Below are 230,686 nucleotides of genomic sequence, written 5' to 3' on the forward strand. Positions count from 1 at the left end.
TGGTGCTCCTCGTACCGGCCGATGATGCCGCGGAGGATCTCCACCGTGTCAGGAACCGACGGCTCGTGCACCACGACGGGCGTGAAGCGCCGCTCCAGCGCCGGGTCCGCGCTGATGAACTTGCGGTACTCGTCGTGCGTCGTCGCGCCGATGCAGGGGAACTCACCGCGCGCCATCGCCGTCTTCAGCTCGTTCGCCGCGTCCTGCGGCCCGTCGCCCGTGGAGCCCGCGCCCACCAGGGTGTGAATCTCGTCGATGAAGACCATGATGCGGCCTTCCGCGCGGCGGACCTCTTCCTTCAAGGTGTTGAGCTTCTCGGAGAAGGAGCCGCGCAACTGGGTGCCCGCGACCAGCGAGGCCATGTCCAGCTCCACCACCACCTTCTCCGCCAGGCTCCCACGCAGGCTCAACAGCCGCTGCGCCACGCCTTCGACGACGGCCGTCTTCCCCACGCCCGCCTCACCCAGGAGGCACGGGTTGTTGGTGCGGCGCTTGCCGAGGACGTCGATGACCTCTTCGATTTCCCGCGCGCGGCCCACCACCGGATCCAACCGACCCTCGCGGGCCAGCTGACTCAGGTTGCGGCCCAGCGACGTCAACATCGGAAACGCCTTCGGGTCCAACGCCAGCGACGCGCCTCGGGCCACCGGCGCGGGTGCGGGCGTCGGAGCGGGGCGCGCTACGGGCGCGGGCGGAGGGGGCGTCGGAGCGGGAGGCGGCACCGCGCGGGCCACCGGAGCGGGCGCGGGCGGCGGCGGAGCGGCCTTGGGCGGGGGCGCTTGCTGGACCTCGTCGTCATCCACGTCGATGAGGTCCCTCGGTGAGAGGGCGGGGGTGGTGACGCGCGGCGGCGGAGGAAGCGGGGGCGGCGTCGGGAGGGGGCGCGGCAGGCTCACCGCCACGGCCGACGCGGGCAGGGGAGACGGAGGCGCCCCCAGGGGGCGGGCGGGGACGGCGGGGCGCGCGCCGAGCACATGCGTGCGGCCAGGCTGGAGCTTGCGCGGCATCCGCCCGCTCACGAAGTAGGAGACCGCCGTGGTCCGCAGGGTCGCCAGGTCCAAGCCCGTCTGCGTCAGCAGCTCCTGCGCGACGCAGCGCACCCGGGTCACCGCGATGAGCAGGTGGAGGCAATCCGCCTCCTGGGAGCCACAGCTCGTGGCGATTTCCCGGGCCTTCTCCCTCAGCTCGCGAACGTGGCCGTCCGCTTCCGCCGGCGCGGCGGTGAGCAGGTGGAGGAGGGCATCCTCGTCCACGCCCCGCTCCTTCAGCAGGAGCTGCGCCCGGTTCTCCACCGTGAAGAGCGCCAACAGCACGTGGGCCGAAGTAATCTTCTGGGCCACGCTCCGGGCGATGTCGTTCGCTTCTTGGAGGACCTGGGCGAGATCCGTGCTTTCGACCATTCGAGCTCCGGCAAGCGTGCAGCCGAGCGGAATACACCCTCTCGATCCCGACGGCAAAATTTCCGCAACAGGTTGCTACAGGTCTGCGGAATCCTTGAGGTAGAAAGCCGCGCCACCTTCCATGAGGATGGAATTAGGTTGGTCGGCTGCCCGTTCACCGCCGCAAAATTTCGACTGGCCGAGCAATTGCCTTAGGGGGGCGCCGTACATCCCTCCGAGACCACTCACTCTATGACCTCTCTCGTCCAACCCGTGCGCGTCTTCATCGACCCTGTCGAGGGAACGCCCGCCGCCGTCGAAGCCCGCCGATGGGTCTGGCCCCTGCTCATCCTCGCCCTCTGTGTGTCCGCCTCCGGGACGCTGTTTTCCCTTCGATGGGACGCGACCCCGGATGTCATCCGTGAGCTGCAGGCGTCCGGGGAGATGGCGACCATCTCCGAGGCCGACCTGAGCGACAAGATCCAGACGACGACCCGCAAGGCGCTCGTCGGTGGCATCGCCAAGGGCGTCTTCGTGATGCCCATGGTCGCGCTGCTCCTGGCCGCCATCCTCTGGGTGGTGTCCTGGCTCTTCGACCGGCCCGCCCACTTCGAGCAGCTCATGTCCGTGGCGGCGCTGGCGCTCCTGCCCATCGCGCTGTACCACGCCGTCCTCGCCCTCTGCATCGCCGCGCAGCACACCATCTCCGTCGCTCGCGTCGCGCAGCTGGTGCCGGCGCATCTGGGCGTGCTCCTCGGGGGCCTCAGCCCGAAGATGGCGCGGGTGGCGTCCACCGTGGACTTCTTCAACCTCTGGAGCACGGGCCTGTTGGGCCTGGGCTTCGCCGCCGCCACGGGCATGTCGCGCAGCCGCGCGCTGCTCCTGGCCCTGGCGCTCTATGTGATGTTCGCGGGAGTGATGATGGTCGGTCTTCCGGGTGCGGGAGGTGCGCAATGAACGCCCTCATCGTCGCCGCGCTGCTCACCGCCGCTCCTTCACCCGCGCCCACGCGCCTCACGCTGGAAGAGGTCCGCACCCAGGGCCGGCAGAGCACCACCGCGCTCCAGGCGGCGCTCGACCTGGCGGTCGCCCAGGAGGACGTGCACGTCGCGCGCGCTCCGCTCCTGCCCCAGCTCTCCGTCAACGCGTCCGTCGGCAAGAACTGGTTCGGTCGCCGCAAGTCCTTCAACCTGGTGCCGGACGTCAACAACCCGGGCGAGTTCGTGCAGATCCCCGTCGAGTCGAAGCCCACCAGCACGGGCGACTACGACCTGGGCTTCATCCTCAATCAGGTCATCTACGACCGGGCGCGCTGGAAGCAGCTGGAGCAGAGCGGCGTCTTGCGCGACGCGCAGAAGAACCAGGCGCAGGAGGAGACGGACACCTCCGAGCTGGAGGCCATCCGCCGCTTCTTCACGCTCTTCCGCACCCAGGCCACCCGCCAGGTGCTGGAGGCCACCGTCAAGCGCAGCGAGGAGCAGCTGGATCGCGCGCGCTCCCTGTTCCAGGCCGGTCGCGTGGGCAAGGTCGAGGAGATCTCCGCGCTGGTGAACCTGGGCAATGACCGCATCAACTTCGTCCAGTCCTACACGCAGCTGGTGACGGACCAGACGCAGCTCGCGGTGTGGCTCACCCGTCCGGGTACCGAGCCCGTGGAGGCGGTGGACCCGGGCGTGCTCACCGAGGAGCCCGCGCCCGCGCCCACCATCGACCAGGCCATCGACTCCGCCCGCGAGAGGCGCCCGCTGCTCAAGGCGCTCCAGCTTCAGGTGCGCTCGGCGGAACTGCAGCGCGCCATCGCCCGCGCGGACTACCTGCCGGTGCTGTCGGCCCGCGGCCTCTACACCCGCCAGGGTCCGGACGCCGAGCAGGTCTTCACCGAGCCGCGCCTGCAGAACAACTTCCTGGGTAGCATCAACCTCGATTGGAACGTCTTCAACGGCTTCATCACGCCCGCCCAGACGCGGCGCGCGGAGGCCACCATCCGCAAGGCCCAGCTCACGCTGGCGCAGTCGGCGCGGGAGATTGAAGGCGAGGTGCGCGCCGCGCACCAGTCGCTGGAGGCGCAGATCGTCGCCGCCCGGCTGTCCGCCGAGAACAAGGAGGCCGCCATCCAGGGCCTCAGGCTGGCGGAGGAGCGCTTCAAGGCGGGTGCGGGCTCCACGCTGGAAGTCCGAGATGCCCAGCTCAGCCTCACGCAGGCGGAACTCAGCTTGTTGGAAAACAGGATTGATGTCGAAATCGCCCGCTTCAGTTTGTTGCGGGCCATGGGCGCCCTGAGCCCGGGAGAGACGAAATGAAGTGGTGGAAGGGTGCGATTGCCGGTGCGCTGTTCCTCGGTGCCGCGGCCATCACGGCTGGGGGACTGAAGGAGCGTCCGCCACCGTCCCAGGAAGTGCAGATCGCCAAGGCCCGCAAGGGCACCATCACCCGCACCATCACTGGCGCGGGGAAGGTGCAGGCGGCGACCACGGTGAAGATCTCCTCCAGCCTCTCCGGAGACCTGGTGGAGCTGCTGGTCAAGGATGGCGAGCCGGTGAAGAAGGGCCAGGTGCTCGGGCGCATCGACAAGCGCATCTACGAGGCCGCGATGAAGCAGGCCATGGCGTCGCAGAACGCCGCGCGCGCCGATGCCCAGGTGGCGGAGGTGGAGGTCGGCCGCACCGTGGCGGAGCTGGGGCGGGTGGAGGGCCTGGTGACCAAGGGCCTGGCGTCCGGCGCGGAGCTGGACCTCGCCAAGGCGAGCAAGAACACGGCGGACGCGCGGCTGGCGTCGTCCCGCCAGCAACTGGCGCGCAACGTCGCCATCGTCGAGCAGGCGCAGGCGGACCTGTCGAGGACGACGCTGTCGTCGCCCATCGACGGCAACGTCATCGAGCTGTCGCGTGAGGTGGGTGAGCGCGTGCGTGGCTCGGAGCTGGCCGAGGACGTGGTGATGACCATCGCCGCGCTGAGCGCCATGGAGGTGAAGTTCGAGGTGGGCGAGCACGAGGTGGTGCACCTGAAGCCGGGCCAGCCCGCGGACGTGACGCTGGACGCGCTGGAGGGGCAGACGTTCCAGGGCTCGGTGGTGGAGATCGCCCAGAAGGCGCTCATCAAGAACCCGGGCACGGAGGCGGAGGTGACGAGCTTCCCCGTCACGGTGGCGCTGGACATGCGTCCGCCGGGCGTGCTGCCGGGCATGAGCGCGGAGGCTCGCATCTCCGCGGAGACGCGCGAGGACGTCATCCTGGTCCCCATCCAGGCGGTGACGGTGCGCGCGGAGCGCTCGCTGCCGGACTACAAGGAGTCGGTGGAGGGCGGCGGGCTGAAGGCCAAGCGCACCGAGACGCTGGCCAAGGTGGTGTTCGTGGTGGACGCGGCGAACAAGGCGCAGGTGCGGCGGGTGCAGACGGGCATCGCCTCCGACACGGAGCTGGAGATCGTCTCCGGGCTGAGCGACGGGGACCGCGTGGTGGAGGGTCCCTACCGCACGCTGTCGAAGGAGCTGAACCACGGAGACAATGTCCAGGGGCCCGACCAGGGCGAGGCTCCTGGCGCGAAGGGCGGTCAGAAGTCGTGAGTGACGGCAGCGGCGCCGGCAACGGCCGGCTCATCCAGGTGGACGACATCACCCGCGTCTTCCATGTCGGTGGCGAGGAGGTGCGCGCACTGCGCGGCGTCACCTTCGGCATCAGCAGGGGCGAGTGGGTGGCCATCATCGGGCAGTCCGGCTCTGGCAAGAGCACGATGATGAACGTGCTGGGCTGCCTGGATACGCCCACCAGCGGCCGCTACATGCTCAACGGCAAGGACGTGTCGCGCATGAGCGACGACGAGCTGGCCGTCATCCGCAACGTGGAGATCGGCTTCATCTTCCAGACGTTCCAGCTGCTGCCGAAGGAGACGGCGCTGGCGAACGTGGAGCTGCCCCTGGTGTACCGGGGCATGGCGGCGAAGGAGCGGCGGGAGCGGGCGAAGGCGGCGCTGGACAAGGTGCAGCTCACGCACCGCATGCACCACCGCCCCAATGAGCTGTCGGGCGGTCAGCGTCAGCGCGTGGCGATTGCCCGCGCGCTGGTGTCGGAGCCCTCCATGCTCCTGGCGGACGAGCCCACGGGCAACCTGGACTCCGCCACGGGCGAGGAGATCGTCCGGTTGTTCGAGCAGCTCCACAAGGCGGGCCACACGCTGGTGCTCGTCACGCACGAGCCCAAGCTGGCGGCGCGCTGCCCCCGGGCCATCCGCCTGAGCGACGGCTCGATTGTCGCCGACGGCTCCGGACGTGAAGTGGCCATGGCCGTCGCCGGCCCGATGGTGGCAGGCGTATGAAGAGCGTGACGAGCCTGCGGGTGGATGTCCTGGAGGGGGCGCGCATCGCCCTGTTCTCCCTGCGCGCCAACCGTCTTCGCACGGTGCTGACGACGCTGGGCATTGGCATCGGCGTGGCCACGCTGCTGGCCATCGTCGGCATCATCCAAGGGCTCAACACGTCCTTCCACAAGCAGCTGGCGAGCTTCGGCGCCAACACGCTCTACGTCTCCAAGTTCCCGTGGATGATCAAGGGCGACTGGTGGAAGTACCGCAACCGGAAGAACTTCACCCTGGAGCAACTGCCCCGGCTGCGCGCCATGGCGCCGTTCATCACCGCGCTGTCCCCGTCCGTCTCCCGGCTGTCGGATGTGTCGTACGGGGGCGAGCAGATGTCGTCGGTGCGCATCCAGGGCGTCAACCACGAGTACCTGAGCATCGCGGGCTTCGACATCACCGGAGGCCGCTTCATCACGGAGGCGGATGAAGAGGTGACGCGTCCGGTGGCGGTGATCGGCGCGGACGTGGCGGAGCGGATGTTCCCCGGCATCAGCCCGGTGGGACGGACCATCCGCGTGGACAACCGCTCCTTCCAGGTGGTGGGCACGCTCAGTCGGAAGGGGAAGGTGGTCAACGAGAGCATGGACCTGCTCGTGCTCATCCCCTTCAAGACGTTCTACAGCAACTTCGGCAAGGGGCGTCCGTTCGAGATCGCCATGGCGGTGGCGGACGCGTCCCAGGTGCGCATGGCGGAGGACCAGCTCATCGGAATCCTGCGCCGCCTGCGCGCGACGGAGCCGGGCCAGCCCGACGACTTCAACATCAACAAGCCGGAGGCCATGGCGCAGACCTACGCGCAGCTCACCGGCGCGCTGTACGGCGTGGCGGTGGGCGTGGGGCTCATCACCCTGCTCGTGGGCGGCATCGGCATCATGAACATCATGCTGGTGTCCGTGCGGGAGCGGACGCGGGAGATTGGCGTCCGGCGCGCGCTGGGGGCTCGCAAGCGCACCATCGTCGTCCAGTTCCTCATGGAGGCGGCCAGCGTCTCCGCCGTGGGAGGCCTGCTGGGAACGACGGTGGGGTTGGGGACGGCCAAGGTGGTGTCGTTGATAACGCCGCTGGCGGCGGACGTGCAGACGACCACCGTGCTGGGTGGGGTGTTCTTCGCGGCGCTGGTGGGCCTGCTGTTCGGCATCTGGCCGGCGGCGCGCGCGGCGAACCTGGACCCCGTGGAAGCCCTCCGGTACGAGTGAGTCGATGAGAGCCTTCCTGGACAATCTGCGGCTGGCCCTGGGCACCTTCCTGGGCAACCCGCTGCGCTCCCTGCTGACGCTGCTGGGCATCGTCATCGGCGTGGCCACCGTCATCACGATGATGGGCCTCATCGAGGGCCTGCGCACCAAGGTGAACAAGGACCTGGGGCGGCTGGGGGCTCACACCTTCCAGCTCACCAAGTGGCCCGCGGGCGGCTTCGGCCGCTTCAACTGGGCGAAGTTCGCCAAGCGCCCGAACATCGACATGGAGGACGTGCACGCCATCGAGATGCTCTGTCCGTCGGTGGGCGTGGTGGCCCCGTCGGATGACGCGGGCGGGCAGAAGGTATCGACGGCGAGCGCGGAGACGCGGCCCTCGGTGCGCATCATCGGCGCGTCCACGACGTACCCGATAACGAGCGGCGTCTCCGTGCAGTCCGGCCGCTACTTCAACGAGGTGGAGGGGCTGGACGGGCGCAGTGTGGTGCTCCTGGGCGTGGATGTGGCGGACTCGCTCTTCCCCGGCATCGACCCGGTGGGCTTCGAGGTGCGCATCCAGAACCGGCCGTTCCGGGTGATTGGCGTGCTCCAGCGGCGCGGCAGCTTCCTGGGCATGGTGAGCATGGACAACCAGGCCATCATCCCCCTGCGCGTGTACCAGCAGATGTACGGCAAGGAGTGGTCGCTGGCCGTCGACATCCAGGCGAAGGACCCGAGCCTGTTCCGCAAGGCGCAGGACGAGGTGACGACGCTGATGCGGCGGCGGCGCAACGTGGACCCGGACCAGCCCAACGATTTCGAAATCCACACCAACGAGTCGGTGACGGCGTCCTTCAACCAGCTCTCGCAGGTCATCACCATCGCCGGCATCGGCGTGTGCCTGTTGTCGCTGGTGGTGGGCGGCATCGGCATCCTGAACATCATGCTGGTGTCGGTGATGGAGCGGACGCGGGAGATTGGCGTGCGCAAGGCGCTGGGAGCCAAGCGGCGGCGCATCCTCGGGCAGTTCGCGACGGAGGCCGTGCTGCTGGCGCTCTTTGGCGGCGGCCTGGGCGTGGGGCTGGGCTTTGGGCTCGTCTTCCTCGGGGACTGGATGGTGGGCTTCCCCATGTCCGTGCCTCCGTGGGCGGTGGGCCTGGCCCTGTCGATGAGCTGCGGGGTGGGGCTGCTGTTCGGTATCTACCCGGCCGCCCGCGCCGCGAAGCTGGATCCCGTCGAGGCGATGCGCAACGAGTAGCGCGAAGCCGAGCCTGGGCCCGTCGTCGGTTGCCTCCCTCCCCGGACTCCGTTAGGGGAGGGGGATGGCGCCACGCATCGGTTCGCTCTGGGACTCGGTGGGAAACACTCCGTTGCTTCGCATCGGCTCGCTCAGCCGCATCACTGGCTGCGAGATTCTGGGCAAGGCGGAGTTCATGAACCCCGGCGGCAGCATCAAGGACCGCGCCGCCAAGGGGATGATTCGCCGCGCGGAGGAGCAGGGACTCCTGAAGCCGGGCGGCACCATCGTCGAGGGCACCGCGGGCAACACGGGCATTGGCCTGGGGCTGCTGGGCCGCGAGCGCGGCTACCGCGTCGTGGTGACGATGCCGGACAACCAGGCGCGCGAGAAGTACGAGCTGCTGGAGGCCATGGGCGTGGAGGTCCGCAAGGTGCCGCCCGTGCCCTTCGCCAACCCCGGCCACTTCTTCCACCAGGCCCGCGCCCTGTCCGAGCAGCATGGCTGGTTCTGGGCCAACCAGTTCGAGAACACGGCCAACGGCGACTTCCACTACGAGACGACGGGGCCCGAAATCTGGGAGCAGTGCGAGGGCCGCGTGGACGTCGTTGTCATCTCCGTGGGCAGCGGCGGGACGATGTCCGGCGTCAGCCGCTTCCTCAAGGAGCAGAGCCCCGCGCTGCGCGTGGTGCTCGTGGACCCGCCGGGCTCCGGGCTCTACAGCTACGTGCGCGAGGGGAAGCTGGAGTCGTCGGGCTCGTCCATCACCGAGGGCATCGGCATCATGCGGCTCACCGCCAACTTCCAGGCCTCGCGCGTGGACGAGGCGATGCACCTGGGCGATGGGGAGATGCTGGACACGCTCTACCACCTGGCCCGCGAGGACGCGCTCGTGGTGGGCACGTCGGCCGCCCTCAACGTGCGCGCCGCATATGAGGTCGCCCGTCAGCACGCCGGCTCGGGCCTGCGCATCGTCACCTTCCTGTGTGACCACGGCAGCCGCTACGCCTCCAAGGTCTTCAACGCGGAGTTCCTCGCGTCGAAGCAGCTCCACGTGAAGCCGCTGCCCGGAGTCTCCGCCGCGCGCTGATTGGCTCGCACGACGCGGCGCCCGTCCTCGCTTCCGCGCCCGTCGTGCAGTCCGCGCCGAAAATACGGACCCCGGCACAAGCCCGTGCAGGGGGCTCCCAACTGTCCGACAGGACTGGACAGAGTTCCTTCGATTTCTGGAAAAACTGTTGTTGCGGGTTTAGGGCGACGCTACAGGTGCGCGACCCATCCGCCTCCGTTCTGGGGGCGGGGGCTCACCTCATGGAGTCCGCATGTCGCGCATGGTGTTGCCGTTGAGAGCCCTGGTGTTGGAGGCCGCGCTGGCGGCCATGGTGCTGGCCTGTTCCGGGGCGCCGGACGTGGAGTCAACCGCCGACGAGCCGCTGGCGCGGCAAGAGGGCGCGGCGCTGGCGACGCGCGTGGTCGGCTACTTCCCGACGTGGGCGGGTGACGTCAACGCCATCCCCTACGACAGGCTCACGCACATCAACTACGCCTTCGTGGTGCCCACCGCGCAGGGTGGGTTGACGGGCCCGAGCGGGACGGACGCGCGGCTGCGTTCGCTCGTCACCGCCGCGCATGCGCGAGGCGTGAAGGTGCTCATCGCCGTGGGCGGGTGGAACGACGGCAACGACAGCGGCTTCGAGTCGCTCGCGGCGAACGCGGGCACGCGCACGGCCTTCGTGAACAACCTGGTCAACTACGTCAACGCGGCGGGGCTGGACGGCGTGGACATCGACTGGGAGTACCCGGACCCGGGCGCCTCCGCGCAGAACTTCGCGGCGCTCATCCGCGAGCTGGGCGCGGCGATGCGCTCGCGCGGCAAGCTGCTCACCGCCGCGGTGGTGGCCAACGGCTACTACGGCGAGGGCATCCCCACCTCGACGTTCGCCGACTTCGACTTCCTCAACATCATGGCGTACGACGGCGGGCAGCCGCATTCGACGTATGACTACGCCGTCCAGTCGCTCAACTACTGGAAGGGGCGGGGCCTGCCGGCGTCGAAGGCTGTCCTGGGCGTGCCGTTCTACGGGCGCTCGCCGTCGTCGTACGTGGGCTACGCGGACCTCGTCGCGCGCGACTCGCAGGCGCCGTACAAGGACAACGTCGGTGACGTCTATTACAACGGCATCGCCACCATCCAGGCCAAGACGCGGCTGGGGCTCCAGCAGGGCGGCGGGGTGATGATCTGGGAGCTGACCCAGGACACGCGCACCGACACCTCGCTGCTGCTCGCCATCTTCAACGCGGCGCAGGGCGGCGGTGGCGCCACCCGCTACCGCATCATCAACAAGAGCTCCGGCCGCTGCCTGGACATCAACGGGCCCAGCACCGCGGACGGGGCGAGCATCCACCAGTGGGCGTGCCACGCCGGTGCCAGCCAGCAGTGGGTGCTGGAGCCCACCGACAGCGGCTTTGTCCGCATCGTGTCGCAGTACAGCGGCAAGGTGCTGGACGTGCGCGACGTCAGCACCGCGGACGGGGCGGCGCTGCAGCAGTGGACCTGGTCCAACGGTGGCAACCAGCAGTTCCGCACCGTGGCGACGACCGGCGGGTTCCACCGCATCGAGGCGCGACACAGCGGCAAGGTGCTCGACGTGGCGAGCTGTGGGACGAGCGGCAACGGCACCGTCATCCAGCAGTGGACCTGGTCCAACAACGACTGCCAGCAGTTCCGGCTGGAGGCCTGGTAGCGAGCGGCCTTCCGTCGTCGCCTCAGTGAGGGGCGGAGAAGCGCCCGGGCTCCAGCGTCATGGCGCTCGGGCGCGTCTTGCGGAAGAGGTAGTAGTCGGCGGGGCGCTCCCAGTGGGATGAGCCCGGTGCGTCGCGCGCGGCGGGGCCCCGGGGAGGAATCTTCGGGACGAGGTACGCGGAGAGCTCCTGGTCGCTGAAGGTGAACGTCCCGCGCTGCTCCTTCACCACGGCGATGAGCTCTAGATTTTCCTCGGCGGCGGCCTCGGCCGCGTCGCCATGGTGGTCATTCGTCACCAGCAGGCCGCCGACCTTCAGGTACTTCCCACAGGCGCGCGAGATGCCTCCGGCATACAGCGCCAGCAGCAGGTCGAAGCTCTCCTCCAGCGCGGGGATGGGCTGGAGGTAGTCCTGCGCGACGAAGCGCACGGAGGCCTTCTGCTCGTACTTCTGACGGGAGCCAATCTTCCTCAGCACACCGTCCTTGTTGGCGAAGAAGCCCTGCGCCAGGTCGTTCCGGTCCACGTAGACGACGTTCTGGAAGAAGAACGACGGGGTGATGTGCACGAAGCACCCCGGATACAGCACCGAGTCCACCGCCACGAAGCGCTCGCGGAGCAGCTCGAAGAGACCCGCGCGCTCGAGCTGATGATCAACCACGAAGCCCTGGTAGATCTCCTCGACTCTCTCCATTTCCTGGATTTGAGCCGGTTTCCTGGCTGCCGTACAACTTTGGGCCCTCTCACGGGCGGAGAGGCGCTGTAGCGCGGAAAGTCACAGTTGGAGTGAGAGTTGTTGCCTGGGAGGACACATCCTCGCGGTGCGTGTGTGTTTTCTCCGTGTGCTGGTCCTGGCCTGGGGGGTGCATCTTGGGAAGTCGCTGAAAATCCCCTGGAGGCGACATCCATGAAGAAGTGGTCCCCGAAGAAGGCCCTGGGCTTGAAGTGGGCTGGGTCCGGTGTGCTCGCGGTCGCGTTGTGCATGACGGGTTGTGGTGGCGAGGCGCTGGAGAGCCCGGCTCCCCTGGAGGCCCGGCCCCAGGCGGCGGTGGCGGAGCCGACGCCCTCCACGAAGCCGACGCCCATCATCCAGTCGATGGACGTGGTGGCGCAGGACGACGTGCTGGGTTCCCAGACGCGCAGCCTGGTGAGGGTGAAGCTCGCCCAGAATCAGCAGGGTCTCTTCACCGAGGTCCCCGTGGTGTCCGACACGGGCAAGCCGGTGGTGCTCAGGGACCAGGGCAAGGACGGCGACGAGCAGGCGGGCGACGGGGTGTTCTCCGCCTTCGCCGAGGTCGACCTCGACCTGCACCGCAGGACGCAGGACCGCATCACCGCCGCGCAGCGCCAGCAGCCCAACGAGCCGCTGACGTTCGCCGTCTTCAACAACCGCGAGCTGGTGGAGGAGCGCCCGGTGGTGGCGTTGTCGTCGAGCGTCTTCAGGCCGCGCGTGCCCATCCCCGTGACGCCCGTGGGCCTGCTCAGCGACGTGAGGCCGGCCCAGTCGCTCATCATCACCCATCCGAACGTCGTCAATGACCCGACGCGCACGTATGACCCGTGCTCGAACTCCGGCAACCCGAACGGGGTGTGGACGTTCAACCACCTGATGACGGAGATGGCGAGCACGTTCGTGACGCCGTCGGCCCTCACCGAGCAGTGGCTGCTGCAGTGGAACGCGAACCAGACGCTCAACGGGTGGACCGTCCCGGGGCGCGGACAGGTGATGAATCGCATCCTGAATCCGTGGCCGAAAGTCGCCGGCACGCTCGACATGACGAAGTCGGCGTTCAAGCTGGTGGCCATCTTCAACCGGTTGGACCTGGGCAAGGGCAATGGCCCGGTCGGCTACGGCGGCTCCAGCGGCGGTGGTGAGCTGCGCTTCGTCTTCGCCGCGGTGGACAAGAGCGCGGGCTGCGCCATCCGGCCGCTGCTGGTCATCTTCGAGTACGGCGTGCCCATCAACGGCTGCCTCAACGTGAAGAGCTGGGCGCAGCAGTGGATGGCGCTGTCGAACCCGCTGATGGTGCTGGGCAGCCCGACCTACAACGCGGCGCTCCAGGCGCTCACGGAGCAGGTCGTCGTCGCGGGCGCGGCGCCCACCAAGCCCAACGGCAACGCCATCAACCAGATTCGCACCAACGACTTCATGCTCTCCTCGCCCTGGGAGCTGCGGGAGTTCCACCTGTTCGACACGGGCGCGACGCCGAACTTCCTGTCGGAGACCACGGTGGCGCTGACCCCGGGAGACCCGCGCAACAACACCACCCTCTTCCGGGACTTCGTGAACACGAACCAGGCGGCCATCCTCGCCAACACCTACGGCGTGCCGACCACCTTCGCGAGCGTGAACTTCCTGGGCGCCAACCCGCGCGTCCCGACGCCGGCCACCACGTTCTGGCGGGCCGCCGGCATCGTGAACAACACCGCGCGGCACAAGTTCTCGCTCAACACGTGCAACGGCTGCCACGCGCGCGAGACGAACACGTTCTTCACGCACATTGGCGAGACGGGCGGACTGTCGCCCTTCCTGTCCACGGGCATGATCAACCCGCTCACGCCCTTCAACGTGGCGGACCCGGTGGACGGCACGGTGCGCCCGTTCTTCGAAATCCGGGACCGCGCGCAGCACCTGGACTCCACCGCGAACCAGTCCTGCCTCACCCGCGCGTTCGACGTGCGCGCGCTCGCGGTGCACTGACGTCGTGAAGCACGGGTCCGGGGGGACATGCCCCGGGCCTGCACGAATTCCGCACAAACATGCCTCATGAAGCGCACGGGCTGGCCATCCGGGTTGCACACCGGGGGGCCAGTCTGTGTCCATGAACCTTCCCGTTTCCGCGCCGCGTCCTCAGAGGACGTCCGATGGCCCCATCCGAGGGGCCTTCCGGTGGCTGGTCGCCCACCACGTCTTCGGCAGTCTCTTCATCGTCGTCTTCGCGACGGCGGTGATTGCCGGCCAGGTGGCGGACCGCACGGACTTCGCCACCTCGGAGCTGGCTGCCGGCGTGGAGGACCGGTGGGGCGCGCCCGTCGTCCAGCCCGCGCCTTCGCTGCGCTACGTGCACAGCGGCACCATCTTCACCGAGCTGAAGCCCCTGGCCTTCGACCGTCAGCACGTGGAGGTGCTGGCGAAGATGAACTATCGCAAGCGCGGCCTGCGCTACTTCTCCGGCTTCGACTTCAACCTGGGCGCCGAGTACGCGGTCGTCAATCGCGAGGGCCATGACATCGACGTGGCGTTCATCTTCCCCATGGAGATGAACAAGTCGCAGGTGCTGCTGTCGGAGCTCCAGTTCCTCGTCGATGGCCAGGAGTCCAGTCTGGATTTGGGCGAGTCCGGCAACCGGCTGGTGTGGACGGGCCGCATCGCGAAGGGCGCCACGGCCCGCTTCGTCATCCGCTACCGGGCGCGGGGGCTCGACTCCTTCGTCTACAAGCTGGACCCGAACCTCTCCGCGAGAGATGTCCGCCTGCACTTCGCCGTGGAGGGAGGCGACAACTTCGACTATCCGTCGGGCGTGCTGTCCGCCTCGTCCGTGCAGACGGGCAGCGACGCCGTCACCCTGGACTGGGCCTTCCAGTCCCTGGAGTCCGGCGTCAACCTGGGCGTCATCCTGCCCTCGGAGAAGACGTTCGACTCCATGGTGTCCCGCATGGCGGGGCGCGCGTGGGTGCCCTTCCTCGCGCTGGTGGCGCTGCTCGCGGCGCTGGGGCTGCGGCACAAGCGACAGCTCGCCCTGCATGAGTCGTATCTGCTGGCCGCCGTGTACGGCTTCTTCTTCGTGCTGCTGGCGTACCTGGCCGCCTTCATGAACTTCTACGTGGCCTATGTCCTCAGCGCGCTGGGGCTCGGCGCGGCCGTGGTGGCCTACGCGCGCTGGCTGTTCCCCAAGGAGCGCACGGTGGTGCTGGCGGGAGTCTGGGCCGCCACGCTGCTGGTGCCCACGGCCGCCGTCATCCTGGATGGCTACACGGGCCTCATCTACACGCTGGAGATCCTCGCGGGCCTGCTCGGGCTGATGGTCCTCTCCACCCGCACCGGTGTGCGGGCCTTCCTCTCGGATTTGTCGCAGACCGGCGGCGCTCCTCGCGCGGCCGTCGCCACCCCTGTCACCCCGGAAGCGAGCTGAGCCACCATGCGGACCCTTTCTCTCGTCATCGGATTCCTGCTGCTCGCGCCGGAGGCCCTGGCCACGGGCGCCGCTGTGTCCACGCCTTCTCCCTCGGGCACCGCCACCGTGCCGTTGGACCAGCTCATTCCCCTGTACACGCAGCGCCAGGCGTACGTGCCTCCGCCCCCCACCGAGGCGCTGGTGAAGAGTCAGCTCAACGCCCGGCTGTCGACGGACGCCCTCCAGGTGGACGCCAGCTTCCAGGTGGAGGTGCTCGCGGAGGGACGTTGGACGCAGGTGCGTCTGCTCCACCTCGACGCGGACACGTACCCCACCGCGATGCCCACGCTGGAGGACGCGACGGTGGGCGTCGTCGATGGCTTCCTGTGCCTGCTCACGCGCAAGGCGGGGCGCCATGACTTCGACGTGGGGCTCACCGTGCGCGCCTCGGGCAGCGGGCCGGAGCGCCGCGCGCAGCTTCGCTTCGGGCCGGAGGCGTCTCCGGTGCCGCTCCAACTCGATGCGGACACGTCCATCTTCACGCTGATGGAGCCGCTGCCGACCTCGGGAGAGGGCTACGCCGTCTATCCCGTGCAGGGCGTGGTGAGGGTGGGGTGGCGTTCCGCCTCGTCGGTGTCGCAGTCGACGAAGCCGCAGGTGCGTCCGCCGATGGAGCCGCGCATCGCCGAGGCCACCGCGACGTGGGTGTCCACCCTGGAGGGCCGCGCCTCGCTGCGCGTCAGCTACACGCTGAACCTGGACCGTGAGCAGCCGCTGGAGCTGACGGTGCCGGAAGGACACAAGCTGGAGCGCGTCACGCTCAACGCGGTGCCCATCCCCGTGGAGGAGGCGACGGACGGTGTGCTGAAGCTGAAGGTCGCTCCGTCGCGACTGGGTGAGACGAGCGGCGCGCTGGAGGTGGTGCTGGCGCGGGAGCTGGGCGTCTTCCACCTGTCGGGTCGGCTGAAGCTGGCGCTGCCTCGCGTGTCGTGGCCCGTGGCCGAGCTGCGGGCCCGCGCGCACTTCCCCGCGGTGTTCAACTACCGCCGCGAGGGTGGCAGCCTGGAGCAGGTGGACGCGGCCGACGCCGCGGCCGTGACGGCGAGCGCGCCCCTGCCGGGCAAGGTGCTGCACTTCCGGCAGTACCTGGTGGCCGCGTCCTCGCCCACGCTGGAGCTGGGCTACTCGGTGGACATCTCCGACAGCTACTTCCGCTGAAGCTCAAGGAGCACGTCCAGTTGGGCCCTCAAGACGTTGGCCTCGTCGTTCTTTCCGAGGCTGACGTAGAGGGCCACCGCGTCCCGCCGTTCACGCACTTCGCGTTCGATGATGGCGCTCACTGCTTCGGGCGTCAGGGCCAGACGGGGCACTTCGCCGCTTCCCAGTCCCTCGGCGCTTCCGGCGATGGTGCCCTCGACGGGCGGTGGCGCCGCCGTGCTCACGTCGGGAGCCTCCGCGTTGTCGAGGGCCGCCAGCACTTCACGCAGCACGGCCGAGGCGGGGGCGCTCCGGGTGCGAAGCGCGTCCTTCAGCGCGGCGCGAAGCGTCGTCTTCCACTCCTGCATGGTTCTCATGGCACGGCCTACCCTAGCGACGCACCAGGGGCGCCGCCACGGCGAAGGCCGCACCCGGCTCCGGAGGCCGTGCGGGGAGCAGCTCCAGTCCCGCGCCGAACGTGCGCAGCATCGACTGGGAGATGGTGAGGCCCAGGCCCGTGCCGCCCCGCTCGCGCGCGGTGGTGAAGAAGGCGTCGAAGATGAGCGCCCGGTTCGCCTCGGAGATGCCGCGGCCGGTGTCGCGCACGATGACTCGCGCGGGCCCGGTGCCGCTCGTCTCCACGGACAGGGACACGCGCACGTCCTCGCCCCCGTGCTGCCTCGCGTTGGTGACGAGCTGCCAGAGCACGTCGTCCAGCACCTCGGCGGGCAGGGACACGGTGAGCCCCTCCGGCACGGGACTCACGTCGACGCGCGCGAGTCCCTCCGAAGTGGCCCGGGTGGCGAGCGCCGTCAGCAGGGGCGCCAGCTCCACCTGCGCGGGCCGGGCCGTCATCGAGTCCGCGCGCGCCAGCTCCATCAGCCGCTGAACCAGTCGCGTGAGGCGCTTCGCGTCGGCGTCGATGTTGGAGAGGAAGCGCGCGCGTTGCTCCGGCGTCATCACCTCGGCGCTGTCGCGCAGCAGCTCCACCGCGCCCTGGATGGAGGCCAGCGGCGTCTTGAACTCGTGCGAGACGTTGGCGGCGAAGGAGCGGATGTACTGGTTCCTGTCGCGCAGCGCGGTGGCCATGCCGGCCAGGGACTCGGACAGCTCGGCCAGCTCCGCGACGACGGGGCGGGCCACGGGCTCGAAGCCCTCGGGAGCGCTCGCCGTGATTGCGCGCGTCTGCTTCACCAGCGCTCGCACGGGCCGGCCCAGCAGCGCGGCGGCGGCGAGCGACATCAACGCCACCGCGCCGAGCGACACCAGCCCCGTGGCCGTCAGGTTCCACCGGTCCGCGTACATGGCCTTGGCGAACGTCATGGGCGTGCGAGCCAGCACCACCGCGCCCCAGACGCGTTCGCCCTGGATGACGGGCAGCGCCACGAACACGCGGATGCCGGTGTCGCGGCTGAGCGAGGCCAGGGGCGTGTCCTCCGGCTCGGCGTGGCGGCGGCGCAGGACGCTGGTGGGCATGCCGTGCAGCGCTTGTTGCACCTCGGTCCGGTCGGCCAGCGTGGCGCCCATCAGGTCCGCGCTGCTGCTGGACACCACCACGCCGCCGGCGTCCACCACTCGAATGCCGGCGAGCGTGGCGGCCCTCACGTTCTCCAGCAGCGGACGAAGCTTCTGGCCCACGTCCTGGGCCAGGGGTTCACCGGGCACGCGCGAAGAGGGTGGGCGGTCGTCCGGTGGCAGCGGCTCGTCCGAGGCGCGCAGCGAGGGGAGGATGGGCCGCAACTGGTCGTCAATCGGAATGGGGAAGGGCCACTTCGCGGTGCGAGGCCTGCCGTAGTCGAGTCCAGCCAACCGCTCGGCGAGCATGGACCGGTAGACCTCCGCCACCACCGCGCCCTGGGTGAGCAGCTCCGTCTCCGTCTGGCGGATGAGCTGGTTGTCGTAGACGCGCACGAAGGACAGCCCGCCCAGCGTGAGCACGAAGCCCGCCAGTCCCACGGCGACGAACACCATCCACAGCCGGGGCCGCGCCCGGGGCCTAGGGGATGGCGAGCCGATAGCCAAGGCCATGCACCGTCTCGATGACTTCTCCGCCGACCCCGGCGAACTTCTGCCGCACCCGACGCACGTGGCTGTCGATGGTCCGGTCACTCACCACGCCGTCGTCATAGACGCGCGTCATCACCTCGTCGCGGGTGAACACCTTTCCGGGCACCCGCAGCAGCGCGGCGAGCAGGTGGAACTCCGTCACGGTGAGCACCACCTCGTGCTCGCCCCACCAGGCGCGGAAGCGCTCCTCGTCCAGCTTCAACGGGCCCCGCGTCAACGGCTTGGGTGAAGTCGACGCGGGCGCGGCCTCCGTGGCGGGTCGGGCGCGGCGCAGCACCGCCTTCACTCGCGCCACCAGCTCGCGCGGGCTGAAGGGCTTGGTGAGGTAGTCGTCGCCGCCCAGCTCCAGGCCCAGGATTCGGTCCACCTCGTCATCCCGCGAGGACAGGAAGACGATGGGCAGCTCGTGCGCGCGGCGGACCTCCCGGCAGACCGCCAGGCCGTCCATCTCCGGCATCATGATGTCCAGGACGATGAGCGCCGGAGGGGAGCGCCGCACCTGCTCCACCGCCGCCCGTCCATCCGCGGCCTCCTCCACCCGGAAGCCGCCTTGCTCCAGCGCGAAGCGGACGATGTCCCGCAGGTGCGGATCATCATCGACGACCAGGACGGTGAGACGCTCGGCCACGGGACGCTCGGAAAAGGAGAGGGCGAGACGCGGAGTGTAGCTTCGCCACCCCACTTCAGGGACTTGCCGTCTCAGTCGTATTTTTTATTGTCACCGGACGCAACTGGCGAAAGGGGCGGTCGATAACCCCGCATGACCGTTGTCGGTTCCCCGCGCCCGCAGACTCGTCTGCTCGTCAATTCAACTCCCGCTGGCGTGGGGACCCGTCCTTCCCTGGATGGGGCTGGGCCCCAGGCTCGAAGGGTCTCCGTGCCGGGCACGCGGGACACGTTCGAGCAGGCGAGCGTCGCGAAGAAGGGCCCGTCCAAGACGGAGGCGCCCACTCCGCCGCTGCCTTCCGAGGGGACAGACCCCTTCGAGGGCCTCCGCGACGCGGCGCTGCTGCGCGCCATCAAGGAGTCGTCCTCAGGCAAGCACGTCAAGAGCTACACCGAGGCGCGCAAGCTCATCTTCGGCGAACTGGACGTGGTGAACGGCAAAGTCACTTGCGTGTACACGGGCCGGGAGATTCAGGGCGGCAAGCCGCCCAAGAGCACCGACATGAACGTGGAGCACACGTGGCCGCAGTCGAAGGGGGCCACAGGCGCCGCGAAGAGTGACTTGCACCACCTGTTTCCCACCGACAGCAAGGCCAACTCGAAGCGAGGCAACTGGCCCTTCGGCGAGGTGGTCAACGTGAAGTGGAGTGAGAACGGCGCGAAGTTCGGCACCGACGCGCAGGGGCGCACGGTGTTCGAGCCGCCCGACTCCCACAAGGGCAACGTCGCGCGCGCGATGTTCTATTTCTCGTCCACCTACAGCAAGGCCATCCCCGACTCGGAGGAGGCCGTGCTGCGCGAGTGGAATGACCTGGACGCCGTGGACACCGCCGAGATTGCGCGCAACCAGCGCGTCGCCGAGCTGCAGGGCAACGTCAACCAGTTCGTCGAGCACGAGGACCTGGTCGACCGCATCAAGGACTTCTGAATCGTGACGGAAGGGACGAGCGACCTCGGGGGAGGGGCTCGTCCGGGTCGAGCCGGGGTGTCAGTCCGAGCCCCGGCTCACCCAGTCACTTGAGGCGAAGGGTACGGCGGGTACCCTTCGCGAACCTTGATTCGACGCGTCCGCCGCCGCGGACGCCGGATGGCCGCCGCCGCCACGAGCGCGAGCACCACCGGAACGAACACCAACAACGCTTGAGCCGTCACCGTCTTCCTCCTCTCTTGAACTATGGAGGGAGGGTCTGACGTGTCGTCCCAGGAAAACCTGAAATAACCTGGACTCCGGGGCTGTGGGGAGGAGTGGGACGGAGCGGCTCACGAGCAGGGGAAGTAGGGGCCGTAGCCCGTGGCCACCGAGGCCCCCGTGGAGTCCGTCACCGTCACCCTCGCCCTCAGGTTCCGGATGAAGGTCCCCGAGCCGTCAGGCCCGGGACAATAGAAGGCCTTGCTGGCTCCGCCCGCGATGGACCCCGTCGTGTACGTCCCGTTCGTCGCGTAGACGTACTGCTGCGAGGTCCAGGAGTAGGTGTACGGCGGGACGCCGCTGGTGACGGTTGCCGTGCAGGTGACGTCGCTGAACCCCTGGGTGCAGGCGAGCGACGCCGACAGGGCCGCGCTGTGGGTTCCCAGCGTGTCCGGGCCGGGGGCCTCGGTGCCGGGGCCTTCGTCGGCGGGACCACCACAGGCCATCAAGAACAACCCAGCTCCCAGCACCGTCGCTGCCATGAGTTTCGTCGTCATGCGAGTCTCCTGGAACGTGATTCGGGTGAAGGACCGCGCTTCAACCCTATCACTGGCGCGAGCCCGTCAAGTCCAGGAGGCGGGGCGTGAGTCTTTGTTGGTTTTGATTGGAACGAATGTCACGCGAATGAGGCGCGACCGGCGGCCATGGGTGACGTGGAAGTGAAGCCGAGCACGGCCGCCCATAGGAGCCGCCGTGCACGGAGATGCCTCGCCGGGGGCGGGCGGACTACCACTGCTCGACGGAGGTGATGCCCAGCGCGAACGGAGCGCCGATGAAGCTGCCGTCTGACGTGCAGGGGCGGCTGGTGATATCCAGGAGGTTGGCCGAGTAGTAGCCGTAGGTGGAGCCGTTGCCCTTCTCGTAGAACTCGGTGCCGTTCGGGAGGACGACCTTCCAGACGTAGTCGAAGTGCTCGTACCACTTGGGCGTGGTGCGGGTGGAGATGATGCTCCGGACCGTCACCGTCCAGGCCCACGGGGAGGACGCGGGAACGGCCACCGTCTGCGTGTTGTCCCAGGTGATGGCGACGCCGTTGTCGAGCCCGCCCCAGCCGTGGATGAGATACACGGACGTGCCCCAGGGCAGCGTGTAGTTCCGGTACGACATCCGGATCTCCGCCTCATAGGAGTGGGCGTAGACACACGCGTGCAGCACCGCGCGCCCGTCCGCCCACTGCTCGATGGCGACAGCGGACGTGGACGCGAAGAACAGGGCGAGGGCGAGGACTTTTCGGAGGGCCGAGGTCATGGAGAGAGACTCCCAGGTGGATGGTTCGGCGGATGTCTCTAGCACGAGGGTGGGTATCGGCGCACTCCCTGTGCGTCTGCCCACTCCGCGTTTCCGGGGGCCGGTGACGGGTTCATGAAACATCATCGCGTGACAAAACGAGACGGGCGCATCTGGAATGACCCGCCCGACGTCTCAAGAGACTCGCCATTGCGAGTCGCGTGAGGAGCACGAGCCCCGTGCTCGGGTGTCGAACCTGCCTCAGTTGGATGCGTGGAATGTCTTGTATTTGATAGGCCCCGAAGTCCTCGCGCCACATCAGCGAATCTCCGCTAGCGCGCGAGAGGGGAACATCCATGCGCGGTCTGGGTCGTCTTTCCGTCGTCGGGTTGTTGCTGGCGGTCATCGCCGGCTGTGGTGAGGAATTGCCCTCGGGTTCGGGCGCGGTACAGATGGTCTTCGGAGACCAGGAGTTCGCGGCGAGCGAGTCGAGCGTCACGCGCATCCAGGTCGTCGTGTCCGGCCTGGGCATCACCAACATCGAGCAGGACCTGGTGAAGACGGGCAGCACCTGGGGCGGCACGGTCGCGGGCATTCCCGCTGGGACGAATCGGATCATCACGGTCTCCGCCTATGGTTCGAGCAGCTCGCTCCTGTACCGGGGCGAGGCGACGGAGGTCACCATCGTCGAAGGGGGGACGACGCTCGTGGCCGTCACGCTCCATGACTTGACGGCGCCCCAGTACACGAACAACGACGCGCCCATCATCGACTCGGTGACGCTGTCGGCCGCGACGGTGGAGGCCGGTGGTCAGCTCACGCTGGGCGCCACGGCGCATGACCCGGTGCCGAACGACCTGGTGTCGTACTCGTGGAGCGCTTCGGCGGGAACGCTGAGCAGCACGACCATCGCCAACCCCACGTGGACGGCGCCGTCGTCCGCGCAGACCGTCACCCTGACGTTGACGGTGCGGGATCAGCGCAACGGCACCAGCCGGGCGCGCGTGACGGTGGAGGTCACGGAGGTGCTGGAAGTGGGCGGCAGTGCCACGATTTCCGTGAGCTTCAACGCGCCGCCGCTCATCCTCCTGGTGACCGCGAATGAGGGCAGGATTGTGTTGGGGCAGAGCACGGGGGTGAGCGCCAATGTGCATGACCCGGACCTGGGGACGGTGTTCTATCAGTGGACGTCGTCCTGCGCGGGGACGTTCTCCTCGCCCACGAGCCAGACGTCGAACTTCACGCCGTCGGCGGTTCCCGCGGGCGCCTGCAACAACTGCAGCATCACGATGACGGCGCGCGACCCCAAGGGTGGGACCCGCTCCGGCTCGTATTTCCTGTGCGTGGTTTCGACTCCCGCGCCGTAGTCGAGCAGCGGTGCATTGAAGAAACAGGGGCCGAGAGCAGGTGTCCTCCAGATCAGGGACCCAGCTCTCGGCCTTTTCAATCGATTCATCCAACATTCCGCCAAGCAATTCCTGAAGACGAGCGCGTCCTGGTGCAAGCTAGCCAGGCCATTCCATGACCAATGAACAGAAGGCATTGATTCGAGACTTCTTTTCCTGCTCGGCCAGCCTGCAGGTTGCCCAGATGGTGCGCTCCGAAAGGCGCACAATTCCCCGAAAGGGATAAACCTGAATGTTGGGGACCCGTGCAAATACGATGAACTCTTTGTGCTGATTGGTCCATGCGGTCGGCTGAGAATGGGTCTCCCTGGATTGAGCTTTCATGTCTACAGATTCACGGCTGCCTACGTGGAAGACCACATGCGTCGTAAGAAGGGCTGTTATTGCGCGAAGGGTACGCTCGGCAACAGGGGTTACGACGTCGTGGATGTGGAGTGACGGCTCGCCCGCATGCCCTGGTTCTGGCTGAGCACCTGTTCTGGAGCGAGCCGATGTTCGTGATGGTCTTGCCACGACACTGGCACTACTGAAGGTCTACCGGAGGCGCTCCTTGGGTCAGCCGCTTGGTGACCGCCGCCGCGCTGTCACGCATGTGCTTGAGTCGGTCGTCAAAGTCTCCGACACCGCCGCTGCCCGCTCGCTCGGTGTGGAGCAGCTCTCCGCTCTCGTTGATGTAGTGCACGTAGAAGAGCGCGGTGCCGTCAGCGGTGAACCGGTCTGTGTCCACGCTCGCGAACGGGGTCCCATCCTCGGTCCGGAGTTCTCGCTGGATGGGGGAGCGGAAAAGGGTCGCGACCGGGATGATGACTCCCTTGGCGCCCGCTTCCTTCACGTACCGGGCAAGGTCTTGCTTCATCCTCGGCGGGACGATGAACTTGTCGGTGGCGATGTTCGGGAGAGCCTCGCACCACTCGCTGTCTCCCTTCAGCTTCTTGACCTTCGCGCTAGAGACGTCCTGGCCGTACGCACTCCAGAGTGCCGGCGCGACGTAGTCCTCGATGTTGCGGATGACCTTGTCGTTGTTGTCCGCTGGCTCGGCACACGCGAGCAGGGGCGTAAGCGCGTAGGGCTTGTCCAGCGCGCTCCATTTTCCTCCGCTGAAGTAGGTCGGGTTGGAGGTGGCGAGGCCGGGGACACAGCCGGAGAGGGTGACGAGCAACAACGCGGAGAGGAGGGGAGCGCGGTGAGCGGGCATGGAGATTCCTCGAGCGGGGAGATGGGGCTCACGGAAATGCGTGAGCTGGTACGTCCCGTATCTCTCCAACGTTCCACGCTTCGTTCTGTCGCACGCCCCCTTCGAACCGGAAGGAACTCACGGCCCTGATCGCAGGAAGGCCAGCCGCACTCATCTACGAGGAGTGAGACTGGCGTCGGCTCTACCGAATCACCGTCGTGATCCGCTCAGACCCCGTGCGTGACACGCGCCGCGTCTCGCGCCCGTTGAAGTCCACGGACTCGCCTTCACCCACCAGCGCCCGGATGGTGATGCGCGACAGGCACTGACTGTCATCCACGGCGTGCGTCACCACATAGCGGGGAACCGTGGACGCGGCCTCACCGAGCCGCAGCCTCATCTCCCGGATGGAGTCGATGTAGCCCGCCAGCGGCTCCATGCGCGCCAGCGCCCGGCGCAGCACCTTGTCGGAGCGCTTGCTCATCACCCGGTCCCAGACGAGATAGCCCGCGCCCAACGTGGCGGAGCTGGTGAAGAAGATGACGAAGTTCAGCATGCCCCCGAGGTAGCGGTTGCGCGTGAAGCCCTGCTCGCCCGTCGCCTCCGTGAGGATGTCCTTCAGCGTCTCCACCGCCGCCTGGTTCGCCATCGCCGTCCACTCCCGGGCATCCTTCGGATTGCCCAGCAGCAACCGACAGATTCCCAGGTGCAGGGAGATCAACGAGACGCGCGCGGTGTCCCGCTCCGCGGCCAGCGCCTCCGTGAAGCAGTGGCTCGCGGACTTGAGCAGCTCCAGCCGCGCTTCACGCGTGCACTCGGGCCGCGTCGCATCCTCCAGGTGGATCCGGCCTTGATGAAAGGCCCCCTCCCTCAGCAGGTGCGGTTCCCGATGCAGATGGCCCAGAAGGACCAACTGCTCCCCCTCCGTCCCCAGCAGTGCCTCCAGCAGCACCGCCGAACCATCATCCAGCGCCTTGCCCCCGACCTGCCGGGGCGTCGCCTGGATGAGGTCATTCCACGTCGCCATTTGCAGACTCCCGTGTGCCGCGGCGCCTCATGGATCCGTCGAACCCCCGAGGAACAAGTCTGCCACAGCCACGCGGTTTCACGAGCGAGCGACGTCGCTTCCGTCATCCCCCACGCGCTCTTGCATTCCGAGGAAGGAGAGCGCTTTCAGGCTCGGCAGAAAAAAGTACCCGCCTCCCCGCGTAGTCACGAATTTTCTCAGGGATGTCGCGCATTGCCGGATTGGATCCGCGGGGATGATCAGGCGCCCACCGCCGTCTCCAGCCAGTGGGTCCTCGGCGCCCTCAATGCCTCCGAGCTGTTCGAAGTGCACCCAGCTTCTCTGGACAAGTTCGAACTGACGGCCCACGTGCGCGTTGAGGGCGATGAAGAGGAGCCCCTTTCCCTCCGCGTCCTCGTAGTTGAAGCCGCGTCGCAGGAGTCGATGCCGCCGCGTGACGTCTGAGGACACGCGAGGCGAGGGCGGCAGTGCGTCCCGAGGGTTGCACCGCCGCGTGTGCGCGGTGATGGGGCAGCCGTAGCCGTGCGGGTCATCTCGCGCGTAGCGGAAGTCGTTGTCGGGATGCGCCGGGCCCGTGCCGCTCGCTCGCGCGGGCGCGCCGTCCTTCTGGAACAGGAAGGGAAGGAGTCTGCGCAGCAATCGGTGTCGTCGCGGCGTCGCGAGCGGAGCGCCGTCGCGCTTTCGCCCCACCAGCTTCGCGGCCACCCACTCACGTCGCTCCTCGGGAGTGCCCTCCGGTGCGAGCGCGGCCTGCTCGTCCAGGAATCGCTCGAAGGCCGGCACGTCCTGCTCCAGCTTGCGCAGGACGAGGAACGTCCCGTTGTGTCCCAAATCCCTCCGGCCCGGCAGGCCTGGAACCGGCGGCAGTGCGCTCGCTCCCGGCAGGTGCTCCGGAACGTGGGGTGACAGCGGCCACTCGCCGTACTCGTTGGCATGGCCCAGCAGGAACTCTCCGCGCTTCACGGGCCTGTCGTAGTCCCGTGGATGTGTCGCGGGGTCATCCAGTCCCTCCAGGCGCGGCTGCGACACGCCATCCAGGAAACCGAAGTGGTCGCGGAAGTAGCCCGGTGGATCTTCCTCGCGAGCACGTCGCTGACCGCGCTGGATGAAGACTTCACGCAGTCCGTTCCGGTGTGCCCGCTCCAGGTGCTCGCGGAGCAGCGGCTCCATGTTCGCGGCGTCCGTCGCATACAGCAGCATCAGGATTTGCAGCGCGTCCTCGTGCCTCGTCCCGCCGAGCATCCAGCGGTCCGGGTCGTTCTCGTCCACGTCACGCAGGTACTCGCGGGCCCTCAGTGCCATGCCCTCGCGCAGCTCGCGGGGGAAGGTGGCGCGGACGTCCTCGGGCATCCCGAGTGCCATCAGCCCCGCATGGGACAGCGCCAGGTTGACGCGCGTCTGGCCGCGCGTGGAGTCCTGCTGGCGGAGCTGGAACTCCATGCGGTCGGCGGGGGTGAGTGTCCCGTCGCTCGTCAGCTCACGCAGCCACTGTCGGCAGCCGTCCGCGTCGTCGATGCGCAGGAAGAGCAGGGTGAGCTCGCCCATGTGTCGATAGCCGTGCAGCAGCAGGCCCTGCACATCGCGAAGGTCTACCTCTGTCGAAAGCTCAGGCGGGGGCGGGCTCCGCGTGGGCGAAGTCGGGAGTCTCGGCTCGGACGTGCGCATGGTGCTTCCTCCGGGGCTCTCGCCGTCCCTGTCGGAGCGGGGCGAGCAACGCGGACAGCGAGTGGACGATAAGGGCGAGAGGGCGCAGCAGCGGACGACCAGCGTCGCACGCGCCTCTCGACATGAATGCGGCCAGGGCCTTTCGCGCCCCCCGGTCCTTCAAGGGTTGGTCCATGCGCTCGCGCGTGAGCAGTTCGCGCAGTCGGAGCGCGTTGTGCAACAGCAGGACGGAGTGTCGCTGGCGAGGAGTGCCGTCGAGCGCCGCGCTGTACCAGACGCGCGTGGGGACCTCGTGCGCGCGAAGCCAGTGCTTGAAGGGCTCCACCGGGAGGCGCTCCTTGGGCATCGTCGGGTCGATGCCTCGCGTCTTCGCGGGGAAGCCCTCGGTCTTGCTCCAGATGAGCTCCAGGAAACCTCGCACGTCCGCGTGGTCGACGAACGCGTCGATGTACGACTCCCAGGTGTCGTCGTAGTTGCTGAAGAAGATGAGGTGGTGCGGTCCCCGCCCGTCCTCGTCGCTGTACACCAGCCACCGTGCGCAGTGGATGGTCTGCACGTGATTGAGGCCCACCACGTATCTCTTCAAGCGCAGATTCACACTGCGCAGCGCGAGCTGCGCCAGTGCCAGCGTACCCGGGGCATCGACGATGCGCGCGACGTGCACCATGGGGTTCTGCACCATGGCGTCGCTGACGGGCGGAATCGCGGGCGCGTCGCCCATGCCGTGCGCGGGCCACGATATCGGACGCGCGTCGGGATGTTTCCTCGCATGCAGCCACATCCGCGCCTTGAGCAGGTAGATGCCAGGAAGCGCCCAGGCATAGCGATAGACGGCATACGTCAGCGTGGATGCCGCAGCCGAGTCACGCGCGGTCGCCAATCGCTCCTTCCAGCCCGAATCCTCCAGGCCCGGCGCGGCGGCTCGCGCGACATCGCGCAGCTCGTGATGGAGGTCCGGCATCTGGCGGGGACGTCCCGTCCAGGGTGTCTCCTCGAGCTGAGGGGCGCGCGCGTCCAGGTGCTCGTTCACCGCGCGCAGCGCGTCCACGGAGGCGCGCAGGTCCTCGGGAGACTGGAAGCGATAGGCGAAGTCCACGTGCCGCGTGACGGCGGGAGCGCGGTGGTGGACGAGGTAGTCCTCCACGGCCTCGGGCTCGGCGAGGCCCGCCTCGGGATATCCCGCGCAGTTCCGATAGAGGGCATCGAACAGATGGGCGGCCTGGGCTCCGCGCTGATGAAGCGTGCTCCACCAGTGCACCAGGGCGCGGAGCACCTCGCGGTCCAGCGCCTCCGCCTTCGTGCTCCGGGTGTCGAGGACGGCATCAGCGCCGAAGATGAGTCGAGGGTCCCTTGCGGGGGCCGCCTTGGGGCCCAGGTCGACGACGGTCCAACGCGCGAAGTGCAATCCTGGTACTCCCTCGAAGAGTTCTCGTCTCGCCTTGGCGACCGAGCTCAGCAAGTCATCCAGTGCCTCGCGCTTGCCTGGAAGGACGCGCGTGATGACGGTCGATGTGCCATGGCGCATTCACACCTCCCTCGTTGGGCGCGCGGCTCCCGATGAGGTGGCGCCGGGCCGGGTGGGTGGGAACCAGAGTGGGACCAGGGGCTTCGCCCGCTCGTCCCACCCGGTGGTTCGTGGACAGGCGGGAGTCGTGGGGGGCCTGGGACTTGGGGACGGCCGTTCCTAAGGTGAACCCAGGGGGGAGAACGGACGCGGGGACATCCAGGGGACTCGGTGATGCCTGAGAGCGGCCAGGACGAGGAGCGACGCGACGGTTCCATGCTGGAGCGCGGGCCGGACGCCGTTGAGGACGACGATTTCGACGACGCCTTCCTCCGCGAGGTGGCTCAGGCGTCCGTGCCTCCTCGCCTGCCCGTGCCCGGGATGCGCGTGGGCGACCGGGACGGGAAGCGCTACGAGGTGCTGGAGGAACTCGGTGGAGGGGCCATGGGGCAGGTCTTCCGGGCCCTCGACACGGAGCTTCAGCGGCCCGTCGCGCTGAAGTTCCTCGTCCCGCATGAGTCGATTGCCGAGGCGCCGATGATCTCCCTGCTGCGGCAGGAGGGGCGGGCCATCGCGCAGTTGGACCAGGAGCACATCGTCCGCATCTTCAACGTGGACCTCTGGAGCAGCGAGCCGAAGGAGCCGCCGGTTCCCTTCCTCGTCATGGAGTGTCTGGAGGGCGAGTCCCTGTCATCCCTGTTGCGACGCGGGCGTCCGGGGCACCGACGGGCCATCGAGATTCTCGACGCGGTGGCCTCGGGGCTCGCGCACGCGCACGAGCGGCACATCGTCCACCGCGACCTCAAGCCCAGCAACGTGTTCATCACGCGCTCGGGCGTCGTGAAGATTCTCGACTTCGGATTGTCCTGGCTCGTGGCCGCGAGCACCGCGCCCGACGTGCTGCTCTCCACCGCGGGCACGCCGCCGTACATGGCTCCCGAGCAGTGGCGGGGTGAGGCGCAGGATGCCCGGACCGACCTCTGGGCGGCCGGCGTGCTGCTGTACGAGATGCTCACGGGAGAGCCTCCCGTCCTGGGCACGCCCGATGCGATTCGCGAGCGCGTGACGTCTCCAGGGCCCATGCCTTCGGTCCGTGCGCGCGCGCCCGAGGTGCCCGAGCCGGTGGATGGACTCCTGGCCGAGTTGTTGGCGAAGACACCGGAGACGCGGCTGCGCTCCGCGATGGAGCTGCGCGAGCGGCTGCGAGAGGTGGAAGAAGGGCTGGCTCCGCGCCATGAGTCGAGGCGTGTCAGACCTCCTCAGCGACGGCAGGTGACGCTGGTCGCCTGTCGGCTCGCGGACCTGGCCGGACTCGCCGGACGACTGGATGCCGAGGACCTGGGCGAACTGGAGGCCGTGTTCCATCGGAGCTGCTCGGAGGTGTTGAGACAGCACGGCGGCACGGTCGTCCTGTCCGTGGGTGAAGAGGTGCTCGGTTGCTTCGGTCACCCCGTGGCGAGAGAGGACGACTCCGAGCGGGCCCTGCGCGCGGCGCTGCGACTGGCCGCCACCGTGGCACCGACGCTCCAGGAGTCGCTCGCGTCGCTTCGGGAGCGGAAGCTGACGGTGACGGTGGGCGTGCACACGGACACGGTGGTGTTGGATGATGCCTCCATCCAAGGCGAGGCGCCCCGCGTGGCCGCGTGGCTGGCGCGACAGGCCACGCCGGGCACGGTGTGGATCAGCGACTCGACGGATGTGCTGACGCGCGGGGCCTTCGTGACACAGGCCCTGCCACCACTGCGCTTCACGGGACTGTCGGGCGTGCGAGACGTGACTCCATACCGGCTGGTGCAGCCACGTCGAGTCACCAGTCGCTTCGACCGGGGGCTCGTGTCGCGCAACCTCACGCCCCTCGTGGGGCGGCGCGCGGAGCTCCGGTTCCTCCTGGAGCAATGGGAGGAGGCGCGCGCGGGGCGGGGGACGTGTGTGCTCGTCACGGGCGAGGCGGGCATCGGCAAGTCCCGGCTGGTGCGCGAGGTGCGCGAGCGCGTGCCTCCCTTCATGGCCCACGTGCTCCGAGGACAGTGCTGGCCTCAGTCGACCACCAGCTCGTTCGCGCCCGCCATCGACCTGCTTCGCCGCATGTTCCAGCTCGACGTCGAGGGCACGCCCCAGGAGCACCGGGCGCGCTTGGAAGCGGGCCTGGGTACGCTCGGGCTGGGAGAGGGGCGCACGCGGTTGCTGTCGGGGCTGGTGGGGCTCTCCGGCGACGAGGGCGCGCCGCACCTGCGCTACGCCCCCGAGCGACTCATGCAGGAGACCCTGGATGCACTCGTGCACGTGCTGACGCGCCTGTCCGAGCAGCTCCCGGTGTTGCTGGAGGTCGAGGACCTGCACTGGGCGGACCCGTCCTCGCTGCAACTGCTGGGCTTCCTCCTGGACCGCTTGCCGAAGCTGCGCGTCTGCCTGTTGCTCACGTCGCGCGTCGCATTGCCTCCACCTTGGAGCGACGATGCGCGCGTGCAGCGGTTGGGCCTGGAGCGGCTGTCACCTCCCGTCGCGGGAGAGCTGGTGCGCAAGGCCGCGGGAGACAGGCCTCTCTCGTCTGAGCTGGTCTCCCGGCTGGTGCGCCGCACGGATGGCATCCCGCTCTTCGCCGAGGAGTTGACGCGGCGGGTGGTGGAGGAGCCTCGGGGAGGCGAGTCCTCGTCGGTCGAGGTACCCGTGTCGCTGCGCGAGCTGCTCCTCACTCGGCTGGACAGACTGCCTGGCTCGCAGAAGGAGCTGGCGCAGCTCTGCGCGGTGGTGGGACGCAGCTTCTCCCATGCGCTGCTCGCCGCGCTGTCGGGACGGACGGAGACCTCGCTTCGCGCGGACCTCTCCGGCCTGGTGGACGAGGGCCTGTTGCAGCCGGCCGAGACGGTGGAGCCGAGCTACGGATTCCGGCATGCGCTCATTCAAGATGCCGCGGCGGACTCCCTGCCTCGGAAGGCGCGGCGGCACTACCACCGTCGCGTCGCGCGTGTAGTGGCGGAGCAGTTTCCGGAGATGGCCGAGGCGCAGCCGGAGTTGCTGGCGTGGCACTACACCGAGTCGGGGCAGGCGGAGGCGGCCATCCGGTGGTGGGCTCGGGCGGGGGAGATGGCGAGCCGACGCATGGCCAACGTGGAGGCCATCAGCCATTTGCGACAGGCCCTGACGTTGCTGCGCGCGCAACCGCCCTCCCGCGCGCTCGATGGCGAGGAGCTGAAGCTGTTGCTCGGCCTGGCGCTCCCGCTGGTCCAGGTGCAGGGGTACTCCGCACCGGAGGTCGAGTCCGTCCATGCACGCGTGCGCTTCCTGATGCGAGAGCTGGAGGATGACCTGCCTCGGCTGGAGCCGCCGCACTGGGTGGCCTTCGCGCATGCCTTCGCGCGGGCGCACTGGGACGAGGCCCACGAGGTGGCCGAGCGCCTGGTGCGATTGGGGCGCCGGAATGGTCAGCGGGAGCTGCTGGCCCTGGGCTACCGGATGAGGGCCACGGACTTCTTCACGTGGGGCCGGCTGGCCTCCGCGCTGGAGAACGTGGAGCTGGCCCTGACGTACTCGGACTTCGAGCTGGAGCAACACCAGGTCCTCGCCGTCAAGCACTGGGTCAATCCGCGTGTGGCGGCGCTGGCGTACGCGGCGGTGGTGCACGCGGTGATGGATGCGCCCGAGGCCTCGCGTGACCACGCACGGCGGGCGCTGCGTCTGGCGATGGACATCGGCCATCCGAACACCTCCGCCTTCGCGCTGCTGTACGGCGCCCTGTCCGCCCAGCTTCGTCGCGAGCCTCGCGAGGCCCTGGAGCTGTGTGACAGGAACATCGCGCTTTCTCGCGAGCACCACTTCCGGCTGTGGCTGGGCTGGTCCACGCTCATCCGTGCCTGGGCGCAGGCGTTGTCGGGCAGCGCGCGGGAGGGGCTCGCGTTGATGCAGGCGGCGCTCGGACATTGGCGACGCTCCGGCTTCAAGGCAGGGCTGCCGCACAACCTGGGCATGCTGGCTGAAATCCACCTGCTGCTCGGTCAGAAGAACGAGGCGCTCGCCGCGTTGCGCGAGGCACTGGGAGAGGCCGGGACGACGGGCGAGCGCTCCTACGAGGTGATGCTGCGAGGCCTGGAGGCGGAGGCCCTGTTCATGTTGGGGCGCGAGGACGAGGCCCTCTCCGCGCGAGCCCTCGCCCTGCGCGTCGCGGAGACCCAGGGCGCGCTGGGTTACGGTCGGCTGGTGCGGGAGCGGAAGCTGGGCCATCCGCTGGTCGAGCTTCCTCTCGTGCAGGACCTTCAAGCAGAGGAGCCCGTGCCTGGACCGTGATGCGAGGGACATCACAGCGCGGAGTGCGTGACTCCTCCCGGCAGGTCCACTTCGGGAGCGTGATGTGATGGTGTCGATGAACGTCGAGCCTGGGGGAGTCTCGGAGGCGGAGGTCGCGGTGCCTCGCGAGCAGGCGGAGCAGGTGCTGCACGAGCTCTGCACTCGTGGCGAGTATGGGGCGGCGGTGGAGCTGGCCATGCGCACCTATGGGCCGGAGCTGCGGCGACTGATGGCGTCCGTGCTCCACAATCCGGAGCTGGCGAAGGATGCGTTCGGCCTGTTCAGCGAGAACCTGGTCAAGGGGTTGCCGGGCTTCCGGTGGGAGAGCTCGTTCCGGACGTGGGCGTACCGGCTCGCGCGCAATGCCTGCTACCACCAGCTCCACTCTCCGTCCCTGCGCGAGCAACCGGTGAGCGAGCCCGCGGCGAATGAGCCGCAGCGGCACCGCACGGACACGCATCCCTGGCAACGCACCGCCGTGAAGGAGCGCTTCCGCGCGCTGCGCGAGCAGTTGGAGCCACAGGAGCGGATGCTGTTGATGCTGCGCGTGGACCAACGTCAGCCGTGGACGGAGATTGCCCGCGTCATGGTGGAGTCCGACGAGCCGCTGACACGCGATGCGCTGAACCGACGGGCCGCGGCGCTGCGCCAGCAGTTCCAGCGCGTGAAGGCGCGCCTGCGGACGCTCGCCATCGAACAGGGCGTCATCTCCGCCGAGAGCGTGGAATCGGCGGAGTGACGTGGAGGCTCATGTCGTCCTGGGGGCTGGTGCCTTCGAGCGCGTGGAGTCGGCGGAGTGACGCGCGGGCTCAGGTCGTCCCGGGGGCTGGTGCCTTGTAGACGCGGAAGCGCGTCACGGCTCGATAGCCCATGCGGGTGTAGAGGGGCTCGCCGGCCTCGGTGGCGTGGAGCACGGTGCGCTGGATGCCCCAACCGTCCCGGGCCTCCTGGAGCGCGCGCCGCATGACGAGCTCCGCCGCGCCGACCCGTCGGTGCTCGGGCGAAGTCGCGACGAGCGAGACGTACGCGACGCCCTCCACGCGGGTGACGACGGTGCTGCTGGCGGGCGCATCACCCAGGCAGGCGACGAAGCCCCGGGAGTCGGCGTGGTAGAGGCTCTCCACGTCGAACGCCTCGCGGCCCGTCTCGCGGGACACGTCGTAGGATTGGGCGTTGATGTCGGCCACGGCCTGCCGGCCCCAGGTGTCCTGGACGGGGCGGACCTCCAAAGAGGGCAGGGGGCGCACGGGCTCCGTGAGCTGGTCGCACACCATGCCGGAGAGGACGGCGAGCGGCTTGAGCTTGTACCAGGCGAGGATGGACTCGGCGCGCTCACGCACCTGGGGCGCGAGCCAGTCGTCCGAGACGACCAGCGTCCACGCGTGCCTGCCCGTGGCGAAGTAGCGCGCCGCGGAGGCGACGGAGGCCGCCAGGGACTGCTCGGTTTCAGCGGGGGCGCGCAGGAAGGCCGCGTTCATCAGGGCCCACGAGACGTGGCTCGCGGCGATGTAGATTTCGGGGCGCTCGACGACTTCTCCCGAGCGTGCCCCCAGCGCCATCCTCCGCCACGCGCCTCGAAATTGCGCATGGGACTCGTCGATCTCTGCCTGCGTCGCGGAGTGCATGGAGGGTCTCCAGGGAAGGGGTGGACCGCCGAGTGTACCCCACGTGCCCCGCATGGAAACGCGGGGCCCCTGAATCCATCCATTTCTGTTCAGCGCGCCGCCACACCGCGCATCAACGGCCGGGCCTTCTCCAGCAGCACGAGGAACTCCTCACGCTCCGCGTTGCCCACCGGTGTCGACCCGCGTGCGATGTCGCGCACCATCTCCAGGCTCCAGTTCTCCGCGTGGGGGCTTCCGCGAAGCAGCTCCGCCGCGCCCATCACCGCCGTCGCGAAGCGCAGGTCGACGCTGGCCGACTTGAACGTGCCCGCGAGCGCGCTCGCCAGGAAGGGATAGGCCCGCTCGGAGGCATTCACGCCGCGCGGCTTCTTCGCGCGCACTCGCACCGTGGCCAGTCCCGCGCCCGCTCCGGGCTTCAGCTCCACTTCGTACAGCGCGGTGACGGTGTGGCCGGAGCCCAGCTCGCCCGCGTCCACCTTGTCGTCGCGGAAGTCGCGGTCCGCGATGTTCCGGTTCTCGTAGCCGACGAGGCGATAGCGCACGACCTGCTCGGGGTCGAAGTCCACCTGGAGCTTCACGTCCTGCGCGATGACCTCCAGTGTGCCGCCGAGCTGCTCCTGGAAGATGCGGCGCGCGGCCATCAGGGAGTCCACGTAGAAGTAGTTGCCGTTCCCCTTGTTCGCGAGCTGCTCCATCGTCGTGTCCTTGTAGTTCCCCATGCCGAAGCCCACGGTCGTCAAGGTGATGCCTTCCTTCACGTGGCCCTGGATGGTCTTCAAGATGTCCTCGTGCGACGTCCTGCCCACGTTGGCGTCGCCGTCCGAGAGGACGATGACGCGCGAGTAGGACGCCCCATCCAGCGTCTTCATCGCCTCCTGGTAGGCCAGCTCGATGCCGGAGCCCATCGCGGTGGAGCCTCCCGCGGTGAGGTCCTCAATCGCGGCATGGATGAGGGCCTTGCGCTCCAGGCCCGTGGGACCGAGCACCCGTCGCACGTTGCCCGCGTAGGTGACGAGCGCCACCGTGTCGCCGTCACGCAGGTTGTCCACCAGCATGCGCAGTGCACGCTGGGCCAGCGGCAGCCGGTCCGGTGAACCCATGGACCCGGAGACATCCACGAGGAAGGTGAGGTGCGCGGGCTTGCGCTCGGAGATGCTCAGGCGCTTGCCCTGGACACCCACGCGCAAGAGGTGCCGATTCGGAGTGAAGGGCGACGGGGCCGCGTCCATGTGCACGGCGAAGGGGCCGTCGCTCGGCATCGGGTCCGGGTACGTGTAGCGGAAGTAGTTGAGCAACTCCTCCACGCGCACGGCGTCATGCGGTGGCAGCGCCCCCTCCATCAGGTGTCGCCGCGTCATCGTGTACGAGGCGGTGTCCACGTCCACCGCGAAGGTGGAGAGCCGGTCCTCCGCCGTCGTCACGAAGGGATTCACGTCGGACTTGCGCGAGCGCTCCGAGTCCGGGGTGGACGGCTTGTCCTCCAGCGACGTGTCCTTCTTCCCCTGCATGTGGGCGAGGCTCGGATGCACTCTGACGGAACCCGTGTAGCCCGAAGGGGCCTTGGCCGAGCCGACTCCGGAGCCGTAGCTCATGCCGCCCGCACCGCGGCCCCTCGTGCCGATGGAGCCAATGCCAGGGCCAGGGCCCAGCTTGCCTCCAAGGCCACCGCCGCCGCCCGCGCCGGTGCCGAATATCCCAAGGCCGACCTGGGCCTTGTTCTCCTTCGCGGACGGGGCCGGGGTCGTCGGCGCGGCGGCCGCTGGCGCTGGCGCAGTCTTCGCGGGCTCGGACTTCATGACGGGCGGTGCGCTGGCTTCGAGCGCGTGGGCCCCCTTCGTGTCTCCTTGTGCCTTCGCCATCACGGGAGCGCTGTTGCCGTCCTCGCTCGGGCGGCACGCGAACATCGTGCTGCCCACCGCGAGTGCACACACGACACCCGTGACGGCCCTGGGGTTCCGCCTCATGCCCTGCCTCCGTGTCTTGGAATCGCCGCCCACCTCCGACAGCAGGCGGGCGCGAAAGGTTCCGCGCGTTCCCGCCAGACGCAGCCGCGTCACGTTGGGACGCCAGGGCCGTGGTCGTCGGGGACCCTTGCCCGCACGAGGTGTGTCTCGTGCCGGTACGCTCCTTGCTCAAGGCGATGGCCCAAGGGTGACGACACCATGTTGATCTTCTTGCGAACCAACGCCCAGGCCGACGCGGTCATCACGACGGCCAATCCGACCATCCTCCTCGCGGACTACACGGCGACCTATCCCAGGGTGGGGAACGGAGCCCGAGTTGTCGTCCCCTGGTACTCCATCGACGCGGACCCCGTGGTGTTTGGAACGCGCCTGCTCACCGTGGCGGCGGCGGACCCCGTGTGCCGCGCGCTCATCGCACGCGCCACCACGGTCTGGGGCCTGGACTTCTCCATCAACGCGGGAGCGTTCGTCACGGAGGAGGTCCAGAACAAGTATCTGAAGCTGCTCAAGGTCTGGCTGAGCCCGCTGTCGGGAAACCTGGGCAGTCGCAACGCGCATCGCTCCGACGTGGATGAGCAGTACACGCGGCTCTGGAGCTTGCACGGCCTCAATCAGGGCACGCTGCGCAACCTGGTGTTGCTGCCCTTCTTCAGCGAGCTGAACGTCGCGGGCCGGAGAGATCGCATCCAGATCTACCGCAATGTGACGGAAGCGGCCCGCGCGCTCGTGGGTGAGGTGACGACCTGGCCCTCGCGCACCATCGAGAAGATCTCGGTGTTGTCACTGCTGCGCAGCCCGGGGTTGGGAGCGCACCAGCGGCAGATGCTCTCCATCGTGGCCACCGGACTGGCCAACGGCGCCATCGCGGCCAACTACACCATGTGGGAGTACCTTCCGTACTACCTGCGGGGCGTCCCGTTGGAGCCCACCGACACGGGGACGGCGCAACCTCGCGTGCTGGGTGCCCTCCATGATTGCCTGAACGACGCACCCGACACCCGGGCGGTCGCGGATCCGGGGTTGATTGCCGCGTTCCAGGGCCTGGCGGCCGGCGCGGAGTACCGCCGTTGGCGGATGCTGCCGCCGGTGGCGCGGTATCAGGTGTTGATCAGCGACCTGGCGCGCATCCTTCCAGGAGGCAAGCAGCACAGCCCCCACATCCGCGTGGAGTTCGACCCGCTCACGCTGGGTGGACTGCCCGGCAACATCGCTGGCTACGACGGGTGGCCGGTGGCGATGCGCGTCCATGCGGGCGCGACGCCCCACGACCCAGGACAGGCCTTCCCCTTCTCCACGGGGTGGACGCGCAACGAGTACTGCTCGAACGTCGTCTCGTCGAGGTTGATGCTCGCGCCGCTCTACGCGGGCACGTCCGGCCACAACCAGGGACGCATCAGGGCGTGGCTCTCGTTCGTGCCGACCTTGCCCGCGCTCGCCAACATCCCGTTGGGGCTGGTCATCTCCGCTGGCTACTCCGTGCTCTGGCGGCTCTACTACGACAAGCGCGTGAGCGGCTTCCACACGCTGTTCGAGACGTTCCAGGGCTCGCATGCCGACGACACAGTGCGTGACTTGAGTGCCATCCCCCAGGTCGCCGGGGACGACGTGTGGAACGCCGCGCTGAACCGCTCACGCAACGGCAGGACGCAGGTGCGTTCGTTCTGGCGAGACTGCCTGGAGCTCTACAGGCGGCAAGGTCGCAATCTCGGCCGCGAGCTCAAGGTGCAGGCGGCCCAGGCGCGTCAGTTGGTCCTCCGGGCCTGCCCGGGCGCGGTCATTCCCCGGTGGAGCACGACGGGCGACGTGGACCGCACGGGAACCGAGGTGGACGTCTGGGCTGGCGACAGGAACGAGGAGGTCCTTCGCGAGTACGAGGTGTGGCGGCGTCTGACGGAGGGCGAGGCCGTGCCCCGGCTCGTGGGCGGCTCGTCGATGAACGCCGTCGTGCTGCACCAGTCGCAGGCGCCCAGCCTCCAGCCCGGACAGCGCTTGACCCTCCAGGCGGATATCGCCGCCGCCATTGGCGCGCAGAGCTACCTGGGCGACTCCCAGATGAAGAAGCTCTTCCACAAATGGCTGGTCACGAACGCCTCCGACAAGACGACCGACGAGGAGGAGAAGAGGAAGCGCGACGACGAGGTCCAGAGGATCCGCTCGTTGTTCGATAGCCTCGCCCAGGGGAATGCCGGGCCGACCTTGGCGATTGCCGACCCGTCCCAGTCTCTTCCTCCCATCACGGACGAAGGTCACGTCTGATTGGCCATGCGCGTACCGCCCCTTGCTCCCGATGCGACGTCCGCCGTGCTCGTGCTCGACGACGGGGGCGAGGAGGCGCGCCTGTTGCGCACGACGACTCGGCCTCCGGACATGGAGGGGGTGGACACATCAGGGCTCGCGGAGCTGAGGTGCTCGGGAAGCGCGCAGCTCTCCGTGGCGGGCTTTCATGATTTGGTTCGGCGACTCGAGGGCGTGAATGCCGAGTCGCTGTACGTGTTCGATTTGCGCCAGGAGTCGCATGGCTTCCTGAATGGCGCCGCGGTGAGCTGGTACGCCGAGTCCAACTGGGGCGCGGCGGGGCTGTCCGACGAGGAGGCCCTGGCGTTGGAGGCCGGACGGCTGCGGCTGCTCGCGCGCTCGCGGACGGCGCGGGTGGGGGATGCCGCCACGGTGAAGCGCCGGGAGCCCCTGGTCTCCACCGAGTGGGAGTGTCGCGAGGTCCACGATGAGGCGCGCGCCTTCGAGCTTCCACCGGAGCGCTACGTGCGGCTGCCCGTCACGGACCACACGCGGCCTCGCGACGAGACGGTGGAGCGCTTCATCCAGAAGGTGCGTTCGCTCGACGAGGGAGCGCACGTGCACCTGCACTGCCGGGGAGGCAAGGGGCGCACCGCCACGTTCATGTGCCTGCTGGACATGCTCCACAATGCGGGGCGGCTCTCGCTGGAGGCGCTGCTCGCGCGCCAGGCGCGACTCGGTGGTTATGACCTTCGCAAGGAGGCGGACCCCACCAGCCGGAAGGCCCCGTACATCGCCGAGCGCCGGGCCTTCATCGAGCGGTTCCACGCGTATGCGCGGGAGAACCCTGGCGGCGCTCCGCTCGGATGGTTGGCGTGGCTTGCTCGGCGGCCCTTGAACCCCGAACACAAAGGCTGAGCGGTGATCTAGGGTCCGCCGCATGACGCAGGCCGTTTCGGACGCATGGACATTGCCCTGGCGGGGGCTGGGGCTGAGCAGCAACCTGAGCGCGGCGGACGTACCGCAGCCCTATCGGCTGCTGGATGCGTCACCGGGCCTCTTCGACTTCGTCGAGTACAGCGCGCCCTTGTCCCTGGACGAGGCGCGCGCCCAGGCGTCGTTGTTCCCCGAGATGTGGAGCCGTCGCGCGGACGTGCCCGTGCTCTTCCATCCCGTGCACCTGAATCTCTGGGGGCCGGAGCTGGAGCCCGCCTCCGTGCTCCAGGATTTGGACGCGCACGCTCGCGCCGTGGGCAGCCCGTGGGTGGGCAATGACGTGGGCTGGTGGCACGTGCGGGGACAGCCGTTCCCGGGCTACCTCTACATCACGCCGCCCTTCAACGAGGCGGGGCTCGCGGACTGCGTGGCGCATGCGCTCCATGTCCAGTCGCACCTCTCCATGCCCCTGGTGCTGGAGAACCCCGCGGTGCTGGCGCGACGAGGGGAGTGGCACGTGCTCGACTTCCTCGCGAAGCTGCATGCGCGCACGGGCCTGCCGCTGCTGTTGGACCTGGGCCACCTCTTCAGTCACCAGCTCGCCTCCGGGTTGCCGCTGGAGTCGGGGCTGGATGGCTTCCCGCTGGAGCAGGTCGTCGAAATCCACATCGCGGGAGGCGTGGTGACGCGGCGGGGCGCGCGCGGCTTCTACGTCGATGACCACACGCAGCCGGTGCGCGAGGAGCTGTTCAAACTATTGGAGTCCTTGCTACCGCGTTGTCCCTCGCTGCGCGCCGTCACCTTCGAGGGGGATGGTCATCCTCCCGAGGTGGCCCAGGTGTCGCTGCGCCGGCTGCGGGCGATGATTCCCTCGGGGGAGCGCGCTCCGCTGCGCCTTCGCGCCCCCGAGCCGCGCGCGACTCCGCCGCTGACGGAGGAGAGCCGGCCGTGGGAGCTGTTCGAGGCGGGCCACGGCGGGGTCCCCACGGGTGTGACGGAGGACCCGGAGGGGACGCTCGCGGACCAGGACTTCCGCCTGGCCGTGGTGGCGGAGACGCTGGACAAGGACTGGCCGCTGTCCAGGCTGCTGCTGGCGGGCACGCGCGAGGACCTGGTGGCCTTCACCAGCTCGCGCGAGTACCGGAGCCTCTTCGGCGGGGGAGGGCGCTCGCTGGCGCAGACCTTCTCCGCCTGGGCGATGCGGCGGCTGCGCGAGCGGCCCGACGACGGGGCCTCCGCCGCGCTGAGCCTGGAGATGATGGCACCCACCGCGTTCATGAAGTCGGTGCCTGGCCCGGGCCCGGGCCAGGTGGGGCTCGCGGACGACGTCCGGCCGGGGAGCTTTCCGGCGGACCTGTCCGAGCTGCTCTTCGCCTCCCGGGCCGTCCGCCGGCACCTCACAGCCCGTGCGTGGGCATGTGGGGAGTTGGAGCTGTCCGGATTGGAGGCCCTGGCGCAAGTGGCTCGGCGCCCAGGGGTGGCGGCCTGGACCTACGCGGTGCGGCGCAAGTCCCCGGGACATGAGCTGTTGAGCGTGTCGCGAGGCCTGGCGGAGCTGCTCCGGGAGCTGGCGTCCCGGCCTCGGGAGGCGGCGTCGGTGGCGCCGGCCCTGCTGGCGGAGGGGCTCCATCACCGGCTGATCCGCCTGGGTGACACCTCAGGAGTGGACCGACCCCTTGCGCCTGCCCGTCCGGTAGGGTAGTTCGCGCCGCAATGACGTCGTCACCCCTCGTTATCGGCATCGCGGGTGGCACCGCGTCCGGCAAGACCACCGTCGCGCGAAAGGTCCGTGAGGCGCTTGCCGACTGTCGCGTGGCCTTCATCGATCAGGACTCGTACTACAGGGACTTGAAGGACCTCCCCATCGCGGACCGCCGCGAGGTGAACTTCGACCACCCGGACGCGTTCGACACGGACCTATTGGTCAAGCACGTCCGGGAGCTGAAGGCCGGACGTCCCATCCAGAAGCCCGTCTACGACTTCGTCACCTCGTCGCGTCAGCCCCGCACCATGGGCGTGGACCCGGGGGACATCATCCTCATCGAGGGCATCCTCGTCCTGCACATGAAGGAAGTGCGCGACGAGATGGACGTGAAGATCTACGTCGACGCGGACGATGACCTGCGAATCCTCCGGCGCCTCACCCGCGACATCAAGGACCGGGGCCGCGACTTCGACCACGTCGTCAGCCAGTACCTGCGCCACGTGCGCCCCATGCACATGGGCTTCGTGGAGCCGTCCAAGCACTTCGCGGACATCATCATCCCGCACGGCGGCAGCAACGAGATTGCCATCAGCATGCTGGTGGGCGCCTTGCGCGGGAAGCTCTCCACGGCACAGCCCCGCGAGTAGCCGTCCTCAGCCCACGCGCCGCAGGAAGTCTCCCAGCGGCGAGTGCAGTCGCTCCGGCTCCGTCAAGAGCGCCCCATGGTCTCCGGGGCCGGGCAGCTCCACCATCCGCGCGCTCACGCCCGCGGCGCTCAGCAAGTGGTACGTGTCACGCACCCGGCTCACCGGCGCCAGCACGTCCGAGCTTCCCGCCAGCAGCAGCACCCGCGCGCGAATCTGCGAGAAGCAGTCCGCCACGTCGCAGCCCGCATAGGCCGAGCACAGCGTCGCCCACGACGAGGCATCGAAGGTGTCGGCGAAGGACTCCGCCTCCGCGTCGAGCGCGGTCCGCGCCGCTTCGGCGTCAGCGAAGTGCCGGGACAGGTACTCCCGTCCGTACAGCAGCTTCTGGAAGTCCAGCCGCAGCCGCCGCATCGTCTTGCGGGGCCAGGCGTCCGGCTCGTACAGGCCCTCGCGGAAGTCCGGGTCCGCGCGGAGAAGCTGCCACGCCAGTCCCAGCTTCTCGCGCACGCCCTCCGGGAGCGCCCTCGCCGCGCCGATGGCCACCACCGAGTCCGACAGCTCGGGGAAGAGCGCGGCCAGTCGCAGCGCCACCTGGCCCCCGAGCCCCACGCCCACCAGGCCCCGGACGCGGTTCAACCCTCGCGCCCGCAGCAACGCGGACACCCCGCGCGCCATGTCGAGCACCGTGAGGGGCGGCAGGTTCAGCCCCAGTCGCTCGCCCGTCTCCACGTCCACCGTCGCCGGTGAGGTACTCCCGAAGGGACTGCCCAAGAGGTTCGGGACGATGATGGGCATGATGTCCGGGTCCAACGGACGCCCCGGGCCCACCAGCTCACGCGCCCAACCCGCATGCTGATACGCGGAGTCCTCGACGGGCCCCAGCGCCTGGTGCGAGTGAGATAAGTCGTGCAGCAGCACCACCGCTTTGCCGTCGCACGGTTCCCCGTAGGCCTCCCAAGCCACCTGGGGGTTGCGCAACAGCTCTCCCTCCTCCAGAGGAAGCAGCGAGTTGAACAGGTGGGTGCCGGTGGCCTGGATCACGTTGGGGAATTTTCATATCACTGCCTGCTCCACCGCACAGGAGACTGCCGCTTGAAGCGCTATTTCGGAGTCATTGTCCTCGTCGCTGGTGTGCTGCTGGGCGCCATCATGAGCTACCGCACCGCCACGGCCCGCACCAAGGAGGCGCAGCGCGAGGCGGACGTCCAGCGCATCCACGCCGACTATCTGGAGCGAGTCTCCTGGATGCGAGTCAATCCGGACGACAACGCGTATCGCGAGGAGCTGAAGCCCTTCTTCAAGAACTACTTCGAGCAGGTGGATGACCACCTGAAGGCGTTCAACGGAAACAAGAACTTCGACAACTACCTCCAGGAGGTTGAGAAGCGCGCGGAGGCGGGCAAGGACGAGCGCGCCGGAGACCGCAAGGCGTTCTACGACTACACGCGCAAGGTCTTCGACAGCCTGCGCGAAGGGCGGTACCGCCCGGTGTGGACGGCCACGGACAAGGGCATGCGCCTGGATGTGGTGTCCTCGGACGTCATCATGGTGATGGGCAAGCCGCAGGTGCGGTTGCAGCTCGCGCTGTGGGGCGCCCAGCGGTCGCTGAAGGACGAGGGCAAGGTGCGCAAGATGATCACCAGCGCGACCTTCGACACGGTGTGGAAGCTGACCGACGCGAAGGGGAAGCTGTTGGGCGAGATGCGCGGCGCGGACCCGTCGATGAAGATCGACCACCCGGAGCGCTTCATCGCGGAGTTCCCGCCGCAGATGGTGCTGGGCCACTACGACCTGGACCTGATGCCCCTCGAGGTGGCGAAGCTGGACATGACCATCAACATCACCTCGCGCGCGGCCTCGGGCGGTGACGCCACGGCCACGTACGTGTGGAAGCTGGACGTGCCCTCGGAGTGGAAGCTGGGGGCGGGCGAGACGTGGGAAGGCGCCACGCAGGAAGAGCGCCCCGAGGACGAAATCGACCCGAGCAAGAAGGCCGCCGCGAACTAGCGGCCTTCGGGAGGAGGGGGCGCGGAGGTCTTCGCGCCCTCACTCCACGACGGTGAAGTGGGAGCCGAGCCGGTACGCGGACAGCGTGCCGGTGTCGTCCAGGAAGTAGAGGTTGAGGCGCACGTCCGCCTGAAGCGCGACGAGCCCCAGCCCCGCGCGCACCTCCGCCAGCACCTGGCCCCCGCGAGGGTCCACCGCGCGCACCTTCTCGCCCGCGAGCAGCGTGACGCCTCGCGCGGTGCGTGCCGGCAGCGCGCCGATGAGCGGCTCTCCAGCGGCACCCACGCGCCAGTCCACCGTGCCGGACGAGGCCACCCGCGCCGCCGCGCCCGAGGCGCTCGTCACCACCACCGCGCGCGGCATGGGCGCCAGCGCATAGGGGCCGGGCCCCAGGTTCAGGGGCCGTTCCCACACCCGCTTCCCCTTCGCGTCCAGGCACAGCAACATGCCTTCGCGCTCCCGCTCTCCGGCGATGAACACGCGCGAGCCCACCGGCAGCGGCGCCGAGGGGTGGGTGAGGTTGGGCTCGTGCGTCCACGCCGCCTCGCCCGTGTGTGCGTCCGCCAAGAGCAGGGCCCAGTGCGAGCCGCGCCCGAGGAGCGCCAGGAAGCGCCGTCCCCACGGCACGGGGGCCCCATGGAAGGGCATGGGCGCGCGCATCCGGTAGCGCACCTGTCCGTCCTCCAGGTCCAACCCGTAGACGTAGCCGGAGTCCGTCGTCACCAGGGCGCGGTGTCCCTGCGTCGTCAGCCAGCTTCGCTGCGTGCGCGGAGGCGCGAGCCGCCACACCTCGCGGCCCGTGGCCTCCGCGAAGGCGACGACGGTGCGGTCCTCGGAGAGCGTGAGGAGCAGCCCGTCCTTGCGCAGGAGCAGCGGCCCCAGGGGGATGCCGTCATGGTCATGCAGCCAGCGCGCGCCCGCGCCCCGGCCCGTGAAGCCGTACACGCGTGACAGGTCCGCCGCCACCGCGTGCCCGTCCGCGGACGCCGCCACGCCCAGCGCCGCCACCCGCTTCCACAGCCTTGAGCCGTCCTTGCGAGAGAAGGCCACTGTCGCCTGGGGTGAGCAGCACACCGGGCCGTGACGCCCCAGCAGCAGCCGGGACTCCTCCGCGTCCTCCAGCCCGCGCTGCTCCCACAGTCGGTCGAACCGCAGGCGCCGCAGCCGACCGGGCACCTTGAGGGGCTTCGATACCCCCAGGGGCGTCCGCGTGCGCTTCTCGCGCGCCGCTCCGGTCTGCTCCGGGGGCGTCACCGCGCCTCTCAGGTGGGACAGACCCTCGCGGCACCGGTCAGCCAGCTCCACGAGGTAGGGGTTGCTCACCTGCGCGCGGTCCTCCTCCGCGAAGGTGGCGGCGAGCGCCTCGCCCAGGTGGAAGAGGGCCGTGGCCAGGGACGTCCCCGTCAGGGAGAAGGGCGTTCCGGTGCGTCCGGTCCGGGCCTTGCCCGTCTTGAGGTCCAGCAGCAGGGGAGTCCGGGCGCCCGCGGGCTCCAGCTCGAAACGCGCCTCGCCCAGTTCGACGGCCCGCGTCAGCTCCACGGCCTGCCGCGACAGCTCCAGCACGGTGAGGAAGGGCGGGGCCTGCACCTTCCAGGCATCGGGCCGGCCGGGCAGCGCCAGCCACACCTCGCCCGCGCCCAGCAGGGGGGCCAGGGTTCCGGACGCGCCGCGCTTTCCTCCTTCACGGGTGGCTCGGGCGCCGGAGTCCTTCAATTCGAAGCCGAAGCCGGGGGTATCCGGCGGCTCCACCCGCTTCACGGACGGGCGGGCGGGCTCTTCGTCCGGGGGCCTCGCCGGGCGACCGAGCTGCTTCAGGGGCTCCGCCAGGGCCTGGGCCAGGGGGCCCGAGACTGATTTGGGCGCCACCCGGGTGACGTCCGACAGGAAGCGGGTGCCGGTGCCCCGGACGGCCTCGGTCAGCTCCGCGGCGTCTACCCGCACGGGGGGCCGCATCAACCGGGCGGGTCGGGCGAGGCTCGCCACCAGCAGCTCCACCTCCGGGCCGACCCTGCGGAGCACCAGCTCCAGGTGGGCCTCCGCCAGGGAGACCTGGGCCATCCCCCGCCCGCCGATGTGCAAGGAGGCCACGGCGCGCACCAAAGCGGGAACGACTTCTGCTAAGGACTCCTCCACCGCGCCGGACAGCAGGTCCACTCCATCCAGTTCCAGTGCGATGGAATCCAGCGGGGAGGCCGAGGGTTCGCGTTTCCAACGCTGTCCGATGCGTATGCGGGTCATCTTCGGTTCGTTGACAAGCCAGTTTACCGATGGCTAGCATCCGCCGCCCATACGGACCTACATTTTTGTAACCGTTCGGAATTCTTGGGGAATACTCGATGACATTTTACGAGGCCGCGCTCCGAATCCTGGAGAGCGAAGGTCGTCCCCTCCACTTCCTTGAAATCACCGAGAAGTCCATCCAACAAAGCCTGCTCTCCCACGTCGGCAAGACGCCTGAGGTGACGATGCTCTCGCGTCTCGCCGCCATGGCGCGTCGCACGAGGGACCGCAAGGTGATTGTGACCGCGAAGGACACCTTCGCGCTGGTGGATTGGTCGATTCCCGAGGATGTGGAGGCCCTGGCGCAGACTGGCGTAATCGAGCCGAATCCGGAAGAGGACCTGCCACCGCTGCGTCCCGCGGAGCGGCATCCGGAGCCGCGCACGGACAATGTGCGTGCGGCGGGCAGAGGCAGCGAGCGCAAGCGTCGGAGGGACGAGGACGAGGATCGGGGTGGAAAGCGCAAGCGCTTCCCGCCGCTGCCCGAGGTGGTGTTCGAAATCCTCAGCGATGCCGAAGCCGGGCTGCGCACCGAGGTCATCATCGAGCGCGCTCGGAGCAAGGAGCTGTGCGCCGAGGACCTCACGGTGGAGGCGGTGCTCACGGCGCTGTTGGAGGACAACCAGCGTCGAATCGACGCGGGTCGCCGTCCGCAGTACGCGTTCGACAAGGACTCCGGAGAGGTGACGCTGGAGCGCGCGGGTTCGCCGAGCGAGGCTCCGTCGCTGGAGCTGCAGGCCGCGTTCGCGCAGGCGCTGGGCATTCCCCTGGAGGCCGGGCGGCCGGTGCTGGCCCGTACGGCGGCCGCGGCGGTGGCGGGCGAGCCGGTGGTGGATGCCGCGCTGCTGGCCACGCTGCGCACGTCGCTCAAGGATGCGCGCCGGGCCGTGGCGCGCGGGCTGCGCAAGCGCCTGGGCGAAGCGGACGTGGGCACGTTCGAGAAGTCCGTCGTCAAGATGATGCACGGGCTGGGCTTCCGTGAGCTGAAGGTGGCCAAGCGCTCCAAGGAAGGCCCCCTGCTCACGGCGCGCAAGCGCGAGGGCAGCGTGGAGCTTCGCTACGCGGTGCGCATGCTGAAGGGCGCGCCGGCCATCGACCGCAAGTCGGTGCAGGAGCTGCGCAGGGACTTGAGCCACTACTCGGCGCAGGTGGGCCTGTTGGTGAGCGCGGGCGATGTGCGCGGGGATGCGCGCACCGAGGCGCAGGCCAGCGGCTCGCTGGTGATGCTGTGGTGCGGCGACGCCCTGGGAGAGAAGTTCCTGGAGGCCGAGACGGCCGTCACCGTCACCCGGGTGGAGCTGTACGAGGTGGACGAGCGCTTCTTCGAGGCCGCGAAGCTGGACGCCGAGGAGGCCCAGAAGCGCCGCGAGGAGCGTCAGCGCGAGAAGCAGAAGGGCGAGGACGAGTCTCCGGAGGTCGCCGCCGCCGCCGAGTCGTCGGAGCGGCCGGAGCGTCCGCCCCGCGAGAAGCGTCGCCGGGAGAGGGATCGCGAGAAGCGCGAGGCCCGCTCGGGTGGCGAGGTGGAGGTGTCCTCCGAGGGTGCCGAGGCGCGAGCGGGCGGTGAGTCCGCGGCCGAGGGCCGGGAGAGCTTCCCCGCCGCGCCTGTGTCCCCGCCGCAGTCCACGGGTTCCGAGGACGAGGAGGGCGAGGACGGGGATGACGACGAGGACGATGACCTCGAGGCCGCCAGCGCCTTCGTGGGAGCGCGTCCGGAGGGCGGAGCCGCCGAGGGTGGCGATTCCGCGCAGGGTGACCGCAAGCGTCGCCGTCGTCGTCGTCGCGGTCGCCGCGGGCGTGGCAACCGGGCCACCGAGGGTACCGCCGCGGCTCCGGGAGAGGCCGGTGCCGCGCCTTCGGGCGAGGGTGTCGCCGCGGCTCCGGGCGAGGCGGGCTCCACTGCTCCAGGAGAGGCCGGTGCCGCGCCTTCGGGCGAGGGTGCCGCCGCGGCTCCGGGCGAGGCGGGCTCCACTGCTCCAGGTGAGGCCGGTGCCGCGCCTTCGGGCGAGGGTGCCGCCGTGACTCAGTCCGAGGCGGGCGCCGCTCCTTCGAGCGAGGGTGCCACGTCGTCGGGCGAGGCCAGTGCCGCGTCCCAGGGTGAGGCCAGCGCCGCTCCTACGGGAGATGCGGGTGGCGCTCCGGTCAGCACCTCCGAGAGCGGGGCTCCGGCCCTTCCTCCAGAGGTCGCCGAGTCCACGGAGGAGGGGCGTCCCGCGCCCGTCGCCGAGGCCGCGCCCAACGAGTCGCACCGCGACATCCCTCCGCCTCCGCCGGCCACCGAGTCGACGCAGGCGGGTGCGGCGCACGAGGTGCGAGAGGCCGCGCCTCCGTCGACCCGCGGCCCGTCCGAAGGGGGAGAGGGCTGACACGGTTCGTCGCGGAGGGTGGGATTGGCCGGCACGGGCTGTCTCCAGGTGTTAGCCTGGAGGAGCGATGAAGCCGGCCCTGATTCTCGCCCTCTGCGTCGTCCTTGTTGGCGCCTGCCGGTCGCAGGCGCCACGCTACCCGGTGGCGCCGGTGGACGTGTCCGGTGCCACGGTGCGGGACAACGCCCTGCTGGGTCTGGCGCCGGAGAGTGTCGCCACGCTTTTCACCCAGGCGTTGAAGTCCTCCCGTCGCTTCGAGCTGAAGGCGGAGGACGCTCCGCGCGAGGTGCGTCCCTGGCGGCTGACGCTGGACGTCCCCTTCACGCGCGAGGTGCTGAAGGACGGAGACCCGCGCAGCTTCGCCGAGGTGGGCGCCAACCTCGTGCTGGAGCGCTTCGGCGGTGAGTTGCCCCAGCACTACGAAGTCGTCGGCCTGGGCGAGGCGCCGGTGCTGGAGGACACTCCCGCCGGGCGACAGGCCGCCATGCGCACCGCGCTGGAGGCCGTGCTGCGGCAGGTGACGGACTCGGCGGCGCTGCAGCTCGGCGCGCTGGAGCGCACCGACGAGGTGTTGGTGCAGGAGCTGCGCGCGGACGACACGCGCATCCGCGAGTTCGCGTTGCGCACGCTGGCCGAGCGCCAGCACCCCGCGGCCGCCCCGCTGCTCATCGACCGGCTGAAGGAGTCCTCCGACGGGGACGTGCTGCGCAAGACGATTGGCGTGCTGGTGGAGATGAAGGCGCGCGTCGCGGTGCCCGCGCTGATTGACCTGGCGCGCGGGCGCGACAACGGCTTCGTGCAGGAGCTGGTCTTCGCCGTGGGGGAGATTGGCGGCCCCGAGGCGGAGGCATACTTGTATACGGTGGCTCAGGGGCATGACGCGCCCGCCGTGCAGGCCGCGGCGCAGCAGGCCCTGGAGACGCTCTACGCATCACGCAAGCACATCACCGCGGAGGCGCGTGGCCGGGACCACGCGGACTGACATCGAGATGACGCGTTCGTTCGCAGTGGGTGGCGCCGTCCTTCTGGGCGCCCTGGTGCTGGGCAGTGGCTGCGCGAAGCGCGTGGAGGCGGAGCCGGAGAAGCAGGCCGCGTCCGGCAGCGTGTCGGACTACTACCCGCTCGCGGTGGGCAACCGGTGGACGTACCGGGTCAACGGCCGCGCCGACAAGCTCGTCACCGTCGAAATCCTCAAGCAGGAGGAGGGCTACTTCCACGACAACCAGGGCGGCCAGCTCTCGGTGGACGCCTACGGCCTGAGGGACCCCAAGCGCTATCTGCTGCGCGGGCCCCTGGAGACGGGTCACGCGTGGACCAACGTGGTGTCCGTGTCCTCCACGGAGCGCTACCAGATTGTCCAGGCGGGCAGCTCGTGTGACACGCCCGCGGGCAGCTTCCCGTCCTGTGTGCAGGTGGAGGGCCGCAACCGGGTGGATGCCCAGGCCACGCTCATCAACACCATGACGTTCGCCCCGGGGGTGGGGATGGTGCTGCTGGAGACGGCGCTGGAGACCGCCAGCCAGCGCATCCCCCAGACGCGCCTGGAGCTGACGAAGTACGAGCTGGAGGGCAGCCGTCCCCCGGCCGCGAGCACCCCTCCCGCCGGCTGACCGCCGGGCCGGTGAACAGGGAAGGGCAGGCATCGGGGTGGGCGAGTTGAAAGCCCGTCCTCCGGTCCGTACCCTTGCGCCTCGTGCGAGGTGCCGCCGTGCCCGTGGAAACGACTGAGCAGACGCAAGAGGAACTCATCCTGGGGTTCCTCTCCGAGAGTGGTGACGACTACACCTCCGGCGAGGCCCTGTCGGGCAAGCTGGGCCTTTCCCGCACGGCCGTCTGGAAACGCGTGGAGGCGCTGCGGACCAAGGGCTACCGCATCGAGGCCATCCCCGCCCGGGGCTACCGGCTGGTGGAGGTGCCGGACCGGCTCACCTCGCTGGAAGTGACTCCGCTCCTGGATACGCATGACCTGGGGCGCACCCTTCACCACCACGCGGTGCTGGGCTCCACCAACGAGGTGGCCTTCCGGCTGGCGCAGGACGGCGCCGAGCACGGCGAAATCGTGGTCGCCGAGCAGCAGACCTCCGGCAAGGGCCGCCGGGGACGGGTGTGGGTGTCCCCACCGGGGCTCAACCTGTACTTCTCCGCCATCCTCCGCCCGGAGCTGCCGCCCCAGCGCGCGCCGGAGCTGACGCTGGTGGCCGCCGTGGCGCTGGCGGAGACGCTGCGCGAGTTCGGCACCGACGCCGCCATCAAATGGCCCAACGACGTCCAGATTGAGGGGCGCAAGGTGGCGGGCATCCTCACCGAGCTGTCGGCCGAGCCCGAGCGCGTCCACTTCGTCATCATCGGGGTGGGGGTCAACCTCAACTGCCAGGCGGAGCACTTCCCGGAGGAGCTGCGGGAGGTGGCCACCTCGGTGTCGCTGGCCCGGGGCGAGCGCGTGCACCGCGCCCAGTTCGCCGCCCAGCTCTGGACCCGGCTGGAGGAGTGGTTGGACCTGTATCTGGAGACGGGCTTCGACGCGGTGCGCACCCGCTGGAAGGAGCTGTCCTCCACCCTGGGGCAGGACGTGCTGGTTCGTACGGACCGCAACGAGCTGCGGGGGCTGGCGGTGGACATCGACCCCTCGGGGGCGCTGCTCGTGCGCACGGAGTCCGGGCAGGTGGAGCGCGTGCTGGCGGGGGACGTGGAGCAGTTGCGGCCCCGGCAGGCGCCGCGCACGCGGTAGGCGAAGGGCAAGTCGGTCCGCGACGAGGCACCTTCGGGGTAGAGTGCGGGTGTGATGCTCCTGGCCATCGACGTTGGTAACACCAACACCGTCCTCGGCGTGTTCGACGGCCGCAAGCTGCTCGACCACTGGCGGGTGGAGACCAGCACGCGGCGCACCTCGGACGAGTACGGCATCCTGGTGCGCCAGCTCTTCTCCCACAGCGGCATCGACGCGGCGAAGGTCGGCGCGGTGGCCGTGTCCAGCGTGGTGCCTCCGCTCCAGTTCAGCATGGAGAAGATGAGCGAGCGCTACTTCCGGCTGCGGCCCATGTTCGTCGGGCCGGGCGTGAAGACGGGCATGCCCATCCTCTACGACAACCCGCGCGAGGTGGGCGCGGACCGCATCGTCAACGCGGTGGCCGCGTACGAGAAGCACCGCTCCGCCATCATCGTCGTGGACTTCGGCACCGCCACCACGTTCGACGCGGTGTCCGCCCGGGGCGAGTACCTGGGCGGCTGCATCTGCCCTGGCATCAATATCTCCATGGAGGCCCTGTTCCAGAACGCCTCCAAGCTGCCGCGCGTGGAGTTCGCCCGGCCGCCGCACGTCATCGGCCGCAACACGGTGCACTCCATGCAGTCGGGCCTCGTGTACGGCTACGTGGGGCTGGTGGACGGCATCTGCGCGCGCATGCAGGTGGACCTGGGCCAACCCGCGAAAGTCATCGCCACCGGAGGCCTTGCCTCGTTGGTGGCCAGTGAATCCAAGGCCATCCACGAAGTGGACGAGCTCCTCACGCTCGAGGGCCTGCGCATCATCTACGGAAGGAACCACGCGACATGACCACCGCCGCCCCCCACAACATTCCGGCGCCGCCCCCAGGCTGTCCCTTCAACGCGGAGTTCCTGCCGCCCAACCTGCGCAAGCACGTGGACCCGGCCGCGCCGGTGCCGCTGCGGATGATGGCGGCCAAGTCGCTGGTGCCTCTCAGCCCGTCGGACATGCTGGGCGCGCTGTACATGCTGACGTTCGACCCGGACGCGGCCGTGCGCGAGACGGCGGCGAAGACGTCCGCGGGCCTGCCGGACCGGATTCTCGGCTCCGCGCTGCGCGACGAGGACGTGCAGCCCCAGGTGCTGGGCTTCTTCCTGGGCATCCTGAAGGAGAAGGACGCCTACGCGGAGATGCTCATCCTCAACTCCAACACGCCCGACGATGCGGTCGCGGCGGTGGCGCGCGAGTGCAGCGCGAAGCTGGCGGAGACGATTGGTCAGAACCAGCTGCGTCTCTTGCGGCACGAGGACATCCTGCGCAACCTCTGCTCCAACGCGCAGGCGCAGGTGTCGCTCATCGACAGCGTCTGTGACTTCGCGGTGCGCAGCGGCCTGGTGCTGGCGGACGTGCCGCAGATGAAGGCCGCGCGCGTGCGCCTGTTCGGACCGGAGGCCGCCGAGGCGCCGCCGGACCCGGGCCCCACCGCGAGTCAGGTCCTCCAGGAGCTGGGCGGCGAGGTGGCGGACGAGAACGCCGCGCCGCTGGAGGAGGGCAAGCGGCTGACGCTGGCGCAGCGGCTGATGAAGATGTCCATCGCGGAGAAGATCAAGCTGGCGACGCTGGGCAACAAGGAGGCCCGCACGGCGCTCATCCGCGAGACGAACAAGCTGGTGGCCGTGGCCGTCATCCGCAGCCCGCGAATCACCGACGGCGAGGTGCTGTCCTTCGCGGCCAACCGCGCGATGATGGACGACGTCCTGCGCGTCATCTACAGCAACCGCGAGTGGACGAAGAACATCAAGGTGAAGCTGGCCCTGGTGAAGAACCCCAAGATACCGCTCACCGTCACCATGAAGTTCCTCAACTCGCTGCGCGACAACGACATCAAGGACCTGAGCCGCGACAAGAACGTGCCCGCGGCCGTGCAGGGGTTCGCCAAGAAGATGTTGGAGAAGAAGAGCACGCCCAAGAAGACCGACGACAAGTAGGGGGCGGGGTGGGGGAGCCTTCCGGACGGGAGGCTCGACCCCGGTGTCACACCGCCCCGGGCACCAGGTGCTCCGGGGCGTTCGAGGTGCTTCAGGCCGCGGCTTCGTCGGCGTCGGCCACGGCGGAGGCGGGCTCCTCCAGGAGCTGCTGGGCGATGACGAGCGCCTTCTTCGTCTTCTCACGCAGCTTCTCGTCGTTCTTGATGCGCGCGTAGAGCTTCGTCACGCGCTCCTCGTTGCGGACCGCGGTGGCCTCCAGCTCGGAGATGCGCTTGCGCAGCTCGTCCGCCTCGTCCGCCGCGCGGGTGCCCTGCTCGGACAGCTCCGCCTGGGTCTGCTCCAGTTGGCCGCGCAGCTCCTCGGCCTCGCGCTGCGCCGTGTCCACCTGGGCGCGCAGGCCCTCGGCCTCCTCGTGCGCGGCCTGCACGTCCCCTTCGAGCTGCCCGGTGCGGTTGCGCAGCTCCTCCAGCTCGGCGTTGAGTCCGGCGACCTGCGCGGCCTGCTGATCCAACTCCTCCTGGACGGTGGTGAGCCGGGCGGCGGCGCCGCGCGCCTCTTCCTTGGAGGTGGCGAGCTGCTGGTCCACGCGCTTGCGCTCCGCGGCGAGCGTGTCCGCGCGCGTGGTGAGCGTCTTGATCTGCGCGTCGCGCCGGGCCATCTCCGACTCGGCCGTGCTGGACTTCTGCTCCAGCTCCAGGTGCTGGTCCTTCAGCTCGACGATCTCCTGGTCCTTCTGGTTCAGCTCCGTCTTCAGGCGCAGGATCTCCTTGTCGCGCTTGTTGACGGCGTCGCGCAGGGCGAAGGTGTCCTTGTCGTTCTTCCCGACGGACGCGCGCGCGGTCTCCAACTCGGTGGCCTTGCCCTCCAGCTCCGACTCCAGCTCGCGGACCCGGTCCTCGGCCTGGGCGGCCACGCCGCGCGAATCCTCGAGCGACGCCTGCAACTCGGCGACCTTGGCGCGCAGGTTGCGCAGCTCCGAGGCGTCGGCGGCGGACGTGACGGGCGCGGCCGGGGTGGCGGCCACGGGCGCGGCGGTGGGGCGCGAAGGCGTGGCCGGCGGGGTGCGCGCGGGCGGCGGGGTGGAGGGCTTCGCCGGCTCGATGACCCTCAGCGGGGGCGGCGGGGCGGCGGCGGGCACGGGCATGAAGCCCACCACCGTCTTCTCCGAGTCATCCAGCGCGTCCAGGGCGTCATCCGCGTCCGAGCCGAGCGCGTCCAGGCTGGAGAAGTCCTCCTCCACGCCCTCCACGACGGCGTCGGGCGGCGCCTCGACGGGCTCCTCGTCCACGAGCGCGACGGGCTCCTCCGGGTCGGGCGAGGACATGTCGTTGAAGGCCGCGTCCAGATCCAGCTCTTCTCCGGCGACCGCGGGCTCCTCGCCCGTGTCCACGGAGATCTCCTCGCCGAAGTCCGCCGTCATCGGCTCATCGCCGAGCGCGTCCAGGGTGAGGCTCTCGTCCACCAGGTCCTCGGAGACGGGCTGCTCCGGGAAGCCGATCAGCGCGCCCACGCGCTCCGTCAGGAGCTGGCCGTCCACCGGCATGGCCACGTACTCGTCCGCGTGCGCCTTCAGCTTGCGGTGCTGCGCGAAACCATCCGGGTTGCCGACGATGACGATGGGGACGTTCTTGAGGTCATCGTCCTTCTTCAGCTTGCCGCAGATGAGGTAGCCGTTCTGTCCGGCGGACAGCTCCACGGCCAGCACGACGAGGTCGGGGCGATCCCTGCGAATCTGCTCCACGCTGCCCTTGCCGTCGGCGGTGTCGTCCACCGTGAAGCCGCGTCCTTCCAGGACGGGCCGCAGCGTGGCGGCGAGGGCGGTGTCGCTCTTTTCGACGATCAGGATTTTCTTGGACATGTAGGAACGGCCCGACCTGGGTGCGGCGCGCGCGGGCGCCACGAGTGACGGTGGCACGCGAGGAAAGAAGTGCCATCGAGGCTATCGGCCATGTCAGGGACCGTCAAATGTTCGGGCCGCACGAAAATCCGCCCGCCAAGCAGCCGGGCAGCCGCGATCAGCGCGCTACATGAAGGGCCCTGCGAGCATGCAAGGCACGACGTGTTCAGGGATACGAAGCGGGCTCGGCGGAGACAGCGGGGCGCGAGCGCTGGGGCCTCGGGAGTGTTTGATACGAGTAATTCCCGTCAGCCGACTCCAGCGTGCGCGGAGTGCTCGCCACGGTGGTGCCGTGCTCACGCTCATCCAGCATGCGGAGGATGTCGCGCTCGTCCATGTCGGTGACCATCTCGTAGACGACTTCGTGGTCCCGCCAGGTGACGATGTTGAAGCCCTGCGCGGAGTCCACCTCCACCGCGGGCAGCGCCTGGGGCCGTGCGCCGTCCTCGTCGGGGAGGACGAAGACGCCGAGCCGGCGCGTGGGCTCGCCCTCGTCGGGGAGCGTCTCGTAGCTGATGTACGCGACTTCGCGGCCGTTGAGGATGGAGATGCGGCCGCCCAGGGGCTTGGCCTTGGGGAGCTGCGGCAGGGCGACGCGCGCGTCCACCTTGCCCTTGAACCAGGTCTCCAACTGCTCCGGCGCGGAGGAGGCGATTTCGAAGGGGAGCCCGCGCGAGTGGCGCTTGATGATCTCCTCTCGCGCCCGCCGCTGCCGCTCTCCGGCTTGATACGTGTACCAGCCCCCCGTCACCGTCACCACGACGAGGGCGACGGCGCCGGCGCGCAGCCACACGCCATACTGCGCGCGGCGGTGCTCCTGATGGAGGCCTCGGGTGATTCCCGCGCGCAGGGAGTCCGGCGCGCGCATCTGCCTCACGGAGTCACGTGCGGCCCGGCGAAGGGCCAACTGCATGTTCCGCTCGTCCTCCACGCGCCCCTGACAAGCGGCGCACGTGGCGAGGTGGGATTCGAGGTCGACCCGCTCCTCCGGCTGAAATTCGCCGTCGAGATACGGGTACAAAAGCCGTTCGAGTTCCTGGCAGGTCATGGGCGCGCGGTAGGAACCTGTTTCTACCCCGTCTTCTTCCTTTGACGATACTCTTCGAGATTCGCCGGAGTATCGGCCCCGTCACCCTCGTGACGGAAGACCCCCTGGCCCACCGCGTACTCGCGCAGCGTCTTCTGCAGGAGTTTGCGTCCGCGGAACAGGCGGCTCATCACCGTGCCCACGGGGCACTCGAGAATCTCGGCGATCTCCTTGTAGGAGAACTCCTGCAGGTCCGCGAGGATGACCACCAGTCGGAAGTCGATGGGAAGCGAGTCGATGGCGCGCAGCACGTCGTCCGACAGGAGCCTGTCGAAGAAGTACTGCTCCGGGTTGGCCGCGAAGTCCGTCGCGTCCCGGCTGACGAAGCGCTCGTGGACCGCCTCGCGCTCCACGCCCTCCACCACCGTGCGCTCCTTCACCTTCCGCCGATAGCGGTTGATGAACGTGTTCGTGAGGATCTTGAAGAGCCAGGCCTTGATGTTGGTGCCCCGCTCGAACTTGTCGAAGAACCGGTAGGCCCTCATGCAGGTGTCCTGCACCAGGTCCTCCGCATCTCTTTCGTTCTTCGTCAGGCGCAGGGCCGCCGAGTACAGCGGGTCCAGGTGGGCCAGCGCCAGTTCCTCGAATTCCTGCTTCGTCCGGTTGGGTTGTCTGAAATCCAACATGTCCCGCCTTCCAAAGGCCCGAAACAATTGGGGAATGAGTTGTCGCCTGCCCCTCAATGTATGCATGGGAACAGAAGTCGCAACAACGGCTTCCCAGTCACACCCGCCCGTCCGGTCGCTTCGGGTACGGCAGACTCCCGACGGGGTACTTTATTCCCCACCATCAATAACGAAGGGGAGACGGGATGTCGCCATCCGCGTCTCCCCTCCAGGTGGGGCCTCGGCTGTCAGGCCGCTCTACAGGCTACTTGCCGCTGAGCGCGTCCAGGATGGGGCGGTAGTCGTACCCCAGGTCCTTGGCGACGGCCTCGTAGGTGATGTGGCCGTTGTAGGTGTTCATCGCACGGGCCAGGGCGCGGTCGGACTTCACGGCCTCCACCAGGCCCATGTCGGCGATCTTCCGCGAGTAGGGGCGGGTGGTGTTGGTGAGCGCGTACGTGGACGTCTGGGGCACGGCGCCGGGCATGTTGGCGACGCAGTAGTGGACGACGCCGTGCACGACGAACGTGGGGTTGTCGTGGGTGGTGGGCTTGCACGTTTCAATGCAGCCGCCCTGGTCCACCGCGACGTCGACGACGACGGCGCCCGGGGTCATCTCCGCGATGAGGGCCTCGGAGACGAGCTTGGGGGCCTTGCCGCCGGGGATGAGCACCGCGCCGACGACGAGGTCCGCCTCGCGCACGGACGTGGCGATGGACTCCGTGTCGGAGGCCAGCACGCTGACGCGGCCGAGGAACACGTCGTCCAGGTAGGTGAGGCGCTCCAGGTTGACGTCGAGGATGGTGACCTCGGCGCCCATGCCCACCGCCACCTTGGCGGCGCAGAGTCCGACGACGCCGCCGCCGATGACGGTGACGCGGCCGCGGCGCACGCCGGGCACGCCGCCCAGGAGGATTCCCTTGCCGCCGTGGGCCTTCTCCAGCGAGGCCGCGCCCACCTGGATGGCCATCTTCCCGGCCACTTCGCTCATGGGCTTGAGCAGGGGCAGGCTGCCGTCATCCAGCTGCAGCGTCTCGTACGCGACGGCCGCTGCCTTCTTCTTCACCAACGTCTTCGTCAGCTCCGGGTCCACGCCGGCCAGATGGAAGTAGGTGTAGATGATCTGCCCGGGCTGGATGCGCTCGTACTCCGGCGCGATGGGCTCCTTCACCTTGACGATCATCTCCGCGCGCTTCCACACCTCGTCCGCGCTGGCGACGAGCTGCGCGCCGACGCGCTGGTACTCCGAGTCGGGGATGCCTGAGCCGACGCCGGCGTTCGTCTCGACCAACACCGTGTGGCCCGCGCTCGTGAGCGCGCGCACGCCCGCAGGCACCATGCCAACGCGGTACTCACGGGTTTTGATCTCCTTGGGAACTCCGACGATCACGACTGCCTCCGAAAGGGACTGAAAAAAGCGCGCGGACCGTAACGAGGCCCCCTGAGGGAATCAAGGCATCCCCCGAAGCAGGACACATGTCTCCGGTGAGCCCTTGTTACCCCAGAAGGATGACGCGTGGCGTTGAATGCAACGCGTCTCATCGCGCTTCGACGTCGAAAGAGAAGGGGGGCCAGTGATAGTTAGCGTCGCATGACGTCCGCGCCCAAGCTGCTGTTCGCCGACCCCAAGGGGAAGGTGATGGAGCATCCCTACCTGCTGGCCACGCTGCGCAGCGGCGAGGAACTCGTTCCTCCGCAGGACAAGCCCATCCCCCTGCCGTCCGCCGGGCGGCTGGTCCACCTGCCGGGCAGGCTGCCGGTGGGGCAGGACCCGAGGACGGGAGAGCTGGAGCTGGTGCGGGAGATCAACGTCGGAGGCAAGACGTTCACCCCCAACGCGGTGGGCGCGCTCCTGCCACCGGGCTACACGCGCACGTTCCTGCCGGGTGAGGTGAAGGGCAACGGGCCGGTGCTGCCACAGTGGGCCTATACGGCGGCGGCGTGGGGCAAGGACGGGCCGGTGGCGTGGGCCATCCACACGGACCGCCGCTCGCATTGGGACCCGGAGCGCTACTCCACGCCGGACATGAAGGCGCTGGTGGACAAGCACCTGGCGCGCTTCCCGGACAACCGCGTGCTCAAGCAGCTCAAGACGTGCGCGATGCTGTACCGGTGCTTCACGTCGCAGAACACCTTCTATGTCCGCGACGAGGCGGCCATCCCCGCGTCCGTCATGTGCAACGCGCGCTGCGTGGGCTGCATCTCCGACCAGCCGGCGGGCGGTCCGCCCGCGTCGCATGAGCGGATGGATGACGGGCCCACCGCCGAGGAGATGGGCGCCATCGGCCTGTTCCATCTGGAGAACGCGCAGGGCCGCACCATGGTGAGCTTTGGCCAGGGCTGCGAGGGCGAGCCGCTCACGCGCTGGAAGCAGATAGCGGAGTCCATCCGCTACATGCGCGCGCGCACGGACAAGGGCTCCATCAACATCAACACCAACGCGAGCCTCACGCGTGGCCTGGAGGCGCTGCTCGACGCGGGCCTGGATGCCGTGCGCGTGTCGCTCAACGCCGCGTCGAAGGGGCTCTACGAGGCGTACTACAAGCCGGTGAAGTACGGCTGGGAGGACGTGGAGGCGTCGATTGCGCTCGCGCGTGAGCGGGGCGCGTACCTGGCGCTCAACCTGCTCCTGTTCCCCGGCGTCACGGACCGCGAGGGCGAGGTGCGGGCGCTGGAGCGGCTGGTGAAGAAGTACAAGGTGGACCAGGTGCAGACGCGCTCGCTGGCCATCGACCCGCTCCAGTACCTGGATGCGGCGCGCGACGTGGGCGCGGGCGGAGAGCCGGTGGGCATCCGCGAGCTGCTCCAGCGCATGAAGGCGGCGCGGCCGGGGCTCATCATCGGCAACTTCGCGCGCGGGCTGGAGGAACGGGAGAACGCCGCGGGGAAGTGAGGCGCGGGGCCCGTCGAGCAGCGGGGCGGGCCATTGTGGAGGCCGGCCCCCGCGTACTCCGGGACTTGTATCGCTACGCGGCGCTGGGGGGGCCTGAGTCCCTCGTCAGCGCCTACTCGCCGCCAGGCGGCATCAGCTCCTTGGCGACGAGGTTCCCCATGACGGCGTCCTTGGGGATGTAGCCATCGGCGCCGGCCTCGCGGCAGATGCGCTGGAGCTCCTCGACATTCTCGCCGGAGCACAAGAGCACCTTGATGCCCTTGAAGAGGCTGTTGCTCTTGATGAAGCGGCAGAACTGCTCGCCGTTCACGTTGGGCATCCGCACGTCCAGCAGCACCAGGTCCGGACGCGTCTGCTTCTTGAGGATGATCTTCGTGGCCTTGTCGGCGGTGTCCGCGAAATGGACCTCGAAGCCCTTGGCCACCAGGTCCGCCTCGATGATGCGGGCGGTCATCTCACTGTCGTCGACGATGAGGATGCGCGGCTTGCGGCCACCGGTGGTGGGGGCGGGCTTGAGCCCCGTCGAGGCGACAGGGGCGGGCGCCGGGGCTGCCTGGGGTGATTCCGACGCCGGTGCGGCCGAGGGAGGGGGGACGGCGGAGGGGACACCCAGGGCGGGAGCCCCGATGAGTCCCATCACTCCACTCAGCACGCCCTCCAGGCCACCACTCTTGAGGATGTAGCCGTCCGCGCCGGACGCCTTCGTCTTGCCGGCCAGCTCCGCTTCCGAGATGTCGGAGTAGAGGACCAGCTTCGCGGTGACTTTCTTCTGAACCCGCAGATATTCGACGACATCGTCGCCGAACATCTCCGGCATGTTCACGTCCATGAGGATGAGCGCGAACGGCCCCTCGGTGAGCTTCCGCTCGAGGCTGGCCAGGTCCTGGGCCCCGCTCGCCTGGTAGCCAGCGGCGGTGAGGGCCCGAACGGTGAGCTCCACCAGCATCGGGCTGTCATCAATGACCAGTACGCGCGACATCGTCCTCCTCAAAGGATTCAGGGTGCAACCCTACACCTTTGGTTCAGCGCGGACCATCGAAACGGCGAGCGGCCGGCCTCCATGCGACCTCCTCTTGACCGGTTTTCGTCCCCTCCGGATACTCCGCCGTCTTGACCACGACCTCGACTCCCCTGCAGCGAGCACTCCGGATGGCTCCGGACCGTGCCGTGGCCGCACAGGCCCGGCCGGAGCAGGAGTTCTTCTGCTTCCGGGTGGGAGACCTGCGCTTCGGGGTGCCCAGCGAGAACGTCCTCGAGGTGTTCCGCGCCGGGCTGCTCACCCCCCTGCCAAGGACTCCTTCCTTCATCATGGGCGTCACCGGCCATCGCGGTGAGGTCCTCCCCGTCGTCGACCTCTTGCGCTTCCTCTCCAAGGGAGAGGCGCGCATCGGTCCCCGCACGCGCCTGTTCATCGGCGTCACGGGCAGCATCGTCGCCGGCGTCGTCGCCGACACGGTGCTGGGCCTGCGCCGCATCCCCGTCTCCGAAATCCTGCCACCACCGCTCGGGGGAGACTCCGCCGCGGAGCATCTGCTGGGCGTGGTGCAGGGCAGCACCGCCCAGGACGGCATCAACCTCCTCAACTTCCACAAGCTGCTGCAGACGGCCCGGCAGCGGGCGGTGGCTCGATGAACGACGAGTCGCTCGTGGAGGAAAAGGTCGAGGAGGTGGACATCCTCTTCTTCGAGATTGGCACCAAGACCTTCGGCACGGACGCGTCGTCGGTGCTGCGCATCGACCGCTCGTTGCCGGAGGACATCACCCTGCCGGAGCTGGGGCTTCTGCACCGAGGCCACCGCGCGATCGTCTTCGACACCCCGGAAGGAGAAGGCCACCTGAAGGTGGACACCGTCCGGGGCGTGCGCCCCATCCCCGTGACGCAGCTTCGCCGCATGCCCCCCACCGCGGGCGCGGCCTCTTATGCCGTCGGTGTGTGCCTGGAAGAGGCCCGCACCGTTTTGCTGATTGACCTGGTGGAGACCGCCAGGCCCCAAGATTCTCAAGGAAGGCACTGACCGCAATGTCCCTGGACACCCCCAACGAGAAGCCCGCGTCCAAGGCCCGCTCCGCGCGCAAGGCCCCCGCCAACAAGGCGAGTGCCGCCGCGCCGCCGGCGCCCCTCAAGGCCTTCACCGACACGCTGTTGACGGTGCTGGCCGGCAACCTCCAGGCCCGCGTCCCCAAGGAGCTGGTCGGCGCCGGCGGCGAGGAGATGGCCCACCTGCTCAACCAGGTGCTGGACAACTTCGCCAGCTCCGAGCACCGCAAGCACGTGGCGGCGCAGGAGATCGATCAGGCGCTCGACGCGCTCATCAGCCTGGTGCGCGAAGGCGACCTGTCCCGGTGGAACACCACCACCGAGGACCCCCAGCTCGGGCCCCTGCTGGAGGGCTTCGGCAAGGTCATCGAGACGCTGCGTACGTTCGTGCGGGAGATCAACGAGGCGGCGCTGCGGCTGTCCTCGTCCGCCAACCAGGTGCTGGCGGCGTCCACCCAGCACGAGACGTCCTCCACGGAGCAGGCGGCGGCCATCCACGAGACGACCGCCACCATGGAGGAGTTGAAGCATGCCTCCGCGCAGATCGCCGAGAACGCCGGCAGCGTGGCGCGCGTGGCGGAAGAGACGCTCGGCGCGGCGCGCGCGGGCCGTGGCGCCATTGGCGAGTTCATCCAGGCCATGCAGCAGATCCGCAGCGACGGCGTCGCCGTGGCGGACTCCATCGCGAAGCTGTCCAAGCGCGTGGAGCGCATCGGCACCGTCGTCGAGGTCATCGATGAGATCGCCGACCGCTCCGACCTGCTCGCGCTGAACGCGGCGCTGGAAGGCAGCCGCGCGGGTGAGGCGGGCAAGGGCTTCTCCATCGTCGCGGCGGAGATGCGCCGGCTGGCGGAGAACGTCCTGGACTCCACCAAGGAGATCAAGAACCTCATCACGGAGATTCGCGAGGCCACCGCGGCCGCCGCGGGTGCCGCCGAGGCGTCGAAGACGGCCACCGAGTCCGGTGAGAAGCTGGGCGCCGTCGCGGCCCAGGCCGTGGAAGGCATCCTCGCCGGCGTGCAGGAGACGAGCGACGCGGCCCGCGTCATCAACCTCGCCACCCAGCAGCAGCGCACGGCCACCGAGCAGGTGGTGGCGTCCATGGCGGAGATTGAAGATGTGACGCGTCAGACGACCCAGGCGTCGAAGCAGGCGACGGGGGCGGCGGCGGAGCTCACCCAGCTGGCCGCACGGCTGGCGGAGCTCATCAAGCGCTTCAAGGCCGACTAGCTCTTTTGGGAAGGGGAGGGTGCGCAGCGCTCACCGCCCATGGATACCGAGGCACTCAAGAAATCCCTCCTGAAGAAGTTCCAGGAGGTCACCGCCGACCGCCTCCAGAAGATCCAACTGGGTGTGTTGGACCTGGAGAAGGAGACCGCGGATCAGGCCGCGGACGACGTCGCGCGCGAGCTGCACACGATGAAGGGAGAGGCCCGCATGTTGGGCCTCGCCGCCATCGGTCAGCTCGCTCACGCGGCGGAGGACGTCCTGCGCGCCGAGCGAGAGGGACGCACGGCCACGGAGATCGCCACGGACGTCATGCTCCGTGCCTGCGACGTCCTGTCCGACCTCATCGAGGACCTGTCCGGTGCGAACATCGGCACGTCCGCGAGCGAGGACATCGTGCGCGCGATGGCGGAGGTGTCCGGCCAGGCCGCGCCCGTCATTCATGGCGCGAAGCCCAAGCCGCCTCCTCCGGTGGCGGCGCCCGTCGTCTCAGCGCCACCCCCCGTGGCCGCCGCCCCCGTGGCGGCTCCCCGGCCGGCGCCCGTGGAAGCTCCGGCCGCGGCGCATCCTCCAGTCCGAGGTGGGGAGGAGGAGGCTCCGAGCGCGGCGAAGTCGGCCATCGCCGACCGCACGATTCGCGTGAATGTGGAGGTGCTGGACTCGCTGGGCCTGCTCGCGGGTGACCTGCTGGTGGAGAGCGCCCGGGGTCGGCTGCGCAGCTCGGAGACGGAGGCGCTGTTCGAGCGCTTCAGCCGCCTGGGAGACCGCTTCCTGCGGCTGGCCGAGCAGGTGGAGATCCCCAACGAAGTGCGCATGGTGTTGGACCGCGTGGAGAGCGATCTCCACATGCTGCGCGACGATGCGTTCCGCTTCGTGCGGCGCAACGACGACGGCATCAACATCCTGCACGGCAACCTGTCGAAGATGGCGGACCACGTGGCGGAGGCCCGCCTGGTGCCACTGTCCACGGTGTTCGACGCCTTCCCGCGCGCGGTGCGGGACATGGCGCGCACGCAGAACAAGGAAGTGGACCTGCTCATCGAGAACGCCGACATCGGCGTGGACCGGTCCATGCTGGCAGACGTGCGCGACGCGCTGGTGCACCTCCTGCGCAACGCGGTGGACCACGGCCTGGAGTCGCCTGACACGCGTCAGCAGCTCGGCAAGCCGCTCACGGGCCGGGTCCGCATCCGCGTCCGCGTGGATGGCGACATGCTCCACATCGAGGTGGAGGACGACGGGCGCGGCATCGACCCGGAGCGCCTGCGCCAGGTGGCCGTCAACAAGCGCCTCATCAACGCGGTTCAGGCCGCCGCCCTGTCCGAGCGCGAGGCCATCGAGCTCATCTTCCGTCCCGGCTTCTCCACCCGCGAGCAGGTCAGCGAGCTGTCCGGCCGCGGCGTCGGCATGGACGTGGTGAAGCGCAAGGTGGAGACGCTCGGCGGTTCGGTGGGCGTCAACAGCCGCATCGGCCGTGGCACCACCATCACCCTGCGGCTGCCTCAGTCGCTCGCGTTGATGAAGGTGCTGCTGGTGCGCCTGGGCGATGATGTCTACGGCATGCCCGCCGCCGACGTCGAGGCGGTGATGCGCGTCAAGCCGGATGACCGGCTGGAGATCTTCGGCACCCTCGCCGTGCGGCACCGGGGCAAGCCCACCGCGCTCGTGGCGCTGGGGCCGCTGCTCGGCCTCAACGGTGGCAACCGCTTCGACCGCCCGCCGGCCGTCGTCGTCCGTCACGGCGAGGACCACGCGGCCCTCGTGGTGGACGGCTTCGTGGACGAGCGCGAAGTCGCCGTGAAGCCCTGCGGCGGCGAGTTCCTCAAGGGCGCGCCCTTCATCGCCGGCACCGCCGCGCTGGAGGACGGCCGCATCGCCGTGCTGCTGCACGTCCCCGACATCATGACGGAGGTGCGTCGCATGGCGCGGCCCGTCACCCAGGCGCCGGCGGCCAAGCGGCTCCGGGTGCTGCTCGTGGACGACTCTCCCATTGCCCGTGCGACGGAGGGCGCGCTCGTCAAGGCGCTGGGCCACATGGTGGAGGAGGCCCAGGACGGCGAGGAGGCCTACGTCAAGGTGCAGAACAACACCTACGACCTCATCCTCACCGACGTGCAGATGCCGAAGATGGACGGCTTCTCGCTCGCGCGGCGGCTGAAGTCGACGCCCGCGGTGGCGCGCATCCCCGTCATCATCCTGTCGTCGCTCGCCTCTCCCGAAGACAAGCGGCGCGGCCTGGACGCGGGCGCGGATGCCTATCTCGTCAAGGGAGAGCTGGGCGTGGAAGTGCTCGCGCAGGCAATCGACAGGCTGACCTGAGGAGCCACGTTTGGGCGGCACGGCTGCGGCGGGGATGGCGTTCAGGGTGCTCATGGTGGGCAAGGGGCTGCGCGCGCTCGCGGCCCGGGGCCTGTTCGACGGCGAGTCGCTCGTCCCGGTGGGGCCCGCCGAAGTCGACTTCCCCGGCGCGCTCGTCGCCGTGCAGCGCCACTTCCCGGACGTGGTGCTGGTGGACCTGACGGGAATCGAATCCCTGGAGGCCATCGACGACGTCATGGTGGGCCGGCCCGTGCCGGTGCTGGCGCTGCACCCCGGCGCCCTGTCCGGGCAGGACGCGTTCCAGGCCATGGCCCTGGGCGCCCTGGACGTCGTGGAGCGCCCGGCCATCCCCGGCGCCGACTTCTGGGCCCACATCGCTCGCAAGCTGGTGCTGCTGGCCCAGGTGAAGGCCGTGCGCCAGACGCGCTCCGTCACCCGGGCCCCCAAGGAGGAGCTCCCGCCGCCGCCCTTTCCCCTGGTGGCCATCGCCGCGTCCCTGGGCGGTCCGAAGGCCGTTGCACAGGTACTGCGGAAGATTCCACGAGACTTTCCCGCGCCCATCGCCTACTGCCAGCACATCAGCGAGGGATTCACGGAGGGCCTCGCACACTGGCTGACGATGGAGACGGCGCTGGGAGTGACGGAGGCGGAGCACGGCATGGTGATGGTGCCCGGGACGGTCTACATCGCACCGTCGGGCAGTCATCTGTTGGTGCGACCCGAGGGCAGGCTGGAGCTGGACTCGGGACCGGCTCTCCGGGGATTCCGGCCTTCGTGTGACATGCTGCTCACTTCGGCGGCGGAGGCCTTCGGCGCGAGCTGCGTTGGGGTCATCCTGACGGGGATGGGGCGGGACGGTGCGCGGGGGATGAAGGAGATCCGGGAGCGGGGAGGGCGGACCATCGCTCAGGATGAAGGGACGTCCGCGGTATGGGGCATGCCTCGCGAGGCGGTGCTGCTCGGGGCGGCGCAGGAAGTGCTGCCGTTGGAGCGCATTGGCCCCACGTTGGTGCAGTGGGTGGAAGCGTGCTGAATGTGAGCAACAAAGTGCTTCAGCAGCTCGCGGCGCTCCTCCTGGAGCGCGCGGGGCTGAAGATCACCCCGGATGGGTTCCACAGCTTGCGGCTGGCCTTGTCCACCCGCATGCCCGCGCTGGGCGTGGAGGAGCCGGAGCGCTACCTCCAGCGACTGGCGGGGCCCGGCGGTGAGGAGGAGCTGCGCTCCCTCTTGCCGCTGGTGACGGTGGGGCACACGGAGTTCTTCCGCGATGGCAAGCAGTTCCGCGCCCTGGAGAAGAGCGTGCTGCCGGACCTGCTGGCGCGCGCGCGGCGGGAGATGCGCCGCGTGTCCGTCTGGTCCGCTGGCTGCGCCACGGGCGAGGAGCCCTACAGCGTGGCCATGGTGCTGGCGGAGCTGGGCGCGCTGTCCTCCGAGGTGGACCTGTGGGCCACGGACCTGAACCTAGCCGCGGTGGAGGCCGCCCGGCAGGGGCGCTTCTCCCTGCGCCGGAGCATCAGCATCCATCCGGAGCGGCTGGCCCGGTTCTTCCGTCCCGTCGAGGATGGCTTCGAGGCGCTGCCCGCGCTGCGTGAGTACATCCGCTTCGACGGGCAGAACCTGGCCGTGCCCGTCTTCGACAAGGTGGCCCTGAACTCGCTGGACCTCATCCTCTGTCGCAACGTCATCATCTACTTCGACCTGCCCACCATCCGCGGGTTGATGGACCGCTTCCTCAGCGCGCTGCGGCCCGGCGGACTGCTCTTCCTCGGGTACTCGGAGAGCCTCTTCAAGGTCTATGACCGCTTCGAGATGATCGAAGTGGACGGCGCCTTCGTGTATCGGCGCCCGCCGAGCGACAAGGGCTACCGTCCGCCGCCCCTGCGCATCCATCCGTACCCCGGCACCGCCGAGCAGGCCCAGCGCGCGCCGGAGCCGGAGCCGTTCTCTCCCGCCGTGTACGCGCGGCCCCCCATCGAAGGGGCCTTTGGCGCCCGTCCTCGCGGAGCCTCGTCGGACGCGTCCTCCGTCCGGGGGCCCGGTTCGCTCACCGGCTCCTTCCCCGCCGTGGGTCCGCTGCCCGCCGCCTCGCCCGTGCCGAGCGCCAATGCGTCGTCCTCGACGACGACGCGGGTCAATGACCTGGGCCGCCCGCGTGTCACCGTGGAGCTGCCCGCGGTGGGCAGCCCTGATGCCTCGCGCATGCGGCCCACCGTGGAGATTCCGGCGGTGTCCGCGCCCGCGCGCACCGTCACCGGAGAGCTGGCGGTACCCTCCGCGTGGCCCAAGCTGCTGCCGCCCGCGGAGCGGCTGGCCATGGCCGTGCGGAAGATGACGCAGGGGGATTTCCCCGGCGCCATCTCCGGCGTGCAGCGCCTGCTGGTGGATGAGCCGAGTGACTTGGACGCGCTGTTGACGCTGGGCAACCTCTTCTCGCTCACCGGGCGCATCCCCGAGGCGCGCGAGGCCTTCGCCCAGGCCATCCAGCGCGAGCCGCTGTGCGTGGAGGCCCGCATCTTTGGGGGCGTGGCGGCCCTGCAGGCCGGAGAGCTGAAGGAGGCGCGCTCCGAGCTGGGCAAGGCGCTGTTCCTGGAACCCACGCTGGCCATCGGCCACTACCTGCTGGCGCAGGTGCAGGAGCGCAGTCACGACTCGGAGGCCGCGCGTCGCAGCTACCGCAACGCGATTGCCCAGCTGCGCTTCCCGCAGCGCACGCTGGCGGGGCACTACCCGGAGATGCCGGACTCGGCGGAGGCCATCTCCCGCGCGGCGCGCTACGCCCTCGCCGCGCTGGAAGAACAGCCTCCGCACTGAAGGCCGGCGCCCTCAGTCCAGGGTGCTCTTCACCTGGTCCAGCGACTTGCTCGGGTCCAGGACGGACCCGAACTTCTTCTGGAGGTAGGACTTGGCCTGGCCGCGCAGCAGCATGCCGGGGTCCGTGCCCTCGCCCTCGACGGCCTTGTCGGTGATTTTGAAGGACGCGTCCAACTGGATGCCCATCACCTTGCCGACAATCTTGGCGCCCTCGCCCTGCCAGTCCGCCTTCACTCCGTACTTGCCTCCCCAGTACTGAAGAAGCTGCTCCACGCGCTTCTTCACCTCGTCCTTCGGAAGGGAGTGGGGAATATCGAACTTCATCATGCCCATGGCGCACGGCTCCTGGCGTCGGTGTCCCACCTTTGCGTTTAGTGGCGGTGGGACGAGAAGGGAACCGCCGTGTCACTTTTGGACGCGCGGATGTCAACAGCCTTGCTCACGGTGGGGACACACGCCGGGAGCGCTTGAGTTTCACCGGCGGGTCTCCGGGGCGCCCCCAGTGCTCCATGTACGGCGCCAGGTCGTACTTCTCCGCGGTGCGCGGCGAGCTCATGGGCCGCACCTTCCCCAGCACCTTGCGCTCCTGGAAGGGCCTGTCATGCAGCCCGAGGACCCACATGAAGTTGGCCACGCTCGCGGGGTCTCTGCCGTCCACCGCGTACTTGTCGTTGAGGTGGGCGATGCGCTGCAGGCCCTCGTCCGGGGTGCGGCTCCACTCCAGGATTTTCTTGCCCCACAGCATTCGCAGGTAGTTGTGGATGCGGCCCCGCTCCACCAACTCGCGCTGGGCCGCGTTCCACAGGCCGTCCCCGGTGCGCGCGTGCTCCAGTTGCTCCAGCGAGTACAGGTGCTCGCGCGCGTCCTTCTGGTGCGTGGACAGCGTCTCGCGCGCCCAGCCGGGCAGCGAGTCCACGGAGAGCTGCTTCGCCTCCGGGGTGTGGAAGCAGAAGTTGAAGCCCAGCTCGCGCCGCACCAGCAGCTCCTCCAGGAAGCCGCGCACGTTCGCGTCATCGGTGCCGCGCGCGCGGATGGCGGCGCGGGCCGCCTCGCCCGGGAAGAGGTTGCCCCAGTGGAAGAAGGGAGACAGGCCGGACTGGTGCGAGCGGCCCGGGTCATTGCGCCCGTCGTCGTAGCCCTCCAGCTTCTCGTGCAGGAAGGCGTCGAGCGCCTTGAGTCCCGCCTTGCGTCCGCCGCGCTCCGCCAGCGGCGTCACCGCGTGGTCGATGTGGAAGCTCGCCAGGGACTGACGGGCCTCGCGCGCGTCGGCCACGGCGAAGTCCGGCGTCAGCTTGTGCCCGGCCGCCGCGGCCTTGACGGGGCGCGAGCGCAGGATGCGGCCCAGGTACTCCGGCCACAGCTTCTGCAGCTTCGGGCGCAGGGTGTACGCGCCGGCCTGGAGGGTGGGGATGCGCTGCATGGGCACCACGCAGGACGCATCCACCGCGAACAGCGGCACGTGGAGCGCCTTGGCCGCGCCGCGCAGGTGCCCGGGGATGATGTATGTGGGGAAGAAGTCCGCCACCACGGCGGCGGCGCGCTTGCCCAGCTCCGCCAGGCGCGGGTGGTGCTCACGCGTGTGGCGTGGCAGCTCCACCCAGTACGGCAGCCCGCGCGACGCGAAGGCGGACGTCATGTCCGCCATGCCCTCCATCGCCCACGCGTGGAGTCGGTCCGAGGCATGGGGATAGTCCGGCCGCAGCGCGTGATACACGACGACGGGCAGGTTCAGGTGGTTGCCCAGGGCGATGGCCGTGTCGAGCGCGTGGTTCTCCTCGGCTCGATGGTTCACCATGCACCAATACAGGACGAAGTCGCGACCCGGGGCGGGGAGGGGGACGTCCTTGATGACCACGATGCGCGCGGAGTCGACGTCGAGCTCGGACCACGAAAACCCGTTGGGCATGATGCGCACCGATGCCTGAGCGCGTTCCGCGTCGCGAAAGAATTGTAGCCCGCGCGCAAGGAGTGCCGTGCGCGTGACGCTTCACCCGGCCTCGAGCGCTTCCGTCGTGGCGAGTGGGCCCGGTGGCATGCAAAAACCACCACGTCGGCGCGGGTTGTGGTCTTGTGGCGGACGGACCCAAGGAGTTGCTTGCGTGTCACCTCTGAGAAACTGGATCTGCCTCCCCGCCGTCCTCGCGCTGGTGCTCGCTTCTCCCGAGGCCGCGCGCGCCCAGACAGGCTCCTCGTACCCGTACACGGAGCCGTCCCAGGCGCGGCCCTCGTACCCCTCGCAGGAGGCCGCGCCCTCGCAGCCGGCGTCGCCCTCGTACCAGGAGCAGCAGCAGCCCGGGGACTCCGAGAGACAGCCTGGCTACGAACAGCCCGGCTCCGCGCAGCAACAGCAGCAGGCCGCGCCGCCCGTCGAAGGTGCTGTTCCCTCCCGGGACGCGCCGCTGGCCCAGGAGCCGGACGCGTCGCGCACCTCGCCCCTGGCGCCGGTGACGCAGGACGGCCTGCGTCCCACCCTGTCTCCAGCGTCGACGCCCGTGCAGCCCGACTACGTGGACAGTGGCGCCGTGCTGGACGGCCGCCAGCGTCTGGGGCCCTTCCTGTCCGGGCCGGGCAGCTTCAAGTTCATCGCCCACCACACCACGCTCGGCGCGTTGGGTGGCTTCTTCACCCAGGCGTTCGCCAATGACTTCAGCTTCGACCAGAGCTCGCGCGAGGCGATGCTGGCCGGCACGCTGATTGGCGCGGGCCTGGGCTTCGGTGCCTCGGCGTGGTGGCAATTCAACAACTGGGTGGACCGGCCGATGTCGACCTTCGGCATGGGCAACTCCGTGGTGGGCGGCATGTTCATGGCCGGCTTCATGGACCTCTTCACCCAGGACGCGGGCGTGCTGACCTGGTCCGCGTTCCTCGGGGCGGAGCTGGGCGCGTGGCTCACCGCGGGGCTCGGAGGCGGACAGCTTCCGCTGAACGACGGCCTGCTGATGGCCTCCGGCGCGGGCTGGGGCGCGGCCTATGCGTCGCTGCTCCTGGCCGTCATCCACTTCTCCGGCACGGACATCTCCTCGAAGACGTGGCGGGACGCGCTGCTCCTGGCGCCCGGCATCGGCGCGGGTGCGCTGGCGCTGGCCACCATGCGGTATGACCCGACGCCCTCGCAGATTCTCCGGGCGGACTTCTTCGGCGCGGGCGTGGGCGCGGCGGTGCTGCTCATCTCCGGCCTGGTGCTGGGCGGGTTCGACCAGTCCACTCCCTACGTGCTGTCCTTCCTCGGCTCGGCGGGCGCCATCACCACGGTGAGCCTGCTGTGGGAGGAGAGCGTGGACCGCTCGTCCCTGAAGCACGCGAAGGACCGGCCGTACCGCAACGTCTGGTGGTAGACGGGCCCCCAGGCGGCCAAGCGGGCCGCGTGGCAACGCGGGGGGGCCGACACCACCTTCCGTCGACATGGCGCGCGTCCATCCTTTCACTGCCCTGCTGACCCCGCTGACTCGGACCCTCGAGCCCAGCGGCTACGTGCCGCTCAGCAACGCGGTGCCCCAGCCTTCCCACGTCCGGCCCCTCCTGGAGGCCGCCAACCCGTCCGCGGAGCTGCGCCGGCAGCGCGACTCCGGCGTCCTGCTGAGGGATGCGCGGCCCGCGCTGTACCTGGTGGAGGTCCACAGCCAGGCGGGCAAGCTGGGCGGTCCCCCGGTGCGCTACCTCCTGTGCGCGCTGCGGCAGGACGCGGGCACTCCGCTGGAGCATGACCCGTACCGTCCCCGCTCCTGGGAGGCCGAGCCCGCCGTCACCCTCACCGCGGATGACCATGGCGTGTTCCGGGGCCTGCTCGCCGAGGCGGCAGAGCGCTCCAGCCTGGTGTGGGAGGGCGACTACGACGGCCGCACGATTGCCCTGCGGCGGATAGAGCCGTCCCCCGTGTCCAAGCGCATCCAGGCCGTGCTGGACGAGGCGCCCATGCGCCCGCTCACCGCGCTGGCCGAGGGTGGGCCGACGCTGGCCGCCGTGGTTCCCCTGTCGGACCCGGGCCTGGAGCTGCTGCCCATCCACCGCGCGCTCAAGGGCGTGACGACCTTCAAGGAAGAGACGTTCCTCACGCTGGTGACGGCGTATGCGCGCGTGTACGAGCTGGATGAGCCGCTCGACACTCCTCGGGGACTCGTGGCCGCGCGCGAGCGCCTGGCGACGCTGATTTCGGGCCACCACGCCGTGCTGCTGGTGCTGCCCGGGGGACGGGGCCGCATCCTCCGGTTCCGTCAGGGGTTGGACCTGGCCCACCTGAAGGGCGCGCCGCGCAACCCGACGCTGCGCAGCCTGGACCTGGCGCTGCTCAACGCGCTGGTGCTGAGGACGGTGCTGGGCATCCAGGACCCCGAGGCGGCGGGGCATCCCCACGTCTTCCCGGTGCAGGGGCTGGAGTCGCTGGTGAAGGGCGTGGAGGCGGGGACGTTCCAGGCGGGCTTCGCGCTCAATCCGCCGCCCGTCTGGGAGGTCCGCGCGGTGATGGAGGCGCAGGCCACGTTGCCCTCGCGGACGCTGCGGGTGGACCCGCTGCCTCCCGCCGGCCTCCTGTTTCTCGACACCGACGCGTAGCCGCGCGTGAGGGTGCTGACGCCAGGCTCGTCGGAGGCGCTTCGGGGCTCGCGACTCGAGCTCCAGGCGGGCCCCCGCGAGACGCTCGGGAGGACCTCCCTGGACGCGCGGGCGGCGCGGAGTGCCTCAGGACTTCACGGCGCGGACTCGCCCGCCTGTGGCGGAGCGGGCGTCATGGACGGCGCGGGCTCGGAGGGAGGCGTCTCCGCCCCCGGAATCTGGACCGTCTGCGGCATGAACACCGTGGGGGCCTGGGCGAGCAGCCGCTCCAGGTCCGCGGCGGCCACGGCCGCCAGCGGGTGCCCGTGGTGCTCGTAGCAGCGGCGGCGGTCATCCAATTGCCGGCTGTCCCAGACAGTCAGCGGTTCGATGGGCGCGAGCGTCTCCACGCACAGCCCCATCCAGTCCACCACCTGGGCCATTTCGATACGGGCCTCCTCGCGCGCCACCGTCAGGGACTCCGCCGCGAAGGGCTTGGCGAGCACGTCGATGAGTCGCTTGCCCAGCTTCTTGTCGGCGCGGGCGATGTGGATGAGCTCGGGGAGGATGGAGGAGGTGACTTCCCGCGCCGGCCAAGGGTTCTCCCGAAGGGCGATGAATGCGCGCTCGAACAGGGTGGTGGCCTCTTCCAGCCGCTTCTGGCGCAGGTGCAGCAGGCCCTCCAGCATGTCCGCCTCCACGGGCAGCGTCGCGCGCAGGGGCACGGTGTATTTCAAGGCCTCGTCCTCACCCGCGTTCGCGAACACCCGGGCCACCGCCAACAGCTCGCGAGGGCCCTTGGGCTCGAAGCGCTCGTGCAGCCAGCGCGCGCGGGCGGCGGGCGCCTGGTTCCGGTTGTACGCGTCGATGAAGGGTGCGTACTTCTTCACGGCGGGGCTGGCGGCCTCCGCGCGGGAGAGGGGCGTGCTGTTCCAGAGGCGGTGCTGCGCCACGCGGTCCCAGTCCACCTCGCCCGTGACTTGCGGCCGGCCCGTGCCCAGGTTGTGCGTCGTCGTCCAGAGGGAGCTCATGGAGAAGCCCGCGTCGCGGCCCAGGCTGCGCGCGAAGGCGAACTCCATGAAGGACACGTCGTCCGTGTTGATGAGGGACTGGCTCTCCTCCGCCACGCGCGTGGTGAAGGCCGGCGTGGCCACGAAGCGCGCGAGCACGCCTTCGACCTCGTCCGTGCGCCAGGTGGCGCGCAGCGCGGTGCGATAGGGCTCCTCGGCGATGCGGGCGCGCATCTTCGCGACGTCGTGGACCATCGGCTTGCGCGTCGCCACCAGCAGCAGGTCGCCGGAGTGCACCTGCCAGGTCTCCACGGCCTCGAACTCCGAGGACAGCGTCGCGTAGGCGCTCTGCACCGTGAGCGAGTCCACCTCATAGGCCTGCAGCCACTGCACGAAGATGCCGCCCTCGGCGAGGCGCTCCTTCACGGCCTGGTAGAAGTCCCGGGTGAAGAGGCTGGAGATGCCCGCGCGGTACGGGTTGGAGGGCTCCGAGAAGATGATGTCGTAGCGCTGCCGGGTGGTGAGCAGCACCTCGCGCGCGTCGCCGATGAAGTGGTGGACCTTCGGGTTGTCCATCACGTTCGCGTTGACCGCGTGGCAGCGCCGAGCGACCTCGAGGATGGCGGGTTCGATCTCCACCGCGTCCACCCGCTCCATGTGGGGGATGGCGCCCAGCCATCCCGCGGTGCTGCCCGTGCCCAGGCCGATGACGAGCGAGTTCTTCGCATCCGCGTGCAGCAGGGCGCCGAGCAGGCCGCTCATCACCTGGGTGGGCGCGTCGCCGATGGTGTTGCCGTCCGTCTTGCCGTTGACGACGAAGGAGAGGCCGTTGGTGGAGCTGAGCGCGACGCTGCTCTCCACGCCGTCCTCCTCCCAGATGATGCCGCGCGCCTTGGCGCGCATCCACGCGTCGATATGATTGATGGTCGGGTTGTTCAGGCCCGCGCGGCCCGCGCCGACGCTGCCATGCCGCCACGCCGCCGAGGGGCCCTGCGCGGTCAGCATCACCAGTGCGAGCGCGGCCACGGAGACGGGCAGCCACATGGCCACCCGGAGTCGCTCGACATGGAAGGAGAGCGCGACGGAGGCGAGGCCCAGCACCGCGAGGATTCCCGCGACGAGCTGCCACGTCACCGGCGCCGTCAGCAGGGGAATCACGCCGAAGCCGCCCGCCAGCGAGCCCACGATGGAGCCCACCGTGTTCCAGGCGTAGACCTGGCCCACCTGCTTGCCGACGTCGTGGCTGCCCTTGCCCACGAGCGCCAGGAGCAGCGGGAACTGGATGCCGGAGATGAACGCGGCGGGCAGGATGACCACCGCGGCCACCAGCGCCCAGCCCATCATCATCCCCGCGAAGCCGATGCCGCCCAGCGGGCGCAGCAGCGCGGCGACGATGGCCAGGCGATCTCCCAGCGCGAAGGGCAGGGCGATGAACAGCGCCTCCGCCGCGCAGGTGAGGGCGAACCCGGCCAGTGTCGCGGGGCGGTGACGGAAGACGATGGAGTAGGCCGCGCCGCCCAGGCCGATGCCCAGGAGCGCCATGGCGAGGATGAGGCCGAAGGTGAACGTCGTCCCGCCGAGAATCGGGCCGAGCATCCGGTACCAGACCAGCTCCATCAGCAGGAACGCGAAGCCCACCAGCATCGCGGCGACGAGCGCGAACTTGGGCGAGTGGCGCGCGGCGGAGAGGGGGACTGGGAGCTGCGCGGCGGGGCTGTCGGCCACGGGAGCGGCGACCTCGGCGGGCGGGGTCTCCGGCTTGGGCTGCGGCGAGCCCTCGGGCTCCATCGCCCGGCTCACGCTGCGCGCGGTGATGGCGACGGCGGCGTTGAGGAGGCAGGCGATCCACAGGGTGGTGCGGTTGCCGTAGACCTCCAGCAGGAAGAAGGTGGAGAGCGTGGCGCCCGTGACGGCGCCGAGCGTGTTCACCCCGTAGAGCACGGCGAGGTGGCGGCGGGCCGGGTCGTCATCCGACTGCACCGCGCGCGCGGCGGCCGGGAGGGTGCCGCCCATCAGCACCGTGGGCACCGACAGCACGAGCACGGAGAGGATCATCCGGGCCACCGTGCCACCGGCGATGCCGAGGACGGGGGTGCCACCGACGCCGATGTACACGGCGCGCGCCAGTTCGACGAGGAAGGGACTCAGGGCCGCGGTGGCGGCGATGAGCAGCTCCAGGTTGGCGTAGAAGTTCAGGGGGCGCGGCTGACGGTCCGCGCGGGCGCCAAGGAGGACACCGCCCAGACCGAGGCCCGCCATGAAGATGGCCAGGACGGCCGCCGACGCCGCCGTGCTGGCGCCGAAGATGAGACGAAACTCCCGCAGCCACACCGTCTGGTAGACAAGGGCGCACAGCCCCGAGCCGAACAGCAGCGGGGCCACCCTCGACACACGCGAAATCATCAAGCCGTTCTCTCGTCGGACTGGGCTGCCTCGATAAGTGGGGCAGGCCGGGCGCGGCGAAGTCTCGCAGAGATCGCCGCGCCTTGGCCACAGCGAGAGCCCCCTCGTTCGCTCGGGGAGCATCCGCGCGCGGTGGCTCCGGGGCTCCGAGGAGGAAGGGGGGCTCGCCGTGAACCGGCGCCCGTCTACCGCACGGGCACCGGGGCCTGCTCGACCCCCGTCTCCTGGGGCTCTTTCCCGGAGGAGAGGGCCTTCTCGGCGTTCTGGCGATCCTCGCGGCAGATGGCCAGGCGCTCCCGGATGACTTCCAGGGGAACGGCCATCTCCAGCGTGAAGGAGTCACCGTCGGGCTTCACCTTGGCGAAGTCGAGCAACTGGGCCAGGTCCTTGTCCTCGCCGGCCTGGGCCTTGATTCGTGCCAGTGACAACGCCGCGCCCAGGGACTTGCCCAGGTCCGTCACGTCGTTGGCACTGGGGCCGCGCACCTCCGCCACCAGGGCCACGTCCGAGCTGGCGTCCAGGTGCAGCTCCACGTTCTTCGCCACGTCGCGCAGCCGCTGGGCCAGCGCGGCCTGCTCCGGGGGGATCAACCGGGCGATCATCTCCACCGAGAGCACGCCGTACATCTCGCCATACGTGCTGCTCTCGGAGATGGCCGGGGGCTCGTCCGGCCCGCGTCCCTCCACGCGGTCGATGGCGGCCTTCACCTCGTCCGGCGACTTGCCCACCACGAGCAGCTGGTTGTTCCACGTCGCTATCGCCGAGCTGTCCCGCCGCTTCACGGTGGTGCCATCCGGGCGCGTGACGCTGTTCTCACCCGCTTCGTACACCCGCGCGCCCTCGCCGTAGTCCGCGGACACGCGCTCGCCCAGCAGCTCCTTGAACCGCGCGTTCTCGAAGTTGCCCGACAGCATCATCCCTTCGTCCGTGATGACCAGCCGGTCCAGGTCCTGGAGGGGGTCCACGCCGCTCTTCTCGCGGAACTCCGCCAACTGCTTGCCTCCGTCCCGCATCAGGCAGTCCATCAGCAGCCCGCCGATGGGCGAGTGTCTCAGCGCGTTCGCCTCGATGATGACCGCCGTCTTGCCCTCTCCGCGAGGCAGCGCGGCGAGGAGCGGATCTCTCGGACGCGGGCGCTCGGCCACCGTGCCGGAGTCCGCCGCCCCGAGCATCGGGAGCACCTGCGTCCTGCGACGCTCCGCGCGCTCTCGGTCCGCCGAGCGCATCCGTCGCGGGAAGTCCACCTCGAGAGGAGGAGGCGCGGGCTCCTCGCCCTGGCCCGCGAACATCAGCACGGCCGCCGCGACGAACAGCAGCGCCGCCATCACCAACCACACCCGCCGCTTCTGGCGCTTCTCCATGTCAGTAATCCTTTCCCTCGAACCGCCAGAACCCCACCACGAGCGCCGCCATCCCGAAGACGAACACCCCCACGAGCAGCGTTCCCAGCGAGCGCACCTCCAGGGGCAGGGACGCGGCCATGTCTCCCGCGGCCTCCGCGAGCGCGGACAGGCGCGGCAGCACCAGCGTCACCGCCTGGAACAGGCTCCGGCTCACGCCCTCCTCGAAGGCCTTCGCGATGTCCTGCCGGTGCCCGGCGATGATGCCGCCCACGAGCACCGCGAAGCCCGCCGCCGCGCACAGCGCCGCGCTGCGCACCAGCGTCGCCATGGTCAGCATCACCGCGTACACCGCGGCGAACCCCACGCACGCCATCAGCCCCGCCACCAGCGGCCCCACCGTCCAGTACCCCGTCTTCACGCCGAAGATGAGCACCAGCCCCGTGGTGCCATACAGCGTCCCACCCAGGGCCAGCGTCATCACCCCGAGGAACGTCCCCGCCAGCAGGTGCCAGCGCTGAATCGGCAGCGCGAGCAGGTGCTCGATTCGCCCTGGCGACATCAACGACGGCGCGAAGTCCGAGCACGCGACGATGCCGAACAGGATGCCGCCGTAGAACACGATGAACGCCGCCGCCCGGTACACGGGCCGCAGTGCCACGTCGACGGACTGGATGGTCGCGCGGACCTCCTGGCCGAACAGGCGCGAGGCCGCGAGCGCGCCGTCGATGACGTCGATGCGCATCCCCAACGCCACCACCGCCAGCACCAGGGTGAGGCCGATCATGAAGGCCATGATGAACTTGCGCGACGCCGCTTCCCGCAACACGTACCCCGCGATACCGAGCACCGGACTCATGCCGCCACCTCCGCCGCTCGCATCGCCTGCGCGCTCACCGTCCCCAGCAACACCGCCTCCAGGTCCATCCCGTCGCGCCGCAGCTCCACGAGCAAAGCCCCCGCCGCCCGCGCCCTGTCCAACGCCGCGTTGAGCGCCGTCGCGTCCGGCGCCTCGACATGGAACGCGCCGTCCGCCCGGGCTGGCACGAAGCCCGCGCTCCCCAGCGCCTCCACGCTCGCCCCCGGCGCGAAGCGCGCCACCCACCGCGACTCGCCGCGCACCAGGTCCTCCATCCTGCCCTCGCGCACCACCCGCCCGTCCGCGAGGATGGCCACCCGGTCACACACCCGCTCCGTCTCCGCCAGCAGGTGCGAGTTCAGGAAGAGCGTGGTGCCTCGTTGGACTTCCTCCTGGAGGATGCGCCGGACCTCCATGCGCCCCATCGGGTCGATTCCGTCCGTGGGCTCGTCCAACACCAACAGGTCCGGCTTCCCGATGAGCGCCGCGGCCAGGCCCAGTCGCTGCCGCATTCCCTTGGAGTACCCACCAATCTTCCGGCCCACGGCGTCCGCGAGGCCCACGCGCTCCAGCAGGCTCAAGTGTCCGGCGGCGTCTGGCGGCAGGCCCTTGAGCCGGCCCACCGTGGCGAGGAACGCGGTGGGAGTCCACGAGCCCGGCAGGTGCAGGCGCTCGGGCAGGTAGCCGATGCGCGCGCGGATGCGAGCGTCTTCGGGCGAGCCCCCCAGCACTCGCACGGTGCCCTCCGTCGGCTGGACGATGCCGAGGATGCTCTTGATGAAGGTGGTTTTGCCGGCGCCGTTGGGGCCGATGAGCCCGAAGGCGCTTCCTCGAGGAACCGACAGGTCCATGCCCCGGAGGGCGATGTTCCCCGTCTTCCGGAAGGCGCGGTTGTACGTCTTGCGCAGGTTCGTCACTTCGATGGCGGGTGTGCTGGCTGTCACGGTCGTGACTGTAGACGAGCGGGGTGGACAGCGATTGCTTCCGCGCGGACAGTCGAAAGGGGCAGCCGAGCGGTCGCGCGTCCCAGTCAGTCCGCGACAGCGTTTTCGCGGCCCTGGGAAATGGGTTTCGCACGCCTGCTGTGCCTGCCGCGCCGCGACACCTCGTCGTTTCGCCCCTTTGCGGTGGAGCCGCGTGTGGTCCGTTGCGTGCAGTCCCCCGCCGCACACCCCAAGGCAGGAGGAATGATGACGTACGGAGATCGCGTGGAGCAGCAGCGTGAAGAAGCCCGTCGGGAGCTGGCGGCCGCCGAGCAGGGCCTTGCCGCGGGGACCGAGGCGGCGCGGGTGCGCTACGCGAGGGCGCTGCACGAGGCGGACATCGCGGAGGTGCGGGCCCAGCGCCACGCCCGGGAGCGGCTGCGCCATCAGCACAGCTGGCGGCTGGCCGCGGGGTGAGCGGCCGGGCAGCCACACGGAAACGATGAAGGCCGGGCGTCGTCGGTTTATACCGGCGTCCACCATGGCCCATCCCGTCCATCGCCCCCGCCGCCTGCGCCGTTCGCCCGTCCTGCGTGAGATGGTCCGCGAGACGCGCCTGGACCCGGGGGACTTCATCTATCCCCTCTTCGTCGTGGAAGGCCGGGACGTGCGCCGTCCCATCGCCTCCATGCCGGGCATCTTCAACCTGTCGTTGGAGCACGCCGTCACGGAAGCCCGCCTGGCCAGGTCGCTGGGCGTGCCCTCCGTCATCCTCTTCGGCATCCCCGACCACAAGGACGCCCAGGGCACCCAGGCCTACGCGCGCGACGGAATCGTCCAGCGCGCCATCCGTGAAATCAAGGCCGCCGAGCCCGACCTCCAGGTCATCGCCGACGTGTGCCTGTGCGAGTTCACCGACCACGGCCACTGCGGCGTGCTCGAGGACGGCCACGTCGTCAACGACGCCACGCTGCCCCTGCTCGCGCAGATGGCCGTCACCTGCGCCCAGGCCGGCGCGGACATCATCGCGCCCTCGGACATGATGGACGGAAGGGTGGGCGCCATCCGCCGCGCGCTGGACGAGGTGCGCCTGACGGACATCCCCATCCTCTCCTACGCGGCCAAGTACGCCTCCGGCTACTACGGCCCCTTCCGCGAGGCCGCCCAGAGCGCCCCCAAGTCCGGCGACCGCAAGGGCTACCAGATGGACCCGGGCAACGTGCGCGAGGCCCTGCGCGAAGTCGCCCTGGACGTGGAGGAGGGCGCCGACATGCTCATGGTGAAGCCCGCCCTGGCCTACCTGGACGTCATCCGGGCCGTGAAGGAGCGCTTCGACCTTCCGCTGGCCGCCTACAACGTCTCCGGCGAGTACGCGATGCTCAAGGCCGCCGGGCAGAACGGCTGGATTGACTACGAGCGCGTCATGCTGGAGACGCTCACCGGCATCAAACGTGCCGGCGCGGACCTCATCATCACCTACCACGCGCTGGAAGCCGCGAAGCTCTTGTAGGCAACACCCGCCAGCCCCGCTTGCGGGTTGCCGCTTGATCCGCCGCGAGTGTTGCGCCCAAATAGCCCGCGCACGATGCCCACCAAGAAGCGTCCCAGACGCAAGTCGGAGAAGCCCCCGCCCCAACGCCGGCGCGGCAAGGCTCAGCGCCCCGGCACCGGGCGCTCCCCCGTGGTTCGTACCTCCGTATCCTTGCAGTACAAAGTGGTGGAGCTGTCCACGGTGGACGAGGGAGCGCTGGAGCGCACCCTGAACGAGTGGACGGCGAAGGGCTGGAACCTGGACGGCGTGCAGTTCGCGATGCGCGAGTCCTCCAAGCGGCCCGCCATGGCGTTCCTCTTCTTCACGCGTGAGGGTGTGGCCGTCGAGCCGGACGTGGACGCGGCGCGCTCGAAGCTCTTGCGCCTGTCCGAGTCGGGACCGACGGCGGCGGGGAATGACTGGGCGCCCGGCTCGGGTTCCCAGGCACCGTTCCATCCGTTGAGCGCGCACGAGCGGCTGGCGCGGCTGGCGGGACTGGACGAGCCGGAACCCCACGAGGAGGGTCTCACCTTGGAGCCGGAGGAGTGAGCGCGCAACGCGAGCGGCTCTTCATGACCTCCAGCCGGGGTGGGCGCGCGTTGAGGCTGGTGGTGGAGGACTCGGCCCCGGGCTCGCCGTACCCGAAGGCGTCGCTGTGGCTGCGGTTGGGCGCGCGCGTGGTGGACGTGGGCGTGGCGTGGGGCCTGTACGTGGTGTGTGGCGCCGCGGGCGCCGTCGTCGCGCTGCTGTTCCTGCTGCTCGCCGACGGGATGATCCAGGGCCAGAGCGTGGGCAAGCGCATCTTCGGCGTGAAGGTGATGCATCTGCCCACGCGCTCGGCGGCGCGTCACCGCGACAGCACGCTTCGCAACGCGCCGCTCGCGCTCATCGTCCTGTTGGGAATGATGCCGGCGCCGCTGGGCGCGGTGGCGGCGGTGGCGGGGCTCCTCGTCATTGGCGGCATCGAGGCGTGGCGCGTGGTGAGGGATCCGCTCGGCTGGCGGCTCGGTGACACCTGGGCGCAGACGCAAGTGGTGGATGGGAAGGTTGTGGCGGGCGCAACCGTTGCAGCCCGCGACCCCGTGGCGCATCAGCGTGCACCGGGAAGACTCATGTCCGCGGCGAAGATGCGCCGCGGTCGCTCGCTGAAGAAGAGAAGGGGGCTCCCGTGCGCATCGCGCTGACCCACAACCTGCGGCTGTCTGATTCGGAAGAAGAAGCGGAGTTCGATACCCAGGAGACGGTCAACGCGCTGGCCGCGGCGATTGAGCGGCTGGGGCATCGGCTGGAGCGCTTCGAGGTGAGCGGGCCCGCGTCGCGCACCGTGGCGCGGCTGGAGGCGTACAGCCCCGACCTCATCTTCAACACCGCGGAAGGCCGCCGGGGCCGCTTCCGCGAGGCGTTCTATCCCGCGCTCTTCGACGAACTGGGCTTCCCGTACACGGGCTCGGACGCGTACGCGCTGGCGGTGACGTTGGACAAGCAGCTCACCAAGCTCGTCCTCGCCAAGCAGGGCATCCGCACTCCGGGCTGGCAGTACGTGGAGAAGCTCAGCGAGCTGACGGCGGAGAACCTGCGCTTCCCCGTCATCGTGAAGCCCAACTTCGAGGGCTCCTCCAAGGGCATCACCCAGGACTCCATCGCGGAGACGCTGGACGAGGTGCGCGCCAAGGTGGGAATCGCCCTGGAGAAGTACCCCGCGGGCGTGCTGGTGGAGGAGTACATCTCCGGCCGCGACCTGACGGTGCCCTTCCTGGCGGCGGTGGACAACGACTACGACGGCGTCCTCACGCCGGTGGAGTACGTGGTGGACCCGGCCGTGACGGCGGGCCGCCGGTACGCCATCTACGACTACGAGCTGAAGACGAAGAAGGAGAGCGCCGTCAGCGTGCGCGCTCCGGCCCAGATTCCGCTGCGCACCGCGGAGGACGTCCGGAAGATGGCGCAGAAGATCTACCAGGCGCTCGACTGCAGGGATTTGGGCCGCATCGACTTCCGGCTCAGCGACGCGGGCGTGCCGTACTTCCTGGAGATCAACGCGCTGCCCAGCCTGGAGCCGGGCGCGGGCATCTACGCGTCGGCGGAGCTGGATGGCCTGCACCTGGACGGGGTCATCAACTCCATCATCCAGAGCGCGGCCAAGCGGTACAAAATCAAGGACTCCGCGCGGCGGCAGGGCAAGCCCGCTCGCAAGACGGGGCCCCTGCGCGTGGGCTTCACCTACAACGTCAAGCGCGTGAAGCCCATGGCCAACGCGGAGGCGGTGGAGGACAGCGAGGCGGAGTACGACTCGCCCAACACGCTGCAGGCCATCCGCGAGGCGATTGCGTCCTGGGGCCACGAGGTCATCGACCTGGAGGCCACCGCGGAGCTGCCCACGGTGCTGTCCAGCACGCCGCTCGACATCGTCTTCAACATCGCCGAGGGCTTCAAGGGCCGCAACCGCGAGAGCCAGGTGCCCGCGATGCTGGAGCTCCTGGACATCCCATACACGGGAAGCGACCCCGCCACGCTCTCCATTGCGTTGGACAAGGCGCTGGCGAAGAAGATCGTCCGCCAGGCCGGCATCCTCACGCCCAACTTCCAGCTCATGGCCACGGGCAAGGAGCGGCTCAACAAGGAGTTCACCACCTTCCCGCTCATCGTGAAGCCGGTGGCGGAGGGCAGCTCCAAGGGCGTCGTCACCAAGAGCGTCTGCCACAGCGAGGCGGAGCTGCGCGAAGTGGTGCGCGAAATCGCCGGCAAGTACCAGCAGCCCGCGCTCATCGAGGAGTACATCGGCGGGCGTGAGTTCACCGTGGGCCTGCTCGGCGAGCGCCGTCCGCGCGTGCTGCCGCCCATGGAAATCGTCTTCCTGGACAAGGGCGAGAAGAACCCCGTCTACAGCTTCCAGCACAAGCTCGATTGGACGGACCGCATCCGCTACGACGCGCCCGCCAAACTGGAGCCCGCGCTGCTGGAGAAGCTGCGCACGGCGGCCCGAAGCTCGTTCATGGCGCTGGGGTGCCGCGACGTCGCGCGCATCGACTTCCGCATGGACGACAAGGGGCGCATCTACTTCATCGAGTGCAACCCGCTGCCGGGCCTCACGCCAGGCTGGAGCGACCTGGTGCTCATCGCCCAGGGCGCGGGCATGGACTACCGCGCGCTCATCGGCGAAATCATGGCCCCCGCCATCCGCCGCTACAAGGAGCGCGAGGCGCGCCGCGCCGCCACCGAGCACGCCTCCACCGTGTCGCACCACCACCATAAGGGCCCCTCGCTCGACGAGGCCGGCGCGCTCGTCCCGGCGACGGTCACGCCCGCTCCCACCACCGTCGCCGCGCCCGGCAGCGGCGGAAACGGCAATGGTGGCAACGTCTCGTCGGGGCACGGCGACGCGCCCCCGCGCATCGAAGCCAAGGCCTGACGACGATGGCTCCCGGGCCCAGGCGGCGCGGAGCCTCTCGCCTTCACACGCGGCCCGCTCCCGTTCTCACTTGGGAGCGAGGCCGCGTTCTCATTCGCGCGCCTGAAGATATTACGCGTTCGGAGTGGTTGACGGTGGGTGATGGTCCGCTAGTGTGCCCGGCATGGTGCACATCCCCGAGTACAAGGGACCGCGGGTTCGCGCTCGCGAGCTGGGTCTTCCCCTGGGCCGCTTCAAGCCCGGGAAATACAACGCCATCACCGACGTGGAGGGCGTGCTCGTAGGCCACTGCACGCTCATCAAGGGCGAGGGCCCGTTGAGACCGGGCCACGGCCCGGTGCGCACGGGCGTGACGGCCATCATGCCCAACATGGGCAACATCTTCATGGAGCGGATGACGGGCGGAGGCTTCGTGCTCAACGGCGCGGGCGAGGTCTCCGGCATGACGCAGCTCATGGAGTGGGGCCTCATCGAGACGCCGATTCTCCTCACCAACACCATGGCGGTGGGCGCGGTGTCGGACGGCGTGGCGCGCCACCTGGTGGAGCGCTACCCGGGCATCGGCGACGAGCACGACGTCATCATCCCCGTCGTCGGCGAGTGCGACGACTCCTGGCTCAACGACATCTCCGGCCGGCACGTGCGCGAGGAGCACGTCTTCGAGGCCATCCGCAACGCCGCCTCCGGCCCGGTGGCCGAGGGCAACGTGGGCGGCGGCACCGGCATGGTGACGTGCGACTTCAAGGGCGGCATCGGCACGTCCTCCCGCAAGCTGCCGGAAGTGCTCGGCGGCTACACGCTGGGCGTGCTGGTGATGTCCAACTTCGGGAAGATGCACAACCTGCGCGTGGGCGGCCTGCCCGTGGGCGAAGTGCTGGCGGAGAAGTTCAAGGGCGCGCCCACCCGGGGCAAGACGTACGGCTCCATCATCGCGGTGGTGGCCACGGACGCGCCGCTGCTCAGCCATCAAATCAATCGCCTGTGCAAGCGGGTGGGGCTGGGCATCGGCCGGGTGGGGAGCTACGCGGCGCACGGCTCGGGCGAGATTGTCGTCGGCTTCTCCACCGCGAACATCATCCCGCGGCGCACGCAGAAGATGGTCTACAAGCTCAAGCTCCTCTTGGATCAGCGGTTGGATCCGCTCTACGAGGCGGTGATGGAGGCCACCGAGGAGGCCATCCTCAACGCCATCTGCATGGCCACCTCCATGACGGGGGCCAACGGGAACCACTGCCCGGCGCTCCCCCTGGACGAGGTCCGCCGCTTCGTGGACGCCTGCAAGCCCATCTTCGCCTCGGTGAAGAAGCGGCCCCAGCAGAGCAGCGCCCCCGCCTCCCGGGAGAGGCCCACCGACGAGGACCGGGAGGGGGAGGTGACGGTGTCTTCCGCCAGACCCACCCAGGTCCGGGGGGCGGAGGGGATTCCCTTCCCGACGCGGCCCGCCCCGGACGACGTCGAATCCAGGGGGGAGCCTGGGGCCGAGCAGGCCCCTTCAGGGCCTTCGGAGGGTTCCTCTTCCGGCAGCCCCTCGGGTTCTGATAGTTAAGCGCCTCTTTTCACGCCTCCATACCGGAGCACAGGAGTCAACGATGGCCCGCAGCAAGAGCAAGCACCGCCGCGTGCAGATGAAGATCAAGCAGGCCTGGAAGAAGCGGGCCAAGAAGAACAAGGCCGAGGCGAAGGCCGCCGAGAGCAAGAAGAAGTAGTCCCGTCCTCCGTTGGCGGCCCGTGGCGCTATTCCCGGGTCGCCGAAAACGGAGTGATGAGGCTGCACCGCTGGGGCGCCGTTCCGCTCGGGCGAGAGAAGTTGCCGGTATACGTCCCATCGAGTCGCGCCGTGCCGCCGTCCCCCTCGAAGGACGTGTAGCGACCGGCGAGGCTCAGGGTGTCCATCCTCCCGCCATCCATGGCTCCGCCCAGTGAGCCGGCGAGGGTGAACGAGCCCTCCGCGGACACGTTCCCCAGCAGTCCGACGCCCTCCAGATTGCCGATGAGGCGGTCTCCGGAGCGGGTGATGTCGAGCGGCCTGCCCCGGGGCAGCTCCACGCCCAGCAGGATGCAGTCGGCCGGGACGCCGCCGTCGCCAAAGTTCATCCGGTAGCGACCTTCCAGGGGCGGACAGTCGGTGCAGGGCGAGGCGCCATCTCCACAACCCGGGGCGCCCAATCCCAGGGCGAGGGCCAGCGCCGCGACGCCAGTCAGGGTCAAACGTCCAGTATTCAGGGAGGGTGTTTTCATGTGGGGGATGTCGGACTTCCCGTCGGGAAGCGCGATTCCTAGGTTGGGGGTGGTCAGTGGGCTCGTCGGGCGGGGTGGGGTGGGGCGGTGGCTGATTCGCGGCGGTGGTCGAACTACGTGTTCGCGGCGCTGTTTGCGCTCGCGCTGATTCTTTTCTCCAGGATTCTGTTGCCGTTCCTGATGCCCGTGTTGCTGGGCGGCTTCCTGGTCGTCCTCTTCATGCCGGTCCAGGACTACCTGTGCCAGAAGCTGCGGGGCCGCAAGCCCCTCTGCGCCGGGGTGTCCACCCTCACGGTGTTCTTCCTCATCCTCGCGCCGCTGGCGCTGGTGGGGTGGATGGTGGCGCGCGAGGTGTTCCAGTTCGTGGGGCAGGCGCAGGACCTGCTGGAGCGGGTGGACCTGCGTCACCAGTTCGCGTCCAGTCTGCCCCGGGGCTTGAGCCGCTACATCCGCCTGGATTTGGAGAGCGCGGAGACGGAGCGCTCGCTGATGGCGGCGGTGACGGGCGGCGCGGCGCTGCTGAAAGACCTGGTGGGCGCGGGCACGGAGCTGGTCATCAACATGTTCCTGATGACCGTGGCCATGTACTACTTCTTCCTGGATGGTCGCCGGCTGGTGGCGGAAGTCACGCGGTTGATTCCGCTGGACCGTCGCTACTTCGAGGCCTTCTCGCGCGAGTTCACCGACGTCGCCTACGCGATTGTCTACGGCAACACCATCACCGCCATCATCCAGGGCGCGGTGGGCTTCGTGGGCCTGCTCATCGCCGGTGTGCCGCACGCGGGGGTGTGGGGCGCGGCCATGGTGCTGGTGGCGCTGGTGCCGGTGGGCGGTACGGCGCTGGTGTGGGGCCCCATCGGCGCGGTGCTCATCGCGGTGGGTCAGGTGAGCGAGGGCGTCTTCTTGCTGGCCTGGGGGGCGTTCCTCGTGGGGAGCATCGACAACGTCATCCGTCCCCGGTTGTGCGGCTCGCGCATGGCGCTGCACCCGCTGCTCGTCTTCCTGTCGATGTTCGGCGGGCTGGCGGTGTTCGGGATGATGGGCCTGCTGGTGGGGCCGCTCATCGCCTCCATCTTCATGGCGATGGTGCGCATCTACCGGCGCGACTTCCTGGGCATCGGCCGCGCGCAGTACGTCGCGGAGGTGGAGCGCTCGGAGGAGCGGGGGATGGATTCGGAGCCGTCCTCCGTGTCCGCCCAGACGGTGGTGGGAGCCGCGGCGCACCTCAACGCCTGACCGGACAGCCGGGCAAGCCTGGACTTCGCATGCGGGGTGGGTGAACCTTCCACTCCTGAATGATGAACACCCAACACGCGATGGTTCGCTGGGGCCTGGTGCTCTTCGTGGCGGTGGCGCTGGCCTCTCCGGAGGCGTTGGCGCAGGTCGTCAAGAGGAAGCGCGCGGCCCCGGCCCAGGTGGTGGCGCCCAAGGCGAAGGCGAAGCCCAAGGCCGTCAAGACTCGGAAGGCGGCCGCGCCCAAGGGGGCGACTCCCTCCAAGGGGGCGACTCCCAAGGAAGAGACCAAGCGCCTCGTCGTGCTGACGCTGGAGGGTGATCGCGGTAGCAAGGTGCGCGGACAGCTCGAGTCCGCCCTGCGCCGCTCGAAGCAGGTGAAGATCCAGTCGCTCAAGCAGTACGCGACGCTGGCGAAGAAGGACGGGCTGAAGGGCCCCGCCGTCTTCACGGACCAGGGCCTGGTCGCCGTGGCGCCGAGGATGAAGCTGGACGCGGCCGTCACCGGCTCGGTCGGCCCGTCGGGCCTGACGGTGCGCGTGCTGGACGCGAGCGGCGCCGTGCTGGGTGAGCAGGACGTGAAGTTGACGAAGGGCAAGCTGTCCTCGGCCGATGCGAAGAGCGCGGTGCTCGCCGTCGTCGAGACGCTGTCGGCTCCGACGCGCGCCTTCGAGCCTCCCCCGGGCGTCACGCCCACGGAGCCGATGAAGCCCGCGGAGCTGGTGACCCCTCCGCCCGTCGTGGCCGAGGCCCCGCCGCCGAAGGCGCCGGTGAAGATCGAGGAGGCTCCGTTGGAGGCCCCCAAGCCGGTGGAGCCCGCGCCCGTGGCGGAGCGGCCCATCGAGTCGCCGAAGCCGCTTCCCCCCGTGGAGCGTCCCGCGAAGGTGCCCGAGACGAAGACGCCGGAGGCCCTGGCCATCGCGCCGCAGCCGACGGATGGGCCGCCTCCCATGGAGGAGGACCCCGAGTCCCACACCTCCACGGATCCTTTCCTGGAGGTGGCGCTGGATACCGGCTCGGGTGGCACGGTGGGCAAGGAGGCCGTGCGTCCGCCGCTGGCCCGGCTCACGCTGGGCGGCACGACGACGTGGCGCAAGTACTGCGCGCGCCCGGGTGTGAAGTCGTGTGACGAGTTTGATCGCAAGAGCGAGGACGAGCAGCTTGGAGACCGCTCTGACTACGAGTCGTCGGTGCCGTACCTGGGCATCTCGGCGGAGCTGGAGCTGCTGCCGCTGGCGCGCCACACCTCGCCCCTGAGGGGCCTGGGCGCGGTGCTGGGCTACCGGCGCGGATATGCGTCCACGAACGTGACGCTGTTCAACGACGCGGGGCAGTCCGTCACGCGCGAAGTCGTGGCCACCGACTCGGTGCTCACCGCGCAGGCGATGTACCGCTACTACTTCGGCCTGGGCTCGTCACATGAGCTGCTCGGCTACGCGGGCGCGCGCGCGGGCCTGCTGACGCGCTCCTTCGACGTGGACGAGTCCGCCGACAGCCCGCTGTCCGGCACCCACCGTCTGTACCCCGCGGTGGGCCTGGAGGTGTCGGTGCCGTTGATTCGTCAGGTGCGCCTGGAGGCTGCGGGCCAGCTCTTCATCAGCCCGAAGCCGGGACAGGGCTTCAACGATGAGGGCGGCGCGTTGAACCTGGAAGTGAGTGACTACGGTACCTCGGTGTCGACGTTCGGCTGGGAGGCGGAGCTGGGCGTGGCTGGAGAGCTGTGGGGCCCGTTGGGCTACCAGGTGCGCTTCAAGGTGTCGCGCTACAAGGACACCTTCAGCGGCCCCGGCACGCGGACGGGCTGGGACAACGGAGGCGTGGCCGAGGACACGTACTCCAGCATCCACTGGGGCCTCACCGCGTCGTACTGACGCGGCGGGCTTCGAGGGGCGAGGGCGCAAGCGCACTCGCCGCCTCCCAGATGGGGCGCAGGGCCTGGGCGACGGCAGTCACCACGTCGGCGAGCTGCTCGGGGCGCCCCTCCGGCTCACTGGCCCGGTAGCGCGCCCACTTCTCCAAGCTCCACGGGCCGCGGCCGAACTCGCCACCGACGAGCCGCTCCATCACCTCCAGCGAATCTCCGCGCGTGGCGAAGGCGAGCCGCAGCGCGCGAGGCAGCAGCTCCGCCTCCAGCGGCGCGTACCTCGTGAGGAGGTACGTGTCGAAGAGGTCCTTCGGGCGGAACCGGCCCTTGCCGCGCTCGAAGAGGCCGTGCACCTTCCACGCGAGCAGCGTCTCCGGACGACAGGCGAGGACTCGCGCGGGCGCGGTGTCCGAGGACTCGTAGTCGAACCACGTGGCGGGCGGGTCCATCGGGTCGCCGAAGCCCGTGTCGATGCGCAGCTCGAAGGCGGACTCCACCCCGGGCAGCCGCGTCTCCACGTGGATGCGCACGCCGGGGAACTCCGTCTCCGCCCAGATGATTTCGGAGCGCAAGGCGCCGAAGGTGAAGCCATCCCCCGTGTCGTCGCGCAGCAGTCGCTCCATCCGGTCGACGCAATCGCGCGCGTTGAAGGGGAAGGCCGCGAGGAAGTCCAGGTCTTCGACAGGGCGAGGCACCGGGCCGCTCCACCGTCGCATCATCAGCCCGCCCCGGAGGATGAGCGTGGAGGCCTCGGACGAGCGCGCGAGGCGGCGCAGCACCGCGACTCCCGCGCGCAGGGGCAACGAATGCGCGCTCACGGCGAGGCCTCCAGCCAGCCCCGGTCCAGCCCGAGGTTGGAGTCGTAGACGGTGAACTCCCGCAGCCGCTGCGTCAGCGTCAGGCCCAGTTCGGAGAGGTCCTTGAGCAGCGCGTTGAAGCGCGCATCCGCGTTCGCCTTGCCCAGGTGGTAGACGCGCAGCGTGACGAAGCGCTCACTGGCGCCGTCCTCGCGAATCTTCCGCGCGTTGCGAGACAGGTGGGCGCCGTGCAGCGTGCAGCGGGCTTGCAGGGCATCCAGCCCCTCGCCGCTCGCGGGAATCAGCGCCTTCACGTGGAACTCGAAGTAGTTGGCGGGCTGGGCGCGCGCTGTCTCGTCGTCCTCGGGCATGTCGCGATTCTTCCCGAGCGCCTCCAGCTTCATGCGCGTCACGTCGAAGCCCTCGCTCGCGAGCGCACGCGCCATGGCCCTCACTTCCTCCTGCGCCTGCCGGAGCGTGCCGTGGTGGTAGGAGGCCGTCATGGGCTGGAAGGGCTCGGCGCCCCGGCCCAGCTCGATGAAGATGCACTTCACCGAGGCAGCGTCGCAGAACGCGCGGAAGCGCTGGAGGTCCTCCTCGGTGCGAGCGGAGACGGTGAGGTGGGCCTCGTAGGCGCCACCTGGAGATGCGATTCGCAGCCGGTCGGCCAGCTCCAGGTAGGGACGGTGCCGCATGTTGAGGAAGAACTTGTTGCGCGCCATCTCCCCGAGCGTGCGCTGGTAGCCGTCCGGCAGCCACGCGCCGTCCCAGCCATAGCCACCGTCGCCCCGGGGCTGGGTGAGCAGCATGCCCTCGATGGCGTCCTCGAAGAGGGCGACGCGGTCCGGATGCCCATCCTCGGAGAAGGCCACGGCCACGCGGGTGCGGCCCCGACGGCCGCCGTTCTTCGCGAGGAAGACACGCTCACCGAACTCCAGCAGCTCCTTCTTGAAGCGGGCGCCGGTGAAGGCCTCGCCGTCGTCCAGCTCCATCGCGGTGGTCTCCACGAAGCACGGCACGCCGAGCTGGGCATGGGCGGCCAGCACCTTGCGCTTCGCGATGGTGGCGAGGTCCAGCGGGGCGGTCGTCCCATCCTCCGTCGCGGTGAGCCCGGGCAGTGCGAGCTTCCGCCAGGTGATGTCGAGGCCCGCCAGCAGGAGGGAGACCTCGTCGGCCTTGTGTTGGTTGCCGGTGACGAAGAGGGCCCGAGTCACGGGAGCACGTCCTTGGGTGGGAGCGCCGAGGGGCGCCAGTTCCAGATGGCGGGGCGCCCCGTGTTCTCCGGCAGCAGGCTCCCGTCCACCTTGTCGCGACGGACATACTTAGTCAGCAGCTCCACCCTGACACCCTCGCCGTCCTGGCGCTCGAGCCGCCACACGGCCCCCTCGACGGGGTCCAGCGCGTGGTGGAACCCGCCCGCCGGCAGCAGCGCCATGGCGGCGTCGATGCTCAGCGCACCGCCCTCGTGGATGACTCCCGGGGTGATGAACCCGCCCGCGTGGACGCGAGCGGTGAGCCGGGCCCAGGGCAGGCGCGTGCCCTGGTGCATCAAGTCGAAGGCGACGAAGGGCTCGTGGGTCAGTGCATAGCGGGTGCCGTGCGCGAGTGCGAGCCACTCACCCACGAGCCACTCGCCAGATTGGAGCACGGCCCGGAAGCGCTCCGCGTGGGTGTCGACCCAGGCGGACCAGAGCTGGCGGCCTTCATTCGGAGAGTGGGAGGCGAGCCGGCCCTCGCGGCCCAGGGCGAGGATGTCGTCTCCCATGCGCGCGGCGGCGACGCAGGAGCCATCCAGCTTCTCCAGGACGACGAGATGGTCTCTCTCGTCGCGAAGTCGCTCGGTGCAGATGCGCGCCAGCGCCAACGACAGGTGCTTGTCCGCGGGGCCGGTGCGGGAGCCGGGCAGGTGCGGAATCGAACCGTAGGCCTTGCGACCCAGGGGGCGCGGTGTGTCGTCCAGGGAGGTCACCACCACCTGACTATGCCCGCTGCGTCGGACGAATGCTGGCGTGTCGCCGCGAGCACGACGGGGGCTACCGCACGCGGTGAGCGCGTGGCGCGGCGTGCTCCCGGTCCTCGCCGCGCTGGCGGGGGACGCGCTGCCGCACCCAGGGGGCCTCCAACTCGTCCGGGAAGAAGAGGTCTTCACCCAGCCCATCCACGAGGACCTGGATGAGCGGATCCGCCGGGTACTGGCGGCTGGGGTCGTCGTAGACGAGCGCCATGACGATGCCGGTGCGACCGAGGAAGCCCGGGCTGATGGTGCCGTCCGAGGAGGCGCTGACGACCGTGACGTGCTCTCCGATTCGCACCGGTGCTCCGTCCACGTCCGTGCTCACGATGAGAGAGGGGTCCAGGGTCATGGGGCGTAGGAGCGGGGTTTGAGGGAGCGAGACATGACGAGGGCCACCCCACAGATGAACGCCCACGCGAACAGGTGGTAGCCAGCGACGTGACGCCAGTCCTGTTCACACGCCAGCTCACCGACGAACGCGCCCGTCGTGCCGACGGACAACCCGGCGCACAGGGCACGCAGGGGCTGGAAGGCCGCGCCGCGCAGCATCCATAGCGCCGCCACGAGCGGCACCGCGTCCACGGCCAGATGGCTCACGGTGCACACCCAGGCGGGCAGGGACGGCGTCGTGCCGGGAGAGCCCCGCGCGAGCACCAGCGTCGCGGCGCAGGCCATGGCCAGCCCCACGGCGCCTCGACGCAGGCCCCGTCCACGCGGGGACAGCGCGCCCCAGGCACAGACGGCGCTCGTCACGAGCAACAGCAGCAACAGGGGAACTCGCGCCAGCATGGCCGGGGGCGTGAGCGCGCCGACGGCCAGCATGACGCAGGCCACCAGCACGGCGAGCCCTCCGGAGGAGGCCATCATCCAGCCGGCCTGCGTGCGCCAGCGCCGCACCGGCTCGCGCAGGGCCAGCTCTCCACGTGCGCTCGCGAGGGCACGCTCAATCGCGCTGCCCTCCGAGGGAGGCGCTTCCTTGAGCAGGGCGTCGATGTCGATGGGCGGCTTCATCACGCCTCTCCCAGCCCGCTGAGCAGCTCACGGAGCTTCTCGTAGCCACGATGGGCCCGCAGTCGCGCGGCGCCCGCGCTGATGCCTCGGAGCGCGGCGATCTCCTCGAACGACCAGCCTTCCACCTTGCTGAGCACCACCGCCTCGCGATGGTCCGGAGGAAGACTCTGCAGCGCGTCCAGGAGGTGGCGGCGGAGGGCGGGGTCCCCAGAAGGCGGGGGCGCGGATGTGGGGGCGCCTGTGCCCACGCCCGAGGAGTAGGCCTCCACATGCTGGCGATGACGCAGGGAATCGCGCGCGGCGTTGGCGGCGATGGTCATCAGCCAGGGGACAAAGCGGGTTCCGGGCTCGTAGCGCCCCCGGGCTCGGATGACGGACAGGAAGGTGGTCTGCAAGAGGTCCTCGGCGAGCGAGCCGTCGCGAACCATGCGCGTCAGAAAGCCCTGCACGCGGCCGGAGTGGCGCGCGAAGAGGGCCTCGAAGGCGTCTGGTGCTCCGTCGCAGAACCGTTCCATGAGCTCTTCGTCCGAGGGACTCCCCATCACCCGGCTCATGGACGGCCCGCCCTGAAATATGTTTCCAGCCTGGAACGCGCGCGCTCCACGCCACCCAACCCGCCGGAATCACGGATGATGTCGCGCGTGCTCACCCGGGCTGAAGCACCAGCCGCGCGATTTCCGGCGGAGCGGCCACGCGCATCGGCGGCCCGACGAAACCACAGCCCCGGCTGACGTAGATATGAGAGTCGCCCGTGCGGCTGAGTCCCGCGTTGCGTTGTCCCCAGATGGCGTCGGCCATGAGGTTGCCAGGGAACATCTGCCCGCCGTGGGTATGGCCGGAAACCTGGAGTCCCACCCCCCGCCGGGCGACCTCGTCGAAGTTGGACGGCTGGTGTGCCAGGAGGACGGAGGCCCGGTCCGGATTCACGCCTCGCAGCGCCGCGTCCAAATCGTACCCGGGCTCGCCCATCCGGGCCGCGCTCCAGTCGTCCACCCCGGCCAGGGTGAAGGACGCACCCGTCTCGCCGATGTCCACGGCGCGGTTGCGCAGCACGGTGATGCCCAGTCGCTCCAGGTAGGCCACCCATGACGATGCGCCAGAATAGTAGTCATGGTTGCCGGTGACGAAGAACACTCCGTGCCGGGCACGCAGCGCGCCGAAGCCCGCGACGTACGCACCCAGGCTCTCCACGCTCCCATCCACCAGGTCTCCGGTGATGGCGATGACGTCCGGCTTCAGGGCGTTGGTGCGCGCCACCAGCTCGTCCACGAAGTGTCGCTGGAGGACATCTCCGATGTGGATGTCGGTGAGCTGCACCAGGGAGAACCCATCCAGGGCCCGGGGCAGCCGGGGCAGCCGCACCGGGATGTCGCGCACGTCGGGCGGGTGGAAGGCGCGCCACGCGCCGAAGGTGCTCACGCCGGCGCCCGCGAGCCCCGCGCCCACGGCCAGTCCTCCGGTGAGGATGGCCCGGCGCTCGGGGGAGGGCGGTTGTGCGGGCGGCTCGGGAGCTGGCGTGGTGCGTCGCGTGCGCCACCGGACGACGGCGCGCAGGACGAGCTCCACGGCGAGCGTGAAGAGGAGCAGGTACAGCACCAGCCCCATCCACACGAGCAGGCCGATTCCGACGATTCGCCCCAGCTCGGAGGGGAACAGGCCGCCGAGGAACCTGAAGCCGACGGCCCCCAGGAAGCCGAAGCCGAACAGGACCTGGGCGCCGAGCCGCAGCCCGCGCCGGGCCGTCTGGTCGCGCACGAGCCGGCGGTAGAGGTAGACGTGCGCGGTCGCCATCACCGCGAGGACCGGGACGAAGAACAGGAGGAGGCTGAGCCAGCGTGGCATCGTGCTCCTGCATAGCGGAAGCGTGCCGGGGGCGCCCGTGCAATTCGCCCTGGGGCCTTGTCGGCAGGCAGGCGGTCACGCTTCTGCTTTCGTGAGGGGGCGCTCCAGGGCAGGCTGGGAGCCCGTTCATCGCCGGACTCCGGCACTCCTTCCCGAGGCCTCCATGTTTCGCTCCCTGCTGCTCTGCGCCGCCCTGATGCTTCCCCTCGCCGGCTGCGACAGCGATGAAGTCGACACGCCGCCGCCGGACACGGGCAACCCGGACAATGGCGACCCCACCAAGGTGACGTACGCGGAGAGCCTGAACGTGGACCTGGCGGCGATGACTCGCAGCTCCAGCGGCCTCTACACCCAGGACCTGGGGGAGCCGGGCGCGGGTGACGTGGCCACCGCGGGCAAGCGCGTCTACGTGCACTACACGGGCTGGTTGCCGGACGGGAAGAAGTTCGACTCGTCCGCGGGCAAGTCCCCCATCGACTTCACCCTGGGCCAGGGGTCCGTCATCGACGGGTGGGACCAGGGCATCGTGGGCATGCGGGTGGGTGGCAAGCGCCGGCTCGTCATCCCGTCCTCGCTCGGGTACGGGGCGCAGGGCAGCTCGGGCGCCATTCCGCCGTACTCGGTGCTCGTCTTCGACACGGAGCTCATCCTCGTCCGCTGACGAGGGGCTCCTCGCCGTCCTGGATTCTTCGGGGGCCGGCGAGGGGTGATATAGGCGGCGCACGTCTGCCGGGACGTCGGGGCCCTCGGGTAGGGTTGCCGATGTGGGGGTTTCATCTCCCGGCCAGGGGGACGCGCAATGTCAGGGTCCGAGGCGGAAGTGCCCGAGTCGAACGGGGAGAGAGCCGGTGCGGAGGGAACGCTCCAGGCGCTGCAATCCCTGATGGGGCTGGAGTCGGCCGCGACGGCGGCCAGGCTCTACGAGGAGCTGGGGTCCGCGCAGCGGGAGCGCCTGCTGCGCGACGCGACGGCGACGCCTCCAGAAGTGCGCAAGCAACTGGCGGAGGTGCTGCGGTGGGCGCGGGACTTCTCCGGCGCCGCGCGGCTCCTGGTGGGCTGCGGCGAGGATTCGCGGATGGCGGCGCTCTATGTCCAGGGCGGCCAGTACGTGGACGCGGCGGAGGCCTGGCTGCGTGCGGGTGAAGCGGACCGGGCCGCCGCCGCCTTCGAGCGCGGCGGCGCGCTGGAGCGGGCGCTGGATGTCTACCGGGGCCTGGGCGCTCGCGAGCCGGTGGCGCAGTGCCTGGTCCGCCTCGGACGTCCGTTCGAGGCGGCGCTCATCTACCGCGAGCTGGGCCAACCCCACGCCGAGGTGGAGGCGCTGGGCAGCGTGCCAGCGGGAGATGGTCGGCACGTGGAGTCGGTGCTGCGCATGTGCATGTTGCTGGACGCGGAGGGCTTCACGCGCAGGGCGCTGGCGCTGCTCGCGGACACGATGCGGGGATCCGAGGTTGCTCGAGCCGACCCCGCGCTGGCCGCGGAGAAGGCGCGCCTCTTGCGCCGCATGGGCATGGACGCGGAGGCGGAGGCCGTCATCGCGCGGCTGCCTTCCCAGAGCTCGTCGCCCGAGGCCAACGGCTACGGGTACCTCAAGGCGATTCCCATCTTCGGCGAGCTGTCGCTGGACGACATGAAGGACCTGTATCGCGTGGCGCGACAGGTGCTCATCCCCGCGGGTGCGGTGGTGCTGGAGAAGGGCGCCGCGGGCGTGGGCCTCTTCGTGTTGCTGGAGGGCACCGTGGATGTCTTCAGCGGCACGGAGGACGACGCGCGCCGGCTCAACACGCTCGGGCCCGGAGCGTATCTGGGAGAAATCTCGCTGGTCCAGGACGCGCCCGTGTCCGCCCGCGTCAAGGCGCGCACGTCCGTCCGCGCGCTGCGCATCACCCGCGCCGGCTTCCAGCACTACCTGGACACGCACGAGGCCGCCGCGCTGCGCATCTACCGGCTCTTCACCCAGAACCTCGCCGCGCGTGTACGGGCTCTCAGCACCTGAGAGACACCTCCGTCGGTAGGGTTGACGTCGGACAATCTTGCGTCAGAAGCAGGACACTTCGAAACTCGCGGATGTCGTTATCTTCAAGGAGAAGTTCCGCATGTCTTCGAAGTTCGCGTTCGCCGCCGTGGCCCTGCTGTCGATGTCCGCTTTCGCCGAAGAGGACCTGAAGCCCGCGCAGGAGGAGGCCAAGGCCTCGTTCGAGGAGCAGATCGCCGAGCCGTTGAAGGAGGCCAACGACAAGTGCGGCACGAAGCTCGCCGTGAAGACGGACTTCCAGAACTTCAAGCCGGAGGACTGGCCGAGCACGAGCTTCAGTTCCTACTGTGAAGCGGCGATCGACGGGGTGACGGCGATGTGTGAGCGCCCCGCGTACAAGAAGGCCATCTTGAAGAAGGTCACCGCCGTGTCGTGCCTGTTCAGCGGCGTGAAGCCCGCGGACAAGAAGGACACCAGCGTCAACGGGGCGACGCAGCAGAACCTTTCGCTGGAGAAGGGCACGCTCACGTACCACATGTCGAAGGACCACACGAACATCACGGACAACGCCAAGGCCGTGCTCGAGAAGGCGCTGAACTGACCATGGCGCGGAGGCTGGCGGTGATGTTCGCGCTGCTCCTGGCCCATGCGGCCGTGGCGGCGGAGTCCCTGGAGGCCCTTTCGCACAAGGTCTATCGGGGCAAGGACGGACAGACGTTGGAGGTCGTCACGCTGGCTCCCCGCGAGTCGGCGGCGGCGGTGCTCCAGCTTCGAGGCGCCGATTCCGAACATGACGGCCTCGCGGTGCGCTGCGAGGTCCGGACCACCCGCGCCGGTGTCGACTACGTGGCCCGTCATCGCGGCTCGACCTGGGTCCTGGCGACCGAGCGTGAGAGCGGTGTCTACGAGGTCTTCGTGCCGGGCAAGCCCGCCTTCCGCGTGCGGTTCAATCAAGAGGCGACGGATGCCGCGTCCGCCTCCGAGGTCCTCACGGCGCACACCCTGCAACGTGAGTCCGGGCGGGTCGCGGCCTTCGAGAAGAAGGCGTGGCCCTATCTGGAGAAGAAGTACACCGCGCGCGCCGAAGAGGCCCTGACGGCGCTGCGCGGAGCCTGTGGCACGTCGGCGAGCTTCACCTTCGACTGGAAGACCTTCGATGACGAGGTGATGGCCGATGTGGACGTCTGGGCGGCTTGCGCGCCGCTCTTCACCCAGGCGCGGAAACGTTGTGCCGCGCTGAAGGAAGTCACCGCGTTGACGTGTCGTTACGGACCCGCGCTCGCGCTGGAGCGCAGCGGCTCCACGCTCATCTTCACCACGGTCCGCGATGGCGCGGCCACCGGGGCGGCGTTTCTCGGCGGGAGGCTTGGACGATGAAGCGACACGCGGTGGTGATGGCTTGTCTGGTGTCGACGGTGGCGGTGGCGAAGCCGCCGGCGACGCTCGCGGACCTCCAGACCCTGGCCTCTCAGCAGGCCTGGGCGGAGCTGCTGGAGCGCGCGGAGGATGTCCCCCCCGCGACGCGCACGGATGCCTGGCGAGGCCTGGTCACGGAGGCCGCGACGGCGGAGGTCGAAGCCGTCACGCCCACGGACAAGGAGCCGTTCGCCGCCGCGCGCAAGGCGCACACCCTGGGCCAGCGGTATGCCTTCCTCGCCAAGGCCCCGGCCTACGCCACCGTGCGTGACGCGAGCGCGGTGAAGGGGCTGGAGCGCTGCCTCGCGAAGGACGGGCGCGACTGTGTCGAAACGTACCAACAGCTCGCGGTGGGCACGGGGCCTGAGTCCGCGCTGAAGGCCGCCCGGCTCGTGAAGCAGGGCCACTTCGCGTACGTGGCGATGCCGCTCTTCGCCCTGGCGGTGGGGGAGCGCAAGGACTCCGAAGCCTGCAAGGACGAGGCGCTCGGAGTGACGGTGCTCGCGGCGTTGGATCTGCCCAAGGACGACGCTCGCGCGGCGGAGGCGAGGAAGGTGGCCTTCGAGCGCTGTTGGGCGGCGCTGGGCGCGAAGCTCAAGGCGGCCACGGTGGGCGCCTCCTCCTACTTCCTGGAGAACACCTGCCAGCCCATGCGTGCTCGCAAGGCCCTCACCGAGCTGCAGGACGCCCTGTGCAAGGACGCGGAGCTCTGAGCTGAAAACCGGACCGGCGCGCGGCGATGCGCATCGCTCGCCCGCGTTGCGCCCGGCTGCTTCACGGAACATCCAGGGCCGTGAGTTGACAATGGCTGTCGTCTGTCTTAACTCATACGCATCATGAGGCCCGTCTCCTTCACTGCCCTGCTGATTGCGCGCTTCCCCGCGCCGGCGGCGGACGTGTGCCTTTCCCCCCGTCACGAGGTTCTGCTCGACATTTGAGCAGGCGGGCCGGAGTCCTTCCTTCGCGCGGGTCGCTGGTTCCCGCGTGTCGTGAAGCCCGGTTCCGCCCTGGCTCCGTCTGAGCCGTCGTGTGTCCTCACGCGTCCCTGAGCGGGCCTTTCGAGCCCCTCCGGCACGTCGCGCGTGCGTGCGCCCGACGGCTCCACGCCCGTCGTGTCTCCAACCGGCTCCTCAATCATTTTCCAACCCGCGGGCCTCCCTGCCCGACGGGAACAGGAGTCCTTCATGTCCCGCAGCACTCGCATCGAGCGGTATCGCAACATCGGCATCATGGCGCACATCGACGCGGGCAAGACGACGCTCACCGAGCGCGTCCTGTTCTTCACCGGTCGCATCCACTCCACGGGAGAAGTCCATGACGGCTCCACGGAGATGGACTGGCTGCCGCAGGAGAAGCAGCGCGGCATCACCATCACCTCCGCGGCCACCACCGCGTTCTGGTCTCCTCGTCACGGCCCCTCCTCGGGCACGCCCCATCGCATCAACATCCTGGACACGCCGGGACATGTGGACTTCACCATCGAGGTGGAGCGCTCCCTGCGCGTGCTGGACGGCGCGGTGGCCGTGTTCGACGCGAGCCAGGGCGTGGAGCCCCAGTCGGAGGCGGTGTGGCGTCAGGCGGACCGCTACGGGGTCCCGCGCATCGCCTTCATCAACAAGATGGACAAGGTGGGCGCGGACTTCGTCATGAGCCTGGAGTCCATCCGTGAGCGCCTGGGCGCTCGCGCCGTGGCGGTGCAGTGGCCGCTCGGCGGGGAGTCGGAGTTCCGGGGCCTCGTGGACCTGGTGCGCATGAAGACGCTCCGCTTCGACGGCGAGGGCGGTGAGTACCAGGAGGAGGAGTCCGTGCCGGAGGAGGCACGGAAGCAGGTGGAGACGCTGCGCCTGCGGCTCATCGAAGCGGCGGCGGACGTGGACGACGGAGTCATGGAGAAGTTCGTGGACGGGCGGCTGGACGCCATCACGGGAGAGGACCTGTCGCGGGCGCTTCGCGCGGGGACGCTGTCGCGCACGCTGGTGCCGGTGCTCGCCGGCTCGGCGTTCAAGAAGAAGGGAGTGCAGATGCTGCTGGACGCCGTCGTCGACTACCTGCCCGCGCCCTCGGACCTTCCGGCGGTGGAGGGACTCGTTCCGGGCACGGAGCAACGTGCCTTCCGCGGGCCTTCCGACGACAGTCCTCCGGCCGCGCTGGTGTTCAAGATGATGAGTGACAAGAACGTGGGCAACATCGTCTTCCTGCGTGTCTATTCAGGCACGTTGCGCGCGGGCACCGTCCTGCTGAATCCCGCCACGGGCAAGCGGGAGCGCGTGGGTCGGCTGATGTTCATGCATGCCAATCGCAGGGAGGAGGTCTCGGAGGTCCATGCGGGAGATATCGCGGCGGCGCTCGGCCTGAAGAACGTGCGCACGGGAGACACGCTGAGCGACCCCGAGGCACCGGTGGTGCTGGAGTCGCTCGGCTTCCCGGAGCCCGTGGTGCACCTCGCCGTGGAGGCGAAGTCGCCCGCGGAGCTGCCGAAGCTGGAAGAGGGCCTGCATCGACTGGCGGCGGAGGACCCGTCGCTGCGAGTGGGCGTGGACCCGGAGAGCGGCCAGGTGCTGCTGTCCGGAATGGGTGAGCTTCACCTGGAGGTGGTCGTGGACCGACTGAGGACGGAGTACGGCGTGGAGGCGCGCGTGGGACAGCCCAAGGTGGCCTACCGCGACACGCTCAAGCGCGCCGTGCGTCAGGAGTACCGGCACGTCCGTCAGACGGGCGGTCCCGGACAGTATGCGCGCGTGGTGCTGGACGTGGCTCCAGCGGCGCGAGGCGCGGGGCTCGTCTTCGTGGACGACACGAAGGGCGGCACCATTCCGAGGGAGCTGGTGCCCGCCATCCAGAAGGGTGTGGCGGGGGCCATGGAGCGCGGCGTGCGGGACGGCGTGGCGCTCGTCGACGTGGAGGTCCGACTGGTGGATGGAGATACGCACGTGCGCGACTCCACCCCTCAGGCGTTCGCCATGGCGGGCTCCCTGGCGCTCCAGGAGGCGGTGCGGCGGGTGGGCGTGCAGGTGCTGGAGCCGGTGATGGACGTGGAAGTCACCACGCCCGAGGAGTACGTGGGCGAGGTGTTGGGAGACCTGGCCTCACGGCGAGGCCGGGTGCTGGGGATGGAGACGCGGGGCAATGCCCGGGTGGTGTCCGCGCGGGTGCCCATGGCCAGCCTCTTCGGCTACGTGACGGGCTTGCGGGGCAGGACGCAGGGCCGTGCCCAGGCGAGCATGCGGTTGGGGACCTATGAGCCCCTGCCTGATGTGCTCCAGGCGTCACTGCCAGAAGCGCGGGCATGACGGATGGTGAAGAGGGCCCCGGGGCTGGATGCCTCGGGGCCCTCCTCGTTCGCACGACACTCCACAAAGCGGCTGTCAAGGGCTCGATTTCACGGGACATCCGTCCCGGGAGAGGGCAGGGTCCGCGGCCGAATGCGTGGAATGGGCGGGAGGACCCCCCTGTTCTCCGACATTCTCAAGCGGGTCGGCCGGCCGGGCCGGACCGCGCACCGCCAGGTGCCCTCGGGTTTGAACTCGATTGGGCTCGCTGCGCGGGCTTCCTTGCCTGGCGAGGAAGCAGACTCACTTCGACTAGGAATCCATGACTTTCGACGAATTGCAGCTTCACGACACCCTCCTGCGCGCGGTCAAGGCGGAGGGGTACACCACTCCTACGCCCATCCAGATGAAGGCGATTCCACACGCCCTGGCTGGGAAGGACGTGCTCGGCGTGGCCCAGACGGGTACGGGGAAGACGGCGGCGTTCGCGCTGCCGATTCTCCAGCGACTGTCCGCCAAGGCGCCGTCCGGGGGCGCGCGTCCCGTGCGTTGCCTGGTGCTCACTCCCACGCGAGAGCTCGCGGGGCAGGTGAGCGAGAGCTTCGCGACGTACGGCAAGAACCTGCCGCTGCGCCACGCGGTGATTTTCGGCGGCGTGGGCCAGGGCGCGCAGGTGCAGGCACTCAAGAGCGGCGTGGATGTGCTGGTGGCGACGCCTGGCCGCCTGCTCGACTTGATGGACCAGGGCTACGTGTCGCTGCGCTCGCTCGAGGTGTTCGTGCTCGACGAGGCGGACCGTATGCTCGACATGGGCTTCATCCATGACGTGCGCAAGGTCATCAAGGCGCTGCCCTCGAAGCGGCAGACGCTCTTCTTCAGCGCGACGATGCCGCCGGAGATTGTGGACCTGTCGCGCAACATCCTCACGGACCCCATCCGCGTGGAGGTGACGCCGGTCTCCAGCACGGCGGAGACGGTTGCTCAGCAGGTGTACTTCGTGGAGCGCGAGCAGAAGCGCGGCTTGCTCACGCACCTCTTGAAGGACGGCAAGATTGAGCGGGCGCTGGTCTTCACGCGCACCAAGCACGGCGCCAACCGGGTGGCCAAGCAACTCGAGGGCTCCGGAGTCACGGCCGCCGCGATTCACGGCAACAAGAGCCAGAACGCGCGTGAGCGCGCGCTGGACGACTTCCGCAACGGCTCGCTCCGGGTGCTGGTGGCCACGGACATCGCGGCGCGCGGCATCGACATCGACGGGTTGAGCTTCGTCGTCAACTACGACCTGCCCAACGTGCCGGAGCAGTACGTGCACCGCATCGGCCGCACGGGCCGCGCGGGCGCGACGGGCACTGCGGTGTCCTTCTGCGACGGCGAGGAGCGCGCGTACCTGCGCGACATCGAGCGGACCATCCGCCGCAGCGTGCCGGTGGTGGAGGAGCATCCGTACCGCTCGGGCCTGGCGGCGCCGCGTCCTGGGGCCTCGGCCTCGGTGGACGAGCCTGTCGCGCGGAGCTCGAACGGCGGTGGGCAGTCGAGGGGCGGGCAGGGCGGTGGTGGTGGCGGCCGTGGCAACCAGCCCGGCAACTCGTCGCGTCGTCGCCGGGGTGGTGGCGGAGGCCAGGGACGTCCCGAGGGCGGCCGTTCAGCGCGGGGTGGTGGCGGCTCCGCCGGTTCGGGTCGTGGCGGTGGACAGCAGTCGCGCGGTGGCGGTTCTCCGTCGCGTGGAGGCAGCGCTCCGTCGCGGTCTTCGGGCCCGGCGCCGGCTCCCGTGAAGGCGGCCGAGCCGCCTCCGCGTCGTCAGACGTCGAAGTGGCTGTGAGCTGAATCCCTCTGAAGGCCCGTGATGCGCGCTCGACGCGCTCACGGGGCCTCGAGGGTGATTGTTGGCGGTGACGGGTGGGCCGTTGTGACAGGCCCGCCGTCATGGCCACGAGGTGAACGGACTCGATTCGTCCGACCTCGAAATCCCGCACATGTTCGAGCTGGCTCCCGCGTCGCGCGGCGTCACTCACGTGCGGTGCTCGGTGGCGGAGCTCATGACTCCTCGCGAGGGGCCATGGCGGCGATGGTGCCCTGGGCCACGGCGACCAGTGTCTCTCCCTTCTCGGTGACGACGAAGATGTCGCAGTGGCAGACGGCCTGTCTGCGCCCGGCGTGCACCGCGCGGGCCCTGGCGATGAGCATGGAGCCCTGCGCGGGGCGCACGTAGTTGATCTTGAACTCCGACGTGACGACGGGCGCCGCCATCGCCGAGCCTCCCGCGAAGGTGAGCGCGTTGTCGGCCATGTAGCTGAGCACGCCTCCGTGTACGAAGCCGTGTTGCTGGCCCAGCTCCGCGCGCAATGGCAGCTCCAGCACGGCCTCGCCCTTGGTCAGGTGCACCAACCGGGTCCCCATCAGCGTGCTGAACGCCTGCTGCTTGAGCACCTGCTGACCCATCTCCATCAGTGACTCCACGGCGGCCTCCGGGCTGTATAGAATATCGTTCTAGAATATTGTTCTAAAGTAGGGTGGAGGGATGCGCAACCCGGGTCACCGGAGAGAAGAGGTCCTGAAGGCGGCGCTGGAGTGCTTCCTGGAGCGGGGCGTCGAAGGGACGACCCTGGCGGCCATCCGCGAGCGCTCGGGGGCCAGCACGGGGAGCATCTACCACCTGTTCGAGAGCAAGGACGCGATTGCCGCGGCGCTCTACATGGACGTCCTGGGCGAGTATCAGGCAGGAGTGGTGGAGGTACTCAAGGCGCAGCCGGGAGCCCGTGACGGCGTCGAGGCGCTCGTTCGCCACCACCTGGAGTGGACGCTGGCAAGGCCGGATGCGACGCGCTTCCTGATGGGCGCGCGCGGTGTCGCGGCCGTTGTGGCGGCCGAGGCGAGCATCCGCGAGCAGAACAAGGGCTTCTTCCGGCAGCTGAAGGAGTGGTGGCAGGCGCACGTGCGGGACGGTGCGTTCGAGGAGATGCCCTTCGAGCTCTTCCTCGCCATCCTTCGTGGGCCCGCACAGGAAATGGTGCGCGACTGGCTCGCGGGACGAACGAAGACGGACTTGCGCGCGGCCATCCCGGTGCTCGCCCGCGCCGCGTGGCAGTCCGTGAAGAAGCAGTCCCCCCGCTCCAGGAAGTGAGCGGAGGCTGACTGACTTGGGCGACTCGTCGCGAGCCCTTGCCCCGGTCCGTCACGGGTTCAAGTGGTCGACTCGTCAGATCGATGGCCGCCGCGGTGCCAGGTCGCGGAGCGCGCGCCTGTCGAGCTTGCCGTTCTGGGTCCTCGGCAGCTCCGACAACACCCGGAGCTCGTCGATGATCATGTACCGGGGCAGCCGCTCGGCGCAGTGCTGCTTGAGCTGGAGCAGGGTGGGCCTCGGGCCGTCGGCGGCCACGACGAAGGCCACCAGCCGCGCCTCCAGTCCGGTATCGGCGGCGACGACCCCCACCTCTCGGACGCCCCGATGGGACAGCAGCGCCGTCTCGATTTCGCCCGGCTCGATGCGTCGCCCCCGCACCTTCAGCATGTTGTCGCGGCGACCGAGGTACTCAAAGCCTCCGTCCGGAAGCTGGCGGCAGAGGTCTCCCGTCGCGTAGGGCCGCGCTCCCTGAGGAGGCTGTCCCCAGTAGCCCAGCATCACCGTGGGCCCTTCCACCATCAGCTCTCCCACCTCCCCGCCGCCAGGCGGCGTCGCTTCGTCCTCCGCCGAGCGGGCCAGCCAGACCCGGTCACCACAGCTCGCATGGCCGATGGGAACAGGCTCGGTGCGCTCGGGGGAGAGGGTGCCCACTTCATGGGCGGTGCAGACGTTCGTCTCCGTGGGGCCATACAGGTTGAAGAACCGCACGGCGCTCAGGCGCTCTCGCAAGGGGCGCAGATGGCGGACCGGGAAGGGCTCCCCCGCGAACAGCACGGCCCGGAAGGGCAGGTCCTCATGGGCGAGCAGCCCTCCCTCCAACATCATCAGGATGAGCGCCGAGGGCACCGAGTACCAGATGGTGAACCGCTCGCGCAGCACCAGCTCCACCAGCTTCTTCGGTGCGAAGGCCAGCGCCTCCGGGATGAGGGTGACCGAGGCGCCCCCGAGGAACGCCGCATAGAGGTCCAGCACAGAGAGGTCGAAGAAGAACGGCGCGTGGTTGCTGAAGCGGTCGTCCGGCGTGGTGCCCAGCAGCGCGTGGCTCCACTCGATGAAGGCCAGGGCGTTGCGCTGGCTGATGCACACGCCCTTGGGCGTGCCGGTGGAGCCGGAGGTGTAGAGGATGTAGGCCAGCGCGTGAGCGTCCAGACCGTGTCCGGGCAGGGGCGCCGGGGAAACTTCGGCCAGGCTCGCCCAGCCGAGCGCCGGGCCCGTGTCATCCACGAGCAGGAAGCGCAGGCGGTCCATGCCTCCGTTGCGAAGCTCGGTCGCGCGCGCCGCGCTGGTCACCACCACGTCGATGCGGCAGTCGTCGAGGATGAGCCGCGTCCGCGCGGCCGGGTTCAGCGGATCCAACGGGACGTAGGCGGCGCCCAGCCGCGCGATGCCCTGCATCGCGGCCACCGCGCGCGCGGACTTCTCCGTCCACAGTCCCACCCGGTCCCCTCGACGGACGCCCAGCCCCAGGAGGGCCCGGGCCACCTGGTTGGCGAGCGCGTCGAGCTGCCCATAGGTCAAGGTCTCATCGGGCCCCCTGACGGCGATGGCCTCGGGAGTCCGCGCCGCGGAGCGCATGACAATCTCGTCGAGCGTCATAGTCCCAACTGGCTGGCGATGATGTCGCGCTGCATCTCCGAGGTGCCGGAGAAGAGGGTGCTGGGAATGGCATCGCGCAGCACCCGCTCGATGCCCGACTCGGCGACGTAGCCCATTCCCCCGTGGATCTGGATGGCGTCCAGGCCGCATTGGACGACGGCCTCGCTGATGGCCAGCTTGGCGAGGGAGACCTCCATCGTCGCCTCCTGACCGCGGTCCATCAGCCAGCAGGCCCGGTACAGCAACAACCGCGCGGATTCGAGCCGCTGCTTCATGTCCGCCATCCGGTGGGAGATGGCCTGGTTCTTTCCAATCGCCCGCTTGAACTGCTTGCGCTGCCGGGCGAAGTCCACCGTCTGTTCGAGCACCCGCTCCATCAACCCCACATAGGCGCCGAACAGGCAGGCCCGCTCCCACTGCATGGAGCGCTTGAAGAGGGGCGCGCCCTGGCCCTCGGCCCCGAGCCGCGCGGCGGCGGGCACGACACAACCCTCCAGGTAGATGGGGGCGATGGGGGAGGTGGACAGGCCCATCTTCTGGAAGGGCCGTCCCACCGTCAGTCCCGGCGTACCTTTCTCGATGAGGAAGGCGCTCAGGCCCATGTAGCCGTGCGCGGCATCCGTGACGGCGTACACCAGGAAGACGTCGGCGACGGGCCCATTGGTGACGTAGCTCTTGCTCCCGTCGAGCACGTAGCCGTCGCCGTCGCGCACCGCCCGCGTCTTGAGCGCGAAGACGTCGGAGCCCGCCTCCGGTTCGGAGATGGCGTTGGCGCCGACCCACTCTCCCGAGCACAGCCGGGGAAGGTAGCGGCGCTTCTGCGCGTCGTCGCCACTCTCCAACAGGGGAAGCACGCATGCGAACAGGTGGGCCCCCACGGAGAAGACGAGCCCCGTGTCCGTGCACCCCCGTCCCAGCGCCTCCATCACTCGCGCCGTCGTCAACGTGTCCAGCCCGAGCCCTCCGTGGTGCTCGGGCACGGGCAGGCCCAGGAAGCCGAACTCACCGCATTGCCGCCACAGTCCACGCGGGAAGCCCTCCTCGTGGGCCGGCGCCTCCGGGTTCAGCGCCGATCTCGCGAAGGCCAGCGCGCGCTCGTACAGCTCCACCTGCTCGCTCGTCCAACTGAAGTCCATGCGGTCCTGACCCGTCGGTGGTGATTGGCTGGCAGCGCCGTGAGACTCATGGGGCGTCTGAAGACTCTCTTCCTCATTTGTGCAAGTCGTCAAGAATCTCCTGGGTTGGGTTGTTGTGACTGTGTATGTGAATGGGCGCACGACAATTGTCGTTGTGGATCATTTCGAGTGATTGACCTGTCGTTTGGGATTGCATTAAGAGTCCGACGCGATGCGGTGCGAGGCAATAGCCGTGGTGGGAATGGGGCTCCGCTTTCCTGGGGCCGAGTGTCCTCGAACACTGTGGAGGAATTTGTGCAAGGGATTGGACGCGACTGGCGACATCCCGGCGTCCCGCTGGGAGATGGGATTGCTGCATGAGCCCGCCCCGGACCGCCCGGGACGGATCCGTAACCGGCGCGCCGGCTTGCTGGACGACGTGGCCTCGGTGGACCCCCAGGCCTTCCGCCTCTCCAGGCGGGAGCTCCGGCAGATGGACCCCCAGCACCGCGTGTTGTTCGAGTGCGCGTGGCGCGCGCTGGAGGATGCGGGCATTCCCTTCGACACCCTTCGTGGCAGCAACACGGGCGTCTTCGTGGGAATCAACTTCAGTGACTTCCAGCGCATGCTCGCGCGGGACTGGGCGGCCCTGGATGGGTACTCGCTGCTGGGCACGACGCCGTCCTTCGCGGCCAACCGCATCTCCCACGCGTTCGACCTTCGCGGCCCCAGCACCTGTTCCAGCGTGGGGTGCGCCTCGTCCACGACGGCCCTGCACGAGGCCTGTCGGAGTCTGATGCTGGGCGAGGTGGATTGCGCGATCGCCGGTGGGGTGGAACTGATGCTCTCTCCGGACAGCAGCATCATGCTGTCCCAGGCGGGCGTGCTGTCGGCGCGCGGGCAGTGCCGGACCCTGGATGCGGGGGCGGACGGCTACATCCGAGGCGAGGGCGCAGGGCTGGTCGTGCTCAAGCCGCTGTCCCGGGTGGACGCGAGTGATCGCGTGTACGCGGTGATTCGAGGCAGCGCCGTCAACCACAACGGCCGGAACGAGTGGATCATGGCGTCCAGCGTCGAGGCGCAGACGGAGGTCATTCGCCAGGCCTGTTCGCGGGGCGGCGTGGAGGCCGAAAGCCTCGACTACGTGGAGCTGCACGGCTCGGCCTTCCTCAAGGGGGATGCGGCCGAGGCCATCGCGATAGGCGCGGTGCTTGGCGGTGCGCGCACGGCCCCGTGCCGGCTGGGCGCGGTCAGCAACAACCTGGGCTACCTGGGGGCGGCGGCGGGCATCGCGCAGTTCATCAAGGTGTGTCTGTCGCTGCACCACCGCACGCTGCCGCCGACAATTCATGTGGATTCCCCCAATCCTCACATCGCGTTCGGGGAACTGGGGCTGCGAATCCAGTCGGAGTTGGAGGCCTGGCCCGACCGGGGAACAGGTGCGCCTCCGCGCGCGGGCGTCGTGTCTACCTCCCTGGGTGGGTCCAATGCCTTTGTTATTTTGGAGGCTTCTCCAGAATTCCCTCTTACGGAAGGGATTGCAGCGCCTTCGTCGGGCCACCTCCTGGTGCTCTCGGCGCTGACCCCGGAGGCACTTCGCCAGCAGTCCCACCAGGTCCTGGATTTCCTTGCTGAGACCACCGACCCTGCCGGGCGGCTGGAAGATGTCTGCTTTACCGCGATGTTCAAACGACAGCACCACCGTCACCGCGTCGCGGTGATCGCCGGGGGGCGGGAAGGGTTGATGCGAATGCTGAAGGCATTCATCGATTCTCCAGAACAGACCCTCTGGGTGGAGGAGGGTCAGCCAACTCAAAGAGTTGAGGCGGCACGGACCTATCTCGAAAGTGGTAGGGTTTGGCGCGAGGCCCTTCCAGGGCGCGAAGGGAGATGTGTGAGTCTTCCCGTCTATCCCTTTCAGAGACAGCGCTTGTGGCCGGAGTGGCTTTCGCCCGAGGTGGTGTCTCGTGCCCCATCGCTTTCGCGGCCGGCTGCAGCCGAGGCGCCTGCTCCCCACGGGACGGCAGGGAAGGATTTCCGGGAGGGCGCCTCTGAAGCGCGCGAGGCCCGGCTGCTCGAGTTCCTCCAGGAGCAGGTCGCGGCGGTGCTGGAGGTGGAGCCCGCGGGGCTGGACGCGCGGGGCCGGACCCTGTTTGAGCTGGGGCTGAATTCCGTGGCCCTGGTGATGCTCAAGGGGCGCATCGCCCAGGAGCTGGGCGTCGCTCTCCCGACGACCCTCCTCTTCGAGCATCCGCGACTGGAGTCACTGGCCGCGCGGCTGCGCGGGCTCCTGGACTCTCAAGCGGGTGCACCCCCGGAAGCTGGCGAGGACGCGGCGTTGGTGGAGCGGATCTCCGGGTTGTCCGAGGCGCAGGCCCGCGAGCTGATCGCCCGGAAGCTCGCGGAGCTGAGCCTCGAGGAGGTGGGGTGATGAGCCGCGAGGATGGCACTGGCGTGGAGTTGACGCCGCTCCAGCAGGCCCTGCTGACCATCGAGAAGCTTCAGCGGAAGCTCGCGTCCGTCGCCCGGGCGGACGAGGGGGCCATCGCCATCATCGGGATGGGCTGTCGGTTTCCAGGTGGCGCCTCCAGCCCAGCGCGCTTCCGCGAGCTGCTCTGGAGCGCGGGCGACGCGCTGACGAACATCCCCTCTGAACGGCGAGCGCTCCAGGGCGTCCATGACCCCGAGTCCTCCACGCCGGGCAAGACGACGATGCGCCGGGCGGCGTTCGTGGAAGGAGTCGACCGGTTCGACGCGGAGTTCTTCCGCATCTCCCGGCGCGAAGCGGAGGGGATGGATCCCCAGCAGCGCTTCTTCCTGGAGGTGAGCTGGGAGGCGCTCGAGGACGCGGGGCTCGCGCCGCACCGGCTCGCGGGGACGCGGACGGGCGTCTTCGCCGGCATCCACGCTCGGGACTACGCGCTGATATCGGAGGGCGGGCTGGAGAAGGTCGGCGCGCACTACTCCACCGGCGTGGACGCCAGCTATGTCGCCGGACGCCTCTCGTATCTGCTGGGGCTCGAAGGGCCCAGCATGGCCGTGGACACGGCGTGCTCCTCCTCGCTGGTCGCGGTGCATCTGGCATGTCAGAGCCTGCGCTCGGGCGAGTCGACCGTGGCCATCGCGGGGGGCGTGAAGCTCCTCCTCGCGCCCCACCTGAGCGTGTTCCTGTCCAAGGCGGGGGCGCTCTCTCCGAGTCAGACCTGCCGCGCGTTCGACCGCGATGCGGACGGCATGGTGCAGGGCGAGGGATGCGGCGTGGTCATCCTGAAGCGGCAGCGGGATGCCGTTCGCGATGGAGATCGCATCCTCGCGACGATTCGCTCCACGGCGACGAACCACGACGGTGCGAGCGGCGGGCTGACGGTGCCGAACGTCCGGGCACAGGAGTCGCTGTATCGGCTCGCGCTCCAGCGCGCGGGCATCGAGCCGGGGCAGGTGGACTACCTGGAGGCCCACGGGACAGGAACCCGGCTGGGGGACCCCATCGAGTTGGAGGGGATCGCGAGGGTCTATGGGCGCACGCGGACTCCGGAGCGGCCGCTCTGGATTGGCTCCGTCAAGCCGAACATCGGTCACACCGAGGCGGCGGCGGGAATCGCGGGGCTCATCAAGGCGGTGTCCATCCTCCAGTCCGGAGAGGTCCCGCCCGCCCTCCACTTCGAGCACCCTACGCCCGAGTTCGCATGGGAGGGCTCCGGCATCGCCGTGGCTCGGGAGCGCATGGCCCTCACCGAGCAGGCCCGCCCGCATCGGGTCGCCGTGAGTTCGTTCGGGATGAGCGGTGTGAATGCCCACGCGCTCCTCGAAGCGCATCGGGAGGACGCCTCGGCATCGACGGATGCGGGGCCCTACCTGTTGCCTCTCTCGGCGCGCGGCGAGCCGGCCCTGAGGGAACTCGCCGGAGCCTGGTCGCGCCAGCTCTCGGAGCTCCGGGGCGTGAATCTCAGGGATGCCTGCTTCACGGCGGGCGCGGGACGCGCGCATCACGACCAGCGCCTCGCCTTCGTCGCCCAGACCCGCGAGGAGTTGCATGCGCTGCTGCGCCGCGCCTCGGAAGGGCGCGAAGGTGCGGGACTCTTCCAGGGACGGCTCAAGGGCCCGGCGGGACGTGGCGTGGTCTTCGTCCTGGGGGATGACGCCTCCGTGGCCTCGAGGCTCATGCGAGCGGGGCAGGGTCAGGAGCCGTCCTTCCTTCGCCACGTCGCGCAGCTCGACGGCGTCTTCCGTCAGGTGGCGGGCCTGTCGGTGTTCGAGCACGTGGGGCGGCGCGAGGGCGATGCCGTGGTCCTCCTCGCCTGTCAGCTCGCCCTGGTGGAGATGTGGCGCTCCTTCGGCGTCGAGCCCTTCGCTGTCGCGGGTCATGGCACGGGAGCGCTGGCCGCCGCTGTCATCGCGGGCGTGATCACCGTGGAGGAGGCGGCCCGGAGCGTCCTCGGGCTCGCGCATCCACAGCCGATTCCCGCCCGGCCGGCGAAGTGCCCCTTCTTCTCCTTCTCCGAGGAAGAGTGGCTCGATGCGGGTGCCGAAGGGACGACTGGGGACCTGACGAACCGGGACGTTCCCGAGGTGGACCTGTCCGCCGAGCATTTGATGGAGCGGAGTGCCTCGGTCTACCTGGAGCTGGGGTGTGAGGCCTCGCTCGGTGAGGCGTTGGAGGCCGCGGCCCAGCGACGGGGCAGGGACGTGCTCGTCCTGCACGCGGCTCCGGTGGACGGCGCGGATGCCCGGCAGGTGCTGCTGACGCTCGCCGCGAGGCTCTACTGCGCTGGCGTCCCCCTCCGATTCGAGAACCTCTTCCCCGAGGGAAAGAAGGTCGTCGCTCCGACCTATCCCTGGCAGCGCGAGCGCTTCTGGTGGGACGGTGCGCGGGAGTCCGCGAAGGCGTCGCCCGTGGCCGTCATCGACACCGCCGCATGCGAGGGGCTGTTCCACGAACTCTCATGGAGCCCTCGCGAGTCGGCGCGCGGGCAGGTCCGGCTGGATGGCGCGTGGCTCGTCATCGCCGAGGAGCCGGAGGCCACGGTGGCGCTCCGTGACGGACTGGCCGAGGCGGGTGGCGAGGTGGCGCTGGCGTGTCCAGGCGCGTCCTACGAGCGCGTGTCCGCTCGCGACTACCGCCTCGACTTCACCCAGGCCGCATCCTTCTCCCGGCTGCTTGGCGAACTGGCCTCGGCGAGCCGCGAACTTCGGGGCGTCCTCTTCGTGGCGCGCACCGGGAATCCCGAGGCGCTCGACGCCTTGAGCCGTGGCGTTCGGAGCCAGGCCGTCGCCGTGACGTCGCTCGTCCAGGCCCTGGCTCGCACGACGCTGGGGAGGACTCCACGGCTGTACCTCATCACCCGGGGAGCGCAGGCCGCGGGCGGAGACTCCGAGTCGGTGTCGCTCCTGGGCGCTTCCCTCTGGGGGCTCGGACGGGTCATCGCCTACGAGCACCCCGAGCTGCGGTGTACGCGAATCGATGTCGACGCCGTGTCGGGTGTGGAGTCGTCGCGCGCGCTCGTCGATGAACTCGGGCGCGCTTCTTCCACCGACGCGGAGGACGACGAGGTCGCGCTGCGCGGGGACAGACGGCTGGTCCCGAAGCTCACCCAGGGACGTCGGACTCCCTCGAGCACGAAATCATTCCGTCCTCGAGCGGATCGCACGTACCTCATCACCGGTGGGCTTGGCGGAATCGGGCTCCGGCTGGCCACGTGGCTGGTGGAGCAGGGCGCGCGTCACCTCGCGCTGTGCGGTCGGATGGGAGAGACCTCTGAAGCGCGTCGGGCCCTGGCGCCGCTACGGGCCTCGGGAGCGACGGTGGAGGTCTTCCGCGTCGATGTGAGCCAATCGGAAGCCGTTGCTGACCTGCTGCGGGCCGTTCGGAGTGGAGGACCTCCGCTGGGCGGGCTCTTCCATTGCGCGGGCGTGCTGGCCGACGGCTCCCTGCTTCAACTGGAGCCCCGGAGCTTCGACACCGTCATGGAACCCAAGGTGGACGGAGCCTGGAACCTTCATGCGCTCGCCACGGATGCCTCGGTGGAGCAGTTCGTCCTGTTCTCGTCGACCGCGGCGTTGATCGGTGCTCCGGGGCAGGGCAACTACGCCGCGGCGAACGCCTTCCTCGACGCTCTGGCCCGTCTCCGGCGCGCGCAAGGGCTGCCCGCCATCAGCCTCCAGTGGGGAAGCTGGGGAGAGGTCGGCATGGCCGCCGCTGACGCCCGGCGCGGTGCGCGACTCGCGGAACACGGCATGGCGCCCATGTCCGTCGAAGAGGCCTTGTCCGCCATGGCCCTCACGCTCGCCGATGCTCCCGTGGCCCGCGGCATCGCTCGCTTCGATGTGGAGCGCTGGAGAAACAGCCACCCGTCCGTGGCGGGTTCATCCCTGTTCCGTGCGCGGGTCCCCAGTCCACTCACGGTCGTCGCCGAGGACGCGCCTCGCAAGCTCCGGGAGGTGCTGCTCTCACTGGAGGGCTCCTCGCGTTCCCGCATGCTGGAGGCCCGGCTCAAGGAGATGGTGGGCAAGGTCAGTCGCCTGGAGCCCGAGCGCCTCTCCGCGACGGACTCGTTCGACGCGCTGGGCTTCGATTCCATCATGGCGTTGGAGCTGCGCGACCTGGTCATGGGCGAGCTCGACGTAGGGCTGCCGCTCAAGAGCTTCGTGGATGCGCGCTCCATCGCGCACGTGGCGGCCGAGTTGCTGGAGAAGCTCGCCGTCGCCAGCGTGATGGGCGGGGTGTCTTCGGAGCGGACCGACACGAAGCGGGTCCTGCTATGACGCTGGCCGAGCTCCTTCAGGCGTTGGCCGCGCACGGCATCAAGCTGAGCGTGGACGGCGAGCACCTGGCCGTCGACGCGCCGGACGGAGAGATTCCCACGGGGCTGCGCGAACAGCTCGTGGAGAACAAGGCGGCGCTGCGGGCCCTCCTGTCGGAGCAGGGCGAGCCCCTGTCGGAGACCCCGGTGGAAGTGGTGCCCCGGCCCGAGGAGCGGCACCTGCCGTTCCCCATGACCGAGCTTCAGCAGGCCTACAGCGTGGGGCGACAGGCCGAGCTGGAGATGAACGCGTCGATGCACGCGTACAACGAACTCGACTGCCCCGCGCTCGACCTCTCGCGCTTCGAGGAGGCGTGGAACCAGGTCGTGGCCCGCCACGAGATGCTGCGCGCCGTGGAGGCCCCGGGCTTCCAGCAGCGGATCCTCCCCTCGGTGCCGCGCTACCGGCTGCCCCTCGAGGACCTGCGCGGGCGTGGTCAGGAGGAGGCCGAGGCGCGACTCGTCGCCATCCGCGAGCGACTGTCCCAACAGGTGCTCCCGCTCGACCAGTGGCCCCTGTTCGAGCTGCGCGCGTGTCTGCTCGACGGCGACCGCGTGCGCCTCTTCATGAGCATCGATGGGACCTTCGTCGATGGGTACAGCTTCCAGATCCTCTACCGGGAGCTGGTGCACTTCTACCGGCACCCCGAGGTCGCCCCCTCTCCCGCGGACCTCACGCTGTCGTACCGGGACTATTCGCTGGCCGTGCACCACTCCCGAGGTGCCCGCTACGCGCGCTCGCTCGAATACTGGCGCGCGCGACTCCCGCACCTTCCTCCCGCACCGGACCTCCCGCTGGAGAAGGACCCTCGCACGCTCCGACGTCCTCGCTTCCGCCGCTGGTTCGCGCGCGTGGACGCCGAGGTGTGGCAGCGACTCAAGCAGCGGGCCCGGGCACGCCGGCTGACGGAGCCCGAGCTGCTGCTGGCCGCTTATGCGGAGGTCATCGCCCGCTGGAGCCGCAGCCCTCGCTTCACGCTCAACGTCCCGCACTTCAACCGGCTTCCCGTCCACCCGCAGGTCAACGACATCATCGGGACCTTCGCCAGCTTCACGTTGATTGAAGTGGACCACCGGCCGGAGCGCGGCTTCACCGAACGCGCGCTGGCGATTCGTGAGCAGCTCCTCCTCGCGCTGGAGCACCGCGAGGTAAGCGGCGTCGATCTGTTGCGCGAGCTGTTCCGGGCCCAGGGGCGGATCTCCGGCGCCATCATGCCCGTGGTGATGACGAGCTTCGCCTCCCACTCCAGGAGCCGGGACTCGCATTGGGTGGACTTCCTGGCGGAGGCGTTCGGTGGGCTCGTCGAGGCCCTCACGCAGACGCCGCAGGTGTGGATCGATCTCCAGATTGTCTACCAGGGGGGCGGCGTCTTCCTGAACTGGGACGTGGCGGAGGAGCTGTTTCCGCCCGGCATGCTGGAGGACATGTTCAACGCCTTCCACGCGTTGCTCCTCCGACTCGCGGAGGATGACGCGGCCTGGGAGCGCGCGGACCTGGACCTCCTGCCGGCGCGCCAACGCGAGCTGCTTGCCCGCGTCAACGACACGGCACGCCCGCTGAGTGGTGAACTGCTCCACTCCGGCTTCTTCCGGAACGCCGCCGCGCGTCCGGACGCGGTCGCCCTGGTCTCGGAGGGGAGCACGCTGAGCTACGGCGAACTGGCCCGGCGCGCCAACCGCCTGGGGCATGTGCTCCGCGAGAGGGGCGCCGCGCCCAATCAAGTGGTCGCGGTGGTGATGGAGAAGGGCTGGGAGCAGGTCGTCGCGGTGCTGGGCATCCTGAGCTCCGGCGCGGCTTACCTGCCCATCGACGCGGGCCTGCCGCTGGAGCGCCGCTCCTTCATGATGCGCAACAGCGGCGTCGAGCGAATCGTGACGCAGCCGAAGTTCGCCCGAGATGCCTGGTCGGACCATGTCCAGGTGCTGGTCCTCACTCCGGAGGCCTTCAGCGAGTACCCCGACGCGCCGTTGTCGACGGCGCAGCGACCCGAGGACCTCGCGCACATCCTCTACACGTCAGGCTCCACGGGCCAGCCCAACGGGGCGATGCTCACGCACGCGGGGATGGTCAACGCCATCGAGTGGACCAACCGGAAGTTCGGTGTCGGACCGGATGACCGACTCATCGCCCTGAGCGCGCTCCACCACGACTTCTCCGTCTACGACGTGTTCGGGACGCTGAGCGCGGGGGCGACGGTGGTGATGCCGGATGCGTCCCGGCGTCGGGACCCCTCGCACTGGGTCGAGCTGATGGCCCGTCACGGCGTCACGGTCTGGAGCACCGTGCCGGCGATGATGGAGATGCTGATGACGTACCTCGAAGGAGGCAACGTCCGGCTCTCGTGTCCGTTGCGGCTGGTGATGCTGGGCGGCGACTGGATTGCCGTCACGCTCCCCGGGCGCCTGCGGGCGCGCTTCGGTGGCGTGAGGGTGGTGAGCGTCGGAGGCCCGACCGAGACGTCACTGTGGAACATCACCCATCCGGTTGAAGAAGCGGACGAGCGCCGTCGCAGCATTCCGTACGGCAAGCCCATCGCCAACACCCGGTACTACGTGTTGGACGAGCGACTGGAGGAGCGGCCCCTCTGGGTGCCGGGTGAGCTGTGCTGCGCGGGCATCGGCGTGGCCCTGGGCTACATCGGCGCGGGGGCGGGTTCCCAGAAGTTCACCGTCCATCCGCGCACGGGCGAGCGCATCTACCGCACGGGAGACCTTGGACGCTACCTGCCCGATGGAACCATCGAGTTCCTCGGCCGCGTCGACTTCCAGCTCTCCATCCGGGGACAGCGCATCGAGCCCGGTGAAATCGAAGCGGCCCTGCTGCGGGAGCCGGGCATCCGCGCGGCCGTGGTGGGCGCCGTCGGTGAGCACCATGAGAAGCGGCTCGTCGCGTATGTCGTCCTCGCTGACGGGACGCGGGAACTCGACACGCGGCGGGTCCGCGAGTTCCTCTCGCGCACGCTTCCAGAGCACATGGTGCCGGCGACGTACGTCGTCCTGGACGCCCTGCCGCTGACCCGAAACGCCAAGGTGGACCGACGGGCATTGCCCCACCCGGACCTGGTCTCCCAGGCGAAGCAGGACACCGCGTCGGGATCGGCCGTCGCCACCGGAGGCAGTGGCGAGGCCCGCGCGCTCCAGGACGCACTGTCGAAGGCCGTCGGGGCCGTGCTCGGTGTTCCCGCGGTCCATCCGGAGCGCAACTTCTTCGAGCTCGGCGCCAACTCCGTGCATCTCATCCAGCTCCACCTGCGAATCAAGCAGGAGCTGGGGCTCACCATCCCCGTCGTCGAGCTGTTCGGGAACCCGACTGTCCGCTCCCTTGCGATGCGGCTTGGTGCCCCTGGCGCCGCCGTGAAGCCCGTGCCCGTCGCCGAGGCACCTCGGAAGCAGGGGGACCGGGACATCGCCATCATCGGGATGAGCGGTCGCTTCCCCGGAGCCGCCACGCTCGACGCGTTCTGGAGCAACCTGGTGGGGGGCGTCGAGTCCGTCGGCACCTTCACCGATGAGGAGCTGCTGGCCGCGGGCGTGAGCGAGAGCGCGTTCAGGGATCCCCGCTACGTCCGCGCCTCGGCGGTGATGGAGGGGTTCGACGCGTTCGATGCCGACTTCTTCTCCCTCACGCCCCGCGAGGCGCGCTCCCTGGACCCCCAGCAGCGCGTGTTCCTGGAGTGTGCCTGGGAGGCGCTCGAACATGCGGGCTACCCACCCAGCGCGTGCGACGCCGTCGTCGGGGTCTACGCCGGCAAGAGCGTCAGCCACTACCGTTATCCCTACCCGGACCTGACGCGGCCGATCAGCTTCTTCCAGGACCTCGTGTCCCAGGACAAGGACTTCCTGGCGACGCAGACCTCCTACAAGCTCGACCTGCGCGGGCCGAGCGTGAACCTCCAGACGGCGTGCTCGACGTCGCTCGTCTCCGTGTCGACGGCCTGCGATGCGCTGCTCGACGGACGCTGCGACATGGCGCTGGCGGGCGGGGTGGCCATCAAGGTCCCCCACAAGGTCGGTTACCTCTACGAAGAGGGCAGCATCTTCTCGGGAGATGGCCACTGCCGGCCGTTTGATTCCCGGGCCAACGGCACCCTCCCTGGAAGCGGGGCCGGCGTCGTGGTCCTCAAGCGCTTGAGCCAGGCGCTCGCCGACGGGGACCGCGTCCTCGCGGTCATCAAGGGCTCGGCCGTCAACAACGATGGGCACCGGAAGGTCGGCTTCATGGCGCCCGGTGTGGAGGGGCAGTTCGACGTCGTCCGGCGCGCGCACCAGCACGCGGGTGTCGACCCGCGGACCATCTCCTACGTCGAGGCGCATGGGACGGGGACCGCGATGGGCGACCCCATCGAGATCGCCGCGCTGACCCGGGCCTTTGGTGAGCAGACGGAGTCGCGGTCCTGTGGGCTGGGCTCGGTGAAGAGCAACATCGGACACCTGGACAGCGCGGCGGGAATCGCCGGACTCATCAAGGTCGTCCTGTCCCTGCAGCACCGCACGCTGGCGCCCTCGCTCCACTTCGAGCAGCCGAACCCGCGCATCGACTTCGAGCACAGCCCCTTCTACGTGGTCGACAAGGCCATGCCCTGGAACGTGGCGAGCGGCCCGCGCCGCGCGGGAGTCAGCTCCTTCGGCATTGGCGGCACCAACGCCCATGTCGTGGTGGAAGAGGCTCCCGCGACACGGGGTGTGGAGGCCTCGGCGACGCTGAGGGACCGCTCCCGCCATCTCCTGACGCTCTCGGCGCGGAGCGACGCGGCGCTGCGCCAGCTCGCGGGCCAGTACCAGTCGCTGCTGGAGGGCACCGACGCGGCGCTCGCGGACGTGTGCTTCTCCGCGAACACCGGCCGGGTCGCTTTCGAGCATCGGCTCGCCATGGTTGCCTCGGAGCGCGGCGACATGGCCGCGTTGCTCGGCGCAGCGGCGAAGACGGAAGAGCGTCCGGGGATGGTGCACGGGGTGCTCGACCCGAAGCAGTCGCCGAAGGTCGCGTTCCTCTTTTCGGGGCAGGGCTCGCAGTACGTCGGGGCCGCTCGCGAGCTCTATCCGACGCATCCGGGCTTCCGCCGCCGCATCGATGCGTTCGATGCGCTGCTGCGCGGCGCCTGGACACAATCGCTCCACTCGGTGCTCTATCCGGAGCCGGGGCAGACCTCGCCCATCGACCAGTTCGACTACGCCCAGCCGGTGCTCTTCGCGTTGGAGTACGCGCTGGCCGAGCTGTGGATGTCCTGGGGCATCCAGCCCGATGTCCTGCTCGGACACAGCACCGGAGAGCTGGCGGCGGCGTGCCTCGCCGGCGTGTTCAGCATCGAGGACGGGCTGAAGCTGGCGATTCATCGCGGACGCCTGATGCATCAGCTCCCCGAAGGCGGAAACCTCGCGGTCTCCACGGGGGAGGCAGAGGTCCGCGAGGTCCTGGCGGCAGGCGGTTGGAGCTGCTCCATCGCCGCGCTCAACGGCCCCGACAACGTGGTCGTCTCCGGTCCTCCCGGCGAGCTGCGAGAGGTGGCCTCGGCCCTGGAGTCGAGAGGCCTCAAGGTCCGGCGCCTGAACATTCCGCGCGCGGCCCACTCGGTCATGGTCGAGGCCATCCTCCCGGAGTTCCGGGCCGTCGCCGCCACGCTCACCTACGCGCGGCCCGCGATTCCCATGGTCTCCGGGATGACCGGCGAGCCCGTCACGGAGGCCATCGCCACGCCGGACTACTGGTGCAGCCAGCTCCGCGACCCGGTGCGCTTCGCGGAGGGCGTGGAGCGCCTGTATCGCGATGGGGCGAGGGTGTTCGTTGAGATAGGACCCAAGGCAACCCTGCTCGGCATGGCGGCGCGGTGCCTTCCAGAAGGGGAGTGCGCGTGGCTGCCGAGCCTGCGGTCGGAGGATGGCGGCTGGCAGCAGATGTTGGAGAGTCTGTCGGCCCTGTACGTGCGAGGCGCCCGGGTGGACTGGGCGGCTTTCGATGCGGGCTTCGCCCGGCGCAAGGTGGCGCTCCCCACGTATCCCTTCCAGCGCCAGCGGTACTGGGAGGAGGGGGCGGGGCTGCAGCGCCTTCATGGCGCGAGCGTCGCTCGGCAAGAGCATCCGCTGCTCGGCGCTCGGGTTCCGTTGGCCGTGCTCGGGGCCGACGCGCTGCTGTTCGAGACGACGCTGGGTCCCTCGACGCAGGCGTTCCTGGGACAGCACCGCGTCTTCGGGACGCCGACGCTGCCCGCCACCGCCTACGTCGAGATGGCGCTGGCCGGAGGTGCTCGGCTGCTGGGGACGAAGACGCCGCGGCTGGAGAACCTGTCCCTGCTCGCGGCGATGACGTTCCCTCAGGACGCCGGACGCAGGGTGCAGTGCGCGGTGAACAGGGGAGAGGCGGGCACGGCGACGGCGCGCATCTTCAGTCGCGCCATGGGTGACTCGGAGGGTGAGTGGATCCTCCATGCGACCGGGACACTCCGCGCCCCTCGCGACGGCGAGCTTGCCTCCATGGAGCCGGGGCACGACGCGGTGCTCGCGACGCTGCGGACCGCTCCGCTCATCCAGGACCCCTATCGAAGGGCGCGCGAGTCCGGCGTCGACTTCGGCGCGGAGTTCCAGGGCATCACCGAGCTGCGCCAACAGGGAGAGCAGGTCCTTGCCCGCATCGAGCGGCCCGCCATGCTCGGAGGCAACGGCGCCTTCATCGCGCACCCCGCGCTGCTGGATGCCTGTCTCCAGGTGGTGGGGGGCGCCTATCCAGACCCGAGCGCTTCCGAGCTCTATGTGCCGATGAACATCGAGAGCCTCGTGCTGTTCGGAGGACTCGACGAGCGGATGTGGAGTCACGCGGTGGTTCGGCCCGTGGACGCGACGCGGAAGCGTCTGCGCGCCGACGTCAGCGTCTTCGGAAGTGACGGGCGGCTGTGCGCGCGCGTCCTGGGAATGGAGCTCCAGCGGACGAGCCGGGAAGCCTTGAGCCCCGCGACACCGGCATCGTTGGACGGATGGCTCTATGAGCGCCGGTGGGAGCCGCTCGCGCTGGAGGCGACAGTTCCTGCTCCGTTCGAGACGGGTGGCGGACCGTGCCTGATTCTCGCGGACGAGCGCGGACTGGGACGTCAGCTCGCGCAAGCGCTCGAACGCGACGGACGAACGTGCTTCCTGGCGTTCCGCGGACAGACGCTTCGGACCCTCGACGACAAGCACTTCGAGTTGCCCGAGGACCCCGAGGCGCTCGCTGATGCCCTGCGGACACTGGGGCTTCCTGCTTCACTGTCGGACGTCATCCTGCTGTGGGGACTCGACGGCGCGGATGCCGAGGACCTGGACCCGGCGCACCTCGACGCGGACACCCTGCGTGGATGCGGGAGCGGACTCGGGCTGCTGCGCTACCTCATCGAGCGCGGATACTCCGAAGCGGTGTGGCTGGTCACCCGGGGAGCACAGGCCGTGGTCGCGGGGCAGCCACTTCCCGGGATTGCGCAGTCGCTGCTCTGGGGCATGGCACGACCTGTCGCCATCGAATCATCCGAGCTGGATGTCCGGTGCGTCGATCTCGATCCAAGCAGCGAGTCGGATGCTCAAGTGGAGGCGATCGTCCGGGAGCTCCACGGTCGCTCCGAGGTCGCCGACAACCAGGTCGCCTTCCGTGGTGGCCGCCGCGTCGCGCGGCTGCGAAGGGTCGCGTCGCGCGAGGTGATGACTGCGTCCTCGATGCGAGTGGAGTCCGACTCCATCCGGGCTGATCGCAGCCAGCTCGTGGTGGGCGGACTCGGGCGGCTGGGGTTGCTGACGGCGGAGCTCCTGGCTCGGCGCGGCGCGCGGAGCCTCGTGCTGACGGGACGTGGCGCCGTGGGACTGGAGGCGACCGAGCGGCTGGCTCGCCTGCGTGCGCGAGGGGTGCGCGTCGAGTACCGACAGGTGGACGTCGCGGACGAGGCCGCGCTCGCGGCGCTGCTCCAGGAGATTTCGGACGACCTGGCGCCGCTGGGCGGCGTGTTCCACTCGGCGGGAGTGCTCGATGACGGTGTCCTGCGTCAGCAACGCTGGGCCCGCTTCGAGAAGGTGCTGCGGCCCAAGGTGAAGGGCGCCTGGAACCTGCACCGCCAGACGGCGCATCTCGCCCTCGACCACTTCGTGTTGTTCTCGTCGGTGGCCTCGCTGGTCGGCTCCGCTGGACAGTCGAACCACTGCGCGGCGACGGCGTTCGAGGACGCGCTGGCGCACCACCGTCGCGCCACCGGGCTGGCGGGGCTGAGCATCAACTGGGGCGTGTGGGCCGGTGACGCTGGCGCGCGCGTGGACGTCGGCGCGCAATCCCACACCCCGGGCTGGGGTGTGCTCCCCGTGCAGCAGGGACTGCGGGCACTCGAAGCGCTGCTCACGAGTCCTGTCGCCCAGGTGGGCGTCGCGGAGATCGACTGGGCGGTGTTCGGCGGCGGTCGCCCCGCGCCCTATGACGCCGAGCTGCGGGAGGCCGCGCGGGGGCGGACCGTGGAGCGCGCGCGCTTCCTGGAGACGCTCTCCCAGTCGCCCGTCATGCATCGCCGGAAGCTGCTGATGGACTACCTGCGTGAACAGGTGGCCTGGATTCGTGGCGCGGGCTCCGGTGCGTCGGTGGATCCAACGCAGGGCTTCAACGAGATGGGGATCGACTCCCTGGCGGCGTTGCAGCTCAAGAACCGACTCCAGAGCGGCTTCGGGCTCTCGCTGCCCGCCACCCTCGTCTTCAACTACCCCACCACCGAGAAGCTCGCGGAGCAGCTCGCCACCGCGTTCATTCCCCTGGAGTTCGCCTCGCCCACCGTCGCGCGTCCCGAGGCACCGGACGTGGGCACGCCCGCACTGGAGAACCTGTCCGAAGCCCACCTCGCCCACATGCTCGATGAGCAGCTCTCGAAGATGAACTAGGGGCCCGCCATGTCAGCCGAGGGAAACTACGGGGACTTGATGAAGCGCGCGCTCCTGAAGCTCCAGGACGCACAGGCGCAGCTCGATGCCCACGCGCGGGAGCGGCATGAGGGCCTGGCGATCATCGGCATGGGCTGTCGGTTCCCGGGAGGTGCTTCGAGTCCCGATCGCTATTGGCGGTTGCTCCTCGAAGGCACCGACACCATCACCGAGGTCCCTCCCGAGCGGTGGGACGCGGACGCCTTCTACCATCCGGACCCGGACCAGCCCGGGAAGGTCTACTGCCGGTACGGCGGCTTCCTGGAAGACGTCGATCAGTTCGAGCCCCGGTTCTTCGGCATCTCTCCGCGCGAGGCGGCGCGGATGGACCCTCAGCACCGGCTCCTGCTGGAGGTCGCCTGGGAGGCACTGGAGCGCTCCGGGCGCAATCCGACGTCACTGCATGGAACCCGGACGGGCGTGTTCGTCGGGATGATGGGGCAGGACTACACGCAGATCGCTACCCAGTCCGCAGAGCTCATCGACGCCCACACCGGGGCGGGCAATGGCGCGAGCGTCGCCTCGGGTCGGCTCTCGTACACGTTCGGCTTCCAGGGGCCCAGCCTCACGGTCGACACGGCTTGCTCCTCGTCGCTGGTCGCCGTCCACCTCGCGCTCCGCGGCCTGCGTCATCGCGAGGTCGACTTCGCGCTGGTGGGCGGGGTGAACCTGGTGCTGTCGCCCGTCGCGACGCTGATTGAGTCGCGCGCGCACATGCTCGCCGCTGATGGTCGCTGCAAGACCTTCGATGCGGCGGCCAATGGGATTGGCAGGGGAGAGGGCTGCGGAGTCCTCGTCCTGCGGAGGCTCTCGGATGCCATCGCGGATGGGGACCCCATCGTCGCGGTGATTCGTGGCTCGGCGGTCAACCAGGATGGTCGGACCAGTGGGCTGACTGTTCCGAACGGGCTCGCCCAGCAGCAGGTCATCAAGGATGCCCTGCGGGATGCGCGGGTCGAAGCACCGCGCGTGGGCTACGTCGAAGCGCACGGGACCGGGACGGCGCTCGGTGACCCCATCGAACTGGAGGCGCTCGGCGCGGTCTACGGCGACCGGACGACGCGGGAGCAGCCGCTGGTGGTGGGTTCGGTGAAGACGAACCTGGGCCACCTCGAAGGCGCGGCGGGCATCGCGGGGTTGATGAAGGCGGCTCTGTGTCTGGCTAACGAGGAGGTTCCGCCTCACCTCCACCTGCGGACTCCCACGCCGCACGTCGACTGGAGCCGGCTGTTCGTCGAGGTCCCCACCGCTCGGCGTAGCTGGCAGGGCGCGGAGCCCCGCTTCGCGGCCGTGAGCTCGTTTGGTTTCTCGGGCACGAACGCGCACGTCATCCTGGAGTCAGCGCCGCGCCCGGAGCAGAAGCCTGCTCGGAGCCCCGCGCACCCCCTGAATTTGTTGACGCTCTCGGCCCGCTCGGGCGGCAGCTTGCACCGGCTGGCGGAGTCGTTCGCGGACGAGCTCGCGGGTGCGCGCAAGGACGCGCTCGCGGAGGTCTGCCACACGGCGAATGTCAGTCGAAGCTCGCATGAAGAACGCGCGGCCTTCGTGGCCTCGACCTCCGAGGAGATGGCCGCCGCCCTTCGCGCCTTCGGTCGCGGTGAGTCCCGGTCCACCGGCACGTGGGTGGAGGGACAACGAGGCGCGGAGCCGCCGCGCGTCGCATGGCTCTTCACCGGCCAGGGCGCCCAGTACGTGGGCATGGGGCGGGAGTTGTTCGACACGGAGCCGGGCTTCCGTCGCGACCTCCTCCGCTTCGAGGAGATCCTCCGGCCCCAGCTCGACCGGCCGCTGACCGAGGTGCTGTTCCAGGACGACGGTGGTGCCCTGAACGAGACCCGCTACACGCAGCCGGCCATCGTGGCGCTGGAGCTGGCGGTGGCCGGACTGTTGCGCTCGTGGGGCCTCCCTGCCGATGCGGTCCTGGGCCATAGCGTCGGTGAGTATGCGGCGGCCATCTTCGCCGGTGCGATGAGCCCCGAGGTGGGACTCCCGCTCGTGGCCGAGCGCGCGCGACTGATGCAGGCGCTGCCCGAGCGCGGCGCGATGCTGGCCCTCTTCACCGACGAGGCACGCGCGCTCCGGGCACTGGCGGGTCATGACCGGGTGACACTGGCGGCCGTCAATGGACCGCGGAACACGGTGGTCTCTGGAGCGGAGACATCACTCGCCGCCATCGCTCGCGAGCTGGCCGCCGAGGGCATCGAGAGCCAGCGCCTGAAGGTCTCCCATGCCTTCCACTCGCCGCTGATGCAGCCGATGTTGGAGGAGTTCGCGCGGGTGGCCGGGCGCGTGCGACTCCAGGCGCCCCAGGTGGCGCTCATCTCCAACCTCGACGGCGCCGAGGCGGGCGCTTCCTTCACGCTTCCTGACTACTGGGTCCGGCACGTCCGCGAGCCGGTCCGCTTCTCGGAAGGACTCCGCACGCTCGTCCAACGTGGGGTGCGCGTCTTCCTCGAAGTGGGGCCGAAGCCGGTCCTGTCGAACCTCGCTCGCGATGTGGTGGCCCCCGAAGCCGCGCTGTTTCTGGAGACGCTGCACCCCCGTCGCTCGAATTGGGCGGGGCTGCTTCGCGCCCTGTCGGAGCTCTACGTCCGTGGCGCACCGGTCGACTGGGAGCGCCTCGACGCCGGACGCGGGCGTATCGCTCTTCCGACCTATCCGTTCGAACGCCAGCGGCACTGGCTGGATGTGCCCGCGCCCTGGGCTCGTCCCGTGCGGTCCACGACGCACCCTCTGCTCGGCGCTCGTTGGGACTCCGCGGCGCTGCGGGAGGGCACCACGGTGTTCTCGCAGGAGTTGGAGGCCAAGGCTCTTCCACTCCTGGGTGACCACCGCGTGTACGGCAAGGCGGTGGTCCCCGCCGCGGCCTTCGTGGAGATGGTGGTCGCGGCCGCGGCCCAGGTGTCGGGCTCGGAGTCGATGACGCTGGAGGAAGTGACGCTCCACCAGCCCCTCGTCCTGCCGGAGCAGCGGACGCGCGTCGTCCAGACGCTCCTGGAGGAACAGGGCGCGGCGGGCTTCACGTGCACCGTGATGAGCCGGGAGGACGCTCGCCAGGAAGAGGGGAGTGGTGCGCGTCCCTCCTGGACCACCCACCTGACCTGTCGTGTCTCCGCGCTGAGCGCGACGCCGCCTCCTCGCGCGGAGCTGGAGGCGTGGCGCCAGGGCTGCCCCAGCCCCGTCGACCTCGAGGCTTTTTCCGAGGCGATTCGCCAACGCGGGCTCGACTACGGTCCCTCGCTGCGGGTGCTGTCGTCGCTCCAGCGGGGCCCCCACGCCGCATGCTCCTCCAGCGAGGTGGAGGCGCGTGGCGTGAGCTACCGCGCCCATCCGGCCCTGCTCGATGCGTGCCTCCGGACGGCGGCCGCTGTCACTCCGCTGTCGTCAGACGACGCGTTGCTGCTCCCGGTCGCCATCCACCGACTCGACTTGTACCAACGACTGCCCGCACGACTCTGGACGCTCGCGACGCAACGCGCGGAGGTCGGAGCGACAGGACACCCCACCACGGACCTGACCCTGTGCGCCGATGACGGCACCGTGGTCGCGTCCCTCACGGGGCTCTCCGTCCGCAAGGCCGAGCGGGAGGTGTTGCTGCGCGGACTCGACGTGGACTGGCAGGAGTGGCTGTACCGCGTCACCTGGAGCCCGTGTCCCTCTCAGGACGAGCTGCGCCCGGTGGGCCAGCGTTGGGTCCTCTTCATCGGAGACGGGGGCTTCGGGGACGAACTGGCCTCGCTGCTCGAACAGCGGGGAGCCCGAGTCACTCTCGTGCGCAAGGGCCTGGCGTTCAGCAGTGGCTCCGACGGCATCCAGGTGGACCCCGCGATGCCCACCCACTTCGACCGCTTGTTCTCGGAGTGGGAAGGCACGCCGCCCCACGGTCTCATGTACCTGTGGGGCCTCGACGGGGGACCTGACTCGGAGGCTTCGCTGGAGGCAGCGCGGCTCTCGGGCTGCGTGGGCGCGCTGCATCTGGTGCAGGCCCTGTCGCGAGCCTCCTGGGCTCCCATGCCCCGGCTCATCATCGCGACCCGGGGGACCCAAGCGCTGCCCTCCGATGCCCAGGGGCCGCGCATCGCGCAGGCGCCGTTGTGGGGATTCGGGCAAGCGGTGGCGACCGAGCTGCCGGAGCTGCGATGCCATCGTGTCGACCTCCCCGGCGAGCCCGTTGCCGGCGAGGCCGAGGCGTTCGTCCGTGCGTGCGCGCTTTCCGAGCACGAGAACCAGGTCGCCGTGCGCGCAGGGGGGCTGTTCACCGCGCGACTGGAGCGCGCGCGCACTCGCGCGGCGACCCGCACGCTGGCGATCTCCCCGGAGGCGTCCTACCTGGTCGCCGGTGGCCTGGGGGGACTCGGGCTCCGACTCGCGGGCTGGCTCGCGGAACGGGGCGCACGGTACCTCGTCCTGCTGGGAAGGCATGGCCCTTCGGCGGAGGCCCAGCGGCAGCTCGACGCACTGGCGACGCGGGGCGTGCACGTGCGCGTGGCCCTCGCGGACCTCGCCTCGCACGAGGAGGTGGCGGCGGCCCTGGTCCAGCCGCGCGGCGCCCCGCCACTGCGAGGCATCTTCCACGCCGCGGGAGTCCTCCGCGATGGCACCCTGACCCATCAGACCGCTGAGAGCTTCCGCGAGGTGCTGGCACCCAAGGTCCAGGGCGCGTGGAACCTTCACGTGCTCAGCACCGGGATGGCGCTGGACTTCTTCGTCTGCTTCTCCTCGGCGGCCTCGCTCCTGGGGACTCCGGGCCAATCCAACTACGTCGCCGCGAACGCCTTCCTGGATGGACTTGCACACCTCCGGCACGCGCAGGGACGACCCGCGCTGACGCTCAACTGGGGCTCCTGGGCGGAGACGGGAATGGCCGCGCGGCTGGGCTCGGGGGCCGCGCGGTCGCCCGGTGCACTGGGGTTCGGGACGATTCCGGTGGAGCGCGGACTGGAGATCCTGGAGCGCCTCATGGGCGGAGCGAGCGCCTCGCTCGGTGTCTTCCCCGTCGACTGGTCGCGACTCGCGGAGCAGTGGCCGGGGTTGGCGCGTCAGGCCTTCTTCCAGGGACTGCTCGGTGGGGCGCCGCTCCAGCCGCGGTCGCCTGGCTTCCGCGCTCGACTGGAGGCGGCCGCGCCGAACCGGAGGTTGGAGCTGCTGCGTCAGCACGTGACGGAGCAGGTGTCACGGACGCTGGGGCTGGCGGAGTCGGAGCGGCTCTCGGGCAGCGAGCGGCTGTTCGACCTCGGCTTCGATTCGCTGCTGGCGGTGGAGCTCAAGAACCGGCTCGCGAGCAGCCTCGGCAAGAGCCTGCGCTCGACCCTGGTCTTCGACTTCCCCTCGGTGGGCGGGCTCGTCTCGCATCTCGCGGGAGAGCTGGGGCTGGGTGAGGACGCCCGGAAGCCCGTGGAGGACCCGACGCGAGACGACGCCCTGGTCGCTGAAATCCAGGCCCTGTCGGAAGCAGAACTCACCTCACTCATCGACCAGGAGCTGGTGAGCGCGCTCACCCGCTGAGGACCGGATGGCGAAACTACCGACACGCATCTCCGAGCTGCCGGCCGTCAAGCTCGCGTATCTCGCGAGCCAGCTCCGCGCCAAGAAGGACCTCCTGGCCGCGGAGCCGATCGCCGTCGTCGGCATGTCGTGCCGCTTCCCCGGCGGAGGCGAGCTGCCGGAGACCTTCTGGGAGTTCCTTCGCGACGGAGGAGATGCCACCCGAGAGGTGCCACCCGAGCGCTGGAACATCGATGAAATCTACGACCCCACGCCGGGCGCACGGGGGAAGGTGTACACGCGTAGGGGCGCGTTCATCGAGAACGTCGACCTGTTCGACCCGACGTTCTTCGGCATCCCTCCGCGCGACGCGAAGGACATGGACCCGCAGCAGCGCATGCTGCTCGAGGAGTGCTGGCGAGCCCTCGAACGCGCGGGCATCCCCCCCGCGGGGCTCACCGGGAGCCGCACCGGCGTCTTCGTGGGGTTGATGCACAACGACTACAACGTGCTCGGCTTCACCGCGGGCGTGGAGATGCACTCCGCGTCCCTCAACTACCCCTCGATGGCGGCAGGGCGCATCGCCCACACGCTCGGCCTCCAGGGGCCCGCGCTCACGGTGGACACCGCGTGCTCTTCCTCCGCGGTCGCCATCCACCTCGCGTGTCAGAGCCTGCGCAACGACGAGAGCGACCTGGCCCTCGCGGGAGGCGTCAGCCTGAGCCTGTCGCCCCTCACCATGATGTTCGAGTGCCAGAACCGGATGCTGGCGGTCGACGGTCGCTGCAAGACCTTCGACGCGTCCGCGGATGGCTTCTCGCGCGGTGAGGGCTGCGGTGTCGTCGTGCTCATGCGCCTGTCGGACGCGCTGGCCCAGGGCAACCTCATCCTCGGCGTCATCCGGGGCTCGGCGCTCAACCACGATGGTCGCAGCAGCGGGTTGATGGTGCCGAACGGGCGCGCGCAGGAGCGCGTCATCCGCATGGCGCTGGAGGGCTGCGGCGTGGAGCCCGAGCAGATCAGCTACGTCGAGGCCCACGGCACGGGGACCTCGCTCGGCGACCCCATCGAGATGGAGGCGCTGCGTTCGGTCTTCGGCCGCAAGCCCACGCGAGGCACGCCGCTGTTCGTGGGCTCCGTGAAGACGAACATCGGGCACCTGGAGGCCGCCGCCGGAGTCTCGGGGCTCATCAAGGTGCTCCTGGCCCTCCAGAACGAGGCCATCCCCGCGCACCTCCACTTCTCGCGGCCGAACCCGAACATCCGCTGGGATGACCTGCCCGTGGTCATCCCCACCGCGCTGCGGCCCTGGCCCAGAGGCGAGCAGCGGCGGCTCGCGGGGCTCAGCAGCTTCGGCTTCAGCGGCACCAACGTGCACCTCGTCGTGGAAGAGGCGCCCGTCCTGCCCCGGCCCCCGGTGGAGCGCGAGCGCCCCATCCACCTGCTGACCCTGTCCGCGAAGACGGAGGCCGCCCTGGAGGCGCAGGTGGAGGTGCATGAGTCCGCTCTGTCGGATGACAACGTGGTTCTCGGGGACTGGTGCTTCACGGCCAACGTCGGCCGGTCCCACTTCGAGCATCGCGCGGCCGTCACGGGCGCCACCGCGGACGAACTCCGGACGGGCCTGTCGCGGCTGCGCGCCGAGAAGCCGCGTCCCCAGCGCGAGCCGCGACGGGGGACGGAGAGCCCGAAGCCGGTCTTCCTGTTCACGGGGCAGGGGTCGCTTCGTCCCGGAGTGGGCCGAGAGCTCGCCGAGACCTGGCCCGTGTTCCGCGCGGCGGTGCGGCGCTGTTCGAGCGCTCTCCTCGGGCTGATCGAGCCGCGGCTCGAGGACATCCTGCATGGCGAGGAGTCCGCCTCCCTGCTCGCGGACACGCGCTATGCCCAGCCCGCGCTCGTGGCGTTCGAGTTCGCGCTCTCGGAGCTGTGGACCTCCTGGGGAATCGTCCCGGGCGCGGTGGCCGGGCACAGCCTGGGCGAGTACGCGGCGGCCGTGGTCGCCGGGGTCCTCTCCATCGAGGACGCGCTGAAGCTGGTCGTCGAGCGCTCGCGGCTCATCCACGAGGCCCCGGGCGAGGGCGCGATGCTGGCCGTCAACGCGTCCCTGGAGTCGCTGACCCAGGAGCTCGCCGCGCGCTCCCATCTCATCTCCCTCGCGGCGATCAACGGCCCCGAGGACCTGGTCATCTCCGGGGACCGCGCGGCGATCTCCGAGGTCGCGGGGGAGCTCGCGCGCAAGGGCATCGCCTGCAAGCCGCTGCCCGTCACGCACGCCTTCCACTCTCCGCTGATGGACGCGGTGGTGGCGCCCTTCGAGGCGTGCTTCGACGGGGTGCCGCTCGCGGTGCCGCGAATCCCCTTCGTCTCCGCGCTGGAGGGCAGGCTCGTCGCGGAGGAGCTGACCCGGCCCGGGTACTGGTGCCGCCACCTGCGTGAGCCCGTCTCCTTCGCCGCGGCGCTGGAGGCCCTGCGCGAGCAGCAGCACCGGACGTTCCTCGAGGTGGGCCCCGCGCCGGTCCTCTCGGGCATCGGTCTGCGCGGCTTCCCGGACGCGGAGGAGCTCTGCTGGCTCCCGAGCCTGCGCCCCTCGTCCGGAGAGACGGCACAACTGCTCTCCACCCTGAGCGCGCTCTACGTGCGCGGCTTCGAGGCGGACTGGACCGCGTTCGATGCGCCCTTCGAGCGGCGGTCGGTCACGCTGCCGACGTATCCCTTCCGCCGCGAGCGCTATTGGATCGACTCCGCGACAGGCGGCTCCCCGGGCTCCATGTCGGAGCGGGGGACTGCTCGCGACAAGGTCCATCCGCTCGCGGGCGTACCGTTGTCCCTGGCGGGGACGAAGGAGCTGCGCTTCGCGGCGCGCTTGAGCGCCCGTGAGCCCTCGTTCCTCGCCGAGCACCGCGTCTTCGGAACGACGGTGCTGCCGGCCGCCTGCTACGTCGAGATGGCGCTGGGGGCCGCGCACTTCGCGGCGCGGTCGGAGCCGTTGTTCGATCTGCTCTCGTTCGAGCTGGAGCGCCCGCTCGTGCTCGGCGAGGGCTGTGACGTCCAGACGGTGCTGACGCCGGAGGCGGGGCGCACGCACTTCGAAATCCACGGTCAGGCCACGACGGGCACCGAGCGGGACTGGGCTCGCCTCGCCCACGGGTACATCGTGGAGCACCGCGAGTCCGCGCGCCCCGTCGACCTGGACGCCGAGCTGTTCGCGCGTTTGTCTCCGCCCCGTCCGGTCGACCCGTTCTACGAGCTGATGGCACGCCATGGCATCGAGTACGGTCCGTCGTTCCGGGCCATCGACGCGCTGAGGTTCGGCGAGAAGGCCTGTCTCGCCCATGTCCGGCTGCCCGACAGTCAGGTCGTCGGGATGGGCGAGTACCGGCTGCATCCGCTCATCCTCGATGCCTGCTTCCAGACAGTCGCCGCGCTGTTCATGGAGGAGGCGAAGGAGGCGACGGACCACCGGCAACGGATGCCGGTCGCCATCCAACGCCTGCGCTGGTTCAAGAAGCCCGGAAGCAGCGCCTGGGTGCATGCGCGCCACGACGGCCGCTCCTCCACCTCCGACGAGCTGCTGAGCATCGACCTGCGCATCCTCGGAGAAGGGGGAGAGGTCATCGCCGAGGTCGAGGGACTGCTGCTGAAGCGGATCGACCGGCGCGCGCTGATGACCTCGTTCTCCGACTCCGCGCGGGAGCTGCTCTTCGAGCTGGCGTGGCGTGAGCAAGAGGCACCCCGGGCGTGGACCCCACTTCCTCCCCAGCCCGGTCGCTGGCTGTTGCTCGCGGACTCGGGCGGCGTCGCGGAAGGGCTGAAGGAGCACGTCCTGCGCCACGGCGGGACGTGCGAGGTCGTGACACCGGGCCCGGGCTACGAGCGCTCCGAGCCGGGCCACGCCCGCATCGACCCGAACGACCCCGAGGGCTTCGCCAGACTCCTCCAGGCGCTGTCCGCGGAAGGCGCCGCGCCGACGACCGTCGTCTGTCTCTGGGGGCTCGACGAGCCGGGGACCACGGCGCTCTCGCCGGAGTCGCTGGCGGGTGCCACGGCGCGAAGCGCGACAGGCGTGCTCCACCTCGTCCAGGCCATGGCCCGCGCCACCTGGGCCCAGCGGCCCGCGCTGTGGCTGGTGACCCGAGGCGCCGTCGCGGCCACGCCGGGGGATGTCGTGGAGGGCCTCGCGCAGTCGACGCTCTGGGGGCTCGGCCGCGCCGCCGCCATCGAACACCCGGAGCTGGGCTGTCGGCTGGTGGACCTGGACGACGCGGAGGACGCGGCCTCGCGGTTGTTCGAGCGGATGGCCCGTGCGCCGGGGGAGAACATGTTGGCCCTGCGAGGCTCCCGGCTCCTCGCGGCCCGGCTCGTGCGGCCTGGTGCTCCGTCGAGCAGCGCCAGTCCGATGAGGATTCACGCCGACGGCGCGTATCTCATCACAGGAGGGCTGGGCGCCCTCGGGCTCGCCACCGCGGCGTGGCTGGTGGAGGCCGGGGCTCGCCAACTGGTCCTGGTTGGCCGCGGAGCGCCGGGCGAAGAGGCGAAGCTCCGACTCGACGAGCTGCGCGAGCGCGGCTGCGAAGTCTTGGTGGCGCGCGCCGATGTCTCACGCGCGGAAGACGTGCGGCGGCTCGTGGAGGAACTCACCGCGAGAGGCTCGCGGCTGCGGGGCATCTTCCACACCGCGGGCGTGCTGGAGGACGGCGTGTTCCTGCGGCAGGACCGGGAGCGTCTCGCGCGCGTGCTCGCGCCCAAGGTGCTGGGAGCGTGGAACCTGCACCAGGCGACGGTCGGGCTCCCGCTCGACCTCTTCGTCATGTACTCCTCCGCGGCGTCGCTCATCGGTGTCGCCGGGCAGGCCAACTACATGGCCGCCAACACCTTCCTGGATGCGCTGGCGCACCACCGGCGCGCGAAGGGGCTGCCCGCGCTCAGCGTCAACTGGGGGCAGTGGGCCGGCGGAGGAATGGCCGAGAAGGCGCGGGGCAAGGGGCGCGCGTCGACAGCGGACGCCACCAGCCTTCCGCCCCAGCGCGCGCTGCGGATTCTCGAGGAGCTGCTGGGCCGGGACGTCGCGCAGATGGGCGTGGTGCCCGTCAACCTCTCCTCGCTGGAGGCCACGCCCTCCACGGGACATGGCCCCCTGTTCTCCGAGCTGGCCATGCGTGAGCAGGCCCGCACCGCCGGCACGGCGCGGATGGTGGAGCTGTTGGAGGAGTTCAGGCGCGCGGATGGCACGCGTCGGCGCGGACTCCTGATGCACTACGTCCAGGGCCGCCTGGCACCCATGCTGGGCTTCACCCCGGAGCACGAGATGCTCCAGAAGAAGATCTCCCTGAACGAGATGGGGCTCGACTCGCTGCGCGCCGTCGAGCTGAAGAACCGCATGGGCCGGGAGCTGGGCGTGGATCTGCCCATGGCCCGCTTCATCGATGGAACCGGGGTCGCCGGAATCGTGGAGGCGCTGCACGAGCAACTGGAGCTCAGTGAGTTGCTCGCGCGTGTCCCCATTCCCTCCGCTCAGTCCGAGATCGAGGAGCTGACGCTATGAAAATGGGAGAGCTGCTCGCCGAGCTGAATCGGCGGGGCCTCGAGGTCTGGGCGGAAGGGGAGCACCTGAAGCTCCGAGGCCCGAAGGGGGCCGCGGGCGAGGACCTCCGGAAGGTGCTCGCCGAACACAAGCACGAGCTGCTGGCGCTGCTGCGAGAGCGGCACCGGGTGAACGAGGAGCGCCCCATCACCCCCGTCGCGCGCACGGGGCCGGCCCCGCTGTCCTACGGGCAGCAGCGGCTGTGGTTCCTCGACCGCCTCGAACCGGGAGGTGTCGCGTACAACCTGGTCATGCCCATGCGCGTCGAGGGGCACCTCGACGCCGTGCTCCTGGAGCGCTGCTTCGTCGAAATCGTCCGGCGCCACGAAATCCTCCGCACGCGCTACGCCGAGCAGCAGGGCGTCCCGGTCCAACTCGTCGACCCCGAGCCACGGCTCGAGTTCGTGGTGATGGACGAGACGGAGGTGTTCGCCTACGAGCCCGGGGGCACGGAGGAGTTCCTCCGCCGCGAGGGGGAGCGGCCCTTCGATTTGTCCGAGGGCCCTCTGACCCGCGTCCTCGTGATCGACCGGGGGCCGCGCGGCCAGTACGTCCAGGTCTGCCTGCATCACATCTCGGCGGATGTCTGGGCTCGGGGAATCCTCATCCGCGAGCTGATGACCCTCTACGGGGCCTTCGCTCAGGGGCAGCCCTCGCCGCTGCCGCCGCTGCCGCTCCAGTACTCCGACTTCGCCATCTGGCAGCGGAGCCATCTGCAGGGCGACGTTCGCCGCGACCTGGTGGACGCCTGGAAGCGACGCCTGTCCGGGATGCCTCCGCTGCTGGAACTCCCCGCGGATCGCCCGCGCCCCCGGGTGCAGACCTATGCGGGAGGGGAGGTCCACTTCGAGATGGGGCCTCCGCTCACCGAGGCCCTGAAGGCCCTGAGCCATGCGGCCAACGCCACGCCGTTCATGGGCATGCTGGGCGCCTTCTTCGTCCTGTTGCACCGGCTCACTGGACGGGAGGACCTGGTCCTCGGCGCCAACTCCATCAACCGGACCCGCACCGAGCTGGAGCCCCTGGTGGGCTTCTTCGTCGACAACCTGGTAATGCGCGTGGACCTCGGAGGCCGCCCGGGTTTCTCCACCGTGGTGGAGCGAGTCCGGGAGGTGGTGCTCGATGCGTTCGCGCATCAGGACCTGCCCTTCGACCTGCTTGTCGAGGAGCTGAAGCCCGCGAGAAACCCCGGCTACAACCCGCTGTTCCAGACCGTGTTCTCGTGGACGCGGGCACCCGGCGGGATTCCGGACCCGAGCGGGATGAAGATCCTCCCGCTCGAGTTCGAGACCACCACGTCCCGCTTCGACCTCAACCTCTTCGTGGAGGACCACGGAGACCGGCTCACGGTGCGGTTCGTGTTCAACCGGGGCCTCTTCGACCGGAGCACCCTCCAGCACTACTCGGACTGCTTCCAGGTGCTCCTCCAGGGGCTCCTCACAGAGCCCCAGCGGCCCGTGTCGGAACTCCCCCTGCTTCCGGCCGCCGACCGCGAGCGCATCCTCCGACAGTGGAACGACACGCGCGCTGAGGGAGGAGCCAGCGGGCCGTGTCTGCACGAGCTGTTCGAGGCCCACGCGGCGCGGACCCCGGACGCCTGCGCCCTTGTCGTGGGGCACTGGGAGCTGACCTACGGCGAACTGGACCAGCAAAGTGATCGGCTCGCGGTGTCGCTCCAGGCGCTGGGGGTGGGACCCGAGACGCGGGTCGGCGTCTGCATGGAGCGCTCGCCCGGGCTCATCGTGAGCCTGCTGGCGGTGCTCAAGGCGGGCGGCACGTTCCTCGCGCTCGACCCGGATGAGCCTCCCGCGCGACTGCGGCGCATCGTCGGCGATGCCCATCCTCGGGTGCTGCTCACCTCGGGTGCGCACCCGGAGCTGGAGGCCGTCGCGACGGTCCTCCACGTCGACACGTCGGGAGCACACTTCCTGGACGCCATCGGCAAGCGCCTGCGCCGGGACGTCACCCCCGACCACCTCGCCTACGTCCTCTACACCTCCGGTTCGACGGGCCAGCCGAAGGGCACGGAGGTGACGCACCGGAGCATCGTCAACTACCTGAAGTGGAGCGTGGAGGCGTACCGGCTCGACGAGGGCACGGGGAGCCCGGTGCTCGGGTCCATCAGCTTCGACGGCACGCTGACGAGCCTCTTCGCCCCGCTCATCTCGGGACGCGCCCTGTTCCTGCTTCCACGGGGACAGGAGCTGGACCTGTTGTCCTCCAGGGACTACCTCGAGCAGGGCTTCAGCTTCATCAAGCTGACGCCCTCCCACCTGCGGGCGTTCGACGGCCTGGGGCGACTCCGGGAGGTGCTCGAGCGGACCCACGCCGTCGTGCTCGGTGGCGAGGGCCTTCATGGCGGAGACCTGGAGACGTGGCGCGAGCAGCGCCTCGCCGCGCGCATCATCAACGAATACGGCCCGACCGAGGCCGCCGTGGCGTGCTGCTTCCACGAGGTGTCCACGGGAGGAGGACCGCTCCCCGAGCGCATCCCCATCGGCAGGCCCATCCCCAACACCCAGTTGTACGTCCTGGACCGGCAGGGACAGCCGGTGCCCGTCGGCGTGTCGGGTGAGCTGCACATCGGCGGCGCGGGGCTGGCCAGGGGATACCTGGGGCGTCCGGACCTGACGGCCGAGCGCTTTGTCCCCAACCCCTTCGCGAGCGAGTCTTCTGGCCAGGAGGGGACGCGGCTCTATCGCACGGGAGATCTGGCCCGGTACCTCCCGGACGGCACGCTCGAGTTCCTGGGTCGCCTGGACGACCAGCTCAAGATTCGCGGCCACCGCGTCGAGGCGGGAGAGGTGGAGGCCGCCCTCGCGCGGCACCCGCAGGTCATCCACGCCGCCGTGGTGTTGCAGCGCGCTCCGGGCCAGGAGCCCCGCCTTGTCGCCTACGTCCAGCCCGCGGATCCACGCACCCCCGGTGGCAGGGAGGCCCTGGAGGCAGCGGTGCGCGAGTTCCTCCAGGAGCAGCTCCCCGAATACATGCGGCCGTCGGTCCTCCTCGTCCTCGACGCGCTGCCACTCACGTCTAGCGGCAAGGTCGACCGCAAGGCCCTTCCTCCGCCGCCCACCGGGAGGCGGGAGAGCGGGCTCGCGGTGCGCGGCGCGGGGGCGCTGACCGACACGGAGCGAAAGCTCCAAGGCCTCTTCAGCGAGGTGCTCGGTCTCGACGCCGTGGCGCCCGGCGCGAGCTTCTTCGACCTGGGAGGGCACTCGCTGCTGGCCATCACCCTCATCGCGCGCATCCGAAGCGTCCTGGATGTGGAGGTCCCCCTCAACGAGATCTTCGAGCGGCCCTCGGTGGAGGGGCTGGCCCGGTGGATCGACGCGCAAGTCGGCGCGGTGGCCTTGCGACTGCCCGACGGCGTGGTGGCGCTGAAGCCGCGAGGACGCAACCCGCCGCTGTTCATCGCCCCTCCCTCCGCGGGCAATCCCGCCGTCTATGTCTCCCTGACGCGTCACCTGAGTCCCGAGCAGCCTGTCTTCGGCTTCCAGATGCCGGGCCTGATGGACGACGGCGTCCCCAGGGCCACGATCGAGGAGACGGCGGCGCACTACGTGGACGTCATGCGACAGCTCCAGCCGCAGGGGCCCTATCGCATCGCGGGGTGGTCCTTCGGGGGCATCGTCGTGTGCGAGATGGCGCGCCAGCTGGAGGCCCGAGGAGAACAGGTCGCGTTGCTCGGCCTGATTGATGGCGCCTCGCTCGACCGCAAGGCCGCGCAGGACAGCCAGGACCTCCGGCAGGCGGTCTCCACGGGCTCGCAGCTCGTGAAGGTGCTGGTGGAGACCCCACTTCCACGTGACTACGAGAGCTTGAAGCTCGTGGGCGAGTGGATGGGAATCAGCCTGCCCGAGACTCCCAAGGACCTCTGGCGCAAGGACTCGGGCGGGCGGCGCACCTACCTGCGCAGATTCATCAAGGACGTGGCGCGCACGGCCCGCAACATGCTGGTCACCCTGCGGGCCGAGCGCTCCTACACCTTCACCTCGTATGGCGGCCGCGCCACCCTCTTCAGGGCCGAGCCTCCGAGCGAGGGCAGGGATTCACTCGTCGACAGCGTGCGCAGGTTCGCCCCCAATGGCGTGCAAGTCATTACGGTCCCCGGCAATCACATGACGCTCATCATGGAAGAGAAGAACGCCGCGGTGCTGGCTTCACGGCTTCAACAGTGCCTGGACGCGGTTGCTTCCGGGATGCCAATGCAAGACACCCCTCGGGCGCTGTTGCCCGCGAACGGGTGGAACGCGCAGTTCTCGAAGGAGGTCGCGTGATGCCGCATCGAATCCTGTCAATGGATGGTTCCTCCATCTCCGGTGGAGAGGGATATGTCACCACTGGGATGCTCGGAGCGCTTCGGCAGACGCTCGACTCAGGAGGCGACCGACGAACCCTGCTCAATCAGGTGGACCTCTTCGTCGGCACCTCCGCGGGTTCCTTCAACGCGGCCTTCTTCGCCAGCGAGGCGGACCCCGACAGCGCCTTCGACAAGAGCCTCCAGTTCTGGGGCGAGGCCGTCGCGATGAACCGGAAGGGCGTGTCCCTGGGACGCTCCCTGCGGGCGCTGGCTGGCGCCAGCTCGTTCCTCGACTCGAACTACATGCGCGACTTCCTGGGCGGCTACTTCGGGATGACGACGCGGCTGGGAGACCTCAAGCGCAAGGTCGTGATTCCGAGCTTCCAGCTCGATGGGCATCGCAAGGGCGTGCGGACCTGGAAGTCGAAGATCTTCCACAACACGGGCCCGGACAATGACCCCGACCTCAACGAGTTGCTCATCGACGTCCTGATGCGCAGCGGGTCGCCTCCGCTCTCCTATCCCATCTATCAAGGGCTCAAGGACCAGGGCAGCGGCTACGTGGATGGCGGGCTCTACGCCAACAATCCCTCGCTCGTGGGACTGGCGCAGGCCATCAACAACATGTCCCGTCCGAACAAGCACGAGCAGGTGGACACGCTGGCGACCGAGCCGCCCAGCCTGGACTCCATCCTGGTGCTGTCATTGGGCAACGGCATCATGTCCACCTATCTCGCGCCGACCTTCCGCGCCGGAGAGGCCAACTGGGGCTTCGCCCGGTGGCTCCTGGACTCAAAAGACTTGATGGTGCTGGTGAAGATGTTGCTGGAGGCGGGCTCGGACGCGGTGAACTACCAGTGCCGAATGATTCTCCGGAAGAAGTACTTCCGGCTGAACCCCATCGTCGAGCAGCGGATCTCCGCCTATGACTTGCAGCAGGTGGGGACGGCGCTCGTCGAAATGCTGAGCCAGCAGTCCACCATGGACCAGCTCCAGCGAACGCAGCACTGGCTCGAGAAGTCCGGCTGGCTGGGGGATTCGCAGCAGGGCGCGCAGCCCTCACAGGTCGGGACCTGATGTGCGGGGGAGCACGAGCGTGGCCTGCGAATGGAGAGGTGAGCTGAGATGACCCGGATCCTCCTTGTCTCGGGAAGCGGCGGCGTGGGCAAGACGACGGTGGCGGCGACGACGGGCCTGGCGGCCTCGCGTCGGGGCCTGCGCACGCTGGTCCTCTCCTTCGACTCGACCCGGGACTTGAGTGCCTCCTTTGGCCTGGAGGTGCCGGTGCTCCCGGGGGCCAGCGGCCTGCCCGTTCGCCTCAATGACCATCTGCACCTCCAGGAGTTGGATGTCCCATCGGAGCTTCAGCGCCGCTGGAGCGAAGGCCGTGGCGAAGTGGCCGCGCTCCTGGGCGGTGGGCTGGAGGACGTGACGGCGGAGGAGGTGGCGCTCACTCCGGGGCTGGACGCGCTGCTGGCGCTCCTCGTGCTCGGCGATTACCTCCGTGCGCGGACGTACGAGTTCATCATCATTGATGGGCCTGGCACGGGGGACGCGCTGCGCTTCGTCGGCGGCGCGGACGCCGTGAGCTGGTATGCGCGCAGGTCGAGGGCACCGGAGCAGAGTGCTCGGAGGGCGAGGCCCTCGCGCACGAACCCCGACGTGCTCCACGGGGCCAGTGACAAGCTGATGGACGTGGGCGCGCTGCTGCGCGACCCCACCGTGACGACCCTGCGGCTGGTGACCACCCATGACAGCCGGGCCGAGCAGGCCACGAGGCGCGCCTGCACGGCGTTCAGTCTGCAAGGCATTGCCCTGGATGGTATCGTCCTCAATCGCCTCGTGCCGGCGGGGACGGACGAGGTCCTGGAGCGGCACCCCGCTGTCGAAAACCTCCAGCGCCTCGTCGGCCCCATCCCCGTGACAGGGATTGAACTCCAGGCAGGGGAGGTCGTGGGAGAGGGGACGCTCGAGTCCTTCTCGACGCTGCTCTATCGAGGCGAAGACCCGTCGCGACTCATGGTCATCCATTCCGCGCATGGGATTGGAAAGGATGCCGTGGATGTGTACAGGCTGGAGGTCAAGCTGCCCTTCGTGAGCAAGGAAGAGGTCACTCTCTCCCGGCGCGAGGCGGAGCTCGTCATCCAGGTAGGTGCCTTCCGCCGCAATCTCCTGCTCCCCAGGATGGTTGCGCCGCTCGCCACTGTCGGGGCGAGCATGGATGGCGACAAACTTGTCGTTGAGTTCAAGAAAGAGAGGGTTTGAAAATGACCTGGCAGAAAAAGCGTTTGCCGAAGGGCTTCTTCCGGCTCGAGACCCAGCCCGAGGAAGGGGCCAAGGTCGCCGAGGTCGTCGACGCCGTGATTCCAGGAGGAAAAGGCTTCATCCAGCAGCTCTTCCGCGCGAAGAGGGACGTGCTGCAGGCGGTCTCCCACCTGCTCCAGGCGCAGATTCACGAACTGGAGCACATCGACTCGGCGATCCAGGCGGGGGCACCGCTCAGCCCCCGCATGATGACCATCAAGCAGTTGATGGATGAGGCCAGCGCGAAGCTCCGCGCGTCCAAGGGCGCTCCCCCCCACGAACCTCCGGCGCACGACCACGCCAGCGCCCCGGGCAATCCCACACACGGCGTCGCGGGAAGCGCCAGGAGCACGGAAGCGGGGCCGGGCAGCCGCCCCGGGCCCACGGGCCCAGAGAGAATCAAGCCCACCTAGTCCGGGTCATCCGCGTCGTACATCCACGGTTTTCCTCGCCACGAGGGTGGGCGCTGTCCCGCCACGGGTGAGGTGTCGTCGAGAGGCGGTCTCATGGAGCAGGACGGACAGGGACGTATCCTCGCGGAGCGACTCGCCGCGCTTTCGCCCGAGCGGCGGGCGTTGCTGGAGCTGGCGCTGAAGGGGCCACGGGCCCCGGCCCCTCGCGCGCCGGGCCCGCGTCCTTCCATGCGCGAGGTGCTCCAGGAGGGGACGGAGGACTTCGCGACGCTGGCGCTGCTACCGGAGGTCGCTCCGTCGTTCTCCTGGTTGTTGGCGGCGCGGGGCTCGCGGACGGATGAGCAGTCCCGGCTCCTGGAGGACGCGCACCGCGACCTGCGCGGGGCGTTGTTCAGGGCCGTGGACCTCACCACCTGCGCGCGGGTCCTCGGCTTCGGGGGCGGTGACGGCCGGGAGTGGGTGGCGCTGGCCCGGCGGCCCGGGACATTTCAAATCATCGGTCATGCGTCCTCGCCCCAGGACGTGGAGGCGGCCCGCGAGCGCGTGCGGACCCGCTCGTTGGAAGGGCGCATCCAGGTCGTGACGGGCGGGCTGGATTCCGAGGGACTGGAGGCGGGCTTCGATGTCGCCTTCGGACTGGAGGCCCTCCGCCATCCGGAGGAGCGCGCCTCGCTCTTCGCGGCCCTGGGGAAGAAGGTCCGCGAGGGTGGGCGGCTGGTCCTCGGGGACGTGTTCCTGAAGACGGGCCTGTCGCTGCCGCACGTCGAGCGGCTGTCCTTGCCCCTCCTGGAGGAGCTGGTCAGCTGGCTCACCACGAATGGCTTCCTCGTCGTGGACTGCGTGGATGCGGCCCGTGAGGCGGGGAACTTCCTCCACGAGCCCGAGATGGACGCGCGGCTGTCGCAGCTCGGTTGGGGCCACGAGGATGCACGTACGGAGGCGGCCCGGGCGTACGAGGTGATGGGAGGTCTGCTCCGAGGAGGCGCGGCGGCGTATCTGCTGCTGACCGCGGAGAAGCGGAGCGAGCTGGAGCCACGGCAGGTGGAGGCGCTGAACCGCGAGCGCTTGATGACGGTTCCTCGCTACGCCGACCTGCCGCACACGTGGCTGTATGCGCCGAGGTGGCGGCCCGTCGCGAGCGGTCCACGCCTGGAGGATGCCCCCTCGCCGCCAGGGCACTGTCTTGTCTTCGCCGACAAGGGTGGACTGGGCGGAGCGCTCGCGAGGCGCGTGGGCGACGCGGGGGGCCGCTGCACCTTCGTCCATCGGGGCGAGGTGTTCCGACAGAACGAAGACGGCGGCTACGAGGTGCCCATCCGGAACCCGGAGGCCTTCCTCCGGCTGACGGAGGCGCTGTCCGCCGCGGGGACCGTGCCTTCCCACGTCGTGTACCTGTGGGGCCTCGATGTTCCGGAGCCCGAGGGACTGACCGTCTCTCAACTCCAGGACGAGACGCTCGATGCGTGTGGCGGCATCCTGTACCTCACCCAGGCGTTGCTCAAGGCGGGCGCGAGCCACCCGGCTTCGCCTTCGCTCTGGATTGTCACGCGAGGAGCCCAGCGCGCGGAGGACGCGGGAGGCCTGCCGGGCCTGCTGGGTGCTCCGCTCTGGGGCGTGGGGAAGGCGATTGCCTATGAGCACCCGGAGCTCGACTGCCGCCGGGTCGACGTGGATCCCCAGCGTGGACTGGAAGAGGGCGCACAGGCGCTGTGGACGGAGCTGCGCTCTCGCGACGAAGAGGACCAGGTCCTGCTGCGCGAAGGGCGCCGCCACGTGCTGCGACTGGCGAGGCACCGACAGTGGGACTGGGAGGGCGCGGGCCACCTCCAGCTCCGAGCGGACGCCACCTATCTGGTGACAGGGGGCCTGGGCGGCCTGGGCCTCCAGGTGGCGCGGTGGATGGTCGAACGGGGGGCGCGCAACCTGGTGCTCCTGGGGCGCAAGCGGGCCAGCGACGTGTCCGCGGAGGAGGTGCGGGAGATGCGCGGCCGGGGCGCGGCGATCATCTCGCTCGCGGGCGTGTCCGTGGACTCGGACCTCGACTTCGTGATGGCGGGCATCTCGAAGAGCATGCCGCCGCTCCGAGGCATCATCCACGCCGCCACCGAGGTGGATGACGGCATCCTCGTGCACCAGACGCGGGAGCGCCTGGGCCGGGTGTTCGCGGCGAAGGTCTCCGGCGCCTGGAACCTGCATCGGTGGCTCGCGGGCGCGCCGCTGGACTTCTTCCTCTCGCTGTCCTCCTCCACGTCGTTGATGGGGGCTTCGGGTCAGGGCAACCACCTGGCGGCCACGGCCTTCCTGGACGGACTCGCCGAGTATCGGCGCTCCATGGGCCTGCCCGGGCAGAGTTCGAGCTGGGGCGCCTGGGCACAGCCGGGAGACGAGGCCGCGGCGGCGCTGGACGCGCGCATGCGCAAGCGGGGCGTGGGCATGGTGCCGACGCAGCAGGCGTTCTCCATCCTGGAGCAGGTGTTCGGGCCGGTGCCGGCGGTGGTGGGGGTGATGCCCATCCACTGGCCCACCTTCCTCGGGGGCCTTCCAGGTGAGGGTCCTCCGCCGTTGTTCGCGGACTTCGGCGGGGATGCCGGCTCGGGCCGTGCGGATGCCGAACGTCGTCGCGAGCTGCTGCGGCGCGTGCGCGGAGGTTCCGCGGAGGACGGGCGGAGCGCGGTGCTCGAGTGGTTCAGCGAGCGGGTGGCGAAGGTCCTGGAGCTGGGGGCCACCCAACTTCCGGAGTCCGAGCAGACGTTGCACGAGCTCGGGCTCGACTCATTGATGGGCGTGGAGCTCAAGAAGCTGCTGCACGCGGAGCTGCGGGTCGAGTTTCCCCTCCAGGAGCTGCTGGGGGGCAAGAGCGTTGGTGAGCTGTCGGGTTCTCTCTACGAAGCCCTGCGTTGAGTCTTGCAAAGGAGTGGAATGTGTCTGGTGATTCCGTTCAGGTCCGCTTCGTCGTCGCTCCCTTCCTCCCCGAACACCAGCCCGCGCTGGGGGTGAGCACGCTGATAGGCGTGCTGCGCAATAGTGGCATCCAGGCGGATGTCAGCTACCTCAACGTCCAGTTCATGCGACAGATTGGCTGGGAGCTCTACTACTACCTCTCCTATGCCACGCCTCCGGAGATCCTCGCGGGGGAGATGGCCTTCCTGCCGGCCTCTCCCGACCTGCTGCTGGGAGAGATGGTCTTCGCTCCGGCGCTGTGGGGAGACGCGGCCTCGAACTGGGAGGAGTACGCGGATCTCCTGACGCCGCTGCTGGAGGTGAAGCAGCACACGGAGGGCGCCACCTCGGGCGGAGCCCGGCGTGAGCAGGCGTTGCACTGGGGTCGCGCCCGCGAGCTGATTCGCGCGCTGCGTGAAGACAGTCCTCGCATCGTCAGACAGTGGGCCCAGGAGATCCTCAAGGACAAGCCGCGCGTCATCGGCTTCACCTCGACTTTCCAGCAGAGCGTCGCCTCGCTCGCGCTGGCGAAGGAGCTGCGCCGGCTGCTCCCGCGCGAGGAGCTGACGCTCATCATGGGGGGCGCCAACTGCGAGGCCGACATGGGCAAGGCGCTCGCGGACAACTTCCCCTTCATGGACCACGTCGTGTCCGGAGAGGGCGAAGGCGTCATCGTCGACCTGGTCAAGAACGTACTGGAGCGCAAGGGAGGACGCCCCCAGCCCCGCTACGTGGCCGCGCCGCAGATTGAGGACATGGACTCGCTGCCGATGCCGGACTTCGACCACTACTTCGAGGCCATCAAGGACATGCCGATGGCCAAGCGCGCCAACCTGACGGCGGAGTCGTCTCGGGGCTGCTGGTGGGGGGCCAAATCGCACTGCACCTTCTGCGGCCTCAACGGCTCCGGCATGGCGTACCGGAGCAAGAACCCGGGTCTCTTCGTCAAAGAGCTGCGCACGCTGGCGGGGCGCTACGGCTTCAACTTCTTCATGATGGCCGACAACATCCTGGACCTGAAATACATCAAGTCGGTGTTCCCCGCGCTCATCGAGCAGGGGGATGAAATCACGATGTTCTATGAGACGAAGAGCAACCTCCGGAAGGACCAGTTGGAGCTGATGGTCGCCGGGGGCGTCACCGAATTGCAGCCCGGCATCGAGAGCCTGAGCACGCCCATCCTGGAGCTGATGGACAAAGGCACCACGCGCCTGCAGAACATCCAGCTCATCAAGTGGTGCGAGGAGTTCGACATCAACGTCAACTGGAACATCCTCTTCGGGTTCCCGGGCGAGGCGCCCGAGGAGTACGCGGAGATGGCCCGGCTGATTCCCTCCCTGGTCCATCTGCCTCCGCCCGGAGGATGCGGGCGCATCCGCATGGACCGGTTCGCGCCGTATTGGAAGACGCCCGAGAAATACAACCTCAAGAACGTGCGCCAGAAGTGGGCGTATGACTATGTCTACGCCGCGCTGCCCGCCGAGGAGCGCCGGCGCATCGCCTACTACTTCGACTACGACCTCGAGGGCGACATCGACCCGATGGTCTACCTCCAGGACACGTTGAAGCGGACCGAGGAGTGGCGCGACGGGTTCAGCCGGGGCGTGACGCTGGAGTTGAAGACCGTCCACGGTGTGTCCCACGTGCTGGACACGCGGGACGGGACGTCGCGGGAGACGGAGATATCGCCGGATGGCATCCGGCTGTTGAAGGCCCTGGACTCCATCCAGAGCCCTCGGGCCGCGCTCGCGAAGGTGAACGAGGGGCGCGAGGGGGGCCCACTGGCGGAGGCGGACCTCGAGGTGATGCTCGCGCGGTTCATGGAGTGGGGCTGGGTCATCCACGAGGGCGCTCGACACCTGAGCCTCGTGCTCGACCGGACGGAGCGCCAGCGCATCATCGACCTGAAGATGGCCGCGCAGTTGGGCAAGCTCGACTGGTCCCGTCTGGGGGCCACGCCCGCCGTGAGCCCGGGCCCCGCGCAGCGCGTCGCCTCCTCCCACTAGGCCCCGGCGATGTCCAACGACTCGACGTCCTCCCCACCGGAGGAGATGACGCCCCTGCAGCGGGCGGCCCTGGCCATCAAGACCCTCCGGGCGAGGGTGGAGGGCCTGGAGCATGCGCGCTCGGAGCCCATCGCCATCATCGGCATGGGGTGCCGCTTCCCCGGGGGGGCGGACACCCCGGGGCGGTATTGGGAGCTGCTTCGCGCGGGAGTCGACGCGGTGGGGCCGGTGCCCGCGGACCGCTGGGACGCGGGGGCCTATTACGCCGAGGACCCCGACGCCGCGTGGAAGATGACCGTCCGCGAGGGGGGCTTCCTCTCACAGCCCATCGCCGCGTTCGACTGCGAGTTCTTCGGGCTGTCGCCCCGCGAGGCGAGCTACGTCGACCCCCAGCAGCGGTTGATGCTGGAGGTTGCCTGGGAGTCCCTGGAGGACGCTGGGATTGCGCCGGGCTCGCTGGCCGGAAGTGACACGGGGGTGTACGTCGGCTTCCTCAGCAGCGACTACGGGCGCGTCCCCTTCAACGCGCTGCCGACCCGGGACCTCCCCTACATGGGGACCGGGAACGAGCTGAGCTTCTCGGCGGGGCGCGTCTCGTATGTATTAGGATTGCAGGGCCCGTCCATGGTGGTCGCGACGGCGTGCTCCTCCGCGCTCGTCTCGGCCCACCTCGCATGTCAGGCATTGCGCCAGGGCGAGTGCTCGCTGGCGCTGGCCGGGGGCGTGAATCTCATCCTGCATCCGGACAACAACATCGTCCTGTCCAAGATGCGGGCGCTGGCGCCGGATGGGCGCTCGAAGACCTTCGATGCGTCCGCCAACGGGTACGGGCGTGGCGAGGGGTGCGGCGTCCTGGTGCTCAAGCGCCTCTCGGACGCGCTGCGGGACAAGGACCGCATCCACGCCGTCATCCGGGGCTCGGCGGTGAACCATGACGGGCCCAGCGGGGGCCTGACGGTGCCCCACGGTCCCGCGCAGGAGAAGCTCTTGCGCAAGGCGCTGAAGTCCGCGGGCCTTTCGCCTTCGGACGTGCGCTACGTGGAAGCGCATGGGACGGGGACACCGCTGGGAGACCCCATCGAGCTGCGGGCCCTCGATGCGGTGCTCGGTGTGGGGCGAAGCGCGGAGGAGCCGCTCATCGTCGGCTCGGTGAAGACGAACCTGGGCCACCTGGAGTCCGCCGCCGGCGCCGCGGGCCTCATCAAGGTCGCGCTGTCGCTGCGCCATGGCGAGATACCGCCGCATCTCCATTTCCGTCATCCCAGCCCGGCCATCGACTGGGACCAGCTGCGGCTCCGGATTCCCACGCAACTGACGGCGTGGCCCGCGGGGCCCCGGGTCGCGGGAACCAGCGGGTTCGGGCTCAGCGGCGTCAACGCCCATGTCCTCGTCGAGCAAGCGCCGCCCGAGCCGCCCAGGGCACCGGAGGCGTTCCCGAGGCCCGTCCACCTCCTGGCGTTGTCGGCCCGGAGTCAGGAGGCGCTGGGTGCGCTCGCGCTGCGCTACGAGGAGGCCCTCGGTGGAGCCGAGCTGGCCGCCCAGCCACTGGAGGACATCTGCTTCACCGCGAACACCGGGCGCACCCACTTCCAGCACCGCCTCGCCGTCCTCGGGGAGACGCGGGAGGGCCTGCGCGAGCAGCTCCAGACGTTCCTCGCGGGACGTGACGCGCCGCCGCCGGTGCCGCGTGTCGGGGGCGCGCCGCGCATCGCCTTCCTGTTCACGGGGCAGGGCTCGCAGCGGCTCGGGATGGGAGAGGAGCTCTTCCGGACCGAGCCCGTCTTCCGTCAGACGCTGCTGCGCTGTGACGAGGTGTTGGCGCCCCTGATGGGACAGTCGCTCCTGGAGCTGCTGTACCCGTCCGCGCGCGACGACCTCGCCCGCGCGCGACTGGATGCGACTGGCAACACGCAGCCGGCGCTGTTCGCGCTCGAGTACGCGCTGGCACGGACGTGGATGGCGTGGGGCATCGTCCCGGACTTCGTGATGGGGCACTCGGTCGGTGAGTTGGTGGCGGCGTGCGTGGCCGACGTCTTCACGTTGGAGGAGGGACTTCAACTCGTCGCGGCGCGCGCGCGGCTGATGCAGTCGCTTCCCTCGGGGGGCGCGATGGCCGCTGTCTCCGCGGACCCGGCGCTGGTGGAGGAGTTGCTGCCCCGGTACGCGGGACAGGTCTCCATCGCGGCGCTCAATGGTCCGCGCAGCGTCGTCATCTCGGGCCGCGAGGGCGCGGTGAGTGACTGCCTTGGCGAGCTGAACAAGCGGGGCAAGCGCGGCTCTCCGCTGCGGGTGTCCCACGCATTCCATTCGGCCCTGATGGACCCCATCCTCGACGCGTATTCGCGCGAGGTGGCCAAGGTCCGGCTTCAGCCACCGGCCATCCCGCTCATCTCCAACGTGAGCGGCCACGAGGCGGGTCCGGAGCTGATGGAACCCCGGTACTGGGTGGAGCAGCTCCGAGGGCCCGTGAGGTTCGCACGGAGCATGGAGACGCTGAGCAGGGCTGGAGTCACGGCCTTCCTGGAAGTGGGGCCCAAGCCGACCCTCGCGGCGATGGGACAGGAGTGTGTCGCGGGGGAGGGGACGCTCTGGGTGGCGAGCCTGCGGCCGGAGCGCTCGGACTGGCGTCAGATGTTGGAGGGGCTCGCTGCCCTCTACGGGGCGGGTGCGACGGTGAAGTGGCACGGGCTGGACGAGGGGCGGGAGCGGCGCAAGGTCGCGCTGCCGGGATACCCCTTCCAGCGGAAGAGGCACTGGATGGAGCTGGCTGGCACGGGTTGGGATCGTCAGGGCGTGCGCGCCCGGAGCGCCGCGGGCGTCCACCCGCTCCTGGGGAATCGACAGGCCTCGCCGGCCCGGGTGCAACAGTTCGAGTCCTCGTTGGGGCCCGCGACGCCGGCCTTCCTCCGGGACCATGCCGTCTACGGGCAGGTCGTCGTGCCGGGCGCGGCCTACGTGGAGATGGGGCTCGCCGCGGGCCTGGCGCTCTTCGGCGCGGAGGGAGGTGTCGTCGACGAGCTCGGCTTCTCCCAGCCCCTCTTCCTTCCCGATGAAGGGGAGCGCCGCGTGCACCTGCTCTACACGCCCGAGGGTGAGCGCGCGGGGAGGTTCGAGATCTTCAGCCAGGAGGCGCACGGCGGCGAAGCCGAGCCGTCATGGACCCTGCATGCCCACGGCAAGCTCTCCGCTGCGGCGCGAGAGTCGGGAGGACGTGTCGACGTCCAGGCGCTCCGGACCGCGCTCGACACCGAAGTGGCCGTGGATGGCTATTACGAGAAGCTGGGCCGCGCGGGCCTCGCCTATGGCCCCAGCTTCCGCGCGATTCGGGGACTGTGGCGCGGTGGGAGCGAGGTCCTGGGCAAGCTCGCCCTGTCCGGTGCGGCCCTGGCGGATGCGGAGCGCTATGTCCTCGCGCCCGCGCTCCTGGATGCCTGCTTCCAGATGGTGGGTGCCGTCCTGGAGGAGGAGGGGGACGCCGCCTGGCTCCCCGTCGGAGTCGGAAGAGTCCAGGTGCGGGTGGCGGGTGTCCGTGAGGTCTGGGCTCACGCGCGGATGACGCGTGGCGAGGACTCGAAGGGGCCCGGCTACACGTGTGACCTGGAGTTGTTCAACGAGGAGGGCGACCTCGTGGCGGTCGTGGAGCGGCTGAGACTCCAGCGTGTCGGCCGCGAGGGATTCCTGGGAGCAAGGAGCAAGCGCTTGCAGAACTGGCTCTATGAGCTGGAGTGGCGGGACGGTCCGTCGGTGGCGTCGTCCAGGGCTTCGTCCGAGGGGCTCTCTCTCAACGCGGAGGTCGTTCCCCGCTGCCTCATCCTCACGGATGGGACAGGGGTGGGACGTCGTCTCGCGGAGCGCCTTCAGGGGCGTGGCTGGCGTGTGGTGACGGTGGACGCTGGCGCGCGGGGCCATGGCCTCGACCGTGAGCGGGCCGAAGCGCTCCTCGCGATGCGCGAAGCCGGGGCGCCGGTGCATGTCATCGACCTCTGGAGCCTGGACGGTACGGGCACGGGGACCGAGGTGCCCGGGGCGGCCCTGGCGCACGGCACGCGGGTGCTGGAGCTGGTCCAGGCCCTCGTGCGAGTCCCGAAGGGGACGACGACATCGCTCTGGCTGGTGACGCGCGGGACGCAGGCCGCCGTGGAGGGAGAGTCGGTCTCCGGTCCGGCCGGAGCCGTTCTCTGGGGGCTCGGCAAGGCGATTGCGCGCGAACATCCGGAGCTTCAGTGCCGCCGCGTGGACCTGGACTCGAATGCTCCGGAGCACGAGGTGGAACAGCTCCACGACGAGCTCCTCGGCGCGAGCATGGAGGAGGAGGTGGCCCTACGGGGCAACAGTCGCCGCGTGCCTCGACTGGTGCGCAGCCGTCGGCTGAAGTTGTCGAGCGGCGAGCCCGAAGCCTCGCTGCGTCCGGATGCGAGCTACCTCGTCACGGGAGGGCTCGGTGGGTTGGGGCTCGCCGTGGCGGAGCGACTGGTGGAGCGAGGGGCGCGACATCTCGTCCTGCTCGGACGCAAGGCCCCGAGCGTGGAGGCGCGCGCGCGGCTGGCGGTGCTGGTGGAGCGGGGCGTGGATGTCCAGACGCTCGCCTGCGACGTGTCCGTGGCCTCCGAGTTGGAGCGCGCATTGGGTGGGCTCGAGGGACGGCAGCCGCCCATCCGTGGCGTGGTGCATGCCGCGGGCGTCATCGACGACGGGTTGCTGATGCAAATGACTCCCGAGCGCTTCGCCAGCGTGTTCGCCGCCAAGGTCTCCGGCGGATGGAATCTGCACCGCGTGTTCCAGGGGGCATCGCTCGACTTCTTCGTCCTCTTCTCCTCGGCGGCTTCGATGATTGGCTCCGCCGGTCAGGCGAACTACGTGGCCGCCAATGCGTTCCTGGACTCACTGGCCCACCTGCGTCGTTCCGTGGGGCTGCCCGGCTTGAGCCTCGACTGGGGCGCCTGGGCCGAGGTGGGCGCCGCCGCTGACGCGCAACTCCAGCGGCGCATGGAGCAACTGGGCTTCGGCGTGATTCCTCCGGCGGACGGGTTGCAGGTGTTCGAGCAGGCTCTGGGACTGGGGGGACAGCTTGGAATCCTGCCAGTGGACTGGGCCGTGCTCGGGCGGCGGGGCCGCTCCACGTTGTACGAGGGCTTCATCACGGAGGCGAGTCCGGCCGCGAGCGAAGACCTCCGAGCGAAGCTGGCGCGTTTCCCTCCCGCCGAGCGCCGCGCTGAATTGCGCGCGCACGTGGGGGGCCTGGTGAACGGCGTGCTGGGACGGCCGCTGACGGAGGCGTTGGACCCGGGCCAGGGCTTCTTCGATCTGGGCATGGACTCGCTGATGTCCGTGGAGCTTCGCAACGTCCTCCAGCGAAGCCTGGGCGTCTCGTTGTCAGCGACAGTTGCCTTCGACAACCCCACTGTCCACGCGCTCGTGGACCATCTGGCGGTGGAGGTGCTGGGCCTCCGGGAGGAAGCCGCTCCCTCCAGAGAGGTCGTCGAGGACCAGGACCTGGAAGCGCTCTTGTCCGATGTGGACGACCTGGCCGATGGCGACGTCCAGGACCTGCTGCGCCGCCGCCGCTGAGTCGACCTTCGCGAGGACACCATGACGACGGATTCCACTCCCCGCATCTCCGACCTGCCGCCGCTCAAGCTGGCGCTGCTGGCGCGCAAGCTCGAGTCGAAGCTGGCGCTGGCGCTGAGCGAGCCCATCGCCATCATTGGAATGGGCCTGCGGTTCCCAGGAGGCGCGGACACCCCGGAGGCTTTCTGGGAGTTGTTGCGGGAGGGGAGGGACGCCATCGCTCCCATTCCGTCCTCACGCTGGGATGTCGACGCGTACTACGACCCGACGCCAGGGACGCCGGGGAAGATGTACACGCGGCACGGTGCCTTCGTCCGAGGAGTGGAGGACTTCGACCCCCAGTTTTTCGGCATCTCCCCTCGAGAAGCGGCCCGGATGGATCCACACCAGCGGCTGCTCCTGGAAGTCACCTGGGAGGCGCTGGAGCGCGCGGGCCTCTCGGCGACGGACCTCAAGGGCAGCTCCACGGGGGTCTTCGTCGGGATGATGAACGAGGACTTCTCGCACCTGATGACGGATGCGACGCAGATCGATCTCCACACTGCTTCTGGTTCGGGGTTGAGCGTCGCGGCCGGGAGACTGGCCTACAGCCTGGGGCTGCAGGGTCCGACGATGGCCGTGGACGCGGCCTGCTCGTCGTCACTGGTGACCGTGCACCTGGCCTGTCAGAGCCTGCGGACCCGCGAGTGTGACCTGGCCCTTGCCGGCGGCATCAGCCTCATCCTGTCGCCGCTCACGTCCGTGGTGAACTGCGCGATGCGCATGCTCTCCGTGAAGGGGCGTTGCAGCACGTTCGACGCTTCGGCGGATGGCTTCGTGCGGGGCGAGGGCTGCGGGATGCTCGCGCTCAAGCGGCTGTCGGATGCGGTCGCGGACAGGGACCCGATTCTGGCGTTGTTGCGAGGCTCGGCGACCAATCACAGCGGTCAGTCGAGCGGGCTGACGGTCCCCAACGGCAACGCGCTGGCGAAGGTGATGCGCGCGGCCCTGAAGTCCGGAGGCGTGGAGCCCGAGCAGGTGGGCTACCTGGAGGCGCACGGCACCGGCACGGCCATCGGGGACCCCATCGAGATGGAGGCGCTGGGCCGCGTCTTCGGGCCCGCGCATTCGCGGGAGGACCCGGTGGTCGTCGGCTCCGTGAAGACCAACATCGGTCATACCGAGGGCGCCGCGGGCGTGGCGGGCATCATCAAGGTCGTCCTCGCGCTTCAGCACGAGGAGATCCCCGCGCACTTGAATCTGGAGACGCCCAATCCCAACATCCGCTGGGATGCGCTGCCCGTCGTCGTGCCCAGGGAGCGGAGGCGCTGGGCGCGAGGGTCGAAGCGGCGAATCGCCGGGGTGACTGCGTTCGGCTTCAACGGGACGAACGCGCACGTCCTCATCGAAGAGGCTCCGCTCGTCGAAGCCACACCGGCGGACGTCGCTTCGACACCGCGGCTCCTGCTGCTATCGGCCCGCTCCGCGCCAGCGCTTCATGACCTGGCGAGGCGCTACGTGGAGCACTTCTCGACGGCGGCGGCGCACCGGCCTTCGTTCCCCGACGTCTGCTTCACGGCCAACACGGGCCGGGTCGCATTTCCCCACCGGGTCGCCGTCATGGCGTCGAGCGACGAAGAGGCCCGCCAACGGCTCACGGGCTTCGTGCAAGGGGAGGAGACTCCCGGCGTATGGGCTGGCTCCGGGAGGCAGCGGCCCCGCTTGGCGTTCTTGTTCGGGGGTTGGGAACAGGACTGGCAGGGTTGGGGGCGGAGACTCTTCGAGTCCGAGCCTGTCTTCCGGGAAGCGGTCCTGCGCTGTGAGGTCGCGCTGGGCCGTCCACTCGTCCCAGCGCTCTTCCTCGCGCGAGGCGCGGCTTCACGCGCACCGGCACCGGGCCACTCGCTTCCGGGGATGTACGCGGTGCAGTGTGGCTTGGTGCATCTGTGGCGGGCGTGGGGCGTCGCGCCGTCGGCGGTGGTGGGCGTCGGCGCGGGGGAGTACGCGGCGGCCTGTGCCGCGGGTGTGCTCTCCTGGGAAGAGGGGATGAAGCTCGTGGCGACGCTGGGCGAGCAGCTAGAGCGTGCTGCTCCAGGCTCCGAGCTGACCATCGAGCGGCCAGAGCACCTCTCGGAGTTGCTCCAGCGGTTCCCGGAAGTGTGCCTGCTGGGGCTCGACGGTGAGGGGAACGGAGTCCTCTCTGGAGCGCGTGCCGCCATCGAAGCAGTGCAGGCGGAGCTGCTCCAGCAGGGGAGCCGCGCCAGATTGCGAGACACGCCTCACGCCATCACCACGACGGCCTGGAGCGCGGCACGCGAGGCCGTAGCAGCGGCGGCGCGCTCGAAAGTGCACGAGCGGCCCCGTGTCCCGTGGCTGTCCGTGCTCACGGGAAAGGGAGTGGAGTCCCCGGGAGCGGAGTCCTGGCGAGGGCCCTCGGGAACTCCCGTTCAATGGGTCGCCGCGCTGGACGCGTTGGCCGGGCAGGGTGTGGATGGATATCTGGACGTGGGCCCAGGGGCGGGCTGGACGGCCCTGGGAAAGCGCGTTCGTCCCACGTCCGAGCGGTCCTGGTTCCCCAGCCTGCGCGCCCCGGACGATGACAGGACAGCGCTCCTTGAGAGCCTCGCGGGCCTCGTGGCTTCGGGAGCCGAAGTCGCGTGGTCGGAGTTCTATCGAGACCAACCGCACGACAAGGTGGTGCTCCCGACGAGCTGCTTCCAACGCAGTCGGTACTGGTTTGATAGACCCGCGACGCCTGCGGCGAAGCCCGACGTGCCGGGGGAGGACCTCGAAGCGCTCGCGGGGAAGCTCGACCTGCTCGAGCAGCTCACGGACGAGCAGGTCCGTGCGCTGCTGGAGGGCCAGAAGACAAGAGGCTGACAGCCGCGCGGTGACGCTACGACGGCTGGGTCTGGGCGCAGGCGTAGACCATGTCTGCGATTGCGGACAGCGTCGAGAGGTTCTCGACCCGCATCGCGTCGGCGGGCACGGTGATGCCGTACTGCTTTTCGATGAAGGTCATCATTCGGGCTGTCTCGAGCGAGTTCAGGATGCCCAGCTCGAGCAGCGGGGTGGAGGGCAGGAGGTCCTCCGCGTCACCTTCGAGAATCTCTTCGGCGATGTACCGCGTCAGACTGGCGAGGAGCTGGGGTTGATTCATGGCGTTCGACCCCCCAAGGGAATGGTGGGTCGACGCTAGGGCAAGTGCCATGAACGCACCAGCCCCTCGCTCACGTCCGTGGGCCCGGTGACACTACATGTTCCGCCGGTACTGCCCGCCCACCTCGTACAGTGCGCGGGAGAGCTGGCCAAGGGTGCAGACCTTACAGGCGTCCATCAGCGCGGAGAAGATGTTGCCATTGTCGAGCGCCGCCTGCTTCACGGCCTCCAGCGCCGCCGGAGCCGTGGCCGCGTTGCGCTTCCAGAAGGCGTCCCGCGCGGTGATGGAGTAGTCCTTCTCCTCCTTCGTCGCGCGAATCACTTCAGGCGGCGTCACCGTCGGAGAGCCCTTCGGGTCCAGGAACGTGTTCACCCCGATGATGGGAAGCGTCCCGTCGTGCTTCTGCATCTCGTAGTACAGCGACTCCTCTTGAATCTTGGACCGCTGGTACATGCGCTCCATCGCGCCCAGCACGCCGCCGCGCTCGGAGATGGCGCGGAACTCCGTGAGCACCGCCGCCTCCACCAGGTCCGTCAGCTCATCGATGATGAACGCGCCCTGGTTGGGGTTCTCGTTCTTGGAGAGCCCGAACTCCTTGTTGATGATGAGCTGGATGGCGAGCGCGCGCCGCACGCTCTCCTCCGTGGGCGTGGTGATGGCCTCGTCGTACGCGTTGGTGTGCAACGAGTTGCAGTTGTCGTTGAGCGCCAGCAACGCCTGGAGCGTGGTCCGGATGTCGTTGAAGGCAATCTCCTGCGCGTGCAGGGAACGGCCCGACGTCTGGATGTGGTACTTCAGCTTCTGCGAGCGGTCATTGCCGCCGTACTTGTCGCGGATGGCCTTGGCCCAGATGCGGCGCGCCACGCGGCCCAGCACCGCGTACTCCGGGTCCATTCCGTTCGAGAAGAAGAACGAGAGGTTGGGCGCGAAGTCGTCGATGTGCATCCCGCGCGACAGGTAGTACTCGACGAAGGTGAAGCCGTTGGCCAGCGTGAAGGCGAGCTGGGAGATGGGGTTCGCCCCTGCCTCCGCGATGTGGTAGCCGGAGATGGACACCGAGTAGAAGTTCCTCACCTTCTTGTCGGTGAAGTACTGCTGGATGTCGCCCATCACCCGCAGCGCGAACTCCGTGGAGAAGATGCAGGTGTTCTGCGCCTGGTCCTCCTTCAGGATGTCCGCCTGCACCGTGCCACGCACCTGCTGGAGCGTCGCCGCGCGGATCTTCTCGTAGACGTCACGAGGCAGCACCTCGTCACCCGAGACGCCGAGCAGCAGCAGGCCCAGTCCGTCACTCCCCTGCGGCAGGTCGCCCTGGTACCGGGGCCGGGGCACGCCACGCTCCTGGTAGAGCGCATCGATCTTCTGTTCGACCTCGTCGACCTTGTTGTTGGCGCGAATCCACTTCTCGCACTGCTGGTCCACCGCCGCGTTCAGGAAGAACCCGAGCAGCATCGGCGCGGGGCCGTTGATGGTCATCGACACCGACGTCGCGGGGTCCGCCAGGTCGAAGCCCGAATAGAGCTTCTTCGCGTCGTCCACGTTGGCGATGGACACGCCGGAGTTGCCCACCTTGCCGTAGATGTCCGGCCGGTGGTCCGGGTCCTCACCGTACAGCGTGACGGAGTCGAACGCCGTGGACAGGCGCTTCGCGGGGAGCCCACGAGACACGTAGTGGAATCGCTTGTTGGTGCGCTCCGGGCCACCTTCACCCGCGAACATGCGCGCCGGGTCCTCGCCCTCGCGCTTGAGTGGGAAGACGCCGGAGGTGAACGGGTACGCGCCCGGCGCGTTCTCCCTCAACAGCCAGATGAGGATGTCGCCCCAGTCCTCGTAGCGGGGCAGGGCGATCTTCGGGATGCGCAGGTGCGACAGCGACTCGGTGAACAGGTCCAGCTCGATGACCTTGTCGCGCACCTGGTACTGGTACTTGGACGCCGCGTAGCGCCGCTTCGTCGCGGGCCACTCCGTCAGCAGCCGACGGCAGTCGGGGTCCAGGCGGGACTCCAGGTCCTTGTAGAGCTCCACCAGCTCGCTCAGGTACGCGGGCTCGCCCTCGACGCGCTCGGTGACGTGCACCACGTCGGAGGTGTCCTTGGGCTCGACGATCTCCAGGCGCTTCTTGCCGACGTTCTGCCGCAGCGCCTCGATGGTGCCGTGGAGCTGATACATCCGCCGGGCCACCGCCGCCTGCGAGCGCGCGAACTTGTCGTACGCCTCGCACGTCTCGACAATCTCGGCGAGGTAACGGGTGCGCTCGGGCGGGATGATCCACTTCTTCTCGCTCATGCCCGGCGTCGCCTCCTGGTGCGACTGGAGCGGAGCGCCCGTCTTGCGGACCACCGTGTCGACGATGGCCCGGTAGAGCTGGTTCATCCCCGGGTCATTGAACTGCGAGGCGATGGTGCCGTACACGGGCACCGAGTCATCCGCCGTGGTGAACGCGTTGTGGTTGCGCTTCCACTGCTTGCGCACGTCGCGCAGCGCGTCCAGCGAGCCGCGCTTGTCGAACTTGTTGATGGCGATGACGTCCGCGAAGTCGAGCATGTCGATCTTCTCGAGCTGCGTCGCCGCGCCGTACTCGGCCGTCATCACGTACAGCGACACGTCCGAGTGCTCGATGATCTCCGTGTCGGACTGACCGATGCCGGAGGTCTCCACCACGATGAGGTCGAAGCCCGCGGCCTTGCACACCTCGATGGAGTCACCCACGTGCTTGGACAGCGCGAGGTTGCTCTGCCGCGTCGCCATGGAGCGCATGTACACGCGCGGGTTGTCGATGGCGTTCATCCGGATGCGGTCGCCCAGGAGCGCGCCGCCCGACTTGCGCTTCGACGGGTCCACGGAGAGCACCGCCAGCGTCTTGTCCGGGAAGTCCGTGAGGAAGCGGCGCACCAGCTCGTCCACGAGGCTGGACTTGCCTGCGCCACCGGTGCCGGTGATGCCCAGCACGGGCACGCGCGGCTGCTTCGCGCTCAGCTTTGTCATCGCGTCGCGCAGCGCATCTCCCGCGCTCGCGAAGTTCTCCGCGATGGTGATGAGCGAGGCGATCTTCATCGAGTCGCGCACCGGCATGGCCGCGACGGCGGGCCCGTAGTCCGCGGGGCGCTTCTCGAAGTCACACTCCTGGATGAGGTGGTCGATCATCCCCTGCAGGCCCATGGAGCGGCCGTCGTCCGGGGAGTAGATGCGCGTCACGCCGTAGGCATGCAGTTCATCGATTTCCGTGGGGAGGATGGTGCCGCCACCTCCGCCGAAGACCTTGATGTTCGCCCCGCGCTGCTTCAGCAGGTCGATCATGTACTTGAAGAACTCGACGTGGCCTCCCTGGTAGGAGGTGATGGCGATGCCCTGGACGTCCTCCTGGATGGCGCAGTCGACAATCTCGGAGACCGAGCGGTTGTGTCCCAGGTGGATGATTTCGGCGCCCGAGGACTGCATCAGCCGGCGCATGACATTGATGGCCGCGTCATGCCCGTCGAACAGGGAGGCGGCCGTCACGATTCGCACGTGGAATCGCGGCTTGTAGGGCCCGGGAACCGGGGTCAACTGAACGTTTCGCACGCCGCGTACAGTAGGAGCGCGGTGGATGTCGGGCAAGCGATTGAAGCGGGGCCCGCCGAGGCTCGACGCGGACTGTCAAGCCCTCGATTCTGGCAGGAATGCCCCCAGGACGCGCAGTGCGGCGGACGTCGCCGTGGCGCGGCCCTCGCGCACATCGTTCTCCAACTGGGGCACCAGGGCGGCCACCGTGGGGTTCGCATGCAGGGCCGCCCGCAGGCCGTCCTGCACCATGGACCACATCCAGCCCACCTGCTGCGCGTGCCGACGCTGCTCCATCGCTCCTGAAGCCACACGCTTCGCCAGCTGTGCCTCCAGCGAGGTCCAGAGCGCATCGATGCCCGTGCCCTCCATCGCGCTGCACGTCGTCACCACGGGCTCGTTGCCCGGGCGCATCAGGTGCAGCGCGGCGCGGTACTCGGCGCGGGCGCGCTCGGCCCGGGGCTTGTTGTCCCCGTCCGCCTTGTTGATGGCGAGCATGTCCGCCACTTCGAGGATGCCGCGCTTGATGCCCTGGAGCTCATCGCCCGCGCCCGCGAGCATCAGCACCAGATAGAAGTCCACCATGTCGGCGACCACCGTCTCCGACTGGCCCACGCCGACGGTCTCCACCAGCACCACGTCGAAGCCCGCGGCCTCGCACAGGAGCAGCGTCTCGCGCGTCTTGCGGGCCACTCCGCCCAGGGTTCCGCTGGAGGGACTGGGGCGGATATAGGCGGCGGTCTCGCGCGACAGCCGGGCCATGCGCGTCTTGTCGCCGAGGATGCTGCCACCGGAGATGCTGCTCGACGGGTCGATGGCGAGCACGGCGACGCGGTGCCCCGCGCCCACCAGGTGCATGCCCAGCGCGTCGATGAACGTGCTCTTGCCCACGCCGGGCACGCCACTGATGCCCACGCGTTTGCTGCCCCCCGTGTGAGGAAGCAGGCGCGTGAGCACCTCCTGGGCGAGCGACTGATGGCGCGGGTGACCGCTCTCCACCAGGGTGATGGCGCGAGCCAGCACGGCCCGGTCGCCCGAGCGGACGCCGTCCACATAGGCCTCCGCCGTCAGCAGCTTCACGCCGCCTCCTCCTGCGCCGCCGAGAGCTTCTCCAGCAGCTCCACCGCGGCCTTCGAGATGACGGTGCCAGGGCCGAAGATGGCGGCGGCGCCCGCGGCGCGCAGCTCGTCGTAGTCCTGCGCCGGGATGACGCCACCGACGACGACCATGATGTCCTCGCGGCCCAGGTCGGCCAGGGCGCGCTTGAGCTGCGGCACCAGCGTGAGGTGGCCCGCGGCCAGGGAGCTGGCGCCCACCACATGGACGTCGTTCTCCACGGCCTGGCGCGCGGACTCCTCGGGCGTCTGGAACAGCGGGCCGATGTCCACGTCGAAGCCCAGGTCCGCGAAGGCCGTGGCGATGACCTTCTGTCCCCGGTCATGCCCGTCCTGCCCCATCTTCGCGATGAGGATGCGGGGCCGACGGCCGAACCGCGCGAGGAACGTGTCCGCCGCGGCGCGCGCCTGGATGATGCCCTGGGAGTCCTTGCCTGCCTCGCTCGAATACACGCCGGACACGCTTCGCACCGTGGCCTCGTAGCGCCCGAAGACCTTCTCGAGCGAGTCGCTGATTTCCCCCACCGTGGCCTTCGCCCGAGCCGCGTCGATGGCCAGCGCCAGCAGATTTCCCTCGTTGCGTCGGCCCGCTTCCGTCAGCGCGTCCAGCCGTCGCCGCACCTCCTCCGCGTTGCGCTCCGCGCGCAGCTCCTTGAGCCGGGCGATCTGCGCCTCGCGCACCGCGGAGTTGTCCACCTTGAGGATCTCGATGGTGTCCGGACGCTCGGGCGGGTACTTGTTCACGCCGATGATGGCCTGACGGCCGGAGTCGATGCGCGCCTGCGTGCGGGCCGCCGCCTCCTCGATGCGCAGCTTGGGCAGGCCGGCTTCAATCGCCTTCGTCATGCCACCCAACGCCTCGACCTCCTGGATGTGGCCCCAGGCCTTCTGCGCCAGCTCGTGGGTGAGCCGCTCCACGTAGTAGCTGCCGCCCCACGGGTCGATGACGCGCGTCGTCCCGCTCTCGAGCTGGAGGTAGAGCTGGGTGTTGCGGGCGATGCGCGCGCTGAAGTCGGTGGGCAGCGCGATGGCCTCGTCGAGCGAGTTGGTGTGCAGGCTCTGCGTGTGGCCCTGGGTGGCGGCCATGGCCTCCACGCACGTGCGCACCACGTTGTTGTAGACGTCCTGCGCGGTGAGGCTCCAGCCGGAGGTCTGCGAGTGGGTGCGCAGCGCCAGGCTCTTGTCGCTCTTGGGGTTGAAGCCCTTGATGAGCTTGGCCCAGATCATCCGGGCCGCCCGCATCTTCGCCACCTCCATGAAGAAGTTCATGCCGATGGCCCAGAAGAACGACAGCCGGGGCGCGAAGGCATCCACTCCGAGGCCCGCGGCGAGGCCCGCGCGCACGTACTCGACGCCGTCCGCGAGCGTGTAGCCCAGCTCCAGGTCCTGCGTCGCTCCCGCCTCCTGCATGTGGTAGCCGCTGATGCTGATGCTGTTGAAGCGCGGCATCTGCTCGGCGGTGAAGCGGAAGATGTCGCCGATGATGCGCATCGACGGGCCCGGCGGGTAGATGTACGTGTTGCGGACCATGAACTCCTTGAGGATGTCGTTCTGGATGGTCCCGCTGAGCTGCTCGGGCTTGACGCCCTGTTCCTCGGCCGCCACCACGTAGAGCGCGAGGATGGGCAGCACCGCGCCGTTCATCGTCATCGACACGCTCATCTGGTCGAGCGGGATGCGGTCGAACAGGATGCGCATGTCCTTGATGGAGTCGATGGCCACGCCCGCCATGCCCACGTCGCCCGCGACGCGAGGATGGTCGCTGTCGTAGCCCCGGTGTGTCGCGAGGTCGAACGCGATGGACAGGCCCTTCTGACCGGCCGCGAGGTTGCGTCGGTAGAAGGCGTTGGACGCCTCGGCCGTGGAGAAGCCCGCGTACTGGCGCACCGTCCACGGCTGCTGCACGTACATGGTGGAGTAGGGGCCGCGCACGAAGGGCGGCAGGCCCGGCAGCGAGCCCAGGTGCTCGACGTCCGCCAGGTCCTCGCGCGTGTACACGGGCTTGACGGGGATGCCCTCGGGCGTGTCCCAGCGTTCGGCGTCTCGCCGGCTGGTGGCGGCCTGGCTGCCTTGCTTGTCGAGCGCGGGCGTGGGCGCCTGCGTCTCGGGAGCGTCGAAGTCGATGCCGGAGAAGTTCGGGACGTGGGTGCGCATCAGGCCACTCCGAGCTGCGTCTGCAGCGAGGACAGGAGCGAGAACAGGTCCGCTCCCGCGTAGATGAAGAGGTCCACACCGGCCGCGCGGAACGCGGCCTCGTTGTCACCAGGGCGGCCCGCCACGGCGACCACTCGTGCGCCCCTGGCCTTGAGCTGGCTGGTCAGCGCGGGCACCCACTCCGGATACATCGCGTCCGGTCCGGAGATGACCGCGAGGGCCGCGCCGGACTCGACGAAGGCTGCCACGGCGGCGGCCGGGTCGGCGAAGCCGTGCTTCTCTCGCGACTCGATGCCTCCCGCGGCCAGCGCGTTGACGACCCACATGGACCGCGTCGTGTGCTCCGCCACCGCGCCCAGGCTCGCGAGGAACGCGGCGGGGCGCTGTCCCTTCGCCGCGAGCGTGCGATCACTCGCGTCGCGCAGCAGCTCGAAGGGCTCCGAGATGCGAGAGGGCTTGAGGGCCACGCTCTTGCCCGCCTCCGCGCTCGCCTCGACGCCGGAGGCCTTGCGAGCCTCGCGCTTCACGGGCGTCTCCCCCAGGAAGGGGAACTCACTGACGCCGACGATGGGCTGCTTGCGCGTGCGCACGGCCTTGTCCCGCGCCGCGCGCGTCTCCGTGAGCACGCGGGCGATGTCGCCCTGGACCAGCGCCTTCTCCATGCCGCCCAGTCCCTCGATTCGCTGCAGCTCCGTCCAGGCCGCGCGCGCGATTTCAGTGGTGAGCTGCTCCAGGTAGTAGCTGCCACCCGCCGGGTCCGCGACGCGGTTGAGGCTGGACTCGTCGCGCAGGATGAGCTGCGTGTTGCGCGCCAGCCTGCGCGCGCCCTCATCGGGGGCACCCAGCGGCTCGTCGAAGGGCGACGTGCTGACGCTGTCCGCGCCCGCGACGATGGCGGCGAAGGACTCGGCCGTGCCGCGCAGGATGTTCACCCACGGGTCGCGCTGCGTCTTCGTGGCGCTCGCGGTGCGCGCGTGCAGCCGCATGGCCTGCGCCTCGGGAGATCCGCCTGACGCGGCGACGACCTTGGCCCAGAGCAGCCGCGCGGCGCGCAGCTTCGCAATCTCAGGGAAGAACTGTCCGCCGACCGACAGCGCGAACTGCACCGAGCGCGCCGCGACCTCCGGCGACACGCCCGCGCGCTCCATCCCGCGCAGGTACTCGACGCCCGTGGCGATGGCCCACGCCAGCTCATGCACCGACGTGGCGCCCGCGTCCGAATACGCCCGCGTCGAGACGAGCAGCGCGCGCAGCTCCGGCGCGCGCCCGCTCAGTGAAATGACGAGCGGCGCGGCTTCGGTGAACGTCCCGTCGACGCCACCCGGCAGCGCGCCGGTGCGAGCGAGGATGCCCAGCGGGTCGATGCCCAGCGAGCCGCTCAGCGCCTTGTGTGACACACCGGCCTTCGTGGCGACGCCCAGCAGCAGGGACGCCATGGAGACGGGCGCCGACTCGGACTCCAGGTGCACGGGAGTGCGGGCCAGGAGCACGGAGGACAAGAGCCGCTCCATCGTGGCCTCGTCCTTCACCGGGATGCCGCGAGCGGGGCCCAGGCACAGCCAGACGGCCAGCGTGCCGCGCTCCAGGTCGTTGCGGATGGCCTCGGCGGCGACGGCGAGGTCGGGCTCGGCGTACTCCTGGCACACCAGCCATCCACCCTCGGTATGGCCCAGGGCGTGAGTGCCTCGCACGTACGGCGCGACGCCCGGGGGCGGCGGCGCGGCGTCCTGGGAAGCGTAGAGGGGCTGGAGCGTCAGCCCGCCATCCAGCGGCGACTGAAGCGACGTGAAGGGCTTTCCCTTCAAGTCCTTGTCCACGAGTCGGCGCCACTCTTCGAGCGAGCGAGCCGGAAACTCCGTGGCGATGTGAAGAGGCACTTGCGACATGCTGTGTCCTCGCAGGGGAGTGGCACCGTGGGACGGGCCGTTCCCGTCCCATAGGCGCAAAAACGGGCCGCGGCAATGGCGAGGTGAGCCCGGTCCTTGTTGGCGGGCGCCTGAAGTCCCTTATTGGCGCCGGTGGCCATGCTAAGGCGTCAACAAGGCGTGTCTTCGGAGGGTGCCGCATGACCACGCAAAGCCCTCATGCTCGAGTGGTCCGGCAGGCCTCCGAGCAGGGCGGTTGGGAGCTGGTGGACGGCCCGCCCGACGCCCGACTGCGCGAGTACGTCCACAACTACTGCGGCTATCACGAGTCCACTCCTGGCCCGGTGCGTCGTCGCGAGCTCCCCGCACCACAAGTCGTGCTCATCATCGACTTCGGTCCGCCGCTGCGCATCGTCGACCCGCGAACGGGGCGCCCCCTCGGACGACATCCGGTTGGCTTCGTCGCGGGGCTGGATGACGGGTACTCCATCACCGAGACGTCCGGGGCGATGAACGGCATGCAGGTGAACTTCACGCCCGTGGGGGCGCGGCTGTTCTTCGGCATGCCCTTGCATCACCTCGCGCGGCAGGTCGTCGGACTGGAGTCGGTGCTCGGCGCGGAGGGGCCGCTGTTGACGGAGCGGCTCGTGGAGGCGCCGTCCTGGGAGGCCCGCTTCGCGCTGGTGGATCAGCTCCTCCTCTCCCGCATCCTCGCGGCTCGCGAGGTATCGCCCGTCATCACCTGGACGTGGCAGCGGCTGCGCGCCAGCGGTGGTCAGGTGGAGATTGGCGAGCTGGCCCGGGAGCTGGGCTTCAGCCAGAAGCACGTCATCGCGCGCTGTGGTCAGGAGCTGGGCCTGACGCCCAAGCTGCTCGCGCGACTCATCCGCTTCGACCGCGTCATCCAGGTGTTGAAGTCCGGCGTGGCGGCGAACTGGGCCCGTCTCGCGTTGGAGCAGGGCTATTTCGACCAGGCCCACCTCATCCGCGACTTCCGGCAATTCACCGGAGGCCCTCCAGGAGAGTTCCTCCGACGGCAACTGCCCTCGCTGGGTGGAACGCGCGCGGACTGAGGCGCGAGCCGTGTCAGGGGTTGCATTCGCGCTCGGGTCACGCGATGGATTCGCGAAGCTCCGAGGCCTCGCACCATGACGGAACAGCAGTACGAACTGACCAGGCTCATCCGACAAGTCCAGAGCCATAGACACCTCGAGGACCATGTCCAGATCTACGAAGCGGACAGCTTCGATGAGCGCCTGGCCAAGGAGCGCGGGGAGAACGAGGTGACGCTTGGCAAGCTCCGTCAGCTCCTCGCTGGGGGCGTGAGCCTGGACTTCGTCGACCAGAACCACCACACGCCGGTGCTGCTCGCCGTCACCCAGAACAACGTGGAGCTCCTCCTGCTCTTGAAGGAGTACGGCGCCGACCTCCTCGCGCCATACCACTACGACACGCCGCTGCACCGCGCGGCGGAGTTTGGCGCGGACCGCGTGGTTCGCTTCCTCATCGAGCAGGGCGCGGACCCTCGCGGCCTGACGCCAGGAGGTCAGAGCGTGCTGGGCGCGGCCCGGACCTCGCGACACAGCCGAAAGGTTCCGGCCCTGCTGGTGGAGCTGCTGCTGCCGACGAAGTCCCAGCGCCCACCTCCGCCCAAGAAGCCCAAGGGCCTGTCGGAAGAGAAGGTCCTCCGGTATCTCGAAGGCGCCGCGCCGCCGGGGGTAACGCCTGCTTCGTGGCGGAAGCTCCGCCTCATCATGGACGCGGTGTTCGTGGAGGCGCACTGCGTCTCCCTCGACGCGTTCTTCGAGGGCATCGAGGAGCAGGCCGCGATGAACCCGGACCTCGTCTTCGCGGGCATCGGGCTCATCCAGGCGGCCGTCGCGGAAGCGCCCAAGGACAAGAAGGTGAAGAAGGTCTCCAAGTCGAGCTACCTCCACCACGGCAACCTGGAGGTCGACGGCAAGCTGCCGGTGAACTCGCTGATGGTGACAGGCCACCTGACGGTGAGAGGCCCCGTCGACAACCTCCAGGGCCGCTCGCTCTTCGTCGGTGGAGACTTCACCTGCGAGACGCTCAAGTCCCAGGGCCCGGTCATCATCGGAGGCAACCTGGAGGCCACGCACGTCCAGGCTCAGTACAACGACTACGCACTGGAGGTCCGAGGGACGCTGCGCGCCGCGAAGCTCGTGGTGGAGGACAAGCACGTCGTCACGGCGGGGCGCTTCGAGGTCCAGGAGCGGGTGGACGCGTAGTCCCGCCCGCGGGCGCCGAGGGTGCGGGGCCTTGCTGCTATCAGACGAGGGTGGGGCGTCCGGCGTCCCGTCTTGGTTCACCGCGTCATGACCGGATGACGCAGCTCCCCTAGGGTGTCGTCCCACATGCCGACCGAGGTCAAAGTCCAGTCCACGTTGTTCGAGTCGCTGGTCCGCTGCGCGAATCCCGACGCGGCCATGCGCGCGGAGTTCCTCGCCGCCGGCTACGACGTGGACAAGCCCCGGGCCAGCTACCCCAGCGCCGTGTTCATCGCCTGCCAGGGGCTGGTGCTGCGCACGACGTACGGGGCACTCCCGTCGCAGCAGGCGCAGCGGGAACTGGGACGGGACTTGCTCCGGCAGTACTTCGAAACGCTGGTGGGCCGGGTGGTGGGCATGGCCCTCAAGGTGGCCGGCCCGGAGCGGGCGATGAAGCGCGTGGCGCTCAGCTTCAGCTCGGTGTTCGATCCGGTGGACATCCAGACCCAGCTGCTGGCGCCCCACGAGTATCGGGTGAAGTTCCGCGGGTACCCGTTCCCCGCGGAGGCCGCCGCTGGCACGTGCGAGGGCGCCCTCAAGCAGGCGGGCGCCTTGAGCGTCACGGTGAACGTCGAGCGGTATGAGAACGAGGGCTTCGACCTGCGCATTCGCTGGTGAAGCCCTCGTCAGACGTGTTGCTCAGGGCTGGGTGGGGCTCCCCATCGCGAGCGCCCCGGCCACCTTGGGCTCCGTCACGTTGTCCTGTGACTGGCGGTCGATGAGCTTGTTGAGGGGATCCACGCCGACCTCGGCTGGCTGCACCGGCACGGTGAATGTGATCTCTGATTCTCCCTTGCCCACCTTGCGCTTCTCCAGGAACAGCGCCTCGCCGTTGCTGTCGAGCGCGCCCACGTCCATCCAGTCGGAGAACTCCAGCTCCGTCTGGTTGCCCGTGTCGTCGCTGCGGAACTTCTTCGCGAGCACCTTGAGCGTGACGTCCCAGGTGCCCTGGGCGTTCTGCCGCATCGTCGCGGACACCGCGCGGTTGTCGTAGAGGGTGATGGTCTCGAAGAGGTCCTCCAGGAGGTATTGATACTCCGGCGGCGTCTCCTCGCGCAGGAAGCCGAGCAGCTCCGTGGAGCCCGTGTACGGCGGCCCCTGGAAGCGGACCTTCTCCACGTAGCGCTTCATGGCGCGGTTGACGCGCTCCTCGCCGATGAAGTCCTGCAGCGCGTACATGGCGAGGCTGCCCTTCTGGTAGTGGATGTACTGCTGGTTCTCCACGCGGGACAGCGGCACTTCCTTCTTGCGCTCCAGCGCGCGGCCCATGAGGTAGCCGTCCAGCTCGAACTTGAGGAAGCGCTTCATCTTCGTCGCGCCGAAGCGGTGCTTCATCACCATCAGAGCGGTGTACTGGGACATCGTCTCCGACGTCATGGTGGCGCCCTGCGCGCGCGCGCCCACCACCTGGTGCGCCCACCACTGGTGGGCAATCTCGTGCGCGGTGACGTAGTACGGGTAGTCCACGTCATCAGCGGCGCCGTCCCGTACGCGGGCGATGAAGCCGATGGATTCCGAGTACGGAATCGTGTTGGGGAAGGACTGGGCGAAGGCCCCGTAGCGGGGGAACTCCAGGATGCGGGCCTGACGGTGCTGGTACGGCCCGAAGTTCTCGGTGCAGTAGTCCAGCGTCTCCTTCATCCCCCGCATCATCCTGTCGAGGTTATAGGTGTGCTTGGGGTGGTGGTAGATCTCCAGCGCCACGTTCTTCCACGTGTCCCGCGCCACCGCGTAGCGCGCGGACAGCACCGAGTAGAACTTGAGGATGGGCTGGTCCATCTTGTAGCGGAAGAAGCGACGGCCCCCCTCGGTCCACTCCTTCTCCAGGTAGCCGGGCGCGAGGGCGATCTGATCCGCCGAGGTGCTCACCGTGGCCTGGAAGCTGACGAAGTCCGAGTCCGAGGTGATGTAGTTGTTGGCCTTGGCCTTCGGGTCATCCCGGTCTGGCATGCGCTCCTTGGGCGCCAGGCCGTACTCCTTGCGGTCACCGTCCTCCACCAGCTCCGCGTCCTCCTGGTAGCCCAGCGTGGGGAGGTTGCCGCTGTTGAAGAACGTGCCGTTCTCGACGATGTCCGTGCGCGTGGAGCCATGCTTCAGGCCGCGCGGCGCGTACTCCAGGTCGAACACCAGGTCCGTCTCGGCGCCAGGAGCCAGCGGCGTGGGCAGCTCGAAGACGAACAGGCCGAGCGACTCGTCGCGCTTCGTCGGAGTGTCCACACCCGCGAGGGACAGCTTGCGCACGCGAGCGTCGCGAGGCAGCTCCATCAGCACCTGGGAGATGGGCTGGTCCGTCTTGTTGCGCACGCGGTAGGTGCCCAGGGTCTCCAGGCGTCGCTCTTCCGGGTGGATGTGGAAGGTGACGTCCACCGCGGTGACGCGCGGGTGGGGCAGGGCGGCGAAGGACCTGTAGTCCTTCTCGTAGCGGGCCAGCGCGCGCTCGGTGTCCTTCGCGGTGACGTACGGATTGAGGAAGCGCGTGTTGTAGGTGATGAACGCGCCGGTCCCCACGAACACGAGCGACGCGACAGTGGCGGTCACCGTCCAGGCCCGGGTGCGGCGGGCCCGCGCTTCCACGAGCCGCTCCTTCCAGGCCGTCCCGCGTCCCCGGACGACGATGAGCGCTCCCACGGCCACCATGAGCGTGGCCAGGCCGTACCAGTACAGGCGGTGCCAGGCGACAGCCGCCAGGAAGTGGCCATAGCCGTTCAGGTCCGAGTACGGCGCCGAGGGCTCCGCGCCATAGCGCACCAGCGGCTCCTCGATGCCCAAGAGCCCCAGCGCGGCCTGCGAGGCGAAGTACAGCACCATCACCAGGTACGCGACGTACTTCTGGTGGATGAGCACCTGCGCGAAGAAGGCCAGCACGCACAGGAGGATGTTGTGCGTGAAGTCCAGCAGGAGGATCTCCGTGAAGTACAGCCACCACTCGATGTCGAAGAAGCCCCGGCTCACCTGGGAGATGACCGTCGCGAGCGCGACGACGGCCTTGAGCGACAGCACCACCATCAGCAGCGCCCCGAACTTCGCGGAGTAGCCGACCCACGTCGGGGCCCGCGTCGCGTCGACGATGTCGCCCAGGCCCGCGTCCCGCTCCTTCCACACCAGCTCGCCCGCGTAGAACGTCAGGGTGATGAGCACGAAGGGATGGAAGGCGGACGTGGTCGTCTCCAGCGCCTGCCACGTCACGGGCAGGGTGGCGGTGCCGAAGAGCTGCTTGGAGATGAGCGACGCAATCGTCACGAAGGCCAGGCCCGCGACGACGAAGGACCAGTACACCGGCGAGCGAAGCACGTCGCGGAACGCCAGCCACGAGGAGGACAGCGCCGTGCGCACCCAACTGCCGAACGTGGGCTCGGCCCGCGTGGTGGGGATGGCCACGGGAGCAGAGGGCGTCTCCTCCTTCGCCGCGGGGCGCGCGCCGCTGTGCTCCTCCACGGTGGTCCGGAAGCGCGCCACGGTGAGGCCCAGCAGCAGGGCGGCCACGGCGCTCCACAAGAGCCGGTTGACGAGCAGCAGGCCGGCGAACGGAATCAGGTCCCGGTTGCGCTCCGCGGGCGTCCAGTACCGCGTCGTGTTCTCGATGCTGGTGAACCCGAACGGGTCCAACACCGAGCCGAGGTCCTGGTTGGACACGTCCGACATGGCGGAGCTGATGACCAGGTAACCCAGCACCAGCACCACCATGCCCACGTACACCGGGGCCATGCGGCGCGTGAGCGCGGCCAGCGAGAAGAACACCGTCCCCGCGAAGAACAGCGTGGGCCACACGCCGACCAGGTAGGGCCAGATGTACGCGAGCGTCTGGTGTGGCCCCAACTGCGTCGAATCGACCAGCCACACGACGCCCGCGCCCACGAGCAGGCCGGGGACGATGGCCAGCATCAGGCTGGCGCTGAAGAGGTACGCGCCCAGGAAGCGGCCGAGCAGGTACGGCGCCTTCTTCACGTTCTTCGTGAAGATGAGCATCCACGTGCCGTGGCCGAAGTCCTGGTGCGCGGCCTGGCCGAAGATGGCCGCGACCATGAAGAGGCCGAAGAGGGCGATGATGGTGATGAAGGCGAAGAGCGTGTGAGGGCTGTTGGCCAGCACGCGCTCGGAGCCGGAGCTGGCGGAGACGCTGCGGAAGACTCCGCCCGTGGCCAGCATCATCAGCAGGCCGGCGCCCGCCAGCACGGCGGCGTAGATCCAGGTCGAGAGCATCTTGACCCGGCGCCGCAATTCGAAAGTCACGAGAGCGCTGAACATGGGTCCTCGCTCACGCCTTCTTCGACGCGCGTGACAGCGCGTGGAAGTAGACGTCCTCCAGGTCGGGAGTCGCCGGCTCGAAGCCCGCCGGTGCGCTCTCCGCGTGGACGTGCACCAGCCGCTGGCCCGCCACGCGCCTGACGGCGATGACCTCCAGCTCCTTCGTCAGCGCGTCCAGCTCCTCCTGCTTCGTGACGAAGCGCTTCCACACGCGCCCCTGCAGCGCGTCCACCAGCCGGAGCGGGTGACCGCTCGTGACGACGTTGCCCTGGGCGAGGATGGCCATGTTCTGGCAGAGGTCCGCCACGTCCGAGACGATGTGCGTGGACAGGAGCACCACGACGTCCGCGCTGATCTCCGCCAGCAGGTTGTGGAAGCGGAAGCGCTCGGCCGGGTCCAGGCCCGCGGTGGGCTCGTCGACGATGAGCAGCTTGGGGTCTCCCAGCAGCGCCTGGGCGATGCCGAAGCGCTGCTTCATGCCGCCGGAGAAGCCGCCGAGGCGCCTGTCCCGGTGCTCCCAGAGGTTCGTCTTGGTGAGCAGCGCCTTCACGGCGTCATGGCGCGGGCCGCGCTGTGACAGGCCCTTGAGCTGCGCCAGGTGGTCCAACATGTCCCAGGCCGTCACCTTGGGATACACGCCGAAGTCCTGGGGCAGGAAGCCCAGCACGTCGCGCAGCTTGTCCTTGTCGCGGCGCACGTCGATGCCGTCGAACGTCATCGTCCCGCCGTCAACGTCCTGCAGCGTGGCGATGCTGCGCATGAGCGTCGACTTTCCGGCACCGTTGGGGCCGAGCAGTCCGAACATGCCGCGCGGAATGGTGAGGGTGACGTCGTGCAACGCCCTCGTTCCATTGGGATACGTCTTGGACACGCCTTCGAGTCGGAGCTCCATGTCGGGCATCAACCTAGCCCATCCGTTACCATGCGCTCCATGTTCTCGCCGCGCTGGAGTCCCTGTCTCGCGCCCGTCCTCTTGCTGTGCGCGTGTGGCGAGGGAGAGCCCGTCATGTTGGAAGCCAAGGCGGCCGACTGTGGGAGCGCCGAGCCCCTGCGCCTGGGGCGCCTGCCGCTGGGCAGCATGGTGCTCAACTCCTATTTCCTCCAGGAGGAGGCCGCGCGCGACGTGCGCCGCGGCCTGTCCGAGTCGCCTGTCCTCGAGGAGGTGCTGGCCAAGGCGGCGGCGCTCGGCGTCGTGGCGCTGCGGACCAATGGCCACAACGAAGCGCCGGAGAAGGTGGGCGACAGCACCATCCAGGTGGGTCCTCTCCAGTACGACGAGGTCGCCCTGCGAGGGCTGGACCGGGTGCTCGCCCGCGCGCGCGTGCATGGTGTCAGGCTGGTGCTCACGCTCGGCAACTACTGGGATGCCTACGGCGGTACGCGCCAGTACGTGACGTGGGCGGGGCTGCCGTCTCCCATCCAGGGCGACCCGCGCTTCTTCACCGAGCCCGTCGTCGTGGCGCTCTACAAGGAGCACATCGCGCGGATGTTGGAGCGGGTGAACACGGAGGATGGCATCCGCTATGGCGACCATCCGGCGGTGCTCGCGTGGGAGCTGCTCAACGAGCCGCGCGGCCGGGGCCTGGACGCGGAGGGCGCGCGCATGCGGGCGTGGGTGGATGAGGTGGCGCGCGAGGTGAAGTCCCGCGCGCCGGGCCACCAGGTGGGCACGGGCGAGGAAGGTTTCGAGCCGACCTCGGAGGGTTATGACGGCGCCTTCTGGGCTCGCGCGGGCACGACGATGCTGCGCACGCCGGGCTCCAGCTTCTCGCGCAACACCGCGTCGCCGTACATCGACTTCGCGTCGGTGCACTTCTATCCAGAGTCGTGGGGCCTGGACGACGCGGACATGGCCGAGGCGGGAGCGCGGTGGATTCGCGAGCACGCGGCTATCGCCCGGGGGCTGGGCAAGCCGCTGTTCGTGGGCGAGCTGGGCCTGCGCAACGAAGGCGCCCTGGACTTGTCCCAGCGCCGCGCGCTGTATCGCGGCTGGCTGGAGTGCATGCGCAAGTCCGCCGTGGGCGCCGGCGCCCTGTGGATGTTCGCCAACGACGCGCGGCCGGACGCGTGGGACGAGCACACGTTCTACTTCCGCGACGGCACGCAGCCAGAGGACCCGGCCAACCGCTATGCCGATCTGGTCGTGGAGGCCGCGGCCGCGGCGAAGCCCTGACGCACGAAGGCCCGGTCGGGAGTCGTGCTCCCACCGGGCCCGGCGTGTCATGCGTGTGGCGGGGACTCAGTATGCGACGTGCACGTGGTCGCCGTGGCCACCGATGGCGCCAATGGGCGAGCCGTTCTTGATGCCGCCCTTCGGGTCATAGAACATCTCGGTGGGCTTCGTGCCCGCCAGGCGCGTGTAGTACTCGGCCATCTTCGCCGGGCTGCCCGCCACGTCGATGGCGCGGCCCTTGTAGTGGTACGAGCCCGGCGTGTGCGTGCCGCCCGTCGTCGAGGTGATGGTCAGCCCCATCTGCCGCGCCAGGTTCGACGCGAAGTCGAGCTTCTGGCGGTTGGAGCCGTTCACCGGGAAGTTGCCGGGGACGCCGCCGGGGCCCTTGGCGCCGTCCGGCTTGCCGTCCCACATGTCCTGGTTGCGCGAGTTGAAGAGGGAGCGGCCCGTGTTGTTGCCCACGATTCCGTCCGCCTCCAGCCCGTGCTTGCGCTGGTACGCCGCCACCGCCGCCTTCGTCTTCGCACCGAAGATTCCGTCCGCCGTGCCCGGGTTGTAACCGGCCTTGGCCAGGGTCTTCTGCAGCCGCGTCACATCCGAACCGCGCGTACCGACCTGGAGCATGGAGGGCCTCTTTCTCTCTCGCCGAAGGCGGAAGGCTTCGTACAAGAGGGTTATCGGCGCTCATGTCCGTGAGTTGCGGCTTAAGTAGGACAAAACCGGGAATGTCTGGTTTTGGAGCCTGTTTGGAAAACTCGCGTCACACCGAAATGAGGCCCTTGCGGATGCCCTCGGTGACGGCCTCGACGCGGTTGGTCACCTCCAGCTTCCGGTAGATGTGCTCCAGGTGGGTGCGGATGGTGGCCTTGCTGAGGGTGAGGAGCCGGGCGGCCTCGCTGTTGGAGACGCCCTTGGCGATGAGCTGGAGGATTTCGCGCTCGCGGTCCGACAGCGGCTTGAGCGGGGGCTCCTCGGGAGAGGGGTTCGCGGCGGGCGTGGGCGCGGGCGGGGGCGAGGCGGGCTCGGAAGAGGCGGGGGCGGCGTCCGGGTCGACGCGGAAGTGACGCAGGAGCCTGCGCGCGAGGTTGGGCTGGATGACGGTGCCGCCGGCGCGGACTTCCTTGATGGCCTCGATGATCTTGTCGACCGGCGAGCCCTTGAGCATGTAACCGGATGCCCCGGCCTTCACGGCCTCGAGGACTTTGTCCTCCTCATCGAAGATGGTGAAGATGAGGATCTCCATCTTTGGATAGACGGCCTTGATTTCGCGCGTCACGTCGATGCCGCTCATGCGCGGCAGGCCCAGGTCCAGGAGGAGGACGTCGGGCATGAGGCGCGGGACTTCCTCCAGCGCGGCCTCGCCGGACAGCGCGGTGCCGACGATGTCGATTTCGGGGTGACCCTCGAAGAGGCGGAGCTGGTTCTTGAGGATCTTCGTCTGGTCTTCCACGACGAAGACGCGGATGGGCGGCTGCGCGGGAGTGGAAGAGGGCTGCGGGGCGTCCACGGGGGCTCCGGTCATGTCGGGGGGCAGGGGAGGGAGAAGGCCACCTGGGCGCCCGAGCCCGGTGACGAATCCACGATGAGCTGACCGCCGAGCTTCATGGCGCGCTCGCGCATGTTCAGCAGGCCGTAGTGTCCGCGCGGCGTGCGCTGCGGATCAAAGCCCTTGCCGTTGTCGTGGACGATGAGGTGCACGCGGTCCTCCGCGTAGTCGAGCTTCACCTGCACGAGCTTCGCCTCGGCGTGCTTCACCGCGTTGGAGAGGCACTCCTGCAGGATTCGGAACAGGGCGAGCTGCGCATCGGGGGACAGCTTGCGCTGCAGGCCCGTGCGCTCGAACTGGATGGACATGCCCGTGCGCTCCTGGAACGTCTTGGCGTAGTCTTCCAGGCCCTGGGACAGCTCGAAGTCCTCGTGCATCATCCGCAGGCTGCGGCGCAGCTCCTCGATGGACTCCTCGGCGGTGGTCTTCAGCTCGCGAATCTCCTCGCGCAGGCCGTCCTCGCGCGCGAGGTTCAGGATGTACTCCGCCTGGATGATCATCGACGAGAGCGACGCGCCCAGGCCGTCGTGAATCTCGCGCGCCAGCCGGTTGCGCTCCTCCACCACGGCCAGTTCCTTGAGGTCGCCCTGGAGGGCGACGACTTCGCGGTGCGCGGCGGCCTCGCGCTCGTTCAGGTACACGAGCACGTAGACGATGATGAAGTTGAGGGCGAGGTACCAGAGCAGCGTGAGCAGCTCCACCGCCGTCACGGAGCGGTTGAGCAGCAGGTCCAGTCGCGTCGTTATCGGCAGCGCCAATAGCGGCGGGAGGATGGCGAGCGGCTTGGGGTAGAGGATGGAGAAGAGGGTGGTGAAGAGCAACTGGGTCGCGAGCAGGGGGCTCTGCAGACCGCCACCCACCACGGGCTTGGCGATGAGGACCACGAGGATGACGAGGTCCAGGCACAGCGTGGTGTACGTCACCCACCGGCCGGCCTTGGGGTGGTCGATGACGAGCAGGTTCGCGACGCTGTAGAGCAGCATCGTGAAGTAGCCCAGGAAGGAGAAGGCTCCGGTGAGACCGAAGTAGCCGCTCCAGGTGGGCACCGCCAGGATGAGCAGCCCCAGCGTGAGGAACATCATTCGCGCGTAGAAGAGGGCGCGGGCCCGGGCGACGAACCGGTCCTGTTCCCAGGACGCGGTGGCCTGCTCCGTGGAGACGCTGTCTGTCAGCTTGCGGCGCAGGAGGACCTCGCGCACTCGCGCGCGGAGGTCATTGGCCGCCGGGGTCTCCTCGCCGAGGGCGAGATTCGAATTCATTGGGCGGCAGCTTACGGGAGCCGCCGGGTGTGCGGGAATCCCTGGGGTGCTTCGCCCACCTCCCCGGCGGGCGGGGAGGCGTGCGGGAGGGCCGCGTCTACTTCGAGGCCGAGCCCTTCATGCAGACCTTGCGGGCCTCGGGCTTCTGGCTGAACACGTAGGCCATGCGGTCCGTGGACTCTCCGGTGCGCTCGTCGAACAGGGGCGTGCCGCCCGCGTACATGGTGCCCTCGGCGTTGCCGTAGGAGTCCAGGCCGTGCTTCTTGAGCCAGCGGTCCACGCAGGACTCGAGCGCGGCCCGGTGTGCCTCGGGGCTGTTGGCGTCCTTGAGGTTGCCCTGGGAGGACTTGGTGGTGTCGGTGGAGCCGGAATCCTTGAGGCTGCCCTGGGAGGGAGTGGCCGTGTCGGACGCGAGGCTGCCGGAGTCGACGCCGGACCTCTGGGGCTCCACGGGGGCGGCCTCCTGGAGCGCCTGTCCGCTGTCGGCGGGGAACTGGGCTGCTTCGGGCGGGCTCTGGGGGGCGGCGGTGGGAGTGGACGCGTCCGCGGGGCCCTGGGCCTCGCCGGTGTTCTTGTGGCAGCCGTGGACGAGCAACAGGGTGGTGGAAAAGACGAGCACGCCGGTCAGGTTTCTCATATGTCCTGGCTGGTGGAGTCCGCCGCGAAGCGGGACGGTGGAAAGGGCGCCTGCGCTCAACTGTTGCCAGGTGCGACGCAGGGTCCCGCACGTTATTCGCATCCGCCCTCGCGGAGCAGCAATCGATGCACGGACCAGAAGAGCACCACCATCCCCGGATTCCTCACGCTTCCCGCATCGAGCGCTCGCGGGTGCTCGTCGTGGGAGCAGGCGGGCTCGGCTGTCCGGCCTCGCTGGCGTTGGCGCAGGCGGGTGTCGGCCACCTGACGCTGGCGGATCCTGACCGCGTGGACGTGACGAACCTGCCCCGGCAGCTCTGGCATCGCGCCGAGGACGTGGGGCGCAACAAGGCGGAGTCCGCGGCCGCGGGGCTCCTGCGGGCCTTCCCGGCGCTGACGACGGACGTGCTCGCGGAGCGCGTGGACGCCGACAACGTGGAGGGCCTGTTCCGCGCGCACGACGCCGTCATCGATGCGACGGATGGCGTGGCGACGAAGTTCTTCCTCTCGGATGTGGCGGTGCTCACGGGGGTGCCGCTCGTCTACGGCGGCGTGCTGCGGATGCAGGGACAGGCGATGCGCGTGGAGCCCCAGGGGCCCTGTCTGCGCTGCCTCTACGAGTCGCCGCCTCCGCCGGACTCGGTGCCCACGTGCGCGCAGGCGGGAGTGCTCGGCTCATTGGCGGGGCTGGTGGGCGCGGTGCAGGCGCTGCTGGTGCTGGAGCTGCTCGCGGGCGCCGCGCGCCGGGTGCCGGGCGAGGCGACGTTGCACGTGCTGGATGGGAACACGCTGCTGGGACGGCGCACGCGCGTCGAGCGAGCGGAGGATTGTCCGGGCTGCCGCATCACCGCCGTTCCGACGTTTCCCGAGGAGGGCACGGCATGCGCGCGCTGAGGGTGGAGGCACGGCGATGAGCGAGGTGACGGCGACGTTGGACATCACCCGCGAGGTCTGCCCGATGACCTATGTGCGCACCAAGCTGCGGCTGGAGTCGCTGGAGTCAGGGGCGCTGCTGGAAGTGCTGCTCCGAGGCACCGAGCCGCTGAAGAACGTTCCCCGCAGCGCGCGCGAGGAGGGGCACGAAGTCGTCTCCCTCGAGCCGCGCGAGGATGGAACGCACCGACTGGTGCTCCGCAAGCAGGGAAGGTGAGTGAGCCATGGCGACGATTCGGATTCCCTCGACGATGCGGACCCTCACGCGCAACCAGTCGGAGGTCAGTGCCTCCGGCGCCACCGTGCGCGAGGTGCTGAGTGATCTGGACGCCCGCTATCCCGGCATCGGCGCGCGACTGCTGGACGAGCGCGGCGCCGTCCGGCGCTACGTCAACGTCTTCCTCAACGAGGAGGACATCCGCGCCCTGCGGGAGCTGGACACGCCGGTGAAGGACGCGGATCGCCTCACCCTCATCCCCGCGATGGCGGGAGGGTGACGCCACATGGCCCTGCGTGAAGATCAAATCCTCCGCTACTCCCGGCAGATCCTCCTGCGCGAGGTCGGTGGTCGAGGTCAGGAGTCGCTCCTGGCCGGCGGCGCCCGCGTGGACGCCACCGGCGCTTCGGGGATGACGGCGGCGGCGTACCTGGCGGGAGGCGGAACCCCCGTGGCCGGCGTGGGCGCGCTCACCCTGGGCCCCTGGGCTCCTGGCTTCCTCATGTCGGCCACCGACGTCGGCCAACCCATGGCGGCGACGCTGGCCCGAGAAGTATCCGCGCTCAACCCTGACGCGGCGAACCCGGAGCGGGGTGGGGGACTGCTCGCGGAGCTGCCCACGGCCTGGAGCGGGGAGGCCCCCTGGGTGGCCCTCTGCGGTGATGGCGCCCGCGCGGGCGTGGTGTTCCGGGGCTCCGAGGGATGCGTCTGGTGCTTTGGCGAAACGGTGCGTCACCTGGGCCCTCCGCCAGACGGCGCCCTGGGCGTGGCGCTCGGAACGGTGGGCGCCATGGTGTTCCAGCGGCTCCGCCTGGGCCTGGGCCCGACGCTGGGAGGCCGCTGGCTGGTGCCCCCGGGTGGCCTGGAGGAGATGGATGTCCGCAAGTGCTCCCGGTGCGCCGCGCGAGCCGAACCTCCCGCTCAGTGAATCCGTGGGCTGATCCACGCTGGCCGGAGACGGTCCGCCGCGAAGTCGTCCAGCACCTCGAGTCCTGCTACCCGCTGGAAGGCTGCGGAGTGATCCTCCATGCTCCCAGCGAAAGCTCCTGGCGGGTGTGCCCCCTGCGCAACGCGTCCCCGCGTCCCGCGCTCGCCTATGCCTTCGCCCCCGAGGAGTGGTTGGCGGTGTGCCTCCAGGCGGATTCGCGGGGCGAGCAGCTCATGGGCGTGTTCCACTCCCATGTAGACGGGCCTCCCACTTTTTCGGCGGAAGATCGCTCCCTGGCAGCCCCGGCAGGGCATCCGTTGCTACCGGGAGTTTCCTATCTCATTGCATCCGTACACCGGGGCTGTGTGTCCTGGGTGTCTGAGTATGGGTGGACCAATGGAGATTTTCAGACGCGACGGGTCTGAAACGACCATTGCAAGAACGAAAAAGCCCAGTAGGCCCAAGCACTTGACTGCCTGTCACCCCTACCTGCGGAAAGGTGCGCCTGAATTGTCAAGTGAGTGGGTTTTCGTCTATAACGACGTCCATCTTCTGGATCTGCGGCGTCCACCGCGGCGTGCAAGAAGCGCTCCGGACGCATGGGAGTTGAAAACCCTTATGGCCTCCAACACTGGATTCACCCTCTGGCTGACCGGCATGTCCGGTACCGGTAAGAGCACCACTGCCGCCTACATCGCGGCGCGGCTCCGACAGGTCGGCCGCAATGTGGAGATCCTCGACGAGGGTGAGCTCGCCGACGAGCTGTGGGCGGGGTTGGGTGATTCGAAAGACGAGCGCAACACGATCGCCGGACGGCTCGGCTTCGTGGCGAACGTCCTGACGCGCAATGGTGTCGCCGCGCTGGTGCCCTGCGTGAGCCCCTACAAGGGGAAGCGCGAGGAGAACCGCCGCGCCATCGGCCGCTACGTGGAGGTCTACGTCGACTGCCCCACGGAGAAGCTCATCGAGCGCGACAGCACGGGCAAGTACAAGAAGGCGCTCAACGGGGAGATCCCCAACTTCATCGGCATCACCGAGCCGTACGAGCCGCCCAACTCTCCGGAGGTCACCATCCACTCCGACGTGGAGTCGGTGGAAGACGGCGCCGCGAAGATCTTCCAGTCGCTCCTGGACCTCGGTTACATGACCACCGAGGAGCTGAAGATCATCACCGGCAAGAAGATGAAGGCCAACCCGCTGCCGGCCAAGGGCGAGAAGGCTGAGAAGGCCGAGAAGCCCGAGAAGGGCAACGGCGCCAAGGCCCGTCGGGCGGAGGAGCCGAAGGTGGCCGCCAAGGTGAAGCCGGCCAAGGCCGACAAGGCGGACAAGGGCGCGAAGTCGCGTCCCGCCACGCGCGCTGCCCGCGTCGCCAAGCCGGCGGCCGCGGGGAAGAAGTCCTCGAAGAGCAAGGCCCGCTGAGCAGGGGGCCGACCCGGCCCTTGTTCCACTTCACGTAAAAGGGCTCCAGGTTGCCGCGCGATGCGCGTGCAATCCGGGGCCCTTCCGTTTTAGGAGTGCCCCATGCTGAGCCCCGAGCGAATCCAGGCCCTGTGTGAGTCGTCGCGTCCCAAGCTGGAGGCCATGCGCGCCGCGCTGCGGGCCCATGGCAGTGCGCTGGTGGCGTTCTCCGGCGGCGTGGACTCGACGTTCGTCCTGAAAGTCGCGGTGGAGGAGCTGGGGGAGCGGGCCCTGGCGCTCACGGCGCTGTCGGCCTCGGTGGCTCCGGAGGAGGCGCAGGAGGCGCGGGAGCTGGCGGAGAAGATGGGGGCCCGGCACGTCGTCCTGGGCAGCAACGAGCTGGCCAACCCGCAGTACGCGGCCAACCCCACCAACCGCTGCTACTTCTGCAAGACGGAGCTGTACGACATCTGCGAGGCGAAGCGGACGGAGCTGGGCTTGGCGGTGGTGGTGGACGGCTTCAACGCGGATGACTTCAAGGACCACCGTCCGGGGCACAAGGCCGCGCGCGAGCACGCGGTGCGCTCTCCCCTGGCGGATGCCGGGCTGACGAAGGAGGAGATTCGCGCCTGGAGCCAGTCGCTGGGGTTGCCCACGTGGGACAAGCCGCAGATGGCGTGCCTGGCGTCGCGGATTCCCTACGGCACGGCGGTGACGCGGGACAGGCTGCTGCAGATCGCCGCGGCCGAGTCGGAGCTGCGCAAGCTGGGCTTCCGGCAGTTCCGCGTGCGCTACCACGGCGAAGTGGCCCGGCTGGAAGTGGCCGCCGAGGAGTACGAGCGGTTCCTCGTCGCGGATGTGCGCCAGCGGATCAACACGTCGTTCCTGGCGCTGGGGTTCAAGTTCGTGTCGTTGGACCTGGAGCCGTTCCGCTCCGGCCGACTGAACGAGGCCGCTGGCGTGACGAAGCCCGTGGCCCCCGAGTCCAGGGGCTTCGCGCTGCCCGTCGTGAGCTGAAGGGCCGGCTGATCCACACCGCGCCCCCACGGGCACCCGGAAGACGGGTAGAAAGCCCGGTTCCACGATGGCTCGGGAGCGCACGGTGATGACGAAGCGGAGCCGACAGCGGGCAGCGGCGGGGTGCTTCGTCACACTGGTGGCAGTGGGGCTCTGGCCTCGGGGCGCCGGGGCCGCCGAATACGTCGACTCGCCCTATCGGGATCGCCGCGCCTTCTCGCTGATCCTCGGACCGGGGGCCTCGTACACGGAGTTGATCAACGACGCGGACGCGGAGGCCGTGAAGGGGCTGGACGCGCTGCTCGACGTGGGGGCCTCCCTCACCGTGGGCCACGACGGGAACGAGGTCTTCGTGGTGATCCGCGGCAGCCTCCGGGAGCCGGATCTCTCCTTTGTCGGGGGCTTCCGCAGTTTCTTCGGGGACGAGTCGTGGCAGTCCTTCGTGGATCTCGGCGCCGTCGTGCGGCCGTTTTCTGGGCCGTGGCTGGGGCCTCGCGTAGCTTTCGGCCTGCGACACACCTTCTCGGAGCGGTTCGCGGTGTTCGGGGGACTCGGGCTCACGCTCGGGTTCGGATCCGGCCTCCGCGCCGATGCCGAGGGCTTCACCGGGCTGCAGTGGATCTTCCCGGTAGGCTGATCCGAGTGAAAATCTTGCGATCAAAAAGGGCTGTGAGATGGTGTGCGCATCTGTAGGAGGTTGCGCACTTGGACATGAATCCCCGTCTCACTTCGGTGGTTTTCCGGCTCAATCGCGAGAAGCTCGACTCCTTGAAGGAGCTGTCGCGCACCACCCGTATCCGTCAGAGCGAGTACCTCCGGGAGGCCATCTCGGATCTGCTGGCGAAGTACGAAGAGCGTCTCGTCGACTGAAGCAGTGAAGCGTGGATCCGCCGCGTGTCACCCGGGCAGGAAGGGTGGCTCCAGCGGCAGCCCTGGAGGGTGGAGACGCTCCAGGGCGGTGAAGGGATCCACTCCAGGAGGGTAGCGGACCTCCCAGAGCATCAGGCCGTGAGCGGGCGCCTTGAAGCCCTCCATGGCCGCCCCTGTCTCCAGCGCCGCCAGCCAGGCCTCTTCTGGCAGCAGCCCCGCCGCCACCTTCAGCGCGCCACCCACCACGTAGCGCACCTGGTAGCGGGCAAAGCCGTCCCCAATCAACCTCGCCTCGAAAAGACCACCGCCCCGCTCGTGCAGGGTGGCGGACTCCAGCGTGCGCGGCTTGCGGGGGCTGGACTTCTCATGGAACGCGATGAAGTCCCGCGTGCCCGCGGCCATGGCGAGCAGCTCCGCCACACGCTCGGGTTTCACCGTCGCGCCTTGCCCCTGGAGCCCCATCTCGCCCGCGACGTCGAGCGAGTAGGGCGCCCACTCCGGCATCGGCTCGCCGCCGCCCAGTCGCAGCCGATATCGATACTCCTTGCCGCTCGCGCTCCACTGGGCGTGGAAGGAGCCGGGGCGGCGCACCAGGCACAGGCCGAGCCCTGGCGACAGGTGCGCGGGCAAACGCTGGGCGAGCGACTCCGGCGAATCCCCCGCCTCCAGCCGGACGCTCACCACCTGCATGCGGGCATGGACGCCCCGGTCCGTCCGCCCCGAGGGCATCACCGTCGCGGGCACCCCCACCGAGCGCAACGCTCCCTCCAGGGCCTCCTGGACGGTGGGGCCTTCCGGCTGGCGCTGGAAGCCGCGGAAGTTTCCGCCGCGGTACCAGATCCACAGTGCGACAGGAATCCGCTTGGAGGTCGAAGGAAGCACGGCGTTGCGAGGGCGCGGGGTAACACGGGATAATCGCGCGCGAAATGGCGGCTGGACAAGAACTCGCGGCGGACGTGGATGGGCAGTGGCTCTTCCGACATGGAGACCTGGTCCTCGGACCGGTGAGTGGCTCCCAGATTGTCGAGAAGCTCAAGACGGGTGAACTCACGCCCGATTCCCCCCTGGCCCTGGCCGGCGAGCGGGACTTCCACCCCATGAAGGAGGTGGAGCCCTTCAAGGTGCATGTCGCGCTCTCCGAGGCGCGGGTGCGCGTGGACGCGGCCGTCCAGGTGGAGCGGGAGAAGAACCACAAGCGCGTCATGGTGCTCGGCGGTGTCGCGGGCGCGCTGGCCCTGGTGCTCGGAACCGCGGGCCTGTTCCTGGCGCGCAACGCCGCGGTGCACGGCTGGTTCGGCGAGGACGAGTTCGAGGGCATCGAGATGGAGGCCCCCGTCATCCGCGTGGCGCAGGCGCGTCAGGACGACGAGGAGCTGTTCGAGTACCCCACGCAGGGCACCGCCCGACCGAACAAGCCCGCCGACACGGGCACGACGAAGCCGGCCACGGGCACGAGCAAGCCCACGGCCGTGGCCTCCGCCTCCCGCACGGAGGACCGCAAGCCGCCGCGTCCCTCGGGGAGCGTGAACACGGACGCCGAGGGCATGGAGGTCGCCCAGCAGTTCGACCAGGGCGCCATCAACCGCATCGTCGCGGGCAACAAGTCGACGCTCTTCAAGTGCTTCAAGGAAGAGGCTGAGCGCAGCCCCGGGCTGACGACGAAAATCCCCCTGGAGTTCGTCATCGGCAACGACGGCAAGGTCAACAAGCTCTGGGTGGACAACCCCCAGTTCAAGAAAGGTCCACTCTACGACTGCCTCTTCGTGGAGCTGCAGAAGTGGCCTTTCCGGGCGTACGACGGAGAGCGGGCGACGGTGGGTCTCTCGTTCAATATCGGCAGGAAGGGCTAGGGCCACTTTCTTGCCCACCTCCCGGGCATGCCCCATACCGGGGCCATGTCCGCCGCATCCGTAGCCGAGACCGAAATCGCGAAGAAAGCGCTGAGCGTTCCGCCGGGGACCTTCCGTCACACCGTGCTGATGGCCGCCAAGCGCTTCAAGTCCACCTGGGCCGAGCTGGGGAAGTTGCTCGTGACGGTCCGGGACGAGGCGAAGTTCGAGGAGTGGGGCCACCCCACCTTCGAGGCCTACTGCCTCAAGGAACTGCACATCAAGAAGCAGACGGCCCTCAAGCTGACCCGCTCCTTCAGCTTCCTGGCCAAGCATGAGCCCGAGGAGGAGTTGCGGGCTCAGGAGTTCCCTGAAAAGGCCCCTGCCTTCGAAGTGATTGAAGTGCTGGCCGACGCCGAGGAACGGGGCCAGTTGTCACCCACTGAATACAAATCCCTACGTGACAGCATCTGGAGCCCGGAGAAGTCGCCCACGGAGCTGAAGAAGGAGTTCACCGAGCGCTTCCCCCGTCCTCCGCCCGAGCCGCCGCCGGAGAGCCTCCAGGTGAGGAAGCTGGCGTCGATGGCTCGGAAGCTCGCAAGCGAGCTGGCGGGGTGTCGCAAGATTCCGAACGCTGTCGCCCAGCGGGCGGCCGCCCTGGCGGATGACGTGGAAGAGCTCGCCTCGGGCGTGACGGACGCCTGAGCCACTGTTACTGAACGCTCACCCGTTGCGGACGCTGTACGCTCCGTAACGGGCCCGCACCGTTGGGCTTCCTGCCCAAGGTGGAGGGCCCTATAGTGGTTGTGGGCCCCATGTAGGTGGGCCCGGCGGCTGTTCGAGACGTGGGCAGGCCGTTTGGGTAGGGGAGCGGTGGACGGCGAAGTGGCTCCGGGGGATCCGGGGTCGGCGAACTCGGAGGCGGCAGTGAAGAAGGAGCACCACGTCAACCTGTCCTGCTCGTTCTGCGGAAAATCGCAGCGCGAGGTCCGCAAGCTGATTGCGGGACCTACGGTCTACATCTGCGATGAGTGCATCAAGCTCTGCAACGACATCATCGCGGATGAGAACGAGCGTGAAGAAGGCAAGCCTCAGGTCAGTCTGCCAACGCCCTCTGAAATCAAGGCGTTCCTCGATGAGTACGTCATCGGGCAGGACCAGGCCAAAAAGGTACTCGCTGTAGCGGTGTACAACCACTACAAGCGCATCTACCAGAAGAAGCCAGCGGCCAGGCCGCGCCCAGGCGTGAAGGGTCCGTCGGGCGAGGAGGTGGAGCTGAGCAAGAGCAACATCCTGCTCATCGGCCCCACGGGCAGCGGCAAGACGCTGCTGGCCCAGTCACTGGCGCGCTTCCTCAACGTCCCGTTCACCATCGCGGATGCCACCAGCCTCACCGAGGCGGGCTACGTGGGTGAGGACGTGGAGAACATCATCCAGAACCTGCTCCACAACGCCGATTACGACGTGGAGAAGGCGGCGCGCGGCATCGTCTACATCGACGAAATCGACAAGATCGCGCGCAAGGGCGACATGCCCAGTGCGACTCGCGACGTCGGCGGTGAAGGCGTGCAGCAGGCGCTCTTGAAGATCATCGAGGGCACGCGCGCCAATGTCACCCCGCGGGGTGGCAAGAAGTACAACCAGCAGGAGTACGTGCAGGTCGACACGACGAACATCCTGTTCATCTGCGGCGGCGCGTTCCACGGCATCGACGGCGTCATCAAGCGCCGCGTGGGCGAGAAGGGCCTGGGCTTCGGGGCGCGAATCTCGCACCGCGAGGACCGCAGCGTGGGCGAGCTGCTGGCGCTGACGGAGCCGGAGGACTTGATGAAGTTCGGGATGATTCCCGAGTTCATCGGTCGTCTGCCGATGATCGCCACGCTGAATGACCTGAAGGAAGAGGACCTGGTCACCATCCTCGCCCAGCCGAAGAACGCGCTGGTGAAGCAGTACCAGAAGCTCTTCGAGATGGAGAAGGTGAAGCTGACCTTCACGAAGGAGGCGCTGCGCGCCATCGCTCGCGAGGCGATGCGCCGTCACTCCGGAGCGCGTGGTCTGCGCGCCATCCTCGAGGACGCGATGCTGGAGATCATGTACGACGTGCCGTTCCGCGAGGGCGTCAAGGAGTGCAAGATCACCGAGACGGTCATCACCCGTCACGAGGCGCCCCAACTCGTCATGGAGAAGGAGAAGAAGACGGCCTAGCCGTCCTCTCGCTGCTTCCTTCCGTGATTCAAGGCCCCTCCTTCCCGTGTGGAACGAGGGGCCTTCACATGTCCAGCGTGTCAGTCGGCGAGGCTGGCGGCGGCTGAGCGCGTGGCGGGGAGGGAGATGATGAACTCGGTGGACTCACCGAGGACGCTCTCCACCCGAATCTCGCCCTGGTGCTCCTGGACGATGTCGTGGCAGAGCGACAGGCCCAGGCCCGTGCCGGAGCCGGCGGGCTTGGTGGTGAAGAACGGGTCGAAGAGCTTCTCGCGAATCTCCAGGGGAATGCCCGGCCCGTTGTCGCGCACGCGCAGCTCCACGCGGTCTCCCTGGCGACGGGTGGAGACCCGCACGCGAGGGACGAAACCCGCGTCGGCCGTCTGCTGCTTCTGCACCGTGGCGTAGAAGGCGTTGTCGACGATGTTGATGAGCAGGCGGCTGATGTCGCCGGCCACCACCTCCACGTTGCCGACGGAGGCGTCCAGCTCCGTGTCCGTCTCCACCGTGGCCGCGCCCTGCCGGGCCCTGAGTCCCTGCACGGCCAGGTTGACGCTGTCGCGAATCAACATGTTCAGGTCCGCGCGGCTGCGAGAACCCTCCGAGCGCCGCGAGTGCCGCAGCATCGTCTTGATGATGTTCGACGCGCGCCGCCCGTGGGACTGGATGCGCTTGGAGTTCTGCTTCAGGTCCTCCAGCGTCTCCAGCACGTCCTCGGCCGTGGCGGCATCGAACTTGTCCGTCATGCGCCGCAGCGTGGTGTCCAGCTCGTCCGCCAGCTTCGCGGACAGCTCCGAGAAGTTGTTCACGAAGTTGAGCGGGTTCTGCAACTCGTGGGCGATGCCCGCGGTGAGTGAGCCCAGGGATGCCAGCTTCTCCTGCGCCACCAGTTGCCGCTGCATCTCCTGGATGCGGCTGAGCGTGCCCGCCAGCTCCACGTTCTTGCTCTGCAGCTCCGCGGTGCGCTCCTCCACGCGCCGCTCCAGCGTGTGGCTGTACTCCTCCAGGCTCGCGTACAGGCCTGCGTTCTCCAGGGAGATGGCGGCCTGGAAGGACAAGAGGCGCAGGACTTCCAGTCGCTCGGGCGTGAAGGCGCCTCGCGCCGCGTCGTTCTCCAGGTACAGCACGCCGGTGAGCGAGCCCTGCTTCAGCAGCGGGCTGCACAGCACGGACTTCGGCCTCGCCTCGCGGACGTAGGGGTCCTCGGAGAAGGGCTCCTCCGCCGTGGCGTCATCCAGGAGCACCGTCTCTCCCGTGCGGACGACGTAGTGGATGATGGAGGCCGGCAGCGCAGTGGAGGACTCGACCGACACGGCCTGTCCTTGCAGCACCCGGGCTCCATCCACGGAGCCCTCCGCTTCGATGAAGAGGCCCTCGGGCTTCTTGAGGATGAGGAAGCCGCGCCGCGCGCCCGCGTTCTCGATGAGCAGCGTCATCAACTTGCGCAAGAGCTTGTCGAGGACGATTTCGCCGGACAGCGCGCGCGCCGTCTTGAGCACGGACTCCAGATCCAACGCGGCCAGCGGCGTGCCTCCGGACTCCTCGGTCCGCAAGGGCTCCGGAGCGGAGGACGTCAGGAGGCGCGGATGCTCCCGCTCCATTCGCGAGACGAGCGCCCGCGCGCCCCAGCGCAGATACGCGCTCCGGGCCTCTTCCAGGTACGTGCGGGCCACCCGCTCGCGGCTCGTGGACAGGTGGAAGTGCGCGGCCCGTTCACAAGCCACGCCCTCGTCGAGCGACAGGCCGTGCTCGCGCGCCAGCCGGATGGCCCGGTCATAGCCATCCGCCGCTTCTTCGTCGCGCCCATCCACCCGCGCGCGCTCCGCGTCCAACAGCTCCGCGCGCGCGCCGTAGTTCATCGGGGCGATGCGGGCCCAACCGCGCATCTGCTTGCGCAGGGCCTCGATGGAGCGCGACGAGCGGATGCGCTCCACCGGCCCTCGCGAGGGATGCAGTTGGAGGAGCGCGAGGCCCTGGAAGAACTTGTACCAGGGCAGGTACATCTGCCCGGCGATCAACTCCACGCGCGCGTCCACCGCGGCCGCGCTCTCCAGCGCACCGCGCGCATCACCCCACAGCCAGCGCCGCATGGTGCGCATGACGTCGCAGGTGGCGATGCCGTTGGCGTACCCGAGCTGGTGATATGGCGCGACGATGTCCTGCTCGCGCGCTTCCACGTCCCCCGTGAAGGCGCCCGTGAGCACGTCGAGCGTGTGCCGCGTGTACTGGAGGAAGGGCACGTTCTGGTGCCGGTGCGAGGCGAGCGCATCCATGAAGCGGTCGACGCGCGGACCGTGCTCCACCAGTCCGTCCCGAGCGATGAGCGACACGGCGCAGCCCGCGCTCGCGTTGTACGCGAAGTACTCGATGTCTCCCGTCTCCTGCCCCTTGCTTGCGCCCGCGAAGAAGTCGTCGATGCACGGCGACAACGGCTCCTTCCAGTGACGGATGAAGAGGTTGAAGACGAAGTGGACCATCGACCGCAGGCTCTCCGCGCCGAAGCGTTCCAACGTCTTCAGCGCCAGCCGTCCGTAGCGGTAGCCCTCCTCGGGACTGCCCAGATGGACGCTGAGCATCAGGCCATAACCCACGTAGCCGAAGGCCGCGGTGCCCGTGGCCCCGTGACGGATGGAGATCTGCAGGTTGCGCAGCACGACGAGTGGGAACAGCAGCGGCCGGGCCATGAACGCGGCCGTGGCCAGCTTCATCATCACCCTGAGCGTGGCGAGCAGCAGCGGGTCCGTCAGCTCCGGCAGCGACTCCAAATCCTCGGGCTTGCGCAGGCCCAGGTACATCTTCGTCTTCGCCACGGCGGCCAGCACATGCGCCTGCTTGGGGTTCGCGGGGAGGTGCTGCCCCAGCGTCCCCAGGACTTTCAGCCCCAGGTCCACCGCGCGCTCGTGCTCGCCCCGGTGCGAGTGACACTGGAGCCGCACCAGATGGACGCGGACCTGTTCGAGCCGGTCCGCCGCGTGGGCCAGCGCCGTGCTGGCCAGTCGCTCCATCTGCTCGAAGTCCGCCGCGAGGTAGGCCGCCTCGGCCGCCTCGACGTGCAGGTCGAACGCGAGCGAGCGGTCCCAACTCCAGCCCTCGTCTCCAAGGAGCTGTCGTCCCGTCGTCAGGAGCCGCAGCGCGGCGGCCCACGCACCGCGTGACTTGGCGCCGCGGCCCGCGCGCAAGTCCAGCTCCGCCACGCGGTGACGCTCCTCCGCGTCCTTCAGGACGGGCAGGGCGAGGTGGAAGTGGGTGACGATGTCCGCGAGCTGCTCGTCCAGCAGCTCCGGAGGCGTGTGCCTCAGCAGCAGGCGGCCGATGCGCGCGTGGACCTCCGGGTGCTCGCTGACGGGCGTCAGCTCCAGCGCGGCCTGCTGGACGCGGTCATGCGCGAACTGGAAGCTGTCGGCGCTCTCGGTGTCCGCGAGCCGCTCGCCCACCGGTGCCACCAGTCCCGCCTGGAGGACTTCGTCCAGGGCCTCCTCCGCCTGCTCGGGCGAGCGCTCCAGCACCACCGCGAGGTTGCGCAGCGTGAAGGTGTGGCCGAGGGCCGCGGCGATGGGCAGCAGGGCCTGGGCGCCAGGGCTCAGCTCGCGAATCCTCGCGGTGAGCAGCGCCACCACGCCGTCGCTGAAGTCCTGGCCGCGCAACGCTCCGCCATCCCACCGGAACCCGCCGCCCTCCGCGTCGAAGCGCACCAGGCCGCGCTCATAGAAGGCTCGCAGGAGCTGCACGGCGAAGAACGGATTGCCCTCCGTCAACGAGAGCACCACCGCGTCGAGCTGCGTGTCCGGCTGGCCCGCCGCCGCGGGGAAGACGTCGGCCACGAGCTGGGTGATCTGCTCGGGGGACAGCGGCTCCAGGTCGATTCGCTGCACGGGCGTGCCCGCGTCGCGCAGGGCCTGCGTGAGGCCCTCCACGGGGTGCTCGGGCCCCAGCTCCTCCGAGCGGCACGCGCCGACGACGAGCAGGTGACTGAGTCCGCGGTCCGACAAGAGCAGGCGCAGCAACTGGAGGCTGGCGCTGTCGGCCCACTGGAGGTCGTCCAGCACGATGACGAGCGGATGCTCCTCCGTCGCGAGCACGCCCACCAGCTTGCGCAACACGAGCTGGAAGCGGAGCTCGGATTCAGCGGGGCCCAGCTCGGCGACGGGAGGTTGTTCGCCCAGCACCAGCGCCATGCGCGGCACCGCATCCACCACCAGCCGCCCCATGCCGCCCAGGGCCTCCAGCAGGCACGCGCGCCAGTCTTCCAGCCGCTCCTCTCCAAGCAGGCTCCGCGCCACCTCGCGGAATGCCTCGAAGATGCCGCTATAGGGCGTGTCGCGGAGGAGCTGGTCGTACTTGCCCCGCACGAACAGGCCGTGCTTCGCCGACACGGGACGCTTGAGCGTGCCGGTGAGCGCGGACTTGCCCATGCCGGCCGCGCCGGTGAGCAACACGAAGCCGGAGCGACCGGACGCGGCGCGCTCGAAGGCGGCCTTCAGCTCGGCTTGCTGCGGCTCGCGGCCGTAGAGCTTCTCGGGCGCGGTGAAGCGCTCGGGCACGTCCTTCGTGCCCAGCTCGAAGTCGGGCACCGAGCCGGTGGACTCCTCCATCGCGTCGAGGCAGCGCTGAAGGTCGGCCACCAGGCCGTACGCGCTCTGGTAGCGGTCCTCGGGAGACTTCGCGAGCAGCTTGAGGACGAGGGCGGAGAGGGGACGCGGCAGCTCCGGGACGAGCTCATGCGGCGCGGGCGGCGGCAGCGCGACGTGCGCGTGGATGAGCCCCAGCGCATCGGTGTCCGCGAAGGGCCGACGGCCGGTGAACAGCTCGAACAACATGACGCCCAGCGAGTAGAAGTCACTGCGCGAGTCGACGCTTCGGTGGGTGCGGCCGGTGCCCTCGGGCGACAGGTATTCGAGCGTGCCCTCCAGGCGCTCCGGGGCGACGGGCGCGACTTCGGCGCGAGCGCGGCGCGTGGCCAGGGTGAGCCCGGTCAACTTCACGGAGGTGCCGTCCGCGCTCAGCAGCACGGAGGCGGGCTGCAAATCCCTGTGCAGGATGCCGGCGGCGTGGAGCTGTCCCACCGCGCGGGCGATGGCGACGGCGAGCCGGCAGCCGGTGCGGGCTTCCACGCGGCCCGAGGCGAGTCGCTGGGCGAGGGTCGTCTCTCCGAAGCCCTCGAGCACCATCACCGACATGCCGGGGCGCGACTCCTCCAGGGACAAGGGGTGGAGGACGCCGTCGAGGCGCAGGGCGTGGGTGAGCTCGAATTCGTGGCGGAGACGGTTCGTGAAGGACGGGGGGCGAGAGGGCTCCGCGACCTTCAAGGTGACACGGGCCCCGTCCTCGGCGCGGGTGGCGCGCAGGAGCTGGAAGGAGCCGGAGGCGGAGAGCGCTCTGTCGCTACGGTAGCCAGGAACCTCAATCATTGCTCAACCCGTGCGCGCATGGGCGCGGCACCCCCCCTTGGAGGCCTTGGACGCGGGAGGCTAGCTGCGCCCCCCCACGCTCGCAACAGCGCCCGGTCGCTTCGCTGGCGGGGTTGCCTGCTCGCTGGAGTGGAGCGCGCGGCCCGGGTGTGCCATGGAACCTCCACGGTGATGCGACCTTCGGCCAGGGTGGAACCCGACGCGCGGCGAGACGGCAGGCGCGTCCTCGTCATTGGCAGTGGTTTTGGCGGGTTGGCGGCGGCGGTCCGACTGGCCGCTAGAGGCTGGCGCGTCACCGTCCTGGAGCGCAGGGATGGCCCGGGAGGTCGGGCCCACGCGTTCCATCAGGACGGATTCACCTTCGATGCCGGGCCCACGGTCATCACCTGTCCGCACCTGCTCGAGGAGCTGTGGGCCCTGGCTGGACGGAAGCTGGCCGACCATGTGGAGTTGAAGCCGGTGACGCCGCTGTACCGGATGCGCTTTCCGGATGGCTTCACGTTCGACTACCACACGGACAAGGAAGCGATGTTGCAGGCGGTGCGGCGCCTCTCGCCTGGAGACGAAGCGGGCTACCTGTCGCTCAGTGCCCGTGTCGAGCGCATGTATGAAGCGGGCATCGGTCCGCTGATGAGCGCTCCGGTGCCGCACGTGCTGAGCCTGGCGCCCTTCACTCCGGCGCTGGTGCGCGACGAGGCCTTCCGGAGCATGTACGGCCTGGTGTCGCGTCACGTGAAGGACGAGCGGCTCCGACAGGCGTTGAGCTTCCATCCGCTGCTCATCGGCGGCAGTCCCTTCGCGGCCGCGAGCGCGGTGTACACGTCCATCCAGTTCGTGGAGCGGCGCTGGGGCGCGTTCTTTCCGGTGGGGGGAACGGGAGCGCTGGTGCGGGGACTGGTGTCCTTGCTGGAGTCGTTGGGGGGCGAGGTTCGCTACGACAGCGAGGTGGCGGAAATCACGGTGGAGGGACGCAAGGCGACGGGCGTGAGGCTCGGGGATGGGTCCTGGCTTCCGGCCGAGGCCGTGGTGTCCAACGCGGACGCGGCCTGGACGTACCGGTATCTGCTGCCCCGGCACGTGCGCAGTCACTGGACGGACACGCGCATCCAGCAGGCGCGGTACTCGATGAGCGTGTTCCTCTGGTACTTCGGAACGCGGCGTCGGTATCCGGACGTGGCGCACCACACGCTGCTGTTCGGTCGCGACTTCAAGGGCATGTTCTCCGGACTGGACGGGCCGGGGCTGCCTTCCGAGGATCCGCTGCTGTATCTGCATCGGCCCACCGCGACGGATGCGGGGCTGGCACCGCCGGACCACGATGCGTTCTATGTGCTGGCGCCAGTGCCGCATCTGGGAGACGGGGCCAGTTGGAAGGCTCGGGCGGAGACGTTCCGTCGCAAGTTGGAGGCCCGGCTGTCGCGCACGGTGTTGCCCGGATTGGAGCAGGAGTTGGTGACGTCGCGGGTCTTCACGCCGGAGGACTTCCGCGATGACTTGCGCTCGTTCCTGGGCGCGGCGTTCAGCTTCGCGCCCACGCTGATGCAGACCACGTTCCTTCGGGCGCAGGCCAAGAGCGAGGACGTGGATCGGCTCTACCTCGTGGGTGCGGGGACGCATCCGGGGGCGGGGCTGCCCGCGGTGCTGTGCTCCGCGAAGATTGTCGACACGGTGATGGCGGGGGCGTGAGCCCGCATCGCCGCGCTGCGCTCGCCTGGGGATTGAGGGCGGGGCGCGCGTGCCCGAGAATCGGGCCACGGAGGAGCACGTGCATGGCGGCGGTCGACGAGCTGGCCCACTGTCACATCATCCTGAAAGCGGCGCTCCAGGCCGCGAGTCCGGAGGACCGGCCCTCGGGCCCCTGGGCGCTCGGTGGACCGCGCCCTGTCTGCCCGGCGGCGGGGCAGGTGGAGCTGGGATTGTGGTTCTCCTCGCTCGTCGCGCCGCATCTCGCGGACCCGTTCGAGGAGGCCGTCGCACGACGCGTGCTGGACCACGTGCGTGACTTCCTCGCGAAGCCGTCGCGCCTCACGCCGCGGGAGTCACTTTCGCTCGGGCACCAGAAGCAACTGACCAGCCACGCGGGCCGCGCACACCACCGACTCATCGCGGACTCCCGCTCCGAGCCCAAGGAGTCGGAAGCGCTCGCGGTGGCAAGGCGCACGGCGGGCGCGGCGGCGGCCCTGTGTCGTGGCAAGGACACGTATGTCCACCTCACCGCGGCGGTGGCTCGGGTGGTGAGGAACTTGAGTGAGCCTGAGACTCGAGGCGAGTTGAGCGCGCACGACTTCCTCGTGGAACTGGACGCGCGCATCCTCCGGCTGGAGTGTCAGGCCGCGATTGCTCCATTGCTCACGGCGGGCGCGCCCATGCCAGAGCTCGATGAGGTGCTGTGGCGTGTCGATGGTGGCAAGGGCCAGGCGCGACACTTCATCGCGAGGCTTCGTGGCGGAACCCTGGGGCTGGTGACGAAGCTGGGAGCGCGCTGGGCCTGGGTGGAGGGAGGCCGTGATGAAGTCCTCGCCTCCGTGCCCGACGCGCTCTTCGCGGATGCCACCCGCACGGTCCTCGCCCAAGGGTGACGCTCAGTCCTTCTTGTCACCCTTGCCCGGCGGAGACCGCGGCCGCTGGAGCGGGAAGTTCGGGAACACCTCTTCCTCGAACACCTTGCGCAGCTTCGGGAAGTTGAGCGCCCACTTTACTCCCAGCTTCCACGGCGTGAAGAGCACGCTCGGGACGCGAGGGAACAGGCCCGGCAGCCAGTCCGCGTACGCCTTCTTCATCGCGTCCACGTTGTAGTCCTCGCGAACGTCCACGCAGTACTGCGGGCCCGCGTTCTCCGGTACGTGGCCGTCGAGGATCTCCCCCAGCCCTGGCGGCAGGAACGTGGTGTGCAACGTCATGCCCACGTCGAAGTTCTTGCTGCCCAGCCGGCAGATGGGCCCCTTGCTCATGTTCTCCGAGTCGAAGATCCACACCTCGTCGCCCGTGGAGTCGGCAGGCAGGTCCGGCGTCGGGTCGGAGACCACCAGCGCCACCACGTAGCCCTTCCAGTACGGCACCTTCGGCAGCTTGATGCTGGGCACGAACTGCGGCGCGAAGCCGAACCAGCCCGTGGGCAACACGTAGCCGTCGAAGCGACCCGACTTGACGTAGAACTTGAAGAAGCTCGCGGCCCGGCCTTCCTGGATGGGCAGCCCCGCCTTGTCGCCGACGATGGGCTTGTAGAGCTGGTAGACGTACTCGGGGACCATGTCCGCCGCGAACCCATCCGAGTTGAAGTAGATGGCCAGCTCGTCATCCGGGATGACCCAGTTCGGCTCCGCTCCGTCGCTGTCGTCGGACGTGGGCGAGCGCCACTTCTGCCGCAGATAGAGCCGCAGGTTCGTCTCGAGCTCTCCGTTGACGAGTCCCGCGTTGGAGAAGACGGTGAGGCCCCAGGTGAAGTTGTCGTGCGAGTGCAGTCGCGACTCGATGCGCCGGTTGCGCATGTCGATGCGGTGCACCCCCAGCGAACTGCGCGTCACCGGCACCGCCGTGGGCATGCCCTCCTGGTAGGCCTGCGCCCGGCGGCCATTGATGAGCAGGTCCCCCTCCTTGATGGTGTGGGACAGGTCCTCGGACGGCGAGTGTCCCGCGACCAGGGTGATGACGTCGTCCGGGTTCTCGTAGCGCGCCGCGAAGTGCAGGCCACCTCCGCCGGACTGGAAGCGATGCGCCGGAATCCGGGGCGGGTCGTCTCGCGACAGCGTGCCGGGTGAGGGCCGCAGGTCCGAGCGCTTCACCACCCAGAACACCGCCTGCGGGTACGCGCGCTCGGAGGTGAATCTATCCACGAGCCGCTGCACGCGCGTCATCCCCGGCAGCGCCGCCTGCACCGCGATGGTCCAGAAGTTGATGGGGAAGTTGCTGTCGAGCAACACGACGTAGTCGCGCGTGACGGCGATTTGATGGAGCGACTGCGCCACCACCGGATTGCCCGTCGCCGCGTCCATCAGCGCCCAGTGGTGCAGCCGGTTCTCCCACGTGTCCCAGCTCGACAGGTGCGTCCATCCCTCGCCCAGCGGCCACTTGGGGGCGTGGTTGGTGAAGAAGAGGCGGGGCTTCTGCTGGGACTCGGTCTCCCGGGGAGAGATGGGCTGCGCCACTTCGGGCGCGAAGGCGGGGTGCGCGGTGCTCTGGAGCAGCGGGAAGGCCCAGGGCGTGGGGATGGCGGGCTTCCACTCGCGCAGATAACCGAGCGGCGTGTACGCCTTGAGCGTCATCGGGTGGATGGCCCACGGGCGCCCCGCGTCCGTGGTCACCAGCAACATGTTCTCGCCCTCCACCAGGAACGGCGCCGTGTTGGGGGCCTCCTGCGCGCCCAGCGCGATGCTCACGTCGGAGAGCGTCGTCTCACGGAACTCGTTGAGGTAGCGGGTGATGGGGCCGCGAGAGGTCCGCCCCGCGTTCACCGGTTCCCGCGCGTAGTACGACGGCGTCTCCATGATGGCGGAGCTGAAGGTCGCATCGGCGCCGTCGAAGTCGAGCCGCAGCACCAGCCCATCCGAGGCCAGCGCGGGTGATCCCGCATGGACGCTGGGGCCCGCGACGAAGACATGTCCATGCAGATCCGGCGGCAGCTTGCCGGCGAGCACCTTCAGCGGCTCCTTGGAATACGGCGTCCTATCAGACGTCATCGCGTTGCGCGGCATGCCCGGGCGCAGGCCCGGATGCACGACGAGGCCGGGGTAGGTGGTTCCGTCCGGCAGGTGCGGCGGCGCGGGAGCGGGCTCGTCGTCGCTGGCGGAATGGGGAAGGGGAGAAAGAAGGGGATTGATCGCTTCGTGCATGGACGCCTCCACGGGTAGGGAGGTGCGAGTCGTGACAGGGGAACGGGGCCGGCACCCTATCACGCGCGGCGTTTCCACTCGCATGAGGTGGCCCGTCCGCTTGGGTAGGGAGGGACCGCGACGGAGTACCGGGTGTGGACCCCATGTGCCATCATCGCGCCGCTCGGGGCCACCAAACATGAACCAACAAGACATGTCTCAGCCACGAATCATCGGCGGGCGATACGTCCTGGAGCGAGTGCTCGGGGGCGGTGGGATGGGCACGGTCTGGGTGGCGAGAGATCCCAAGCTCCAGCGGCTCGTCGCCCTCAAGCTCATGGCCAGCCACTGTGCGCCCACCGAGCACGCGCTCCGCCAGTTCGAGTGGGAAGCGCAGGCCATCGCCCGCTTCCAGAGTCCCCACGTCATCCAGGTCCACGACTGCGACCTCTCCGGCGAAGCGCCCTACATCGTCATGGAGCTGCTGGAGGGGGAAGACCTGGAAGCGCTGCTCAACCGGCGGGGAAGGCTGTCGCTCGCCATGGTGGAGCGCATGCTCACCCAGGCCGCGCGCGCTCTCACCGCCGCGCACGCCGCGGGCGTCATCCACCGCGACCTCAAGCCCGCGAACCTCTTCCTGTCCCGCAGCACGGCGGGAGAGGTGGTGAAGGTGCTCGACTTCGGGCTCGCGCTGCTGACGCAAGGCGGCGCGGCGCAGCCGCACCCGGACGAGGAGATGGCGGGCACGCCGCGCTACATGAGCCCCGAGCAGCTGCGGGGCATGTCGCCCCGGTTGGACCACCGCTGTGACTTGTGGGCGCTGGCCGTGGTGGCCTACCGCGCGCTCACCGGCCAGCATCCGTTTCCCCTGGAGTCCCTGCGTCAGCTCCGGCTGGGCAACGTGCCTCCGCCCCCCGTGCCGCCGTCCACGCTGGTGCCCGGGCTGGGCACGGAAGTCGACGCCTTCTTCGCGCGGGCGCTCGACGTGGAGCCCTCGCGCCGCTTCCAGTCCGCGCACGAGCTGTCCTCGGACTTCATCGCGCGGGTGGAGGCCGGGCGTCCGTCACGGCCGGCGAAGATTCTCGTGGTGGACGACGAGCCGGATGTCGCGGTGCTGATGGAGCAGAGCTTCCGCAAGCAGATCCGCCGCTCGGTGTACCAGTTCCTCTTCGCCTCGGACGGAGAGGAGGCGCTGGAGGAGCTGCGCCAGCATCCCGACACCGAAGTGGTGCTCTGCGACATCAACATGCCGCGCATGGACGGGCTCACCTTCCTGTCCCGCGTGGGTGAGGTGAGCTCGCTGACGCGCGTGGTCATCGTCTCCGCGTACGGCGACATGAGCAACCTGCGCACGGCGATGAACCGCGGCGCCTTCGACTTCATCACCAAGCCCATCGACTTCCCGGACATGGAAGCGACGGTCATCAAGACGCTCAAGCACGTGCGCGAGCTGCGCCGCACGGTGCGCTACACGGAGGAGAACGGCCTGCTCCGCATGTTCGTCCCCGGCGGCGTGCTGGAGCGCATTCCTCCCATGCTGCAGGGCACCGAGGACATGGCGGGCGAGTGGGTGGAGGGCACCGTCGTCTTCATCGACGTGGACGGCTTCACGCCCGTGCTCAGCCAGCAGGCGCCCCCGGAGTCGCTGCGGCGCCTCAACGCCAACTTCGAGGCCATTGTCCCGGAGATCCTCGCGCGCGGCGGCACGGTGGACAAGTTCGTCGGGGACGCGGTGATGGCCGTGTTCCGGGGCCCGGGGCACGTGGACCAGGCGATGGAGGCGTGCCTGTCCATCCGCCGCCAACTGGAGCTGCTGGCCACGCGTGGCGGCGCCCATGCGCCCTATGCGCACGGTGTCTGCATCGGCCTGGACTCGGGGGACCTGGTCGCTGGGAGCATCGGCGCCAAGGCGTCGGGGCGGCTCGACTACACGGTGCTGGGCGAGGTGGTGAACACGGCGGCGAAGCTCGCGGGCCTGGCGCGGCGGGGGCAGGTCCTCCTCAGCGACAGGACGCGCGAGCGGGCCCGGGAGCCCTTCGTCTACGCGCCGCTGGGAGAGCAGGTGCTGCACGGCGCCACGACGTCGCTCACCGTCTACGAGCTGCTGCGCGGCGAGGCGCCCCCGGACGTGACGCCCGAGGACTCCACGCCGTTCATGGTGTCGGAGAAGCGCGAGGACACCCGCGACGCGGGGCTGGCGGCGCTACCGTCCCGGTAGAAGAGGGGACGGCGGGGCGCTTCAGCTCTGCGTCACTCGCACGGTGGTGTTCATCTCCCGGCCGGTGGCCGGGTCCCTGGCGCGCATGGTGAGGATGCCTTCGATATTCACGTCGAAGGTGATCTCCACCTGCACCCCGCCGGCGCGAGCCTGCTGGATGCCGGAGAAGGTGAACTCGCCGAGCATGTCGTTGCGCACCACCACGTCGTGGTCGCCCTGGAAGATGCGCATGGCCAGCTCGGTCTGGTTGTCCATGCTGGTGGTGGCGAGCAACTGCTTGGCGTTGGGGATGGGCGCGTTGCGCGGGAAGACGACGTGGAAGGCGCCGCCGGCCTTCTCCAGGCCGATGGCCATGGGAATCACGTCCAGCAGTTGGATGCGCAGGTTGGTGTCGTCCTGGAGCGAGTGCGCGTAGAGCGCCGCGCCGATGGCCACGGCCTCGTCCGGGTGCACGCCCTTGCTGGGCGGCTTGCCGAAGAACTTCGTCAACCGGTCCTGGACGACGGGCATGCGCGTCTGCCCGCCCACCAACATCACTTCGTCGATGTCCCGGGTCGACAGCCCCGAGTCCACCAGCACGCGCGCCACCATCTGCAGCGTGCGGTCCACGAGGTGGTTGGTGAGCTGCTCCAACATCTTCCGGGTGAACTTCATCTCGATGTTCAGGGGCTGGCCCTGGGACGTCATCGTGATGAAGGGGATGTTGAAGGGCACCTCGTCGCGCGCGGACAAATCAATCTTGGTGCGCTCGGCCAGGTCCTTGATGCGCTGCATCGCCACCGGGTCCGTGGCCAGGTCGATGCCCGTCTTGGCCGCGAAGTCCTTGAGGACGTGGTGGATGATGGCGTTGTCGAAGTCGATGCCGCCCAGGAAGACGTCGCCGCCGGTGGCCTTCACCTCGAAGACGCGGTCCCGAATCTCGATGATGGAGACGTCGAAGGTGCCGCCGCCCAAATCGTAGATGACGACCTTCTGCTTCAGGCCCTTGCCCACGCCGTACGCCAGCGCCGCCGCGGTGGGCTCGTTGATGATGCGCACGACGTCCAGGTCGATGAGCTTGCCGGCGTCCTTCACCGACTGGCGCTGCCGGTCGTTGAAGTACGCGGGGACCGTGACGACCGCCCGTTTGATGGGCGTCTTCAGGTAGTTGGAGGCGACCTCTCGAATCTTCCCGAGAATCTTCGCGCTGACTTCCTGGAGGGTGAACTCCTTCTTGCCCACGTCCAGCGTGACTTCGTTCTTCTTGCCGGGGCGCAGGTTGTACGCCACGACCTTCTTCATCGTCTCCACGACGTCACTGCCGAACGTCCGCCCCACCAGGCGCTTGGCACCGTAGACGGTGTTGCGCGGGTTGAGCTGCCACTGGCGCTTGGCCTCGTAGCCGATGAGCTCGTTCCCCTTGTCGTCAATCGCGAAGATGGAGGGGATGGTGTACTCGCCGCCCTTGTAGGGGATGAGCTTCACGTTCCCGCTCTCCTCGACGATCGCCGCGCACGAGTTCGTCGTGCCGAGGTCGATGCCGATGATGGGCTCCTTGTGCATCGTGTTTGGACTCCGGGTGGGCACCGAAGGGAAGGTTTGGACCGTATCTCACCCCCGGGCCTCACGCGAGTATGCTTACACCCCGTAGGCCCGCTACCTCCGGGCAGGCTCCTGGCAAAACCCTGGAACCCCGCACGATGTCGAGCGAAAAGTCCAACCCGGCCACTCTCTTCCCTGGTGAGCGGGCAGCGGCGCGAGCGCGTGGGCTGGATGACATGCCGTCAAAGGGCCCTGGACTTCCAGCAGGCCGGGCGGAAAGGTCCTGGAAGGGCCACCGGCGGCAGCGGCGCACCGGGGGCGTTACGAGCGAGAACTGACCCGTACGAGGAGAGCCACCGTGGACGCGAAGGGTTATCTGCAGGAAGTGGGCACGCAGGTGAACGCCGACTTCGTCAAGAACCGTTCGATCCTGTCCTTCGAGGAGTACCTGTCGCTCTTCATCAACGATCCGCGCGCCCAGGCGCGGAACGCGGCGCAGTACCTCCGGGACGTGATGGACCATTTCGGCACGCAGCAGGTGCCGCACCCGACGGGGACGATTCGCCGCTTCAAGGTCTTCGACGCGGAGGGCAGTGACAGGGACGGCCGGGTGGCGGGGCAGGAGGAGGTGCAGAACGCCATCTACCGGGTGCTCGGCAACTTCGTGCGCGCCGGCCGCATCAACAAGCTCATCTTCCTGCACGGCCCCAACGGCAGCGCCAAGTCCACGCTCGTCAACGCGCTCAAGTCCGGCATGGAGACGTACTCCTGGCTGCCGCAGGGCGCGCTCTACCGCATCGCCTGGGTGTTCCCCTCGGAGAAGCTCATCAAGGGCTCCATCGGCTTCGGCGAGCGCACCGACGGCAACGGGGAGCTGACGACCTTCGCGCACCTGGAGGCGGAGAACATCGACCTGCGGATGCCGTGCGAGCTGAGAGATCATCCGATGTTCGCCATGCCTCCGGGCGAGCGGCGCAAGGTGCTGGAGGCGGCCCTGAAGAAGAAGGGGCTGGGCACCGGGGACGGGGAGTCGGGGGACTTCATCCTGTCCGACTACGTGCGGGACGGGGAGCTGTGCTCCAAGTGCCGCCGCATCTACACGGCGCTGCTCAACTCGTACAACGGCGACTGGCTGAAGGTGATGCGCCACGTCCAGGTGGAGCGCTTCTACGTGTCGCGCCGCTACCAGGTGGCCACGGTGACGGTGGAGCCGCAGATGAGCGTGGACGCCGTCGTCCAGCAGATCACCGCGGACCGCACCCAGCTCAACGTGCCCGCGCCGCTGCACAGCACCGTCCTCTTCGAGCCGCACGGGCCACTGGTGCACGCCAACCGCGGCCTCATCGAGTACTCGGATCTGCTCAAGCGCCCGCTCGAGGCGTTCAAGTACTTGCTGGGCTTCAGCGAGACGAGCGAGGTGCCACTGGAGCCGTTCGTCCTCCAGTTGGACGAGGTGCTCATTGCCTCATCCAACGAGAAGCACCTGGGCGCCTTCAAGGAGCTGCCGGACTTCGCGTCGTTCAAGGGGAGAATCGAGCTGGTGCGCGTGCCCTACCTGCGCCGCTACCGCACCGAGCAGCAGATCTACGACACCCAGGTGTCCCCGACGACGGTGGGCAAGCACGTGGCGCCGCACGCGACGGCGCTGGCCGCGATGTGGGCGGTGCTCACTCGACTGAAGAAGCCCATTCCGGACCGCTACCCCAGCGACGTGAAGGAACTCATCGACCACGTCACGCCGGTGGAGAAGCTGCACCTGTACGAGGAGGGCGCGCCGCCGGACCGGCTCAGCCTGGCCAACACCAAGGAGCTGCGCAAGCTGCGCGAGGAGCTCTTCACGGAGTCGGACTCGTACCCCAACTACGAGGGGCGCGTGGGCGCGAGCGCGCGCGAAATCAAGACGGCGCTGTTCAACGCCGCGCAGAACCCCGACTACAAGTGCCTCAACGGACTGGCGGTGCTCGAGGAGCTGGAGTCCATCTGCAAGGACAAGAGCGTCTACGAGTTCCTGCTCCAGGAAGTCGTCGACGGCTACCACGACCATGAGGAGTTCGTGCGCGTCGTCGAGGCGGAGTACCTGGACCGCGTGGACACCGAGGTGCGCGAGTCCATGGGCCTGGTCTCCGAGGGCCAGTACCGCGAGCTGGTGGAGCGCTACATCCAGGGCGTCAGCCACTGGGTGCGCGGCGAGAAGATGCGCAATCGAATCACGGGCGAGATGGAGAAGCCCGACGAACAGCGCATGCAGGAGGTGGAGGCCATCGTGATGCCGCGCGGAGAAGAGGTCTCCGAGTTCCGCCGCGGCCTCATCTCCTCCATTGGCGCGCACCGGCTGGACAACCCGGACCTGGCGATGGACTACCCGCGCATCTTCCCGGACATGTTCAAGCGCCTGCGAGACCACTACTTCGAGGAGCGCAAGCGGGTGCTGCGCAAGAACAAGGAGAACGTCCTCAAGTACCTCTCCGAGGACCGCAACCAGCTGTCGTCGCGCGAGCAGACGCAGGTGCAAAGCACGCTGAAGGCGATGGCGGAGCGCTACGGCTACTGCGAGTACTGCGCGAAGGACGCCATCCTGTTCCTGATGAAGAAGCGCTACGCGTGAAGCGCGGGCGAGCAGGCGACCGGCCCCTGTAGGGCGCCTGCTTTCCAATGGGGACGGGGCGTGGGGAAGATGGACGTCGCAAGCGAGTTCGCAGTCTCAGCGCCGTCCTTCTTCCTGGAGAGTCGATGACCCGCTTCCTCCTGGGCGCCCCCGTCGCCCTGCTCGCCCTCGCGTCGTGTGCCGGCGCGTCTGTGCCCCCCGCCAGCGCTCCCGCGCCACGGGCGCCGCCGGAGGTGGTGCGGGTGTCCACGCCGGAGCCCGCGAGGCCGACGCGCAAGGAGATGGTGCGCCGCATCCTCCCGCACAACGTGCGCCTGCAAATCACCGAGGCGGACAAGGTGCGGCGCACGGCCTCCGGCGTGGTGGTGGGCTCCGAGCGGAGCGCTGACGGAGTAGTGGCCTGGGTCATCACCAATGCGCACGCGGTGGTGATGGATGACTTGAAGTCCCCCACGCTGAACGTGCTGGTGGACCAGCGCGCGGACGTGGAGACGCACGTGGGCCAGGTGGTGGCCACCGGCCAGGTGCCGGACCTGGACCTGGCGCTCGTGAAGGTGCCGGGGCTTGCGCTGCCCGCGGTGGAGCTGGCGGACGAGGCGGAGCTGGAGCTGGGAGAGGACGTCGTCGTGGCGGCGTCGCCCTATGGCCGCGCGCTGTCGTTGTCCGGCGGCATGCTGTCCCAGGTGGAGTGGGACCGGGAGTCCCGGCGTCCGAGGATGGTGAAGACGGACGCGCCCATCGGCTATGGCGCGTCGGGCGGCGGCATCTTCAGCCTGGAGACGGGGCGGCTGCTGGCCATCGTGGAGGGCTACCGCACGGCGCAGGTGGACTTCGCGGTGCGTGAGGAGAGCTACAGCTTCGACGTGCCCATGCCCGGCGAGACGTTCGCCGCGCCCAGCACCAAGGTGCGACAGTTCCTGCATGCCAAGGGCTTCGGGCGCCTGCTGGAGCGCAGTCTGCCTGGTGAGGGAGGCGTCGCTCACGCCGCCGGGCGCTGAGCCGCCTTTTTGTCGACAGCCGTCCGCCGCGCGCTACATCTGCCCGGGCCAGGAGGCGAGCGGATGTCGGGACGTGTTTCGTGGGACCAGTACTTCATGGATATCGCCAAGCAGGTGGCGACGCGGGCCACGTGTGATCGCAAGCACGTGGGAGCGGTCATCGTCCGTGGAAGAACCATCCTGTCCACCGGCTACAACGGCTCCATCCGAGGCCTGGCCCACTGCGACGACGTGGGCCACATGATGGAGAACGGACACTGCGTGGCGACGGTGCACGCGGAGGCGAACGCCATCATCCAGTCCGCCACCAACGGCGTGGCGATTGACGGGGCGACCATCTACACCACGGCCAGCCCCTGCTGGCCCTGCTTCAAGCTGATCGCCAACGCGGGCCTCGTCCGCATCGTCTTCGGCGAGTTCTATCGGGATCCGCGCATCTTCGAAGTGGCCTCCCAGCTCAAGCTGGAGCTGGTGGGCCTGGGCGAGGGCGCGCGTCCTCCCGCGACCTCGACCTGAAGAGGCTGCCTGCGAGCACCTCGGAAAACGTCACCTGCGCAACACTCTGGAGTCATCGCAAGTGGGCGACTCCACTCGGGAATTTGCCGTGTCCGGCAAGAATTACCGACCCAGGGTTGACGTTGTGCAACAGGCTCCCTAACTCTTGCCGGCGGTGGGGTGGCGGCGGGAGAGGGAGACGAAAAACCCGAGGAGTTTCCGTTGGTTAGCTCGACGGCTGTGTCCAGTAGCGTGGTGCGTGTCCAGGAAGCGACGGATCCCGTGGTGGGCGCTGCCCGCTATGGCGCCGTGCAGACGCTGATGGACAGCCTGCTGCACGACGTCCGCAACCCACTCAATGCGATGGCCATCCACCTGGAGGTGCTGTCGGAGAAGCTGAAGGCGGAGACCGGCCAGGTGCCGCCGTCGCAGGAGAAGAACCTCAAGGCGCTGCGCGACCAGATTCAACGCGTGGATGGAATCTTGAGGCAGTTCTCCGACTTCATCGTTACTCGGGGTGGCACGGCGGGCGAGGTCGACCTGTCGGACGCGACGACGCGGGCGCTGGGCGTGGTGGCGCACGAGGGACGCAAGCGACGGGCCACGGTGCAGGTGGCCGTGGAGGCGGGCGTGCTGGTGCGCCTGGCGGACACTTCCGAGCTGGGCTTCTTCGTCATCCAGGCGTTGCTGCGGGGCTTCCGGCGGGCGGAAGGCGGGGGCTCGGTGCGCGTGACGGTGCGCGCGGAGGGCTCCGTGGCGGTGCTGGAGGTGGAGGACACCGGGGGCGACAGCTCACCGGAACATGCTGACGCGGTGGCGGCCCTGGGGCTGCGCTGTTCGCAGTTGGGCGTGGACCTGCACGTCCGTGGTGGTTCCTGCCGACTCATCTTCCCTCGCGCTTGAGGGCTGTACCGGGCGCCAGGCTTCTCCTTCAGAGTCATCCCCCATTCGCGTCACGACGCAGTACCGGAGGTCTTCATCTTGGGTAGCGCACGAATCCTGGCCGTGGACGACGAACGCGACACGTGCGAGGCGCTGGCGGAGATGCTCAGCTCCTGGGGCCACAAGGTCGAGACGGCCTTCGACGGGCACGACGCCCTGCGCAAGGCTGGCGAGTTCCGACCGGACGTCGTCCTGTCGGACCTCGCGATGCCGGAGACCGACGGCCTGTGGCTGCTGCGCAACCTGAAGGAGGAGCTGCCGGACTGTCCGGTGGTGTTCCTCACGGGCCGCGGCACCATCGACGCGGCGGTGGAGGCCATTCGCGAGGGTGCGTATGACTTCATCGTCAAGCCGCTCGACACCGCGCGCCTGAAGGTCTGCATCGACCGCGCGCTGGAGAAGAAGGAGACGATGCGCGAGGTGCAGACGCTGCGCCGTCGCCTCAAGCAGCTGGGCTCCTCCGACCTCATCGCCCAGTCGGCGGGCATGCGCAAGGTCATCGAGCTGGTGGAGAAGGTGGCCCCGTCCAAGGCCAGCGTGTCCATCAGCGGCGAGTCCGGAACGGGCAAGGAAGTGGTGGCCCGCGCCGTCCACAACCTGTCCCTGCGCCGCGACAAGCCCTTCATCGCCATCAACTGCGCGTCCATCCCCGCCACGCTGATCGAATCGGAGATCTTCGGCCACGAGCGCGGCGCCTTCACCGGCGCGGATCAGCGCCGTCCGGGCGTGTTCGAGCTGGCCCACGGCGGCACGCTGTTCCTGGACGAATTGGGAGAGATTCCCGTCGACCTGCAGGCCAAGCTGCTCCGCGTGCTGGAGGAGAGCCGCCTGCGCCGGCTGGGTGGCAAGGTGGAGCTGGAGGTGGACGTGCGCGTGTTGTGCGCCACCAACCGCGACTTGAAGCAGGAGATCAAGAACGGGCGGTTCCGCGAGGACCTCTACTTCCGCCTCAACGTGTTCCAGATCCACCTGCCGCCCCTGCGCGAGCGGCGCGAGGACGTGCCCATCCTGGTCCAGCACTTCGTGGACAAGTTCCGCGGGGACTCGGCCAAGCGCGTGTCCGGGGTGCACCCGGAGGCGATGGAGGTGCTCAAGAACTACGAGTGGCCGGGCAACATCCGCGAGCTGCGCAACGCGGTGGAGCGCGCGGTGATCCTCTGCGACGGGGAGCTGATCACCCGCGAGCACCTGCCGCCGGACATGGCGGGCAAGGGCCCGGAGCGACACACGTTCCGTCTGCCTTTTGGCCTGAGCCTGGACGCGGTGGAGCGCGAATACATCCTGGGAAGCCTCCAGCGCAATGGCAACAACAAGGCGCGCACGGCGGAGGTGCTCGGGGTGAGCGAAAAGACGCTCTACAACAAGCTCAATCGCTATGCGGCGGAGGCGCGCACCCAGCAAGGCGGGCCCTCGCGCGACAACGGGCCCATGGGCGGACAGGGAAACGATGGCCCGCTGAGCGCCCACAACCTGGTCGCCCGCTGACCTGACGGGTAGGAAATCCCCTCCGGATTCCGCGCTGTTGGAGCGGCTCGGAGGGGGCGTCAAGAAGGCCTCGCCAGGAGGTGCCGAGAGGGGCCGACCCTCCGCGAAACCCCGCGTCAATTCTTGACTTTTGACCTCTGGACAAGGGATTCTGTGGTCGACTCCCACCCACAGGGATGGCCCGGCCGTACAGGTCGACGCACCGGGCAGACTCCGACGCCTTCTTCACGGCAAATCAGGAGTGTGCATCAGAGTGCCGCCGGGGGGGCACAAGGAAGGCCACAACGCAATGAGCGACGCGCGAGTTCTTCACTTCTTCGGCGGCAAGGGCGGCGTCGGCAAGACGACGCTCGCGGCGGCGTACGCGTTGCGGTTGTCGGAGGAGGTCCCGAAGGAACGGGTGTTGCTCGTTTCGCTGGATCCGGTGCGCTCCCTGTCGGATCTGCTGAAGAAGAAGCTCACCGCGAAGCCCTCGAAGCTGGTGGCGGGCAAGGGTGAGGGTGGTGTCTGGGCCCTGGAGCTGGAGCCGGCCGCGCTGCTCAAGCCGTTCCTGGCGGACTACCTGCCCGCGCTGAAGAAGGCCGCTGGCAAGGGCACCCACTTCTCCGAGGAGGAGCTGGGCTCGCTGTATCAGCAGGCCGTCCCCGGGCTGGAGGAGCTGGTGGGGCTCTTCCACGTGGTGTCGCTGCTGGAAGGTGAGGATTTCGACCGGGTGGTCGTGGACTGCTCGCCCACGAGCCACACGCTGCGCCTGTTCGACCTGCCGGTGGGGCTGCGCAAGTTCCTGGGCCTGGTGAAGGCGGGCGGAGACAAGCCGGCGGCGTCCACGGGCAAGGGCAAGAAGGCCGAAGCCGCCGCGGCGGAGCCGACCTACCTGGAAGCGCTGGGGCAGAAGGCGGAGAAGCTGCTGGGGCTGCTGAAGGACCCCGTGCGCACCGCGTTCCACCTGGTGGCGCTGGCCGAGCCGGTCCCCGAGGCGCAGACGCGAATGCTCTTCACCCAGCTGCGCGAGCGCGGGCTGCCGGTGACGGAGATCGTCGTCAACCAGGTGGAGGACCGCGAGGGTTGCCCCGCGTGTCAGGGCCGCCGGGGGCTGCAGGCGCCGCACGTGCGCAAGTTCCAGGCGCTGGACAAGGTCGTGCCGGTCCACCTGCTGGGCCGCCGTGAAGTGGCGCCGCGCGGGCTGGACGGCGTGGGCCTGCTGGCCAAGGCGTGGGCGGGTGGCAAGGAGACGAAGGCGCTGGAGTTCGCCGCCGCGGAGGGCCCTCCGGCCCTGGTGCGCGCGCCGTCCATGCCGCCCATCGCCGCGCCGCCGCTGCCGCCCACCCGGCTCATCTTCTTCGTGGGGCAGGGCGGAGTGGGCAAGAGCTCCTGCGCCGCCGCCGCCGCCGTGACGCTGACGGAGAAGGAGGGGCCGGTGCTCCTCATCTCCACGGATCCGGCGCACTCGCTGTCGGACGTGCTCCAGAGCCGGCTGACGGACACCGAGACGCAGGTGAAGGGCACCAAGGGCCTGTACGCGCGCGAGCTGGACATGGCGGGTTGGTTCAACGCCCTGCGCAAACGGCTCAAGGAGAAGGCGGAGAAGGCCTTCGAGGGCGCGCCCAAGGCGGGCAGTGAAGTGCCCGCGGATCTGCTCTACCTGCGCAACCTCCTGGAGTGCGCGCCCCCGGGCATCGACGAGCTGGCGGCGATGAGCGTGCTCACCGACGCGCTGGTGCAGGAGCGCTTCAAGCGCATCGTCGTGGACTCGTCGCCGGTGGTGAGCTCCGTGCGCGTCGTCGAGCTGGCGGAGACGGCGAAGACGTGGCTGGGCGCGCTGCACACCGTGCTCAACAAGCACCGGGCCAAGGGCCTGGGCGAGCTGGCGGACGACATCGCGGGGATGATCAAGCACGCGAAGCGCTTCGAGGAGGCGCTGGCGTCTCCCACCGAGGCGCGCTTCGTCGTCGTCACGCGCGGCGAGGAACTGGCCGCGTCCCGCACCGAGCGCGTGGTGGAGTACCTGAAGGAGCGCAAGCTCCCGGTGGAGCGCATCCTCGTCAACCGCGTGGGCCCCAAGTCCACCTGCGAGAAGTGCGAGAACCGCCGCAAGCTGGAGCTCAACGCGGCGAAGGCCATCGAGAAGAAGCTGGGCCTGCCCGTCACCATGGCGCCGGCGCTCGGTCGTCACCCGGCCGGGCTGCGCGAGCTGAAGGCGTTCCGGACGGCGTGGTACGCGCTGTCTCCGCCGGCCGCGAAGATCAAGGCGGCTTGAAGCAGCGAGGTGGGGGCCCCGCCATGGTGCTGGTGGCCTCCCACCCGTAAAACGCCCGCCGAGGCCCGTTCCCGTCCGCCCCCGCTGGCACCTTGGCCCTCTCGCATGGGCGGGCCAATCACTCATCTCCAGGTGTTGGTGTAGGCGTGCGAGGCCCGTCATCCCGAGTGATGGCTGGTCAGCACTCGGGCGCGTGACGTCTCAGGCGTCGCACTCCGAGGGCGCATCGGTGAACGTTCCGAGCTTGGGGAAGGTGAGCGCTCCCGCCTCCGTCAGCGTTCCCGTGACGGGGGCCTCTCCTTTCAGGCGCAGCTCCACCTGTCGGCCTTTCACCGTGTACGTGCCTCCCAGCTCGATTCGCTGGGCCTGGCCGTTCACGTCCACGGCGCGCGTCTTGAGGACGGCCTTGCCTCGGGTATTGAAGCGCAGCGCCTGGGTGCTCCCGTAGACGCCGACGCCCGGGCCGAACCAGGAGACGTCGCGCAGCAGGAAGGGCACGTCCGCCTCGCGCTCCGGGACGCGCCCCAGCAGCCGTTGCCAGCCCAGCGTGTCGCGGATGCCGTCGAAATCCGTGTCCTGGCGGGCGCGGACGAGCCGCCGCGCGTCCAGCCGCACCGCCTGGGAGAGGTGCTCGACGATGACGTCCCGGTGGGCGCCGTACTCGCACACCTGGCCCTTCTTGCGCAGGACGCCCAGCGTGGCGGCGGCGTTGTAGCGGGGCAGGGCGTAGGCCGGGTCCTCCTTGGCGGACGCCTGGAACTTCTCCAGGGCCTCCGGGTAGCGCCCGGCCTGGTACAGGCGGAAGCCCTCGGTGTTGAGGGCCTTGGCGGAAGGAGGGGGCGCCTGGGGGGCCGGAGAGGTGTTCAGCGCCAGGACGAGCAGCGGCAGGGCAAGAAACATGGCGCTCCGAATGGGACGGAAGGTGTCCGACAGCGTGACACGGTGCGGTGCGTAACCGCTTGCGCGTTGAAAGGTGCCTTACCCTGGTGCTAGTTCCGCGCCATGGCAACCGGCATCAGTTACGCGCTCGACTTCGAGCGCCCGCTCATCGAGTTGGAAAAGAAGATCGATGAGCTCAAGGCGTTGTCCACGGGTGGCTCCGCGGACTTCACCTCGGAGATTTCCAAGCTCGAGAAGAAGGCGAAGAAGCTCCAGACGGAGATCTTCAGTGACTTGACGCGGTGGCAGGTGGTGCAGATGTCCCGCCACCCCTTGCGCCCCTACTTCCTGGACTACATCCGCATCCTGTTCACTGACTTCGTGGAGCTGTGCGGAGACCGGCACTTCGGCGAGGACCCGTCGATTGTCGGAGGCTTCGCCCGCTTCGATGGCAAGCCGGTGATGGTGATAGGGCACCAGAAGGGCCGCAACACCAAGGAGAACATGGCGCGCAACTTCGGGATGCCGCGCCCGGAGGGCTACCGCAAGGCCCGCCGTCTCATGGAGCTGGCGGAGCGCTTCGAGAAGCCCATCCTCACCTTCGTGGACACGCCGGGCGCCTATCCGGGCATCGGCGCCGAGGAGCGCGGACAGGCGGAGGCCATCGCCGTCAACCTGGAGGTGATGAGCGGGCTGCGCGTGCCCATCATCTCCACGGTGGTGGGTGAGGGCGGCTCGGGCGGCGCGCTCGCCATTGGCGTGGGCAACCGGGTGCTGATGCTCCAGAACAGCGTCTATTCCGTCATCTCGCCGGAGGGCTGCGCCTCCATCCTCTTCCGCGACGCCACCAAGGCGGACAAGGCGGCGGATGCGATGAAGCTCACCGCGCCCGACTTGCTCCAGATGAAGATTGTCGACGAGGTGGTGCCCGAGCCCGCCGGTGGCGCGCATCGAGACCCCGCGAAGGCGGCCGAGGCGCTGGGCAAGGTGCTGCGCAAGCACCTGAGCCAGCTCGCCGAGCTGTCGCCCGACGGCCTGGTCAAGGACCGGTACGCGAAGTTCCGCGCGCTCGGCGTGTTCTCCGGTCGCTGAGGCACGACTCCAAGGCCCCCACCACCATGCGACCTCTCGTTCCTTCCCATGTCGAGACGCTCAAGCCGTACGTGCCGGGCAAGCCCATCGAGGAGACCGAGCGCGAGTTCGGCCTGACGGGTGTCATCAAGCTCGCCTCCAACGAGAACCCGCTGGGGCCCTCCCCGCGCGCGCTGGAGGCCATGCGGCTGGCGGCAACCCAGGTGCATCTGTATCCGGATGCCACGTCATTCCATCTGGTGCGCCGGCTGGCCGCGTCCCTGGGCGTGCAGCCGCAAGAGGTGGTGCTGGGCAGCGGCTCCAACGAGCTGATTGAACTGCTCATCCGCACCTTCACCACGCCGGAGGACGAAATCCTCCTGTGCAAGAACTCCTTCTCCGCGTACCGCATCTCCGCGCAGGCCCACGGGCGGCCCTTCGTGGAGGTGCCCATGCGCGAGGGCTTCCAGTACGACTTGGAAGCCATGGCGCGCGCGGTGACGTCGCGCACGCGGCTCATCTTCCTGGCCAACCCGGACAACCCCACGGGCACCGCGTTCGGCCGGAAGGAGCTGGAGACGTTCCTGGCGGCGGTGCCTCCCGAGGTGCTGATTGCCTACGACGAGGCCTACTTCGAGTTCGTCGACTGGCCCGACTATGTCAGCGGCGTGGAGCTCTTCCGGCGCTATCCGAACGTCGTGGCGCTGCGCACCTTCAGCAAGATTCACGGGCTGGCGGGCATTCGCCTGGGCTACGGCGTGATGGACGCGAAGCTCGCCATGTACCTGCAGCGCACGCGCATGCCGTTCAACCTGACGGTGGTGGCGCAGGCGGCGGGCCTGGCGGCGCTGGAGGACACCGAGCACGTGAAGCGCACGCGGGAGAACAACCGCGCGGGCCTGCGCTACTTCGAGGCGGAGCTGCCGAAGCTGGGCATCTCCCTCACGAAGAGCCACGCGAACTTCGTGTTCGCGGACTTCCGCCGCTCCTCCACCGAGCTGTACGAATTGCTCCTGCGCAAGGGCGTCATCGTCCGGCCCTTCGCGGGCGGGGGCTTCCCCACCTGTCTGCGCATCTCCGTGGGGACGGCGTCGGAGAACGAGCGGTGCGTGAACGCACTGAGAGAGGTGCTCGCGTGAGCGCACGTTGCTTCATCGTCGCCATCGACGGGCCCGCGGGTGCCGGCAAGTCCACGGTGTCCAAGCTGCTGGCGCGTCGGCTCGGTTTCTCCCTCGTGGACACCGGCGCCATCTACCGCTGCGTGGCGCTGATGGCGACGCAGGAGCGCATCCCCTACGACGACGACGCGCGCCTGGGCGAGCTGCTGGAGCGCGTGCGCATCCACTTCCAGGTGGTGGGCGAGGAGAACCGCGTCTTCCTCGGCGGAAAGGACGTGTCGGGGGATATTCGCTCGCCCGAGATTTCCATGGCCGCGTCACAGGTATCCGGACGTCCCGTGGTGCGCGCGGGCCTGCTCCAGCTCCAGCGGCGCCTGGCCCTGGAGTCGAGCAAGGGCTCCATCCTGGAGGGCCGCGACATCGGCACGGTGGTGTTTCCGGACGCCGACGCGAAGTTCTTCCTGGAGGCCAACCCCGAGGTGCGCGCCCGGCGCCGCTTCGAGGAGCTGTTCCAGAAGGGCGTGGAGAGCAGCCTCGACGACGTGCTCGCGGACCAGACGAAGCGCGACAAGGATGACTCCGCGCGCGCGGTGGCCCCGCTGAAGGCGGCGGAGGATGCCATCCGCGTGGACTCCAGCAGCCTGCCGCTGTCGGAGGTGGTCCACTCCATGGAGTCGGAGATTCTCCGCCGCATGGCGGCGCGCGGGTAGGGCGCCCAGGCGCTTGACCCGCTGAGAGCCCGTCAGAAGGTGACGCCCTCCTTCGAGGGGGCGGGCACCACCAGCGACAGTCGGGGCTGCGCGCCCTGGGCGTCGTAGAAGGCGTGGTAGAGGAACAGGTCCGCCACCACCTGCTTGACGTAGCCGCGCGTCTCCCGGAAGGGGATGGACTCCACGAAGAGGTCCAGCGGCAGGTCTCCTCGCTCCTGGGCCCACTTCGCCGCGGCGCTCGGTCCCGCGTTGTAGGCGGCGGCGGCGAGCACCGGATGAGAGAAGCGCTCCATCAACCGCGACAGGTACCAGGCGCCGTAGCGGATGTTCCGGTCCGGCGAGAAGAGGTCCGCGGGCGCGGGGTCCGGCTCCGCGAGCTTCCGGGCAATCTCCGTGGCCGTCTTGGGGATGATCTGCATCAGCCCTCGCGCGTCCGCCGCGCTCATGACCTCCGGCTTGAAGGCGCTCTCCCTCCGCATGATGGCCCACACGAGGAACGGGTCCACCTTGTGTGCCGTCGCCGCCTGCTCCACCGCGTTCGAAAAGGCCCGAGGATAGAAGGCCGCGAGCGCATCCGGCTCGCGTGAGCCGAAGGCCCGGCCCCACAGGTGGCGCGCGGCCACCGTGTGTGCGTGGCCGAACTCGCCCAGGCTCATCAGCGCGTGCGCGAAGGGCAGGGCCTGGTCCGCGGAGCGCAGGCGCGCCACGTGGGACTCCACCTCTTCCGCCGCGTCGCGGAACAGTCCTGCGCGAGTCAGCTCCACCGCCAGCCCCAGCTCGGGCGGGCGCGGCAGCTCCAGCGACAATGGGGGACGAGGGAAGCTGGCAGGGGCGACCCGTCCCAGCTCCTTGAGCCGCTCCGAGGCCAGCAGTGCATAGAACGACGCCGGCGCCACGGTGATGAGGCGCTCGTACTCCGGGCCGACCTCCGCCGCGCCCGCGCCGCCCAGCTCGCGGCTGCGCGCCATCCAGTAGCGCGCCTGCGGGGCGAGGCTGCTCTTCGGGAAGGTGGACACCAGCGACTCCAGCGACGCGCGCGCCTGCGCGTAGTCCGCCAGTCGCAGGTACGCGAGCGAGCGGAACCACAGGCCTTCGTCCCGCCGCCGCGAGCGCGCGTAACGCTCCCCATGCGCGGTGAATGCCTTCGCGGCCTCGGCGAAGCGGCCCGCCTGCAAGTCGAGCCAGCCCGCGAAGAAGGCGCCTTCCTCACCCGCCGACTGCGACGCGTACTTCTTGTCCAGCGCCGCCATCAACAGGCGGGCCTTCTCGTTGTCGTCCGCGCGCAGGGCCCGCCGCGCCACGAGCAGCTCCGCGTCGGACGCGACACTCGCGGGCCCCTTCTGGGCGAGGACGAGCGCCTGGTTCGCCTCCTCCGCGCGGCCCAGCGCGAACAGCGCCTTGGCTCGCAGCAGGGACACCTTCGCCGCCTGGTCCTTCGAGAGCTTCTCGCCCTCCAGCGTCGCCAACTCCTCCAGGGCCCGCTGCGACGCGCCGCCGCCGAGGAATCCCTCCGTGCGCTGAGTGCGCTCCGCGAAGCCCAGCCGCACCGCGGGACGGCGGACCTCGGTGAGCCACTTCACCGCCTCGTCGCCGTACGGATGCGTGGGAAAGCGCAGCGCCACCGTCATGAGGTCCGCCTGCTGCCCGGCGCGATTGCCCGACTCGCCTCGCGCCTGGGCCCGCTGGAAGAGCAGCTCTGGGACGGGCATGGCCTTCACCGCCGCCTCCAGCACGACCGCCGCCTGCTTCGCCTTGCCGGCCTTCAGGAGCGACTCACCCAGCCGCGCCCGGGCTCGCGTGACGAGGTCCAGGGGGGCCCCAGGGGCCTCCAGCACGCGGGAGAAGTCCAGGGCGGCCCCGGCCGCGTCCCCCGCGTAGAAGCGCGCCTGACCCAGGTAGAAGGCGCGGTAGGGCTCCAGCAGGGCGGGAGCGGGGCCGGCCGCCAGCATGTCGCGCGCCTCGGCCGCCCTCCCGTCGGACAGGGCCAATGTGCCCGCCAGCAGGCCGAGCCTCCCCGCATCCGGACACTTCGTTTGCACACACGTGGCCCACTCGCGCTCGGCCAGCGAGGTCGCCTCGGTCTGATGAAGTCGCACGGCCTCCAGGGTTGTCGGGGATTGTCCCAGGGACACCCCCAGCGCCCACCCCGTGACTGTCACCAGCCAGCTCATGTGTTCTTCCTTTCACCACGCGGCTTTGCGGCCTGCCAACGAGACGGCCGCGGCAATCATTCCCCTCTCACGCCAGGGGGGTGGTTTGACAGCGGGGCCGACAAGTCCTAAATCCGCGCGCCATCGGGCCAGTCCAAAAAACTGTTCTTGACCCGTTGCATTCGCTGAAAGCGTTCAGGCGATTACGTGCTCTTGGGTCATTGCAGCCGGCCCATTGCGTCACCCGGGGTGCATCACTACTTTGCGCGGCCGTTACACGCTACCCCGGTCCGTCGTCGTCCAGGCGGGACCTGTCGTCCGGTAACACTGCTCGTTCACAGCGCTCGGGGGGGAAACAGCACAGAGGGAGGGCTCCATGAAGCCGTGTCCAGCCGATCTGCCGCAAACCATCAATCCCGAGGCCGGGCCGAAGCGTGCCGGCGTCGAGACGCATCGCAATCTGAATTGCCACCAGTATGACAACTGCCTGGACGAAGCCGTCCGGCGTGGGTGGCAGTCCTTCACATGCATGAAGTGCCCGATGTATCAGCACGCCGCGCCGCCGCAGATGGGCCTCGAGGCTTACGCCACCCAGCGCCGTCCCGTCTGATTCACAGTCGCTTCACCGTGTGAGGGGAGGCCCCGTTCTAGAGAGGGGCGCCCCACACGGGCAGCACCCGCCGCCTCCCTACTGGACGGCGGCGTAGATGACGGCGACCCAGTACTGCTTCGCGCCGAATCGCTTCGAGTCTCCCCGCACAACGCCCACGCCCACCCGGTTGTTGGTGGCCTCGGTGACGCTGCGGGACTCGGGAAGCGAGGCCGGGTCCCCCACCACGAAGAAATCCACCGAGGCCGTTCCCGCATCCGGGAGCACCTGGAACACGCGCTCGTGCAGAGGCGCCTCGCCGGGCTGGGCCGCGGGCTGGTCCAGCTCCAGCGCATGCTTCGCGTGCGCCAGCGCCAGCGACTCCAGCACCTGACTGCGGGCCAGGGGCGGCAGCTTCTTCGCGGAGCGCCACCGGGCCAGGGCGTCATAGGCCTCCTGCTGGGGATTCTGCGAGTCCTCCGTGGCGGGCGACGAGGCGGTGAAGACCTCCGTCACCGTGGCCTCCGAGCGACCGCCCGCCACCTTGCGCAGCACCACGCCCACGCCCATGAAGCGGAACCCCGGGTCCAGCAGGTTGCGACGGTGGCCCGGGCTGTGCTCGATGCCGAAGTGCGCGGCGAGCGGCCCCGCGGCCTGCCCCAGGTTCTCTCCGGCGCGGCCGTAGCGCGAGCCTGGCGGCAGGCGACGGGTCAGCGTGCTTCCGTCCGGCGCGATGTGCGCGAAGAAACCCTCCGTCGTCATGCGGGTGCTGTAGCCCTGGGCCACGCGCTCCAGCACCGGGTCCGGCATCAGCTCCACCAGCCCGTGCGCCCGGCGCAGGGCGTTGATGCGCTCGTGCAGGGCGGCGCGCGACTCCTCCACCGTGGTGGGCTCCACGTTGCTCTCGCGCTCACCGCGTCGGCGCACTTCGCCAATCTGCGTGAGGAAGAGGGACGTGACTTCCGGCCCCGCGTCGCCCCGGGCGACCACCTCCACCGTGTAGGTGCCGGGCTGGAGGAAGTCCAGGCGGGTGCAGAAGTCGGAGCCCTCCGTGCCGCGCCGGGTGAGGGGGACGATGCTCACCTCGCCGTCCGGCCGCGTGACGTAGATCTCCGGAGCCTGGAGAGGGGGCGTGAGCCTTCCGCAGAGCGTCTGCACCGCGCGCTCGCCGGGCATGACGCGGGGAAACGGTTTCAGCTCCGCCTTGCGGTCCGTGAGCAGCGTCACCAACGCGGCGCGCTTGTCCACCAGGGCCACGCCCACGCCGAAGTGGGAGGCCCGCTCCGTGTTGAGGTCGGTCCGGGCCTTCAGCGACTCGAGTGCATGAGAGTGGGCCCATGCGCGGATGACGAGCGCTCGGGGGGCGGGATCCGCCGCGCCCGCGTCGCTGATGACCTCCGTGAGCGTGAAGAGGTCCGGCGCTCCGGTGAAGGCCCCGCTGAGTGCGTCGAGGGCCAGCCTCCGCGCGGCCACGCTCAGCGCGGGGTCCTCGGCGGGCGCGCGACGTCCCACGCGCTCGAACTCCCGCACGACGTGTTGGGCGGCCTGCCTCTCCATCGACTCGGAGGGCGTGAGCGGGGCCTTGCGCTCCGGGGGCTGGGTTCGTGGATCCACCACCGAGCGGGCGGGCGTGGCGGGGGATGGGGGTCTGGGCGTGGCGGCCAGCATCGCCACCAGCGCGAGCACGACCTTCATCGGTTGTCCCACCGGAAGGAGAGCGCCTTCACCGTGCCCGAGCCCAGTCGCTCATTGAGCTGCGCGCACAGGGAGGTGGCCTCGGCCTCCAGGGTGCGGGCCCACTCGGCGCTGGTGACGGCGATGAGGAGGGTGCCACCCTCCAGCGCTCGGGGAGCGCTATGGCGGGCGATGTGTGCTCCCACCACCGCGGCCCACACGGGTGTCAGGGCATGCCCCCGGCCTGACTCACCCGCGAGGCGAGCCAGGACGCGGGGTAGCAGACTCTCCAGGGACTTGGGCTCGCCACGGGCCATCGCGCGCGATGATGATTCGTGAGAACCTGAAAGCCAACCTCCTGTTGCGTGACGAGGGCGAAGAGCGGGCGGCCGGGTCCGACGGTGTCCAGCGAGAGGGCTTCAGGGCCCTCGCGCGCCGTCGCGCGACGCGCGTCGTACCTGTATGGTCTTGGGCGTTCCGCCCCCCGGGAGCCGCACCGTATGAGCCCCTCGCTTCGTCCCCTCCTGCTGACAGCCCTCGTGTGTGCCCTGGGGGCGCTGGCCGGCTGCGGGATGAGCTCCGACACGCCCTTCGGAATCCCAGGCGACAACAAGCCGCTGCCGGGGCCCTGCGCGGTGGACCAGGACTGCCCGGATCCGGCGCTCTTCTTCTGCAACACCGCGCAGTCCCGCTGTGAGCCCGCCTGTCGGAGTCGCTCCGACTGTGAGGAGGACCGGCGCCAGCAATACGCATTGGCGATGTGCGACAACCCGATGGGCTGTCAGTGCGACATGAACCGGTGCGTGGTGGGGCTGTGCGCCACGGACGTGGACTGTGACGGGGATCAGGTCTGCCGCAACGGAGCGTGTGTCGCTCCCCCGGCCAAGGAGGTCGCCGCGTCGTGCCAGGTGACTCCGGAGGTCGTCGTGGGCAGCCCGGGGATGTCCGTCGTCTTTGGCGTGTGGGTGAAGGACGCCGCGGGACAGCCCGTGGTGCCGCACGAGGGCACGACGTGGTCCGCCCTGTCGCCGATGGTGACGGGCGGTGGCAGCGGAGCCCGTGCGGCCTTCACGCTGAAGGCGTCCGGCACCGAGCGCGACGTGGTGGAGGCGCGGGTCGGCTCTGTTGTCTGCCGTGCCCGCGTCACGGTGTTGAGTCCGGACGTGCCGGAGGGTGGGGTGAGGGTGCTGGTGGTGGACGAGTTGACGGGACGTCCGGTGCCGCTGACCACCATCGCCGTGGCGGACGTGGGAGGAAAGCCCCAGGCCTCCGCGCTGACGGGGCTCGATGGCGCCGCGTGGGTACCCGCTTCGGGCACCGTGGCGCTGTCCGCCTTCCACCCGGACTTCGGCTACCTCACGCTGGCCCGCCATGACGTGGAGGAGCACCGCGATGTCCGGATGACGCTGCGGCGCAACCCGGTGGACTTCTCTGGCGGCGTGCGGGTGGACTTCGCAGAGGCGCGCATCGGCACCGTCGCGACGCCCACGCTGCGGCTGGGCATGACGGGCATGTCGGTGCCGGGGCTCTTCTCCGAGCTGTCGTCGGGCACCTTGCTGGGCTTCGAGCGGGAGGTGGAGGTGAGCGCGGGCGGCACGCGACGCCTGCCCCTGCCGTCGGGCACCTCGCTCTGGTTGGAGGGCGGCGCGCCAGCTCCGACCTTCGCGCCCGGCGCGGCGGGCGTTTGTGATTCCTCCCTGGCCGGCGTGTTGGAGCCAGAGCTGGCCATCCTGTCGGGGACGTGCGGCACCCGCTCGGCCTGGGCGTTGACGGGCAGCGTGCCGGTGGCGGAGCTGCCCCTCAATGCGCTGGAGCCCGGCGCGGATCCACTGCTGACGCTGGGGCGCCTGTTGCCGCTGTCCCCGCGCTTCTACTCGTCCGTGGCGCGAGATACCGCCTTCCACCTGGTCCCCACGCCGGGGCTGGACACGGGGACTCCGAGGCCGGACACCGTGACGTATTCCGAGCGCGTGTCCCTGGACTTCGAGGGCGTGCGACTGGCGTTCCCCTTCGCCGTGCGTGTCCCGGAGCTTCCCCGCTATCGGGGCGCGTACCTGGACCGGGCCTATGTGTTGAGCACCGTGGTGGCGCCGGGGCGAGGGCTCGTGCCGCTGGGCCTGGGAGCCGCCGCCAACGTCGCGCCCGCGGATCCGAACACGGATGCGGACGGGCGACTGGGTCGCTCCGGCGTCGTCGCGCTGCGCATGGCGCCCGCGCACCATGGCCTGGAGGGGCAGCCCTACCGACTCCTGGTGGGGGCCACGTCCCGCGCCGCTCAAGACGATGCCGCCGCGGGAATGGCCTCCGGCTTCGTCGTGGCGGACCTGCCTGCCTTGAGCTTCGACCCTCTCGGGGAGCGCCCCGTGGAACCGGGCGTGGACTTCCTCCCCATTCCAGAGGACGCCCGCTACAACTTCGACTCCAGCGAGTCCCAGGGCCTGCGAGGGCGTGAGCTGCGCGCCGACATCGAGGAGCCCGCCACGCTCGTCCGCGTCGTCTTCACCGACCGCCTCGGGCGCCGCTGGACGGTGCTGGCATCTCCCGAGGAGGTGGCGGACGGCATCCGCGTCCCGGGCGTTCCCGTGGGCCTGGAGGACCGGACCTATTTCGGCGACCACCTGGGCTCGCGCGCGCTCCTGCGCGTGGAGGTGCTCCAGGTGACGGGGAGGGATGCGCGAGATGTCCTGGGGCCCTCCCGACTGGCGGCGGCGGATGGCCCGGGGTTGGACCACGTGGGAGACCTGACGCGCGCGGCGTCGTCGCTGGACGTGGGGCGCCCGGAGGTCAGGTGGCTCTATCCGGAGCTGGAGGGACAGCGGCTCAGCCGAGGCAGCGCCGTGCGAGTGCGTGTCACCGGCTTCCGCCCCGGCGTGAGCGCGGAGGCCGACGGCCGCGTTCGTGTCGTGATACGGGGGGGCGCCAAGGGCTGTGAAGGAGTCCTGGTGAGCGACTCCGCCGTGTCCGCGACGGGCGAAGTGCAGCTCCAGCTCCCCGCGAGCTGCTCCGGCTTGGGGGTGCTGCTGGTGGCCGCGCTCCAGGACGCAGACGGCTCGCTGCTGCGTCCCCCCGTCGCCGCCACGAGGGCCGTGGACATCCCGTAGCGGGGGATGGAGGACGACGTCGCTGGTTGGGTGTCGATGGGCGAAGATTCCCTACCTGGAGTCTCGCTCTGTGATTCGCTTTCTGGATTTGCAGGGTGGTAGCGTCTCGTGGGTCGGTTGCTGGAGGAGCGGTGCAGAAGGAAACGGTCGTCACGGTCATCTCGAAGATCTCCGACCGGCCGGTCAACCTCGACGCGGCTCTGGTGGTGATCTACGGATTGGATCTGGGTCGGAAGTTCGATTTGACGGGCGAGGAGACGCTGATTGGTCGCTCGTCGAAGTGTGACATCCAGATCGACCAGGAGTCGGTGAGCCGCAACCACGCCGCCATCTCGAATACCCGCGAGGGCGTGAAGATTCGCGACGCGGGCTCCACCAACGGCACGTTCATCAACGACGAGCTGGTGGAAGGCGACCGCGAGCTGCGCAACGGCGACCTGGTGAAGATTGGCCGCACCATCTTCAAGTACATCGCGGGCGGCAACATCGAGGCCGCGTACCACGATGAGATCTACCGGCTGACCACGATGGACGGCCTGACGCAGATCTACAACCGCCGCTACTTCGACGAGCAGTTGGATAGGGAAATCTCCCGCAGCCGCCGCTACGAGCGCGTGTTGTCGCTGGTGCTGGTGGACATCGACCACTTCAAGAAGGTGAACGACAAGTTCGGGCACCTGGCGGGGGACTCGGTGCTCAAGCAACTGGCGTCCACGGTGCGCACGCGCATCCGGCGTGAGGACGTCTTCGCGCGCTATGGCGGAGAGGAGTTCGCCATCCTGCTGCCCGAGGTCGCCCTGGTGGGCGCGCGACAGCTCTCCGAGAAGGTGCGGCGCCTGGTGGAGAAGCAGCGCTTCGAGTTCGATCGCCAGCCCATCCCCGTCACCATCTCCCTGGGCGTGGCGGTGTTGGACCCTCACCACCGCGAACCCGGAGACCTGGTGCGCGCGGCGGACGAGAAGCTCTTCGAGGCGAAGACGGGCGGCCGCAACCGCGTCATCGCCTGAGGCGGCGGCCCGAGGTTCGGCTCAGCCGGCGAAGACGGAGCGGCGCTCCCGCAGCAGCGTGTGGATCATCCCCTGGATGGCTTCGCGCGTGCGCTCGGTGAGGCGACCCACTTCGCCCAGGTCATCCGCGGCTTCGGGAGAGAGGCCGTCCATGGCGATGGGCTCGCCGAAGCGGATGCTCCACTTCGCGGGAAGGGGGCCCGGCGGTGTGAGCGGCACGTAGGGCAGCCCGAGGAAGCCCGCGGGGATGCGCCCGAGCAGGGGCGACGTCTCCTCCGCGCCGACGATGGCCACCGGAACGATGGGCGCTCCAGTGCGAAGGGCGAGCTTCACGAAGCCGCCGCGTCCGAAGCGCTTGAGTCGGTAGCGCTCCGCGAAGGGCTTGCCGAGACCCTGATAGCCCTCCGGGAAGACCACCAGCGGGCGCTGCTCGTCGAGCAACCGCAGCGCGTTCTCCGGGCACGCGCGCACGGCGCCGAGGCGGTTGAAGAGGGTGCCCAGCACGGGCGCGTGGAAGATCTGATCCTCCACCAGCCAGCGCGACTCACGCAGGTCGGGGCGCTCGCGGGCCAGGGTGAGCGACATCACCAGGCCGTCATAGGGAAGGGCGCCCGAATGGTTCGCCACGAGGATGACCGCGCCCCGGGGGATGTGGTCCGTGCCCTGGGCGGCGACGCGCCAGTACTGGCCATAGAGGAAATCCAGCACGGGCTCCAGTCGCTGCACGAGCGACGGGTCCTTGCCGTACTCGTCCAGGTGGGAGCCTCCGCCCGTGCCCAAACCGGCGCGCACGGCGTCCAGCATGCCGTTCATCGCGCCCCAGGCGCGGCCCAGGCCCTCACTGGCCAGGGCCTGTCCGGCGATCTCCCTGGCCAGGGACAGCATGCCGGTGGCGCGCTGTGCGAGCGGGCGAGGGCCGTCTGGAACGGACGCTGCGTCGCGCGCCGCGTGCTCGTCACCGGAGGTGGACACCAGGGACAGGGGGCCTCGGCGGCTGGGAGGGAACTCGTCGCGCGTCGCGTCTGGCATTTCCACCTCCGGCTCCGGGGAGGAGCGGGTTTTCGAGAGGGGCAGGGCGGACCGCTCCCACGCGTCGTCGGGTTCGTCCGGCGTCTCGTCGAGGTCTGACAGCTCCAGCACGGCGCCAGCGAGGTACTCATGGGGCGCGTCGAGATTGGAGCGCTCCTCGGTGTCGTCCTCGTCCAGGGTGTTGTTCGCGGCGCGTTCCTCCAGGGCGTCCCTGGCGCGAGGGGCGCTGTCGCGGCGATTCATCACTTCCACGACGGCCAGCTCGGCGGCGCTCTCGGCGACCTGCTCGGCCACGGTGGCGGCGAGTTCGCGCTCGCGCTCCGGACGGCGGGAGGAGGGACTGTGGTCCAGGACCTCTTCCACCGCGGCCCCGGCCAGCTCAGTGGCCAGTTCCGTCGCGAGGAGCCTGTCCACGGGCTCGTCCGATCCGTCGCGGCGGTCCATCGCGACGTCCACGGCGTGCTTCGCGGTCACCTCGGCCACCTCGGCGGCGAGGGCCTCCGCGAGTGCGTGGTCCACTTCTCGTTGCTGGGGCGTCCGCTCGCCGCTCTTGTTGGCCACAGCGGGGGCTCGCGCGGGTGGCGGATCGCGCGGAGTCACTGGCGCCGCGGGCTCGCGCAGGGGTTCGACTTCAGTCGAGTCCGGCGTGGAAGGCCCGGCCGTGGACACCTTCGCGCCGGACTGTCTCTTCAGCGCGGCGGGCTCGACCTTGGTCGAGTCTGGCGAAGAGGGCCTGGCAGTGGACGCACTCGTGCCAACCTTCGCACGGGACTGTCCCTGGGCTCCTTCCGGACGGGCCGGTGCTTTCCCTGAGTGAGAACCCTGTTCGTGCTTCGCCTTGCCGTGCTTCACGGGGACGCTGGCCTGCGCACTCGCGCCGCCCCGCGCGGACGTGCCCTGCTTCGCTCCCGTCGCCGACGGCGCGCCCTTCGACTTCGCGGGTGCGGGCTTCCCGCGGGTGGGCTTCTTCGCTCGGCCCTTGTCCGAGGTGCCGTTGCCATTGCCGGCGTGGGCCGCGCGTGCGGACGTGGCCTTCTTGTCGTCGGAGGTCCCGCGCTCGGAGGGCGAGCGGTCCTGCTTCGCCTGGGTGCCGGGCTTCGCTTTCGCGCCATCGCGAGCGGCGGCTCCGCGCTGGAAGGGATCGTTCCCGAGGACACCCTTGGCCATCTCTAGCTCCTCTTGAGCGCCGCCGCGGCGTCCCTGACGTGGTGGAAGGGGATGAAGCCGAGGGCGGACTCGGCACGCTCACCGTCCGCCACCCACGAGTAATGGATGTAGTCGAGAAGGGCCACGGGCAACGTATCCGCTCCCACCACATCCAGCGTGTGGAGTGCGCCACGGAACAAAGGCCCTGGCAGGGGAAGCGGGCGAGCACCCGCCTGTCGAATGAGGCCGGACAGCGGCAGCACACCCCGGCCCACGATGTTGAACTCCCCGGACGTCTCCGCCCGCAGCGCCAGATGCAGCGCGCGCCCCGCGTCCTCCTCATGCAGCCCCTGCCACAACGGGTCGAACCCCAGCAGCGTGGGGACCACCGAGGTGCGCGTCAGCAGTCGCGTGACGGGACTCTCGAAGGTCGGCCCGAGCACCGGCGCGAAGCGCAGCACCAGCACGCGCATGTCCGGGTGCCGCTCGCGGAAGGCTCGGACCTGTCCCTCCACCTCCACCTTGTCGGTGACGAAGCGGCTGAGCGGACAGCCCTGCAGCGGCGAGTCCTCGCGCATCAGCGCCGGATTGTTCCCCCGCGCGCCGTAGACGGCGGTCATCGACGGCACCACCAGCCTGGGCAGCTTCGCCCGGCCCGCCGCCGTCAGCACGTTCATGGTGCCGATGACCTCCAGCTCGTGCGCCAGGGAGCCGTTGCGGATGGGGCCGAAGAGGAACGCCAGGTGGTAGAGCGCGTCCACGGGGCGCTCGGCCAATGCGTCGGTGAGCTCGCTCTCGGCGTCGTGCCGGGTGAGGTCCACCTGGTGGAACTCCACCTTCGCACCCTCTGGACGCGCGACGTCCAGCACGAGGATGCTCTCCACGTCGGGATCCCGCTCGAGCCGGGGCAGCAACAGCTTCCCGTACTCGCCGCTGGCTCCGGTCACCGCGACGCGCAACCGCCCCTTGCCTGGTCGTGACACGTCCATACCCAAGGTCTCCTGTTAGCCCAGCCGCCTGGGAATGTCAGCCTGCACCCGTCTTGGTTTGCTGGACAACGTCCGCTCCGTGGCGGAGGGTGGACGATTGCCATGGCTCGCATCGCACGTCTCTCTGACGTCCTCATCAACAAGATCGCCGCCGGTGAGGTGGTGGAGCGCCCCGCGTCCGTCGTGAAGGAGCTGGTCGAGAACTCGCTGGATGCGGGCTCGAGCACCATCCGCGTCGACCTGGCCGGTGGGGGCGTGGACCGCATCATCGTGTCCGACGATGGACACGGCATGGGCCGTCACGACGCCACCCTGTGTCTGGAGCGTCACGCCACCAGCAAGCTGCGGGAGCTCGACGACCTCTTCCACATCGACTCCATGGGCTTCCGGGGTGAGGCCGTGCCCGCCATCGCCTCCGTGTCCCGCTTCTCCCTCCACACCGCGGAGGTGGGCGCGGACGTGGGCACCCGGGTGTCGCTGGAGGGTGGGGTGGACCCGCTCATCGAGGACGCCCCGCCGCGCACCGGCACCGTCATCACCGTGGAGGACCTCTTCTTCAACGTGCCCGCGCGCCGCAAGTTCCTGCGTCGGGGCGACACGGAGCTGAAGCACGCCGAAGAGGCCGTCGTCCGCCTGGCCCTCGCCAACCCGGAGGTGGGCTTCTTCGCCACCCACGAGGGCAACGAGCTGTTCTCCAGCGCCGCCTGTCCCGAGGACCCGCGCGAGCGCATCGCCGCCGCGCTGGGCCCCGCGGCCCACCCGCACCTGTTCCCCGTGGAGGAGCGCCGGCTGGGCGTCAGCGTCACCGGCTACGCGGCCTCGCCTGAGTTCACCTTCCCCAACGCGCGCGGCCTCTACACCTTCGTCAACCGCCGCTACGTGAGGGACAGGGGCCTCATCGGCACCATCCAGCGCGCCTACCAGGACTTTCTCGCGGCGGGCCGACAGCCCGTCGTCGTCCTGCACATCGACGTGGACCCCATCGCGGTGGACGTCAACGTGCACCCGCAGAAGCTGGAGGTCCGCTTCTCCGACGCGCGGGGCGTGCAGGAGGCCATCAGCGCCGCGCTCAATCGGATGCTGCGCGCCGCTCCGTGGTTGGGCGCGGGCGCGGACCCGAATGGCCCGGGCGGGAATCAGCCCCGCGACGCCGCGCACTACGCGCACGCCGTGGAGCGCTTCCTCACCCGCGCGCAGGAGGCCTCCTGGGGCGCGCCGCTGCCCACCACGATGGACTCGGCCGGGAGCCCCCTGTCCGGCGCACCTGGGCCCATGGTCGGGATTCCCTCGCCGCTGCCCTTTGGCGCGGTGGGGCGCCCGCCCGCGTTCGGAGAGGCCCAGCCCCAACTCAACGAGGCCCCTCCGCCGGGCTACTTCGCCGCGCTGCGCCCCATGGGCCTGCTCGGCGGACGCTTCCACCTGTGCGAAGGACCCGGCGGCACGCTGGTGGTGTTGGATCCTCACGCGGCGCTGGAGCGGACCCGGCTGACGTCCTACCTGCGCGCGCTGGACGACGCGAAGGGGCCTCCCGCGCCCTCGCTCTTCGGCACCACGTTGGAGTTCCCGGTGCAGGTGGCCAAGGCGCTCGTGGAAGGGCGCGAGGCCCTGGCGCGGCTGGGCGTGGACGTGGAGCCCTTCGGCGGCACGACGGTGGCGCTGAAGACGGTGCCCCCGGGCCTGGAAGGCGCGGATGCACGCTCGCTCCTGGAGGCGCTCGCGCGCGCGCTGCCCCCCAAGGGCGCCGCGTTGGATTCCGTCACGCTCGCGGAGGGCGTGCGGGTGATGGCGTGCCATGCCGCGCGCAAGGCCGGCGCCGTGCCGCTCACGGACGCGCAACTGCGCGCGCTGTTGGGCGAGCTGGACAGGGCCGACTTCCACCCGCCCTGCATCCACGGCACCGTCGTGGTGTTGGAGATGCCCCTGCTGGAGCTGGAGCGCCGCGCCCGCTGAAGGGAAATCTCCCAGTCCCTCCGCGCCCTTGCGAGGCCGGAAAATTGACCCGTGGGAGGCCGCTGCTACGGTGCGCCACACGCCTGTAGCACACGCGGCGGACCGGGCATGGACGGCCGGGAACGGGAGCGACCCCATGCGCGGAGTCATCACCCTGCGGGACGTGGTGTGCAACCTGGGCGTGGTGCTCCGTGAGTTCGGCGCGCTGTGTGTCGTCCGCTGTCTGGTCGCCTCGCTGCGCCGCCAGCGGACGACGTTCCTCGAAATCGCCGTGCGCCCCAAGCGCCCCTGACCTTCGCCCCCGAGTCCCCGCTTCGATGCTCCGTCGACTCCTGTTGCCACTCGCCCTGTTGTCCGCCGCCCCCGCCTTCGCCCAGGAAGAAGACGACGACGTGCCCACCTCGCTGGATGGCGTGGGCCGCATCACCGTGCAGGGCGGCTGGCGCGTCACCTCCAACGAGACCTTCTACAAGGGCTGGTACGCCGAAGAGGCCAACGCGGGACTGACGCGCGCGAAGAAGACGGCGGGCGGTCCATTCGGTATCGCCACCTTCGCGTACGCGGTGTCGGACCTGTTGGAGCTGGGCATCGACCTGTTCGCCTCCGGCTCCCGCCTGTACGTCACCGACCCGGGCGCGCCCGGAGAGGGGCCCTTCGAGCGACGCATCGACACCCTGGCCTACGGCGCGATGCTCGGCCTGCGCTTCCAGACGGTGCTCCCCGAAGTCGGCCCGTACGGGCTCGTTCCCTTCCTGGGCCTGTCCACCGGGCCCACGCTCATCAGCTCGACGCGACAGGGAGAGGAGGTGCGGGAGAAGACGACGCAGGCCTGGGCGGGTGTCCTGGGCACGACGTGGCGCTTGTCTCCTCGCTGGGGCCTCACCGCCGAATACCGGTTCATGTTCCTGCGCGGCCCGGTGGGCCCGGAGTCGGTGAAGATCGGCTCGTTCAGCATGGGCGGGAACTGGCTGTCCCTGGGCGTGACGTACACTTTTCCGCCCGAGCCATCTCGCGGACTGCCGGGCTCGGGCTTGTAACCTCGCAGAGCGAGCAGGCGTGGACATTGGAAGGTTGTTTGCTCCCGGAAATGTGACAGAGCCTCCGTGTTGTTCCGGTGCGGAAATTGTCGCCGTATGACCGGGAGAACTCCTTACGATGCGCGAATCGGCCGAGATCGTTACCGGGCCCAGGAAGATGTCCATGCCAGAGCAGGCGAAGACCGAGATTGATAAGGAATTGGCGGACCTCCGCCGCGAAGTCGTCGAGGCCCGCAACCTCGTCATCAAGAGTGACAACCTGCTGAAGAACCTCCACGCGGAGGTGAAGGCCGTAGGCAAGCGTCACGAGGACTTCCAGAAGCGGCAGTGGATTTCGTCCGCCGCGGCCTACGTGCTGTTCGCGGTCATCGCGGTGGGCGCGGCGGTGATGATCACCAGCGCGCGCAGCTCCAGTGCCACCGGTGAGCGGGAGCGCCTGGAGAAGATGGTCGCGGACCTGACGGGCCAACTGGAGAAGCAGCGCTCGGACACCTCCGCGCACCAGACCGCGCAGCGTGGCGCCGCCGAGGTCTACAAGATGATGACCTCGCTGCCCGGTGACGAGCGGCTCAAGGGCATCGACGCGCTGATGAAGCTCGACACCTCGCGCCTGAGCACCCTGGAGCGCCAGGCCCTCAATGACCGGGCCACGTCCCTGCGCCGCGAGACGGGCGACGCCGCCTTCGAGCGCGGCAAGATCGCCTTCCGCAAGAACGAGATGGACCAGGTCGTCTCGGAGATGGAGCGCTTCCTGGCCATGAACCCGCCGCAGGAGCAGTCGCTGGACGCGTCCTTCTTCCTGGGCACCGCGTACAACCAGCTGCGCAAGCACGACAAGGCCGTGCCGCTGCTGGCGCGCTTCGTCGAGGGAGACCGCAGCTCCAAGACGCGTGACTACGCCATGCTGCTGCTGGCCCAGTCGTACCAGGAGGTCGGTCAGATGGAGAAGGCGCTGGAGACCGCGCGTGACGCGGCCGGTGCCTACCTCAACAGCCAGTACCAGCCCCAGTTCCGCAGCCGCATCGCCATGGTGAAGCGCGCCATGAGCGGCAACACGGAGGCCGCTGGCCCCGCGCCCGTCGCCCCCGCACCGGCAGCCCCCGCCCAGGTGGCGAGCCCCGTGGGTCAGTAGTCCTTTGCCGCACCCCCGCCCGCCGTCCGGGTGGGGCTTCACACGGAAGCGTTGCCACGCGGGGTCCAGAGTCATAAGACCTGGACCCCGTGTCCGCTCCCGACCCCCGGAAAGATCCCCGCTTCCGCCGCTATCGTGCCGCCGCGTATGGGATCTACATCGCGCTCACCACGCTCTTCTCGCTGTGGATCATCGTGAACGTGAGCCGCTCGGTGGCGGCCATGACACCGGAGGAGCTGCCCCCCGCTGCCCGCATCCTCAGCTTCCAGGAGTGTCTGGACGGTGCCCGGACCCTCTGGGGCGAGTTGGAGGCGGGGCGCGAGAAGCTGGTGCGCGTGTCGCCCGCGCGGGACACGGACCAGGAATGGATGCGCTTCCGTACGTCCTGGCTGACGCGGCTGCGTGAGCGCGAGTCCGAGTGCGACCTCAAGGCGCGCGAGCGTGCTCCGCTGCGCACCGTGTACCGCCGCCTGGAGGTGGTGCTGGACCTCTACACCACGCACGCGGTGCAGTACGCGGACGAGGTGGGGGGCACGGTGGACTCGTTCCACGCCGCCTTCCAGGCCGCCAGCGCCAGCCCCGCGGCGAAGGCCTCGCAGCAGCAGCCGTGAGTCAGCGCACCGGCAACAGCGCGGTGTAGCGGCCCAGCGTGTCCGTCACGGACTGGGCCAGCAGCACGGAGGAGGGACGGCCCTCCACGTTCACCACCCGATAGAAGCGGATGGACGCGAAGGGCAGGCCCGGAGGCACGCCCGGCTCCCGCGTGGACGACAGCACGCGCCCGCGCAGGGTGCGGCCGCGCTGGAGGGCGAAGGCCGTCACGGGCTGCTCGGCCCCGTCGTCGGTGGGGAGCACCGACACGAAGCGGCTGACGCGGGGCAGGTTCTCTCCCGGCACCACGTCCAGGCGGTACAGCGCGGGGTCCAACCGCAGCACGTATTCGCCGTTGGCGTCGGTGAGCGTCTCCGACGCCAGGTCGGGCGGCAGCAGCCGGCCGGGGACGACGTCCACGGGCTCCACCACCAGCCGCACGCCCGGCGCGGGGGAGCTGTTGTCCGGCTGGAGCAGCCTTCCGCGCACCACGCGCCGGTTGACGCACACCACGTCCGGCAGCACGGTGTCCTCGCGCGGCACCACGGCCGAGGACAGGGTGAGCCCCGAGGCGGACGCAGCCGGCGGCACCACCACCAACTCCAACGGCGACTCCGTGGCGCTGGGCAGCGAGCGCAGCGCGAAGCGGCCCTCGGCGTCCGTCGTCGCCACCGCGCTCTGGAAGCTGCCGCCTCCGCTCACGCGCCCCTGGAGCGACACGGTGGCGGCCACCACGGGCCGGCCGTCCAGGGCGACGACGCGCCCCGACACCCGCACCGGCGCGCCGAAGTCACCCAGCTCCAGCGGGCCGGGCAATGGGGCGCCCGGGCTCACCGGGAAGGTCTGCTGCGGCAGGAGCGCGGCCGCGTCCCGGGCCGTCACGCGCAGGAGCACCGTGGAGGCGCTCGCGGCCTCGGGGGGCAGGGCCAGCGTGAAGGCGCCCGTCGTGGGGTGGACGGCCACGCGCTGCGACAGCGGCCGCAGCTCGATGTCCAACGCCTCCACCGCCAGGTCCGCGCCAGGCGGCGCGCCTCCGGAGCGCGTCACCGTCCCCTGCACGGGCAGCACGCTGTCGGCGGAGGGGAGCAGCCACTCCAGGGCCAGGGCCTCGCCCGGGAACACCGTGCCCGACGTCGTGGCGGGGGGCACCAGCGGGTCCGCGGGCAGCACCGTCACCGCGTACTGGCCGCTGGCCACCGGCAACGTCCACTGCCCGTTGTCCGGCACCAGCGTCGCCTCGTGGTAGCGGGCCACGCCGGGGATGAGGGCGCTCGAGCCGATGGCGCGCACGACCATGGGCTCGGAGTAGGGGCGGGACGGGGTGCTCGACGACGCGGGCGGCACCGTCGAGCGCAGCGTCGTCCCTCGCAGCGAGGCCTTGTCGAACAACTGGAGATTCTGCTCGGCGCGCAGCTTGCCTACCGGGAAGTCCTGCGCGTACTTCCCGAGCGCGGGGTTGGGCGTCACCTCCACGACGATGTCCTGGCCCGGGTCCCCGCAGCCGTCGACGAAGCACACCTCGTTGGCGGCGCAGTCGGCGTCCGAGCGACAGACGAGCAGCGAGTCCCCGGGCTCCTCTTCCAACAGCGCGCAGCCGGTGGCGCAAGCGAGCGCCAGCGCGACGAGCAGCCGCGCGTGGCGGCCCGTCATCGGCAGTCTCCCTGCACCGTGGTCACCACCCACGAGTAGCTGATGACGAACCCCGGGTCGATGATGGAGCCACCGTCGGGCAGGTTCACCACCTGCGACTCCGGCTGGCGGTCCGTCAGCTCCGCGTCGCTCACCAGCGCCTCCACCAGGTGCTGACCCGGCGTGCTCAGCACCGAGTTCGCCGAGGCCAGGTTGATGCGCAGCGTGCCCCGGTCCGGACGGCGGGCCTCGCCGTTGTTCGTCAGGGCAATCTCCCGGTACGGCCCTCGCGGGTCCTGCGGGCTGTAGTCGATGAACCAGTGCACCTTGATGCGGTCATCCACGTCCGGGTCCTCGACGGCGACCTCGAACGTCAGCTCGCACCGGCTCGCGCCGAAGTCCTGGATGATGCGCTCCTGGGGGAGCACCAGCGACTCGATGATGCGCGGCGAGCGGTTCATGAAGCGCGGGGGCTCGTCGAGCAGGGTGTCGTCCTGCGGCAACAGACAGCCGGCGAGCAGGCCCAGGCCCACGGACAGGACACACGTCGTCCAGCCCTGGCCGGAGCGCGTGTCCCTGACGTGTCGCCGCGTCGTCGTGTCCATCACCAGTGCGTCAGGGGCCGCGTCAGAGCAGCTCGTCGCCCTCCTCGGGGGGCAGGGGCCGGCCGGTCTTCTCCGCTTCCAGCTTCTCCAGGTGGCGGAAGATGGTGCGAGGGTCCACGCCCAGGTCCTTGGCCGTCTTCGTCCGGTTGCCGTTGTTTCGCGCGAGCACTTCGTTGATGTAACGCTTCTGGAATTCTTCCTTGGCCTGGAGCAGCGGCATGATGGGCTCCAGGTTCTCCGGCTTGAGGTCCAGGTCGTCCGGGCCCAGCAGCGGCTTGTCCGACAGCACGACGGCCTTCTTGATGCGGTTCTCCAGCTCGCGGATGTTGCCGGGCCAGCCGTACTTCTTCATGGACACGGCGGCGGACGGGGTGAAGCCCTTGGCCCGGGAGCCGAACTCGCGCGAGTACTTGTGGAGGAAGAACTTGCCCAGCACGACGACGTCCTCGCCGCGCTCGCGCAGGGGCGGCAGCTTCAGGGTGACGACGTTGAGCCGGTAGTACAGGTCCTCGCGGAAGGTGTTCCGCTTCACCTCGTCCTCGAGCACCTTGTTGGTGGCGGCCACGACGCGGATGTCCACCGGCTCGCCCCGGTTGTCGCCGACCTTGTAGACGATCTTCTCCTGGAGCGCCCGCAGGAGCTTCACCTG

At 69.4% G+C, this 230,686-nt stretch carries 162 protein-coding genes (2 of these 162 running past the window's edge); 101 read left to right on the forward strand and 61 right to left on the reverse strand.

What is annotated here, in order from left to right; genetic code table 11:
- Positions 1-1,400 carry the 5' portion of an AAA family ATPase gene (locus G4D83_RS10610; RefSeq protein ID WP_163864578.1) on the reverse strand. The gene continues 1,156 nt to the left of window position 1, outside the view, so 1,400 of the gene's 2,556 nt are visible here — the first part of the coding sequence; the start codon lies at positions 1,398-1,400; its stop codon lies off the left edge, out of view.
- Between the two features lie 231 nt (positions 1,401-1,631).
- Here G4D83_RS10610 and G4D83_RS10615 point away from each other — a divergent pair, with 231 nt between their 5' ends.
- From G4D83_RS10615 to G4D83_RS10650, 8 genes are all read left to right on the forward strand, one after another.
- Entirely contained in the window at positions 1,632-2,336 is a 705-nt protein-coding gene (locus tag G4D83_RS10615) for a YIP1 family protein (RefSeq protein WP_163864579.1), read from the forward strand.
- The gene (locus tag G4D83_RS10620) at positions 2,333-3,679 is read left to right on the forward strand and encodes a TolC family protein (protein ID WP_163864580.1); all 1,347 of its coding nucleotides are present in this window, start codon (positions 2,333-2,335) and stop codon (positions 3,677-3,679) included. The genes G4D83_RS10615 and G4D83_RS10620 overlap by 4 nt, the downstream gene beginning before the upstream one ends.
- A complete protein-coding gene (locus tag G4D83_RS10625) occupies positions 3,676-4,941 on the forward strand; it encodes an efflux RND transporter periplasmic adaptor subunit (protein ID WP_163864581.1) in 1,266 nt (421 codons plus the stop codon). Before G4D83_RS10620 ends, G4D83_RS10625 begins: the two co-directional genes overlap by 4 nt.
- Positions 4,938-5,690 carry an ABC transporter ATP-binding protein gene (locus G4D83_RS10630; protein WP_163864582.1) on the forward strand — a complete coding sequence of 251 codons (753 nt, stop codon included), beginning with the start codon at positions 4,938-4,940 and terminating at the stop codon, positions 5,688-5,690. Before G4D83_RS10625 ends, G4D83_RS10630 begins: the two co-directional genes overlap by 4 nt.
- Positions 5,687-6,925 (forward strand): ABC transporter permease, encoded by a 1,239-nt coding sequence (locus tag G4D83_RS10635; protein ID WP_163864583.1) that lies wholly within the window; start codon positions 5,687-5,689, stop codon positions 6,923-6,925. The genes G4D83_RS10630 and G4D83_RS10635 overlap by 4 nt, the downstream gene beginning before the upstream one ends.
- 4 nt (positions 6,926-6,929) lie before the next feature.
- Positions 6,930-8,162, forward strand: a complete 1,233-nt coding sequence (locus tag G4D83_RS10640; RefSeq protein ID WP_163864584.1) for an ABC transporter permease — start codon at positions 6,930-6,932, stop codon at positions 8,160-8,162.
- A 64-nt stretch (positions 8,163-8,226) separates the two neighbouring features.
- Complete coding sequence (locus G4D83_RS10645; RefSeq protein WP_163864585.1) at positions 8,227-9,231, forward strand: cysteine synthase A; 1,005 nt, start codon at positions 8,227-8,229, stop codon at positions 9,229-9,231.
- Between the two features lie 232 nt (positions 9,232-9,463).
- The gene (locus G4D83_RS10650; RefSeq protein ID WP_205522606.1) at positions 9,464-10,885 is read left to right on the forward strand and encodes an RICIN domain-containing protein; all 1,422 of its coding nucleotides are present in this window, start codon (positions 9,464-9,466) and stop codon (positions 10,883-10,885) included.
- 22 nt (positions 10,886-10,907) lie between these two features.
- On the opposite strand, the gene G4D83_RS10655 is transcribed toward G4D83_RS10650, so the two are convergent.
- Complete coding sequence (locus G4D83_RS10655; protein WP_163864586.1) at positions 10,908-11,576, reverse strand: hypothetical protein; 669 nt, start codon at positions 11,574-11,576, stop codon at positions 10,908-10,910.
- A gap of 213 nt (positions 11,577-11,789) precedes the next feature.
- Between G4D83_RS10655 and G4D83_RS10660 the strand changes: the two genes are divergently transcribed.
- The 3 genes from G4D83_RS10660 to G4D83_RS10670 all read left to right on the forward strand — a co-directional run bounded on the left by G4D83_RS10660 (position 11,790) and on the right by G4D83_RS10670 (position 16,215).
- A complete protein-coding gene (locus tag G4D83_RS10660; protein WP_163864587.1) occupies positions 11,790-13,583 on the forward strand; it encodes a choice-of-anchor X domain-containing protein in 1,794 nt (597 codons plus the stop codon).
- Between the two features lie 121 nt (positions 13,584-13,704).
- On the forward strand, positions 13,705-15,015 hold the full coding sequence (locus G4D83_RS10665) for a hypothetical protein (RefSeq protein ID WP_163864588.1): 1,311 nt from the start codon (positions 13,705-13,707) through the stop codon (positions 15,013-15,015).
- A gap of 6 nt (positions 15,016-15,021) precedes the next feature.
- The gene (locus G4D83_RS10670; RefSeq protein WP_163864589.1) at positions 15,022-16,215 is read left to right on the forward strand and encodes a hypothetical protein; all 1,194 of its coding nucleotides are present in this window, start codon (positions 15,022-15,024) and stop codon (positions 16,213-16,215) included.
- On the opposite strand, the gene G4D83_RS10675 is transcribed toward G4D83_RS10670, so the two are convergent.
- Genes G4D83_RS10675 through G4D83_RS10685 form a run of 3 tightly spaced genes read right to left on the reverse strand, consistent with a single transcriptional unit; the run spans position 16,203 to position 18,889 of the window.
- Positions 16,203-16,571, reverse strand: a complete 369-nt coding sequence (locus tag G4D83_RS10675; protein ID WP_163864590.1) for a GatB/YqeY domain-containing protein — start codon at positions 16,569-16,571, stop codon at positions 16,203-16,205. The two genes, G4D83_RS10670 and G4D83_RS10675, sit on opposite strands and share 13 nt — an antisense overlap.
- A 13-nt stretch (positions 16,572-16,584) precedes the next feature.
- A complete protein-coding gene (locus G4D83_RS10680; RefSeq protein ID WP_163864591.1) occupies positions 16,585-18,222 on the reverse strand; it encodes a sensor histidine kinase in 1,638 nt (545 codons plus the stop codon).
- Positions 18,191-18,889, reverse strand: a complete 699-nt coding sequence (locus G4D83_RS10685; RefSeq protein WP_163864592.1) for a response regulator transcription factor — start codon at positions 18,887-18,889, stop codon at positions 18,191-18,193. Before G4D83_RS10685 ends, G4D83_RS10680 begins: the two co-directional genes overlap by 32 nt.
- 249 nt (positions 18,890-19,138) lie before the next feature.
- Between G4D83_RS10685 and G4D83_RS10690 the strand changes: the two genes are divergently transcribed.
- Entirely contained in the window at positions 19,139-19,855 is a 717-nt protein-coding gene (locus tag G4D83_RS10690; RefSeq protein WP_240356259.1) for an endonuclease I family protein, read from the forward strand.
- 332 nt (positions 19,856-20,187) lie between these two features.
- On the opposite strand, the gene G4D83_RS10695 is transcribed toward G4D83_RS10690, so the two are convergent.
- Both G4D83_RS10695 and G4D83_RS10700 read right to left on the reverse strand, forming a co-directional pair.
- Positions 20,188-20,613 (reverse strand): hypothetical protein, encoded by a 426-nt coding sequence (locus tag G4D83_RS10695; protein ID WP_163864594.1) that lies wholly within the window; start codon positions 20,611-20,613, stop codon positions 20,188-20,190.
- A 229-nt stretch (positions 20,614-20,842) separates the two neighbouring features.
- Complete coding sequence (locus G4D83_RS10700) at positions 20,843-21,364, reverse strand: hypothetical protein (protein WP_163864595.1); 522 nt, start codon at positions 21,362-21,364, stop codon at positions 20,843-20,845.
- Between the two features lie 335 nt (positions 21,365-21,699).
- Between G4D83_RS10700 and G4D83_RS10705 the strand changes: the two genes are divergently transcribed.
- On the forward strand, positions 21,700-22,710 hold the full coding sequence (locus G4D83_RS10705) for an Ig-like domain-containing protein (RefSeq protein WP_163864596.1): 1,011 nt from the start codon (positions 21,700-21,702) through the stop codon (positions 22,708-22,710).
- Between the two features lie 562 nt (positions 22,711-23,272).
- Here G4D83_RS10705 and G4D83_RS10710 read toward each other — a convergent pair.
- The 4 genes from G4D83_RS10710 to G4D83_RS10725 all read right to left on the reverse strand — a co-directional run bounded on the left by G4D83_RS10710 (position 23,273) and on the right by G4D83_RS10725 (position 28,140).
- Complete coding sequence (locus G4D83_RS10710; protein ID WP_163864597.1) at positions 23,273-23,944, reverse strand: hypothetical protein; 672 nt, start codon at positions 23,942-23,944, stop codon at positions 23,273-23,275.
- 181 nt (positions 23,945-24,125) lie between these two features.
- Positions 24,126-24,950 (reverse strand): hypothetical protein, encoded by an 825-nt coding sequence (locus G4D83_RS10715; protein ID WP_163864598.1) that lies wholly within the window; start codon positions 24,948-24,950, stop codon positions 24,126-24,128.
- Between the two features lie 78 nt (positions 24,951-25,028).
- Positions 25,029-26,528: a Dyp-type peroxidase gene (locus G4D83_RS10720; RefSeq protein WP_163864599.1), complete on the reverse strand. Its 1,500-nt coding sequence runs from the start codon at positions 26,526-26,528 to the stop codon at positions 25,029-25,031.
- A 28-nt stretch (positions 26,529-26,556) separates the two neighbouring features.
- On the reverse strand, positions 26,557-28,140 hold the full coding sequence (locus G4D83_RS10725; protein WP_163864600.1) for a hypothetical protein: 1,584 nt from the start codon (positions 28,138-28,140) through the stop codon (positions 26,557-26,559).
- Between the two features lie 213 nt (positions 28,141-28,353).
- Between G4D83_RS10725 and G4D83_RS10730 the strand changes: the two genes are divergently transcribed.
- A complete protein-coding gene (locus tag G4D83_RS10730) occupies positions 28,354-32,400 on the forward strand; it encodes a protein kinase domain-containing protein (RefSeq protein WP_163864601.1) in 4,047 nt (1,348 codons plus the stop codon).
- 67 nt (positions 32,401-32,467) lie between these two features.
- Entirely contained in the window at positions 32,468-33,139 is a 672-nt protein-coding gene (locus tag G4D83_RS10735; protein ID WP_240356260.1) for an RNA polymerase sigma factor, read from the forward strand.
- Between the two features lie 70 nt (positions 33,140-33,209).
- Here the strand turns inward: G4D83_RS10735 and G4D83_RS10740 are convergent, their stop codons facing one another.
- Both G4D83_RS10740 and G4D83_RS10745 read right to left on the reverse strand, forming a co-directional pair.
- Positions 33,210-34,025: a GNAT family N-acetyltransferase gene (locus G4D83_RS10740; RefSeq protein ID WP_163864602.1), complete on the reverse strand. Its 816-nt coding sequence runs from the start codon at positions 34,023-34,025 to the stop codon at positions 33,210-33,212.
- Between the two features lie 89 nt (positions 34,026-34,114).
- Positions 34,115-35,989: a vWA domain-containing protein gene (locus G4D83_RS10745; protein WP_240356261.1), complete on the reverse strand. Its 1,875-nt coding sequence runs from the start codon at positions 35,987-35,989 to the stop codon at positions 34,115-34,117.
- A 198-nt stretch (positions 35,990-36,187) separates the two neighbouring features.
- Between G4D83_RS10745 and G4D83_RS10750 the strand changes: the two genes are divergently transcribed.
- Genes G4D83_RS10750 through udk form a run of 4 tightly spaced genes read left to right on the forward strand, consistent with a single transcriptional unit; the run spans position 36,188 to position 41,512 of the window.
- A complete protein-coding gene (locus G4D83_RS10750) occupies positions 36,188-38,245 on the forward strand; it encodes a hypothetical protein (protein ID WP_163864603.1) in 2,058 nt (685 codons plus the stop codon).
- Between the two features lie 6 nt (positions 38,246-38,251).
- Positions 38,252-39,142, forward strand: a complete 891-nt coding sequence (locus G4D83_RS10755) for a phosphatase domain-containing protein (protein ID WP_163864604.1) — start codon at positions 38,252-38,254, stop codon at positions 39,140-39,142.
- A gap of 22 nt (positions 39,143-39,164) precedes the next feature.
- Positions 39,165-40,862 carry an MbnB/TglH/ChrH family RiPP precursor modification enzyme gene (locus tag G4D83_RS10760; RefSeq protein WP_163864605.1) on the forward strand — a complete coding sequence of 566 codons (1,698 nt, stop codon included), beginning with the start codon at positions 39,165-39,167 and terminating at the stop codon, positions 40,860-40,862.
- Between the two features lie 11 nt (positions 40,863-40,873).
- On the forward strand, positions 40,874-41,512 hold the full coding sequence (udk, locus tag G4D83_RS10765) for a uridine kinase (protein ID WP_163864606.1): 639 nt from the start codon (positions 40,874-40,876) through the stop codon (positions 41,510-41,512).
- A 6-nt stretch (positions 41,513-41,518) separates the two neighbouring features.
- Here the strand turns inward: udk and G4D83_RS10770 are convergent, their stop codons facing one another.
- Complete coding sequence (locus G4D83_RS10770; RefSeq protein WP_163864607.1) at positions 41,519-42,553, reverse strand: alpha/beta fold hydrolase; 1,035 nt, start codon at positions 42,551-42,553, stop codon at positions 41,519-41,521.
- A gap of 51 nt (positions 42,554-42,604) precedes the next feature.
- Between G4D83_RS10770 and G4D83_RS10775 the strand changes: the two genes are divergently transcribed.
- A complete protein-coding gene (locus G4D83_RS10775; protein ID WP_205522607.1) occupies positions 42,605-43,519 on the forward strand; it encodes a hypothetical protein in 915 nt (304 codons plus the stop codon).
- A gap of 39 nt (positions 43,520-43,558) precedes the next feature.
- On the opposite strand, the gene G4D83_RS10780 is transcribed toward G4D83_RS10775, so the two are convergent.
- On the reverse strand, positions 43,559-45,757 hold the full coding sequence (locus G4D83_RS10780; protein ID WP_163864609.1) for an outer membrane protein assembly factor BamB family protein: 2,199 nt from the start codon (positions 45,755-45,757) through the stop codon (positions 43,559-43,561).
- A 98-nt stretch (positions 45,758-45,855) separates the two neighbouring features.
- Between G4D83_RS10780 and G4D83_RS10785 the strand changes: the two genes are divergently transcribed.
- The 6 genes from G4D83_RS10785 to G4D83_RS10810 all read left to right on the forward strand — a co-directional run bounded on the left by G4D83_RS10785 (position 45,856) and on the right by G4D83_RS10810 (position 52,854).
- A complete protein-coding gene (locus G4D83_RS10785; RefSeq protein ID WP_240356262.1) occupies positions 45,856-48,162 on the forward strand; it encodes an HTH domain-containing protein in 2,307 nt (768 codons plus the stop codon).
- A 67-nt stretch (positions 48,163-48,229) separates the two neighbouring features.
- Complete coding sequence (locus G4D83_RS10790; RefSeq protein ID WP_163864610.1) at positions 48,230-49,144, forward strand: HEAT repeat domain-containing protein; 915 nt, start codon at positions 48,230-48,232, stop codon at positions 49,142-49,144.
- Complete coding sequence (locus tag G4D83_RS10795) at positions 49,122-49,772, forward strand: hypothetical protein (RefSeq protein WP_163864611.1); 651 nt, start codon at positions 49,122-49,124, stop codon at positions 49,770-49,772. Before G4D83_RS10790 ends, G4D83_RS10795 begins: the two co-directional genes overlap by 23 nt.
- Before the next feature lie 98 nt (positions 49,773-49,870).
- Complete coding sequence (locus G4D83_RS10800; RefSeq protein WP_205522608.1) at positions 49,871-50,890, forward strand: biotin--[acetyl-CoA-carboxylase] ligase; 1,020 nt, start codon at positions 49,871-49,873, stop codon at positions 50,888-50,890.
- A 54-nt stretch (positions 50,891-50,944) separates the two neighbouring features.
- Positions 50,945-51,715: a type III pantothenate kinase gene (locus tag G4D83_RS10805; RefSeq protein ID WP_163864613.1), complete on the forward strand. Its 771-nt coding sequence runs from the start codon at positions 50,945-50,947 to the stop codon at positions 51,713-51,715.
- A complete protein-coding gene (locus G4D83_RS10810; RefSeq protein ID WP_163864614.1) occupies positions 51,712-52,854 on the forward strand; it encodes a hypothetical protein in 1,143 nt (380 codons plus the stop codon). The genes G4D83_RS10805 and G4D83_RS10810 overlap by 4 nt, the downstream gene beginning before the upstream one ends.
- A gap of 91 nt (positions 52,855-52,945) precedes the next feature.
- Here G4D83_RS10810 and G4D83_RS10815 read toward each other — a convergent pair whose 3' ends face one another.
- From G4D83_RS10815 to ald, 4 genes are all read right to left on the reverse strand, one after another.
- Positions 52,946-54,712, reverse strand: coding sequence for a response regulator (locus tag G4D83_RS10815; RefSeq protein ID WP_163864615.1), 1,767 nt, complete (start codon positions 54,710-54,712; stop codon positions 52,946-52,948).
- A 205-nt stretch (positions 54,713-54,917) separates the two neighbouring features.
- A complete protein-coding gene (locus G4D83_RS10820) occupies positions 54,918-55,799 on the reverse strand; it encodes an anti-sigma factor family protein (RefSeq protein ID WP_163864616.1) in 882 nt (293 codons plus the stop codon).
- Between the two features lie 23 nt (positions 55,800-55,822).
- Positions 55,823-56,464: a sigma-70 family RNA polymerase sigma factor gene (locus G4D83_RS10825; RefSeq protein WP_163864617.1), complete on the reverse strand. Its 642-nt coding sequence runs from the start codon at positions 56,462-56,464 to the stop codon at positions 55,823-55,825.
- A gap of 244 nt (positions 56,465-56,708) precedes the next feature.
- Positions 56,709-57,833 (reverse strand): alanine dehydrogenase, encoded by a 1,125-nt coding sequence (gene ald / locus G4D83_RS10830; protein ID WP_163864618.1) that lies wholly within the window; start codon positions 57,831-57,833, stop codon positions 56,709-56,711.
- A 201-nt stretch (positions 57,834-58,034) separates the two neighbouring features.
- On the opposite strand from ald, the gene G4D83_RS10835 reads away from it, so the two are divergent.
- Positions 58,035-59,336: a radical SAM family protein gene (locus tag G4D83_RS10835; RefSeq protein WP_163864619.1), complete on the forward strand. Its 1,302-nt coding sequence runs from the start codon at positions 58,035-58,037 to the stop codon at positions 59,334-59,336.
- Between the two features lie 112 nt (positions 59,337-59,448).
- On the opposite strand, the gene G4D83_RS10840 is transcribed toward G4D83_RS10835, so the two are convergent.
- The gene (locus tag G4D83_RS10840) at positions 59,449-60,315 is read right to left on the reverse strand and encodes a response regulator (protein ID WP_163864620.1); all 867 of its coding nucleotides are present in this window, start codon (positions 60,313-60,315) and stop codon (positions 59,449-59,451) included.
- A gap of 170 nt (positions 60,316-60,485) precedes the next feature.
- Between G4D83_RS10840 and G4D83_RS10845 the strand changes: the two genes are divergently transcribed.
- Genes G4D83_RS10845 through G4D83_RS10870 form a run of 6 tightly spaced genes read left to right on the forward strand, consistent with a single transcriptional unit; the run spans position 60,486 to position 67,731 of the window.
- Complete coding sequence (locus G4D83_RS10845) at positions 60,486-60,968, forward strand: chemotaxis protein CheW (RefSeq protein WP_163864621.1); 483 nt, start codon at positions 60,486-60,488, stop codon at positions 60,966-60,968.
- Positions 60,965-61,351: a Frizzy aggregation protein FrzB gene (locus tag G4D83_RS10850; RefSeq protein ID WP_163864622.1), complete on the forward strand. Its 387-nt coding sequence runs from the start codon at positions 60,965-60,967 to the stop codon at positions 61,349-61,351. The genes G4D83_RS10845 and G4D83_RS10850 overlap by 4 nt, the downstream gene beginning before the upstream one ends.
- Before the next feature lie 5 nt (positions 61,352-61,356).
- Positions 61,357-62,604 (forward strand): methyl-accepting chemotaxis protein, encoded by a 1,248-nt coding sequence (locus G4D83_RS10855; protein WP_163864623.1) that lies wholly within the window; start codon positions 61,357-61,359, stop codon positions 62,602-62,604.
- 39 nt (positions 62,605-62,643) lie between these two features.
- Positions 62,644-64,920 (forward strand): hybrid sensor histidine kinase/response regulator, encoded by a 2,277-nt coding sequence (locus G4D83_RS10860; RefSeq protein ID WP_163864624.1) that lies wholly within the window; start codon positions 62,644-62,646, stop codon positions 64,918-64,920.
- A 34-nt stretch (positions 64,921-64,954) separates the two neighbouring features.
- Positions 64,955-65,953, forward strand: a complete 999-nt coding sequence (locus G4D83_RS10865; protein WP_163864754.1) for a chemotaxis protein CheB — start codon at positions 64,955-64,957, stop codon at positions 65,951-65,953.
- Positions 65,947-67,731, forward strand: coding sequence for a CheR family methyltransferase (locus tag G4D83_RS10870; protein ID WP_163864625.1), 1,785 nt, complete (start codon positions 65,947-65,949; stop codon positions 67,729-67,731). The genes G4D83_RS10865 and G4D83_RS10870 overlap by 7 nt, the downstream gene beginning before the upstream one ends.
- A gap of 12 nt (positions 67,732-67,743) precedes the next feature.
- On the opposite strand, the gene G4D83_RS10875 is transcribed toward G4D83_RS10870, so the two are convergent.
- Positions 67,744-68,064 carry a polyhydroxyalkanoic acid system family protein gene (locus G4D83_RS10875; RefSeq protein ID WP_163864626.1) on the reverse strand — a complete coding sequence of 107 codons (321 nt, stop codon included), beginning with the start codon at positions 68,062-68,064 and terminating at the stop codon, positions 67,744-67,746.
- 106 nt (positions 68,065-68,170) lie between these two features.
- On the reverse strand, positions 68,171-69,637 hold the full coding sequence (locus G4D83_RS10880) for a deoxyribodipyrimidine photo-lyase (protein ID WP_163864627.1): 1,467 nt from the start codon (positions 69,635-69,637) through the stop codon (positions 68,171-68,173).
- Between the two features lie 193 nt (positions 69,638-69,830).
- On the opposite strand from G4D83_RS10880, the gene G4D83_RS10885 reads away from it, so the two are divergent.
- Both G4D83_RS10885 and G4D83_RS10890 read left to right on the forward strand, forming a co-directional pair.
- Complete coding sequence (locus G4D83_RS10885; protein WP_240356264.1) at positions 69,831-71,066, forward strand: hypothetical protein; 1,236 nt, start codon at positions 69,831-69,833, stop codon at positions 71,064-71,066.
- Between the two features lie 67 nt (positions 71,067-71,133).
- Complete coding sequence (locus G4D83_RS10890) at positions 71,134-72,279, forward strand: DUF1015 family protein (RefSeq protein WP_163864628.1); 1,146 nt, start codon at positions 71,134-71,136, stop codon at positions 72,277-72,279.
- A 134-nt stretch (positions 72,280-72,413) separates the two neighbouring features.
- Here G4D83_RS10890 and G4D83_RS10895 read toward each other — a convergent pair whose 3' ends face one another.
- The 4 genes from G4D83_RS10895 to G4D83_RS10910 all read right to left on the reverse strand — a co-directional run bounded on the left by G4D83_RS10895 (position 72,414) and on the right by G4D83_RS10910 (position 78,814).
- Positions 72,414-75,671: a fused MFS/spermidine synthase gene (locus tag G4D83_RS10895; protein ID WP_163864629.1), complete on the reverse strand. Its 3,258-nt coding sequence runs from the start codon at positions 75,669-75,671 to the stop codon at positions 72,414-72,416.
- A 185-nt stretch (positions 75,672-75,856) separates the two neighbouring features.
- Entirely contained in the window at positions 75,857-77,032 is a 1,176-nt protein-coding gene (locus tag G4D83_RS10900; RefSeq protein WP_163864630.1) for a hypothetical protein, read from the reverse strand.
- Position 77,033: 1 nt separating this feature from the next.
- Positions 77,034-77,870 (reverse strand): hypothetical protein, encoded by an 837-nt coding sequence (locus G4D83_RS10905; protein ID WP_163864631.1) that lies wholly within the window; start codon positions 77,868-77,870, stop codon positions 77,034-77,036.
- The gene (locus G4D83_RS10910; RefSeq protein WP_240356265.1) at positions 77,867-78,814 is read right to left on the reverse strand and encodes an ABC transporter ATP-binding protein; all 948 of its coding nucleotides are present in this window, start codon (positions 78,812-78,814) and stop codon (positions 77,867-77,869) included. The genes G4D83_RS10905 and G4D83_RS10910 overlap by 4 nt, the downstream gene beginning before the upstream one ends.
- Positions 78,815-79,060: 246 nt before the next feature.
- On the opposite strand from G4D83_RS10910, the gene G4D83_RS10915 reads away from it, so the two are divergent.
- The 7 genes from G4D83_RS10915 (at position 79,061) to G4D83_RS10945 (ending at position 85,439) form a co-directional block, all read left to right on the forward strand.
- On the forward strand, positions 79,061-79,270 hold the full coding sequence (locus G4D83_RS10915; RefSeq protein ID WP_163864757.1) for a hypothetical protein: 210 nt from the start codon (positions 79,061-79,063) through the stop codon (positions 79,268-79,270).
- A gap of 64 nt (positions 79,271-79,334) precedes the next feature.
- Positions 79,335-80,303 carry a porphobilinogen synthase gene (gene hemB / locus G4D83_RS10920; protein ID WP_240356267.1) on the forward strand — a complete coding sequence of 323 codons (969 nt, stop codon included), beginning with the start codon at positions 79,335-79,337 and terminating at the stop codon, positions 80,301-80,303.
- 75 nt (positions 80,304-80,378) lie between these two features.
- Positions 80,379-80,873 carry a hypothetical protein gene (locus G4D83_RS10925; RefSeq protein ID WP_217911614.1) on the forward strand — a complete coding sequence of 165 codons (495 nt, stop codon included), beginning with the start codon at positions 80,379-80,381 and terminating at the stop codon, positions 80,871-80,873.
- 23 nt (positions 80,874-80,896) lie between these two features.
- Complete coding sequence (locus G4D83_RS10930) at positions 80,897-81,508, forward strand: RDD family protein (protein WP_163864759.1); 612 nt, start codon at positions 80,897-80,899, stop codon at positions 81,506-81,508.
- Positions 81,493-83,733, forward strand: a complete 2,241-nt coding sequence (locus tag G4D83_RS10935; RefSeq protein WP_163864633.1) for a D-alanine--D-alanine ligase family protein — start codon at positions 81,493-81,495, stop codon at positions 83,731-83,733. Before G4D83_RS10930 ends, G4D83_RS10935 begins: the two co-directional genes overlap by 16 nt.
- A gap of 163 nt (positions 83,734-83,896) precedes the next feature.
- A complete protein-coding gene (locus G4D83_RS10940; protein WP_163864634.1) occupies positions 83,897-85,279 on the forward strand; it encodes a DmpA family aminopeptidase in 1,383 nt (460 codons plus the stop codon).
- 43 nt (positions 85,280-85,322) lie between these two features.
- Positions 85,323-85,439: an aminopeptidase gene (locus tag G4D83_RS10945; protein WP_141649535.1), complete on the forward strand. Its 117-nt coding sequence runs from the start codon at positions 85,323-85,325 to the stop codon at positions 85,437-85,439.
- Between the two features lie 28 nt (positions 85,440-85,467).
- On the opposite strand, the gene G4D83_RS10950 is transcribed toward G4D83_RS10945, so the two are convergent.
- Positions 85,468-85,941 carry a hypothetical protein gene (locus G4D83_RS10950; protein WP_163864635.1) on the reverse strand — a complete coding sequence of 158 codons (474 nt, stop codon included), beginning with the start codon at positions 85,939-85,941 and terminating at the stop codon, positions 85,468-85,470.
- Between the two features lie 117 nt (positions 85,942-86,058).
- On the opposite strand from G4D83_RS10950, the gene G4D83_RS10955 reads away from it, so the two are divergent.
- Positions 86,059-87,207 carry an AI-2E family transporter gene (locus G4D83_RS10955; protein ID WP_163864636.1) on the forward strand — a complete coding sequence of 383 codons (1,149 nt, stop codon included), beginning with the start codon at positions 86,059-86,061 and terminating at the stop codon, positions 87,205-87,207.
- 59 nt (positions 87,208-87,266) lie between these two features.
- On the forward strand, positions 87,267-89,075 hold the full coding sequence (locus G4D83_RS46005) for a hypothetical protein (protein WP_240356268.1): 1,809 nt from the start codon (positions 87,267-87,269) through the stop codon (positions 89,073-89,075).
- Here the strand turns inward: G4D83_RS46005 and G4D83_RS10965 are convergent.
- The 7 genes from G4D83_RS10965 to G4D83_RS10995 all read right to left on the reverse strand — a co-directional run bounded on the left by G4D83_RS10965 (position 89,059) and on the right by G4D83_RS10995 (position 94,732).
- Complete coding sequence (locus G4D83_RS10965) at positions 89,059-89,886, reverse strand: nucleotidyl transferase AbiEii/AbiGii toxin family protein (protein WP_163864637.1); 828 nt, start codon at positions 89,884-89,886, stop codon at positions 89,059-89,061. The genes G4D83_RS46005 and G4D83_RS10965 overlap by 17 nt on opposite strands.
- Complete coding sequence (locus tag G4D83_RS10970; protein WP_163864638.1) at positions 89,883-91,079, reverse strand: non-canonical purine NTP pyrophosphatase; 1,197 nt, start codon at positions 91,077-91,079, stop codon at positions 89,883-89,885. The genes G4D83_RS10965 and G4D83_RS10970 overlap by 4 nt, the downstream gene beginning before the upstream one ends.
- On the reverse strand, positions 91,076-91,837 hold the full coding sequence (locus G4D83_RS10975) for an RNA ligase family protein (RefSeq protein WP_205522610.1): 762 nt from the start codon (positions 91,835-91,837) through the stop codon (positions 91,076-91,078). The genes G4D83_RS10970 and G4D83_RS10975 overlap by 4 nt, the downstream gene beginning before the upstream one ends.
- 61 nt (positions 91,838-91,898) lie before the next feature.
- Entirely contained in the window at positions 91,899-92,228 is a 330-nt protein-coding gene (locus G4D83_RS10980) for a Carotenogenesis protein CarS (RefSeq protein WP_163864639.1), read from the reverse strand.
- A complete protein-coding gene (locus tag G4D83_RS10985; protein ID WP_163864640.1) occupies positions 92,225-92,890 on the reverse strand; it encodes a DUF1109 domain-containing protein in 666 nt (221 codons plus the stop codon). Before G4D83_RS10985 ends, G4D83_RS10980 begins: the two co-directional genes overlap by 4 nt.
- Entirely contained in the window at positions 92,890-93,432 is a 543-nt protein-coding gene (locus G4D83_RS10990) for an RNA polymerase sigma factor (protein ID WP_163864761.1), read from the reverse strand. Before G4D83_RS10990 ends, G4D83_RS10985 begins: the two co-directional genes overlap by 1 nt.
- Before the next feature lie 103 nt (positions 93,433-93,535).
- Positions 93,536-94,732 carry a metallophosphoesterase gene (locus tag G4D83_RS10995; RefSeq protein ID WP_163864641.1) on the reverse strand — a complete coding sequence of 399 codons (1,197 nt, stop codon included), beginning with the start codon at positions 94,730-94,732 and terminating at the stop codon, positions 93,536-93,538.
- Between the two features lie 163 nt (positions 94,733-94,895).
- Between G4D83_RS10995 and G4D83_RS11000 the strand changes: the two genes are divergently transcribed.
- From G4D83_RS11000 to G4D83_RS11030, 7 genes are all read left to right on the forward strand, one after another.
- On the forward strand, positions 94,896-95,393 hold the full coding sequence (locus G4D83_RS11000; protein WP_163864642.1) for an FKBP-type peptidyl-prolyl cis-trans isomerase: 498 nt from the start codon (positions 94,896-94,898) through the stop codon (positions 95,391-95,393).
- Between the two features lie 138 nt (positions 95,394-95,531).
- Positions 95,532-96,728, forward strand: coding sequence for a cyclic nucleotide-binding domain-containing protein (locus tag G4D83_RS11005; protein WP_163864643.1), 1,197 nt, complete (start codon positions 95,532-95,534; stop codon positions 96,726-96,728).
- 100 nt (positions 96,729-96,828) lie between these two features.
- Positions 96,829-97,308 (forward strand): hypothetical protein, encoded by a 480-nt coding sequence (locus tag G4D83_RS11010; RefSeq protein ID WP_163864644.1) that lies wholly within the window; start codon positions 96,829-96,831, stop codon positions 97,306-97,308.
- 2 nt (positions 97,309-97,310) lie between these two features.
- Positions 97,311-98,084, forward strand: coding sequence for a hypothetical protein (locus G4D83_RS11015; RefSeq protein WP_217911874.1), 774 nt, complete (start codon positions 97,311-97,313; stop codon positions 98,082-98,084).
- Positions 98,081-98,836: a hypothetical protein gene (locus G4D83_RS11020; RefSeq protein WP_240356269.1), complete on the forward strand. Its 756-nt coding sequence runs from the start codon at positions 98,081-98,083 to the stop codon at positions 98,834-98,836. Before G4D83_RS11015 ends, G4D83_RS11020 begins: the two co-directional genes overlap by 4 nt.
- Positions 98,837-99,307: 471 nt before the next feature.
- A complete protein-coding gene (fusA, locus tag G4D83_RS11025) occupies positions 99,308-101,413 on the forward strand; it encodes an elongation factor G (protein ID WP_163864645.1) in 2,106 nt (701 codons plus the stop codon).
- Positions 101,414-101,714: 301 nt separating this feature from the next.
- The gene (locus G4D83_RS11030) at positions 101,715-103,211 is read left to right on the forward strand and encodes a DEAD/DEAH box helicase (protein ID WP_163864646.1); all 1,497 of its coding nucleotides are present in this window, start codon (positions 101,715-101,717) and stop codon (positions 103,209-103,211) included.
- A 215-nt stretch (positions 103,212-103,426) separates the two neighbouring features.
- Here the strand turns inward: G4D83_RS11030 and G4D83_RS11035 are convergent, their stop codons facing one another.
- A complete protein-coding gene (locus G4D83_RS11035; RefSeq protein WP_205522611.1) occupies positions 103,427-103,849 on the reverse strand; it encodes a PaaI family thioesterase in 423 nt (140 codons plus the stop codon).
- A gap of 61 nt (positions 103,850-103,910) precedes the next feature.
- Between G4D83_RS11035 and G4D83_RS11040 the strand changes: the two genes are divergently transcribed.
- Positions 103,911-104,513 (forward strand): TetR/AcrR family transcriptional regulator, encoded by a 603-nt coding sequence (locus G4D83_RS11040; RefSeq protein ID WP_163864647.1) that lies wholly within the window; start codon positions 103,911-103,913, stop codon positions 104,511-104,513.
- Between the two features lie 75 nt (positions 104,514-104,588).
- Here the strand turns inward: G4D83_RS11040 and G4D83_RS11045 are convergent, their stop codons facing one another.
- Complete coding sequence (locus G4D83_RS11045) at positions 104,589-106,109, reverse strand: amino acid adenylation domain-containing protein (RefSeq protein ID WP_163864648.1); 1,521 nt, start codon at positions 106,107-106,109, stop codon at positions 104,589-104,591.
- On the reverse strand, positions 106,106-107,245 hold the full coding sequence (gene pigA, locus G4D83_RS11050; RefSeq protein WP_163864649.1) for a prodigiosin MBC biosynthesis dehydrogenase PigA: 1,140 nt from the start codon (positions 107,243-107,245) through the stop codon (positions 106,106-106,108). The genes G4D83_RS11045 and pigA overlap by 4 nt, the downstream gene beginning before the upstream one ends.
- Before the next feature lie 211 nt (positions 107,246-107,456).
- Here pigA and G4D83_RS11055 point away from each other — a divergent pair, with 211 nt between their 5' ends.
- The 13 genes from G4D83_RS11055 to G4D83_RS11115 all read left to right on the forward strand — a co-directional run bounded on the left by G4D83_RS11055 (position 107,457) and on the right by G4D83_RS11115 (position 154,392).
- Entirely contained in the window at positions 107,457-109,655 is a 2,199-nt protein-coding gene (locus G4D83_RS11055; RefSeq protein ID WP_163864650.1) for a beta-ketoacyl synthase N-terminal-like domain-containing protein, read from the forward strand.
- Complete coding sequence (locus tag G4D83_RS11060) at positions 109,655-113,986, forward strand: type I polyketide synthase (protein WP_205522612.1); 4,332 nt, start codon at positions 109,655-109,657, stop codon at positions 113,984-113,986. Before G4D83_RS11055 ends, G4D83_RS11060 begins: the two co-directional genes overlap by 1 nt.
- Positions 113,983-122,895, forward strand: a complete 8,913-nt coding sequence (locus G4D83_RS11065) for a non-ribosomal peptide synthetase/type I polyketide synthase (protein ID WP_163864652.1) — start codon at positions 113,983-113,985, stop codon at positions 122,893-122,895. The genes G4D83_RS11060 and G4D83_RS11065 overlap by 4 nt, the downstream gene beginning before the upstream one ends.
- Before the next feature lie 9 nt (positions 122,896-122,904).
- Positions 122,905-128,439: a type I polyketide synthase gene (locus G4D83_RS11070; RefSeq protein ID WP_163864653.1), complete on the forward strand. Its 5,535-nt coding sequence runs from the start codon at positions 122,905-122,907 to the stop codon at positions 128,437-128,439.
- A gap of 7 nt (positions 128,440-128,446) precedes the next feature.
- Entirely contained in the window at positions 128,447-133,960 is a 5,514-nt protein-coding gene (locus tag G4D83_RS11075) for a type I polyketide synthase (protein WP_163864654.1), read from the forward strand.
- Positions 133,957-138,279, forward strand: a complete 4,323-nt coding sequence (locus G4D83_RS11080) for a non-ribosomal peptide synthetase (RefSeq protein ID WP_163864655.1) — start codon at positions 133,957-133,959, stop codon at positions 138,277-138,279. The genes G4D83_RS11075 and G4D83_RS11080 overlap by 4 nt, the downstream gene beginning before the upstream one ends.
- The gene (locus tag G4D83_RS11085) at positions 138,279-139,379 is read left to right on the forward strand and encodes a patatin-like phospholipase family protein (protein ID WP_163864656.1); all 1,101 of its coding nucleotides are present in this window, start codon (positions 138,279-138,281) and stop codon (positions 139,377-139,379) included. The genes G4D83_RS11080 and G4D83_RS11085 overlap by 1 nt, the downstream gene beginning before the upstream one ends.
- A gap of 48 nt (positions 139,380-139,427) precedes the next feature.
- Positions 139,428-140,567, forward strand: coding sequence for an ArsA family ATPase (locus G4D83_RS11090; protein ID WP_163864657.1), 1,140 nt, complete (start codon positions 139,428-139,430; stop codon positions 140,565-140,567).
- 2 nt (positions 140,568-140,569) lie between these two features.
- Positions 140,570-141,019 (forward strand): hypothetical protein, encoded by a 450-nt coding sequence (locus G4D83_RS11095; RefSeq protein WP_163864658.1) that lies wholly within the window; start codon positions 140,570-140,572, stop codon positions 141,017-141,019.
- 93 nt (positions 141,020-141,112) lie between these two features.
- Complete coding sequence (locus G4D83_RS11100; protein WP_163864659.1) at positions 141,113-143,920, forward strand: SDR family NAD(P)-dependent oxidoreductase; 2,808 nt, start codon at positions 141,113-141,115, stop codon at positions 143,918-143,920.
- Between the two features lie 20 nt (positions 143,921-143,940).
- The gene (locus G4D83_RS11105; RefSeq protein WP_163864660.1) at positions 143,941-145,965 is read left to right on the forward strand and encodes a RiPP maturation radical SAM C-methyltransferase; all 2,025 of its coding nucleotides are present in this window, start codon (positions 143,941-143,943) and stop codon (positions 145,963-145,965) included.
- Between the two features lie 9 nt (positions 145,966-145,974).
- Entirely contained in the window at positions 145,975-151,533 is a 5,559-nt protein-coding gene (locus G4D83_RS11110; RefSeq protein ID WP_163864661.1) for a type I polyketide synthase, read from the forward strand.
- A gap of 21 nt (positions 151,534-151,554) precedes the next feature.
- The gene (locus G4D83_RS11115) at positions 151,555-154,392 is read left to right on the forward strand and encodes a type I polyketide synthase (RefSeq protein WP_163864662.1); all 2,838 of its coding nucleotides are present in this window, start codon (positions 151,555-151,557) and stop codon (positions 154,390-154,392) included.
- Between the two features lie 16 nt (positions 154,393-154,408).
- Here the strand turns inward: G4D83_RS11115 and G4D83_RS11120 are convergent, their stop codons facing one another.
- The 5 genes from G4D83_RS11120 to G4D83_RS11140 all read right to left on the reverse strand — a co-directional run bounded on the left by G4D83_RS11120 (position 154,409) and on the right by G4D83_RS11140 (position 163,367).
- Positions 154,409-154,672, reverse strand: a complete 264-nt coding sequence (locus G4D83_RS11120) for an acyl carrier protein (protein ID WP_163864663.1) — start codon at positions 154,670-154,672, stop codon at positions 154,409-154,411.
- A gap of 93 nt (positions 154,673-154,765) precedes the next feature.
- Positions 154,766-158,233: a methylmalonyl-CoA mutase family protein gene (locus tag G4D83_RS11125; protein WP_163864664.1), complete on the reverse strand. Its 3,468-nt coding sequence runs from the start codon at positions 158,231-158,233 to the stop codon at positions 154,766-154,768.
- A 75-nt stretch (positions 158,234-158,308) separates the two neighbouring features.
- The gene (gene meaB / locus G4D83_RS11130) at positions 158,309-159,292 is read right to left on the reverse strand and encodes a methylmalonyl Co-A mutase-associated GTPase MeaB (protein ID WP_163864665.1); all 984 of its coding nucleotides are present in this window, start codon (positions 159,290-159,292) and stop codon (positions 158,309-158,311) included.
- Positions 159,289-161,481 carry a methylmalonyl-CoA mutase gene (scpA, locus tag G4D83_RS11135; RefSeq protein ID WP_163864666.1) on the reverse strand — a complete coding sequence of 731 codons (2,193 nt, stop codon included), beginning with the start codon at positions 161,479-161,481 and terminating at the stop codon, positions 159,289-159,291. The genes meaB and scpA overlap by 4 nt, the downstream gene beginning before the upstream one ends.
- Positions 161,481-163,367, reverse strand: a complete 1,887-nt coding sequence (locus G4D83_RS11140) for a methylmalonyl-CoA mutase subunit beta (protein WP_163864667.1) — start codon at positions 163,365-163,367, stop codon at positions 161,481-161,483. Before G4D83_RS11140 ends, scpA begins: the two co-directional genes overlap by 1 nt.
- A gap of 179 nt (positions 163,368-163,546) precedes the next feature.
- On the opposite strand from G4D83_RS11140, the gene G4D83_RS11145 reads away from it, so the two are divergent.
- From G4D83_RS11145 to G4D83_RS11155, 3 genes are all read left to right on the forward strand, one after another.
- On the forward strand, positions 163,547-164,419 hold the full coding sequence (locus G4D83_RS11145; protein ID WP_163864668.1) for an AraC family transcriptional regulator: 873 nt from the start codon (positions 163,547-163,549) through the stop codon (positions 164,417-164,419).
- A gap of 75 nt (positions 164,420-164,494) precedes the next feature.
- Positions 164,495-165,598 carry an ankyrin repeat domain-containing protein gene (locus G4D83_RS11150; RefSeq protein WP_163864669.1) on the forward strand — a complete coding sequence of 368 codons (1,104 nt, stop codon included), beginning with the start codon at positions 164,495-164,497 and terminating at the stop codon, positions 165,596-165,598.
- 126 nt (positions 165,599-165,724) lie between these two features.
- Positions 165,725-166,255 carry a DUF2378 family protein gene (locus G4D83_RS11155; RefSeq protein ID WP_163864670.1) on the forward strand — a complete coding sequence of 177 codons (531 nt, stop codon included), beginning with the start codon at positions 165,725-165,727 and terminating at the stop codon, positions 166,253-166,255.
- A gap of 21 nt (positions 166,256-166,276) precedes the next feature.
- Here the strand turns inward: G4D83_RS11155 and G4D83_RS11160 are convergent, their stop codons facing one another.
- Together G4D83_RS11160 and G4D83_RS11165 are read right to left on the reverse strand one after the other, a co-directional pair.
- Positions 166,277-169,882: an ABC transporter permease/M1 family aminopeptidase gene (locus tag G4D83_RS11160; protein WP_163864671.1), complete on the reverse strand. Its 3,606-nt coding sequence runs from the start codon at positions 169,880-169,882 to the stop codon at positions 166,277-166,279.
- A 10-nt stretch (positions 169,883-169,892) separates the two neighbouring features.
- On the reverse strand, positions 169,893-170,774 hold the full coding sequence (locus G4D83_RS11165) for an ABC transporter ATP-binding protein (protein ID WP_163864672.1): 882 nt from the start codon (positions 170,772-170,774) through the stop codon (positions 169,893-169,895).
- A 114-nt stretch (positions 170,775-170,888) separates the two neighbouring features.
- On the opposite strand from G4D83_RS11165, the gene G4D83_RS11170 reads away from it, so the two are divergent.
- Positions 170,889-172,055, forward strand: a complete 1,167-nt coding sequence (locus G4D83_RS11170) for a glycoside hydrolase 5 family protein (RefSeq protein WP_240356270.1) — start codon at positions 170,889-170,891, stop codon at positions 172,053-172,055.
- 66 nt (positions 172,056-172,121) lie between these two features.
- Here G4D83_RS11170 and G4D83_RS11175 read toward each other — a convergent pair whose 3' ends face one another.
- The 4 genes from G4D83_RS11175 to G4D83_RS11190 all read right to left on the reverse strand — a co-directional run bounded on the left by G4D83_RS11175 (position 172,122) and on the right by G4D83_RS11190 (position 175,497).
- The gene (locus G4D83_RS11175) at positions 172,122-172,679 is read right to left on the reverse strand and encodes a peptidoglycan-binding domain-containing protein (RefSeq protein WP_163864674.1); all 558 of its coding nucleotides are present in this window, start codon (positions 172,677-172,679) and stop codon (positions 172,122-172,124) included.
- 136 nt (positions 172,680-172,815) lie between these two features.
- Positions 172,816-173,577, reverse strand: coding sequence for a response regulator (locus G4D83_RS11180; RefSeq protein ID WP_163864675.1), 762 nt, complete (start codon positions 173,575-173,577; stop codon positions 172,816-172,818).
- Complete coding sequence (locus G4D83_RS11185) at positions 173,574-174,860, reverse strand: sensor histidine kinase (protein ID WP_163864676.1); 1,287 nt, start codon at positions 174,858-174,860, stop codon at positions 173,574-173,576. Before G4D83_RS11185 ends, G4D83_RS11180 begins: the two co-directional genes overlap by 4 nt.
- A gap of 97 nt (positions 174,861-174,957) precedes the next feature.
- Complete coding sequence (locus G4D83_RS11190) at positions 174,958-175,497, reverse strand: hypothetical protein (RefSeq protein ID WP_163864677.1); 540 nt, start codon at positions 175,495-175,497, stop codon at positions 174,958-174,960.
- 125 nt (positions 175,498-175,622) lie between these two features.
- On the opposite strand from G4D83_RS11190, the gene G4D83_RS11195 reads away from it, so the two are divergent.
- The 9 genes from G4D83_RS11195 (at position 175,623) to G4D83_RS11235 (ending at position 180,859) form a co-directional block, all read left to right on the forward strand.
- Entirely contained in the window at positions 175,623-176,390 is a 768-nt protein-coding gene (locus G4D83_RS11195; RefSeq protein ID WP_163864678.1) for a HesA/MoeB/ThiF family protein, read from the forward strand.
- A gap of 16 nt (positions 176,391-176,406) precedes the next feature.
- On the forward strand, positions 176,407-176,646 hold the full coding sequence (locus tag G4D83_RS11200; protein ID WP_163864679.1) for a sulfurtransferase TusA family protein: 240 nt from the start codon (positions 176,407-176,409) through the stop codon (positions 176,644-176,646).
- 7 nt (positions 176,647-176,653) lie between these two features.
- Entirely contained in the window at positions 176,654-176,926 is a 273-nt protein-coding gene (locus G4D83_RS11205) for a MoaD/ThiS family protein (protein ID WP_163864680.1), read from the forward strand.
- A 6-nt stretch (positions 176,927-176,932) separates the two neighbouring features.
- Complete coding sequence (locus tag G4D83_RS11210) at positions 176,933-177,574, forward strand: ThiF family adenylyltransferase (RefSeq protein WP_163864681.1); 642 nt, start codon at positions 176,933-176,935, stop codon at positions 177,572-177,574.
- A complete protein-coding gene (locus G4D83_RS11215) occupies positions 177,571-177,999 on the forward strand; it encodes a M67 family metallopeptidase (RefSeq protein WP_163864682.1) in 429 nt (142 codons plus the stop codon). Before G4D83_RS11210 ends, G4D83_RS11215 begins: the two co-directional genes overlap by 4 nt.
- 193 nt (positions 178,000-178,192) lie before the next feature.
- Positions 178,193-178,993, forward strand: a complete 801-nt coding sequence (gene cysC, locus G4D83_RS11220) for an adenylyl-sulfate kinase (RefSeq protein ID WP_163864683.1) — start codon at positions 178,193-178,195, stop codon at positions 178,991-178,993.
- Positions 178,994-179,095: 102 nt separating this feature from the next.
- On the forward strand, positions 179,096-179,989 hold the full coding sequence (gene larE / locus G4D83_RS11225) for an ATP-dependent sacrificial sulfur transferase LarE (RefSeq protein WP_163864684.1): 894 nt from the start codon (positions 179,096-179,098) through the stop codon (positions 179,987-179,989).
- Between the two features lie 88 nt (positions 179,990-180,077).
- On the forward strand, positions 180,078-180,626 hold the full coding sequence (locus tag G4D83_RS11230; protein WP_240356271.1) for a hypothetical protein: 549 nt from the start codon (positions 180,078-180,080) through the stop codon (positions 180,624-180,626).
- A 68-nt stretch (positions 180,627-180,694) separates the two neighbouring features.
- Complete coding sequence (locus tag G4D83_RS11235) at positions 180,695-180,859, forward strand: ribbon-helix-helix domain-containing protein (protein ID WP_163864686.1); 165 nt, start codon at positions 180,695-180,697, stop codon at positions 180,857-180,859.
- Positions 180,860-180,886: 27 nt separating this feature from the next.
- Here G4D83_RS11235 and G4D83_RS11240 read toward each other — a convergent pair whose 3' ends face one another.
- Positions 180,887-181,741: a tRNA pseudouridine synthase A gene (locus G4D83_RS11240; RefSeq protein ID WP_163864687.1), complete on the reverse strand. Its 855-nt coding sequence runs from the start codon at positions 181,739-181,741 to the stop codon at positions 180,887-180,889.
- 44 nt (positions 181,742-181,785) lie between these two features.
- Between G4D83_RS11240 and G4D83_RS11245 the strand changes: the two genes are divergently transcribed.
- From G4D83_RS11245 to clpX, 3 genes are all read left to right on the forward strand, one after another.
- Complete coding sequence (locus tag G4D83_RS11245; RefSeq protein ID WP_163864688.1) at positions 181,786-182,709, forward strand: AgmX/PglI C-terminal domain-containing protein; 924 nt, start codon at positions 181,786-181,788, stop codon at positions 182,707-182,709.
- A gap of 27 nt (positions 182,710-182,736) precedes the next feature.
- Positions 182,737-183,393 (forward strand): hypothetical protein, encoded by a 657-nt coding sequence (locus G4D83_RS11250; RefSeq protein WP_163864689.1) that lies wholly within the window; start codon positions 182,737-182,739, stop codon positions 183,391-183,393.
- 222 nt (positions 183,394-183,615) lie between these two features.
- Positions 183,616-184,893, forward strand: a complete 1,278-nt coding sequence (gene clpX / locus G4D83_RS11255) for an ATP-dependent Clp protease ATP-binding subunit ClpX (RefSeq protein ID WP_163864690.1) — start codon at positions 183,616-183,618, stop codon at positions 184,891-184,893.
- Positions 184,894-184,973: 80 nt separating this feature from the next.
- Here the strand turns inward: clpX and G4D83_RS11260 are convergent, their stop codons facing one another.
- Positions 184,974-190,301 (reverse strand): trifunctional serine/threonine-protein kinase/ATP-binding protein/sensor histidine kinase, encoded by a 5,328-nt coding sequence (locus G4D83_RS11260; RefSeq protein WP_163864691.1) that lies wholly within the window; start codon positions 190,299-190,301, stop codon positions 184,974-184,976.
- 171 nt (positions 190,302-190,472) lie between these two features.
- On the opposite strand from G4D83_RS11260, the gene crtI reads away from it, so the two are divergent.
- Together crtI and G4D83_RS11270 are read left to right on the forward strand one after the other, a co-directional pair.
- Positions 190,473-191,987, forward strand: a complete 1,515-nt coding sequence (crtI, locus tag G4D83_RS11265; RefSeq protein WP_163864765.1) for a phytoene desaturase family protein — start codon at positions 190,473-190,475, stop codon at positions 191,985-191,987.
- An 83-nt stretch (positions 191,988-192,070) separates the two neighbouring features.
- Positions 192,071-192,880: a hypothetical protein gene (locus G4D83_RS11270; RefSeq protein WP_163864692.1), complete on the forward strand. Its 810-nt coding sequence runs from the start codon at positions 192,071-192,073 to the stop codon at positions 192,878-192,880.
- A gap of 3 nt (positions 192,881-192,883) precedes the next feature.
- Here the strand turns inward: G4D83_RS11270 and G4D83_RS11275 are convergent, their stop codons facing one another.
- Positions 192,884-195,130, reverse strand: coding sequence for a carotenoid oxygenase family protein (locus G4D83_RS11275; protein WP_163864693.1), 2,247 nt, complete (start codon positions 195,128-195,130; stop codon positions 192,884-192,886).
- Between the two features lie 193 nt (positions 195,131-195,323).
- Between G4D83_RS11275 and G4D83_RS11280 the strand changes: the two genes are divergently transcribed.
- Entirely contained in the window at positions 195,324-197,327 is a 2,004-nt protein-coding gene (locus G4D83_RS11280; protein WP_205522613.1) for a protein kinase domain-containing protein, read from the forward strand.
- Between the two features lie 21 nt (positions 197,328-197,348).
- On the opposite strand, the gene G4D83_RS11285 is transcribed toward G4D83_RS11280, so the two are convergent.
- On the reverse strand, positions 197,349-198,869 hold the full coding sequence (locus tag G4D83_RS11285) for an Hsp70 family protein (RefSeq protein WP_163864695.1): 1,521 nt from the start codon (positions 198,867-198,869) through the stop codon (positions 197,349-197,351).
- Between the two features lie 337 nt (positions 198,870-199,206).
- Between G4D83_RS11285 and G4D83_RS11290 the strand changes: the two genes are divergently transcribed.
- From G4D83_RS11290 to G4D83_RS11315, 6 genes are all read left to right on the forward strand, one after another.
- Complete coding sequence (locus G4D83_RS11290) at positions 199,207-201,453, forward strand: PrkA family serine protein kinase (protein ID WP_163864696.1); 2,247 nt, start codon at positions 199,207-199,209, stop codon at positions 201,451-201,453.
- Between the two features lie 125 nt (positions 201,454-201,578).
- Positions 201,579-202,451, forward strand: coding sequence for a S1 family peptidase (locus G4D83_RS11295; RefSeq protein WP_163864697.1), 873 nt, complete (start codon positions 201,579-201,581; stop codon positions 202,449-202,451).
- A 63-nt stretch (positions 202,452-202,514) separates the two neighbouring features.
- Entirely contained in the window at positions 202,515-202,967 is a 453-nt protein-coding gene (locus G4D83_RS11300) for a deoxycytidylate deaminase (RefSeq protein ID WP_163864698.1), read from the forward strand.
- 261 nt (positions 202,968-203,228) lie between these two features.
- Complete coding sequence (locus G4D83_RS11305) at positions 203,229-203,849, forward strand: sensor histidine kinase (RefSeq protein ID WP_240356273.1); 621 nt, start codon at positions 203,229-203,231, stop codon at positions 203,847-203,849.
- 78 nt (positions 203,850-203,927) lie between these two features.
- Entirely contained in the window at positions 203,928-205,373 is a 1,446-nt protein-coding gene (gene nla6, locus G4D83_RS11310; RefSeq protein ID WP_163864700.1) for an enhancer binding protein Nla6, read from the forward strand.
- Between the two features lie 289 nt (positions 205,374-205,662).
- Positions 205,663-207,630, forward strand: coding sequence for an ArsA family ATPase (locus tag G4D83_RS11315; RefSeq protein WP_163864701.1), 1,968 nt, complete (start codon positions 205,663-205,665; stop codon positions 207,628-207,630).
- Between the two features lie 201 nt (positions 207,631-207,831).
- Here G4D83_RS11315 and G4D83_RS11320 read toward each other — a convergent pair whose 3' ends face one another.
- Positions 207,832-208,530: a hypothetical protein gene (locus tag G4D83_RS11320; protein ID WP_176435083.1), complete on the reverse strand. Its 699-nt coding sequence runs from the start codon at positions 208,528-208,530 to the stop codon at positions 207,832-207,834.
- Positions 208,531-208,632: 102 nt separating this feature from the next.
- Between G4D83_RS11320 and G4D83_RS11325 the strand changes: the two genes are divergently transcribed.
- From G4D83_RS11325 to cmk, 3 genes are read left to right on the forward strand one after another with little or no spacing between them, the layout of a single operon-like run.
- Positions 208,633-209,601 carry an acetyl-CoA carboxylase carboxyltransferase subunit alpha gene (locus tag G4D83_RS11325; RefSeq protein ID WP_163864702.1) on the forward strand — a complete coding sequence of 323 codons (969 nt, stop codon included), beginning with the start codon at positions 208,633-208,635 and terminating at the stop codon, positions 209,599-209,601.
- Between the two features lie 26 nt (positions 209,602-209,627).
- Positions 209,628-210,719, forward strand: coding sequence for a histidinol-phosphate transaminase (gene hisC, locus G4D83_RS11330; protein ID WP_163864703.1), 1,092 nt, complete (start codon positions 209,628-209,630; stop codon positions 210,717-210,719).
- A complete protein-coding gene (cmk, locus tag G4D83_RS11335; RefSeq protein ID WP_163864704.1) occupies positions 210,716-211,408 on the forward strand; it encodes a (d)CMP kinase in 693 nt (230 codons plus the stop codon). Before hisC ends, cmk begins: the two co-directional genes overlap by 4 nt.
- Positions 211,409-211,440: 32 nt before the next feature.
- Here cmk and G4D83_RS11340 read toward each other — a convergent pair whose 3' ends face one another.
- On the reverse strand, positions 211,441-213,579 hold the full coding sequence (locus tag G4D83_RS11340) for a lytic transglycosylase domain-containing protein (RefSeq protein ID WP_163864705.1): 2,139 nt from the start codon (positions 213,577-213,579) through the stop codon (positions 211,441-211,443).
- 355 nt (positions 213,580-213,934) lie between these two features.
- Between G4D83_RS11340 and G4D83_RS11345 the strand changes: the two genes are divergently transcribed.
- A complete protein-coding gene (locus G4D83_RS11345; protein WP_141648765.1) occupies positions 213,935-214,168 on the forward strand; it encodes a hypothetical protein in 234 nt (77 codons plus the stop codon).
- 78 nt (positions 214,169-214,246) lie between these two features.
- Here the strand turns inward: G4D83_RS11345 and G4D83_RS11350 are convergent, their stop codons facing one another.
- Together G4D83_RS11350 and G4D83_RS11355 are read right to left on the reverse strand one after the other, a co-directional pair.
- Positions 214,247-215,842, reverse strand: coding sequence for a CAP domain-containing protein (locus tag G4D83_RS11350; RefSeq protein WP_163864706.1), 1,596 nt, complete (start codon positions 215,840-215,842; stop codon positions 214,247-214,249).
- Positions 215,839-216,138 (reverse strand): DciA family protein, encoded by a 300-nt coding sequence (locus G4D83_RS11355; protein ID WP_163864707.1) that lies wholly within the window; start codon positions 216,136-216,138, stop codon positions 215,839-215,841. Before G4D83_RS11355 ends, G4D83_RS11350 begins: the two co-directional genes overlap by 4 nt.
- 183 nt (positions 216,139-216,321) lie before the next feature.
- Between G4D83_RS11355 and G4D83_RS11360 the strand changes: the two genes are divergently transcribed.
- Together G4D83_RS11360 and G4D83_RS11365 are read left to right on the forward strand one after the other, a co-directional pair.
- Positions 216,322-218,922, forward strand: coding sequence for a carboxypeptidase regulatory-like domain-containing protein (locus tag G4D83_RS11360; protein WP_163864708.1), 2,601 nt, complete (start codon positions 216,322-216,324; stop codon positions 218,920-218,922).
- Positions 218,923-219,053: 131 nt separating this feature from the next.
- Positions 219,054-219,929, forward strand: a complete 876-nt coding sequence (locus tag G4D83_RS11365) for a GGDEF domain-containing protein (RefSeq protein ID WP_163864709.1) — start codon at positions 219,054-219,056, stop codon at positions 219,927-219,929.
- Positions 219,930-219,950: 21 nt separating this feature from the next.
- Here G4D83_RS11365 and G4D83_RS11370 read toward each other — a convergent pair whose 3' ends face one another.
- Positions 219,951-222,125 (reverse strand): 1-acyl-sn-glycerol-3-phosphate acyltransferase, encoded by a 2,175-nt coding sequence (locus G4D83_RS11370; protein ID WP_163864710.1) that lies wholly within the window; start codon positions 222,123-222,125, stop codon positions 219,951-219,953.
- 2 nt (positions 222,126-222,127) lie between these two features.
- Entirely contained in the window at positions 222,128-223,093 is a 966-nt protein-coding gene (locus G4D83_RS11375) for an SDR family oxidoreductase (protein ID WP_163864711.1), read from the reverse strand.
- A 102-nt stretch (positions 223,094-223,195) separates the two neighbouring features.
- On the opposite strand from G4D83_RS11375, the gene mutL reads away from it, so the two are divergent.
- The 5 genes from mutL (at position 223,196) to G4D83_RS11395 (ending at position 227,823) form a co-directional block, all read left to right on the forward strand.
- Positions 223,196-225,043 carry a DNA mismatch repair endonuclease MutL gene (gene mutL / locus G4D83_RS11380; protein ID WP_163864712.1) on the forward strand — a complete coding sequence of 616 codons (1,848 nt, stop codon included), beginning with the start codon at positions 223,196-223,198 and terminating at the stop codon, positions 225,041-225,043.
- 136 nt (positions 225,044-225,179) lie between these two features.
- Complete coding sequence (locus tag G4D83_RS45500; RefSeq protein WP_176437590.1) at positions 225,180-225,335, forward strand: hypothetical protein; 156 nt, start codon at positions 225,180-225,182, stop codon at positions 225,333-225,335.
- A 25-nt stretch (positions 225,336-225,360) separates the two neighbouring features.
- Entirely contained in the window at positions 225,361-226,080 is a 720-nt protein-coding gene (locus G4D83_RS11385) for an outer membrane beta-barrel protein (protein WP_163864713.1), read from the forward strand.
- Positions 226,081-226,198: 118 nt separating this feature from the next.
- Positions 226,199-227,212, forward strand: coding sequence for a tetratricopeptide repeat protein (locus tag G4D83_RS11390; RefSeq protein ID WP_240356274.1), 1,014 nt, complete (start codon positions 226,199-226,201; stop codon positions 227,210-227,212).
- A gap of 89 nt (positions 227,213-227,301) precedes the next feature.
- Positions 227,302-227,823, forward strand: coding sequence for a hypothetical protein (locus tag G4D83_RS11395; RefSeq protein WP_176437499.1), 522 nt, complete (start codon positions 227,302-227,304; stop codon positions 227,821-227,823).
- Between the two features lies 1 nt (position 227,824).
- Here G4D83_RS11395 and G4D83_RS11400 read toward each other — a convergent pair whose 3' ends face one another.
- The 3 genes in view from G4D83_RS11400 to G4D83_RS11410 are tightly spaced (at most 22 nt apart) and all read right to left on the reverse strand, a layout consistent with a single transcriptional unit that may run on beyond the window.
- Entirely contained in the window at positions 227,825-229,453 is a 1,629-nt protein-coding gene (locus G4D83_RS11400) for a carboxypeptidase-like regulatory domain-containing protein (RefSeq protein WP_163864715.1), read from the reverse strand.
- Entirely contained in the window at positions 229,450-230,037 is a 588-nt protein-coding gene (locus tag G4D83_RS11405; RefSeq protein ID WP_163864716.1) for a hypothetical protein, read from the reverse strand. The genes G4D83_RS11400 and G4D83_RS11405 overlap by 4 nt, the downstream gene beginning before the upstream one ends.
- A 22-nt stretch (positions 230,038-230,059) precedes the next feature.
- A protein-coding gene (locus G4D83_RS11410; RefSeq protein WP_163864717.1) for a sigma 54-interacting transcriptional regulator crosses the window boundary here: on the reverse strand, positions 230,060-230,686 show its 3' portion. 1,266 nt of this gene lie beyond the right edge of the window; 627 of the gene's 1,893 nt are visible here — the last part of the coding sequence; the start codon falls outside the window, past its right edge; the stop codon is at positions 230,060-230,062.

Source organism: Myxococcus eversor (genome assembly GCF_010894455.1).
GTDB classification, from domain to species: domain Bacteria; phylum Myxococcota; class Myxococcia; order Myxococcales; family Myxococcaceae; genus Myxococcus; species Myxococcus eversor.

Excerpts from the sequence above, each read along its gene's own strand:
- G4D83_RS10865 (WP_163864754.1), top strand. The coding sequence starts at position 64,955 with ATGGCGTTCAGGGTGCTCATGGTGGGCAAGGGGCTGCGCGCGCTCGCG.
- hemB (WP_240356267.1), top strand. The coding sequence starts at position 79,335 with ATGGCCCATCCCGTCCATCGCCCCCGCCGCCTGCGCCGTTCGCCCGTC.
- G4D83_RS10750 (WP_163864603.1), top strand. The coding sequence starts at position 36,188 with ATGTTGATCTTCTTGCGAACCAACGCCCAGGCCGACGCGGTCATCACG.
- G4D83_RS10890 (WP_163864628.1), top strand. The coding sequence starts at position 71,134 with ATGGCGCGCGTCCATCCTTTCACTGCCCTGCTGACCCCGCTGACTCGG.
- G4D83_RS11150 (WP_163864669.1), top strand. The coding sequence starts at position 164,495 with ATGACGGAACAGCAGTACGAACTGACCAGGCTCATCCGACAAGTCCAG.
- G4D83_RS11320 (WP_176435083.1), bottom strand. The coding sequence starts at position 208,530 with ATGTTTCTTGCCCTGCCGCTGCTCGTCCTGGCGCTGAACACCTCTCCG.
- G4D83_RS10755 (WP_163864604.1), top strand. The coding sequence starts at position 38,252 with ATGCGCGTACCGCCCCTTGCTCCCGATGCGACGTCCGCCGTGCTCGTG.
- G4D83_RS10730 (WP_163864601.1), top strand. The coding sequence starts at position 28,354 with ATGCCTGAGAGCGGCCAGGACGAGGAGCGACGCGACGGTTCCATGCTG.
- G4D83_RS45500 (WP_176437590.1), top strand. The coding sequence starts at position 225,180 with ATGCGCGGAGTCATCACCCTGCGGGACGTGGTGTGCAACCTGGGCGTG.
- G4D83_RS11110 (WP_163864661.1), top strand. The coding sequence starts at position 145,975 with ATGTCCAACGACTCGACGTCCTCCCCACCGGAGGAGATGACGCCCCTG.
- G4D83_RS10985 (WP_163864640.1), bottom strand. The coding sequence starts at position 92,890 with ATGAAGCCGCCCATCGACATCGACGCCCTGCTCAAGGAAGCGCCTCCC.
- G4D83_RS11350 (WP_163864706.1), bottom strand. The coding sequence starts at position 215,842 with ATGAAGGTCGTGCTCGCGCTGGTGGCGATGCTGGCCGCCACGCCCAGA.
- G4D83_RS10635 (WP_163864583.1), top strand. The coding sequence starts at position 5,687 with ATGAAGAGCGTGACGAGCCTGCGGGTGGATGTCCTGGAGGGGGCGCGC.
- G4D83_RS11280 (WP_205522613.1), top strand. The coding sequence starts at position 195,324 with ATGTCTCAGCCACGAATCATCGGCGGGCGATACGTCCTGGAGCGAGTG.
- G4D83_RS10785 (WP_240356262.1), top strand. The coding sequence starts at position 45,856 with ATGACATTTTACGAGGCCGCGCTCCGAATCCTGGAGAGCGAAGGTCGT.
- G4D83_RS10740 (WP_163864602.1), bottom strand. The coding sequence starts at position 34,025 with ATGCACTCCGCGACGCAGGCAGAGATCGACGAGTCCCATGCGCAATTT.
- G4D83_RS10840 (WP_163864620.1), bottom strand. The coding sequence starts at position 60,315 with ATGTCGCGCGTACTGGTCATTGATGACAGCCCGATGCTGGTGGAGCTC.
- G4D83_RS10645 (WP_163864585.1), top strand. The coding sequence starts at position 8,227 with ATGGCGCCACGCATCGGTTCGCTCTGGGACTCGGTGGGAAACACTCCG.
- G4D83_RS10745 (WP_240356261.1), bottom strand. The coding sequence starts at position 35,989 with ATGAGGCGGAACCCCAGGGCCGTCACGGGTGTCGTGTGTGCACTCGCG.
- G4D83_RS11405 (WP_163864716.1), bottom strand. The coding sequence starts at position 230,037 with ATGGACACGACGACGCGGCGACACGTCAGGGACACGCGCTCCGGCCAG.
- G4D83_RS11245 (WP_163864688.1), top strand. The coding sequence starts at position 181,786 with ATGGCGGCTGGACAAGAACTCGCGGCGGACGTGGATGGGCAGTGGCTC.
- G4D83_RS11200 (WP_163864679.1), top strand. The coding sequence starts at position 176,407 with ATGAGCGAGGTGACGGCGACGTTGGACATCACCCGCGAGGTCTGCCCG.
- G4D83_RS11315 (WP_163864701.1), top strand. The coding sequence starts at position 205,663 with ATGAGCGACGCGCGAGTTCTTCACTTCTTCGGCGGCAAGGGCGGCGTC.
- G4D83_RS11010 (WP_163864644.1), top strand. The coding sequence starts at position 96,829 with ATGTCTTCGAAGTTCGCGTTCGCCGCCGTGGCCCTGCTGTCGATGTCC.
- G4D83_RS11090 (WP_163864657.1), top strand. The coding sequence starts at position 139,428 with ATGACCCGGATCCTCCTTGTCTCGGGAAGCGGCGGCGTGGGCAAGACG.
- G4D83_RS11140 (WP_163864667.1), bottom strand. The coding sequence starts at position 163,367 with ATGTCGCAAGTGCCTCTTCACATCGCCACGGAGTTTCCGGCTCGCTCG.
- scpA (WP_163864666.1), bottom strand. The coding sequence starts at position 161,481 with ATGCGCACCCACGTCCCGAACTTCTCCGGCATCGACTTCGACGCTCCC.
- G4D83_RS11170 (WP_240356270.1), top strand. The coding sequence starts at position 170,889 with ATGTTGGAAGCCAAGGCGGCCGACTGTGGGAGCGCCGAGCCCCTGCGC.
- G4D83_RS11195 (WP_163864678.1), top strand. The coding sequence starts at position 175,623 with ATGCACGGACCAGAAGAGCACCACCATCCCCGGATTCCTCACGCTTCC.
- G4D83_RS10625 (WP_163864581.1), top strand. The coding sequence starts at position 3,676 with ATGAAGTGGTGGAAGGGTGCGATTGCCGGTGCGCTGTTCCTCGGTGCC.
- G4D83_RS11175 (WP_163864674.1), bottom strand. The coding sequence starts at position 172,679 with ATGCTCCAGGTCGGTACGCGCGGTTCGGATGTGACGCGGCTGCAGAAG.
- G4D83_RS10825 (WP_163864617.1), bottom strand. The coding sequence starts at position 56,464 with ATGTTGGATTTCAGACAACCCAACCGGACGAAGCAGGAATTCGAGGAA.
- G4D83_RS10760 (WP_163864605.1), top strand. The coding sequence starts at position 39,165 with ATGACGCAGGCCGTTTCGGACGCATGGACATTGCCCTGGCGGGGGCTG.
- G4D83_RS11210 (WP_163864681.1), top strand. The coding sequence starts at position 176,933 with ATGGCCCTGCGTGAAGATCAAATCCTCCGCTACTCCCGGCAGATCCTC.
- G4D83_RS46005 (WP_240356268.1), top strand. The coding sequence starts at position 87,267 with ATGATGAACACCCAACACGCGATGGTTCGCTGGGGCCTGGTGCTCTTC.
- G4D83_RS10620 (WP_163864580.1), top strand. The coding sequence starts at position 2,333 with ATGAACGCCCTCATCGTCGCCGCGCTGCTCACCGCCGCTCCTTCACCC.
- G4D83_RS10810 (WP_163864614.1), top strand. The coding sequence starts at position 51,712 with ATGACCACCGCCGCCCCCCACAACATTCCGGCGCCGCCCCCAGGCTGT.
- G4D83_RS10660 (WP_163864587.1), top strand. The coding sequence starts at position 11,790 with ATGAAGAAGTGGTCCCCGAAGAAGGCCCTGGGCTTGAAGTGGGCTGGG.
- G4D83_RS11375 (WP_163864711.1), bottom strand. The coding sequence starts at position 223,093 with ATGGACGTGTCACGACCAGGCAAGGGGCGGTTGCGCGTCGCGGTGACC.
- G4D83_RS10900 (WP_163864630.1), bottom strand. The coding sequence starts at position 77,032 with ATGGAGAAGCGCCAGAAGCGGCGGGTGTGGTTGGTGATGGCGGCGCTG.
- G4D83_RS11080 (WP_163864655.1), top strand. The coding sequence starts at position 133,957 with ATGAAAATGGGAGAGCTGCTCGCCGAGCTGAATCGGCGGGGCCTCGAG.
- cysC (WP_163864683.1), top strand. The coding sequence starts at position 178,193 with ATGGCCTCCAACACTGGATTCACCCTCTGGCTGACCGGCATGTCCGGT.
- G4D83_RS11270 (WP_163864692.1), top strand. The coding sequence starts at position 192,071 with ATGGCGGCGGTCGACGAGCTGGCCCACTGTCACATCATCCTGAAAGCG.
- G4D83_RS11325 (WP_163864702.1), top strand. The coding sequence starts at position 208,633 with ATGGCAACCGGCATCAGTTACGCGCTCGACTTCGAGCGCCCGCTCATC.
- G4D83_RS11060 (WP_205522612.1), top strand. The coding sequence starts at position 109,655 with ATGAGCCGCGAGGATGGCACTGGCGTGGAGTTGACGCCGCTCCAGCAG.
- G4D83_RS11155 (WP_163864670.1), top strand. The coding sequence starts at position 165,725 with ATGCCGACCGAGGTCAAAGTCCAGTCCACGTTGTTCGAGTCGCTGGTC.
- G4D83_RS11400 (WP_163864715.1), bottom strand. The coding sequence starts at position 229,453 with ATGACGGGCCGCCACGCGCGGCTGCTCGTCGCGCTGGCGCTCGCTTGC.
- G4D83_RS11000 (WP_163864642.1), top strand. The coding sequence starts at position 94,896 with ATGTTTCGCTCCCTGCTGCTCTGCGCCGCCCTGATGCTTCCCCTCGCC.
- G4D83_RS11015 (WP_217911874.1), top strand. The coding sequence starts at position 97,311 with ATGGCGCGGAGGCTGGCGGTGATGTTCGCGCTGCTCCTGGCCCATGCG.
- G4D83_RS10615 (WP_163864579.1), top strand. The coding sequence starts at position 1,632 with ATGACCTCTCTCGTCCAACCCGTGCGCGTCTTCATCGACCCTGTCGAG.
- G4D83_RS11115 (WP_163864662.1), top strand. The coding sequence starts at position 151,555 with ATGACGACGGATTCCACTCCCCGCATCTCCGACCTGCCGCCGCTCAAG.
- G4D83_RS11020 (WP_240356269.1), top strand. The coding sequence starts at position 98,081 with ATGAAGCGACACGCGGTGGTGATGGCTTGTCTGGTGTCGACGGTGGCG.
- G4D83_RS11300 (WP_163864698.1), top strand. The coding sequence starts at position 202,515 with ATGTCGGGACGTGTTTCGTGGGACCAGTACTTCATGGATATCGCCAAG.
- G4D83_RS10790 (WP_163864610.1), top strand. The coding sequence starts at position 48,230 with ATGAAGCCGGCCCTGATTCTCGCCCTCTGCGTCGTCCTTGTTGGCGCC.
- G4D83_RS11185 (WP_163864676.1), bottom strand. The coding sequence starts at position 174,860 with ATGAATTCGAATCTCGCCCTCGGCGAGGAGACCCCGGCGGCCAATGAC.
- G4D83_RS10880 (WP_163864627.1), bottom strand. The coding sequence starts at position 69,637 with ATGCCCAACGGGTTTTCGTGGTCCGAGCTCGACGTCGACTCCGCGCGC.
- G4D83_RS11030 (WP_163864646.1), top strand. The coding sequence starts at position 101,715 with ATGACTTTCGACGAATTGCAGCTTCACGACACCCTCCTGCGCGCGGTC.
- G4D83_RS10650 (WP_205522606.1), top strand. The coding sequence starts at position 9,464 with ATGTCGCGCATGGTGTTGCCGTTGAGAGCCCTGGTGTTGGAGGCCGCG.
- mutL (WP_163864712.1), top strand. The coding sequence starts at position 223,196 with ATGGCTCGCATCGCACGTCTCTCTGACGTCCTCATCAACAAGATCGCC.
- G4D83_RS10905 (WP_163864631.1), bottom strand. The coding sequence starts at position 77,870 with ATGAGTCCGGTGCTCGGTATCGCGGGGTACGTGTTGCGGGAAGCGGCG.
- G4D83_RS10820 (WP_163864616.1), bottom strand. The coding sequence starts at position 55,799 with ATGACCTGCCAGGAACTCGAACGGCTTTTGTACCCGTATCTCGACGGC.
- G4D83_RS11100 (WP_163864659.1), top strand. The coding sequence starts at position 141,113 with ATGGAGCAGGACGGACAGGGACGTATCCTCGCGGAGCGACTCGCCGCG.
- G4D83_RS10705 (WP_163864596.1), top strand. The coding sequence starts at position 21,700 with ATGCGCGGTCTGGGTCGTCTTTCCGTCGTCGGGTTGTTGCTGGCGGTC.
- G4D83_RS11095 (WP_163864658.1), top strand. The coding sequence starts at position 140,570 with ATGACCTGGCAGAAAAAGCGTTTGCCGAAGGGCTTCTTCCGGCTCGAG.
- G4D83_RS10930 (WP_163864759.1), top strand. The coding sequence starts at position 80,897 with ATGACCTCCAGCCGGGGTGGGCGCGCGTTGAGGCTGGTGGTGGAGGAC.
- G4D83_RS10990 (WP_163864761.1), bottom strand. The coding sequence starts at position 93,432 with ATGGGGAGTCCCTCGGACGAAGAGCTCATGGAACGGTTCTGCGACGGA.
- G4D83_RS10995 (WP_163864641.1), bottom strand. The coding sequence starts at position 94,732 with ATGCCACGCTGGCTCAGCCTCCTCCTGTTCTTCGTCCCGGTCCTCGCG.
- G4D83_RS11040 (WP_163864647.1), top strand. The coding sequence starts at position 103,911 with ATGCGCAACCCGGGTCACCGGAGAGAAGAGGTCCTGAAGGCGGCGCTG.
- G4D83_RS10925 (WP_217911614.1), top strand. The coding sequence starts at position 80,379 with ATGCCCACCAAGAAGCGTCCCAGACGCAAGTCGGAGAAGCCCCCGCCC.
- G4D83_RS11385 (WP_163864713.1), top strand. The coding sequence starts at position 225,361 with ATGCTCCGTCGACTCCTGTTGCCACTCGCCCTGTTGTCCGCCGCCCCC.
- G4D83_RS11165 (WP_163864672.1), bottom strand. The coding sequence starts at position 170,774 with ATGGAGCTCCGACTCGAAGGCGTGTCCAAGACGTATCCCAATGGAACG.
- G4D83_RS11145 (WP_163864668.1), top strand. The coding sequence starts at position 163,547 with ATGACCACGCAAAGCCCTCATGCTCGAGTGGTCCGGCAGGCCTCCGAG.
- G4D83_RS10805 (WP_163864613.1), top strand. The coding sequence starts at position 50,945 with ATGCTCCTGGCCATCGACGTTGGTAACACCAACACCGTCCTCGGCGTG.
- G4D83_RS10940 (WP_163864634.1), top strand. The coding sequence starts at position 83,897 with ATGGTGCACATCCCCGAGTACAAGGGACCGCGGGTTCGCGCTCGCGAG.
- G4D83_RS11345 (WP_141648765.1), top strand. The coding sequence starts at position 213,935 with ATGAAGCCGTGTCCAGCCGATCTGCCGCAAACCATCAATCCCGAGGCC.
- G4D83_RS10835 (WP_163864619.1), top strand. The coding sequence starts at position 58,035 with ATGACGTCCGCGCCCAAGCTGCTGTTCGCCGACCCCAAGGGGAAGGTG.
- G4D83_RS10980 (WP_163864639.1), bottom strand. The coding sequence starts at position 92,228 with ATGACCCTGGACCCCTCTCTCATCGTGAGCACGGACGTGGACGGAGCA.
- G4D83_RS10895 (WP_163864629.1), bottom strand. The coding sequence starts at position 75,671 with ATGATTTCGCGTGTGTCGAGGGTGGCCCCGCTGCTGTTCGGCTCGGGG.
- larE (WP_163864684.1), top strand. The coding sequence starts at position 179,096 with ATGCTGAGCCCCGAGCGAATCCAGGCCCTGTGTGAGTCGTCGCGTCCC.
- G4D83_RS11285 (WP_163864695.1), bottom strand. The coding sequence starts at position 198,869 with ATGCACAAGGAGCCCATCATCGGCATCGACCTCGGCACGACGAACTCG.
- hisC (WP_163864703.1), top strand. The coding sequence starts at position 209,628 with ATGCGACCTCTCGTTCCTTCCCATGTCGAGACGCTCAAGCCGTACGTG.
- G4D83_RS11120 (WP_163864663.1), bottom strand. The coding sequence starts at position 154,672 with ATGAATCAACCCCAGCTCCTCGCCAGTCTGACGCGGTACATCGCCGAA.
- G4D83_RS10665 (WP_163864588.1), top strand. The coding sequence starts at position 13,705 with ATGAACCTTCCCGTTTCCGCGCCGCGTCCTCAGAGGACGTCCGATGGC.
- G4D83_RS11250 (WP_163864689.1), top strand. The coding sequence starts at position 182,737 with ATGCCCCATACCGGGGCCATGTCCGCCGCATCCGTAGCCGAGACCGAA.
- udk (WP_163864606.1), top strand. The coding sequence starts at position 40,874 with ATGACGTCGTCACCCCTCGTTATCGGCATCGCGGGTGGCACCGCGTCC.
- G4D83_RS10725 (WP_163864600.1), bottom strand. The coding sequence starts at position 28,140 with ATGCGCCATGGCACATCGACCGTCATCACGCGCGTCCTTCCAGGCAAG.
- G4D83_RS10700 (WP_163864595.1), bottom strand. The coding sequence starts at position 21,364 with ATGACCTCGGCCCTCCGAAAAGTCCTCGCCCTCGCCCTGTTCTTCGCG.
- crtI (WP_163864765.1), top strand. The coding sequence starts at position 190,473 with ATGCGACCTTCGGCCAGGGTGGAACCCGACGCGCGGCGAGACGGCAGG.
- G4D83_RS11355 (WP_163864707.1), bottom strand. The coding sequence starts at position 216,138 with ATGGCCCGTGGCGAGCCCAAGTCCCTGGAGAGTCTGCTACCCCGCGTC.
- G4D83_RS11085 (WP_163864656.1), top strand. The coding sequence starts at position 138,279 with ATGCCGCATCGAATCCTGTCAATGGATGGTTCCTCCATCTCCGGTGGA.
- G4D83_RS10945 (WP_141649535.1), top strand. The coding sequence starts at position 85,323 with ATGGCCCGCAGCAAGAGCAAGCACCGCCGCGTGCAGATGAAGATCAAG.
- fusA (WP_163864645.1), top strand. The coding sequence starts at position 99,308 with ATGTCCCGCAGCACTCGCATCGAGCGGTATCGCAACATCGGCATCATG.
- G4D83_RS11160 (WP_163864671.1), bottom strand. The coding sequence starts at position 169,882 with ATGTTCAGCGCTCTCGTGACTTTCGAATTGCGGCGCCGGGTCAAGATG.
- G4D83_RS10815 (WP_163864615.1), bottom strand. The coding sequence starts at position 54,712 with ATGTCCAAGAAAATCCTGATCGTCGAAAAGAGCGACACCGCCCTCGCC.
- G4D83_RS11070 (WP_163864653.1), top strand. The coding sequence starts at position 122,905 with ATGTCAGCCGAGGGAAACTACGGGGACTTGATGAAGCGCGCGCTCCTG.
- pigA (WP_163864649.1), bottom strand. The coding sequence starts at position 107,245 with ATGGACTTCAGTTGGACGAGCGAGCAGGTGGAGCTGTACGAGCGCGCG.
- G4D83_RS10715 (WP_163864598.1), bottom strand. The coding sequence starts at position 24,950 with ATGGCGACGTGGAATGACCTCATCCAGGCGACGCCCCGGCAGGTCGGG.
- G4D83_RS11360 (WP_163864708.1), top strand. The coding sequence starts at position 216,322 with ATGAGCCCCTCGCTTCGTCCCCTCCTGCTGACAGCCCTCGTGTGTGCC.
- G4D83_RS10735 (WP_240356260.1), top strand. The coding sequence starts at position 32,468 with ATGGTGTCGATGAACGTCGAGCCTGGGGGAGTCTCGGAGGCGGAGGTC.
- G4D83_RS10655 (WP_163864586.1), bottom strand. The coding sequence starts at position 11,576 with ATGGAGAGAGTCGAGGAGATCTACCAGGGCTTCGTGGTTGATCATCAG.
- G4D83_RS11075 (WP_163864654.1), top strand. The coding sequence starts at position 128,447 with ATGGCGAAACTACCGACACGCATCTCCGAGCTGCCGGCCGTCAAGCTC.
- G4D83_RS10680 (WP_163864591.1), bottom strand. The coding sequence starts at position 18,222 with ATGGCCTTGGCTATCGGCTCGCCATCCCCTAGGCCCCGGGCGCGGCCC.
- G4D83_RS11260 (WP_163864691.1), bottom strand. The coding sequence starts at position 190,301 with ATGATTGAGGTTCCTGGCTACCGTAGCGACAGAGCGCTCTCCGCCTCC.
- G4D83_RS11295 (WP_163864697.1), top strand. The coding sequence starts at position 201,579 with ATGACCCGCTTCCTCCTGGGCGCCCCCGTCGCCCTGCTCGCCCTCGCG.
- G4D83_RS11180 (WP_163864675.1), bottom strand. The coding sequence starts at position 173,577 with ATGACCGGAGCCCCCGTGGACGCCCCGCAGCCCTCTTCCACTCCCGCG.
- G4D83_RS10915 (WP_163864757.1), top strand. The coding sequence starts at position 79,061 with ATGACGTACGGAGATCGCGTGGAGCAGCAGCGTGAAGAAGCCCGTCGG.
- G4D83_RS10780 (WP_163864609.1), bottom strand. The coding sequence starts at position 45,757 with ATGACCCGCATACGCATCGGACAGCGTTGGAAACGCGAACCCTCGGCC.
- G4D83_RS10695 (WP_163864594.1), bottom strand. The coding sequence starts at position 20,613 with ATGACGACGAAACTCATGGCAGCGACGGTGCTGGGAGCTGGGTTGTTC.
- G4D83_RS10860 (WP_163864624.1), top strand. The coding sequence starts at position 62,644 with ATGGATACCGAGGCACTCAAGAAATCCCTCCTGAAGAAGTTCCAGGAG.
- G4D83_RS11190 (WP_163864677.1), bottom strand. The coding sequence starts at position 175,497 with ATGAGAAACCTGACCGGCGTGCTCGTCTTTTCCACCACCCTGTTGCTC.
- G4D83_RS10670 (WP_163864589.1), top strand. The coding sequence starts at position 15,022 with ATGCGGACCCTTTCTCTCGTCATCGGATTCCTGCTGCTCGCGCCGGAG.
- G4D83_RS10850 (WP_163864622.1), top strand. The coding sequence starts at position 60,965 with ATGAACGACGAGTCGCTCGTGGAGGAAAAGGTCGAGGAGGTGGACATC.
- G4D83_RS10710 (WP_163864597.1), bottom strand. The coding sequence starts at position 23,944 with ATGCCCGCTCACCGCGCTCCCCTCCTCTCCGCGTTGTTGCTCGTCACC.
- G4D83_RS10855 (WP_163864623.1), top strand. The coding sequence starts at position 61,357 with ATGTCCCTGGACACCCCCAACGAGAAGCCCGCGTCCAAGGCCCGCTCC.
- G4D83_RS11045 (WP_163864648.1), bottom strand. The coding sequence starts at position 106,109 with ATGACGCTCGACGAGATTGTCATGCGCTCCGCGGCGCGGACTCCCGAG.
- G4D83_RS10845 (WP_163864621.1), top strand. The coding sequence starts at position 60,486 with ATGGCTCCGGACCGTGCCGTGGCCGCACAGGCCCGGCCGGAGCAGGAG.
- G4D83_RS11370 (WP_163864710.1), bottom strand. The coding sequence starts at position 222,125 with ATGGCCAAGGGTGTCCTCGGGAACGATCCCTTCCAGCGCGGAGCCGCC.
- G4D83_RS10675 (WP_163864590.1), bottom strand. The coding sequence starts at position 16,571 with ATGAGAACCATGCAGGAGTGGAAGACGACGCTTCGCGCCGCGCTGAAG.
- G4D83_RS11230 (WP_240356271.1), top strand. The coding sequence starts at position 180,078 with ATGACGAAGCGGAGCCGACAGCGGGCAGCGGCGGGGTGCTTCGTCACA.
- G4D83_RS10640 (WP_163864584.1), top strand. The coding sequence starts at position 6,930 with ATGAGAGCCTTCCTGGACAATCTGCGGCTGGCCCTGGGCACCTTCCTG.
- G4D83_RS11340 (WP_163864705.1), bottom strand. The coding sequence starts at position 213,579 with ATGAGCTGGCTGGTGACAGTCACGGGGTGGGCGCTGGGGGTGTCCCTG.
- G4D83_RS10875 (WP_163864626.1), bottom strand. The coding sequence starts at position 68,064 with ATGGGCATGATGAAGTTCGATATTCCCCACTCCCTTCCGAAGGACGAG.
- G4D83_RS11055 (WP_163864650.1), top strand. The coding sequence starts at position 107,457 with ATGCGGTGCGAGGCAATAGCCGTGGTGGGAATGGGGCTCCGCTTTCCT.
- G4D83_RS11275 (WP_163864693.1), bottom strand. The coding sequence starts at position 195,130 with ATGCACGAAGCGATCAATCCCCTTCTTTCTCCCCTTCCCCATTCCGCC.
- G4D83_RS11005 (WP_163864643.1), top strand. The coding sequence starts at position 95,532 with ATGTCAGGGTCCGAGGCGGAAGTGCCCGAGTCGAACGGGGAGAGAGCC.
- G4D83_RS11065 (WP_163864652.1), top strand. The coding sequence starts at position 113,983 with ATGACGCTGGCCGAGCTCCTTCAGGCGTTGGCCGCGCACGGCATCAAG.
- G4D83_RS11390 (WP_240356274.1), top strand. The coding sequence starts at position 226,199 with ATGCGCGAATCGGCCGAGATCGTTACCGGGCCCAGGAAGATGTCCATG.
- G4D83_RS11205 (WP_163864680.1), top strand. The coding sequence starts at position 176,654 with ATGGCGACGATTCGGATTCCCTCGACGATGCGGACCCTCACGCGCAAC.